We start from the raw sequence: 230,686 nt of genomic DNA, 5'->3' as shown, positions 1-230,686 counted from the left end.
ATCCAGATCGTTCGTAATCATATAGAAAATCTGCGGATCCATACATTCGAGCCGGGATATGTCTGCCTCCAGGCATTGAATGAGAACTTATTCGAGACCAAAAACATTCTAGATAATGCGAAATTCCGTTTCTATTCGGGAAGGAACCAGAGCAAAATAGAGATCACAAAAAAGGGAGATTTCCATAGAGAGGAAATTTTTTCAGCAATAGATCTATTTAAATATCTCAGACTTTCCAAACAAGAATCCGTCCAGAACCCGAAAGAATTACTGCTCCGACTTGGAATAGATGTATTCGATCCAATAGAAGCAAAGAAGAAGGGAGACTGGATGACATTCGAGGCCATCGCAGGTTACGAAGATGTCAAAAGGCAAATTTTAGAATCCATTATACTTCCTCTCAAATCTCCTGAAACCCTAGAGGAACTTTCCAAACTCACCCGTAAATTCCCCGGAAGGACAAAACCAAGGGCAATCCTTTTAGAAGGAGAACCAGGGGTAGGAAAAACCACCATGGCAAAGGTGATTTCCTGCATGACCGAGATCCCACTCATCTATGTGCCAGTGGAATCTATTTTAAGTAAATATTATGGGGAAAGCGCCCAGAACATGGCTTATGTCTTTGACGTGGCCTCCCTCTTCCCTTCTTGTCTTCTGTTTTTAGATGAGATCGATTCCTTGGCCGGGTCCAGGGATGACGGCTTATTTGAGGCGACCCGGAACATTCTATCCGTATTATTGCGAAAACTGGACGGCTTCGAAGGGGGGCAAAAATCAATCACCCTAGGCGCCACGAACAGAAAACAGGACCTGGACAAGGCCTTGGTTTCCAGATTTGACAGATCTGTATTCTTCCCGCTACCGAACGAAAAAGAAAGGGCTGCGATATTAGGAAATTATGCTAAACATTTACGGGATTCTGAGCGTTTAACAATTTCACAACGATTGGGATCGCATTCCGGCCGGGATTTAAGGGATTTCTGCGATTTTGTAGAAAGAAGATGGGCCGCCAATCTGATCGAAAAAGGATTGAAACCGACTCCTCCCCCCTATGAACTGTATCTGGAAACGAGTTCAAAATCTGGAAAATAAACGTTTTCCGTACGAAAATGTAAGCCTTCGATTTAATCGGGAGTCTATTTTACCGATACTAGAGACAGGGTATTCTCGACTTTCGGGAAATCCAAACGCAGAAGAGACCAAGGAAATAGGGTACAATGAAACGCAAAATCGCATTTTGCCTGGCAATTTTTTCAATCGCAGGCATACTCAACGCTCAAGACAACCAAGCCCAAAAGAAGGAAGATGCTCAAGTAGGCGCAGCTATCCTTGATACGGAAAAAGGTCTGGATCAGAGAGCATCTGCTCTCAACGAGAGACTAAAACGTCATACAGTACTCATGAAAATGAAAGTACGTATTCTTCCATTCAGAACTGTTCTTTTCAAAGGAAAAGCCAACAACGACGAATGTGTGCCTGCTAATAGCAACGCACAAGAAGATGCAGCAAACAACTGTATCCGTGTAGAAGTTTACGATTTCATTAAGGATGAGGAACGAGGCCAAGGTAAAATTGTTCAAGGTGGACTTTCCAAATATATGGAAATCTACTTCGAAGGACCGAACACCAACGATCCGGATCCGAGAATGGAACCTCCTCGCAAAATCAGCAAAATTATAAGCAAAGTTTATAAGAATAACTTCCTAATCGAAGATAAATCGGTTTCCGAGATCATCGACAGGGCTCCAAATGATCAACCAGGACATAACGACAAGATCGAACTATTCTATCAAAAGAACGGTTATCCTGAAGGTGGTCGTCCTGAAACTCCTAGTGAAAAAGGTGTTGGTAAATACGTTCTTGCTAACGTAGAAAACACCAAGACTCACCCTATTCGTAACTCTTTCAAAAAGACGTTCTACATTAAACATTTGGATTCATTCGACAGATTGTTTACCAAAATTTTCGATTACAACGACCAATTGGGTAATGAGAACTATAAAGAGAACGTAAACACGCTCAAGGAATCCCTGAAATACTAAGCTAAGTGCGGTATATTCTTCCTTGTTCTTCCTGCGGCACCGAACTCAGGATTCCCATGGATTTGGGAAAACTGACGGTTCGGTGTCCTAGATGTTATCATTCTTTCGTTTTTGATCCGGAAGACCCGGCCAGTTTTAGAGGCGGAAGATACGATCTCCCCGGAGGAGACTCCAGAGCGCAGAGTCCCCGTTCAGCACGGGGATTTTTTCGTTTCTTAGAAGATAAATTCGAATTCATTAAATCCAAATTCAGTAAGAACAGATCCCATGGTTGGCAAAACCCGGGAGAACGTCCCCAATCATTCGAAAATTATAATGATCCCCGCCGCACCGGGTTCGGTCCACTACTCGCAAAATATATTCTATTCATTCTGATCCTGATCGGGATCGCAAGAGCCTGTTTCTTTTCTTCCCAAAACTGGAATGATTCTGTTCCTAATTGGAATCCTTCGGAGACCCAGGAACCTTCTGTTCCTACTCCTCATGATGAGGAAGAAGACAAAGCTCCCCAAGTAGAAATTTAAACTTTTATGAATTATCTTCTACTGGATCCCTCTCAGGAAACAGATTCTGGGAAATTCAAGATCTTGAATAAGGATCGGATCACTCATATTCTAAAGGTTCTACAAAAGAAAGAAGGAGATAAGATCAAGGCTGGGCTCCTGGATACTAGTTTAGGGACCTTTAAAATTCTGAAAACTTCTACCGAAGAAATATTAGGATCTTATGCTCCCATCCTCCGACCTAAAAGGAGAAGTCCAGCTGTTCAACTAATCGTCTCGGTCCAAAGGCCTCCGACTGTGGAAAAGATCCTAGAACTTGCAGGTGTCTGGGGAGTTTCGAGTTTAGAATTTAGACTTGCAACTCTTTCGAGAACGGAATACCTCACCTCCCCTGTTTGGAAGGAAGAGAATAGTAAAGAAAAATTGATCTTAGGAATGGAACAAGGTGGGAATGTCTTTCTTCCCAAGTTAGAACTTGGATTTGTTCCTCCTGGTAAAAAGACTAGTTTTGAGAAGAAGGGATCCATTTCGGAGATAGTAGCTTCTAATTCGCGTAATTTTTTTTATTTGGATAAGAAAGGAAAATCAATCCAAGAGTTTAACCCCTTGCCGGAAAAAGAATATTCTATCTTGGTAGGACCGGAACCAGGTTGGACAAAAGCCGAACTGGAAATATTCAGAAAATCAAATATTCCTGGGGTAAGGCTTTCTTGTTCCGTTTTGAGATCGGAACAGGCAGTGTCCTTCTTTCTTTCTCAATGGGAAAACTCTGTCCCTCGATTAGATTAGAAGGACAAAGAGTTAGAGAATAGAACCTTTTGCTCGTCTTGGGCTAGGAAACTATTCGAAGTGCTATCGTACACCCATCTGCGGATATCTTGAACCCTAATTGCAATAAATCCTAGGTTCAGAGCGGCTTCTATCGCTCCGACAGAATTATCATCCACCTTGAAGGCGTCTTTATTCTGATCAAAGTTCTTACGTGTATAATATCCGGAGATCATAAAGAGGGAACCGATCGGGAAATACAGACCTACAAAGATCCTAGAGTTATTCGGTCCTGAATAATTCTCATAATTCGCTTCTAAGGAGACTCTGTAAAAATTAAATACTACGGAAGTAAAGTATCCTTTCAACCTTGCAGCATCCGGATCCATAAGTTTAGCAGCTTCCAGTTTGGTCATTGGAAGTTGGGAATTAATGTTCGATTGGTATCTTTCTATCTCGTAAAAGCTGTCGAAGTACATTGGAATATAATTCGCGTCCATATTCCTGTATTCAGGCTTGATCTTAGCGTAGATATCTTTTCCACCGAAACGGAACATCGCTCCTGTATGAGTTCCTTTAGAGTTTAAAAGTTTGATCGTGTTAACGTCGTAGTAAGGAGTGATCTCGATATACTTTGTGCTAATGAGTTTGTATTCTGCATCCATTCCTTGGATGACTAATTTTTCAGACTGCTCTACCAATGGATTATTATTGGAATCCAGACGCAAACGACCTGTTGTATCGAATGCAAGTTGGGTGGGAGCCTTTGTATCAAATGCGGTTGTATATCCGATAGAAAATCTATTTGCGAAATTGTCCTGATTGAAGAACTCTTTTAGTTTTTCCTTACGAGATTCAGGCTTTTTCTCGATAGGGATCATTTCCTCTCTCATCTGATGGGTCTTTTGGTCTTCCACTAAGGCCCTGTATTTCTCTCTGTCTTCCGGATCTACTCCAGCTTCTTCATAAACTTTTTTTCTACCGGCTTCGTCCGCTACGTTTCCTTGTCCAAGCTGCAACATTCCGAACAACTGGGATCTTCCGGTAAATAGATCAAATAATTTGAATGCAATTGCAAACGGACGAACGTATCCTCTGGCTGCACCTATCTCATGGGTGTAAACAGAGTTTGTAAATACCTGCACTCCCCCATAATCGTTATTAAAATCAGCCATCAAACCTACATTATAAATGTCGATCCTTTGGTTGTTCACATAACGGTTTACTATGGTTCCGTGTCCAATGTATCCATCGAAAAGTTTTCCTGCAAAAAAGGAGAAGGTTGTCTCTCCCGGTTTATAAAGTCCGTAAGTCCCATACCAGATATTATTGATGAGCCTAAGATAATCGCTTTTTTGGTCGTAGTCAATCTTACGGATACTTCCTACTTTTAAGGTAGGATCTTTCGGATCCTGGTCATATGCGAGAAAGTTCATTGGAGCAGTGAGAGATAGTCCGAATTCTCCCCCAAAATTCAAATTTAAGGTAGGAGCAAGATATAGATAATAATCGTTATTAAACTTGTTCACCCCTGCATCGAACGTGAACGGATCAGGAGGCTGCATGTATTGTCTGCCAGGAGGCATCCAGAGTTGCGCCTCAAGTTCTTCGCCCGGTACTAGATAAAGGGAGAGAAGTAGAATTCCCGGAAGTATGAGAGATTTTCTAAATAAATTCAAAAAGTTTAATTTCATATTTGAGCCGGAATTTCTCCGCGGACCGTATTTCAATTCATCCAAAAATAGTACCACTAGTATCGTATTAAATACATGGAATCTAAATGACTAACCGATTCTATCAGAACCTTCCGTTGAAAAACCAATAAAACAGGAACATTTCTCGTATTTTAGAAAATATTTTCCAAAATCCTCGAGATTTCATTTCTTAAGGGATGGATTTTGGAAATAAATTTAAATTCGGCCCAGATTTCAAAAATATCCGTTATAACGATTATTTTATCCTATTTATCAAATTTTAGATAGACATTGTAGAGTAAATTTCTACGATCAGTAAAAAGGAGTCTTTAGCGTGGCAAGAAACTATAAACCAGAAACAATTGTTCTTCATGGAGGACAAGCCCCGGATCCTACAACCACATCAAGGGCAGTCCCAATTTATCAAACTACGTCCTACGTTTTTAAGGACACTGACCATGCTGCGAGACTATTCGGTCTCCAGGAATTCGGTAATATTTATACCAGGATCGGTAACCCAACTACAGACGTTTTAGAACAAAGAGTTGCCGCATTGGAAGGAGGAGTTGCTGCTCTTGCTACCGCCTCCGGCCAATCTGCGGAAACATTAGCACTTTTGAATATAGTAGAAACTGGACAGGAGATTGTCGCATCTTCTTCCCTTTATGGAGGAACTTACAACCTTCTTCACTATACTTTTCCTAAACTTGGGATCAAAGTTCATTTTGTGGACCAGTCCAATCCGGAAAATTTCAAAAAAGCGATCAATGACAAGACTAGAGCGATCTTTGCAGAAACCTTAGGAAATCCTAAGTTGGATACTCTGGATATAGAAGCGGTTGCGAAAGTTGCTCACGATGCAGGGGTTCCACTGGTAATCGACAATACCCTACCTTCTCCTTATCTGGTTCGTCCTATCGATTTTGGTGCGGACGTGGTGGTCCACTCTTTAACCAAATTTTTGGGTGGTCACGGAACTTCCATAGGTGGGATCATCGTGGATTCAGGTAAATTCAACTGGGGGAACGGTAAGTTTAAGAACTTCACTGAGCCGGATCCAAGCTATCATGGCCTAAAATTCTGGGATGTTTTCGGTAAGTTCGAACCTTTTGGTGGAGTGAATATTGCATTCATCATCAAGGCTCGTGTCCAAGGTTTAAGAGATTTGGGACCTGCAATTTCTCCTTTCAATGCGTTCAATATCCTGCAAGGGATTGAAACTCTTCCTCTGAGGATCACTCAACATTCTCAGAACGCTCAAAAGGTGGCAGAGTATCTTTCTAAACATCCTAAGGTGACTTGGGTGAACTATCCTGGTCTTCCTACCGATAAAAACTATGCTCTGGCTAAAAAATACCATACCAGAGGATTGTTCGGAGCGATCATCGGATTTGGAGTGAAAGGCGGAATTCCGGAAGCGAAGAAGTTGATAGACGGCCTGGAATTATTCTCCTTGCTTGCAAACGTTGGAGATGCAAAATCACTTGCGATCCATCCGGCTTCTACTACTCACCAACAGTTGAGTCCGGAAGAACAATTGGCTGCGGGTGTGACTCCTGAGTTTATCAGACTCTCCGTAGGTCTGGAGCATATAGACGATATTATAACGGATCTGGATGAAGCACTGAAAAAGGTGTGACTTCCGACTCCGTCCAAAAAATCGTCTAAAAATCAGCCACTTTCTCTTTTTACTTTCCTAAACTTGTTTGGGATCGTCTGAAAAAGGAAAGTGGCTTAGTTATTTGGAACTTAAATCATGGGATCGAAACAATCCGTCGGCATAGTAGAACCAAAAACCGCAGTGCTGGGGGATCTACGCCTGGACAACGGCTCAGTTCTTTCCCCTACCGTAGTAGCCTATGAAACTTACGGAACACTTTCTCCCAATAAAGACAATGCAATCCTGATCTGCCATGCTCTTTCAGGCGACGCTCATGCGGCGGGTTTTCATTCTGATGGAGAAAAACGTCCGGGTTGGTGGGACGAGTATATCGGTCCAGGCAAAGCATTTGATACGAATCAATATTTTGTAATATCTTCTAATGTGATCGGCGGATGTAAGGGTTCTTCCGGACCTATGAGTATCAATCCGGTCAGCGGTAAACCTTATGGTTCCAGCTTTCCTTTCGTTTCCATTAAGGATATGGTGGCGGCTCAAAAACTTTTGGTAGAATCCTTCGGGATCCAAAGATTGCTCTGTGTGGCAGGCGGCTCCATGGGTGGAATGCAGGCTTTGCAATGGAGTATATCTTATCCGGATGCTTTAGAGAACTGTATTATTCTAGCTTCTTCTCCTGAACACTCCGCAATGCAGATCGCTTTTAACGAGGTAGGAAGACAGGCAATCCTTTCCGATCCGAATTGGAATAACGGATTGTACGAGGACAATGCTACTCCTAGAAAAGGTCTTGCTTTGGCAAGAATGATGGGTCATATCACTTATCTTTCCGACCATAAGATGAGAGAAAAATTCGGCAGGAACCCGCCTAGAGGAAACCTCTTAAACTCGGACTCAGACTTTGCAGTGGGTAGTTATTTAATCTATCAGGGAGAAAGTTTCGTAGATCGTTTTGACGCGAATTCGTATATCTATGTGACCAAGGCACTTGATCATTTTAGTTTGGGAAAAGGACAAGAACTTACTAAGGCGCTCAGTCCTGCTCAATGTAGATTTCTAGTAGTCTCTTATAGTTCGGATTGGCTCTACCCTCCTTCTCAATCGAGAGAGATTGTTAAAAGTTTAGAAGCTTCCGATAAGAGAGTTTTTTATGTGGAGCTTACTACGAACGAAGGTCATGATAGTTTTCTTCTTCCTAACCAAAGACAAGAGGATGTAATCCGAGGTTTTCTAAATATGCCGGTGAACGAATGATAGATTCTAAGATCTTAAGTAGCACTACTCTAAGAGAAAGACCGGACTTTGCTTATATCCTGGATGTGATCTCACCTGGTTCTAGAGTTTTGGACCTAGGTTGCGGTAATGGAGACCTTCTCTATCTTTTAAAACAAAAAGGGATCAGAGGACAAGGGATCGAAAAGGACGAAGACGCAATCGTAGAATGTATCCGCAAAGGTGTATATGTCCATCACGGAGATATAGACGAAGGCCTAAGTCATCATGAAGACAAACGTTTTGATTATGTGATCTTAAACCAGACCATCCAAGAGACTAGACATCCCGGTGATATTATCAAGGAATGTTTAAGGATCGGTAAACGTGTGATCATCGTTTTTCCGAATTTCGGGTATTGGGAAGTTCGTTTTCGTATCCTATTCCAAGGAAAAACCCCTGTGACGGACCTTCTTCCTTATCGTTGGTTCAATACCCCTAACTTACATTTTCTTTCCATTCTGGACTTTCAGGAGTTCTGCGATATTCGAGGTTTCACTGTGGAAGACAGAGCATTCTTCACCGATCTAAAACAGGTAAAATTCAGTCCGAACTTTTTTGCAAAGCTCGCGCTTTTTCAAATTCGATAAAATGTAGAAGTTCCTACAAACGGGACCTAAAACCAATTAACTTACTGGGATCTTCCCTGCTCTTTCCAATGCCTGATCGATCAAAGACTGGTACAATGTTTGGATAGGAATACCCGCAGCTTTTGCCTGTTGAGGAATTAGACTGGTCTCTGTCATTCCGGGTAACGTGTTTGTTTCCAAAACGAATGGAGTTTCTCCCACGATTATAAAATCCGTTCTAGAATAACCCTCACATCCGAGTGTTTTGTGAGCAAGGATGGATTGTTCCTGGATTTTTGAGATGATCTTTTCCGGCAAACGAGCTGGAGTAATCTCTTGGGAAAGTCCAGGTTTGTATTTGGATTCTACGTCGAAAAATTCTCCTCCCGGAATGATCTCTGTAGGAGGAAGCGCTTCTAAAATTCTTTTGGAACCTTCTTTCTTTTCCCAGACTCCGCAGGAAACTTCTGTACCTTTTAAGAATTTTTGTAAGATCGCATGATCTTCTGCATCGAAGAATTCAGGCAATCTTTTACGTAAATCTTCTGGTCCTTCTATCCTGAATGTATGAAAACTAGAGCCGCCTTCTACAGGCTTTAAAAAAAGTGGATATTCTAATCCAAAACTTTCGACCGAAGTCGGATTTTCAGAAAATTCTTTTTTTCTCAATTCCCAAAAGGGAGCGACTGACATTCCTGCGAGTTGGAACAATCGATTGGCTCTGACCTTGTCCATTGCCAATGCGGATGCTTTTACATCGGAACCTGTAAATGGAATTCCGAGTACTTTCAAGAATCCCTGGACAGAACCGTCTTCTCCGCTGGTTCCATGTAATCCTAAAAATACTACATCACAATCTAAAGAGGAGAATGCTCCGGCGTTCGTTGAATGAAGTTCTTCGAATTCTCTTAAATACTCTTCCGGATTTTTGGAATTTCCTTCCGGGAACTCTGGTCGATATTCTTTAGGGATCACCCATCTGCCGTCTCTGGAAATCAGAATGGGTTTGACCGAATGTCCCATGGCAGACAAAGTTTTACTTATGAAAGTGCCTGTGCGCAGGGAAATTTCGTGTTCTGTGGAAGTTCCGCCGAATAAGACTGCAATTTTCAATGATCTAATCCCCTGTTGCTTTTAGGATTTTCTGGGAAGAATGATAAATAAGAATCTAGTACTGATCCTTTTCTTCCTAGTTTGTACGGAAAGCCTATTTTCAGAATACCCTTTCAAACCGGTTTCTCCTTATCCTTCCGAATACAAACAATTTTGGTTCTTATACCAATCCGAAAAAAGATTGGGGGAAGAAGAACAGATCTTCAGACCCTTCTTCTCCACATATAAGGAAACCAAATCTAATTATAGATATGATACATTTTTATTCCCGATCTATTATTCCGAAAAGACGGATTATTGGCGGGTCTGGAGCTTTTTATTCTTCATTAGCGGAACAGAAACCTACCACGACGATCTAGGATGGGACGAGGACACTCTATCTCCTCTTCTGATTTGGGGAAAGGGAGAAACTGCACGAGAATCCTATTTCGGATTTTTTCCCCTATTCGGAAGACTCCGAGGTAAGGCCAGTTATTCGGAACTGAATTTTGCTCTCTTCCCTCTGTATTCCAATTGGAAATACAAGAACTATAATGCCCATGGGATACTATGGCCACTCGTCATGTGGGGAGGTTCGGAAGTCAGGAGTGACCTGAGGATCCTACCTTTTTATTCTCATAAGATCCATAAGGGAAAATACGAACGTTATTCTGTGCTTTGGCCATTTATCCAATGGGGAAGTATCAACGAAGATAAAAGAGAACCATTTACTTATAAAATGTTTTGGCCATTCTACCTTTCCAAAGATTCCGAATTCGGGAATATGAAAGCTAGAGCCTTTCTGTGGTTTCCTGTTTTAGGATCTTTGTTTTCTTACGGATACGATAAAAGGACGCATGAAAAAGATCTGAACGTTCTATTTTTTCTTTTTCAATACGGTCAGAACGACGACGAAGATTACAGAAAGTTAATTTTATTTCCTTTTTACGGTTATTATAGATTCGCATACAAGGAAACCAGATTTTTCACTCCATTCTATTTTCGCTTGAGTACTGATAGTCATCATCTCAAATCTTCCGAAACTTATTTTATCCCATTTTGGTGGAGAACCAATAGGACTTACGTTCAATGGGGAAGAGAAGACAATTATTATAAGCTCTGGCCATTCTTCCGTTGGCATGAAGACAGAGAAGGCAACCTGACTTGGAATTTCCTTTCTTTATTTCCGATAAAATCCGAACTTGTGGAAAGGATCTGGGACCCGGTCTGGTCCATTGTTGAGTATCAAAAATTGTCCAATGGAGAAAAAAGGCTCTCTTTTTTAATGAGACTTTATACCCAGAGATGGAACGAAGAAGAACTGCATATCCATATACCTTTACTTGTGGAATACAGCTCTACTCCGGAAAAAACTTCTTATCAATTTTTATACGGTCTATTCGGATTAGAAAGAAGTAAGGATAAGACCACAGTGCAGATTTTTTGGTGGATTAGGCTCTAATCGAAATGTTGGATTCCTTTAAAGAAAAAGCGAACGATACTCTTTACGCCGCAGGTTATACGATCGTTCTGATCGCGGAAACTTTTTTAAACCTAAGATTTACCGTCGAAAAGCGGAAAGAAATTTTAGACCAAATGTTCATCGCGGGAGTCGGAAGTTTATTCGTAGTTTCGGTGGTCGCAGTTTTTACTGGAATGCTTCTGACCTTGAACACCGGCTTGGGGTTGAAAGATTTCGGCGCAGAAGGACAGATCGGTCTTCTTCTTACGATCACTCTCACTCGTGAAATGTCCCCATTTATGACCGCACTCATCTTAGCCGCTTCCATCGGTTCTGCGATCGCCGCTGAGATCGGTACAATGAAAGTTTCGGAAGAGATCGACGCACTTGAAGTGATGTCCATAGATCCGGTACGATTTCTGGTCTTTCCAAGAGTATTAGGTTTTTCTTTAATGGTTCCCGTTCTCTGTGTGTATTCCAGTATATTGGGAATTTTGGGCGGAGCGTTAGTCGGACATTTTCAATTGGGGATAGAATATATCGTCTATTTCCAAGATGTGAACGAAAGGATTACTTCTATTCCCGGCCTTAAGGATCTGTATACCGGTTTATTCAAAGGTTATGTTTTTGGCCTGATCATCTCAGCAATTTCCTGCTCTCATGGTTTGAGAACTTACGGTGGTGCAATAGGTGTTGGTAGGGCAACGAGAGAATCCGTAGTAACTTCCTTTTTGATGGTTATCTTTTTCGGCTATGTGATCACGGCCCTCTTTTATAGGGAATAAGATGGAAGAATACGCTATAGAAATCATAAACCTACACAAGGCATTCGGTCAGAGAAAGATCCTAAAAGGAATGAATCTCCAAGTAAAAAAAGGAGAAACAATGGTGGTACTCGGACCTTCCGGAACTGGAAAGTCGGTCACCTTAAAACATATCACAGGTCTTTTGGAACCGGATGCGGGAGAATGTAGGATCTTCGGCGAAAATATTTCAGGTGCAACCATCCTTGAAAGGGAAAAGATCCGTTCCAAAATGGGAGTTCTATTCCAGTCCGGAGCCCTTATCAACTGGATGACTGTTTTCGATAACGTTGCCCTTCCCTTGCGAGAACATAAACTATATCCGGAAGAAGAAATCCAACGTATCGTCGCCGAAAAACTTAGACTAGTGGATATGACCGTTGCAAAGGACAATTATCCGAACGATATCTCCGGCGGTATGAAAAAAAGAGCAGGACTTGCTAGAGCCATCGCTTCTAATCCTCAGATTATTTTGTATGATGAGCCCACATCCGGTCTGGATCCTGTTATGTCGAACGTGATCAACGAGCTGATTATTCGTATCAAAAAGGAAACCGGTGCCGCCCAGGTAGTGGTCACCCATGATATGTCCAGCGCTTATATGATAGCCGACCGCATTTCATTTTTTTATGGTGGAGAGGTCCTGTTTACTGGAACTCCGGAAGAAGTGCAGAATTCTTCGAACGAATTCATCCGTCAGTTTATCAATGGACATACCAAAGGACCGATGATTCTGGAAACTAAGAATTGAAACCTGGGTCCTAAGAGAATATTCTGGATAAAAAGTCCGATATATATAGTAAGAATTTGGATCCTAAATGAAATCCTTTCGTTATCTTTTAGTAGGTGCTATCTTTTCCGTTGCCTTGGTCGTAGTCGGTTACTTTACCGTAATGACCGAAGGAGGACCTGTTCAAAAACGGGGTGAATTCCTAAAGATCAATTTCAAAAACTCGGAAGGAATCAAGGTGGGAAACAAGGTCACCGTGCAAGGTGTGCCATTCGGATATGTTTCTAGTATTCGACTCATCCAAATCGACGAGAATGGAGCTGTGCTGCCGGCAGGAGAAGTGGGAGTCGCTACAAGGGTAGAAGTCACCATTCTTCTAAAAGAACCAGTACGTCTTTACGAAAATTATGATATTGCAATACGTAACGAAAGTTTGCTTTCCGGCCGAGTCATCTCCATAGATCCGGGAACTTCCGAATCCACGGAAGAAGGGAAAGGTGCACCAAGGACCTTCCAAGTTGTTGATTACAAAACAGGTGCGACTTCCTTAAAAGGAAGAGTATTGCAGGATCCTCTCGTTTCTCTTTCCGAGCTAATCGCAGAAAACAGAGGAGATATCCGAAAAACTTTCTCTAACGTTGCAGATATCACTACTAAGATCAATAGCGGAGACGGAACCTTAGGTAGGCTCATTAATAGAGACGATCTTCATACGAATGTGAATACTGTTTTAACGGATGCGCAGATCGTCCTAAGAGAATTGAGAGAAGGCCTGGAAGATACCAGAGAGCAGGCTCCGGTCACAAGCTTTATCCGCGCGGCACTCAGCTCTTTCTAAAACCTTTTTCTTGCCAAATGCAGCTCTTTGCGGGAAACTTTCCGTATGTCTTCTCGTAAAATTGCAATCATAGGTACAGGAATTATGGGTAGAGGGATCGCAAATAATCTCTCTTCCAAAGGTCATTCTCTCCAATTATACGCCCGTAATCCAGAAAAGATCCAAGATCTGAAATCTGATAATACGTCCATCCATGGAAATATTAAAGAGGCAGTCAAAAATTCAGAAATTATAATACTCTGCCTCACAGAAGATCAGGTAGTAGAAGAGTCAGTATTCTCCTCCGGGTTTTTAGAAACGAATGCAAAATATGTGATAGATGTCGGGACCACCTCCCCTTCTCTTACACTTAAACTAAACGATACATTCAGAAAACAGAATATTCATTTCTTAGATGCTCCAATGACCGGTTCCAAAAACGCTGCGAGAGACGGTCAGATCCTATTTATGGTAGGAGCAAAATCCAAGGAAAGTATCCAAGAGATACATTTTATCTTTGAGATTTGCGGAAAAAACACTGTCTATTGCGGAGAGGTCGGAGATGGGCAGAAAGCGAAAATCGCATTGAATATGGTTCAAGCCGGGATCTTCCAAGTATATATGGAAGGTTTTTCTTTGGCAAAAGACCAAGGTATAGATCCTTCTATCCTTAAATCTATCTTAGAACAATCCGCTGCCAAGTCCGGAATTTCAGAATTCAAGTTTCCATTCGTATTCTCAGGAAATTATGAGACTCATTTCGCTCTCAAGAATATGTACAAGGATCTCAAACATGCACTCTCTTTAGGAAAAACATCCGGAACAAAATTGCCACTCTGTTCCGGACTAGATGAGATCTACCGCTCCGGGATGGAGGCGGGTCTGGGAGAAAAGGACTATTGCAGCCTAAACGATATTACTGCGAAGATACCTCCGGCCAAATAATCTTTTCGATGAGGCCATTTCCCTTTTCATCTATTCTCAATTGGATTTTGGCGCCAGGCTCTCGGAGTTTTTCCTCTAACTTTTGGGCGCCCTCTTCCGGGATATAGTATTTGCGGAAAGGATAATTAAAGTTTCCGTAATTACATTCCCCTTTGATATAATTCCAGCAGCTAGTATCGTTTTTAACCTCGTTACAATCCGAATAAAAACGTACATCATATTCAGAAGGTTCTCTGGAATCGAAACAAACGCAGGTTTCCTTTTTAGTTAACCTAGAACTTCCGTCTGTGCTTGCTGCCGCCGAGTCTACCGCAGAAGAAACGTAATCTCCTTTTTGACAAACATCGTCTGAATATTTTCGATCTATCTGGAACCTTAGGTAATGTCCTGAAAGCAAATCTCTAGGATCATATCCTGTAATCGGGAGGATCAAAACTTTCCCATTCCTAAGATCGAATTCTCTTTCTAAGGCAACCGAGGCTAAAACGAGAATTGGTAAGAATACTGCAACGACCGAAATGGTTAACTTTTTCATATTCCTAATTCCTCCGATTGAAAGAGTTGGTTCGCGGCATTTCTGATCTTTTCTCTCATCCTAAATACTAAGATACTGAAACCTAATATAAACACTCCGGAGATGATTAGCCCGATTCCAGTAGCGAGCAAACTTCCGAATACTTCCAGATAGATTGATACGAATCGAACACCTAAAATCAACAATGATAGATCGAACCACCTTCTGGATTCGAAAAATAAGAAAGTAAACGGTATCCAAGCCAAAAAGAAAAATATCATAGCTGGATATTTTCCATACGAATGGAATACCTGAGGATAATTCAGAAATCCCAAAAATATTCCGGCAATGGAAAATAAGATAACTTTTCTGCGAGAGAAACGCCTTCTGAAAATTTGGGAGACTGCGATCAACAGAACTGGAACAAGTAAAGGCCAATACCAAGAGAAAGGAAGATCGTACCTTCTGGAAAATTCAAGATCTTGGTCTAAATTCGGAATATCGCGGGTCTCAAAACTTCCCCAAATAGAAGAAGTGATAAAAAATCCGAAAGCCCAAAGTAAGAACGGATTCACTAGGATAGAAGTTTTACTCTCCTTAGTTTCCAACCTTCTCTCCGTAAAGATCGCAACCCCTGCAAAGACCCAGGAAGCCACAAAGAAGAAGAGAGAAAAATAATGACTTCTCTCCTTCCAATCGATATCCGGATGATTGTCTATCCAACTTAAAAAAGAAGAACTGAATACCGCGATCCATAGATGTTGTAGGACCCTACCCGGATACATGATCACTAGTAAGATCGTAATCCCGGACCAAAGTAAAAGTGCCTGGTATAATTTTCCTTGCGTATGATAGATCTGCGAAACTAAACCAATATTCGCAAAAAATAATGCACAAAGAAGTAAAACCAGAAGATATCGGATTGTATCATTCCAGATCTCATTTCTTTGAGAGTAAAGGATCGAGATCCCTATTCCGGAAAGTATCGTAAAACTGGTGAATAGTTTTACAGAATAATGAATCTTATCCCAGTTAGCAGCCACCATTGCGATGACTCCGAGTCCAATGACTACGATTCCTAAGGCTAAAAAGGAATAGAATACGTAAGGAATTTTTTTAGAATCTTCGAATTTGAGAATGGACTCTGCCTGAGCCTGGCTAATGAGTCCGGAATCCACCCAAGTTTTTAGTTTTTTCTTCCAATTCATGACGCAAAGGTTATCGGATTAGAAGAAAAATCAGTCAACCTTTCTTTCTATGCCGTTCAATAGATCGGCCGGCGCAGGCCGCTTCTGGCGAACTGGATTTAGTCTTCTTCTTTGGTTCCCAAAGACTTTTCTATATTATTGCGGTATCTTTCTTTAAAAAAAGACTTTTGATTCGGCGTCCCAATTCCCGCTTCTTTCAACCTTCTTTCGTTTGCTGAAATTCGATCCTCGTCTAAAGGGTGAGTGCTCAAATATTTTTCCAAAGGAATATCGGTCCCCTTTAACTCAGGATTTACCTTCTTCTCTTTTTGGATATCTTTGAAAAAATCCGCAATCGCTCCGGGATAATATGGAGTTGATCTCATATAGCCAAAACCGTATTCGTCCGCTTCTTCTTCCATAGAACGTGAATTTGCAAGACCCAATAGATTTGTAGAAAGTCCCGCGATATCCGCCGCGTGTGCGGCCAGGTCCGGACCAAGCACATAGGAGAGCACAAAATACAATCCAAAGTATAAAGTTAGATTCGTGGATAATTGTTTGGTAGAATGCCTTCTTTCGGCGTGAGCGATCTCATGAGAAAGTATGCCAGCTAAGGTTGCCTCATTCTTTACAAAATGAAGAAGTCCAGTATATACGAAAATGTATCCGCCGGGCGCACAGATCGCATTAATCACTTTATCGTCGTCTATTATGGTTACCTTATATTTGAATTCATCCTTGTATTGAATGGATTTTGATTTTAAGATGCGATCCACGATAGATTGTAGATATTTTTCCAAAGACTTATCTTTGTAAATTTTACCGTGCTCTTGGCCTGTTACTGCGGCCTTGTAAAATTGTTCTCCTAAAAAACGGTCCACATCCAGAGGAAAAACAAGGTCCACCATCCAGCCGCAGCCTTGGAGACTGAAAAGTAAAAATAGGACCAGAAAATATTTGCGAATAGAAGTTTTATTCATAGGACAACTCACTCCGAATACAAACGGATTTCGTAACCGCCATAGGCGCGGATATTGATAACTACATCCTCGAACAAAAGATATTGTCCTTTGATACCGAGTAATTTGGAATCGATTTCTTTCTCCTTATCTGGAGAAAACGATTTGGATTTTTTGGGATATTCTAAAATAGGATAACTTAATTTTGTAATATTCAGTTCTTCGGATTCCGTATAGGGAACTCCCAAATCCCAGGAATCCAATACTTCCAGGAGTTCCTTCTTTTTGGAAACTAGGTCGAAGGTCCCCGAATCCTCTGTTACCATCTTCTGCCATTTGGTTTTATCGTCTATGACAGTAGTAAATTGTCTTTCGATTAGCCCCGCATCCCTTCTGGAAGAAACTTCTAAAAGTGGGATCGCTTCTTGCGCGCCCTGATCCACCCAACGATTGGAGACCGGTTTTTCTCGGGTGATCCCCACTTTCAAACCGCTTGTGTTCGCAAGATATACAGTATGTTTCTGGAAGCAGTAACCTTCTCCCCATTCAGGTTCCCTACAAGTCCCCAAATGAAAATGACAGGTCTCAGGCCGAAGAATACATAGATCATTCTCCGCTAAAGTCTGGAAGCAGGAAAAACAACTTCCCTGGTTGAAACTTTTACTTGTGACCTTTCCGCAATTCACACAGCGGATCTTTCCGGTAAATTCCAGTTTTACTCTTTTACCTACAAGACTTCCGATCTTAAAATTTGCAGGAACAAGTTGAGCCTCTTGTTTTCCGGATTCGGAAGAAGGATAGGAAGCTACTACCCAGATATATTCAACCGGGTTGATACCTTCATGGTCCATCATTCGTAGGAAACCGGAAGAGAACTCTTTCATGGAAAAAAATATTCCTTACCGCCGAGTGGTCTTAATATATGATCCACTTTTACGGTTAGAATAGTGCTTAACTCCTGGCCTTTCCAGTCAAAAACCACTATTTTATCTTCGTAGTGATAATGACTTAGCTTTCCATCCGTATGATAGAATAATTTCAACTCACTCTGACCTTCTTTTCCTGGAAGAGAAAGTACACCTTTACCGGCGAGAGTTCTCCCCTCATACCATTTTGCTTTTATAGGAAGAGGAGGTATCGTTCTTGCCGGAGTCAAACCGTTCGTAGTAGAGGCAACGCTCGGAGTTGTAGGCTCCGAACTTTCTGCTAACTTATCCTCTAATGTAGAAACTTTGAGTAATGCGCATTGGAAATTTCCTTCTAATTTTGGAAAATCTTGCCCACAAGGAGTCTCTTTTACATACAATTCTTGGTCGAAAGAAGCTCCGGTGCGCACACTTTGGGCAATCTTAGCGAATGCATAAAATTTCAAACGGCCTAATACCTCTTTCAGGCCGTATTCTTTCCATTCTCCTCTTTCAGTTTCCGCCAAAAGAGAGAATGAAAAACAAAAGCAGAATATAACAGCGAATCCGGTTCTCATAATATCACTTTCGAAATCCTATTATAAAACATTAGTAGATCAGATATTTTTGGATCAATTTATTGGTAGAAGATTCAGATTCCGCATAAGAAGCCTTAAATTCTTCGTATGTTTTCCCCGCATCCACAAACTCTCTGAATTTTTCGGTTCCCCAAAGAAAATCTATATTATGGGATCCATCCGCATACTGTCTCCATTTGAAATCCTTATATTTCTTTTTCATAATGGAAGTCAGATTATACGCCATTCTGATAGGATCATACTTACGATTTACAACTGTTAAACGAAGGCCTCTGCAGATCTCTCCCTTAAAAGGACCGAAGGTAGGTTTGAAAAATACGCTTTGGTAATAATAATCCCCTTTACTGTCATCGTTCAGTTCTGAGATAATATCTTCCGGTTCGTTCATCCAAGGAGCGCCGAAATATATGAATGGAGCCTGAGTCCCTCTTCCTACGGAGACGTTCACTCCTTCTAATAATACTAACCCGAGATAATTTCTTGCGGAATCTAACATAGGTAGATTCGGAGAAGGTGTGGACCAAGGGATTCCTTCTCTATCCCAATCAAAGCCTCTTTTTAGATTTTCAGGCGAGATGATATCCAGTTTTACTTTTCCACCCAGATATTCTCCGTTATAGAAAGCAGCAGCTTCTCCAAGAGTCATACCTGTGAAAAACAGAGATGGAAATTCTCCTGCAAAGTTTAAAAACTTCTTCTGTATACCTTCTCCTCTTGCACCTAAATACAACGCGGGGTTTGGATGATCTAAAAGAATAAACTTAGTGTTTGGATCCGGCAAATTATCCATCAAACGTTTGAGAACGCTTACGTATGTATAACAACGCATTCCCATATCCACTACATCGAATACGACGGCGTCTGCACCTTTCAGTATTGCAGGGATCTCGGAGTTTTTTACCTTATAAATATGATAGATAGGAAGTTGAAAAGTCTCGTCCATCGTGACTGGAGACTTACTGAAGTCTTCTTCCAATCCTAAAAATCCGTGCTCGAGTCCGATCAGATGTTTGATCTTTACCTTTTTATCCTTAAACTCTTTCAGGATCTTTTCAGGATGTCTGCCGATACCGGATGGATTCGTAACGAGAACAACGGTTTTCCCGGAAAGACTAGGAAGCACTTGTTCGTAGAAGGAAACTTCGGCAGGGATAATTTTGGATTTTGAAATATGACTTCTGGATGACGCTTCTACGCAGGAGCCTGAGGAAATTGTCAGAAAAAAAATGAGTAAAGTTAGGATTTTTTTGTTTCTTTCTTTGAACCGCATGTAAGATACCTTATTTGTTCAGTAAATAGACAGAATTCAATACATCAAGGAGAAAAAGGAAGCGATATGGCAAAGCTGCCCATCCTGCGGATTACCGCTCTCACACTGATTTTAGGTTTCGCTTTTGCATGCGCTACGGGTGACGGATCCCGACGCAAGAAAAAAGAAGAATTCACTAGAGAAGGAAATACCATCACCGTGATCGGAGAGGCTCCGATCTATAACGGCGATATAGCAAACGCAAAACAAAGAGCGATCAAAGACGCAAAAGTTAATGCGGTACGTAAAGTAGTTGGTGAAGAAATTTCCAACAAAAGCCAAGCTTCCGACGGAGAAAGTTTAGGCTCTAGTCTACTTTCCAAAACGGATGCATTCGTAAAATCTTACGATATCGTTTCCGAAGACCAAGGTAAGATCGATACTCAACCAATTTTAAAACTTACAGTTCGTTGTACCATCGAAGAATCTAAACTTTCCACTGCTGTAGAAGGTTTACTTGCTGACGTAGGAAATCCAAGAATTGTAGTTTTAGTTCCTTCTAAAGTAGGAGGAGCAGCTGTTGCTCCTTTAAGCAATGGTAATATTGCAGAAGCTGAGATCATCAAAGGACTCAAAAAAGCAGGCAACAAGATCGTAGATCCAGGAACTGCTTCTAAAACTGTTAAACCTTCCGGCTTAAATGCGGATTCAGTAAACTCTTTGGATGCTGGAGCAGCAATTTTGATCCAAGCTCAGGCTTCGGGAGCAGAAGTTTTGGTAGTAGGTTCCGTAGAGACCGAAGACCAAGCACCTGTAACTGCAATCGGTGGAAAAACTTTGGATAGACCTTTATTCAATACTGCAGCCACCGGACCTTACAAAGTGATCCTACTTTGGGGAGACGGCAAAATCGTAGCATCCGGAAACGGAGACGCTCGTGGAGCAGATATCACTCAAAAAGTTTCCAGAGAAAAAGCACTTGCGGGTTGGGCAGAAGACGTAACCAAAAAGGTGAACAAACAACTTAAGGAAGAATGGTTCAATCTCACTGAGAATAATACAATCATCCTCAAGTTTACCGGATTGGATGCTGACGAATCCACTAAGTTCAAAGACGATCTGGCGGAATTGACTGCTGCAAAAGACATCAATGTCAGAGCAAGCAATGTAAGTGGTTCTGAGTGGGAAGTTACCTACCCTGGAAAAGACGCTCTGTTTATGGACGAATTAGTCTATAAAAAAGACAGAGGATTTACTTTCTTAGCTACTAAGAAAATGAATGTCAAGTCTGCTGCAAGAGGTGTTGTTACTTTAGAGTTCACTCCGAATAAATAATCGATTTCAGAATCGATCTAAAAGAAAAGCCGGCGAGATATTCGTCGGCTTTTTTATTTTAAGTCCTTATTTCTTGACGATAGTTTTTAGTTTTTCCTCATATGAAGTTTCATATTGCGCAAATGTCTGCCAGAACTTAGGGACTGATTCCTTATAAAGTTTAGAAACCAGAATATCCAAATGAGTATGCCAGCCGGAAGAGACCATGAGTTTACCATTCTCGTCTGTCAGTTTCCGATGTCTTAGAGTAAGGAGTACATCCTCTCCTCTTTCGACCAATTCGAAACTTACTTCAGAATCAGGATGCCAGGTGAAACTTAAAAGACGTGGAGCATCAATTGCAGTGACGGTTTCTACTCCGCTGATCCCATTTTCCATTGCCTTAAATCTATCAGGATAAGTTTTTTCGTCGGATAAAGAAGAATGCAAAAAGTTTAGTTCTACTTTTCCTCCTACCTTCAATTCCATATCCCCTTTCGCAAGCCAGGTTCCCCTCTTTTCAGAATCCGTCAGATATTCCCAAACAGTTTCTATCGGTCCCGGTAATAGTCTTTCGAAACGAACCTCTGTGTCCGAAGTGAAGGTCCCATACGTTTTATTTACAGATAGATCTTTCATCACTATCTTCTCCCCTTTCTCATTTTATTGGCTCTCAATTCTTTTTCCAGAAGATCCAGTCTTCCTTCCCAGAAAGATTTAGCTCTATCCAGCCAGTCTTGGATCTCTTTCCAACCTTTGTAATCCAACGAGTGGATCCTTCTCTGTCCATCCACTCTCACTTGGATCAGATTACATTCTCTCAAAACCTTAAGATGTTGGGAAATCGCTGCGGAACTTATATCAAAATGTCCCGCAATTTCTCCCGATCCTAATTCGCCTTCGAAAAGTAATTCCAAAATTTTGCGCCTGGTTGGGTCCGCAATCGCATCTAAAGCCTGCATAGCCATATATTTAAGTATAAACTTAATTAAGTCAATACTTAAATATAGTTTTCCCCGAAAAGTGGAGGTCCGAAAATCTAAGATAAGAGAGAAAAAACTGAGATTTTTTTTAGGAACGAAACGTTTAGAAAAAAAAGAAAAAGACGAATATAGAATTAAGCGACGGTTTCTCAGGAAATGAAGAATGAATATTATAAATTCCTGACAAACTCGCGAATTTAAGGGTTTAAAGTAAAAAAACCGCTGGAGGATTTTCCTTTTGGTGGTGCCTTTCCCGAAAACTACATTTGAAGAAGTCTGAAGACCGAATTCGGTTTAAGATTTGCTTGTACTAGCATCGCCATACCACTCTGCACGAGTATTGGCCAAATAATATTCTGAACCTTAGAGAATCTGTATTAATGCGGATCTCGAGGAGGTTTGACTTGACGAGGAGATCCAATCAAAATTCTATACTGACATAAACTCTCTTTTCCATCTGAAAGAGAAGAAACCGTTCGAATCTTTTACATGAGCCATACTAAATCTTTAAAGTATCGCCCGGATATAGACGGGCTTAGGGCACTTGCGGTACTTTCCGTGGTGATCTTCCACGCTTTTCCTGAATTTATGATCGGAGGCTTTATCGGGGTAGATATATTTTTCGTGATTTCAGGATACCTGATATCCACGATTTTATCCCGCTCTCTCGAATTAGGGAATTTTAGCTTTTTAGATTTTTATTCCCGAAGAATACGTAGAATTTTCCCCGCGCTATCTACAGTACTAATTGTCTGTCTAATATTCGGATATTTCTCTCTATTCTCGGAAGAATACAAGAACTTAGGAAAACAAACCGTAGCCGGAGTATTCTTTTATTCTAATTTTGATTTTTTACGTGATTTTACTGATTATTTTAATCCTTTATCCGAACAAAAACCGCTTTTACATCTATGGTCATTGGCAATCGAAGAGCAATTCTATATTTTATGGCCCCTACTCCTATTTTTGACTCATAAATTCAAACGAAATCTCATATTGGTCACCGTTATTCTCACTTTTATTTCTTTCGGTTTAAATATTTGGAATATATACTCTGATCCAGTCAGAACCTTTTATCTACCTAGCACTCGTGTTTGGGAGCTTCTATCTGGATCACTACTCGCTTGGTATCATCAATTTAAAAAGAAGGTCGCAGATCCGGATAAAAATCCAATCTTTCCGGAGCTTCAATCGGTATTAGGAATCTTATGTATCTTTTTAGGAATTTTTCTAATTAAAAAAGGATCCGCATTTCCCGGATTCCTGGCTTTAGTTCCTGTATTAGGAGCGGTATTACTTATCAATTCAGGAAATCGTTCTAGATTTAATCGTAAAGTTTTAGGAAACCCTATCTCTATATTTTTTGGCTTGATTAGTTTCCCCTTATATTTATGGCATTGGCCTCTACTATCCTTTGCAAATATTTTAGAAGGAGGAACTCCGATTTGGCAAATTCGAGTACTTGCAGTTTTCATATCTATTTTGTTCTCATATTTGACTTGGGCATTTTTGGAAAAGAAAATCCGTTTCAAAGAGAGCAGATACATTTCTATTATTCTCGTAATTTTACTCGTTTCTATAGGAATAGTAGGAAGATTTATCTACACGAATCAAGGATTGAAATTTAGGGGAAGAGAATTTGAAACCTCTGACTTAACGTTTCAGAAATGGAGTTTCACTCAAAAAGACTGCCGGGAAGAATTCAAGACTGCTTTAGGACAAGGCCTAACTTATTGTTCTTATACCGATTCGAACCAAAATCCCGAAATTGCTCTTATCGGAGATAGCCATTCCGAACATTTTTATTATGGACTATCCGAATATTACCGAATCAAGCAAAACAAAAATTTAATACTCTTGGGAATGAGTGCATGTCCGATCCTAGCAGGTGTTACAAAATATCGCAATTTCGAATGTTCTATCACACAAAGAATTCTGAAATACGTCTCAGATAGTGAGTCCATCAAAACGGTTATTTTAAGCGGAAGAGGCCCGACACATATGACTGGAAAAGGTTTTGGAGAAATCGAGAACCATATTGATGCCAGAATGGTAACAAGTCTAAATACGAGTCTAAAAGATTCGAAAGAAATTTATAAAATTTCATTGTTCGAGACCGTCCGCAAACTTCAGTCTTCCGGGAAAAAGGTAATTCTGATTTCGGATAATCCTGAATTAGGTTTCGATCCTAAGGCTTGCGGAAACCAAAGACCTTTTAGGCTTACATATTATGGAGTCAAAAATCCTTGCGCTGTCTCAAGGAGAGAATTCGACGAACGCAATCAAGATTATCATAAAATTTTAGATTATATATCTGATTCCTTTCCGATTAACGAAGTAAAAATCTGGGAACCTTGGAAACAACTTTGCGACCAATATTGGTGTTGGGCAATAAAAGATGGAAAGTTAATGTATAGAGACGGCAACCATCTCAACCCAGAAGGATCTAAATGGTTAGGGGAAAGATTCGCCCCAAAATAAAAAAACCACCGGAGGATTTCCCTTCCGGTGGTGCCTGTTCCCGAAAACTACATTTGGAGAAGTTTGAGGACCGAATTCGGTTTAAGATTTGCTTGCACTAACATCGCCGTACCACTCTGCACGAGTATTTGTTTTGTAGTTAGAGCAACCATCTCCTCCGCCATATCGGCGTCACGAATTCTGGACTCGGAGGCCTGCATATTTTCGTACGCTGCCATGAGACCTTTTGCGGAATGTTCCAGCCTATTAAAATAAGCTCCCATATCCGCCCTCTGCTTCATGATCTTTCCGAGCGCAGCATCGGCTAGGCCGATCACTTCGTTCGCTTCCCCAGGAGAAGAGACCGCTATCGGTCTACCGTCCGCCTTGGTAAGCTTTAAAGCTCGGGAAGTCATAGTTCCAATGAAGAACCTTTCCCTTTGGTTCTGGTTCGGTCCCATATGGAACCACATAGAAGCTCTTTTGGAACCTCTAGCGAAGTCTCCTTCGAACAATTTGAATCTATTGAACTCGGCTTGAGAAGCAATACGATCCACTTCGTCCACTAGGGCGGAAACTTCCACCTGAACCAATTGTCTGTCTTCGGGGCTGTAAATCCCATTCGAGGTTTGGATGGCCAAAACCCGGATCCTTTGGATGATATCCGAAGACTGTTGAAGGAATCCTTCTGCAGTCTGGATGAAACTCATCCCATCTTCCGTATTTCTCTCCGCTTGCCTCAGTCCGTTGATCTGCGTTCTGAGTTTTTCGGAGACAGCCAAACCCGAAGCGTCGTCGCCGGCAGAATTGATCCGCATGCCGGAAGACAAAGCTTTCATGGTTTTATCCACAGCTAGCTCGTTGAACTTCAGAGAGCGGTGAGAATTCACCGCACTCAGGTTGTGATTGATAATCATCCTACACTCCTTGTAGAGAGTTTCCGGAGGATCTCCCTATCCTCCGATCGGACATGACCTGTCCGGTGTTCCGGGATGGACCCGGTCGGACCACCCGACAGGTCATCTTCTCCCTCGAAGAGTTAGGATATTTTCAATCAACAGCAAGAGCGTAATCTTACGATCACGATCTTACAAAAGTACAATAAGCTTTAGGTTATTACTAACCCGGTTTTCGTTTCCTCGGAATCGTCCTCGGAAAAGGAACCGGAAAAAAATTGGGGATGAAGAATGTTAGAGACCCGACGTTTTTCCTGTACCTTTTCTTAGGTCTGTAGACAAGGATAGCCGCATAACGCGGCTTCGGAGTTCTACAGAAAAGTTCCCGGTGCGGGAGCATTACTGCTCCCGCTGCCGGAAAGTCCTAATTACCTAAGTAACTGGAGGACAGACTGAGGTCTTACGTTAGCTTGTGCTAACATTGCAGTTCCCGATTGAACCAAAATTTGGTTCTTGGTGAATGCAACAGTTTCCTCTGCCATATCCGCGTCCCTGATTCTCGACTCTGAAGCTTGGATGTTCTCGTAAGCTACCATCAGACCTTTAGAGGCATGCTCTAATCTGTTATAGTAAGCTCCAAGATTTGCTCTTTGTTTGTTGATTTTCATTAAAGCATCGTCAAGAAAGCCGATTGCTTCGTTAGAAAGTTCAGCAGTAGAAAGAGTCAAAAGTGTCCCGTCAGACTTGATCAAATTCAGAGCCTTAGCGGTCATAGTTGCGATATAGACACGTTCCCTCTGGTGCTGGTTCGGTCCGATGTGGAACCACATAGAAGCGGTTCTTGATCCACGAGCGAAATCGCCTTGGAGCAATGCCATCTTGTTAAACTCTGCTTGGGAGGAAATGCGATCAATTTCGTCTATAAGCTGAGAAACTTCTACTTGGATCATCTGACGGTCTTCTGCACCGTAGATTCCGTTGGAAGATTGGATAGCAAGTACACGGACCCTCTGGATGATATCATTAGTTTCCTGCAGATATCCTTCCGTAGTTTGGATCAGGGACATGCCGTCCTCAGTGTTTCTCTCCGCTTGGCGAAGTCCTTTCACCTGAGTTCTCATTTTCTCGGAAACGGCTAGACCGGATGCATCATCACCGGCGCGGTTAATACGCATACCGGAAGAAAGAGCCTCCATGTTTTTCGCCACTTCGTTGTTCTGGAACTTCAGAACGCGGTGGGAGTTAATCGCGGCTAAGTTATGGTTAATGATCATGAGTTTCCTCCTTGAAACTGATCATGAGCCCGGCATCCGTGCCGGGATCTTGTGCTGGTTTGGTTTTGGTCTTTTTTTCTATATATTTAATGAAGGCTGAAATCCGAGAAAAACCTCGAAATTCAGGGTTTCCTTCAGATATATCTTCGGTGAAGCACCTAGCCTAGATTAATTTTAACGAAAATGGAGTTTTTCGCTCATTTTAGCCGTTTTTTAACGATTTTAAGCGATTTATGAAGAAAGGAGGGAAACAGAATTGGAGAAATTTTAGAAAAAATTTTCCTTTTTTGGGCTCATCTAAAAGTTCGAACGAATCGGAAATTTCCATAAGCATTTTTTTGAAAAAAGCACTCCCCTTTCTTAAAGATGGGATTTTTCAAAAAATTTCTGAAATCAGTTTGCATATCCTAGTTCTAAGAAGATATTTTGCGATTGTTTTCGTATTTCCTAAAGTACTATGAGCCAACCAAAAACAAAAAAAGAAACCGAAGATCTATTAGAATTATACAGACAAATGCTTTTGATCCGTCGCTTCGAAGAAGCTTCCGCAAAAGCGTACAGCATGGGCAAAATCGGCGGCTTCTGCCATTTATACATCGGTCAAGAAGCTGTGGGAGTGGGAGCAATCTCCGCTTTAGAACAAAAAGATTATATAGTCTCCACCTATAGAGATCATGGCCACGCACTCGCCAGAGGATTAGAGCCAAAAGCTCTCATGGCTGAATTATTCGGCAAAAGAACTGGGATTGTATCCGGAAACGGAGGCTCCATGCACTTTTTCGATAAAAAGAAGAATTTCATGGGAGGGCATGGCATTGTAGGCGGGCATATCTCTCTTGCCGCAGGAATCGCCTACGCCTCCAAGTATCGCGAAGACGGTGCAGTTACATTATGTTTTTTTGGAGAAGGTGCAGCAAACATCGGATCCTTTCACGAAGGAATGAACTTAGCCGCTATCTGGAAACTTCCATTAGTCATGATCTGTGAGAACAATCACTACGCAATGGGAACTCCGGAATATAGAGCTCTCTCAGTCAAAGACGTTTCCGTAAGAGCTGCCGCTTATGATATTGCTAGAGATCATATAGAAGGTGACGAGGTCCGAAAAGTCAGAGAACACGTAAAGGTCGCAGTGGAAAGAGCAAGAAGAGGAGAAGGCCCTACTCTCATGGAAATTTCCACCTATAGATTCAGAGGTCACTCTATGTCGGACCCAGCAAAATACAGGACCAAAGAAGAATTAGAAAAATATAAACAAGGAGATCCTCTGATCAAAGCAGAAAAGGATCTACTCGCAGCGGGTTGGGCCCAAGAAGAATTGACCAAGATGGATGAGATCATTCTCAAAACCGTAGAGGAATCTGTAGACTTCGCAGAAAAAAGTGAAGAACCTCCTCTTGGTTGGTTGTACAAGCATGTTTATGCGGAGAACGTATAATGGCAGTACTCACTTACAGAGAAGCACTCAATCGCGCAATGACGGAAGAAATGGAGAAGGATCCGAATATCTTTCTCATGGGAGAAGAAGTAGGTCATTACGAAGGCGCCTACAAAGTTTCCCAAGGAATGCTCGCTAAGTTCGGAGAAAGAAGGATCATAGACACTCCAATTTCTGAGAACGGTTTTGCAGGAGTCGGAATAGGTGCGGCTATGGTAGGCCTTAGACCAATCATAGAATTTATGACCTGGAACTTCTCACTTGTGGCAATCGATCAGATCATCAACTCCGCGGCGAAAATGAATTATATGAGTGCGGGACAATTTCCGATCCCAATCGTTTTCAGGGGTGCAGGAGGCGCTGGAGGAAGACTCGCAGCCCAACACTCCCAATCCTTCGAGAGTTGGTATGCACATATACCCGGCTTAAAGGTGCTCGCCCCCTACACTCCATCAGATGCTTACGGACTTTTAAAAACTTCCATCCGAGATAATAACCCAACCATCTTCATAGAGAGCGAGGTATTGTACGGCTCTAAGGGAGAAGTTCCGGACGGAGAATTTTTGATCCCGATGGGTAAATCGGATATCAAAAGAGAAGGTACACAACTCACGATCATCAGTTGGTCTAGAGCCCTTATGTATGTCCTTCCCGCAGCGGAAAAACTGGCAAAAGAAGGAATTTCAGTCGAAGTTTTAGATCTAAGAAGTATAAGACCTTTAGACGAAGAAGGGATTTTGGCTTCTGTCAGGAAAACAAATAGAGCTCTCATAGTGGAAGAAGGTTGGAATGTGGCGGGATTCGGCGCACAAGTTGCCTATCTTATCCAAAAAGAAGCATTCGATTATCTGGATTCTCCGGTAGAAAGGATCACCCAGGAAGATGTGCCTATGCCCTATGCTGCCAATCTTGAAAAATCCTCCCTGCCAAGCGAAGATAAAATTATCAAAAAAGTCAGAGAAATGATTAAGTAATTCATAATATTCGAATATTATTATATTATAAACAGGAAAAATATATGGCAAAAATTTCCGAAATGACCCAACTTTCCCCGACAATGTCGGAAGGTGTTTTGGTAAAATGGCTGAAGAAGAAGGGTGACTCGGTCGCCATCGGGGAAATATTAGCCGAGGTCGAAACCGATAAAGCGGTCATGGAAATGGAGGCATTTGATTCCGGAGTACTTTTGGAAATCCTAGCCCAGGAAGGCGCCAAACTCCCCGTAGGAGCCCCGGTTGCAATTATAGGAAAAGCGGGAGAAGATATCACCTCCCTACTCTCGGAAGCCAAGTCCAGGTCATCTGCCTCGGCTACTTCTACCCCAGCACCTTCTCCGGCTGCCTCGCCTACCGCAAGCCCGGCGCCTAAAAAACAGGAAACTGTAGTATCTTCGACAGTTTCCGAGGAAGAAGAGGAAGAGGCCCCTGCACCCAAAGAAAGCCCCGTTTCCAGAGGACTTTCTCCTGGAGCACTTGAAGGAAGAGTAAAGGCTTCTCCTTTAGCAAAACGTTTGGCCCAGGAAACTGGCATTGATCTTTCCAAGATCAGAGGAAGCGGACCTGACGGTAGAATTATCAAACGAGATATTGAAAACGGGATCTCCTCATTTTCGGCGAGCGGAACTTCTCCATTTGCTGGAGGGCATATACAAGAAGAGAAACTTCCCATCTCTGGAATGAGAAAAACGATCGCTTCTCGTTTGGTTCATTCCAAAACCCACCAGCCTCATTTCTATTTGGATATGGAAATTGATGCAGATGCGCTCGTACATTTGAGGGAAAATTTTAACTCCGACCTAAAGGAATCCGGAGAAGAGATCAAACTCAGTATAAACGATTTTATTATCAGAGCTTCTGCACTTGCGCTTCTAAAAGTACCGGAAGTAAATTCTTCCTGGAGAGAAGATCATATCTTAAAACATGGAAGAGTAGATGTGGGTGTAGCAGTTTCTATCGAAGGAGGTCTAATTACTCCTTATGTAAGGAACGCAGACAAAAGGTCCGTTTTAGAAATAGGTAGGACGGTAAAAGAGCTTGCTTCCCGTGCAAGGGAACGAAAACTCAAACCGGAAGAGTTTTCAGACGGAACCTTCACTGTTTCCAATTTGGGAATGTTCGGAGTAAATCGTTTTGCAGCGGTAATCAACGAACCTGAGGCCGCAATCCTCGCAGTAGGAAACGTGGTATCCAAACCGGTACTCAAAAACGGAAGTATAGTCCCTGGAAAAACTCTTTCAGTCTGCCTTTCTTGTGATCATAGAGTGGTAGACGGTGCGGTAGGAGCCGGTTGGTTGGAAGTGTTTCGAAATTTTCTGGAACATCCTCTTCGGTTACTTGCCTGATTTCTTTGTGGGCGAAGAAGCAGTGGACCAAGATTCCAATCTTAAAACCAGAGACCAAAAAGTTAAAAAAGCAGCAATGCTACTGTTATCCTTAGACAAGGAAGCAGCTGCCAAGGCATTAGCCCAGCTGGATGAAAAGTTGATCGAAGAGATCGTCCAGGAAATGGCAAAGATCAAAACGATCAGCAAATCCGAAAAAGAGGAAGTTCTCTTAGATTTCCAAGGTTCCCTAAAAGACCTGGCCTCAGAATCCAGAGGCGGAATTGAAACCGCCAGAGAGTTACTTCAAAAGTCCCTGGGTAAAGAAAAATCCGAAAACATATTAGGAAAACTAGATAGAAAGGACACTGAAGAAGATTTTTCCTTCTTAAACGACGCGGAACCCCAAACACTCGCTCACCTTCTAGCACCGGAGCATACCCAAACGATCGCAGTCACACTTGCATTTTTACATCCTAAAAAAGCAGCGGAAACGCTTAAGTTCCTTCCAAAAGAACTACAAAGTAAGGTCGCGCTAAGACTGGCAAATACGACCAAAACCCATCCAGATGCGATCCGTCAGATCGCAAAAGTTCTTAAGAAAAAATATGAACAAAGGGACAAATCCGAATTCAGCGAAGCCGGAGGAGCCGAAGCTCTCGCAAATATTCTAAATCACATGGATAAATCTTTAGAAGAGACTATCCTAAAAGAACTAGAAGAACAATCTCCTGAACTTGCCTCTCAGGTTCGGGAAAAATTGTACACATTCGAAGATGTTCTTCTTCTCAATTCCAAAGAAATGAGGTTAATCATCAATCGAATAGGAGACGACGATCTGATCGCAATCGCTCTAAGAGGAGCTTCCGACCAGATCAAGGCTCATTTCTTCGAGGCAATGTCCAAAAACAGGGCCAATGATATTTTAGAAAGTATGGATATCCGAGGAAAAGTGACCCTGAAAGAGATCACAGACGCAAGAAACAGTATTCTGACCGCCTTACGTGATTTGGAAGAGATCGGAGAAATTATTATTAAGAAGGACTCGGAAGAGTTTATTTGACCCACCTTCGAGCCAAATCTTAGATTGTTTGGGAATTTCGGAGCTGACGGGACTCGAACCCGCGACATCCTGCGTGACAGGCAGGCACTCTAACCAGCTGAGCTACAGCTCCTTTTATGAAGAACATAATTTCTGAGCGAGCTCGGGGGTCAATTCGTTTATCTGAAAAAGGGATGAATTTTTAAGTCCCTTCCATAGCCTTTCCAATAGCGGAGTTTTTCCGACTACTGGCCTTCTTAAATGCTTCACGAAAAAAAACCAAAGGATCTACTCGAAGAGAGGGTGTTTACACTTTCTAATTTTTTATCCGTCTCTAGAGTTTTACTTCTTCCTTTTTTTATACATTTCACTCGCAAACATATCGAGTCTCCTCGTAGCAGCGAATATTTATTTTTAGCCATAGGTACCTGTATTCTCGCAGTGCTCACAGATTTTCTAGACGGGTTTCTAGCCCGCCTACTCTCCCAAGAATCCGTCTTGGGAAAATACCTGGATCCTATCTGCGATAAGTTCGTCACAATAGGTGGACTGTCAGTTATCGTTCATTATTATCAATTCCCTCTTTGGATCCTTCTTATCTATATCCTAAGAGAAACTTTAGGAGTCTGGTTGGGTGGATTCTTGTATTTAAAAAGAGGGATCCAAGGAAAACCGAATTGGTGGGGTAAGATCGGAGTTGGTCTTGTTGCAGCTGCGGTTTTGTGGTATATGACCTTGCCTCTGATCGGTCCTACTTTGCCTGAAAATCATTTCTTCCATCATCCGGAATATTCGGGTTATGTCTTGGTCTTGATCCTAAGTATTGGAGTGGTGGCTTATTCCAAAAGATATTGGAATATTGTATTTCATCCTGAAAGATTCATCTTGGATCCGGAAGATAAAAAGCAGAAGAAAAAGTACGAACTGGTCTGACTCTACCCTGGTTTGAATTTCCTTGACACTGGAGCCTACTCACCCATTCTGTCAATCGCGACCGCTCGGGTGGTGGAATTGGTAGACACGCAAGCTTGAGGTGCTTGTGCCGGTTCGGTGTAGGGGTTCGAGTCCCCTCTCGAGCAATTCGTCCTACCTGAAACCCCTTCCTCCATTTAGAAAAACGAACCCTCGGTAAAACTATGACATCGGGTGCTCTCTCCGTTAAAGATTTCTTAGACAAAGCCAAACTTGTATCTTACGGCTTTTTCGGATTATTGATCCTATTTTTGATCTTATTCTTCTCTGCTCCTTATCTTTTAGTCTCCAAAGCGGATCCCAAAAAATCGGACGCTATTGTATTGGAAGCTATCGAAACTGGTAAAAAAGATAAATTTAAACAAGCTGCCGCTTTATGGAAGAAAGGCCTGGCTCCAGTGATCGTTATTTTACATTCATCTCCCAACCAAGATTCCGATCTGGGGATCGTAGGAGATCCGAGCGTCTCTTTGCAAACCTATCTGGTTTCATTAGGAGTAGATGAGACCAAGGTCTTAGTTTATACGGTAGAAGCTGGTCCTCAGGAATTCCCGAAAACACTTTTAAAGATCGCATTGGATCGCCAGTGGAAAACTTTTCTTTTGATAGGAAAAGAATATGATTCTGCGACCTTGTTAAAATTATATAGGAACGTATTGGAACCTGCGGGAATTTATATCGCAGTCTCCAAAGTAAGCGAAGGGATCGGATCCTGGGATTGGTTCACAAAACCGAAAAGCCTGGAGTCCATCTTAGGAAGACTCTCGAAACATTTATATCTGATACTATTAGGAAATTAAGATGTCCCAAGACTTAAAAGAAACAAACGAACTTATCCAACAAAGAATCGAGAAGATCAAAAATCTAAAGGAGAAAGGTGTAGATCCCTACCCTATCCGATTCTTTCCTGATTCCGATTCGGCATCTTTGATCGAACTGTATTCTAAAGCTCCCACAGGCCAGGAGAAAAAATTTCTATTAGGCGGACGTTTGCATTCCAAACGTGTGATGGGAAAAGCAAGTTTTGCTCATTTAAAGGATAGGTCCGGAGTCATCCAACTTTATGCAACCAGAGACGATCTGGGTGAAGAGAACTACACTCTTTTCAAAAGTTTGGATTTAGGAGATCTGATCGGGATAGAAGGTTATCTTTTCCAAACCCAAAAGGGAGAGACCACACTTCATCTAACTTCTGTTACCTTACTTGCAAAATGTGTGCGCCCTCTGCCGGTCGTAAAAGAGAAAGATGGAGTGATTTACGACGCTTTCGCCGACGTCGAGCAAAGATACAGGATGCGTTATGTGGATTTGGTTGTAAACGATCATGTAAGAGATACTTTTATCACTCGCAGTAAGATCGTATCTGAGATCCGAAATTTCCTTACTTCCGAAGGATTTTTGGAAGTAGAAACCCCTATGATGCAACCGATCGCAGGAGGAGCTGCAGCTAGACCGTTCGTAACTCATCATAATACATTGGATATGCAGTTATTCTTAAGGATCGCTCCTGAATTATACCTGAAACGTCTTATCGTAGGTGGACTCGATAGAGTTTTCGAATTGAACCGTAATTTTAGGAACGAAGGTATTTCTACTAAACACAATCCTGAATTCACCATGCTGGAAGCGTACATGGCTTATGGTGATATGGGAAAAATGTTAGAGCTAACTGAAAAACTGATCACCACTGTTGCCCAAAAGATCTGCGGAACTCTCAAGATCAAATACGGAAACGACCTCGTGGATCTTAGCCCTCCTTGGAGAAGGGTGAAATATGTGGATATTATCAAAGAATATTCGGGGATCGATTTCTCTCAGGTAAAAACCCTAGAAGAAGCAAAAGAAAAAGCAAGCTCCGTAAAAGTGGATGCAAGCAAATGTACTTCTATCTGGAAAGTAGCGGACGAGGTATTCTCAGAAAAAGCGGAAGCAAATCTGATCCAGCCTGTGTTTGTAACTGATTATCCGAAGGAACTTTCTCCATTAGCAAAATCGAATCCTGAAAATCCGGGTTATGTGGAAAGATTCGAGCCTTATATAGTAGGCAGAGAGATCGGGAATGCATTCTCTGAGTTAAATGATCCATTCGATCAAAAAGAAAGATTCGAAGATCAAGTAAAACAAAGAGAAGCGGGAGACGATGAAGCATTCATGATGGACGAGGATTATATCCGAGCACTTGAATATGGAATGCCGCCTACGGGAGGTCTCGGGATCGGGATAGATCGTTTGGTGATGTTACTCACAAATTCTCATTCTATCCGAGATACTATCTTATTCCCTCTGATGAGACCAGAATAAGAGTATTTTGTCTACGAAGCCCGAGTCATTGGTTTGCTCGGGCGGATGAAAGTTGCCCGAGATACCTCGGGCAAAGATCTTAATGATTTGTAATTGTTAGTCTTGCTTGAGAATCCAATTTTTCTTTTAGATCCTTCAGTAGGGATTTCAAGCTATCCGTATTGGAAGAACTCAAAGTATATGTGCTCGTATTATCTCTGGAAGAAAAGCTGAATTGGATTTCTTTCGCCGAGAGTAATTTGTCAGCCACATCCACAGGAAGAATGGAAACCACGCGAACAGTATCTCCGTAATCCGTAGAAGTTTTTCTGAGGTTATGCCAGGTTTGGTCTAACTTCATAGAGATCCCGATCGGAAAACTTTCTTCAAAAGAGCTCATATAATATTCCAAGAAGATCGGCTTTTCCCCTGTTTTATTCACCAAGATCCCTTTAAAGTTCAGGGATCCAGGTTTTCCTAAGCTGCAGAAAATTGCTCCGGGGCAGATGGGACCGCTTCTGAAAAGTGTCTGTTCCACCACCGGTTCCGGAAGGACTTGGACCCGTGCCGAGCAAGAATTCAGAAAAACGGCAAAAAATACGGCCAAGAGTGAAACTTGTAAAAATGAAAAATTGGAACGGATCATTGAATAGCGGTCTCCGGATGATTTCCATTCCATTCTTCTCACGATCCCCTAAAGGTGAAGTAAAAAATCCGTTTTCAGAGAAGCCGAGGATACATTCCATGGCTATAGAACTATGATTTCCTACCCGAAAGAAAAGATAAACGTCCTCCTCTTAGAGAATGTACACCAAGACGCATTCCAACTCTTTCAAAAAGACGGTTTTAATGTCCGCCTTCTCCCCCAAGCCCTGGGCGAAGACGAACTTTCGAAAGAAATCGAGAACATTCATGTTCTGGGGATCCGAAGTAAAACGAATCTGACCGCACCCGTTTTAGCTAAGGCAAAACGCCTTATGACCGTGGGTTGTTTCTGTATCGGAACAAACCAAGTGGACCTGGCGGAAGCGGAGAAGAAAGGGATCCCGGTATTCAACGCTCCTTATTCTAATACTCGCTCCGTGGCCGAACTTGTAATTGCAGAAATCGTAATGTTAGCAAGAAGGGTTCCGGATCATATCCGAAATACTCACGCAGGGATCTGGAATAAAATCTCTAAGAACTGCTTTGAGGTCCGGGGAAAAACTCTGGGGATCGTAGGTTACGGTCACATCGGTAGCCAAGTCTCCGTCCTCGCAGAAGCAATGGGCCTAAAAGTGATCTATTATGATACACAAACAGTTCTTCCTTTAGGAAATGCGACTCCGATCAATTCTTACGAAGAACTACTCTCTGTTTCCGATTTTGTTACCTTTCATGTGCCTGAACTTCCTGAAACGACGAATTTATACAGTGCTAAGGAAATCAAAGCTACGAAAAAAGGAGCTTATATCATCAATCTTTCCAGAGGAAAGGTTGTGGATCTGGAAGCCCTGGCTGAGGCGATTAAGGCAGGACATATCGCAGGCGCTGGTGTGGATGTTTTTCCACAAGAGCCTGAATCAAACAGCGATCCATTCATAACTCCTTTGCAAAATCTGCAAAACGTAATATTGACCCCTCATATCGGTGGTTCTACGGAAGAAGCGCAGAAGAATATCGGAACGGAAGTTGCTTCTAAACTTTTGAAGTTTGTAAACAATGGCTCCACTACTTTTGCTGTAAACTTTCCTAATATAGAGCTGAATCCGATCCCTCAGGGAATGTACAGAATTCTGAATGTTCACAAAAACCAACCTGGATTCCTTAAGGATATCAACAGTATGGTTTCTGAGATCGGTGCAAATATCAGTTCCCAACATTTAGGAACCAGCGCAGAGATCGGATATCTCTCCATGGTAATCAATATGAGCGTGGGAGATGAACTGAAAGAAAGAATAGAAAGACATCCAGGTTCTATCAAGACCAGAATTCTTTACTGATTCTCTACTCAGACTAAAGATTTCAGTTTATATTCTCAAGGAGAAATGATTTCGATTTTCTGAAACTGTTTCAATTTCAGAAGGTCGGAATCTCCACTCAAGATCCAATCTGCCTTTGAAAATTCTGCAATATGAAGGATATTATCATCAGTCGGATCTGCGCAAACTTTCGGCGGAAGACCATTAAGCTGGTAAACTCTTGCTCCTGCCCTCAGATGTTCTAACACTTCGGAGATCTCTTTTTCTTTGATCTTAAATTTACGAGAACATACTTCTCTAAATTCTTTAAGAATCCATTCGGACAAAATAATCTCGTGATTCAACCAAATATGGTCGAACACCTCTGCCGTTATAACCTTGGAATAAATAACTAGAAAAGAAAAAAAGGGAACGGGGAAAAGTGATTCCGGAATGAAAAATTTCCAATTCGCTTAATAAATTAGCAGAACGGAGGAATATCCCGTTAGGCTTTAAGATCTGAAAATGTAGTAACTTCGACTAAATACCAAGATTCAAGGTAGATATCCTAAGAAGATCCAATCCCTTCTCCGCTAAACTTAGCCAAGTATTCGTTATAATGGAAAGCGACTTAATATTTTGGTGCATTGCACGATTTTCTTTCTGTCCGGGGCTGAATATATGATTACTGGTATAGAAATTGCTTTAAATAGGAGAATCGCTCTCGCTCAACCGATTTTTTCAAGATCGTAAAAGGATCTTAATCGGAACGTAAGCGATTGAATCTAAGCTCTTTCAGAAAACCGGGAGGAAAAACCGCCATGAGATACAATAGAATCCCCTCCACACTTAACGTAGGCTTTCAGGTGTTAGAAAGTTCTAAGCTGAGGATCGCAGAAAACGTGCTCGTTGGAATCGTGCATAGAACCGAAATTCCCTGGGAACCTGGAACCAACTTGGCTCTGCAAGTAGGAACGATCAGCGTTTCCGGTTCCATCGATATTCCAATGAAAGTGATCAAGTGCGACCGTGTTTCCGATGCGGAATACGATGTGTTCTTGAATTATACGGAAAAGGATTTCGACAAGATCAAAGAGATCGAAGAATTGATCCAGACCTTAGCGTAAGTTTTAGGACTGGCCGATAAACAAACACCGGGATTTCCCGGTGTCGTTTTGATCATATTGAAGGGATTCGTCGTTTTGCTTAGGCGACGAATAGATCCGCTTTTTGGATCATGGTAAGAGAAATTTTACTAGGGTTCGCTTTTTGTGGAAAATATACGATCTCTTCACCTACGAGTCTTCTGTTTTTATCTAATTCGATGATAGAACCGTCTTTTAAATGAAGAATGATGTCTATCCCTCGGTAGTTTACGTATCTTTCCATTTGTTCTTTAAATTTGCTGCTGACCATGTTCGCCCCTAACTACAAAACGTTGGAGGAAAACTATTCCGGTACTCTAAAAGTACAAGTTCTTTTTGAAAAATATTAGGAAATTTTTTTATGTCTCCGAATTTTCGTACTATACATACGTGAGTAAAAAATACGTTATCCGACATCGAATCGTACGAAAGGTCCGTTTACTTTAAATTTGTTACGTAAAACTCATCGAGTATAGTCTCAAGAAGTTCCGGACGATCGTGATGCATATTATGACCTGCATCTTCTATTTCAATATATTTCAAATTTCTAATATGAGAGAATACTTCCTTGCTATCGTCCAATGCTAAATGTGTTTTCTGTCCATAAACGACGAGAACATTACAGGAAATTGTCTCCCAAAGATGTCTGGTAAACTGAGGACTTAGAAAAACTGGAGGCCCGTTTTTGTAAGAAGGATCACTTTTCCACATATATCCTCCCTCTTCTGCTGGTCTTGTTAATGTTTCGGTAATTTTTAAAAGTCTTTCTTTAGGAAGTCTAGGGTAGATGGGTGCAAGCCTTGCAGCGGCATCTTCCACCGATCTGAAATTTTTTTGACGTTTTCTATCCTTTCCTGCGAGACTCAGTTCCCAATTTTCCAACCAACCAAGGAACCTTCTTCTTTCCTTTTCCGGATCCTGGAGAGAACTAAATCCTTCCAGACATATAAGGCTTTCAACTCTTTCCGGATACAATCCAGCAAGCCGCGATCCTAAGCCTCCTCCCATGGAATGTCCGAGTATATGGAATTTCTCAGGAAGAAATTTTTGGATGAATGTTTTTGTGTCCACTAAAGGAAGCATGAAGTGGTAGAAACCTTCTCTCAACCATTCTGAATCTCCATGCCCTCTATAATCGAAACGGTAAAGATCGAAATATTTGGATAAATATTCTTCCTGGAACAAAAAGGTTTGGGAAGAATCCATAAATCCGTGAAGCAAAAGTAATGCTCTTTTCTTTCCATTGTCCCGTTTTGTATAATGGAGCTTATAACCTCCGGATTCGAAAAATCCGCTTTCTTGGTTTTTGTTTTGAGGATCGGAAACTTCCATAGGGTCACGATGCTGGGAAAACAGAACTTGAAAACAATTCCTTTGCGTTTTCTTGCATTTCAGGTAGAGAAAGTTCCTTAATTCGTTCGAGGTCCCAACTTTCTTCGCTTTCAAATAAGCTCAAAAATTTTTCCAGGAAATAGATGATACCATCGGTTTGGTCTTTTCCGATTGGAGAAAGTTCTCCGGTTTCGAAAAGTTTTAAAAACTTTTCCTTGGACTTTTCCGCCTGCATTTTGGATCCGCGTATATTCGGTTTTACGAAAGCCTTATTCAAGGAAATAGCAAGTTGGATCCATCCATGTAATAGTAGCCTTCTTCCTCCAATTTCCTTCTTCCATTGGAATTCGAATACCTCGTGTAATTCGAAATATCTTCCTTTTAGGTAGAGTTTTCTTCCTTCTCCCCAGGCGTAGTCGAAACTGGAATCTGCGTCTCCTTGTTTCACTTTTTCTAATATGGAAAGTATTTCAGGATCGAATTCCATTTTCTCCCCATTCCGACCTTGGGATTTCCGGTAGTTGTTTTTTGAAGATGGGAAGAATATCCCTTACATACTTTCTTTTTCTCATTCCGAGCAGAACGGTTCCTTTTTCCAGAAGAGAAGCCAAATGGAATACCATGAGAGAGGATAAACTTTCCGGGGCGTCTCCGTTTGTATGATATTTGGAGACCAGGCGTTCGTATAGTCCGGATAGATTTTCAGACGAACGGATCTGTATTTGCTCTTCTAATAAAGGAAGTGCTGTGTTCAGAACTCTTAGGTATTCTTCTGCGGATTCTTTTCCTTTTTCAGAATATACTTCGTCAATTACTCCTCTCAAAGTAGGGATCCAGGATTTTTGTAGTAATGCTTGGAATTGTTCTTCGGAGCGGATCTTCTCCCCATAAATTTGCCAGAGTTTGGAAAGTGAATTCCGGTTCAGATTTGGAGAAAGTGGTTCCAAGAGAGAGGATTCGAGTTCTAGGATTTGTAGTAACTTCGACTGATCTGGGGCTTGGTTTTGGGGCGCGTAAGAAAGTCGGACCATTCCTTTTCCAGCCTGGAAGGAATTGAGTGGTCGGTTGATCAAGGGAAGAAGGTCGAAGTGACGACAGATTTCGAGAAGAGTCTGCCCCTCCGACCGATTCCGAAGGAATCCGTCCTCGTACCAATTCCCAGGGAACTGGACTACTGCAAATCCATTCTCTTTTCCTGCGATTTTCTCAGCGATTTGTAGGCACTTCGACAAAGAAGTATGAGTATACTCCTCTTCCGGCACAGGAAATGTATTACTGGAAATTCCATAAAACTGGATTTTTCCTTCTTTTCTAACCTTCTCTAAAAATTGAAACGCCTCTTTGATCCTACGATAGTATTCCGCTTGTGCTTCTTCTTTTGGAACTCCCTTCTTTTCGGAATGGCTCAGGAAATATTCAGGATTATGCAATAAGAACACATCGATGGTAGAAAGCCCCAGTCGTTTTCTGGACCTTTCCAATTGGTCCGCTAAAAATTCGGGGGAGATACAATGGTAACAGCCAGGTTGGTAATAAGTGATTTCCGGAAAAGGATCCTTGTCTTTTTCTTTGGACTCCACAAGCTTCATATTCCTTCCTTGGATATATCCCGCTTTGGTGACTAAAAATATTTCCTTTCGGTTCAGTTGCCTTTTTTTGAAATTTTCATCTAAGACCTTGCCTACTAAACTTTCGGCCTCTCCGTCTCCATAGTTGGCCGAAACGTCTATGACGTTCACTCCAGAATGTAGAGCAAGCTGAAGAGCTTCCTTATGTTCCGGATCTTCTAATCCTATTCGATATCCACCGAACGCGATTCGGGAAAGTTTAAGTCCTCGGAATAAAAAATAGCCTGGTCCTTCTCCTTTTTTTCCCGGGGAGAATTTTTCCTTTCTCCCCTCGTGAAGGGGCTCTCTGTACAAAGACTGAAATGGATCTTTTGAAATCATTTACGTTTTTTTGAATTTTCGCGTCGCACTAAATGAGACCAAGTCTAAATATTCCTCAGCCAATGTCCATTTTTTGTCTTTTAGTTTAAAAGTGCTTTTCGTCTGGACCTGTTTTTTTATCCTACTTTGTAGAGGGATTCTAACTGCGATCTTTCGCTTTTTCAATCCCTTCCTCAAACAAATCGATGACTTCTTCCCATGATCCTCACAGGAGATTTTGAATGGATTTTCAAGCTGGATATCTAAGGTCGTCCATCGGTAGAAAGACTATCGTTGCGATTACCGGAATCATTCTCTTCGGCTTTGTGTTTGTACACATGCTGGGGAACCTCCAGATCTTCCAAGAACCGGATAAGATTAACACTTACGCTGAGTTCCTACACAATTTAGGCGGACTACTATGGCTGGCCCGCGGAATTCTTTTGGCAGCATTCGTATTACACGTTTACTACGCCCTGAAATTGTCTCTTGAAAACAAGAAGGCAAGACCTGTAGGTTATGTAAAAGAAAGTACGATCCAAGCCACCTTGTCTTCCCGCTATATGGCTTTAACCGGTTCCGTATTATTAGCTTTCGTAATATACCATCTGCTTCATTTTACCATCGGTAAGATCCAGCCTGAGAACTTCGCGCTCCAAGAAACCATTGGTGACAAACAAAGGCACGATGTTTACTCAATGGTGATCTTAGGATTTAAGAACATTTACGTTTCTATTTCCTATATAGTAGCGATGACCTTGCTTGCATTCCATCTTCGTCACGGAGTAACGAGTGTTTTCCAAACTTTGGGTTTTAACACTCCTTTCTGGGCGCCGAAGACGAACGCATTTGCGATCCTCTACGCTTTAACCATCTTCATCGGCAATACTTCTATGCCGGTTGCTATTCTTCTCAACTTTGTGAAAGTTCCAGGAGCGCAATAATATGAGTTTAGATTCCAAAATCCCATCGGGTCCCTTGGAAAAGAAATGGGACGATTATAAATCCCATATCAAATTAGTTAACCCGGCTAATAAAAGAAAATACACTGTTATCGTGATCGGAACTGGACTCGCGGGAGGTTCCGCTTCTGCGACCTTGGCAGAGCTTGGATACAATGTTAAAACATTCTGCTTCCAAGACAGTCCACGTAGAGCTCACTCCATTGCGGCACAGGGTGGTATCAACGCAGCTAAGAACTACCAAAACGACGGTGACTCGGTTTATCGTTTATTCTACGATACAATCAAAGGTGGAGACTTCAGAGCAAGAGAAGCTAACGTATATCGTTTAGCTCAAGTTTCTACAAATATCATCGACCAATGTGTGGCTCAAGGTGTTCCATTCGCGAGAGAATACGGCGGACATTTGGATAATAGATCCTTTGGTGGTGCCCAAGTTTCCCGTACATTCTATGCGAAAGGGCAAACTGGACAACAGCTTCTATTAGGAGCATACTCCGCACTTTCCAGACAGATCGGTTTAGGAAACGTGAAAATGTATCCAAGGACCGAAATGTTGGATGTAGTCGTGGTTGACGGTCATGCAAAAGGTGTTGTGATCAGAGACCTAGTAACAGGCCAAGTAACTGTTCATTCCGCAGACGCAGTAGTGCTCGCTTCCGGTGGATATGGTAACGTATTCTACCTTTCTACAAACGCAAAAGGTTCTAACGTTACTGCGACGTTCCGTGCATACAAAAAGGGAGCCTTCTTCGCTAACCCTTGTTACACTCAGATCCACCCTACTTGTATCCCAGTTTCCGGAGACCATCAGTCCAAATTGACTTTGATGTCCGAGTCTCTAAGGAACGACGGACGCATCTGGGTTCCTAAAAAACAGGGAGATACTCGTAACCCTGCGGATATCCCTGAGAGCGAAAGAGATTATTACTTAGAAAGAAAATACCCAAGTTATGGAAACCTCTGTCCTCGAGACATCGCTTCCCGTTCTGCAAAAGAAGTTTGTGATGCAGGATTCGGTGTAGGACCGGGCGGCCAAGGTGTGTATCTGGACTTCTCCTCTGCGATCAATCGTTTGGGAGAACATACAATCGCGGAAAGATACGGTAACCTCTTCCAGATGTATGAACAGATCACTGGAGAAAATCCTTATAAAGTTCCAATGAGGATTTACCCTGCAGTTCACTATACAATGGGCGGACTCTGGGTGGATTATAACCTGATGAGTAATCTTCCAGGTTTATTCGTGATTGGTGAAGCAAACTTCTCAGATCACGGAGCGAACAGGCTTGGAGCTTCTGCTCTCATGCAAGGACTTGCAGACGGATATTTCGTTCTTCCTTACACGATAGGAAATTATCTGGCAGAGGTTGGATTCGGAAAAACTCCTTCTACAGATCATGCAGAATTCAAAAAAGCAGAGACAGACGCAAATTCTCAGATCAACAAACTTCTCTCCATTAAAGGTAAGAGAACTGTTGATTCTTTCCATAAAGAACTTGGAAAGATCATGTGGAATAATTGCGGAATGGCAAGGGACGATAAGAGCTTAAAAGAAGCCCTGGTAAAAATTCCTCAGATCAGAGAAGAATTCTGGAAAAATGTAAATGTTCCAGGCTCAGGCGCTGATCTGAACCAGTCCCTGGAAAAAGCGGGAAGAGTTGCCGACTTCTTGGAATTCGGAGAACTTCTTTGCTTAGACGCTCTTACAAGAGAAGAATCTTGTGGAGGACATTTCCGTACAGAACACCAGATGGACGATGGAGAGGCCAAACGGGATGACGAAAAATTCTGTCATGCCACCGCTTGGGAATGGAAAGGTGTGGGAGCAAAACCTACAGAGCACAGAGAAAAACTGGAATTCGAGAATATTAAACTCGCTACGAGGAGCTACAAATAATGGACCTCAAACTAAAAGTCTGGAGACAAAAAAACGCAAAAGAAAAAGGCAAGATCGTAAATTACGATGCAAAGGGAATCTCTCCCGATATGTCTTTTTTAGAAATGTTGGACGTAGTTAACGAGGACCTGATCGTAAAAGGAGATGATCCGATTGCGTTCGAGCACGATTGTAGAGAAGGTATTTGCGGTTCTTGTAATATTATGATCAACGGAGAGGCACACGGCCCTCTTCCTGGCGTTACCACCTGCCAACTTCATATGAGAACTTTCAAAGATGGAGACACGATCTTTCTCGAACCGTGGAGAGCAAAAGCTTTCCCGGTACTAAAAGATCTGGTCGTGGATCGTAGCGGTTTTGATAGGATCATCCAAGCTGGGGGATTCGTTAGTATCAATACCGGTGGAGCTCCTGATGCAAACGCTCTTCCTATTCCGAAAAAGGATGCAGACGTTGCAATGGATGCGGCAACCTGTATCGGTTGTGGTGCTTGTGTAGCTTCTTGTAAAAATGCTTCTGCTATGTTATTCGTTTCTGCGAAAGTTTCCCATCTTGCTCTACTTCCTCAAGGACAAGTGGAGAAGAAAGAACGCGTGAAAAACATGGTAAACGCTATGGACAAAGAAGGTTTCGGAAACTGTACGAACCAGTACGAGTGTGAAGCCGCTTGTCCTAAAGACATCAAACGGGATTTTATCCGAGTTCTGAACAAAGAATTTATTCTTTCTTAAGAATTTGGGACTTCCAGATGAGAAAAGGCCTTCGAAAGAAGGCCTTTTTTGTTTTGAAAACAAATGAAAGATCACCTAGTTTCCATCTCAAGTAGTAAATATTCAACAGCAGCCATCATTTTGTTCAAAAGGATCTCGGAATGATTTTTTCCTGTGGAAACGGATTTTGAAATATTCTCCGCTTTTAATAACATTTCTTTCGAATACGAGTTTAACGGTTGAAATGTGATAGGACTCAGATCAGCTCCGGGATTTAAAACATTTCCCTTTTTTCTCTTACGGATAGGAAATTTCCCATTCTCTGTTTCCGAAACCAGGATATCCGGTTTGATCCCACGCCCCTCAAGCGACTCTCCAGTCGGCAACGAGAACTGCCCAGCCCAAATTTTTAAAAAATATTTCTCATTCATCGTATTCGCTGGATGTATACTTAACTTATGGATTGCTGCGGATCCATAACTAGGTTCTCCGATTAGCACCGCTCGATAATTTGCGCGCAAAGCTCCCGCTACCAATTCCGCACCTACAGCTGTCCTAAAATTAATGAGTACAAATAAGGGAATATCGGTAATCTGATTTGGGCTGGCATAAACAGTGTCGGGGCTGCGGTTTTTTTCCTTTTTATCCGTTACTATCCCGGATTTCAAAAAAAGATCCGCGACCGAAATACATAAATTCAGAAGCCCACCCTGATTTTGTCGTAAATCAAGAACAATACCTTGGATTTTATTTCCCTTAACCTTGGATTCCTCTATTATCTTTTTGAATTCTTCTGTAACAAGTGCGTCCAATGATCTTTTATCTTCCGATACATTATTAAAAGATAAAATTCGTATATATGCAATTTGGGATTTTTTTCCGAATACCTTACTTTGTAAATTTTTCGAAAGAACAGGCTCTGGTTCCGTACTAACAGTAATTGTTTTTTCTGAATTCAACCCAGATCTTATAAAGCCGAGTTTTAATTTTGTTTTCTCTTTTCCTTCTAAAAGACCTTCAACAAATTCCGGGTTTTTACCAGTTACTCGGATCTCGTTTACGCTTAAAATTTGATCATCGATCGTTAATCCTACTTTTTCTCCAGGAGAATTTTCATCGATCTTTTCTATAAATATTCTTCCTAAGGAATCGGAACGTAATTTAACGCCAATACCAAAGTCTACCTGCTGTATCTGATCTGAAAAAATCTTTGAATCCGGATCGTAAGAAGCGAATAGACCATTGACTGCTAACAGAGTAACATTTCGATAATTCTCTGGCTTATTCTTTTCCAGCACCATCTTGAATATATTAGAAAAATCTTCCTTAGAAAAAGGGATATCTGCCCATTGAGTTCCGAAAGGTGTTTCATCCGGTTGATTCGATTTTATATAAGAACTAGGTATTGAATCTAAGATCTTGTAAGTTTGTTCTTCGGGCAGCAAAAACTTAGGCGGTTCCAAAGAAGCTAATATTTTTTGAGAGGCCTTGATATAACCCAATCTTTCGTCAAATTTTTTGGGATCAAAGCTCAATCGATTCACCTCCTTTAAAGAGACATCGATAAATTTTAATTCTTCCGCAAATTTGTCTTCCGTTAACGGATTAGAGAACAAACCGGAAGTTATAAAGTAGAAACAAAAGATCGATAGTGCAAAAAGTTTGTATTTCATAATCAAAGCAGTTTCAGGAAAATTAATAGAGTGAAAAATTTAATAAAGCCTTTTTTCGAACAAGTCTTAAAGCCAAAATAAAATATCAGAGAATAGGAACGTTTTAGATCCCCGTAAAAGATTGGAGAATCCCTCCTTGGTGTATGTACAGGATCTTTCCTTTCAAAATTTCTTTTTGGATCAATAGTTCCAAGATCCGGATAGACTTCGCAGAATATACAGGCTCAAAGTAAATTCCCGATCTTTTAAAATAGTTTTTACTTAATTCTTCCCAGAACCGGTCCATTTCTCCAAACTTATAGGAATTTTTCGGATCGATCTCCCTTGCATCGAAAATATTCTTCCAGGAAGGCTTAAGTGAAAAAGATAAGTTCTGGATCCTTTCTTCTAACCAGGATCTCAACTTCGGTAATTTTAAACCCAAACTTAATCCATATACGGGAGGTAAAATAGAATAATGTTTTAATGCGGATAACCAGGTAAGCCCAGTGCCTAAATCTAAAAAAATAGAATCAAATTCTGAATAAGTAGTTTCCTTCCAAAGCAAATCCAAGCCGGAAAAAGATTCAGAACAAAAAAGATATTCCGGAAGATAAAAAATTCCCTTCTCTTTAGTAGATTCAAATAAAACATAATCATCTAAGGAAATTTCAGGACTGCTTAGTAACATTACCGGTTTTAAATTCCCAGCAATACTTTCCCTTTTTTTAAGCCAATTTACTCTGGTTTCAAATATTTCAGATTCGGAGAATCGCCTAACCAAAATAGAAGCAGGGCTTTTTAGATTTATATCTCTAGAATATCCGAAAACTTTTGTAGGTATCTTAGCCCATTGAAAGAATAGGCAACCAGCTAGTACCGCGTTAGAATGCAAATTTCCTTGCAGAACGATCTTTCGGATATTTTCTGCTCCGACCTTCTCAACTAAACTATTATAAATTCCCCAGAGTTTTCGGATCTTTGTACCTTGTGAAAAGAAGATCCGATCTTCTCTTTTGATATAAAGATCAGAATTTCCCATCTTTCCGAAGTATTGGATGGGTGTTTGGAATGGGAGAATCCTAGGATCCTCCATAAAAATTAGTCCCCGGTTTTTAGGACCGCTAAGAAAGCTTCTTGAGGGATTTCCACATTTCCGATCTGCTTCATCCTCTTCTTTCCTTCTTTCTGCTTCTCTAAAAGTTTTTTCTTACGAGTAATATCCCCACCGTAACATTTAGCAGTTACGTTCTTTCTAAGAGCGGAGATACTTTCTCTGGCAAGAATTTTACCTCCGACAGCAGCTTGGATCGGGATCATAAACTGGTGTCTAGGGATGATTTCCTTCAGTTTTTCAATGATCTCTCTACCTCTGGCTTCGGCCTTGGAACTGTGAACTATCATGGAGAGTGCATCCACAAATTCTCCGTTCACTAGGATATCCATTTTTACCAGTTTAGAGGCCTTATAACCGCAAGGCTCATAATCCAAAGAAGCGTAACCTCTGGTCAAAGACTTTAGTTTATCATAAAATTCGAAAATTAGCTCTGCGAGAGGAATCTCGTAGGTCAACTGCACCTTATCCTGAGAAAGATACACTGTATCCAATTGAACCCCTCTTTTGTCGATCGCGAGGGTCATGATATTTCCCACATACTCGTTCGGAGTGATGATAGATGCCTTCACATAAGGTTCTTCCGTGGAATCTATAAAAACAGGGTCCGGGAATTTGGAAGGGTTATCTATATCGAAAACCTCTCCGTTCTTCATCTTAATTGTGTATTTTACGGAAGGAGCCGTGGTGATGAGGTCAAGATTGAATTCTCTTTCTAATCTTTCCTGAACGATCTCCATGTGGAGGAGTCCCAGGTATCCTACCCTGAATCCGAACCCTAATGCAGCAGAACTTTCTTTTTCATAGACAAGAGCCGCATCGTTCAGTTTCATCTTTTCGATCGCATCTACTAATTCTTCGAATTGTTCTCCTGCGATCGGAAAAAGTCCTGCAAACACCATAGGTTTTGCATCTTTATAACCTGGCACCGCTTCAGCACTTTGATTGGAGAATAAGGTAACTGTATCTCCTGTTCTTGCATCGGAAACTTTTTTGATACCTGCGATGATATATCCGACTTCTCCAGCTGTGAGAGAATCTGTAGGAGTCAAAGTAATTCCCTTGATACCGACTTCGTTGACTGTAAAATCCTTTTGGCTACTCATCAAAAGGATACGGTCCCCTTTCTTCACTGTTCCGTCGAATACTCGGATCTTGATCACAACTCCCATGTAGGGATCGAAGTATGAATCGTAGATAAGCGCTTTCAGCGGACCTTTTGGATCTCCTTTAGGAGGAGGAATTTGTTTTGTAATTGCTTCTAAGACTGCTTGGACGTTCAGTCCTGTTTTTGCGGAAATCGCCACAGCATTCTCCGCGTCCAAACCTAAACTGTCCTCGATCTGAAGTTTGGTCTTCTCTACATCTGCTGCGGGAAGATCCACCTTATTCATGACAGGTATAATAGCTAGGTCTTGTTCCATAGCAAGATATAGGTTTGCTAAAGTTTGGGCCTCTACTCCTTGGCTTGCATCTACTATGAGTAAAACTCCTTCGCATGCTTTTAAGGATCTGGAAACTTCGTAGGTAAAATCCACGTGGCCGGGAGTATCGATCAGGTTCATCGTATAAGTATTACCGTCGGCTGCGGTATAATTGAACGTGGCGTTGTTCGCCTTGATCGTGATCCCTCTTTCCCTTTCTATATCCATGGAGTCCAGGATCTGGTCTTTTTTTGTCCGATCATCAGTGATCCGGCCTATTTCCAAAAGTCTGTCCGCTAAAGTGGACTTACCATGGTCAATATGGGCTATAATTGAGAAATTGCGGATGAATTGTTGGCGATCGGACATTGCTAAAAACAAAGTCCAGCGGGACGGACCCCGTGAAAAGCCTTTTACTGAGGGAAATTTCTCCCCAGCTTCCGAGGAAGCCGAGGAGATGGTGAAAAGAAAGCTTAGTTTACATTTCCGTAGACATTATTGTCAGGCTGTAAATTCGAGCATTGCCCGAACAGAACCGCAATGGACGGTTGAAGCTTCAAGGCCCCGAACAATTTGATCTCGTCCACACAGGCATTCACATCTTCCTTAGCGTAATATTCGCCGGGTTTAATCCCTGCCAGAATTGGTGGAAGATATATATTATTCAAATATGTGGAGCCTGAAAAGTCCCCGGTCCCGATTGCATACAATTGAGCCGCGACAGTTGCCGCCTCTTCTATTTTATCCTTTGCCTCGCTTCCTTTATAACGATTCGTTAATCCAGTTGTGTTTAACGCTACGCAGTTTACGGCGATCACTAGGATAAATAAGAGCGGTAATATTCCGATCCGCATTGGAAACCTCTTTAAAAAAAATTTTGACCGTTTTGATTTTTTTAAAACGAAACCGTTTCTATTACAAGTAGTTTTAGGCCTTTGGAAATCATTTGCCTGAAATTAATTTCCGATCCGGATACCATATTTTTCCAATTCTTCGGGATCGCAAGAAAATTGGGCAATATCTATCTGTTTATGATGATCAAAAAGGAAGGTTGTCATCTTTCCGAAAAATTTTCCTTCATATTTTTCTTCCACGAAACGTAACCATGAAATGATATCTATCAATTCATGACAGATGAATTCGTAATTATAATCCGACCTTGGATCATTAAATTTGTCTCGAATATTATAAATTTTATCTTCATCCAAAAGTAATACGTTTTCCAAAGTGAAGGGATAATCTTTTAATCCGCCTGAAAGTCCGATCTGGTAAAAACTTTCCGCGTCCTTTTTGTTACGGAACGCAGTGGTTCTCGCGTCTCCAAAATAAGAAAAATTTTCGGGAGTAAGTTCAGTTACGATCCTGGACTTTCCGACCGTAGTTCCCGGATATTCCACTTGGTGGTCTATCACAATACCTTTCGAATCTGTCTCCGCCGGTTCTAAAACACAGTAACCCTTCTCCCAAACTAGAGCAAAAGGAGAAGATACAGTGATCTTTTTTCTTCTCTCTATTATTCTTAAATTCCCCTTAGAAGGATCTATATAGACCCGATCACAATAATCGAATGTGGGAAAACTAGATTCGCTCAATGTAAAATCGGCATACACTCCAAAGGCCAACATCCAGGCCAGAGGATGTTCGATAACCTTTACTTCTCCCAATTGTATATTATGATTTCCTTTAATACATTTTCGGCTGTCCAGATCATATCTAGTTCCGTTCCAGCTAAAGCCAGATCTTCTGTTCCGGACAGGACTTACTTTAACTATGGATTCTTTATTTTCGAAGGTAGCCTTACCCTCTACCTGAAATTCTTTTTGGATGGTATAAGAATAATCAGTATCCACTTCTGAGTTTTCGGAAAACTCAGGAGGAAGATGGACAATTTCCGGATTTCGATCCGAGACTAAGTCCTTTATTTCCGAAATTTGGGTTAGAACCTTCATTCTTCCTTAGACTTTCCAGACACCTTCTACAAATAAATAACTAAAGGAGAGAGCTCCCAAATAGACGAACATGGTTGGGATTGCCCAAAGTAATTTTGTCCTAAAAGGTTTATGTTCTGTATGAAAATATGCGAATGTAGCAAATATCCCCAAGACGAATTCAGGAAACAGAACATAGATTGCAGTATGTCCAACCAAAGAAACATTCTGTGCATACCATACCGGGATCAGTCTCATAAATTCTTCGGATAGGAAGAAGATAATTAATGCAGATCCACCGGCTAACAAGTATTTGCTTATTGGATTTGCTTCCGGATATCTTTTCTCAAATCGAGTGGAAACATACACAATGATAAAAAGCGGAATCGTCCAAAGTCCCGCCATGTATGCGGAAACTGTTCCTAACTTATAAAACCCGTCCGGAGGAAAGACCAAAACCCCAAGCACCTTGGATAAGAACCAATCCGGTATCACTTGCAGAATGCTTACAGGCAAAACAAATAGGAAAATATCCATCCAACGATCATGCTCCCAAACCTGAGCAACGATCGGTAGAGAGATATTATAGACTAAGACCAGAAAAAACATTCTCCAACCGCTAGTCGCTGGGATCGGAAGTAATAAAACTATGATACATAGTATGGCGAAGGAGATATGAAAGAATATAGAATGCTTTTCTGTTGTCTTCATCGACGGATTTCTATCTTTATAGCCGGTCCAGGCAATCTTTTTTCCTCCTTTTCCCGCTTGATTTATTTCCCCGGACCAAAAGGATTTCAGGAAAAATCTATAAGAGATAGGTATTATAAGGAAATCACATGTCCCAATCCTCCAAAATTTCGGCGATCCGCGCCCGCGAAATCATGGATTCCAGAGGAAATCCTACGGTAGAAGTAGATGTAAAACTGGAAGACGGCTCTTTCGGTAGAGCTGCAGTCCCCTCCGGAGCCTCCACAGGAGAATACGAAGCAGTAGAATTAAGAGACGGAGATAAGTCCCGCTATTTAGGCAAAGGTGTCCTGAAAGCGGTTGAGAACGTAAACGTTAAGATCAAAGACATTCTAATCGGTGAAGACGCTTTAGACCAAAACAGGATAGACTCCCTGATGTTGGATAAGGACGGAACCAAAAACAAATCTAAATTAGGTGCAAATGCGATCCTTGGAACTTCCCTGGCAGTAGCTAAGGCGGCAGCTTCCCATACTAGACTCCCCCTCTACAGATACATCGGCGGAAATTTTGCAAAAGAACTTCCTGTCCCGATGATGAATATCATCAACGGTGGAGCCCATGCTGACAATAACGTGGACTTCCAAGAATTTATGATCTTACCTGTGGGAGTAAATAGCTTCCGAGAAGCTTTAAGAGTTGGGGCAGAAGTTTTCCATAGCCTTAAGTCTGTTCTCAAATCCAAAAAGTTGAACACTGCAGTGGGAGATGAGGGAGGATTTGCGCCAGATCTCGCAAGCAACCTAGAAGGATTAGAAGTGATCCTCCAAGCCATCGAAAAAGCGGGTTATAAGCCCGAAAAAGACGTATTATTGGGTCTGGATGCGGCTTCCTCCGAGTTTTTCGACAAATCCAAGAAAAAATACGTTCTGGGTGGAGAAGGAAATAAAGAGTTCTCTAGCGCGGAATTAGTGGAATACTATTCAGATCTAGTCTCAAAGTATCCGATCATTACTATTGAAGACGGTCTGGATGAAAACGACTGGGAAGGTTGGAAACTTCTAAGCGAGAAATTGGGTAAGAAGATCCAACTCGTAGGAGACGACTTGTTCGTTACCAATATAGAAAAACTTTCTCAGGGAATTTCCCAAAAAGTGGGCAATTCCATCCTGATCAAAGTGAACCAAATCGGAAGTTTATCCGAAACATTGGCGTCCATCGATATGGCTAAAAAAGCCAAATATACGAATGTGATCAGCCATAGATCCGGAGAAACTGAGGACGTAACTATTTCGCATATCGCGGTAGGTACGAACGCGGGCCAGATCAAAACTGGTTCCCTTTCCAGGACCGATAGGATAGCTAAATATAACGAACTTTTGAGGATCGAAGAAGAATTAGGTTCTTCTGCGGTTTACAAAGGGAGAAATACATTCTATAATCTCTAAACTTATATGGGCATGAATTTGGCGAACAAACTGTTTTTACTTCTGCTCTTCCTTTCCGGGATGTTTTACTTCACGGTATTGGGAGAGTCCGGTTTAGTCGTACGTTCTACCCTAGAAACCAGTCTTTCCAGCCTTAGATTGGACGTGGAAAGACTGGAGTATGAGAATAGACAGTTAGAAGAAAGGCAAAAACTCCTAAGAGACGATAGGGTCGCCTTAGAGAAAGAAGCCAGAAAGTATTATCTTCTATCCGAAAACGCACAAATTATCAAATTTAGGGAGCCTGAACCAAAAGCGGAGAATCGTCCGGTCCTCGCCTCCCGTCTAATTGCTTTAAGAGCGGACCGTGATATGCCGGTCCCTCCAATCCAGTTGCTTCGCTTTTTTTACGTTTCCTTTGTAGCTTTCGTATTTATTGGAGTTTTCAGGAAATTACGGAGGAAGAAACTGGAAGAACGAACCGCTGCTTAAGGGAGCCATAATGTCCGAGACAGAAAAAATCACCGAAGTAATCGAAGAATTAGCCGGTAGCAAAATTTCCAAAAAGTTCATCGACCATAGAAAAATTTTCTTATGGGGTGCGGTTACCGATGAATCCGCAAAAGATATCGTAGGCAAACTACTCTATCTTGAAATGGCTGATCCCGGAAAAGAAATTACATTCTATATCAATAGCCCCGGAGGAGTTGTTACTTCCGGACTTACCATTTACGACACAATGAAGATGATCACTTCTCCTGTTCATACTGTTTGTATGGGACTGGCAGCTTCTATGGGATCCGTTCTTTTGGCGGCTGGTGTAAAAGGTAAAAGAACCATTTGGCCTAACGGTAAAGTGATGATTCACCAGCCTAGTATCGGAGGACAGATCGTAGCTCCCGCAACAGACCTGCAAATCCATGCAGAAGAAATCCTAAAAACAAGAGCAAGATTGAATCAAATTCTTGCAGAAGCTTGCGGACATCCTGTTGAAAAACTGGAAGAAGATACAGACAGAGATTATTATATGGATGCGGATGAAGCGATCAAATATGGTATCGTTGATTCACTCGCAACCACAATAGATTTCCCTAAACCTTCGAATTAAGGTCATTCGATTGTCGGGAGTTCCTTCCTTAGAAGACACCGTTCGCTCCTTTTTGGAAACCATTCCGGAAGGAGCTCCTTCTTCAGAAAAAGAAATGCCTTCTCTTCTTCTGGAATTCTCTCAATTATTATTCGAGGAGCCGGGAAATTCTTCAGAGAAATTGTTAATCTCCGACCTTAGCGCTTTCGAATTGGATGAATTCTTGAATTTTTATCTGGAAGATATGTTTCCAGACGATGCAAAGATCAGAGATAAAGGAAAAACCTTTCTCAAAAAATTCAGGAAATTCCTAGATAAAAGATCCCTTTTGAAAAGAGAACAAGAGGAAGAGTGGAAAGAGTTTTTTAAAGAAAACGAAATCCGTTGATCTATGGAAGCCTCTCATTTTCGACCTAAAAGATTCGTCTCGGGCAAACATGCTCAGACTATCTACAGCACACTTTTCCCTCCCGAAAATCCTCTTAGGACTTCGTATTACTGCGAAGACATTCTTCTCACTGTAAGCGGAGAATCGGGAGATAAACTCTGGTTAGAACATAATCCTCCTGTATCATCATATCGTAAGAGTTCCGTTCCTTCCAACGGGACTTATATACTTATGATCCATGGAATGGAAGGTGATTCAGAAAGTTCTTATCTAGTTTCTCTCGCAACTTCAGCTCTGGAAAGAGGTTACGGTGTCATCCGAATGAATTTGCGAAACTGTGGAAGAGGAAGAGGATTTTCCAGAAAATCGTATTATGCGGGTCAGTCGGAAGATGTGCAAGATGTTCTGGATTATATCCATGAGTATCTGAGTAAAAAGATATTCGTTTCCGGATTTTCTCTCTCTGCAAATCTGGTCTTGAAATTTTTCGGAGAATCCAGAAATCATAAGTCACTCGGATTCTCAGCTGTTTCCCCTCCTCTCGACCTTGCTAAAAATTGCGACTTCATAGATTCACTTTCCGGAAGATTTTATAGAAATCATTTTATCAGTAGTTTTAAGAAGAAGATCAAAGAAGGTATCTTGGATCTGACTCCCTTGCAGTTGGAAAATTCCAAGAAGATAAAAACATTTTTCGACTTCGACGATATGATCACCGCTCCCTCTTTCGGATATCCGAGTGCGATCGAATATTATAAAAAGAACTCCTGTATCGGCTATATCCAATCCATCACTCATCCTGGAATTCTCATCCATGCGGAAGATGATCCTGTAGTTCCACTATTCGAATGGAATTCGATCGATTGGAATAAACTTCCCAACTTAAAAACCATTCTTACCAAAAAAGGAGGCCATGTAGGATTTGTGACCGATTCCAATCCTGACCTTCCGGACGGTCGATGGCTTACTAAAATTCTGCTGGATTATTTCGATTCCAAATTATAATCTGCTGCCTGAAAGCCGCTTAAACAAGTGAATTCCAAACAAATATCTTCCAAATCCAAAAAACCGCTTCCGGCTTCCTTCTTTATAGTGGTTTCCTACGAAAATGAAGAGGCTTACTATCGTTTGAAAGAAAAAGCGGAAGATTCATTTTCACAAACCTTATACGAATCCAAACCTTTACCAAAATGGACCCACCAATTTGAGAATTTTTTGGATTCTCCTATTGGAAGATTCACTCGAATTCTTTCTTTAAAGCGTCGGATCTCCAGAGAAGAACTTCCTAGCTTACAAAAAGAATGTACTAAATTTCAGACCAATTTGCGCAAATCGGACGAGTCCATTCGAATATTGCCGGGTTATCTCACTCCATATAATTTAGTCTTAGCTTCTTTGGAAGAAGATCTACACAGGATCTATATGTTCCATGGAGTATTCGCCGAGATCATTTATACGTACCAGGGACAAAAATGGATCCCTCAAGCTCCAGCCTGGGAATTTTTTAAACATCCTGAAGTTCTATATTTTTTTACTAATTTACGAGAATCTTATGTTAGCTCTTTGGAAAAACGTTAAACTCACTTATTTATCCTTACTTATCTTTGCTGCCTGCGAACCTTCCGTTCTTTCTGTAAGCAATGTGGAACTCTGTGACTATTTCACTCGGGATGGAGTATGCAGGGAACCTTCTCCATTGAATAAAAAATATTCGGTGGATATCCCGAATGCAAAGAAGCCGAATACCTGGGAAGAATTAGGTAACTATCTTTATTTTCATGCTAGAGAGACTCCAGGATTTGTCCTCAGAATGAATCGTAGAATGAGTCCCGAAGAAAGAAAACAGATCCAAGAAACCTACTTTGCGATGTACGAATTCGCAGGTGTAAAAGGTAAGATGGAAGGTTTCGAGATTGGAGAAGATTGGATTGGTTCTTTCAATTATTTAGGTGCTATGGTGAAAGAAAAACAGAAAAAGGAAAATCGCCTGGGCCAATATCCTTACGAAACTTCCATTTTTCCTACGGACTTAGAGTTTACCTGGTCTGCAAAGGGGATCAAAGGTAGCGCTAAAACCAGGATCGATTTTGTGTATCATGTTCTTCCTGCGGAAAAAACTCCTTAGTCTATCCGCAAAAAGAAAATTCAGTTTTTCTAATACGCCTCGAAAATTTGCGCCGGGTTTAAGAAGATCTGCCCTACACTTAAATCCAAAGTAAAATAAGCGAATACTCCTAAGACCACTGCGGACACGACCGGGATCAAAAGATTATCGTCCACGATCCCATTCCAGTAGGTTCCGCTGTATAATTCAGTTACTGCAGCAGCGACCACTGCAGGCAAAACTAAAATTACATTTTGCCAAAATTCTCCGGAAGAAAATTGATAGATGCCAAATTCTCTGGAGCCTGACTGGATCACATAGATAAACCAAAGCCCGACGATTGTAGAAGATAAAATAAATGCAAGAATGCCTTCCTTGGATTTCCCGTTTGAAAATCTATTCTTTCCAAAATGTGTGCCTACCCAAGCAGCCATCGGATCTCCGATGACTAAGAACAATAAAGAAAGGATCGCAATATCAGGAGGAAAGAAAAAGACCACGAGAGTAATGGAAAGAAAATAAGGAAAGGTTCCGTTGATCCTGGACTTCTCCTCTTCTTTTAATAAAGGACCGGCTAACTTTACGAATACTGTCTGGACGACTGGGATGTGGAACCTTGCCCATTCGAGTAGTACCAAAAGCCCAAGGCATAGAACAAGTAAGATTGTAAGAATAGCCCGAGTAGCATATACTAAGGAAAATTGTCCGTGGAATACATCGAAATAATAGAAGGCAGGAATGATCAGTCCGAGTAAATGCCAAGCCTTTCTAAAATAATTAAAAGAAGAAGTTTTTTCAGATTTCATTTTTTATTTCCGAGATTTAAATCTTAGATCCGAGAACATCAACGTTTGGAAGCTATCTTCAAGGCCGCCTCTTCATCGTTTGCGATCAGGAAAAATCCACTTAGACCGGCCATTTTAAAAACATTGATCACTGCTTTGGAGATATTTACAAGAACGAGTTTGTTCTTACTGGAAAAACTGGATTGGCTCACTTCCTTTAGAGCCTGAACCCCGGTGGAGGAAACCAAATGTACGTCTTCCATATCCATGATGACCGGTCCCTGGCGAACCGCCAAGGAAAGCACATCCTTGAATTTTTTCTCCGTAAAGGAGTTGATAGAACCCTGCAATTTCAGAACTTGAACGCTGTCTATCTTTTCCGTTGAGATGATAATCTCGTTTAGGATCATAACGGTTTGATTCGTCAAGATACCGGAATTTCACAATAGATACAAATGGTTTTTCTATTCTTTACCTCTGCTTATCTGTTTTTCAAAACCTACGGATTTCCATTCTCCGGTTCCTTGGTGCTCTGTCTTACGATCGCATTTTCCCAGTTCCATTCTTCCAAAACCCTTAGACCCAATCTAAGTTTTTTACTTTTTCCTGCCTCCGTATGCGCACTTTCCTTTTGGGACGGCACATCCGCTGAATTCATTCTGGATCTGATCTCTTTAAGTCTTGCAGGTATAATCTCTTCCGGTGGATTTTCTTTTTTAGGAAGCCGTTCTCCTGCGTTTAGAGAAACTTTAGGAGTTCTAATATTGGCAGGTTCCTGTATTCTTTCCTTCTCTAGAAGGGAACTTTCTCCATTTTTGATCCCTGCACTTTCGTTATTTCTAATTTTATCCATTCCGAAACAAGTTCGTATTATTATTTTAGGACTTTGCGTTTTACTTTCAGGAGTTTGGATCTTATATGAGTCCCCCTACCCTGGCTTAGAACCATCCCTAGTCAAATCAGTACTGTTATTTATAGGAATACTCTGGGTCATCTGGAAAGGAACGAAGGATCATCTTAGCAGCCTCTTATTTTCCACCTTCTTCCTTCTTATATGCCTATCCAAACCGGGAGAAGAGTTGATGGTCCTCACCTTCGGACTCTTTTTTTCCTACTTGCAAGAAGCAGCCTGGGGCCTAGATTCAGGAACTGAAGTTTAAAGTTCCAGGTCTTACTCCATGAAAATTAAAGTGGCTCATCTTTTACGCAAAACGGAAGAAATAGATCGGGACCTGACCGAACTAGGCAAAATCAAGGAAAGAATTGCAGCAGATCGGGATTATTCCGAATCTTTAAAAGTATCTATAGGAGCGGAGATGGATAAGCTCTCCTCTCAAAAACAAGAGATGCTTTCTATGAAGACGAAGGAAACTCCTTCCGATTGGAATTCTTCCGGCAATCCTTCCGGCGCTAGGGCAGCCGAAGGACTTTACCAAGACAACGAAAAACGCCTAACTCGCGAAATATCCGTTGAAATCCAAGGTAAGAAGCAGCAACCTGCCCGAAAGACCATCCATAAATACTAGTCTTTTCGAGATCCGAAAAGAACAGGTTATATAAAACAACATGAACAAAAAAATAATCGTACTCTCGTTCCTGGCTGCATTACTCTTTCAGTGTAATTCGGACTCGGATGTATTAGCCTCTTTCAAAGGGGGCACAGTTACCAGAAAAGAACTCAGGAACTTCTACCAACTCAATACAGGCGGACGTAAGCCAGAGCCGAATCATCCTACCAAAGAAGAACAATCACAACTTCTGGAAACTTTAGGTCTTTTCAAATTGATCTCTTTGTACAATACAGAGAAAAAACTTGTAACAGAAGATGAATTAGCGGTTTTTCTAAAATACTCCAAACCTCAGATGGCTGCTTCCTTCCTGCAAAGGAATTTAGCGGAGAAGTTGGAGCAAGTCGGTAAATTAAAATTCGCTTTCGTACGAGTGATCGCGGTTTTCTCTTTCGATCCCAAAGACGAAGAGGTTACCAGACAGAGAGCCCAAAGTATTTTTGAAGGGATCCAAAAACTTTCCTCTAAAAAAGAAATCATTCAATACGTAGTAGATCATACTGACCAACCCGCTTACAAAGCAGTGGGCGGATTATTGGAACCGCAATGTTTGAATTGTGGAAACGATCCTAACCTCGCTTATTACAAAGAAGCGGCAGAGAACGAAGGAAAATGGATCTTAAAAGAGATCGATGACCAACTTCCTCCAGGGGCAGACCCGAAAGCTCCTAGAAAGAAAAAATTCCTGATCTTAAGAGTGGAAAGAGTAGAAACTATCTACGCTTCCAGAGTGGGAAAATTTTTCTCAAAAGAATTCGGCAAACTGAAAGTTCTCGCTAAAAAGTATAATGAGACACCAGGTATTTCAGAACAGATCAAAGCGGAAGTGAAACGTAATTATCTAGATCTGAAAGTGGACGATATCGCTCCTCGTTACGAAGACTTCATGAAAAAAAGATTCTTGTTTAGTGCAGTTAGCGAACAAGAAGAACAATTAGTGAAGAACGCAGGTTTCGAAAAAGCGACTATTACTCAGGATAATCTGAACAGCTTCAATCATGATTCCGTTCTATTGACCAATACGAAAACGGGCGAAACCGTTAAATTCAAAGATGTTTTGAACGAGTTGGAACAATTGGCAAAACAAAGCGGGCTGGATTCTTCTAAACTAGACGATAAGGCGAATGTGCTCCAATTTTTCAGACAACAGTACATTTGGTATAAAATAGCTGACCATTCTACCGAATTGAAGGAAGCTTTGGAATCAAAGGATTTCCAAGACATGTTCAATGTAATGAAACTATACATTGTGCAACCATTGGTATTCAAAAGAGAACTTCCTAGCGATGTAACCGTATCTGAAGCGGAGATGAGAGAGCAGTATGAGGCTGCCAAAATGTTCTCTTATGCTAAATCAAATCCGAACAATCCACAAGACAGGATCCCTATGCCTTACGGAGAAGTTAGAGAAAGAATCAAAGAAGATTTGATCAGAGCTAAAAAACAAAACTTCGTTAGAGAGCTTACCCAAAAGCTTAAAACGGATTACCAATTCATTCTGGACTCCAGCAGATTGAAAGAAGGCAAGATCTGATCGTATACTCAATAATTTTACGATAAGCTTAGATATCCCTTATATCAGTAGTCCGAAAAGGTTATAGGCCTTTATACTTCGGACTACTGACCATGTTCTACAATTCACTGTAAGTCTAACGGGCTTTTTTTATAGAATAAGATTTCAAATGCTTGATTCTTATTCTTATCTCTTTTAGTATTAGCCCACTTTGGAAAAAATTTCTATACTTAAGGCCTCTTTGGCCTAATGGAAATTTATTCTTGAGGCAAAGTAAGGTCGTTTTAAAACGGTTAAAAAGGGGAAAAGAATGAACAACCACATCTATATGCTCCGTAAAAAACGGGGAATCAAGCAATATGATATGGCAAGGGCTTTGGGTGTATCCCCTAGCTACCTTTCCAAAATTGAAACCGGAAGCCAAGCTCCTACTGAAAAATTCAGACAGGCTTGCGCTAAATATTTGAAAACGACATTAGATAAGCTGTTCAACGAAAGTCCGGTAGAAGAGGTTTATCCTGAATTCAGCCAAGGACTTACCAATAAACTCTGGGCAAAACGCAGAGAATTGGGAATCAAACAATATGATATGGCTAAAAAATTAAAGGTCTCAACTCCTTTCCTTTCCAAAGTGGAGTTAGGACTATTAGAGCCGCCTGAAGATTTCAAGAGCATGGCTTCTAAAGTTTTAAAAATGAAAAAAGAGGAATTATTTCTACATAAAGTAGAATTCTAAATCGAAGACGGGAGGTAACACTCCCGTAAAGCAATACTGCACATTCTTTTTCCCTTACTATGTGCTGTAATTAAAACCCCGGTTTTTTGAACCCGGGGTTTTTTATTTTCTCGGTTACTTTACTAACACAGAACCGCCGGAATAATCCAGGACGATGCTCTGCCCTTCCTTAAACTCACCTTTCAGAATAAAGCTACTGAGAGCGTTTCCTATCTCTCTTTGAACGAGTCTCTTCAAAGGTCTTGCTCCGTATTCAGGATCAAAACCTGCCTGCACGATATGTTTTTTCAATGCAGGAGTGAAGCTAACTTTTAGTCCATTCTCAGATGCCTTCTTAGCCATGATCTCTAATTGTAATTCTGCGATCTTTGCGATCATTGCCTCGTCCACAGACTTGAATAGGATCACTTCGTCCAAACGGTTTAAGAACTCAGGTTTGAAATGTTTTTTCAACCTTTGCTCCACCATTCTTTCTTTCTCTTCTTCCGAATACTCTGTAGAACCCAAAACGTCCGAGCCTAGGTTAGAAGTTAGAATGATGACAGTGTTCTTAAAGTCCACATTCCTTCCTTTGGAGTCGGTCAACCTACCCTCGTCCAAGATCTGTAAGAAGATATTGAATACTTCAGGATGAGCCTTTTCCACCTCGTCGAATAAGATCACTGAATAAGGTCTGCGTCTAACCGCTTCGGTCAATTGCCCGCCGTCGTCATGTCCAATATAACCTGGAGGAGCCCCGATCAATCTGGATACGGAATGAGCTTCCATATACTCGCTCATATCTATACGAAGCATCGCATTCACATCATCGAATAAGAATTCTGACAATGCCTTGGCGGTCTCAGTTTTACCCACGCCTGTAGGTCCTAAGAACAAGAATGTGCCGATCGGACGATTCGGGTCCGCAATTCCTGCACGGGATCTGCGGATCGCTTCGGATAATAATTCCAAAGCATGGTCCTGACCGATTACCTTGATCTTAAGAGTATCTTCCATTTTGAGCAGTTTTGCCTTCTCACCTTGGAGCATCTTAGACACAGGAATCCCAGTCCAACGAGAGACAATGTTTGCTATATCTTCCTCATCCACTTCTTCTTTTAGAAGTCTTCCCGAGCCTGAGATTTTTTTGAGTTCCGCGTTCGCCTTCTCCATTTCTTTGGAAAGCTCAATTAGTTTTCCATAACGTATTTCTGCTACTCTATTGATCTCACCCCTTCTTTCTGCCTCTGCTTCTAAAACCTTGTATTTGTCGGTTTCTTCCTTGATTTCCTTAATTTTGGCAATTTTGGATTTTTCCAGATCCCAACGAGCTTTTAGATTTCGAAAAAGTTCTTCCTGTTCGGAAAGTTCTTTAGCAATGTTCTCAACTCTTTGTTTGGAAGCAGTGTCTGTTTCTCTTTTTAAGGCTTCTTTTTCGATCTTCAAGGACTGGATCTTTTTACTCAGCTTGTCCAATTCTTCCGGCATAGAATCCATTTCTATCCTCATCTTAGAACTTGCTTCGTCGATCAAGTCTACAGCCTTGTCAGGTAGAAAACGATCCGCTATATAACGATTCGATAAACTAGCGGCCGCGACTATCGCAGAATCTAATATTTTAATTCCGTGATGCAGTTCGTATCTGTCTTTTAATCCTCTAAGAATGGTGACCGTTTCTTCTACACTTGGTTCTTTTACGTAAACTGGCTGGAACCTTCTTTCTAAGGCTGCGTCCTTTTCGATATACTTTTGGTATTCCTTCAGGGTCGTCGCACCTATACAACGAAGTTCCCCTCTGGCAAGCATAGGTTTAAGCATGTTAGAAGCATCCATTGCTCCTTCTTGCGCACCTGCTCCTACGAGTGTATGGATCTCATCAATGAATAAGATGATATTCCCATCGCTATGTTTTACTTCGTCAAGGGTTGCTTTGAGTCTTTCCTCAAATTCTCCTCGATACTTTGCACCCGCGATCATCGCACCTAGATCTAAGGCATAGATTGTTTTGGTCTTAATTCCTTCCGGAACTTCTCCTTGGATGATCTTACCTGCAAGTCCTTCTACAATTGCCGTCTTACCTACTCCCGGTTCTCCGATCAAAACCGGGTTGTTCTTGGTCCTGCGGGAAAGTACTTGGATGGTCCTTCTAATCTCCTCATCCCTTCCGATGACCGGGTCCAACTTGCCTAGTTTTGCCAGCTCATTTAGATTTTTTGCATATTTTTTTAAGGCGTCGGCCTTGTTTTCCGGAGTATCATCCATGATGGGTTGTCCTTTTCTGAGTTCTAATACTGCTTTTAACAATTTAGGATAATCGAGTCCTAAACGAATGAATTCTTGGCGAAGAGAAGAAGTCCCGTTCTTCAAAAATGCCAAGAGTACATGATCTGTGGAAAGATATTCGTCCTTCAATTCCACACGTATCTTGTCGGAAGATTGCAGAAGAGAGATAGAAGACCTGGAAAATCCCTTTTCGGAATGACCTTCTACTCTGGGAAGTCTTGTGATCGCTTCTTCCGTTTTACGTCGGAACTCGGACAGATTCAAACCCAGCTTGGAAAACAAAGGAGGAGCAAACCCATCTCCTTGTTCTAGGATCTGAGCGATGATATGTTCCTCTTGTATCTCAGGGTTCTTCTCGTAGGAGCTTTGCGCGCCCGTAAGAGCTTCATTCAATTTTAATGTGATCTTATCTAGTTTCATTTTTCTACCGGATCTATTATGGATTCGACTTATTTCTTAGACTGGGGCCAAAGCACTTTTTCTTTAATTTCTGCCAGAAAGTCAGAGACATTTCTCAATCGCTTATGTCTCTTTTTTTTCCGATTCTTAAACGGAATTCGTTTTGACAAGGGGATATGTTCTACTGGGATTATAGTCCATTCCCTTTTCGGACAGGTGATAAGTCCGAAATCCCTAAAAGCCGGAACAACCCTAGATGATTAAAGAACCGCCCAAGGAAAGTTGGAAGTCCCGTACTGGACTCATATTAACCGTTGCCTCAGGAGCGATCGGACTCGGAAATTTCCTTCGATTTCCGGGCCAGGCTGTGCAGAATGGAGGAGGAGCCTTCCTTCTCCCCTATATCATCAGTTTTATCCTGGTTGGAATTCCTGTCTGTATCACCGAATGGGTGATGGGAAGAATGGGTGGAGAACAAGGCCATAGCTTTCCCAATCTGTTCCGAGCCTATCTTTCCGGTGTTCCTCTTAGACTTCTCGGAGCGATAGGAGTTACCATTCCTTTACTCATTTATGTATATTATGTTTTTGTAGAAGCTTGGTGTCTTGCCTACGCTTTCGATTTTGTGACCGGAAGTATCAGTTTGAATTCAGGGAATGGGGATCTAAATTCTCTCATCCAAAATTCTTCCAATCATTTCCATACTTTAGTCGGAGCTAAAGAGAATGGGAGTGCTGTCCAAGGTAAAATTTTTTACGCTACACTCGCCTGCTTTCTTATGAACTTTATTTTAGTGTATAGAGGGATTGCAAAGGGCCTCGAAGTATTCGCAAAGATCGCAGTCCCTTCAATGCTGATCTGCTCCGTCATAGTTCTTGTACGAGTATTAACTTTAGATAATATTGATCTAGGACTTGCCCAGATGTGGAACCCAAACTGGTCCGCATTGGCAGAAGCCAAGGTTTGGATCTCCGCTGCAGGCCAAATATTTTTTACCTTATCTGCAGGATTTGGGATCGCTTTGGTATTTTCCAGTTATCTCAAAAAAGAGAATGATGTGATCTTATCTTCCGTTTCCGCAGCTTCCCTAAACGAATTCGTAGAAGTTGCATTCGGCGGAATGATCACTATTCCTGTGGCGTTTTTGTTCTTAGGAGTCTCGGCTACTTCTTTTGGAACGTTCGGGATGGGATTTATCGCTTTACCTTCTGTGTTTGCGTTAATGCCGGGCGGATCTTTTTTCGGAGCCATCTGGTATTTTGTATTATTCTTAGCTGCACTCACTTCGTCAGTAACAATGCTCCAACCGGTGATCGTATTTTTGGAAGAAGCTTTTCATCTCAGACGAAGGACTTCCAGTTTTATACTGTTCCTTTTCACATTCGGACTTTCTTTCCCGATCTTGTATTTTAACAAAAACTTCAACGCATTGGACCAAGCGGATTTCTGGGTCGGAACTGTTCTGATCTATATCTTAGCTACCTTACAGATCTTAATTTTCGGTTGGGTGATCGGAGCTAAAAAAGGTTTGGAAGAAGGCCATAAGGGCGCACACGCCCACCTACCTCGCTTTTTCTGGTGGGTTATCCAATACATCACGCCGGCGTTCTTGCTAATCGTATTCGGAATGTTCCTCTACCAAAATCTTGGATCTTATATCAATAAGATGGATGTGGATTGGATGATGGCAAATGCAGGCCCAGGGATCAGTCAGGAAGAAGCTAAGTTCCAAGCATTGATCTCCCGTTACGTATTTATAGCAATCATCGCAGTATTTGGGCTCGTGTACCTACTTGTGCATTTTAGCTTAAAAGGCAAAGAAGAATCTAAAAACAAATCCACGAACAAAGTGCTACCAATCTTTTTGGGAAGTTTTATACTGATCCTGGCATTCTTTATGAACTTTTTCCCTTACAAAGAGACAATAGCCATCAAAGCGGCATTCGGATCCGTTTCTCCCGAATTGACTATAGATGGAGCATTGATCATGTGGGTCTCTCTCGGTTTAGTGTCCCTTCTATCCTTATATTGTGTGATCAAACTTTTCCGTACCAGGGAAGCGTGAGTCACTTGAGCAGAGTAGAAGAACAATTCAAAAAACTTTCCAAACTTTGGCCTGATTTCGAATCGAGGTCAGGTCAGATCCAAATGGCAAACAGCGTTGAACAAGCCTTTGCCAGTTCGGAACATCTGATCGTAGAAGCGGGAACTGGTGTGGGAAAATCCCTTGCCTACTTAATTCCTGCAGCAATCAGCGCGTTGGAAGGAGAAGAGATAGTAGTCATCTCCACGGAAACAAAGGCACTCCAAGACCAGCTCATCCGAAAAGATATCCCTCTTGTTTCTCAAATTTTAGGGCAAGAAGTGAAAGCGGAGATCGCAATGGGAGCCTCCAATTACGTCTGCAAAAGAAAATTAGGAAATGTTCTGACTCAAGGAACCTTTGGTCCAGAGATGATGGACCACTTAAATTCTTTCAAAGACTGGGTAAACCAATCGGAATCGGGAAGAAGACAAGAATACGATGGATATGCTTCTCCAGATTTTTGGTCCAAGGTAACCAGAGAAGCGGATTCTTGTTTAGGAAGAAGTTGTCCAAATTTCTCTCATTCTTTTTATTTCTTAGAAAGAGCCAAATGGCAGAAGTCCAATCTTTTGATCGTAAATCATTCTCTGCTCGCGGCTCATATTGCTTCGGATTTTAATATTCTCCCAGACTTCAAAAAGATCGTGGTAGATGAGGCCCATAATTTTCCTGAAGTTTTAGGAAACGCATTCAGAATAGAATTATCTTCTTTAGAGATCCAGAAACTTTTGCAAGGAGTTTGGAATTCACAAAAAAAATCCGGATTAGGTGCAAGGATCAATTCTCCTAAGATCAACGATCTTGCTAATCTTGCTGGAGAAAAACTTTTTCTTTGTTTCAATAAGGTCGTGGGCGAACTTCCACTCAACTTCTACGGTTCCCAACGGATCCGTAGGCCGTTAAAAATGGACGGAGGAGAATTGGAAGCTGCCTTAGATTCTCTGCAAGAAGCTCTACTTATAGAATTAAAAAAATATTCTAAAGAAAGCGATGATATGGAAGAGAAAGAGATCGCAATGGAGATAGAAATGTCTTCCGGAAGGATCGGCCAGATCGCAGAAGGTTTACATCTTTTCCGAACCATGGACGAAGGAGAAAGAGTGTATTGGGCGGATCCTCCTAATACCAGAACAAAGGAGATGTTCCCTAAACTTCTGACCCAACCCTTAAAATCGGAAACGATATTGAGAGAAGTTTTAGAACCAAGAACGGAAAGTATGGTATTTACTTCCGCTACACTTTCTACCAATAAAGGCGACCTAAGTTATTTTGCGGATCGGATCGGAAAATTACCTTCTCGTTCCAAGTTAGTAGCTTCTCCTTTTCCATATGAGAAAAATGCATTACTCTTTTTACCTAAAGACATCAAGGATGCGACCGAATCGGCGGAAAGAAATGCTGCGGACCTTTCTCGTTATATTCTAAAATTGATCGAACTGACTAAAGGTGGAGCTTTCGTTTTATTTACTTCCAACAAGTCCTTAAATGAAATTATAGAAATGATCCGACCTCTTACCGATCTTCCTTTAATCTCCCAATTGGAATCGGGACCCGAGGCCGCTAAGAATCGGTTTTTAGCGGAAAAGGATGCAGTTCTTTTCGGAGTCTCTTCCTTCTGGCAGGGAGTGGATATCAGAGGTGATAAACTAAGATCTGTGATTCTGACCAAACTTCCGTTCCAACCTCCGAACGATCCAGTACTTGAAGCAAGAAGCGAGAAGTTAAAGGAGAAAGGTGGAAACCCTTTCAAAGATCTACAACTTCCTTACGCGACCACCGTTCTTAAGCAAGGTTTTGGAAGGCTTATCCGTTCCGAAAAAGATACAGGGATCGTAAGTTTATTGGATTCCAGGATCTGGACTAAGTCCTATGGGAAGGATCTGATAGATTCTCTTCCTCCTGCAAAACGTATTTCGGAATGGAATCAACTAAAATTAGAATATTCTAAACTTCCCAATTACTCTTCCGGAGAAGCGGTATGAAATATAAGGCGTCACTGATCTTCTTTTTGATCTCTTGTTTTTCTCTTTTTGCCTGGGAGTCCAAGGACAAAACGGAAACGGTAGTAAATTGGAAAATGGGAGAGATCAGTAAAACTGTAGAAGTAAAACTCCCTAAGATCTCGTTCCATCCGGACGATCCTGACTACAATAAGGTCGGAACTGCAAAAAATATCACAGAAGCAAGAAACATCGCCAAAGAGATCGCAAAAGAAGAAATTAAAAAATACTTATATAGAAGTATGGAAAATCTAAAGCTGGATTCCAATCTTCTGCTCAGAGAAAAAATAGCACAAGATGAATCCTTTCGGGAAATTTTCCAAGAGATCTACGAAAAGGAACCGATCGAGATCCACAATCAATTTAAAGGGAATCAGTTGATTGCAACCGGCGTTCTTTCGTTAAAAGGGAAAAAAGGAATTCTTTCCCATATCACTCTTCCTTATTCTTCCGAAAGTTTCCCGGAAGCTCATCCAATCCATACTCCAGCCGATTCCTATACCGGCCTGATAGTGGATGCGAGACATTTAGAAGTTGTGCCTGCTTTATTCTCCGAGATTAGGGATGAGGATGGGATCGGGATCTATTCTCCGTTATTCGTTAAAAAAAGTTCCGTCGTTAATTACGGTTACATACGTTATTTTTCAAAGGTGCAGGAAGCAATGAGGGAAGAAGTTGCAGGTTATAAACCGCTTCTGACTACTGCTTTAGGTGTTTCCGGAAAATTAGGAGCGGATCTTGTGATCTCCAACGAAGATGCGGAGAAGATCCTGGCCTCCCCTAAATCCAGGGAGGCTCTTTTGAAAGGAAAGGTTATCGTTATTCTTGGAAAACGAGAGAAGTAAATACCTCTTCAGCTTTTTTATAAGACTCGGAGAATAAATAAGCATATCCCAGATCCAAAAGTTCGGTCCTGGAAAGTTCTTTTTTTCTCGCCTCATATTTCGGGATACTTTTGATCCTATCGGAATACTCAGTTACCTTATCTTCGTAAGAAGGGATCTCGCCCGCGCCGGGAAGTTTTTCCAGGATATTACAAGCTTCTTCGAATTTTCCTATATGAACAAAACATAATCCTAAAGCTGCAAGAACGTCTCTGTCTTCTTTTAAACTTTCAGAATTTTCTTTAAATGTTTTGAGAGCTTCTTCGAATTTTCTCAAATGATATAAAGAGAAAAATTCCAGTTTAGCAAAATATCCATCGGACCAGAGGGCCTTGTATCTTTGAATGAGATCCGCACACGCTTTGTGGGCTCCCACTTCTTCGCATGCCTTGATCCCTGTGGTTAAGATAGAATAGGATACGGGACTGGAAGATGCTTTGAAGTATTCATGGAATAATACCGCGGCCTCTTTTGAATTACCCTTGGCTTTATGCAGATACGCGCCAAGCAAAGGGGTTAGGACCGTTTTTCCTTCTAAAGGAAAATTATTGGCAGTATTTGTTTCCGTTTCGAATTCGCAAACCGCTCTTAAATGATTTAAGAATACGTTTTTCGCATTCTTCTCCGCTAGTTTAGATACTTCCTCGTAAGCTCCCGTTTCAAAGAGTTCCCAAGCGGACTCTTCCAAAGAAAGCTGTGTGGAAAGGGCGGAACTTTTAGCCATACGATACCTCTATTTTTGGTATCGACCAATCGTGCTTTTTTCTGCGATTTTTTTTACCTAAGGATATAGTCTTTCCATCATGCGAGGGAAAGGGATACATTCCCTGACATGCTGGAGGCCGCATATCCAAGCGATCAATCTTTCCGTCCCAAGCCCGAAACCTGAATGAGGAACGGAGCCGTATTTTCGAAGCTCCAAGTACCATTCATAAGATTCCACAGGCAGTTTTTCTTCTTCTAGCCTTTTAGTGATAGTTTCGTAACTTTCTTCCCTTTCGGAGCCGCCTATGATCTCTCCCACCCCGTCCGGAGCGATCAGATCTGCGTTAAGCACCGTTCTTGGATCCTCTGGGTTAACCTTCATATAGAATGCTTTTGCTTCTCTAGGATATTTTTGAATGAAAACCGGTCCGCCGAATTTTTGGCAAAGCATCTGTTCTCTTTCCGAATTGATATCGTCTCCCCAGACTATATCTTCTCCCTTGGATTGAAGGTATTCCAAGGCTTCTTTATAATCTATCAATGCAAACGGTTTTGAAATATAATCCAATAAGGTAGAAGGATCTCTTTCCAGGACTTTTAGTTCTGGACCGCAGGCTGCCACAGTCTCTCGGATCACAGTCTTAACAAAGTTTTCCTGTAACATTAGATTTTCTGCATGTGTTAAGAAAGCGGTTTCCGCCTCGACCATCCAGAATTCAGTCAAATGTCTTCTGGTCTTACTCTTTTCCGCTCTGAATGTTGGGCCGTAACAATATACTTTGTTATGAGCGAATATCGCAGTTTCCAAATACAATTGTCCTGTTTGGGCAAGATAGGCATTACCAAGGTCGAAATATTCTGTAGAGAATAGTGTTCCTGCGGATTCTCCTATGGAACCAGTAAGGATCGGAGTATCTATCAAAGTGAATTGGTTAGTATGAAAATACTTTCGAATCTGGTAAGAAAGTTCACTTCTTACTTTTATGATAGCGAGCTGCTTACTGGAACGTAACCATAAATGTCTTTGGGAAAGTAAGAAGTCTATTCCGTGTTCTTTGGGGGTGATCGGGTAATTGTCCGATTCTCCTACCTTCTTATAAGAAGAAAGTACCAGTTCATATCCAATGGGAGACTTTTCATTCTCTACTAATTTGCCGATTACCTCGACCGAAGTTTCCTGTTTTAGGTGTTTGATCTCGGAAAATAGATCTTCTCCTAAAATTTCTTTTTCTGCGAGTACCTGGAGGATTTTTCCTGAATTTCTCAGACTTAAAAATTGTCTGGCGTTAGATCCTCTCAAACCGTGGACCCAACCTTGGATACGTACAGTCTGGTTTACATGTTCCGGCAAACGATTTAGATCAATAGTGGAAACTTCGGACATGATCCTATTTTACGCATTCTACCCGACTGAAAAGGATTATTTTCGGATGACATCGGGACCGGAAGCTAAATCCTGAACCCATGACCGCGATTTTACTGGATGGCAAAAAACTTTCCCAAAAAATAAAAGATTCTATCGCCGAAGAGATCAAGACCCTCACGGCTTCCGGGAAAAAGCCCCCGAAACTCGCAACGATCCTGGTGGGGAATGATCCAGCTTCTGCCACTTACGTAAATATGAAAGTTAAGTCCTGCCATGCGGTGGGAATGATCTCCGAAAAAATAGAACTTCCTGATACTACCACCACCGAAGAATTACTCACAGTGATCGATCGTCTGAACGCGGATCCGGACACTCATGGTATTCTTTTGCAACACCCTACTCCTCCCCAAATAGACGAAAGAGCTGCATTCGATCGGATCTCTTTGAATAAGGATGTGGACGGAGTTACTACATTATCATTCGGAAAATTGTCCATGGGGGTGGAAACCTATCTTCCGTGTACTCCGTATGGTATGGTCCTTCTTCTCAAAGAATACGGGATAGATCCTGCAGGAAAAAGAGCCGTGGTAGTAGGACGTTCTCCTATTTTGGGAAAACCGATGGCGATGCTTCTCACAGAAATGAATGCGACTGTTACTCTTTGTCATTCTAAGACCAAAAATCTAGAGGAAATCGTAGCCCAGGCGGATATCGTTGTGGGTGCTGTAGGAAAACCTGAGTTTATCAAAGCGGATTGGATCAAACCAGGTGCAGTATTACTGGATGCTGGTTATAACCCTGGGAATGTGGGAGATATCGAAATTTCTAAAGCCTGGGAAAAATCCTCCCATTATACTCCTGTTCCCGGTGGTGTAGGACCTATGACAATTTCAGTCCTTCTTCTACAGACATTGTATTCCGCAAAAGATCACTTTACACCCCCGTTGAAATGAAAACGATGTATCTCTGATGGCTATCAGTTTCGACGAGTGCTTCCAGACTTATCCTCCCTTCTCACCTCCCGCGGATTTGGACGATTTTTGGGCGGAGTCGATCCGAGAACTCAAAGGGTTTCCGGTTAAAAACCAAACCAAGGCCCTGCTCAAAGGGACCATTTTAAAAGAAACTATCTACGATATTTCTTTCCAATCTTATGGAAACGCAACGCTTACCGGTAGTTTGGTGATCCCCAGAAAAAGAGGGGATCTTCCGGTCCTTGTATATTTCCACGATTACGCAAAAGACAGACCCCAGGTCATCAAGGGACTGACAGAAGCAGGTGTCGCGCAGCTCATTCTGGATCTAAGAGGTCACGGCACTCAACTCATTCGTCCGGTTTTAAAAGAAGGAGAGATCCCAGATCCGGATTGGACTCCTGGGTATTATAGAAAAGGTTTGGAAGCGAAAGAATCCTTCTTCTTAAAAGCGAATTACTTAGATGTAATCCGAACCATCGAATTTTTAAGACTCACAGACGGTATCGACGGAGATAAGATCATCCTAGCAGGAAAAGGTATCGGAGCCTCTATGGCTCTTTTTGGAGCGGCCAATTCTCCCAGAGTTAAAGCGCTTATATTAGAAACTCCTAATTTTTGTCATGTGGACGACACCCAACTCAAATTAGGAACCAGCTGGTCCAAAGAAATTTCGGAACAGATCTCCAATTCTAAATCCAAGAAAACCCAGTTGAAAAAGAATCTTTCTTACTTTGATAGTTTGAATTTTTCCAAAAAGATAAAGATCCCTACCTTGGTATCCGTCGGAATGGAAGATAAGGTTTCTCATCCTAAATCAGTATTCGCATTATTCAATCATTTGGTCTGCGATAAAAGAATGCAGGTATATCCTACAGAAGGAAACGAAGCAGGAGTCGCAGGGGACAAACAGAATTTGGCCAATCTGGAATTCTCGAAAGAGATCCTATTCCCTGAATGAAAGAAATCCGTTTTCATAATTCTCTCAGCGGAAACAAAGAAGTATTCCGTCCGGAATTTCCAGACAGGGTGAGAGTTTATTCCTGCGGACCCACAGTTTATAATTTCGCCCATTTAGGGAATTTGCGCGCATTCTTATTCGTTGATCTTCTCAGAAGAGCCTTAGTCGCGTTCGGTTATAAGCCGGATATGACAATGAATATCACTGATATTGATGATAAGATCATTCGTGAATCCTTGGCCCAAGGCAAAGGGATCAGAGAATTTACCGAACCCTGGGTAAAAGCTTTCCAAGAAGATTTAGAATCTCTGAATATTCAAAAATTGGAACATTATCCTAGGGCAACAGATTCCATTCCTTCCATGGTGGAGATCATTAAACATCTGCAGAACCAAGGACTCGTCTATGAAAAAGACGGAAGTTTGTATTATTCCATTTCTAAATTCAAAAATTACGGAAAACTTTCCAAAATAGACGTAAGCGGAATGAAAACCGGAACCCGCTACGACACGGACGAATACGACAAAGACGATGTAAGAGACTTCGTTCTTTGGAAATTCCCGAAACAAGATGGAGAACCTTCTTGGGAAACTGAGATCGGTTCAGGAAGACCGGGATGGCATTTAGAATGTTCTGCAATGGTGCGTGATGTATACGGATCCGGGGTGGACATCCATACCGGAGGTGTGGATCTCACCTTCCCCCACCATGAAAATGAGATCGCTCAGAGTGAAGGAGCTTATCCGGAAGAATCCTTCGTAAAATATTGGCTTCATTCTGAACATCTACTCGTAAACGGCGAAAAGATGGCCAAGTCCAAGGGGAACTTCTTCACCCTTCGAGATTTGGTAAAAGAAGGCGCAGAACCTCGTAATATCCGTTTTCTTCTACTCTCCGCACATTATAGAAGTAAATTAAACTTTACGAAAGAAAGATTAGAAGAAGCGGCACAGTCCGTTTCTAAGATCCAAAACTGTATCAATCGATTATTAGAAGAATTATCCAAGTTAGGAAAAACATTCCAACCTAAACCAAACATGGAAATCGGGTCATGGGATGAATTTTTGGATAGCCTGGCAGATGACTTGAATATTTCTAAATTCCTTGCTTCCGTTTTCGAATTGGTAAAAGATTCGAACCAATACTTGGATCAAAATTCTCCTGAAGAAAATGAGATCATCAAAAGATTAAGATTATTTTATAAAATAGATTCTATCTTGGGCGTCTTAAGTTTCGAAAGAAAGGTAGAAGTTTTAGACTCAGAAATTGACGAGCTCGTCAGACAAAGGCAAGAAGCTCGCAAAAATAAAAACTTTGCGGAAGCCGACAGACTTAGAGATAAATTGAACGAGTTAGGAATCATACTCGAAGACACGAAACAAGGTCTTCGCTGGAAAAGAAGATGAGCCGCCAGGATTATATCTACGGAAGAAGAAATATCCGAGAAATTCTGGAACGACATCTTGAAAAAGGTTCCGAACTTTCCTTCCAGGAAATTTGGCTGACTTCCGGAGCCAAAAAAGAACTCCAAGAAATTCTTTCCGAATTCGAAGGCAAACTTCTCATCAAAGAGGCTTCTCCGAGTAAGTTAGACAAAATGGCTCCTGGTGTGAACCACCAAGGTGTACTTGCCCTTAGAATACAACTTCATTCAGGTGATAAGAAGTCATTCGATTCTCATTTAGAAAACTGTAAGGGTCCGATCCTTGTCTTGGATCGTATCCAAGATCCTGGTAACCTGGGAAATATTTTAAGAACGGCAGAATGTTTCGGAGTAGAAACTGTCCTAATCCCGGAAAGAGATTCCTCTGGTATCACTCCTACGGTAGAAAAAGTGGCATCAGGCGCACTTGCCTATTTAAATGTTTTTAAAGTTGGAAACCTAGCGCAAATATTAGAAAAATTGCAAAAACGAAATTTCTGGGTGGTTTCCACATCCGACAAAGGAATCGAAGATTGGTCCAAGATTCCCGCTTGGGAAGAATTAGTGATCCTAATGGGAAATGAAGGAGAAGGTCTAAAAAAAATCCTTATGGAAAAATCGGATTTTACTGTCCGCATCCCACTTCATGGTCATATCTCTTCTTTAAATGTGACAGTCGCCACTGGGATTGTGCTGGATCGTTTGAAAAACCGACCGAAGTAAATCTTACTCAAACATTTATTTCCTTCCTCTTACGATAGAAACCTGGAATTTAGATCGAATTCTAGCTTGCGGTTTTTCAGGACAAGTCCCAAACTTTCTAGAACATGTAGTGCAAACTGTTATTCAGTTGCGTTGTAGGAACTCCTACAAGAGCGCACATGTGATTTTAAATCGTATTGGGTCTTTGCATATGAAAAGATTTTTATCTTTCCGAACTTTGTTTTTATTTTTCACTCTTCTATCTTTCTGGAACTGCGATTACCTCCAAGACAGGATCACTCCTTCCGACAGCAAATCTTTGGGGGATCAAATCAAGGATTATATCATATCTGCTTATTTTGCGGAGCAGAACCATGCGTTGTATAGGTTTTCCACTGTGATCCCTAATCTCCAACCTCAGAATCTTTCTCCTTTATATTTCCAAGATCCTTATTTCCAGAGAGATAATTCCAAAGCAAAAATAGTATTCATCCACGGCTGGGATTTCGCGGAAAGACAAACTGATCCTCCGACTGATTTTAACAGAAAGGTCGCAAACCTACTCGGCACCTGGAACCAGGGACTCGCATTCACGACTGACAATGCCACTCCTCCCAGCAGTTACACAGGAAGTGTATATGATAATTTTGAAATATACGTTTTTACCTATAGAACTTCGGATTATATCGAAGTGAATGGGAGAAGGTTTATAGATTCCTTAAACGCTGCGTTCAATTCCTCGGATAAGGTAGTAGTGGTTGCTCACTCCATGGGGGGTCTTGTTTCCAGAGCAGCGATCCAACACGCAAACAATACTGAGAATGTAATAGATCATATCGTGAGTTTAGGAACTCCTTATTATGGATCTCCCTACTCTTCTCCGCAATACACCGGGGATCTGACCGCAATCGGGACAATTATCAAGTTTATGACAGATACTCCTGGTGGACAGGGACTTGCATATACAAACGGGATCAGTGCAGGTGTGGATCCTATTTCTCCTACAATCGTGGATGGGACCAACCAGGCTTTTAACTTCTTCTTAGAAACAATCATCGCAAATACTTCTAAGGACTCCATAACAACCGTGTATGCAGGAAACATGGGCGCCGGAAATTGTGGTGGAACTGACCATGCGGCCACCTACCAAGCCGCTTGTACTGTAATCACGAATGGAAACCCCGTATTTGCTAGTTCTGATGGGATTGTGCCTTTGGCTTCTGGTCTTTTAAATAGTAGAGCAGGTACAGAGCACACTGTTAGCGATATGGACCATTCCCAAATGTCTTTTAGGAATGAAGGTGGAACAGGCGGAGGACTCACTAAAGTGAAAACACATTTTGACAATGTGTTCAACGAAGTCTTCACGATTGTGAGCGGGTTATAGACGGAAGACAGTCTTCTGTTAGATAACTCAATTTTTCTTAGCCGGCGTGAAGCCGCTGAGAAATAAAGATTTTGTTTTGTAGATGTTGGAATTCCAACAAGTTGAACTGCCCCCGCCCGAATTTTGGGTGGCGGGGAGAGGCCCGTGGGAGATTTGCCTTCCAGCGCTATATCAGAAATTTTCTAAAGTAGCAAGTGCGATTTATGCACTCTAAGAGAGGAATGTAGATTCAGGATTCCGCATACTAGTTAGACTTAGAGCCTGACTTTAATTCCCATCTCTCTCATATTTTCCTTGGTCTCTTGGATGGTAAATTCTCCGAAGTGAAAAATGGACGCCGCGAGGACTGCGTCTGCCTTTCCTCTAAGTATTGCTTCTACCATATGTTCCGGATTTCCGGCACCACCGCTTGCAATAATAGGAATTTCTAAATTAGAAGAAAATAATTTTAGAAGTTGGATATCGAATCCTTTTTTGGTCCCGTCCCTGTCCATCGAAGTGAGTAGGATCTCTCCAGCGCCTCTTTGTTGGGCTTCTTGTCCCCAATCTAAGGCGTCTCTTCCCGTTTCAGTTCTTCCACCGTGTAAGAATACTTCGTATCTTTGTCTGTCCGGATGGAATTTCACATCCACTGCACATACAATACATTGGGAGCCGTAAATTTCTGCAGCAGCTCGAAGAAGGTCCGGATTTTGGAAAGCGGCTGTATTGATAGAAACCTTGTCCGCTCCCTTCTCCAAAACCGCTTTCACATCATCTAACGTGCGAATTCCTCCGCCCACCGTAAAAGGAATAAAGATCCTTTCTGCAACTGCTTCCACCAGATGGATTAGAATATCTCTTTTATCGCTGGAAGCTGTGATATCCAAAAAGCATAACTCGTCCGCGAGATTTTTTTCATAAACAACTGCGGACTCGACAGGATCTCCCGCATCCACAAGGTTTACGAAATTCACTCCTTTAACTACCCTACCGTCTTTGATATCCAGGCAGGGAATAATTCTCGCGGCAAGCTCACTCATTTGATAGTTTCGGGCAATTCTACCTTAGAAGCCCAGTCGGAGATCATTTTAGCAAAACCGAATATTTTATCTTCATGTAAGGCTGGAGCGGTGATCTGCAAACCGATCGGCAATCCGTTCGAATCTTTTCCGATCGGAACAGACATTGCAGGAACTCCAGCCAGGTTCACGGAAGTAGTAAGGATATCCGCCTTATACATCTGGATCGGATCGGAAGTTTTTTCTCCTACTTTGAACGCAGTTGTAGGAGATGTAGGCTGAAGGATCAGATCTACTTTGGAAAAATAACCTTCGTATTCTTTTTTAATCAGAATTCTGGCTTTCTGAGCTCTTCCATAATATGCGTCGTAGTAACCGGCAGACAAGGAGAATGTTCCAAGAAGTATCCTTCTCTGGACCTCTTTCCCGAAACCTTCACTTCTGCTTGTTACATACAGATCTTCCAGTTTTCCGCTTGGATCTTTTCTTTGTCCAAAACGGATCCCGTCAAATCTGGAAAGATTGGAAGAACATTCCGCAGTAGCGATGATATAATAGATCGGAATAGAATTAGAAAGAAGAGAAAAATCCAAGTCTACAAGTTGAGCTCCCTTCGACTCCAGCTCCGCCAAAAGAGACTCGTATGCTTTTGCAACATCCGGTTCTATCTCAGGAGTGATCTTCATCTTACCTATCTTCAAACCTTTCCAAGGAAGTTCTTTTACCTTAGAAGGATCGAATGCGGGAATATTTTTAGAAGTAGCATCTCTCTGATCTTTTCCGGAGATCACCGAATACACATCTATGATACCGTCAATATCCTTAGACAAAGGCCCGATCTGGTCTAAGCTAGAAGCATAAGCCACAAGCCCGTATCTGGAAACAGTTCCATAAGTTGGTTTTAAACCGTAGATCCCGCAAAGAGATGCAGGCTGCCTAACGGATCCGCCTGTATCTGAACCTAGCGCCACCGGGACAAAAGAAGCTGCAACTGCTGCTGCAGATCCGCCAGAAGATCCACCAGGGATCCTTGCTGTATCAAATGGATTTTTAGTGACCTGGTAAGCGGAGTTCTCAGTAGAAGAACCCATTGCAAACTCGTCCATATTCGCTCTTGGAATGAGAACAAAACCTTTTGCTAAAAGTTTTTCGATGGCAGTTGCATGAAAAGGAGAACGATAGTTTTCTAAAATTTTAGAAGCACAAGAAGTGATCGTATTCTCAATACAGATATTGTCCTTTACTCCGATCGGAATACCGTCGAATTCGGAAAGAGGTTTGCCTGATTTTCTTCTTTCCGTACTTTCTGCTGCGGCCTGGACGATGTTTTCTTTTTCCCAGGAAAGAAACGCCTTAATTTTGGAATCTTCAGCCTCAATACGAGCGATCAAAGATTGGATCAGATCCGTGGGAGTGAATTCCCCGGAATTTAAGCCTTTTTTAATATCAGAATATTTTAATTTCCAAAGTTCTTTCATGTTTCGATCACCTTTGGAACTACAAAGTATCCGTTTTGGAAACTAGGTGCGAAAGATTCTATCTGAGAACGACTCAAGCCCTCGTGTGCTTTGTCTACACGAAGTGAATTTCCTTCGTTAGGATATAAGTCCTCATCCGATACGGAACTTACGTTTAGCTCTGTGATCGTATCCACGTAATTCAGCACCTTATTAAAATCCGTAAGGAAGTTTTGGATATCCTTAGGATCTATTTTGAGCCTAGATAACTCTGCGATTTTTTGAAGGGATTCTTCGTTTAGGTTCACGGCCTTCGTTCTCCTTTTCCCTTAATATGCGTTCTTATCCATCACACCCTTTAAAGGTGTAAGAAGGATGATTTTAATATCCAACCAAAGAGACCAGTTTTCTATATAGAAGATATCCGCATCTATCCTTTCATCGATAGAAGTGTCTCCTCTCAGACCCTTGACTTGAGCAAGACCGGTAATCCCAGCCTTGACAGCATGCCTTCTCATATAATGTCTATGATCCGTTTTGAATTTTTCGACAAAATGAGGTCTCTCGGGTCTAGGACCCACCACGGACATATCTCCTAAAAGCACATTAAAAAACTGAGGTATTTCGTCAAGGGAGGTCTTACGCAAGATCTTACCAATCCCGGTTACCCTCGGATCGTTTTGGACCGTCCAAGTGGTCTCGGACTGGGACTTAGTTTGGACTACCATACTTCTGAACTTGATCATTTTGAAACTTTTATTGTCCAAGCCCACTCTTTCCTGGTAATAGAACACAGGTCCCCTGGAACTTAATTTGATCAGAAGTGCTATGATCAAAAATACGGGCGAAAAAAGAGTAATGAAGAAAAGGGAAAATAAAATATCAAAACTTCTTTTGATAACTCGATTATAACCAAGACGAACAGGAATATTTCGGATAGAAATAACGGGAAGACCGTCCATCTCATCCACCCTTCCTTTTGCTTTGATGAATTCTTGGAAGCCAGGGATCACTTTTAAGTCGATACCTTCCGTATCACATGCATCCAAAACAGCTTCCAGACAATCCCCTTCTGCGTTATTCAATGCGTAAACTACAAGGTCCGGTTTAACTTCAGCTAAAACCTTTTCGATCTTGTTAGTCTTTCCAACAAGTTGCATCTCTTTGCGAATCGCCTTACTGTTTCCAGAACTTACATAACCTACGATCTGGTATCCGTAAATCTGATGTCTCTGGACAGAATCCGCAAAACGAGCTGCTGTCTCTCTTGTACCGATCACAAGGACTCTGCGTAAATTATATCCTTTGCTTCTAAGATATCTTAAGAATTGGCGGGCAAGAAGATGAAGAAGCCCGATAGAAAAAATATTTGTCCCAGCAAAAACTAAAATGAAAGAACGAGAAAATCTTTCGCTTCCGAAATCACCTCTGAAGAAGAATAGCATAGACAATACGAAGAGTAAATTTAAGAACACCCCTCCGAAGATAGCAAGGAACTCGTCCAAAAAGGATAATCCTCTTCGAGGATGATATAGATCTATGAATAAGAAAACGATTACTTGAGAAACGGAAAGAACAGATCCTAATATAAAATAGCTCTCTAGATCAATATAAGATCGATCTACTCCAGTAGGATCTCCCACATAGAAACGAAGAAGAAACGCGAATACACAACTTCCTAAGGAAAAGATCAGATCCAGGAAGACGAATAATAATTTAAAAGTTTGGCTTCGTTCTTTCAGCATATTATTCCGATTCGACTCCTTCCGTATAACCTGCCCTAAGAGGACGTTTTCTAAATCTGAACAGACGGATCCTGGAAAGTTGGGAAGAATCTTCCTGACCTAGACTGAAATCCGTTAAAGATATGGAGAAGAATATAGACTGGTCGTAAAAAGTCACCTGACTTGCTCCAGTAGTTCCCCCCGGAACGGATCTAAGATCACTACTTAGACCCAATCTGAAATTCATAGTATGCAGATTATATTTTAAGACCGCCATTGCGCGGTTGACATTCATTGCTGTAGTCTGTCTTGCTTGAGTTCCGTTGATCCCGGAACCGTTGATAATATCCTGACCTATATTTGTATGGTTCATATTCATAGAAGTGAACGGAGAAGTAGGATCCGTATTCAGAATATATCTTTGATAATAATAATTGTCCGTTTGGTTGGTGTATCTCCAAGGTTCGGTCACCCTGGAATCAATCTCCGCCTCAAATCCGAATTCTCTCGTAATATCTATACTTGCCTTAGCATAGATCCTATAATTGTCCATCATAGAAGCGTAATAGATATGATACCAGGTACCGCCCACTTCCAACTCACGGATATATCTTAAGAAAGGAAGTCTAAATCCTCCCATTTTGTAAGAAAGAGTGAAGTTATTGGATAAAGGACGATGCAGAGGAGTATGATATACGAAATCGTTATTAAAGAACAGACCGGTATAAAAACTTCTTTTTCTTTCCAGAAGAGTTCTCTTTCTTTTGCTGAATCCATCCAAGAAATCAATATAACCCGCAAAGCGGAATACCGTATAATACCATCTTTCCTGGCTTGTAGGTTGAGGTTGGTATTCGTCCGAAAACGTTCGAAGGTCTCGAATGGTTTTAAGAGAAACCTCGAAATTTTCCAAAGCATAACTTTCCAAAGAAAGCTCCATCTCATGCTGGCGATTTTTCATGAGAATAGGATCTTGCAAGTCAGGCTTCTCCGCTTCTAACTTACGATAAGTGGCGTTAAAGAATAGGACAGGAGCACCAATCCGTAAGTTGGTATTCGTTCTAAAATATTGGTAACTTTCCCTGGCCAAATTTCTTTCTAAGGAAGTAAAGTTTGTGGAAACGGTATCCGTATTTCCCGCAGGCAATTGAGCGGATTGTTTTTTAGCACCGTAATAAACGCTAGGAGCCAAGGACACATAACTTCCAAAATTCATAGAAGTCCTAAATCCAGTCTCACCCTGTAAGAAGTTCTGAGTTCTTAGAAGGTTTTCCTTATAATCCCCGTTCGGATTATCGTAACTTCCATCGGAAGTAGGGATTTTCAATTTTTCTTGGGTAGGAACTCCGTAAAATCTCATCAATGTATTCGTTAAATACACATCCCAATACACCGGAGTTTCGAAATATGGAAGTCTAGTAATTTCCGAACTATTCTTGATCGTAACGGAAGGAAGAACATCCACCGTAGGAAAATAACCCGACTTGGTAAGAGGAGAAAGGTTATAGAAGAGCATATTTCTTTTCATGTTGATATTAACAGAAAGATCTCCCCTGTTCTCGGTATAATCCAATTTCCATTCTAAATTGTTTCGAACGTAACCGTAACGAACGTCTCTGAATGTGTATAAGGACTGTAAACTATTGCTTGGTTGGTATCTATTCCCGTATTCGTATTCGAACAGACGGTTTGTAAAATTCTCATATTGAACGGAAAGGTTTCGGGTAACGTCCTTCTCCGTGTTATTCATTTTAGAATTTAAGAATATTCTTCCCTTCCACCATGGGTCCCTATCTTCTCCGACGTTCGGGATATTTGTCCCCCAATAATTTCCTTTATCCACTTGGTTTGTGACTGCACTTGTTCCGAGACCGTAATTTGCAAATCTATCCTCAAAGCCGGAAGTGATCTGATAGGCCTTATGGTTCGCGTAACCTATATCTATCAAATAGTTTAGATTAGTGCTCTGCCTCCACATTTCCATTTGGAAGGCTTGCCCTGTTTTTTCATAGAAGTCCGCACGGAACTTATAACCCATCGGAGTCCAGGACCAGGTAGGGATCGTGGACCACTGTAACGAGTTTTGAACGAATAGACCTTGGGTATTATTTTTACCCGCTTGGGTAGTCCAACCGTTACCTAAATTATTATTATAGAAGAACGGAAGCCAGAAAACTGTTGTACCTCCTACTTGGAATCGAACGTTAGTTCCTACAACGGTTCTATCCTGATAGAGTACTACCTTATCCACTTTGAAGGAATAATGAGGCTTCTCTGCATTACATGAGGTGAAGTATCCCATCTCCAACATGTAACGTTTATCATCTAACTTTTTGACCTTCTCCCCAAAGAAGTAGGCAGGAGCAACTGTGCCTTTAGTATTATAGACCACACCCTTATCCAATCTATAGTCATAGATGAATTTATCTCCGGTGATCTTTGCCCTTCCGTCCTCGAATTTGATCCCACCTTCCGCATACACTTCTTGGCGATCAGAATCCACTGAAATTGTTTCCGCTTCCAGACTTCCGGATCTAAGTTTGATACGAACCCGACCTCTTAAAACCAATACCCCACCTTTGGTCTGGTCGACTCTCATGAGTTCACCTTCTGCGGCGTTCTCGATGACCATGGGAAGATCTTTCTTTGCAGTTCCGGCTAACGCGGCGAAGTCAGGTTTATTATCTTCCTTCTCCCCTAAAGCAGCTTTTAATCTTTTACGTCTGGTATAGATGGAACCTTCTCTGGAAAGACCCAGGTTTTCCAACTGCTCGTCCACTTCTCTTTCGCTTAGTACTTCGATGGACTTGTTTAAAAGGCGGTTTCTGGTCTTAACGACTGATCTTTGGGTATCGTCTTCCGAGTTCGCATCACCTGCGGAACCCCTAGGGCCTAGGTCGACCGGTTGCCCCCATAGTAGACTAGGCAAAAAAAGTAAAAATAGACAATTTCGGATCCAGGGGCGCATTCCGATCTAAGCCAGACTATCGTGTCGGGTCAGCCCTGCACCACTAATTTGTAAAAGGTAAGCACTGAGACCCCAAGAAGTATCCGATACCAACCGAAACCGGTAAAGGAATGGGTCTGTAAGTATTTTAGGAACCATTTGATCACGAAAAAACAAAGTAGGAAGGAAAGAACAAAGCCCAAACTTAAGATCGGCAGATTGTCCCAATTTAACACTGCTCTATGTTTGAATAATTTATAAGCTCCTGCTAAGAATAGGACCGGAACCGCAACGAAAAAGGAAAACTCAGCCGAACTTCTGGTATTCTTTCCCAAAAATCTCGCAGTTACGATTGTCGCCCCTGATCTGGAAACTCCGGGGATCAAAGCCAAACATTGAAAGATTCCGATCAAGATCGCATCTTTTGTTCCGACAGGCTCGCTAGTTTTGATCTTTTCTCTTCTTTGGAACCAGAACTCTGAGATTAAGATGAGGATCCCTCCAACTAGCCAAGCTCCACCTAAGATCGCCAAGATATCTTCTCTTGCCTTGATCTTATCCAAAAATCCTCTGAACAAAAATCCTGCAGCCATAATAGGCAAAAATCCGATCGTAACTCTGGTTAAGAAAAGGAACCCTTCTTTGTTTTCTTCTTTGCGGAGAAGGTAACGTACAGCCAATTCTCCCTGCTCTAAGAACTTCTTCCGATACAAGACCAGTACAGATAAGATCGCACCGCTTTGGATGAATATATCGAATAAGTCGTCGAAATCCGCTCCCTCCGAAAAAGGATAGAAGGAGGAGAATAAGAAAAGGTGTCCTGTGGAGGACACCGGTAAGAATTCCGTAATCGCTTCAATTACGCTACGGAAGATTGCGTTTAGATATGAATTCAAATCGTTGAAAAAAGTTCTTTTTTACTTAGTAGCTTCGGGCGCCGGTGTAGGAGTAGTAGCCTCCGGTGCTTTGGTCTCCTCGGCTTTAGGAGCCTCTTCCTTGCTCAATTCAGGGAAGCTGAATTCTTTATCTAGATATTTTTCAAGATCGAACTTATCGTTATGTTTGATCGCGACGGTTTCTTTAATTCTATCTAGAACAGATTTATAAACTTCTTCCGATTTTCTTCCCTTGATCTGAGCTCTTGCAGCATCATAACACTGCTCCAGAGTTAAGGACTCTGCTTGTTTGTATTTAGTGCGGAGTTCTTGGCAACCTTGGTTCAATTCCTGCTCAGTGATCTTAATTCTGGATTCGATCTGCTCAGCGATGTACATTCCGTAGATCAATTGCATCTCTTGGAACTTTAAGATTTCTTTAATATCGGATCTTTTGCTGAAACCACTTTTGTCAGCGGCAGCTTTCACAACCATCATCTCATGATAACGATCGAAAAATTTTCTTTTTCTGAACTCGTTTCTGAGTTGTAAGAAGCTTTGAGGAACTTTGCTTTCTTCTTCGGTTAAAAATTTGATAACGTTCTTTTTTTCGATGTTTTGAGTACGGCTTAGAGTATCTAGAGCGGTATCAAAAGCACTTTCAAAACCTGCAGTGGTGATCTTATTACCGTCGATGGACTCGATGACCGGAGTCCCGTCTCCGCAATATGCGAAGGAGAAAAAAGATAAGAGTAAAGTGAGGGAAAAATATAGCTTTTTCATCTGTGTTGGAATTCCTACGCAAAAAATAGGAGAACCGGGCCTGGCGTCCATTACTTTTTGTCGGGTAACATTTCCGTTAAGAAGTACACAAGTTTCACAAGTTTGTCCTTTTGGTTGGCTTTCCCGGGAGCATATAAAAGAACATTCGGTTCTCTAGGATTCATGGTAAGACCCATCCTAGCAGAGATCAAGTTTACGATTTTGTCATAACTGCCTAAGAAATGTGTTCCTAATTTCAGACGAATTTCCTCCCCCAATTCGGAGACGGATTCGAACCCCAAGACAGAAGCCAAGGTCCTGATTTTTTCCAACATTAAGAAAGTTTTTGCTTCTTCCGGAGGTTCACCAAAACGATCCGTCATTTCTTGAGTAACTTCTTCTATTTCGTCCAGATCTCTTGCGCCTTCGAATCGTTTATAAAATTCTATTTTCTGTCTTGTGTCAGGTATGTACGATTCAGGGATGAAGAAATTAGAATCCAAATTGATCGCTGTGCGCACTTCAATTTTAACTTCCTCTCCTTTGATCCTGGCGATCGCTTCTTCTAACATCTGCACGTACAGATCGAAGCCTACTTCCATGATATCTCCGGATTGTTCTTTCCCTAAAAGATTTCCAGCACCCCGGATCTCCAAGTCCCGCATTGCAACCTTGAATCCGGAACCAAGTTCTTGGTATTCGTAGATAGTATTCAGACGTTTTTCGGCATCCTCTGTCACCACCCTGTCTTTAGGAAGAAGAAGGTAGGCAAACGCTTTACGGTCACTTCTTCCTACCCTACCTCGGATCTGATAGAGCTGAGAAAGACCGAATAGATCCGCTCTTTTAACGATTAGAGTATTCACATTTGGGATATCAATTCCGGATTCTATGATGGTAGTAGTTACAAGAATATCGAATTTGCGCGCGTAAAAATCCACGAGGGTTTCTTCTATCTCGTCCTCGGTCATTTGCCCGTGAAGTACTCCAATGGAAGCCTCAGGAACGATCTCGTTTAATCTTTTAGTCTCTTGTTCAATAGATTCTACTCTATTATAAAGATAGAATACTTGTCCTTCTCTTGCAAGTTCCGTGCGGATGGCATCTCTTAGGACTTCTTCGTCCTCTTCGATCACATAGGTTTCCACACTTTGTCTGTTCTTAGGTGGAGTCGCGATGATTGAAAGTTCTCTGATCCCGGTCAATGCCATATGAAGTGTGCGCGGTATCGGAGTCGCAGTCAAAGTCAGAACATCCACAAGGTTTTTGATCTTCTTAATGGATTCCTTATGGTTCACTCCGAATCTTTGTTCTTCGTCTATGATGAGTAGTCCCAGATTTTTTGGTTGGACAGAATTTGCAAGAACCGCATGAGTCCCGATCAGCATATCCACTTTTCCGGCGGAAAAACGTTTCAGAACGTCCCGGGTTTCGGCAGCGGTCCGAAGACGAGAAACTAATTCCACAGTGATCGGATAGTTCTCGAATCTCTTCTTCATATTATTATAATGTTGTAAGGCAAGGATTGTGGTAGGCGCAAGCATCAGGATCTGTTTACCTGCCATCGCGACCTTGAATGCCGCTCTGATAGCGACTTCCGTTTTTCCGTAACCCACGTCTCCGCAGATAAGACGATCCATTGGTCTTGTGGACTCTAGATCTTTTTTAACAGCTTCTATCGCTTCTATCTGGTCCGGAGTTTCTTCGTATTCGAATTCGGCTTCGAATTCTTCTTGGTAGATCGTGTCCGGAGGAAAAGCATATCCTTGTAGTTTGATCCGGTTGGAATACATATGGACCAAATCTTCTGCAAGACCCTCGACTGCTTTTTGGACCCTGTCCTTTGTTTTTTTCCAGGTACTTTTTCCTAGACTATCTAATCTTGGTCTTTCCGTTCCACCTACGAATCTTTGGACAAGAGAGATCTGATCCAAAGGAACGAATAACGTGTCTCCGCCGTAATATTCCAGTTTTAGAAAATCCCTTTCTTTCCCGCCTGCATTAACTCTTTCTATTTTGAGGAATTTTCCGACTCCATGGTTTACATGGACCACGAAATCCCCTTCTTTCAGGTCTAGGAAACTTTGGATGGCCTTGCTGCTTTGTTTTTTGAACCTGGTCTTACGTTTGTATTCTCTTCCAAATACGTCGTTCTCGGATAAGAACAGAAGTTTTTCTTCTTCCCATAGGAAGCCGTTCCGTATTTCTGAAACGGCCAAATATACTTCTTCCTTGGATTTATTAGGAAGAAGTATCTGCTCCGGCTCGGAAGTTTCCGGATTTAATAAACGAATTCCTTCTGATCCAAATAATCCCAAAAGTCTTTGTGTCTGGGCCTCGAAAGAAGAAGTGAGAATGATCCTCCACCCTCCTTCCGATTTTAATTCCCCTATTTTTTCTCGGACCTCTCTGATCTTTCCCTTAAAAGAAGGAGCCTGATGTAAAGGACAAACCAGATCTTCAGGCTTACTAGGAGGAAGTTGTGTGAATTTGATACCGCTTACATTTTCTATAATTTCAGATTCTTCTTTGTCTCTCAAAAGGAAAGAAGGAGGAGCACATAAGATCTCTTTGTTTCTTTTCTCGTAAAGTGCCTCATACTCTCTCAAAAGATGGGAATACCTTTCTCTTGCGCCGTTCGGATCAGGGAACACAAGACCGGGCTTTGATTTAAAAAATGATAATATTCCTTTATTCTCCCGGACCATCGGGATCAGCTCTTCGAAATAAGTCCCGCCTGCATCGTCCGGGATCTCAGGCAAATGTAAAGATTTATCAGCGTTTAGGATCAGGTTCCGATATGCTTCTTTTTGAGGATCCGTTAGAATAAATTCATCTGCAGGAAGTAAAAATGCCTCTTCCAGATTTTCCAAAGATCTTTGGGTTTCCGGATCGAATGTTCGAATGGATTCCACCTCGTCCCCGAAAAAATCGATCCTGATAGGATCAGCGGAGAAGGAAGAAAATACATCCAGGATCCCTCCCTTCAAACTGAACTCACCGAATGCTTGGCACATATCCACTCTGTGATAGCCCAAGCGGATAAGTTCTCTCATTAATTTTTCAGGTTGGATCTCCTGTCCTAATTTTACGGACAAGGATCTTTCTTTCAGCGCGGAAGCTTCCGGAAGAGTTTTCAAAAATCCTGAAACGGAAGTGAATACTAAAACTTTTTCTCCGGATAAAATACGAGCTAGAGCCTGGATCCTTTCTCTTTTCATTTCCCCCGGGTAACGCATATACTCGTAAGGCAAAACTTCCTGCCCAGGAAGATAACAAACCTGATCCGGCTCTAAATAACTTAAGGATTCTCTATATAAAAATTCAGATTCCGTATTTGTAGGAGAGATTACAATTTTAGAATTTTTCTGAGCCTGAAAAAGAACGGAGGATAGAAGAGAATGAACGGAACCAGGAACGGAAGAAATTTTGGAATTTTCTTTTGCAGAAGAAAAAAGATCTTCTAAAGATTTTTTCCAATCGCTCGGAGCGGAAGCGGGTTTAGCCATACTAAATTAAGATACCTTAACGGTTAGATTATCGATCAGTCTTACTTGCCCCAAAAAGGCAGCGACAGCAAGTAGCACTTCCCCTTTCAAAATATGAAGTTCTTCTAATGTGTTTGCGTCCAAAATTTCCAGATAATCCGTTTGAATTTTGGAAGAAGAATCCAGAACATCCCTCATTACCGTCAAAACTTCCGTAGGATCTTTTTCTCCTTGTCGGATCAAACTCTCCCCCAGGCGTAATGCCCGAATGAGTAGCAGTGCTTCTTCTTTTTCCGGACCTATTAAACGAGCATTTCTAGAACTTAATGCAAGACCATCCGCAGAGCGAACAGTATCTACCCCGATGATCTCCATTGGAAACCCAAGAGCTCTCACGAAATCTTTTACGATCAGATATTGTTGGTAATCCTTCTTACCGAAATAAGAACGGTCGGCAGGAATTGTATGGAACAAACGAGAAAGAACCAGAAGTACACCTTCAAAATGGCCAGGCCGAGTTGTAGCATCCAGATTTTTCATTAAATGAGGAATACGTAATTCTACCTGAGGAATTCCACCGGGATACATAGTATCTTTCTCCGGCAAATAGACCAGATCCACCTTGGATGATTTACAAATTTCTAAATCACCTTCCGTATTTACCGGATACTTTGCATAATCTTCCGGGTCGTTGAACTGTGCTGGATTTACAAAGATAGAAACTACAGTTTTGGAATTTTCGCCGGAGGACCGAACGAATAAATTTGCATGTCCTTCATGCAGAAAACCCATAGTGGGAGCGTAACCCACAGAAAGTTTTTCGGACTTCCAGGAGAGTATTTGGTTTCTGACCTCGTTTGGATCCTTCGATACGATCATGGTTTGCCGTTTTGAGAAAGTCTTACTTTCACTGAATTGCCATGTTCTTCATCCAAACCTTCGAATTCAGAGAGAACTTTTACATACGGATATAATTTTTCTAAAGAGTCCCTGGTTACTTCCTGGTAGGTTACTCTTTTTAAGAACGTAAGAACCCCTAAGGAGGAAAAGATCCTACTTCCCCCAGCTGTTGGAAGAATATGATTTGTACCACTGATATAATCTCCCATAGCCACAGGAGAATAAGGTCCCAAAAACACGGAACCTGCATGTCGGATCTTTTCGAATAATTCCTTATAATTTCGAGTTTGGATCTCCAAATGTTCAGGAGCATATTGATTGGAGAAGTTTACACATTCTTCTAAATTAGGAAAAACTAATATCCAACTTTCATTCTCTATCGAGGCTCTTTTGATGGATTCCCTTTTAGGTCTTTCTTTTAATGCCTTGTCTATTTCTTCCGAAACTTTTTTGGCAAATTCCAAAGAATCGGTGCAAAGTATCGCCGCGGAATCTTCTCCATGTTCCGCTTGGGAAAGAAGATCAGCCGCCACCCAGTTTGGATTTGCAGAATCATCTGCGATCACAAGAACTTCGCTTGGACCTGCAGGGCTATCTATTCCGATAACACCTTGTCCGCTTAATAAAACTTTTGCAGCTGTTACGAATTTATTACCCGGCCCGATCACAAATTCAGAACGTGAAATAGTCTCGGTTCCGTAAGAAGCTGCCGCAATCCCTTGGGCACCACCTACTGTTACGATCGCATCTGCGCCTGCAATTTTAGCGGCGGCATACAATCCGTCAGGAATACCTTCTTTTTGGGGAGGGGTAACGATCTGAATATGTTTAACTCCCGCTATCTTTGCCGGGATTACGCCCATCAAAATGGTAGAAGGATATAATGCCTTTCCACCCGGGGCATATACAGTCACAGATTCAATCGGAGTATAACGAATTCCTAATGTATTTCCGGAGACATTCACATCTAGATTGGAAGGAATTTGGGCCTTATGGAATGTTTCAATATTCTCCTTAGCCTTTTCCAATGCGGAAACTAGTTCTGGGTCCGCTTTTCCCTTCCATTCTGAGACAGGGAAAACCAATTTTTCAGGTTTTATTCGATCGAATTTCTGGGTGAGCTCATAAACTGCCTTGTCCCCGCCTTCTCTCACCTGCTCCAAAATGGGACGTACCAGGGCCAAAGTGTCATTTAAGTCCTGCTTTGCTCTCTGGAGAATGGGTTCAAAGGAAAAATCCAACCCTACTTCCCTGATACGAATGCTCATACGGACATTTTTTTTCTTTGCCCGGACTTAGCATCCCGAAAATCCTGGGAACTCTTCTAAGCCTATGAAAGTTTTCTGTCTGAACTGCAATGGAATCCGATCCGCTTGGGGCAAGGGCCTGGGCGATATCATCTCTTCCGAAAAACCCGATTTTGTTTGTTTCCAAGAAACCAAAGCGCAACCGGACCAACTCAGTCCGGAAATTTGGGACAAACTGGGATACAAAGCCTTCTTCCATTCTGCAGAAAAAAAAGGTTACTCTGGAGTTTCACTTTGGACCAAACAGGAACCTAAAAAAGTAACGTATGGACTGGGTTTGGATGAATTCGATAAAGAAGGAAGAAGTGTCCTGGCAGAATTCGATTCTTATGCCATCTGGACCGTTTATTTTCCTTCCGGGACCACAGGTGACGTGAGACAAGCAGCCAAGATGAGATTCTTGGAAGAATTTCTAAAAATTTCCGCGAAGCTGAAAAAGAAACATTCTAACCTTATACTCTGCGGAGATGTGAATATTGCCCATACTGAAATGGACATACACGATCCAAAAGGAAACGCAAAGAATAGCGGTTTCCTACCGGAAGAAAGAGCCTGGGTGACCAAATTTCTTTCCACTGGTTGGGTGGATAGTTTTAGGGAATTATATCCAAACAAGCAGGAATATACTTGGTGGACTTTCAGAGCGGGAGCAAGAGGGAATAATAAAGGCTGGAGGATCGATTACTTTTTCGTGACCCCGGAACTTAAATCTAAACTCAAAAAACTCACAGTCAAAAAAGATCCCATCCTTTCCGATCATGCAGCAATGATCTTAGAAGTGGATCTTCCTAAAAAATAAGGATTACTTTTTTTTAGGAAGTGTTAGATCTATCTTCGGAAGATTCTTTTTTAGAAATTCTGAAAGTTCCGATTCAAATACCAAAACAGTGTCAGTGATCCTTTCAGAAGATTTGGATTTCACCACTTTCTTATCTAAAAGTTTTCCTGAAAATAATAAGGGTTCCTTCCAAAAAGGAACGCGGATCTCTATTACAGCATTGCTGCCTTCCGGATCGGGATGAAAACGATCCAGGGTAAAGCTAAGTGCCGTACCCTCGATGCCCTCCCAAGTTGCTTGGAAATCCCCGGAAGAGGAATGCACCTGCACTGGAACCTTTACGGTCTCAAAAAACCTGTTTTTGAATTCCTGTACTATTTTATCTAATATAGCCATTTCTATCTCTATGTATCGTTTATTAAGTTATAAGACTTAGTGCGATGCAAACAAATTTCCAATTTTAGGAAAAAAATGAAGGGGATTCATTACAATAAGGGGAAAAAAGACGAAATAAGACCGTGGTCAGCCTAAATCTAAGGGTTTATTCTTTATAGAGAGAACTTCTATTTCTTCCTTCTTCTTTGGATCTATAGAGAGCCTTGTCGGCTTCTTCCAAAAACTTTTTGGTATCTTTATCTTTTCCGGACATTCGAGTGCTGATCCCAATACTTACAGAAACAAACTCCGAAGTTTGAGAACCTTCATGTGGGATCTTTAGTTCATGCACGCGATTCCTGATATTCTCAGCAACCAACAGAGCCTTGTCCGAATCGGTTTCGGGTAAGATCACTGCAAACTCTTCTCCGCCGTAACGAGCAGGAAAGTCCCCCGCTCTTCTTGCAGTATTCTTTAGAACTCCCGCAACCTGACGGATACATTCGTCTCCGGCCTGGTGTCCGTAAGTGTCGTTAAATTTTTTAAAATAATCTATATCCAATAAAAGTAATGAGATCGGTTTTTCGGAACGGCAGGCCCTCTTCCATTCTACTTCTAAGATCTCATCAAAAAATCTTCTGTTCCAAATTCCGGAAAGACCATCCGTTCTGGAAACTCTGAGTAAGGTTTGGTAAGCTTCCGAAAGTTTATCAGTGATCTCTTCGAGGTCTCTTTCTCTTTGTTTTCTTTGGAGCATCTCATGACGAAGCCTCAAAGTAGAACGGACCCTTGCTCTAAGCTCATGAGCGTCGAAAGGTTTAGTAACGTAATCGATTGCACCCAATTCGAATGCGGACTCCAAGGTTTGGGTATCGTGGATCGCGGTGATAATGATAACAGGCAGGTCGGAAAATTCTTCCTTAGAACTTAAGGTGCGTAGAATATCCAGTCCGTTCATTCCTCCAGGAAGAAGAATGTCCAAAAGTAAAAGTGAAATCTCTTTTTTGTTTTCAGGGTTTCCTTGGAGGCCTAACCATTCTAAGGCGGTCTCAGGAGATTGGGTGGAAATTACATCCCCGTATCCTGCTTTTTTAAGGATCCTTTCTACCAGCAGGCAGTTTTCAGGAGCATCGTCCAGAATAAGAATTTTGTCCGATTCGCCAATCGTCGCGGATGACTCGCTTTTTTCTCTTGTGGGTCCGAACATTTTATCTGTAGTAATTCATCCGACGAGTCTTTTCAATTAGAGCTACTTTAGCGGGAAGAATTTTCCAAACCTATTCTAAAAGTTCCGAAAAGAAAGCGGTTTTTTTTAAGGTTTTCAACCTATTTTAGGCGACGAAATGCGGATTCTTGGATAATTTAGAGCACCGAGGGAGGTTCCTTTGGAACAGAAAATATCTAGAAAACAAATCCTAGGCCTAGGTGCTACGACCATGGCTTTACTCGCAAGTTCCTCCGTTTTAGGACATGATCACGGAGATAAAAAAGCTCCTAAAAAGAAGAAGGCCGAAAAAATTTCCGTACCAGGCTCCGCGTTAGAAGCATCATCAGCTTGTATTTTAAAAGGCAGAATCTGCATCAATATGTGTGTGGATATGTTGGCAGAAGGTCATAAGGAAATGGTGGATTGCCTCAGATCAGTCGAAGAGACTGTGGCCCTATGCGATGCATTCGTTGTATTGTCTTCCTTGGGTTCAGCTTCTACTAAAAAATTAGCCTCTATCTGCTTGGAGTCTTGCGAAAGATGCGCCGCTCAGTGTGATAAACACGCGGATCACCACGAGGAATGTAAGTCATGTGGCGAAGCTTGCAAAGCTTGTATCTCTGAATTTAAAAAATTACTGGCTGCTTAATACTCAAACTCTATCTGGAATCGGGTTCCGGGGGCCGAGGTGTTGATGTCCAATTTTGCCTTTAACTGTTTGGATAAGATCCGGATCAGTTGTAAACCTAAGGTTTCTTTGGCTTCTATCTGAGGATAATCCGGGATCCCTTTTCCGTCGTCTCCCACTTCCAAATAGAATATCCCATTTCCGGATTTTGCTCTTATATAAAACTGTCCCTTTTTCTTTTCCGAATACGCATACTTGATAGAATTTGTAGCGATCTCGTTGATCATCATTCCGATGGGAAGAGCCTTCTCAACTGCCAAACTTAAATTCCCTACGTCGATCACTCTTCCGATCTCTGGACCTATTCCATATACATTCCAAAGGTTATCCAATAATTTATCCACATAAGAATTCAGAGCAATCTCTGCCAAGTTTTTGGAATTATAAAGTTCATTATGAACCAAAGACATTGAGTAGATCCTACTCTCAGTATCTCTAAGTTCTCGAGTTACTTCCTTATTCTTTGCATAATTTGCCTGCAAGTTCAGAAGACTGGCCATGATCTGCAGATTATTTTTGACCCTATGATGTATCTCCTGCAGAAGAGCTTCCTTATCTCTCAAAGATTGTATGAGGGTATCTTCGGATTGTTTCCATTTGGTCATGTCCACTAAGATCGCAAGGACCACTTCTTTTCCTTCCAGTTGGAATTTATAAGAAGTAATCTCCATTAGAAGAGGAGTTCCTTCCTTGGATCTATGCACATGCGTTTCCGGAATATTTTTACCGTTATGCAAGGCAAGATACTGTCTACGCTCTCCTGAAAAAGCTCCTATAAACAGATCTGAAAATTTCATATGAAGAAGTTCTTCTCTATCGAAACCGTAAATTCTTTCCGTTTCCTGATTCAGATCAAGGATCCCTTCACAATCATAATTATATAAAACGATCGGATGAGGATTGTGTTCGAAGATGAGTCTGTATTTTTTTTCGTTCTCTTTAATAAGAAATGCCTGCTCTTCCAACTTGGACAACATGTCCTGTCTTTCGATCGCATATAAGATGGATCTAAGAAGAAGATGAGAATCGAATTTTCCTTTGATGAGATAATCCTGACCTCCTGATTGTAAAGCCTCCATCGCAATAGATTCATCCTGGGTCCCTGAACAGATCACTATAGGAATTTTAGGAAATGCCTTCTTGATCATCTCGAAACCGTCCAATCCGAAACTATCTGGTAGGGTCAAGTCCAGAAGGATACAATCTATCTCATCTCCTTGGTCTTTTAGTATTTCCAGAGCATCCGCCACAGTAGGAGAATGTTTCAAACGTATTCCAGAAGGATCCGCTTCCTTCAAAAATATTTCGAATAAACGAGAATCGTCCTCGTTATCTTCCACTACTAAAATCTGTTTAACCCGGACGGATATTACTCTTGCATTCATCTTGGAGGTAACCTCGAAGTTTTGAACCAATAGATACGTAATGAATCCATCGCTTCCAAAAAATTGTCGTATTCCACCGGTTTCTGTATATATGAGTTCGCGTGTAAATTGAAAGTGGCGATAATATCCCTTTCCGATCCGGATGTAGTCAAAACCACAACTGGGATCCTTTTGTATACTGGGTCTGATTTTAGCTCTTCCAAAACTTCAAAGCCGTTCTTTTTAGGAAGATTCAGATCTAGTAGGATCAGATCGGGGCGTCTTGCTCCTACGAATTCCCCTTCTCCTTTTACAAAGTCGATCGCTTCCTCTCCGTCTTTTGCGACGAATAATCTTTTTTCAGATTTAAGATCGTTCAATGCTTCAATAGTGAGCCGGACATCCGCAGGATTGTCCTCTACTAAAAGAATATCAAAATATTGTTTGGAAGAAGTATTCATAATTAAACCTCAGGCAGGGAGAAAAAGAACTCGGATCCCTTTCCTATAGAAGACTGGACCCAAATTCTTCCCCCATGATTTTCCACGATCTTTTTGCAGATGGATAGACCTATCCCTGTTCCAGGATATTCTGACCTAGTATGCAATTTTTGGAATATGATAAAAATACGATCAAAGTATTTAGGATCCATTCCTATTCCATTGTCTGAGACTGAAAACACATTTGCACCGGGAATATGTTTCACCTTGATACGGATCTCCGGGCTCCTGCTTGAAGAACGGAATTTGATCCCATTAGAGATCAGATTACTGAATAAACGTCTGATCTGGTCCTGGTCCGCATACACTTCCGGAAAAGGACCTTCTAAAACTAAATTTGTTTTGGTTTCTTGTATGACTGACGAAAGATCTTTTCTGACCTCGTCCAGGATCAGATTTGGATCCCCTTTGGATTTTTTCACAGAATCCGAACCCACTCTAGAATAGCTCAAAAGACTTTCGATCAGTCCCTGTTGTCTTTTTGCAGCTTCCACAGATACTTGGATGAATTCTCTCATCTCCGGTTTAATCTCATCGGAGAATTTTCTTTCTAATAATTGCAGATAACTTGCAATCGTCCTAAGAGGTTCTTGGAGATCATGAGATGCAATATAGGCAAATTGTTCCAGTTCCTTATTCGTTTTTGCCAAACCAAGAAGTGCTTCTTCCAAAGATTTTCTGGATTCTATTTTTTCGGAAATGTCCCGATTGACCATGATAAGACCCGGGACCAGATAACCTTCTGCATTAATTTTTTTGAAATTACTCTCGATCGTGATCTTTCTACCGGATCTTAATGTATGGATCAGTTCTCTTTTGGAAGCTCCTAAATCTTTCCAATCCTCCATTGCTTCTTTATAATTTTCCTCGGAGATCCAATCCTCTTTAAAAAGAGAAGTATAATGTTTTCCTAAACATTCACCTTCTTCCACCTCGTACATTTTGGAAGCGGATGCATTATAGTAGGTGATGTTCATATCTCCGTCCAACGCAATGATCGCATCGTTGACCTGGGAAATGACTTCCATATTGAAACGATTTTCTCTAGTGATCCGAACCCGCTCCGAAACGTCCGTTCCTGAAACAAGTACAGCATCCGTATTTTGAAATTTGATAGGAGAAGAAACTATATCCAAATACATAATATTCCCATCTTTTTTTAAATGTCTCATTTCAGGGAATGAATTAGGACCTTCTTTTAAATTCCGGATGGCTTGATATAAATATGCCTGGTCTTCTTCCGGTCTAAGTTCACTAACTAATTTTCCGATAAATTCATCTTCCGAATATCCATAGGCAAGCAATGCAGTTTGGTTAACCGCCAAAATCTTAAGTGAAGTCCTATCGAAAACAAACATGATCTGGGGATTATTTTGGAATAAGCTCCTGTATTTTTCTTCATTCTGTTTGATCTTACTTTCATATTCTTTGCGATCGGAAATATCATAAACAATTCCTAATATTTCTTGGATACGGCCGTTTTTTCCAGGCCTTGGATACATTCTTGTTTCCAACAAAAGATCATTTTGGTTGGTATGATAGATACTCTCTTCTCCTTGAAGAGCTTTAGAGAATGCTTCCATAACTTCCGGCCGATTGCCTGCTCTTTCAAAAATGGTTTTTCCTACAATTTCCTTAGGATTGATTTTTAATCTTTCCAATCCTTTTCCGTCGGCGAGTATGATCCTTCCCTCCGGAGAAATGGAAAAAACGATCACGGGTAACGCGCCTATCAAAGTGTGAAAATCAACAGTACGTTTTTCTAATATATCTTCCGCGATCTTACGATCCGTTATATCTAAGGAAACTCCTACGAGTCCTCTTACTTTGCCGTCTTCTCCAATTGCGGGAGAGATCCTTACAGCAAAATACCTTCCTAAAAAGACCGCCTCAGCGCTGATCTCTTTTCCGGAAAGTACAAGCCTTAAAGCTTCCGTTTGTTCCAAACTACGTACAGAGCCGTCTTCTTCCCTAAACTCTGCGTTCCATTCGTGTTGTACAAAGTTGGTTCCGATGAATGCACTGGAATCAAGACCAAGCATGTCTAACGCTTTACCCGAGGCAAAGTTCATTAATCCCGTCTCGTCTGCGGAAAATAGTACGATGGGAGAATTGGAGAGGATATAGTCTAGTAAGGGTTTTGGATTTTCCTGACTGGAATCTGAAAAAGTAGGAGAGCGAGAACCCATAAATAGATCCGCCCGGAATAGAAATTCCGGGCAGGGGTCTCTAATTATGGCGAAATATGGATATTTTCAAGCATATTTCGAATTTTTGTGAAGTTTGTGGAATGTTTATCCCACAAGGGGTACGTTAGATGATCTCTATCGTCTCAATTACCACTGGCTGAAGAGGACGATCCCCAGGAGCGGTAGGAGTTTCTGAGATACTTTGGACTATATCTTCTCCCTCGCTTACATGGCCAAAAACCGCATGGCGATTGTCTAGATAGAGATTGTCTCTCACGTTGATGAAAAACTGAGAACCACCGGTATTCGGTCCAGCATTCGCCATGGAGATAGTAAATTTCTTATTTTTAAGTTCCGGATGAAACTCATCCTGGATTTTATACCCTGGTCCACCAGTTCCAGTTCCTTGCGGGCAACCGCCTTGGATCATAAAATTTGCAATAATTCTGTGAAAGATCAGACCATTATAAAAGCCTTTTTGAGCCAATTGGATGAAATTCCCAGCAGTGATTGGAGCCTTCTCATCTTCCAATAAAACGGAGAAGGTCCCTCGGTTGGTGGTAAACTTAGCAGTTGCCATAAATATCCTCAAAATCCAGATTCTAACCGGTGTCTGTGTAATCAACTAAATAGGTATCCTTAATGGGAGAGAACTCATTCTACTTGTTTTCAATATAGAATGCTGTTGTTCCGATAATTTAACGGAGGATATCTGGAATATACTTTCCGCTAGACGGATCGATTTTTTAGCTTTCTAAAAGAGAATTTTTTATTCCGGAACTTCCTTAGGAACAAAATGCCATCATCTACAAAATATATTCCCTTCGGACCAAACGGTGCAGTCGCGTTCTGGGCCAGAGCAAAGGATAAGATCCAAAACCAGGATGAATTAAGAGCCTGGGCAGATCTAGGGATCAAAACTGTAGTCTGTGTATTCTCTGAAAAAGGTTCTTCTTTAGTAACCGACTTAGAAGAAGTTCTGCATGCAGGAGAATGGAAACTATTCGCATTAGAAATTCCTCCTGGACCGGAAACAAACGAGTCTGTATTCTTCTCCGCCTGGAAATTAATTTCAGCAGCGGCCAAATCCAATATCTTATTTTTGATCCCGGAAGAATTGGAAGAAAGATGGGAAGTGATACTTTCCAAAATGGTAATATCTTCCTATCCACATATCGCCTCAGGTGAATTAGGCGCTTGGTTCCCTAGCTTACAAGGACAAGCAGAGACTGAATTCTTAGGAGAATTCAAAACCTATGCCTCCCGCAAAAAAGCTCCTAAGGAAATCCCGGACTCCACAAGAGGAGAATTTTCTATTTATCTAAAGGAACTTCCTTTGGCTGTTTCCGGGATAGAGTTAGGAGTTTTTAAGAACGGTCATAAAGACTCCAACGGAAAGAAGAAGGTCCCGAAATTCCAAGAGGCAGAGAGTTTCCGCACCTTGGAAAGTAAGCCGGTGATCTCCTTTGATACCGTATTCTCCGGAGAAAAACAAGGATCCGAGACCTCTGAACCTGGGGCTGTAGAGCCTAAAGCTCCAGTAGTATCAGAAAAGAAGAATATTCCAAAAAGAGAAACTACCTTTACTCCTCCAACGGATACAGGAGATTTTGCGACCAGCGCGAAATTCCCTCTTCAATTAAAACTCATGGCAGTGATCTCACTTTTACTCACTGTTACGGTTTCCACAGTCATTTTATATGCGTCTAGTGAGTTCAAAAAGAACTACGAAGTTAGAGTATTAGAGACTAATTTCTCTTTGGTGAATATTTTAGGGATCAAGGTAAAATCGGATCTAAAAGATATTCGTGATAAAGGTAAAACTCTTACCGAAAAACTTTTGGACCCGAAAGGTCCAGGTGCTTATGCGGATTTATTCTTTAGGAACGAACCCGATTTTCTTTTAGCGGGAATTTATTCCCCGGAAGGAGATAAACTAAAAAAAAGAACCGTATTATACAACGATTCTTACTTGGAGGGAATCTCTTCTAATCGAGAAGAATTGGATGCTGCAGTTTCTCAAAAAGAATCTTATTTTTTAAAGACGATCCAATCCGGCGGAAGGATAGATAATCTTACTCCGAATTTTAAAGAACCTACTTTTTCCATTTCAGTCTACGATTCTCAGAGTAAGTCCATTCTACTTTATATTATCCGAGCAGAAAGACTTCTGACCGTATTCCAAAAACAAGATATTAACGTTCCGTTCTTAATCAATGGAGATGGGGATCTGATCGCACATCATGATCTACAACTTCTTGCATCCCAAACAAATTGGGCTGATCTTCCTATTTTTGAAACGATGCTTTCTTCCGTAAGAGAAGATAGTCAACAAACCAGATATGAGGATTCCACTAAGACAAGGTATTACGGCTCTTACCAAAAATTAGGTTTCGGCGGAGCCGGAGTGATTGTCTCCGTTCCGGAAGAAAAAGTATTTGAGATGGTTTATAGGATCCAGACTAAAAACCTTCTCATCATGGCGATCGCACTTTGTATCGCACTCATCATCGTATTCTTCTTAGCGAGAACCATTACCATTCCGGTATTAAAACTTCTGACAGCAACAGTAGAGATCGCAAAAGGAAATTTCAGAATTGGGATCAAGTCCACTACAAAGGACGAGATCGGCGTTTTGACCGATTATTTCGTAAGTATGGGAAAAGGTCTGGAAGAAAGAGAGAAGGTAAAAGACGCACTCGGTCGTTTCGTAAACAAAGAGATCGCCGAAATGGTATTGAACAAGGAACTTACCTTGGGTGGAGAAAGAAAGATGTGCGCCATCTTCTTCTCCGATATTCGATCCTTCACATCTATATCAGAAAAACTGCAACCGGAAGAAGTGGTTGAATTCCTAAACGAGTACATGACCGAGATGGTACGTTGCGTGAACGATACCCATGGTATCGTGGATAAGTTTATCGGGGACGCGATCATGGCAACTTGGGGAGCTGTCCGTACTTCCGACCAAGACGCAGAGAATGCAGTAAATGGCGCGCTCTTAATGAGAGCGGCTCTACTTAAGTTCAATGAAGGAAGAGGCGGAGATAAAAGACCGATCATTCGGATCGGTTGTGGTATTAACTTTGGGCCTGTGATCGCGGGACAGATCGGTTCCGAAGAAAGATTGGAATATACCGTAATCGGGGACGCGGTGAACCTTGCATCTCGTGTGGAGGCGTTGAATAAACCTTTCGGCACAGATATTTTGATCACCCAAGATCTACTCGATCATGTAAAAGAAATTTTTGCGGTCGAAAAAATGCAATCTATCAAGGTAAAGGGAAAAGAAGAACCCCAAACCATTTACGCGGTCCTTGGAAGAAAAGACGATCCGGATCGACCTAGGGACCTGAACGATCTGAGAAGAAAACTCGGAATAGAATACGAATCCAAGAAAAAAACCAAAACAGGAGATGAGGAAGAGGAATTAAAGTATGAAATACTTGAATGACGGCCGGATCGTCGTCACTGCTTTAGTTCTACTTTTGCTTTTTTTTTCAGGGCTATTATATCTGTACGCCAACGCAGGTCCTAAGACTGGGACCAACAAAGTTGTAGGGCAACTCAAGACAAAACAACTCAAAATATTAAGAAAACTTGATTCTGAAGTCATCTGGGAGGAGTTGGGTGAGTCCGACCCCATCCGATACAGAGACACAATACGCACGGAAGAAGGTTCCGAAGCAGTATTACTTTTTACTGATGGAGAAAATTCCGCAGAGATCAGAATGGACGAAAGAAGTATGATCCTTGTGGAAGATACCGACAAGATCAGCTTCGTATCGGGTTCACTTTCCGCGACCGGCGGAGGATCGGGCAATTTACAGATAAGCTCGGGAGATACAAAGATCTCGCTTGGAAATTCGGATCTAAAAATTTCCAAAGACGAGAGCAAAGCCCTAAACCTAGAAGTAAAACAAGGAGAAGCCAAGGTAGTCTCCTCTTCCGGAGAGAATACGGTAGGTAAAAATCAGTCTGCAGAACTGAAAGACGGTAAAGTTGAAGTTCATTCTTTAAACCTAGAAACGGTTTCTCCTCCGGACAAAACGTATTTTCCTTTGGCAGGTGAAACACTTCCTGTCAAATTCGAATGGAAAAATTCTCCAAGTATCAAAACTTTCAGATTGGAAGTTGCCAGAGATTCAGGATTCAGAACAGGTTTAAAAAAATTGAATGCAGGTGGAACGAACGCCTCCATCTCACTTCCTAACGGTTCTTATTATTGGAGACTTGCAGGAAAAAATCCTCAGTCCGGAAAAGACGAATTTAGTTCTTCTAAAAACTTTAAATTGATCTCTTGGAATAAACCAAGACTTGTCTCCCCTACTAATAAAGAAGTATTCTCTTATACTGAAACTGCACCTCCAGTCCGATTCCAATGGAGTACATTCGATTCCCAGACAAAATATAAGCTGGAAGTTTCTTCCGATGCGAACTTTAAACAAATCGTATATACTGGGGACTCTTCTGCGGGATTCTTAAAATGGGAACCTAAGTTGGAAGGACAATTTTTTGCTCGGGTCAAAATGAGTTCCGATAAACAGGGGTTTGCCGAATTGAGTTCGGATGCGATTTCTTTCGTTTTACGCAAATCGGAACAGGCAGAACCTCCTAAACTTCTAAAACCTTTACAGGGCGAAGAGATTGGCATCCGTATCTTTAAGGCAGGCTCCTTCTTTAGTTGGAGTTCCAACAAGGAATTCAAATCTTATTCCCTGGATATTGCCGTTGATTCCGATTTCAAAAATATAATTTTCTCCAAATCGACTAACTCCAATTTTATAAAGCCGGATCTGGATTGGAAAGAAGGTACATACTTCTGGAGAATTAAAGCAAGTTCTAATTCTGAAGGAGAGATCTCTTCTTCCATTGGTAAGTTCACCTTAAAACCTCTGGGCTTCATAAGACTCTCCTTTCCGAAGGACGGATCCGAGTTAGGTCATCCAGTGGACGGTAAATTACAATTCAGATGGGACAGACCGGATCCTAGCGGAACTTATAAATTAGAAGTTTCTAAAGATCCTAACTTTGCTTCGAAAGTATTCGAAACCTCCGTGCGTTCCGGACAAAATTCAGTCCCACTTCCAGGACCTGGGGACTATTATTGGAAAGTTACTCTTCTTTCTCCGGAGGGGGAAGTGCTGACCTCCAGTCCTTCTTCCGGATTTAAGACCTCGGACTCCGCTCCATTTGTCTCTCCTGTATATCCAAGGGATAGAGATAAGATAGACCTGGATGAGAAAGCGAGTTTGTCATTTTATTGGGAAATTGAAGGCAAATCCGAGGCGTACATTTTGGAACTTTTAGAGGCAGACCAAAAAACACTAAAAACGGTCTTCAAAAAGGAAATTAAGGGAGAATCCTACGACTATCGAGAGTTGTATAGGTTAAGAGAAGGAAAATACCAGTGGAGACTGAGCGCAAAATACAGGGACAGCTCCGGACAAGTCCGCACCACCCTTCCTTTGACCAGGGATTTCGAAGTAATCATGTCCGCTACTTTCAAGGCGCCGGAGATCTTGACTCCTAAGGAATTTTATGTTGAGTAAAAGATTCCAAAAATCTAATACGATTACCGCTCTTTTAGTCGGATTCCTTATATTCTCTCTTCCACTTTTTGCTAAGGAAGAAGGAGTAAAACTGGAATGGAGACCTATTCCAGATGCTGGCGGCTACCAAGTAGAGATCAAAGATTCTCGCGGAAAGATCACCAGAGAGAAAACAAACGGAAGCCAGATCCAGATCGAATTACCTCCCGGAGCTTACGAGCACAGAATAGGTGTATTGAATAAATACGGAAGAGTTTCCGTATTCTCAGCTTGGATCCCATTTGAGGTTATTCTTTCCCAGAAACCCGAAGTGATTGCTACAGATAAAAATAAGTTCTTAAGTAAGGACATGCCTGAAAGTTTCGAGATCAAGGGAAAACATTTCACAGAAGCAACAAAAGTTATATTAAAAGATTCTAAAGGAAACGAGATCCCTATCAAGTCGATAGATCTCAAAAATTCGGAAACTATGGTAGTCACCATAGATAAGAAAAAATCTCCAGAAGGTGCAGTTTCCTTACGTTTGGAAAATCCACGTAATAAATCCACAGAGAAGGAAAATTATTTCTTAGTAGCGGAAACAGAAGATGAGTTAGCAGCCTTGGAATCCAAGTCCTCTAATTCAGGATCCTCTGGGCCTTCTATCTTTGATCTTGGGGCAGCAGCAAGATCAGCAGTTCTTCCAGGATGGGGACAATATTACCAGAAGAAGTCCACATTCAGAACGGCAATTTTCCCTAGTTTGATTTTTGTCGCGGGTGGTTATGCAGCAGCAAGAGGAAGTTCTTATCTGAGTGCTACTCACGAATTGGATGCAGCAAGACAAAGTAATATTTTATACAACTCTGCGTTCTTACAATCAGGAGACCCTGCATTATTTAATCTGGCATTGTATAATTATACTCAGATCTCCCCCAAGTATTCACATGCAGTAGGTGAATACAACCAACTAGGAGTGGCCTTGGGAGTATTAGGATTCTTTTATCTGATCAATGTGATCGACGCTGGATTTTTCCCCGGCCCTAAACAAGTAAAGATAGAAGGGACCGATACTCCTGTAACTGTCTCTCCGATTCTCAGAAACGCAAGAGAATCCGACAGAGCAGCTACTTATGCTTCCGGAAATTCATATCTTTTACAACAGAGAATGGAACTAGGAGTGGAATTCGCATGGTAGCTCGCAAGAATTTTGTCCCTAAATTATATTCATTTTTCCTGATCCTGTTCACATTAGGAACAATGGGTTGTTATAGCCGTCCTAAAAAATCCGCAATTTTAGATTTTATGAATATATCTAATTTTGTGTCCTATTTGACCGGGACTGCCTTCCCTCTAAATGTACAAGTAAACGGTCTTACAAACTCGGGCACTCTTGTAGTCGAATTGGCAAGTACTGCGGAGCAACTCACCTTTACTGCCGCAGGAACAGATTCATTTACCGGATATTACGATCCGAATATTGTTTATACTTTAAATATTATAACTCAGCCCGCAACACTTCCCACCCAAACCTGTGTCATCAGTAACCCGAACCTTACGCTTACTTTTGCAAGCACCACATTCGTGATAAACTGCGCTGAGAACTGGTACAAGGCCAACGTAACTGTTACCGGGATAGACAGCGCGAATACTACGAGTTTACAAATATATAATAATGGCACGGACCTGAAAACTAGGACCTCCAACGGAACAGTTAGTTTTGATGTAGGGGACGGGTTAGCATACGATATTACAATAGGTACGGTTCCGACAGTACCTTCTACCCATACCTGCCAGGTGGTAACAACTCCTGCGAATGGAACGATCAGCGGTGCAGATGTAAATCTGCAGATCAGTTGTTTAAGTTTGATGAAAACAAGTGTTGCTGCCCCGGGTGCTTTTATGCCAGCTACCAAGCCGATGATTTTTACATTCTCCGGCCCGGTTACCGGCTGCGCGTTAGATTCGACTGGAGGAGGCCCTCCTTATTCAGCAGGAACTGCAAGCGGAAGTCCCGGAGTTACGTATGTCGGGAACACTGCAAGAATAGCTCCCACTTCTTTACCTTGGTCTTTCGGAGCACTAACCTTCCCTCTTGATGTTGTATTCATACTTACCGGATGTACGGATGCAGTGGCTCTTGCAAATAATGGAGCAACCATATCCATAAATGTTAGAATGATGGAAGGTGATGTTTACTTCGTAAGTAATACTTCCGGTAATGATAGCAATAGTTGCGCGGACCCTAGCGATTCTTGTAAGACAATTCAGACTGGCGTAAATCAATGCTCCTCTTCCAGCATTTGTACAGTATTTGTAGAAGGAGGAGACTATATCATTATAAGTACAGTTTCTCCGATCACTCTGAATTCTTCAGGTGGAATACGACTTCTTGGAAGTTTTGATTCTGCATTTACTACCCAGGATTTGGATGCGACTCCTAGTAGGATCTTCGATAGCCGAAATATTGTACAATGTCCTGGAACCACCTTGGGAACAAATGAATGTGCTCCGATCACAATTACTCCGAGCGGAATGGCTGGGGATAGTACGAAAGCTCATGTGGTCCAAGGATTCAGTATTTTTGCTGATGAAACGAAACAAAATTCTTTCGGTATTCGGATCCTGAATGGAGATACGAATAGTTTTGTATATATCTATGCAAATTATATTTCCGGCGGTCAGGGAGGATTGGGAGTCGAAAATTCCGCTGGAACAAGGGGTGGAATCTACCTTCGTTCATCTCCATCGAATAACCAAATTGATACGAACGTGATCAAGGGTGGTTTCGGTGCGTTAAATTCGACTGCAGTTTACAGCAATGATTCTAATGTCTACTTAATTCGAAATAGGATCAGCGGAGATAAAGCTGTAAACGATTCCCATTCAGTGTTACTTGTAAATTTTGTAGATAGATTAGTAGCTATCATAAACAATACGATGAATTTCCGCCAATATACGGATGCTTCCGTAACTTCTCAGGCTACGTATGGCATCCGTAATCAGGAGAGTGCAGCCCTAATTAAACACTATATAGCAGGGAACACGATCTATTCTGGAGGAGCCACTGCGGGTTCGAATTACGGAATATTTATATTCGGTGGAGTTGCAACGAACGCTCAGATTACGAATAATCTCATCCAGGCTCCAGGTAGTAATGGAGTATGTGCCAGCTTTGATACTACTCCTAGCGGAAGTGCAATATTTAGAGGTAACGACTTAGCTTGTAGTGCAGGTAAATATGTTACTGCAGGTGCTACGAACTTTTCAACTTTTTGTAGTGGGAATGGAACTTTTAATGTTACCGGCCTCTGCTTAGTTGCAAACGCTTTTATGAACGATGTCCTAACTGCGACCAGGTCTAATCAGAACTTTATTACAACACCTTCCTTTAACGGTTATCCAGCCCTTCAACCTTGGCTGTCATTGAGTACCGCAACCGGTGGCCCATGTGCAGTTGCGTTTGGCGGTGTGGAAACCTCTTCTTATCTGAATAGTTTTGATCCGATTTATAAGTTAGATGCTGTTATCGGAGCACCTGTAACTAGAACAACGTCCTCAGGTGGATCTACACCGTCTGGTTCCGACGGATATTCCATCGGGGCATTCGAATTAGACGATCCAGGCTGCTTCTAAAAAACCTGCGAAATAAAAGTTTAAGAATTTAATATTTTATTAATATTCGACAACGCAAACTACGGTCGTTTGGCCAGTGGTAACGGGTTGCCATGCTCTAAATACATTGGTAGCTTCATAAAGCGGGGTAATCCCTAAAGTTTCTACAGTCCCGTTAATAACGGTGCTGGACCAAGCAGTCTGAGAAGCCCCTAAAGAATTATTTGCAGTTCCGAAAGCTCCAAGCACATAGGGAGAACTTGCGCTTCGAAGGGAATGTAATTGAATTGCGTCAGGTAAAATCCAATTGGAATAACCAGCAAATGTCAGATTGGAACAAACTGTCGAGGCGTCCGACTGGTCGTAAGAAGCCTCACTTCCATCTCCGTTGAATGCTTCGCAATTTGAAGAAATGAAATCATGTGGGGAATTAGTATTTCCATCCATTACACAAAGTGTCCAGATAAACTTATTTGCAGAATCCGTAACCGTTCCATTATTATTATCAGTAAGATTAGGAGCGCTGCAATTATCGCCGCCGAGAGCGGCAAGTACGTTAGACTCAGACACATAATTTCCATTCGAGACAGCGAATGAAACGGAGACAGGATTCGCAACAGTCTGACCACAATGGAAAGAATTTGGTCCTCCACCTCCGGCCAATAACAGTAGTAAGCCGCTCAAATCATCCTGTTTTGGACCGGCACAGTTTAAGATGGATATGATAGAAAATATAAGTATTGCAGATAGATGTTTCATAGGATGGAAGATGTTTCTGTTCGTTTTTTAGTCAAGCATCGAGCGACATTAAGGAACAAAAATCATAGGATTAGGAATATTAGACTAATCACTTTGGATTAGTTCGTTTAACACTGTTTAATACGAACATAAGATTTACATTATAGCTACATTGGGACTTCTCTTCAAAAATTAGAGCAAATTCTATTCTTTAGAAGCAAGCTCTTCCCATTCTGTGACCTTGTTCTGTAATTCATCCTGGAGTTGGGTTAAACGTTCTCCAGATTTTCTGGCAAGTTCAGGATCGGACGATTGTAGGTTATGAACGAGTTCCTTCTCCTCTGTTTCCAAAGAAAGGATCTCCTTTTCCAAGATCTCCAGCTTTCTTTTGTCTTGGTAGCTTAAGCCTTTCTTCTTATTCTCCACCTGTTTTTCAGTAGGTTTAGGTGCACTAGTCTTAGTTTCCTTCTCCTCGTATTCTCTATACTCCAGATATTCTGAATAGTTCCCAGGGAACCTATCTATCTTTCCATCTCCTTTAAACACGAAGAGGTAATCGGTGACCCTGTCCATGAAATAACGATCGTGAGAAACTACGAGCACCACTCCAGGAAAATCATCCAAAAATTCCTCGAGCACGGAAAGTGTAGGAATGTCTAGATCGTTTGTAGGCTCATCCAAAACTAAAAAGTTTGGATTTTTCATGAGAAGTAGAATGAGATAAAGTCTTTTCTTTTCGCCGCCGGATAGTCTTTCGATCTTGGTTTGCTGCAATTGAGGAGGAAATAAAAATCTCTCCAAAAACTGAGAAGCGGTCCAAGAAGTTCCGTCGTTCATCTTGATCGTTGGAGCGATCTCTTCTTTTACATATTCCAATACTTTTTTAGGACCGGGGAGTTCTTTTCCAAGCTGATCGAAATATCCGAAACTTGTATTTAGACCAGTGGCTACATCTCCAGAGTCGGTCTTCTCTCTTCCTGTGATCAAATTCAGAAGAGTGGTCTTTCCTGCACCATTAGGACCTACGATCCCTATCCTTTCCCTACTTTTGAATACATAAGAAAATCCGGAGATCAATTCCATATTAGTGTAAGATTTTTTAATATTCTTTAATTCTAATATTTTTCCGCCTAACCTTCTGCCGGAGACGGAAATATCTAAGACGATATCCTTGCCTGCTTTTTTTCTTTCCAGGACTTCCACAACACGATCCGTTCTGGCTTTTTGTTTGGTGCCTCTAGCTTTGGGCTGTCGTTTGAGCCATTCAAGCTCTGTTCTAAGAAAGGATTTTCGTTTTGCTTCTTCCTTTTCTTCGATTACCTGCATCTCTACTTTTTTTTCCAGATAAAGATCATAATTTCCGGGATATACCCTGAAATTCCCTCTATCTATTTCTAAAATACGATTAGCGATCTCTTCTAAAAAATATCTATCGTGGGTTACGAGTAGAACTGCTTTGTCGGTGCTCGTTAGGAATTCTTGGAGCCAAAGAATAGCATCGATATCCAGGTGGTTGGTAGGCTCGTCCAATACCAAAAAATTGGATTCGTCCGTTAAGGCCTGTGCGAGAGACACCTTTTTAGCCATTCCTCCGGAGAGTTCTCCCATTTTTCGGGAAAGATCAGGTATATTCAGTTCTCTTAATATATTTTTAAGCTTGGATTCCAGTTCCCAGGCCTGTTTGGAATCCATTTCTTCCATAGCGAGATGATATTCTTTTTCGGCTTCTTCTCCGCCTTTTTCCAATTCGATACATGCTTTTTCGTATCTTCTAACGGTATCTAAAAGTATTCCAGATCCAGAGAGTATATGTTCTAATACGGTTTTGTCGGGATCGAACTCCGGGAATTGTGATAAGAATGAAATTTTAAGTTCTCTGTTACGGACGACCTTACCTGTGTCCGGCTCTTCCATTCCGAGTAAGATCCTAAGTAAGGTGGATTTACCGGACCCGTTGATCCCGAGTAGCCCTGTTTTTTCTCCCTCGTCTATCCCAAAGCTTAGGTTTTGAAAGAGTTGTTTTTCACCGATGGATTTGCCGACCTTATCTATGGAGATTAGATTCATCGCTTCCAGCCTTTTTGAAACCGGATGAGAAGCAATTCTTTTAAGAGCCTATTTAGGGATAGGAAGTTCTATTTTGTATCTAGTGCCTATATCTACTTTCTCGAGTCCCCATTTTGCTTTAAGTTTATCCAATAACATTCCTACCAACTGTAATCCGAGTCCTTCCGAATTTCTGACATCCACTGTTTTAGGAAGGCCTACTCCATTGTCTCCTATGGAAATGGAAAGTCCGTCTTCCTTTTTTACGATCGACACAAATATATTCCCTTTTTTGTCTCCGGGGAAAGCATACTTTAAGGAATTTGAAACCAGTTCGTTGAACACTAACGCAAGTGGAATAGCAAAATCCAAATTCAAACGAACGTCTTCGGATTCTATAGAATAGCCTACCCTTTTATTTGCTCCGAAAGACTGCACGAGAGCCACAAGCAGATTGTTTAAATATTCTGTGAAGTCCGCATCCGCAATCGTATCGTTTTGGTAAAGTTCCTTGTGAACCAGGGCCATGGATTGGATCCTTCTTTCGCATTCTTTCAGAATGGAAACTAGTTTCGGATCGTCTGTAAAATCAGTCTGCAAACTCAATAGACTGGAAACCACTTGCAGATTATTTTTAACCCTATGATGGATTTCCTTCAACATAACTTCTTTTTCGTCCAAGGATTTCCTTAAGGTTTCTTCGTATTGGTATCTGTCAGTAACATCTCTGATGATCTGAGTTGCACCTATCATATTATGACTTTCGTCCCGGATAGAACTGTAATTGATCTCAAGCACTAAAGAGTCTTTGACGAGTCCTGAAATTTTTCTCTCCGTCTTAAAAACCTCCCCGGTTAATGCGCGGCTCCAATTTCGGATAATCCTTTCTTTTTCTTCCGGATTGTCTATGGCGATGTCCCAGATCCTTTGGCCAACTGTGACCCTTTTTCCATACAATTTCCAGACCATAAGTTCAAATGCTGTGTTGCAAGAGATCACTCTTAGATCCATATCGACCGCACAAATCGAGTCTTTTACGCCTTCTATGATCGCCTGGAGTCTATCATTCGTTTGTAATATCTTTTTCCTGAGTTCGCTTAACTCGTGTTCAGCTTTTTTTCTTTCGGTGATGTCTCTGACGATCACCTGCATTAATTTTTGGCCTCTTTGTTCGAATGCCACACCTGAAACTTCTACAGAGATCTCTGTTCCGTCCTTTCGGATGAATTTCTCCTCTATCGGTTCCAATGGTTCAGATTTGAGCATCGCCTTTAGGACTCTTTCTCCCACGATTTGTCTGGAATCCGGATGTATGAATTCTACGATAGCTCTTCCTTCCACTTCTTCCATTGTTTCGTAACCAAGCATCTTAAGTCCTGTTTGGTTAATATAAATTACTTTTCCGTCGGCGTGAAGGCCTATCGCATCCGGAGAAACTTCTACCAATTTTCTGTATTTTTCCTCGCTAGCGAGTAAAGCCGTTTCCCATACCGTTCTGAGAGTCACATCTTTTACGAATATTACGACTTCTTTAATTGCCCCTTCTTTGGACAAAGGGGCGAAGGAAACTTCTAATTCCGAATTAGGTTGCACAGGGAATAATTTGGAAAAATGCCATTTAACCTTGGCTCCGGAAAACGCCTTATTCAGTTGTGCCTGGAAAATTTCTCGGTGTGTTTCGGAGATCAAGGAAAGAAGTTTAGAATCTTGTGCCAATTCTATTCCGAATTGTCTTCTCACCTCAGATCTTCCGGAAGAATTCACATATTGTATCTTCCCCGCTTGGTTCACCCGGATTACCCATTCTTCTGTGCTATCCAAAAGAATACCGATATAAGAAAGTTGGTCCTGTAGAACTATTTCACTTTTTCTTAATGGAGTCTGGTCTTGGATAGAACCGTAGATCTGAGTGACTCTTTTTTCGATCGGATCCCAGATAGGATGAGCATGGTCTCTCAACCAACGGATCTGTCCGTCAGGGCCATATACTCTATACTCGTCCGTTCGAGAGGCTCCTGATAATAGGGCTCTTACTCTTTGTCTGATCAGATCCAGATCGTCCGGATGAAAGTATTTAGGATCTGCGGCAGCCCAAGGACTATTTAGGTCATCTATACTTATCCCGCAGAATTTCAAAAATCCTTCGTTTGCCCAGCTTAATATTAGATTTCCGTTATCTAATACTTCTACTCGATAAAGATAATCGTTAAATACCTCAGGCGCGAGGGCGCGGATCTCTTTTTCTATTTTTTTTCGGAGATTCCGATTTTGAAACCATTTTAGAAGTTTGGCAAAAGCCATCGCTACTCCGAAAAACTCCTAAGAAAAACGAGGTTTTTCGGAGTTTACTTCACTAAAAATTCTTTGTAGGTATTCGCTACTTCTTCGGGTCTTTCCAACATCGGAACATGTCCCATATCTTTCAAGATCACCTTTTTAGATCCTGCAATCCCCTTTTCTAACACTTGAGCTCCGGAAACGCTCAATACTCTGTCTGTATCACCCCATAGGATTAAGGTCTTTGCCTGGATCTTGTTCATATTTTCCTGCAATGGAAAACCTGTAGATCGGATCTGTTTGAATATATATTTGTTAAATTCCGAATTTTTGACCGCTCTTTCCGCAAAATAGGAAGCTAGGAAAGATGGAATCGGAGGAGGTATTACAAAAATGAATTTCATCAATTCTTGAAATTCTTCTGCGTTAGTCGCAACTAAGTTGTTCTTTCCCTTTTCTAGGTTTTTGGAAAGTTCGCTTTTTTCAGGACTATTCACTCCGGAAGGTGCAAATAATCCGAGAGACAATATCTTTTGCGGATATGTCGCAGCATATACTCCTGATATTGCTCCACCCATGGAGTTTCCAACTATATGAAACTTTTCCCAGCCCAGTTTAACAATGAACTCATCCAGTCGTTTTACTTGTTGGGCAATATTATAATCCTGATCGGCAATTCGTTCATTCTCCCCAAAACCAGGAAGATCCACTGCTACTACAGTGTATGCAGGCGTGAGCCATTTGGAGAATCTAGTCCAATTGTCCTTGTCTCCGCCGAATCCATGTACCATCAGGATTTTTTCGCTACCTTCTCCACCTTCTAGATAAACCCAGTTCCAAGGCTCTATCTTGGTTTGTTTTTTTTCTAGGCCTGATTTCCACCTTTCATACCCGATGCCTGTTTTGACGAGGGTCTCGGAGCAATAGGTCAGCCCGAAAAAAATAAGAAAAATGTAGATTGGGAAAAATTTCCGATTCATAGTTTTAATTAAGAATAACGTTTCTTCAATTCTCTGGCGTAAGCCAAATCATGAGTAAGAAGTCTCATTCTTTTCACCAGATAATTGGTGATCCCTTTATAAAATTTCAGAGCAAGTTCTTTATCAGAATCCAGGATATGTTGCAGATGGTCGAAAGGAATTTCCAAAAGTTCGCAACGTTCCATTGCTTCTACTGTTCCGGCCCTTTTTCCCTGATCTAGAAAAGGGAATTCTCCGAAATGGTCTCCGGTAGCGATCGTAGTCACGCTCACATCGTCCCCTTTTTCGGTTGAGGTCAGAATTTTCAGGGTTCCGTACATTACCACATAGAACGCTTTTGCCTCGTTCCCTTCTTGGTAGACCGCCTCTCCTTGTTCAAGTACCTTGTATTTGGTCTTCTCAGCTATTTTAGCCAATTCATCCATAGAGAAGCTAGAAAATAAATAGATCTGGTGTAGGATTTCTTCTGTAGTGTGTTGCATGTGTTCCTTACCAAAGACCGAGTATTGAGCCTAGAAAAAAACCATCAAGCTACTTTCCTGGATTTCGGTCCGGAATTCTAAGACGAAAAACAACTCCATTTTCCGAAGTAAATTCCGAGTTTGCCTTGAGCTGCCTAGACAAGATCTCTATGAGCTGAATACCTATGGTCCCGGAGCCTACATGATTTTCTTTTCTAAATCCGACCCCATCATCTGAGTATGAGAAGACGATATTAGGTTCTTCTTTAAAGATCCGGATCTGTATTTTTCCGGAACGATCTTCCGGAAAGGCGTATTTTAAGGAGTTGGTAAGAAGTTCGTTTAAGATCAACCCGAGAGGGATTGCTCTTTCTATACTGACTTCCAGGGAACTCAGGTCCAATTGGAGTTTGATACGAGGAAGTCCTCCATAAGCCCGTATCAGGTTGGAAGAAACCGTGGTGAAATAATTTTCCAAATCCACTGCCGCAAAATTTTCGGACCTATACAATTCTGCGTGAACGAATCCCATGGATTTAACCCGGTTCTCACATTCTTTCAAAATACGTTTTAGGTTTGGATCCTCGGTATTCTCATATTGTAAGCCAAGAAGACTCGAGATTACCTGCAGATTATTTTTCACTCTATGATGGATCTCTTGGAGCATAGATTCTTTTTCTTTTAAAGATTTCTCCAGGGTCCGGGTCATACAGTTCCTTTCGGTCACATCTCTGACTATCCCCATATAACGGAACTCATCGATCCGAGCAGCATTCACTTCGGCTTCTATAATTTTGCCGGATTTACTTTTGAATTTTCTGTTTAAGATTACTGGTTTACCGAACTCTAATGCGGGAATTCTAAGCAAAGAATCTGCAAAACTTTCCTCGTCCAGAATATCCTTTAAAGTGAATGTTTGGAGTTCTTCTTTGCTATACTCCAAAAGTTCGGCCATTCTTCTGTTCACTTCGAAAATTTTAGTTTCAAAATTCGTAATGATGATTGAATCGGATGCGCTCTCCACTAAGGAACGATACTTTCTTTCACTTTCTTCTAATAAAGAAATCGCCTTCACTCTTTCTGTGACATCGTATAGAATGGAGAATAAAACCCTTTTTCCTCCGAACTGCAAAGGCCCGCTGTATACTTCCATGTCGCGGACTTCTCCGTTTTTCAATCTATGCTTAAACCGAAAATATTGTCTGGCCTCGAATGCTGCCAATTTCATCTCTTCAAAAATTTGCTCTTTCGAGAGAGTATTGATATCAGTGACCTTCATCCGAAGAAGTTCTTCTTGGCTGTATCCGTAAAATTGGCTAGCAGCCTGATTCGCGTATAGAATATCTCCAGAGTCTGGATCTAAGATCCATTTGATTGCTTGGTTCGTCTCAAAAATTTGTCGGAATGGTCTGTCGCTGGATAGGAACTCCTTCCAAAAGAAATTTTCGATGAGAGAAGCTGAATCTTCTTCCATCGGTTCCATCTTGATCCAAAACATCCCATGAGTGAGAGACCAACTTGCGAGTAATCCTATGTTCGCGGGAAAAGACAGGGGACTTTTTCCTGGCTGCCATGAAAGTACAGCGCTTCCCTTCTCACCTTGGATCTTCTCCGTTCCGTTCAAAAAATAGGAGAGAAGATTTTGTCTCCAGGAATCCAAAGGAAGATTGGTCTCGATGATCAATCCGGAAGGATCCATTAGAATACACCAATATGGAAAGAATGAGGACTTCATATTTCAAAAACTTGGGAGAACCATTTCCGAGTCTTATTCGACTCTGAAAAATCTTTTTTCAAAACCCTGGACCAAGATCCCAAAAAGTTTGGAAAAATAACTTGCAGTGCATTGGGTCGAAAAGGACTTTGCAATAGAACCGAATAGTATAGCGCACGCTACAGGAATTGAAAATATGGATTTATCCTTCTTTAGTCAAAACAAAGAATTGATTGGGATCATAATGATGCCCTTTACCTACGGATTCGTGGGTTGGTTCACCAACGTGGTAGCCTTAAAAATGACATTCTATCCGCTGGAATTTGTAGGAATTCCGCCTTATTTAGGATGGCAAGGGATTGTTCCGAAGAAGGCTCAGAAATTGGCCCTGAAATCGGTGAATATTATGACCGAGAGGCTGATCAAGGTAGAGGACTTTTTCTCCAAGGTAGATCCGGACCAATTGGAGACCGAATTCCAACCTATTCTAAATGATCTAATCCCTTCTGCAACTCATGAGATCGTTCATCATATCAACCCGATATTAAGAAAACATTTAGAGAACGGCCACGGAGAAGAGATCGTAAGAGCGGTCCAAGAAAAATGTGCTCATACAGTGAAAAATATCATGGTCCAGGTAAAGGAGAATGTTTCCTCCGTTTTCAATTTCAGATCTTTGGTGCTTAGAAAACTCACAGGACCGAATGTAGAAAGGATCGTAAACATCTTCGAAGAAGTAGGTTCTAAAGAATTTAAATTTATAGAACATTGCGGCTGGGCACTCGGAGGAGCACTCGGGATCGCACAGGCTGTTCTTTGGAATTATCTGCCTATTTGGTGGACCCTCCCTATCCAAGGTGTGATCGTTGGATATATTACTAACTGGGTGGCGCTTACTATGATCTTTCGCCCACTTTACGAAAAAAGAGTGGGACCGATCAAATACAGAGGATTATTCATCGCAAGGCAGGAAGAAGTTTCTAAAAAATATTCAAACGTATTCGCAACTCAGGTTCTCACAGCAAGAAACGTACTAGAAGAGATCTTATACAAAAGAGCCGCAAGAACTCTGGTAGAAACTATCCAAGCGGAAACAGAATCAGCTGCGACTAGGCTGAACTTAGCCGGACAACTAGACGCTGAGAATAACGGAGAAGATTCTGATTTCGAGAATACCAAAAAAGAAGTAATCCGAAAAGTAAGCGATTCCTTAGCAGGAAGTTCTACTAAACTCGAAACTTATATGGGAAGAGCGATGAGCATAGAAAATAATATGTTCAAACGTATGAAGGATCTCCCACCGGAAGAATTCGAACCTATCTTAAGATCCGCTTTCCAAGAAGATGAATATGTTCTCATACTGATCGGTTCCGTCCTTGGAGCAATCGTAGGTCTTGTACAAGGGATCTACATGATCGCGGTGTAATATGGATCTGATCAAGGTAGAAGGATCCGATCCTGAATCTTTCCTTAGAAAATTAACCAAAGCGATCTCCGGAGGACATTTGGGTGCGATCACTAAATTCGATCTGAAAGAAGATGATTTTTGTATTCGATTTTCAGGACTAGGAGAATCCAAGATCTGGTTCAAACTCAAGAGAGAAGGAGAAGGATTCTCCGCAGTCAAAAAAAGGGAAAAGATTGCTTTACTTCATATAGCATTAAGATCAGAAATGGAAAAAAATTTGGAGAATATTCTGATCCGATTAGGAGCAGAAGTTTCCTAAATATTACAGAATGTTACAATTCGGTTCGGATTCCAAAATAGCAACTCTACCTTCCGGAATCCGAATCGCCTATCGGATCTTTCCAGGCAAATCAAAAGTCCCGCTTTTTTGTGTTCACGGTCTGACTGGAAATCTAAAAAACTTCGAACCGATCGCACAAGGACTCTCTAAAAAAGGGATCACTGTAATCGTTTACGATCTACGCGGAAGAGGAAACTCGGACAAACCCAAAGAAGAATATTCCGCAAGAATACATGCCCAAGATCTAAAAGACCTCGCAACTATATTAGGATATTCTAAAATTTCTATACTTTCCCATTCCTTAGGTGCCTGGATCACTCTAAGATTTGCTGAGAAGTTTTCCAGTTTCCTAGAAAAAGCCGTATTAATAGACGGAGGCGGAGAACTTTCCATCAAACGTAAAATTTCCAATTTACTTATGATCCAAGGTTCCTTGGCACGTTTGGGAAGAAGGATCCCAAGCAAGGAAATATATCTGCAAGAAGCGAAAAAGTCTCCTTTACTTTCTGCCTGGAATACGAATATTCAAAATTTCTTATTATATGAACTGGAGCCCGTCGGCACACTTTCTAATTCTTTAATGCCGGGAAATAATTTTTACGGACCGGTGATTTGTTCCATTCCCCCATTCGTGATCGATTCCGAACTGAAAAACATGGGGGGAGCAATGAAGCCAACGGGTATCCTAGCAAGACTTTTTAAAGATCCTACAGAATTTTTCAAAACCCTAAAAGAAAACAAGGTAATGCCCTATTCTGCATTACGTTGCCCTGTGCTTGTGATCCGGGCTTTAAAACCGAATTTCAAACCTGGAGACGAACTTTTACCTTCTTCCGCGATTGATAAGATGAAAGAAAAGATCCAAAACCTGAAAGTTTACGAACTAACAGATAAAAACCATTACGAATCCGTGTTATTGGAAGACAAAAAAAGAGACCAGGAAATATTCAATTTTCTGAGAGCTTAAAGAGAATCGTCCCTATCTTCTTCTATAAAAGTATCTCTTTTAAAAAATAGATAAAGTAAAACTAAGATCCCAACCAATACTGCCGCTGCCAACCTAAGATCATATTCGGATCTTTTGAATATTTTGCCTTCTCCCGCTTCTGGGATCTTTTTAGGCTGGATGGTAAATCCGTTTTGGGTCGCAAGTTCATCCACTCGAACCAAATGGATCACTGGAATTCCTGCATTCGCAAAACGCCTCATCACTGAATCTCTTCCGTCTCGAATCATCGGATGTTTTAAATTCAGCCCGGCTGAAAATTCTCCTGCACTCTTCTTAGTTCCTATGGAAACAGTTCCCCCGCCCACATTGATATAAGCCTTATATCCTAAAAGAGGGGTCACAGAAGAATATAGATTCATCCTTTCTTCCAGGCTCTCTGAGTAATTCTTGGAATGGAGCATTGGAAGCGCATTTTTGGAGGCAGAATTTTGTAGTATCTTCGACCCTTCTTTAGGAATTCCGAATGCCTGGTCCTCGATCCCTCCCCAACTATAGGCCAAGGATTTGTAAGGAAAAATTCCGTGAGAGTATAGTTCCTTCTCCATATCCGGCCATAAAAAATCGGGATCATTAGCTCCCCATTGGGAAGAAGTCAAACTGGAGATAACGACCAATTTCACTTCCAGAACTTTAGCTGCAGAATATACTGAAATATTTAAAGCGGGAAACGATCCGGAAAGTGAAACAGCTACAATATCCCCTTTTTGCACTCCGGCTTGGACTAAATACTCCAGGACCAAGGCTGCAAAGTTCGGATTAAGAGAAGTTTGTTTTGCTCTTAGAGAACCTAAATTGCTTGTAACAGGTGTAAAAAATTCACCGATTAGTCCGGACAAAGAAGGATCTGAATCTGGATCGATCTTTTTGTTTTTGGATTCTTTATAAGAACGGATCTTTTCGAACGCTTTTACGCTTAGTTTTACAGCCTCGATTTTTTCAGAATAATTCGGTTGCAGTTTATCGGAACGAAAATGTTCCACTAAATACATTCCAAAAATGGAACATACTGCTAAAACCAAATAATACAGAACGGACTTGTCGGAAGATTTCCAATACATTCCCTTCAAGGTAATAACTCCTTTCCAAGAAATAGGATCAATATCAACCTAACGATCACAGAAGCTGTAAGTAAGGAAGCCAAAGTTTCCAACCAACCTTGGCGATCCATCCAAACTGCGATCAGGCCAGGAATGATATGACCTACCGCTTTTACTTCCGTCTCCAAGTGGATCATTTCTGTAAAGATGCTGGGAAATATCCATTCGTTACCGACCGCATCCAATACGAATCCAAGTAAGAGTAAAATTGCAGTCCTTCTTTTTCCGTATAATATTACAAATTTTGAAATGAGTTTTCCTAAACCGAAAACCCCTAGGCTAACGGATAATGTTAGAAGAATATTAACAGGATTCTGGAGCTGTAACGCAAAGTAGCCAGGGACAACGAGTCCTCCCGCTATTCCGAAAAATTCGGAAAAGAATAAACTGACCCCAAGCCCGAGTCCTATGGAAATACTTAATAAGTCCATATCAACCTTTCAGAATTTCCTTTTGTTTTAGAAGTTCCAAGAGTTCCAACCCTAATCCACTTATATTTCCAAGTCCGACCACCATTGCCTTATCAGGTAAAGACATTTTGAAAAACTCCAAGATCTCTTTTGCATCCGGATATTTTAGATTTTCTATTTTAGAAATTCCTAAACCAAGTTTCAAACAGGTCTTTTTGAATACTTCAGTTTCTTCTCCCGCGATCAAAATTAGATCCGGAGAATTATTCTTCCAGGAAAGAATTTCTTTTGCCATCTGTTCCGATCTTTCCGGTCTGTCTTTTCTGCAATTCACAAGAGCGACTTTATATGGATACTTAGGGAACTGTAGACTTGCATTTTTCCAAATACTTGCTGCAGACTTCGGATCATTAGCTGCAAAACCGTTTGCAAACGCGATCTTCTTCTCTCCTAGGTCGTATTCAGCAAAGAATGTAGCTCCCAAATCCGGACGATGAGACCACATTCCTTGTATTGCAATCTCAGGTTTTACTCCCAAAGACTCGCATACTTCTAAGGCTAATACTACATTTTCAGGATGTTCATAATATACAAAGCCTTGCATATAGTTGAGGTAAGAATATTTTTCAGGACGAGCGGAAACGATCTCAGTATTCTTACTTATACATACTTCTTGAAATAATGGAAAAAAATCTTTTTCGGAAGTGAACAATACTTTGGACTTTGGAATAGAACCGCTTAAAGCCAAAGCCACATCCTTCTTTTCCGGTCCCATAATTTCCAAATGATCTTCCCTTACATTTGTAATGACTGAATGAGTGGCTCGGATCAATTTTTCTTCCGAAACTTTTTGATTAAAGGGCACAAGTGCCATACATTCCAAAACGATGATATCCGCGCCTTGTTTAACTGCTTCTTGGATTGCAAACTTCTGCTCTAAAATATTCGGAGCACCATATCTGAGGATATTTAGTTCGGAACCGTCTGGCAGAATGAGTCTAGGAACAGTTCCCGTGGTTTTAGCAAGGACCTTAAATCCACCCTCTCTCAAACCGGATGAGATCAGTCTTGTAACAGAACTTTTTCCACGAGTTCCATTTACGTGAATGCGAACTGGGATCTTGTTTATTTTGGAGATATGAAGAATATATTCTGCAAATCCGAATCCTAATAAAACCAAAAGTAATGGGAATAGTATGAGAAATTCGGACACGTAAAGAATGTCCTTCTAAATAAGTTTCTAGGTCAACTGAGATTAGGTCAGATTCAGAGAAATCAGAGTGATATCGTCTTGGGGCTCTTTTTCTCCGAGATGGGCTTTCATTTCATTTATGATAAGAGAATGTAGTTCCAATCCGCTCAAACCGGATTCTTTATAAATTTTTTCAATCCGTTCTTCTCCGAACGGATGTTGTTCCGAATCGAACTCTTCAAAGATCCCATCGGTTAACATCAGTATGGAGTCCCCTCCGGAGTATTCGAATTCTTCCTCCAAATATTCCATCTTTGCATTCAAACCTAAAAGAGATCCCGTTCTTTCCAAAGGTTTTATCCCAGATTTGGATTTCCATAAAAGTGCGGGATGGCCACCGGATGCAAATCGGATCTTTCTTTCTATTGTATCCACATCCAGAATAAAGCAGGAAAAATACATCTGAAGGTTTTTAAAATTTCTGCAATAATCAGTATTGATCCCTTTGATCAACTCTACGGGAGAATCCGCCATATATTTCAAAGGTTCATAAACTCCTTTGATGGTCATAGTTACAAGTGCCGCCTGAACCCCATGACCCGTGGCGTCCGCCAAGATCACTCTAAGAACTCCTGGACGAAATTCAAATATATCGAACCAGTCCCCGCCTACTTCCATTACCGGAACGTAATTTACAAAAGTGTGAACTCCTGGAATGGAATAATCGATCGGTGGAAGTAAGCTATTCTGAACTCTTTTGGCAAGATTCAATTCTTCCTTCATCAAACGATAGAATCTGGAAAGCTCTTTAGAGCGGGATTCTACTTCCGCTTCCAGATTTTGTAGGAGGTCCAACCTCTCTCTGTCCACTGTCTTGAGTTCTTCTACAGTTCCTCTTAATTTCTTTTGGATAGAAATTCTGTCAGTGATATCTCTGAGTATCAGAGTATATCCTTTTCCCGAAGAAGTATTTACCTTGGAAACGGAAGCTTCTAAAAGAGGTTCGGTCCCATTCTTACGTCTAGCTCTAAACGGACCAAAGATCCCACGATCAGGACTTTCTCCTATCTGATGCAATACTTTAGGAAAATGTTTATTACGCCTTTTAGGAAGTAGAAAATCCAAGGACTTTCCTTTCACTTCCCAAGAAGAATATCCGAACAACTTCTCTGCTGCCGGATTCATCATTATGATTTCCATGGATTCGTTCACGGAGAGAATAGAATCTAAGGAAGTTCTCACAAGTTCTGAAAGTCTTTCTTCCGACTCTTTGAGTTTCACTTCTCCTTCTTTTCTAGAAGTTACATCTCGCAAATAAACCGCGATATCTTCGACAGAAGGAAAGATGCGAACCTCATACCAAATATTCTCTTTCGGATCCAAGATCTCCAGATCTTTTGGAAGTCCTGAATGCATGGACTCTATCATCGCAGGGAATAAAGAAGTATAATTGAATTGGGGAAGTACCTCGGGCAATCTTTTACCCACTAAATTCTCCCGGATAATATCCAGAAGTTTTTCGGCTTCGAAGTTGGCGTATAGGATCTTGAGTTCTCTGTCCAGGGACAAGAATGCGTCCGTAATTCTTTCTAAGATCCGAATTACATCTTTTCTAGAAGCGGATTGGAATGGAGCGCGGGTCCCGGAAGTTTTTTCCTCTGCTTCTGACATGGGAGATCAAAAGTATCCCCTCGCCTAAAGCAAGGTCAAGAAATCTTTTCCGAAGCTGGGATCATGATATGAAATGTAGCGTATTCCTCTTCGGAGCTTTCTACCTCTATCTCTCCGCCCATTTCCCGAACGATCTCATAGCTTACGGAAAGACCGAGCCCTGTTCCGACCGTAGTTGGTTTTGTGGTGAAGAATGGATCAAAAATCCGACTCAAATTCTCGTCGCCGATTCCCATTCCCCAATCTGTGACTGTAATTTTAACAAAACGAGTATCTCCTCTCTGGACTATGGATTGAGAGACCTTGATCTTCTTTTGATCCGTCTCGAAAGGATACTTTTCGTTCAATGAATCCCTCGCGTTTGTGATCAAGTTTAAGAAGACCTGTTTTAATTTTTGGGGCTCGCCGACTACAAGAGGAATTTCGGAGTCAGGATCCACTAAACGATCCATTCCATCTATTCTGATCCCGTCTCGCACCAGAAACGGCAACAGGAGCTGGAAGGAAGAATACAGGATTTCTCCCGTGGAAACATAGGCCTTGATGCCTTCTTCTTTATGAGCAAAACCTAATAGACTTCTTACTATGCCTGAAATTCTTTCACTTTCCCGGATAATCACTTCCATATTTTTAGAGAGGGATTCATTCTCTTCCACCTGAGTACGAACAAGCTCGGCGTAATTTAAGATACCTGTGAGAGGATTATTGATCTCGTGAGCCACACCCGCAGCTAAAGTCCCAAGAGCTTCCAATTTTTGTCTATGTCGTTGAGATTCCATTCTTCTCAAACGATCCGAATCTGATTCTTTTTGTTGGGTAGTGTCCGAGATAGCAAGTAGGATCGCGCTGATCTCTCCTTGTTTTGTGACAGGAGAGATCCTGATATAATAATGATTTCTTTTGCCTGTGAAGCTACTCCATTCTTCAAATGCTTCGGCCTTTCCTGTTTTCAATACTCTTGCGATAACTGCCTGCAATTTTAATGCATCGGTAGTTTTTAATACTTCGAAAAAGTTTTTACCTTGGATTTCTTCAGCAGGAACGCCTGTGAATGTTTTATTGATGAATAATACATTCCCGTTCAGGTCCATAATGACCACGAAGTCCATTCCTTCCATTAAGAAAGAACGCCAGCGATAGTCGGAATCTTCCAAGGAATAGTCTTTTAGCAGGCCTTCTTCATCCAACTCTTGCAACTGTATAAGCACTCTATTTTCTTCTGTTGGGATACGGTTTGCTCTTACATATACCTTTTTGTAACCGCTTGCGGAAAGAAGTCTAGTCCTTGCAGAAAACACTTTTGGGATTTCATGTTTAGATTTGTCCAGGAAAGCGTCCATTAGACTTTCTGTATCATCCGGATGCGCGAACTGGGACCATTTCATTCTTCCCTCTATCTCCGATTTTTTCCTTCCGGAGATATCTTCGAACTTCTGGTTTACTAAAGTAATTGTCCCATCCGCTTCTACCAAAAAAGCAGCTAAAGGTTGGTGTTCGAATAAGGTACGATATTGGGAAGAAGCTACAGTAGTTAATAAGTTATTTTCTTTATTCAAAACCTTCTTCCTCCCCTTTTTCTTTATATTAAATGGGAAGAGCAGGCTTGTTCAAATATTACAAATTTGGAAAAAAAAGAAGAAGAGGGATAAGTCCGGATGCAGGTTTGTCGTGAATTGCAGTGAAATCGTGATATTTTCCTACTGTTGCTTCTGATCCATTAGAATAGAAGCAACAGAATTAACACAGAAATGTCAGTAGACTTTCAGTAATTCTACTTCGAAAATCAGGGTAGAATTCGGAGGAATTGTTCCCGCTCCGGAACTTCCATAGCCTAATTCAGGAGGGATGGTCAATTTACGGATCCCACCTTCTTTCATACCTTGGACCCCTTTGTCCCAACCGCGGATCACTTGTCCAGCGCCCAGATCGAAACGGAACGGGGTTCCTCTGTCTTTGGAGCTATCGAATTTTTTTCCGTTGGTAAGCCAGCCGGTATAATGAACGGTTACGTTAGACCCATTGAAGGCCTCTTTCCCAGTTCCCTTTTTGATGTCTTTAATCACCAGACCATTTTGGCCTTGAGCAAATACACTTAGGCTCAAAACGAATGCCGAGATTAAAATTGCGGATAATATATAGATTCTTTTTAGATTCATTTTCCTCTACCTCCAGTACGTCTGACGGAACTTCCAAAACCCCCCGTGGTCTGGCTACCCTGCACTTTAGTGTGACCGGGTCCGCCTTTTACGGATTGTTTTTTATCGAATTCTTTTTTCCATTCTTCGGCGTCTACCACCGTCAAAACCTTACCGGAAACCTCGAACTTGTTTAAAGCTTCCAGGGCCTTTTTTGCCGCTTCATCTTCCAGTTCTAAAGAACCATAACCCAGAGAACGTCCTGTGAGTTTGTCCTTTTTGATGGAAATATGTTCAGCCTTTCCGTATTTGGAGAATAATTTTTCCAAATCTTCTTCCTTCCATTCTTGAGGAAGATTGCCCACTGAAATCTTCATACCGCCTCCTTTTTTATTTCGCGACGATCGATACCGGTCTCCTGCTTTCTAAGAAAACCGGTTAGATCACCCATTCTTTCAGGTCGGGGGGAAATCGAAAGCGCATTTCATAATCAGCATTTTGAAAAAGAAACCGACGGAAATTTGGGTTGAGGCTCCCACTTTGCCTTAAATACTACCCAAAAGGCCCGGTTCGGGCGTTCTTCCTTCAAAATTTCCAGGATAGGATACATGGATATCTTCTTAATCATAGTAGGAGTCATGGCTGTACTCGGGGTAATGGACTTACTCGTCGGAGTTTCCAATGACGCAGTGAACTTTACGAATTCAGCAGTCGGTTCTAGAGCGGCTTCCAGAAAAATCATCCTGATCGTTTCTGCATTAGGTATCTTACTTGGGGCGCTCAGTTCCAGCGGAATGATGGAGGTCGCAAGAAAAGGGATCTTTCATCCGGAATTCTTCAGCTTAGCAGAGTTGATGTTCTTATTTCTAGCAGTGATGGTCTCCGATATCATCCTTCTGGATTTATACAATACCCTAGGACTTCCTACCTCAACAACCGTCTCTTTGGTTTTTGAATTATTAGGCGCCTCTCTTGTCCTGGCACTTCTCAAAACAGACACCTTAAACGACGCATTTAAGATCATAAACTCAGAGTCCGCTTTAAAGATCATCTTCGGGATCGCATTGTCTGTGATACTCGCTTTCTTTGCGGGATTGATCCTGATGTTCTTCTTCCGATTGATCTTCAGTTTCCGCTTAGAAAAGACTATGAGATGGTTCGGAGGGCTCTTTTCCGGACTTGCAGTCACGGTCGTGATCTTCTTCATCCTTCTTACCGCGATGAAAGGATCCACTTTCTTAAGTAAGGAAGTTTTGGCTTGGATCCAAGACAATTTCAAAACGATTCTGGCCTTAAGTTTTATAGGATTTTCTATTCTATTCCAGATCCTGATCTTCTCTAAAGTAAACGTTTTAAAGATCGTGGTTTTATTCGGGACCGCAGCACTTGCAATGGCATTTGCAAGTAACGACTTAGTGAACTTCATAGGAGTTCCGATCGCAAGCTTACAAACACATGAACTGATCAAAGCCGCTAATTGGGATGCAAACACTATGGCAAGCGGCTTAGGAAAAGAAGTCTTAACCGACAATAGACTTCTGATCGGCGCTGCATTGATCATGATCTTCGCGCTATTCAAATCCAAGAAGGCGGAAACAGTAACTAGAACTGAAGTAAGCTTGGGCTCCCAGGGAGAAACGGTAGAAGCCTACCAATCCAGTTTGGTCGCGAGAGTATTTGTTCAAATCGCAGTCGGGATCTATTATCCTATAAAAAGATTTTTACCTTCTATCATCCGAAATTGGATCTCTTCCAGATTCAAACAAAGCGGGACATTGGAGTTGGTTCGTTTACACGAAAGTGACGCGTTCGATCTATTAAGAGCCTCCGTTAATATCCTGATCGCATCGGCGCTTATTCTTGTAGGAACCATCGAAAAACTCCCTCTTTCTACCACATTCGTTACCTTCATGGTGGCAATGGGAACCTCACTAGCAGACGGTGCCTGGCAAAAAGAAAATGCGGTCAATCGAGTGAGCGGAGTTTTAACCGTTGTAGGCGGATGGTTTATGACTGCAGTATTCGCTTCTTTCACGGGCGGATTTATCGCGGCATTATTCTATTACTTCGGCTTTGCGGCGGTAGTAGTAGTTTTAATATTCACATTCTTCTTGGTGATCGCTTTCAATCGTATCCACAAAAAAAGAAAGGCGGAATACGATGAGAACCTGGAAAAACTTCTACTATTAACCAAACATCCCGAAAAGGCGCTTTCTAAATCGCTCTCTTCTTTATTAGGAAATTTGTTATTAGCGAAGAAGGCGATGAATACTCTTTCTTCCGGCTATATTGGAGGAAAGAAGAAGGACTTCAAACAGGCTTCTAAAATATTAAAGAACCTGAAAAAGAATTACGAGTCTTCTATCTCCGGTTTTTTAAGTCTGGTTGATAGACATTTTGACGAGTCGGATTTTCAATCCATCCATCCTTTCACAAATGCACTTGGTTATATTGATCGTATCGCAGAGAATCTGACAAATATACACAGAAATACTTCTGAAAAAATAGATCGTTTCCAAACGGGTCTCACTAAAGACGAAAGAGAAGATCTAAAAGAATTGCGCAAACTCGCAGAAGATCTTTTCGAACTTCTGGCTCAGTCTGACAAGGTTCCTGGTTTAGTGGACAAGGCAAGATCAGGCAAAAAAGTAAAAGAACTTTCCGATATCAAAGTCCGTATTTACAAAAACCAGATGAAACGTATCCGCAAAGGAGACAGCAAACTAAAATCCAGTGTCGCTTATTTTCTGGTAATAGAAGAGCTCGTGGATATTAACGAAAACTTGTTTGCTCTGGCAGAGGAATTGGTTTGGGTTCTACCATGGATTGAAGCTAAGAAGAAACAATTTGCAAAAGGAAACTTCGGTCCTTCTCTGGAATTCCCTACGACTAAGACCAAAACCAAAGATAAGAAGAAAAAGAAGAAGTAAACACCTTAGTCCCCAGAACTATCCGATGTAGGAGCTCCTACATCGGATATCTAAATAACTCAAGCGGCTTCGCGTCTCACCTTGAGACTCCCCCTCTGAGTCTTTTTTAAACTCTGTTGGTCTTACCCTGAGTATTTAGAATACAGGATCGGCCCGAAAGCGGTCACAAGCAAGGTCAGGGTCAGAACGATAATCGGAATGACGATATGTTCATGTCTTTTGAAGAAACCTTTTCCTTCTAAGCCCTTATCCTCTACCAACTGCTCCCTCACTACGTGTTTAGTCAACAAGTGGTTGAGTGCAACCGGTGGGGTCAAATAACCCAACTCGAAGGAAACAAGCGCAGTCATCCAGAAATTCAAAGGATGGATCCCGTTTGCCTTAGCGATCGGATACAAGGTAACTGAAACTAAGATCACAGCTCCGTAAGGATCCATTAACATTCCAATGATCACAAGAGCGAATGTAAGAATAAGCATCGCGGACAATGGAGAACCAAGATGAGTCGGGAACAGATTGATCACTTCCGATCTTTCGAAAACCCCACCCATAGATGCAGACATACCCATCAAAAGAAGAAGAGCTCCTAAGTGAGAACCAGCGTCGTACGAAGTTCTAGCAAGTTCCACTTCCTCTGTATGAACTTCTCCCTTCTCCAATTTTTCCTTTTTGGAGATACGATAGTCGATGAACAATAAGGCAAGCATCGCAATCGGAAGAATATAAGGAGCAGTTCTCTCGTCGAAATGAGTTCCGAGTGCAAGAACAATCGACAGAACGATCGCAACTGAAATCACCAAATAGATCGAAAACGATTTTAGAGCTTTTAAAGATTTACCCAAAGCATCTTGCTCCGGACGGATCTTCCAGGATTCTGTTCTGCTAAACCAGCTTACGATCAAGAAGAAGGTAGTCGATAAAGCAAACACTCTCCAACCCCAATAGAACAATTCATCCGTAGTAACTTCTAAATTTAAAGAAGCGACGATTACCACAAGTAGACAAGGAGGCAAAACCACTCCCAAACTTCCTGACATTGCAGTAGCGGCGAGAGCTCTTTCTTGGCTTGCACCTGCCCTTCTCAATTCCTTGAAGATGGTTGCTCCTAATGCAAGAACCACGATCCCGGAGGCTCCACTATATGCAGTAGGAAGAGCTGCGACCACAACTACGATCACTGCCATAAGCTCCGAAGGAAATTTCCAAGGGTTTAGAAGATCGAAAAATCTTCTGCCTAAGGAAGTATCTCTAAGAAGAATACCTGTCCATACATACAAACCGATCTGAATATACAAGGAAGCATGTGCAGTCAATTTCTGGAGATAGATCGCAAGTCCTGCAGGATGATGCTCCAATAAGAAAAAGTATAATCCGCAGACGATCGCCATCCACGCATATAGAGGAACACATAAAAGCGCGTTAGAAAGTTTAGTATTTTGTTTACCTTCTCCGCTCTTAAATACAGGATTTTTTATATTATAAAAGTTTAATCCGGCTAAAAGAAGAAGTCCTGCAACCCATAACACTTGGATCTGAGCCTCCACACCTTTTTGGAGAGGATACATGAACGCAGCAGATACCATAATGATGGTATTCGCAATGATCTGACTCCATTCTGTAATCTTCTCTTCTTTGGAGTTTTCAGGATTGCGAAGAGCGATATGATATCTTCTGGTAGTGGAGACAGTCCCCGCTACGATAAGTAGGAATACCATCGTCATAGGAATATAATCGATCGCAGAGATAGTAAGCCAAGAAAGCCTACGCTCAAATCCACAATATATTTTCTGTCCCGTAGTAAGAGAGCCTGCAAGCTTCTCCAACTCCAATTGAGTTGCGGTAGGTCCTGTAGGAGCTTCTAAATTCTTCCCACCGGAAGTATCTCCCAGACCGATGTCATCCAAAGCGTCCATATCCGCTTGGCTGACTTCCGCTCTTGTATCGGCAGCCGCATTCGGATCGACGACACAAACATTTCGGATCATTGCATAGTTCGGCCAAATACTGCCGCCTAAGCCGAGCAGCCTAGCTTGAACGAGCTGGCCTCCACTTTGAACAAGGGGTACAAATAAAAAGAATAATACCGCCCAGGAAACGATTTTTCTCCACATAGAATATCCTCTGGAATCTGCGATTGATTGATATAAGATAAGCGGGAAAGAATTTTCCCGCCTTTTTTATGTTAGTTTTGGAAATTATTCCAGGTTATCGGCGCACTCTGCGGCTTCTTTATCCGCGCTGCAACGAACCCTTTTCATTAGTTTCAGAATGGTAGGATGATATACTTTTTTGTCTCTCAACCTGATCCTGACTTCTCTGAATTTTTCAAAATAGTTCTTTTGAAGATCCTTCGGAACTTCTATCCAAAATTTTGCAGGGATTTCCTGCTCTGCCTTTTTGGTCAAAGAAAGCATAGAATCGAACTGAGTAGCAGCCCAAGCTCTGGAAGTATTTCCAAAACCTTCTGAAAAATCCTTATGACGGGCCACGATCTGGAAAGTCAATTGTCCAATCGGAAAACGAACGATACCGCCGTTCGGAGAAATTCCTTTCATGAGTTCCAAAGGTTTGATCCCGATCGCAGGAGAATAACATGCGTCCGCTCTTCCGTTATTAAAAATACCTGCAAAAGTAGCGATCTCAGCAGGAACCATAGAAGCTCCTACGATATCCACCATAGTAGTGGCAGCTTGGTCATAAGTTAAAGTGGCGATCTTCTTACCTGCCAGATCCTTGATATCTTTCAGGTTTTTGTCTCTTAGCAAAAGATAAACTGCGCCGCCTGGGAACATAGCCATGGTCTCATAGTCGCCGTCAGTGTTCAGTTCTCTTACTTTAGGATTTGATAATGCTTCGATCGTTTTGCGGAGAAGTTCATAACTTGGTAATGCACCGATCGCTTCGATGGATCCTGATTCATGCACATAACCTCTCACTCTAAGAGAAGTTAAGAATGCCATATTACATTTTCCGGCTTTGAAGTCGGAATTCGCGACCACTTCGTCCGTATAAGCTTTTAGATCCAGACGAATTCCCCATGTTAAAGCTTGCGCTTGGTATCTTTGCGCCGCTTTGAACACGTCTCCGTGCGCTCCGGAAGGATCGAATACACACATTGATCGATCCACCGTCTCCGCTGCTCCCACACCTACGGACATCCAAGTCCCAAGAATGATTACCGATAGAATGAGAAACTTCTTCATATAGTTTTTTCTCCTTAAGGTCCCTTTTTTTTCGTTTTCCACCCAAGAACCCGCTCAAAGATCTTTTAACAGATCGTCTTCTTCTTTATTGTTTTTCTTTTTTCCCGGGAAAGAGGAGAAGTTAATCGGTCCTCTATGTCCAGTTTCTTTCATCCAAATCTTATCAGATTCATGACGAGATAAATTCTCCGCAAACGCTTCTAAGAAAAGATATTCCTTCTTAGCAGGTATTTGGCTTAGAACTTTAGAATGTTCTAATATAAGTTTCTTGATCTTTTCCACGTCGCCTTTTCCGGCAGCTGCTTGGATCTGGAAGGCTCTAGACATACGAACTCCCGCTTGGTCGCCTAACTTTACAGCTTCTTCCATTTGTTTGGAAGCATCCTTTCCGTCTGGAGTAGCACCCGGAACGGAAAGCCATACAACAGCTTCCAATGCTAAAGGGGTTCCCCACCATTTTTTAGCATCTAGACATTTGGATCCTCCAGCAACTACGCTAGGCACTTCGCGAGTGATCCCCGCGTATCCTTGAGATGCAAAATCGTGAAGAATTGCTAATAATCCGGAAGAAAGTCCCACTAAATAATATAACTCTTCGTGTTCGCTGATAGAAGGACATTTTCCATTCCATTCTCCGAAGTATTGAATGAATCTATTGTGCGCGTCTCCATATCTTTTGGCAGCAATCCCATGATAACGGATCTGTCTTGCCTGGTTGTCCAGAGCTTCGTCTCCTTTACCCTTGCGGACTGCAGCTATATAAAGAAGTTCCGCTTCTTGTGCTTGCTTTTCAGCACACATTCCTGCTCCCATCTGAGCCACCATAGTAGCCAACTCTACAGAAGCTCCGGTTCTTTCGAAAGAAGCTACTAAAGGTCCGAGTGCAGTTCCTCCATTACAAATCGCGTCCAAATCATCTGAAGCAAGATAATGAGGGACCAAATGGTCTTGGGCATACGAGTTTAAAGTCTTACCAGTAACTCTATATACGATGGAACAGTTTGCCAGGGTAATTGTAACAATCGTTACAAAAAAAAGGATTCTTTTATTCATTTTATTTCGGGGGTTATTTTTACTTAGAAATATGGGGGATTCTGGAAGAACGTACAGAAGGGATTTACTTCGTCCAATATTTTTTTTCTAATGAGCGTTTTATTTTATGGTGCAGTGTTTCCTAAAAACAATCAGCTCACAGGAGAAGTGACCCGGATCTTTTCAATGAGAGATACGGTTTCTTGGTCAGGCTCCACACCTAATTCTTTTTTTAGGATCTTCTTCATGTCTTCGAATTTGCGAAGCGCCTCATTCTTACGATCCAATGATTGTAAAGACTCGAAATGAAATCTCCAAGCTCTTTCATCTAGATCGTCCAAACGGATCCAACTTTCAGAATCGGAAAGTAGAGAATTTGCATCCCCTGCTTTTTGAGAATATTCACATAAGATCCTATATATTTCGATCAGGTTCTTGCGCAAATACTCACGTTTTAATTCCGATTCAGGGAAATACAGATCGAATTCAAAGAAGTCTCCCGTATACAATTCTTGGGCTTCCCTATAAGACTGCACTGCTTCTTCTTCTTTTTTATTTCGAAGTAATTTTCCGGCAGCTTCGAACTTTCTCTCAAATTCCACGAAGTCCGCTTCTACCAGATCAGGATGGAAGAATAGCCTATCCTCTGCGAATACAACTGATTCCGGATTTCCTAAAATTTTGCGAAGACGGAAAAGTAGAGCATGCAAACTGTTAAGAGCATTTTTCTCCGACATCCCGGGCCAGAGATTCTCTAAAAGTTCCTCTTTATGAACACCTTTACCGAAACGAACTAACAGAAGTTTGATGAGTTTGAGTAATTTTTTCTTACTGGAATATTCTCCTGCAGGGATCTTCTTCCCGTCTAGATCCAATTCCAATGGGCCTAGGGCTCTCACGCTCAACTTTTTAGGATTGCGGCTTTTCTCTTTCAGAGATTTGGATTCGGAACCTTCTACACTTACACTCTTGGCTTGCGCTACGAAAGAAGAAGCTTCCGGTTTGGACAACCATCTGGAAACGGATTCCTTGAATTCCATCCTGACTTCCCTTTCTGACTTATTCACTGTGAGGAAACTATCCACGCAGAACATAAGGATCAAAAAGCTAAAATGAGAAGTATAAGGAATTCCAAGCAAATCGCTCGCGACCAGAATATCAGCGATCAAACTCGCAAAGAATAATACCAATCCGTAAAATAGGAAATGGTTCCGAAATCTGTTCTTACGGAACTGATTCATTACCTTAATCACGGTCCATACGATCATCAGTATCCCTGACAGGAATATAAACTGCATGATGGTAGGTTGATCCGTTTCGTAGATGACTATTCCTAAAGAAGGAAAATGTTTCGGGTGAGCAACGCTCATTGTATAAGCGTTCGGATCTTGCAAAAGTATCCCTGCAAGGATCAGGTTCATAAACACGTAGAGTAGAACGAAATCCCTACTAAACAGTTTTTTATAACTATTCACGAATAATGCGATAAACGTTGCGAATATTGCCGCAGTCGCATTCTCCATTCTTTCCCAAATCAAAGCTTTTTCAGGATTTTCTACGTTAATGGTTTGGATAAAACAGAATAGATAACCACCGTACGCAACTTGTAGTAAGGCGAAGTAAAGAAGGTATGCTTGTTTCCGATTTCTAAAATATAAAACTAAATTATGAATCGTACGGTAGACTAGTACAGTCACCACCAAGTAACATGAAAGCTGGTAATACGTCATATCCACTTTTCGTTTCCTATCTTATACCGATTCCTGCAACCCATTTATGAAAACAGGACAAAAATTGTGACTAAATGCTCACTATTTTTAAATGCAAGTATTTGAATCAGTTTCCTTCTCTTTTTTAAAAGATTATATAGCACGTTCTAACGATCGTTATGAAATAATGAATACTGTTCGACTGGAATCGAACGAAAACTTTTGCGAAACTGTAGCAAAAGAAAATCAAAACTGCATAATACCAATTGAGTGAAGACTCACTCATAAGTTTTTTCTAATTTAGTTATCCAAGAAGCTCTTTCAAAAAAAAACCGAAAGGGTTTTTTCCCTTTCGGTCATTTCGATATCTAGTTTTTCGAAATAGCTAGGAGCGTTTTAAGGGCAGACAATCAGAGATGCAGGGTCTGTTACAGCTTGTCCTACAAATCTCATTCCTCCTAACAGATACGGATCCGCAACTTGAGGACTATCCAAGGTGAAGAATTGTACCTTATCACTCTTCGCACTAATCGCACAAGATTGAGTTCCTGCTGGATTAAGCAATTTAGGGAAAGTGATGTCCGGAGGCATTGGGATCTCTTTCATAATACTGTTCACCATTGGGATCACGAGAGTGGTGACTAATGGAGAGATTACCGATTTGATTCCGTCAGGATCCAATCCGAATGGATTATAAGTTTGTCCTTCTAAAACTTCGACAGAATAATCCAAGTTATTCACAGGATCCAAGATCACTTGCAGAGCATTCAAGTTTGCAAGTGCCGGGTTATTCGTAGGGTTAGAGAACATTTTGAAGCGGAAGTCTGCATCCGCAGCAAAACTTATCCTAACCGTTCCAAGAGTTTGTTGGTAACCGTTCGCTCTTGTATCCGCCTGACAATCTGTTAGTTCATCGTCCACTAGCCCTGTGCAAGAAGTTGGCTTCTTAGCGATGATCTGCAATTGCATTTCAGTAAAATACAATCTCATCTTAGGCACACCTGCAGAAGTCATAGGCTTAAACTTCACGTTAGGCGCATGGATCGGAGACATCACCATATCGATATCATCATAAGATTTTACTGGAGGTGCGATCGCATTCGAACCGTTCAGACCTTGTAGTTTGTTTCTTCCTGGAACAAGGATTGTAACCAAAGGAGAAGCCTTTAAGAAAGAAGTGGTCAATGCAAACAGAGGATCCGCTCCTGCAAAAGCGTTCATTCCATCGATAAACGCCTTGTTCAGCACGATATCCAATCCCCTTCTCTGCCATAAATGGAATGCAGCCTGAGAGATTGTATCCGTATGCATAGAGATCAAGAACCCAGGGTTCGCAGCGGATTGGCTGAATTGATAAGTAGAAGGAGGTGGATTTGCCGCAGTCCAAGTTCTGGTTGTAACCATTCCAGATTTTCCAGATTGGGTTCTGAGTCCACCTGCAGGGTTATAACCACTCGTGAACGCAAAGTCCAGAGAAGTTACAAGTCCTTTGTTGGTTCCATCATGTTTGATGGTAGCATCCGTATTCAGTTTGAACTTCACCGTTAACGGGAAGTTTCCTAGAGGAGCAGGAAGATAACTTGGTAAAGTGATCGTAACTCCAGTATCTCTCAAGTCAGCGATGACAGAGTTTAGAACGTTAGGAGCAATCCTTTGCACGATATCTCTGAGCATGTATTGGGTGATGATTTGTTTCACCTGGTCCACGGTCAGGTTCGCCATATTACTCAACTCCGCTCTACCTACAAGAGCCTCGATGATGGTGTTGAAACCTTCACTTCCGTGAATATAGGTCATCGGTTCCGTATACATAAAGTCAGAAGTATCTTCTCCAGGATATAAACCCGCTAAAGACATATGTAAAGGGTTTGCCCATGGGCGAATGAAGAAGTTATTCGAATTCGATACTATCTGTGAGATGCTAGGATTATCAGGGAAGTAATCGTCATTCACAGTGAAAGGAGTCTTAACAGTCATATTGATCAAACCGTCAGACGTCACAGTCATATTATTACGAGTACGAGCTAAAGCCAGACGAGGTTTGGATAGTTTTACGTCGTTCCAATCGTAACCTGCAGGATTTAAAGTGCCCTCGACTGCCGGATCCCAGTTCAACTTTGCAGTCGTTCTGAATACGAGCATTGCTCCTGGTCCGTTAAACGCTCCATACCAGTCTTCGAAACGAGAGACAACCAAAAGATCCACTTCCGTGTATCTGGATTTTAGATCCAAACCTAACCCAGGGGCCACAGCTCCGGATCCAGGATTTACTTTCAAATCTGCTACAACGTTCCCTAATTGGGTTCCGGTTCCAGCGGCACAACCGTGAGTTGCGTTATTTGATCCGCAACGAACGAACTTAGGAAGTCTCATGTCCGTTACATATACATCCAAAGTGATCGCGGCACTTCCGTCTGCAATTCCACCTGAAGCAACGTTTAAGATCGCGCTGTATTTAGAGAATGGTCCCGGAGCTATTTTTTCGATATGGTAAGAATCGAAGAAACATGCAGGGAACGCGCAGTCGAGTAAGTCTTCTCCAGCAGATCCGATATCTCCTTCCGGTCTTCCAAATGCAGAGAATACTGTGGAAGTATATCCACCGTTTTTATAAGATTTCACGTCGGTAGGATAATGACAAAGACTCCAAGCAGCCTCACCCCAATGGAATAAATTCTTACAAGCCTGAGGGTAATTCGCGTTATTCTGGTTTTGCCCACAGTTGTTATTATTGTAGGTATTCCACCAAGTATCTCTATCGATCCCATTCCTTTTTTTAGGATGATAAGGAGGTCCGTTATCCGTAACACAGTCTGGGTGCCTTACCCAACAATATCCTCTACCCGCGCCTCCTGACTTAGCCCCGAACACAGGAATATATTCGAAATCCTTAAATGCTGCTTCGTTGGCGTTACCGGACATCTTACCGTCCTGTCTCATACAGGCTTCGCCGATGGTCCAAGCTCCGTTCTCGTAGAATTTTTTCTTAGGAAAATCAGGCATTCCCACTAAGAATTCTTGGAAAGTACGAGGAGTCCCGGTTGAATCCTTCACTTTGAAAGCGCCGGTAGTATATTTCTGGATGGCTTTTCCTAAGAATGGAAGCATTTGCGCTTCGTCCATTACACCGTTAGCTACGTAAGGAAGAACATTATTCGCATTCTCCAATCTTCCATAGTTAAAGCTGAAATACTTACGGAAAGTTTTTCCGTTCGTAGTAGCGATCTCATAATAATAGGTATTCCCACCTACAGTAGGAGGAACTTGAGAAGTGCTCAGGTTTAAGGAAATCGTACCGCTCATTGAACAAGGAGGAGTGGTACAAATATCTTGAGAATTACTCGAACCGATCTTTTTCAAAAGAACCGATTGGATATAATTTTCTCCCACAACTGGACTCGCATACGTAGAAGCTAGCGTAAGAGCCGCGGACTGATCGAATGTCATATCATTCGTGCCGTTTAGAGTGTACTGGCTTCCTTGAGTGATCTTATTTGTAAGGCTATAATCCAAGCCGGTCCTGAAAGTGATCGTATAATTTTCAAGAGCCACTCCACCAATGGTCGCAGCATCCGGAGTAATTGTAATCGTATAAGACTCAGCAGGTTTTAATTCTCTATAAGGATTGAAACGGAGTTTCTGACCACTCATCCAGTAGAATTCTCCGCCAGGAGTAGGCCCCGAAAGATTTCCGGTAGTTCCTGTGATGGTAAAGTTTGCCTCTACAGTTGTCTTATTCATCGGATGGGAAAAACGAATTTCCAACTCTTTGTATCTGTCCACGTTCTCAGTGGAGTTGATGAATAAGGTTGCCTGCGGATTGGTAGAGCCGAAATCTACAGGTAGAACAGCTGTATCGTTGTCCACGCTGTTATACGGAGGCTGAAGATTTGGATTCGCGCCGAATATTCTTCCTCCTGAAAAGAATCCTAGGTCGAAGATATCCGACATTGCAAATCCCTTCATTTTTTCAGGGCTACATCCTAAGACTACCGCCCACAAAATAGAAAGGATCGCGAGTTTGATTCCTTTTTCGACATTAGAAACTTTTATATTTTTCAGATTCATTTCCAGCCCTCGACTTATTTTTCCCAAAAAAATTCTCTTCATTATTCTCACCGGGTGAACACCGTGACGAACCTATCCCAATAGGTGTCCGAGTTTTCATCTTCGTTAAATCTGTCATAGAACACGAATCCATCCGGGAATTGTTTTTTACCCGTAGAAGCAAGATCCGCAAAAATATCCATCAACACACCCGCAGTATAGATCAGCGAGCTTTCGTCTTCTCTTTGTGTTTGAATCATATCCGACACCAAAAGTTTTTTAGCGTCTTTGAATATAGATTTAAGTGAATAAGGACTTCTCATGTCCGCTTCCAAGTAAGAGTAGAATTCACCGGTCTTTACAATTCCCATCAACACTCCTACGGTGCTTCTCCCGTAAGGAGCGGAGACTTGTGCAAGATCCGCAGTATCTACGCTTAATAAATTCGTAATTAAGTAATCCTGGGTATTGGACTGGTCACGAGTAAGTCCTCCCAAAAGATCTACGATCCCAGTCAACTGAGCGTTCGTAGGAATATTATCTATGATCATGTCCATGGAGAAATCCAAGGTAGGGATCAGACTATAAACCGAATCCGGATCGAAATAATCCCTTAGACGAACAGCCCAATTCCCTAATCTATCCCATTCTGGATCATAAATATTCGCAACCCGAGAGTCAGGGAATGCTGCCAGCATATCTCTAACTTCTCCTAAGTATGCTTCTAAGTTAAATTGAACTGCAGTGGGAGTTTCATTTGCAAGTTTCACTTCTCCGATCAGATCCGCAATAGATTGGAAGGTAAGAAGTGCACCACTTGCTCTTTCCGGTTTTCCCATCTCAGCAAGCATCTGAACGAATGTGGATAGAAGGTCCGTTCTGGACATTAGATTCAATAGTCCGTCTTGGTATCTTCTTTCATTCTCCGCTAAGATAGAAAGTGGAGAACGTACTGGTTTACTGGAAACCGGATCCAAATATCTAAAGAAGTATTCCGATTCAGTTGCAGAGTTACTTCTCACACTGGAGTCGGAGTTCACAATCTTTACGACATCGATCGTTCTTCCGCCGCTATTAGGTTCAGGATCTGTAATTCTTGCCAAAAGCGGCCTAGTCAAAGCGGCACTAAGTCCAGTCAATATCTGAAATGGATTTTTGTTCAAGCTTGGACTTGCTTGGTCATCCAATGTCCATGCGAGAGAAAGTATTAAAGGAAGAAGCCTGTTTCTCTGTCCCCAAGCATCTTCTACTGATTTTCCGTAAGCCACATTCGGGCCAGAAGGAAGAACCTTTTCCGGAGTTAAGAAAGAAAGTCTTTCCATCACAGCAAAGTTAGCCGCAATCACCTGAGGAATTACTCCATAAGAATCTTCCGGATTCGGATAGAAAATACTATAAACGGAAGCATCTCCCAAACTATTGAAGGTCAAAGAACTGGAACCGCTTGTTCCATAGTCCCATGCTTCCAGATAGAACATACTATCGCCTGGAATATCAGAATAGTTCTCTTGGAGGATCGGAACCCCAGGTTGCCTGAAGTTTGGCTGAGTTGAACTTGCGCAACCCGGTTTAATAAAAGTATTTTTGATCTTCCAAATCGCATTGATACGATCCGCACAAGCTGTTCCATCTTGCAGAACAGGTCTTGCATTCATAAGTCCGGTCATACCGTTTGCAATCAGGGTCACGAATGCTGCCATCTTATATGGAACACCGCTACCTAAAGAAGCGCGTAAAGGGATAACTGCCACCATACGCTTTTCATGAAGAAGCCATTGAAAATTCTTATAGATCGCTTCTTCGTCCGTATTCACCGCTCTTTCGGTTGCATTGTCTTTTGGAATTTCCCAAACAGGGATACTCCAACCTTTTTCACCGGAAGCGTTCACCCCGGCAGCAACCGGAGTGAAAGAATTATTAGCGACCACTGCATTTGTTTCACGTCCGCCTGGGCCTACCCATTTACAGATCGTTCCACCGGTACAAGAACCGCTGGCAGTATTCGAAACTTTAATTCTATATTCGGAAGTATTCCAGGATTCTTTGTAGATTAGGTCTACTCCGTTGGAATCTCTATATAATTTCCCATCGATAGTGAGAACATTCCCACCTGAATCCACACGATTTTTATTGTAGTAAGGTCCGCCTCCGGAGATTAGAACGGTGCGAATCAATTTCATGATAAAAGGAATCGTTTTAGTATAAACCGGATCATTAGCAGCGGGTATGATCGCAGGATCTGGAGCTTCCAATAAGGTCAAAGTCGGAGTATTGATCCCGATCGAAAGAGCAGTAGGAGTAGAAGCATCCGCATTCTTAAAAACCGCACCGTCAACGGAGCTCTGGTTCATAAATGATTTGATCCCGATGCTTCCAGTCATTGCGGATCTCATAGAATAGATACTGTCCCCCACAGTGAGAACTCCGCCAGTCATAGGACCGCCGTTACCGGAACCGTTAGGCTCCAATCTCATAATGGATGTATCTGCAGGATTTTCCCAACGGAACCCGAATGTATCGGATAGCGTAAGAATGAACATCAAGGATTCTAATGCAGTAATTGGACTACTGGTAATATTTGCAGGATCAGCTCTGTCTAAACCCGAGGCATCCATTCGGATTAACTCTCTAAGAGAATTGTCTACACCTGTTACACCGGAGGAGAAGTCGAACTTAGCAAAATTTTTAGCCATTTCTAAGGAAAGAATAACGTTCGGATCTGCAGTGTAATTCCCTCCTCTTCCAAGCATTGGTCTCAAATAACGGAAGGATTCTGAGAGGACGCTTGCGAATTCAGTAGGATAAGTAGAGTCTCTATAATCCGCAAAAGCAGGATCAGAATAAACGGAGCCACCTACAGTATAAAATTTTTCTAAATTAACTACCAAGTTTTTCAGGACTGTCTCGGATGACTTTGCGTCGCTGAACCCTGCTCTTTGGCGGAATGATTTTCCAAGAGCGGAGATAATCTGGATCATTTTCTCTTTCATCACTCTGTCGGAAATGAGAGAAGGATCCACCATTCCTTGTAAAAGTCCGATGATCGCTTGTTTTGCATTCGCGTTTCGGTTGATCGCTTTGTCTAAGACGTCTTCCAATTCCACAAAAAGGATACGAATTTCAGGATCTTTTAATACTGCGGAAACCTCTTTGAACTTGGTTTCCATAGTTCCTTTGGAATAGTTCGTATACATGTATTTTAAAGCTGTCTGGCTTAAAGGAGCCATGTTACGAAGCACAGGCCTGCGATAAGTGCGTAAAGATTCCAGCCAAGGCTGAAGAACATCGAACGCGTTATTCGGTGCCTTCTCTATACGATCTAAAAGAGAATGAACTCTGAGAAGAGACTGACGCACATGAGCTTCCGGCTTAAGAAGAAGATCTCCGGAAACTCTTAAGAATCCAACGATGTCCTCTCTATAAGGAATGGTCATGGAGGACTCTAGTTTAAGATTAAAATTAACAGGTTCTAAACTTTGGAAACCTGATTTGATGGAAGGATAATCATCGAACAGATTAAAAAGGCGAATTCCTTTATAATCGATATTATCGTAAAAAGTATCCGCGCTTGATTTCTCACCGCCTGCCTGACAGCCCATCCCCAGAGCCAAACACAGCGAGAAAAGAATGTGTGCTTTCTTTATATTCATATCTATTAGCTTATCCTAACAGTTTCTTTCCAAGTGTGGACAGCATAGCGATCGCTACATAAAGTAGGCTTATATCAGGCTTATATTTCCGATGCATTTGAAAAAAAATAAGCGAGACTATATAAAAAGTTTCCGGGTGATTTTGGGCTCTTTTTAAAATAACGATTGTTATTTAATATAGTACATTTCAATTGGGAGTCTCAATCTATCTTTTGAGACTTCGATTTTGTCCATTCGAATTGAAACTATATTACAAAAAATGAAACTACTCCCCTATCCCTTGGGAGATAGACTATAAATAACGACTGTTTTATATAATTTATTCTAGATTTCGTTCTAACTCGTCGAAGTGCCTACAAAATCCGACTCACTCTGAGCGACCCCAAATCACAAAGGGAATCCTTGACAACTTACTCCGAGTTTTGGATTCTCCCAGCCATGCCTCCGGAAGCAATAGGAAGTCATAGTTACTACAATCCAGGAATTTGGTTCCAAATCCTATGGGCAATCACCCAATTCGGGACCGCACTTGGAATTCTAATGTTTCTTGGGCAGCTGGTTTTGGAGAAAAAAACAGCTCTAAACAGGCTTTTGGCCCTGATCTTTTTGATTCTGGGCCTAATACAGGGCAGCTTCCTACTCTTAGTTTCCGGTTACTATGTAGAATTTCCCAGACTCTCTCTTATCCAATTTCCACTCATTGCCTCAGTCGGGCCTATCCTATTCGGGATCCACAGCGTAAGCCAGGACAGAGACTCGGAAGAAATCTCTTATTTGGGCCTGGAGAAAAAGCATCTGTTCTTACCTGCCCTTGTCTGGATCGTATATTTTTTAGCAGCTCTAGTTCTCCCCAAAGAATGGATCTTGGAAAAGATCTCGATCTTCTTAAGAGAAACCGGATGGAATGAAGGGGAGATCCTACTCTCTTCCCCCATCCTAATCCTCATCTTTTACATTGGCCTCATCTTAAAGGGAAGTTCCGACCTTCTTCGTTGGGAGATACTACGAGAAGAATGGACCGCAAGGATCCTGGCATTCATGGTAGTTTCTACGTTCGTGAATCTTGGGTTCGGTGCGGTTTACTTGTCCAGTAAGTCGCCTATCTTCCTTCTCGCATGCTCAGCGATGATGGGTATAAGTCTTTGTCTTGCTTATTTGATCGGGCATAAACGGCCAGAATTCTTCCAAGTGCTCCAAGAAGTAAGCCAGGCCGCCAGGCAAAAATATGCGCGCTCCCTACTCTCGGGAGTGAACAGACATGCGCTTAGAGAAAGCCTAACACAGCTCATGGAAAAGGAGAAATTATACAGGGACGAAAAGTTGGGACTTGCGGATCTCGCAGACGAACTTGCACTTTCCACACACCAGATCTCGGAATTGATCAATCAGGAGATGGGAAAAAATTTCTCCGCATTCGTAAATGATTACAGGATCAAAGAGGCATGTGAACTTCTCCAAAAAGAACCTGACAGATCCATCTTAGACATAGCATTCGAAGTGGGATTTGCCACCAAGTCCTCATTTCATAGAGCATTCCAAAAACATACAGGCAAAACTCCTTCCGAATTTAGAGGGAGCTAATCCGTTTGATGCCAAATCAATCAATATCTGTCGATGTGGAATGGTAAAAATTTATAGATTAGGACCGAATCCGCAGTTGCATTCGATCAATTCGGACGACTCTTTCCGGAAATTTCCGTAAGATATGGACAACCGAAAACAAAAACGGAGGAAACCGATGATCGCCATTGCAGAAAGACAGATGATTCAGGTTCCAACCAAACTTTACGAGAGATTGTCCCAAAAGGAAAAGAGTAAGAAGATCATGAAATGGATCCGATTCCGGGACAAAAAGTTGCGCAGTAAATTCGAATTCTTAAAACACCAAGACGAATTAGGTCTTGCGATCACCTTGGGTTCCGCTGCTGGAATGATCCTATTTGCAGGACTTTATATCGCTGGGATCATTCCTGCTTGGACATGTATTATAGCCAACGGAGTTCTTGCCTCCATTCTTCACGAAGTCGAACACGACTTAATTCATAATTTATATTATAAGGATAATCTAAAGATCCAAAACTTCATGTTCTGGATGGTTTGGATCTTTAGAGGAAATACCGTCAGTCCTTGGTACAGAAGAATGATCCATACCCTTCACCATAAGGTATCCGGTCATAAAGAAGATATAGAAGAACGTCTGATCGGGAACGGAATGAAGTTCGGATTAAAACGTTTTATCACTATGATGGACGGAAATATGTCCTTCTTATTCCAATCGCATATCTTGCGTAGAGAGGCTCCTAAATTTAAAAGAAGTGAGATCACTCGCTCTAGTTGGCCTTACCTTGTGGTCTATTTTCATCTCTGGTATAATTTCCTATTCATCAATCTTTTCTATATTGGAAATGAACTGTTAGGAAAACCTATAGAAATTCCTGCTTGGTTGGATACTGTTCGCCACTTTTTGAACATTTCAGCTGTGGTTTATACGATCCCGAATTGGATCAGACAAACAAGTATCCAGATCGTTTCTTCTAATATGCATTATTACGGAGATGTAAAAGGACTTCATGACCAAACTCAGGTCTTAAATAGTTGGTTCTTATTTCCTCTTCATCTATTCTGTTTTAATTTTGGAAGCACACATGGGATCCATCATTTCGTAGTAAACCAGCCTTTTTATCTCAGACAAGCTGTGGCTCCCTTCGTTCATCCTGCGATGAAACGTTACGGAATCAGATTTAATGATTTTGGAAGCATTTTCAGGGCGAATCGTCTTGGAAAAGAACAAGCCTTAGCTGCTTAAGACTATACACTTTCTTCTTTGGTATGAGGATCCGGGTGAAAGTCCGGATCCTTCTTCTTTTCTAGTTTATTACAAATCATCGAAATCATTTATAACGCAAAAGTAATTCCTTTCCGTCTGTAATAGGCATCACAAATTAGTCCTGCCAGATGCAGGAAACTAGACTTAGAACCTATCTTGAATTCCAAGTTTCCCAAATTTTAATCAGTGGAAATGTGCTGTTTGCCCAGGTTCTTTCGCATTCCCCTTCTCTGATCACCTGGGGAAGAACATTATTCGCAGCAAGTCTACTTGGTTTCGTTCTTTGGTTCAGAAAGAGGCCATTCTTCTTTCCTAGTAAAAAAGAAAATTGGATCTCCTTCTCTTTAGGAGTTCTCCTCGCATTTCATTGGGTCACTTTTTTTGCCTCCGCTCAAGAAGCGACTATCGCCGTGGCGGTACTTACACTTTTCACTCATCCAGTCTGGACCGTTTTATTAGAACCTTTATTTTTCCCTTCTAAGATCAGAAGTTTGGATCTGGCACTCGCGGTCCTCGTTCTATTTGGAATGTGGATCTTAGTCCCAAATTTTGATCTGGAAAATAAATATCTTTTAGGCGTAGGACTTGGACTCTCCTCTTCCTGGGCAATGGCATTTCGGAATATTCTTACTAAAAAATATCTGTCGGGACATGGATCCACACAGGTGATTTTCCACCAAACAGCCGTTACATGTTTTATTTTAAGTCCTATCTTATTCTTCGAGAACTTATTCTCAGATCCCAAGGATTGGGGATTGATCGTTCTTTTAGGTGTATTCTTCACAGCAGTGGGACATACATTCTATATCAAGTCTGTGTTCAAGATGAAGGTTAAAACTGCTGGTTTATTGTCTACAGTACAGCCTGTATATTCTGCCATACTTGCTTGGGCAATCTTACATGAGGTTCCGCGAAAGGAAGAATTCATAGGTGGAGCTCTGATCTTATTTGCTGCTGCTCTCGAATCGTTTAGATACAGAAAGAAAACGGAATAAAAGAATGCTCTCTCTTGTAGACGGATCTGCTCCTTTCTTTCTGGAATCCAAAGAAAAACATCAGAATTGGTCCAAGGCACCTCTCGCACATCTGGAAAAATCTTCCCTTCCATCAAAGAAAAAACATAAAAGAGTCAGAGAATCTTTTTCCAGATATACGAAAAGAATTTCTAAATTGGGATTTAATGCGGTCAGTCTGGACGAACTTTGTTATCTTTCCGAAAGGGATTTTTATCCAGAAGATCTAAAACGTAAGATCACATCTTACCGCAAGAAGTATAAAAAACTTTTTAAGATCGCTTCTTCCCAAGATCTGCAAGTATTTATCACAAGCGATTTTTTCTCTGTCAATGATCCGATTTTAGAACACACCGGCGGAAATTTAGACAAGATTATCCGACTTTTCAAAGAATCTTTAGAAGATCTATTTTCTAGTTTCACAGAAATTTCAGGGATCATACTTCGTATCGGAGAATCCGACGGAGTGGATGTTACCGGGGATTTTAGAAGTAAACTTTTCCTAAAAAATCCTAAAGCGGCAAACTCATTCTTGAAAGAAATCCTACCGGTTTTCGAAAAACATAATAAAACATTAATATTTCGCACCTGGACTTTAGGAGCCTACGAAATAGGAGATCTTATCTGGAATCCGAAAACATATCATAAAGTCTTCCAAGACATACAAAGCAAATCTCTTATCATTTCTTTAAAATACGGAGAAGGTGATTTCTTTAGATATCTTCCGATCAATCCGTTATTCTTCGAAGACGATAAACCTAAACTTTTGGAATTGCAAGCCAGAAGAGAATATGAAGGTTTTGGGGAATATCCTAGCTTCGTAGGATGGATGTACGAAAAATACAGATCCGAACTTTTAGGGAAAGCAAATATAGCGGGAATCAGCGTTTGGACCCAAACTGGCGGCTGGTCATCATTCAGGAATATCACATTTTTAAAACGTTCTTCTTATTGGAATGAATTGAATACGTTTGTTTCAGTTCAATTATTCACAAGACCGGAAAGAAGTTTAGAGGACATTCTTCTTAAATTTTACGGTAAAAAGAATGCGGACCAATTTTTGGAATTTTTAAGATTAAGTGAAGAATTGATCCTAAACCTTTTGTATGATCCCGGATTTGCAGAACAAAGTTTTTATTTGCATCGCGTTCGGATCCCGCCCATTCTTCATATCACCTGGGATAAGATCACTGTTTCCGATCCTTTCCGGTTCTTATATTCCATTTTAAATCCGAACCCAAAGGAGTCCTTACGATTGGGAGAAGAAACATTTGCCCATCTCTCTCGCATGAAAAAAATTTCCGAAAAATTGGATCTGCCTTACGACTCTCAATTTCAGAAAAAGACATTTCGGCTCATTCTAAACGCAAGAAAACTACTGTATTCCGAAAACCCTTCTTTATTAGCCGGATCCAAAAGGCTCGCAAAAGAATATCATAAGAAATATCCTAAAACTTTCCGCTTCCAGTTCCTAGCATCTAAGTCCAAACCTTCTTGGTTTTTAAGATTTATCCTGAAATTGTTTTTAAGGAACAGAAGCAGGTATCGGATCCTGGACAAAATCTTATTTCATCCTGCTTTGCGGAAAGTCTACTATTTGGTATTTTTAGGGATCAAAAACAAACTTCCTGACTTTATCAACCGCCAAGGAATGCCTGTCCGAGAATTATTACAATGAAATCGGATTGACGAATCTAAGTTTAGGGTCAAAAATTTTACTATGGCTCGAATTTTAACAGGTTTCTTCATTTCCATTTTCGCATTTTTTATAATATTCAACTGTTCTTCCGCGGAAACCAAGGATTCTTCCGAATCTTCCAATAATGCAAGCGCGTCCAGATCCGAAAGTGCAAACTCCGCTTCCACCAGATCCTTTAGCCCGGACCAAGATACGGAAGATGGCCGTTGCGAATCCGGCAACTGTGAAAACGGCACTGGCACCTACGTATATTCTACAGGAGATATATACACAGGTGGATTCAGTAGTGGGCATAGAGAAGGTAAAGGTAAGTTCGTATACAAGAACGGCGACAAATTCGAAGGAATTTACGTCAATGATCTGAAAGAAGGAGATGGAATGTATTTCTACTCCAACGGAACGGTAATCCGAGGAAACTTTGCAAAAGGTATCATTAAAGGATCCGGAAAAGTAACGTTTACCGACGGAAGCGTTTTAGTAACAGAGTTTACGGATTCAAGCAATTCCAATCCTGGACCTTACAGAAAAAAGGACGGAACGGAAACAGAATGTTATCTTCAAAATAAGGTTCTGGTATGTGTAAAACCGGATCCAGGCGCAGAGCCTAAAACGGAACAATAACACCCGAACCTCGCCTGAAGTATTTTAGAATACCCTAATATTATTTTTTTTCTTAGAACATTCTCATTCATCTGAATGGGAATGTGTTCCTGTGTTACTCCATTCTTTCGCCTGAGATGGATCTACTCTCACTAAAGTATGGGTGATCTGGAATGGATCACTCGCCCAGTTTGGCATAGTGCGTATTTCAACGATCCTATACCAAACAGAACCTGGTTCCACTTGGAATAGATGGTTTACACAAAGGCATTTGAATTTAAAACCAAAACCGAATTCAGGCGGGTTCACTGAATGAGGAGCAGCAAAAAAGTATAACTTCTCCTTTGTTTCATTCTTATATACTAAGGCAAACTTGCGGGTTTCTCCCGGACCCAAAACCAATCTTGAATCTTCTATCAAACTCGAAATAGGAGCCTTACTCAGATCCGAAACGGTGTTTGTATCCCAGAGCTGAACCGGTCTCTGAGAAGCCAGTTCATAAATTTTCATCTCTCCCGGGAAACCTTTATAGATCCAATCGATACGAACAGGAACTCCCCCCTTTTTCCCGGACAGATTCAGGGAAAAGGAAGGATCGGAACTTTTTTCCTTTTCGCAATCGCTTAAGCTCAAAACGAAAAGAAGAAGGATAACTTTCCTAAACAAAATTTATTCCTGGACCAATTCCAATGTAGAGAATTGGAAAACTTTTCCTGGATTTTCATTCTTTATGAAAAGTTTATTTCCAGATTTGCGTAGAAGGATCTGTTCTTGGAAAATTTTCTCTCCATTCTCCGAATCCTGACTATTATTACAGTCTCTTCCGCAGCCATTGCAGTCCCCGCCGTAATAATCTTCGTTATACTCTTTTTGGGTCATTTTTCGAACAAGACCGAATATACGAAGTTTCAAACCGTCGGGCTTGGCTTCTTTTACTTCATAATTTCCTAATGCAAAGAAACTTTTATTAATTTGTCCATCTCCATCGGCCTCGGTCGTATTTCCCTCAAAGAAAAGACTTCCGTCGGATCTCAATCTTAAAGTCCAGTTGGAAGAAATCAGACTGGTTTCAGGCGTCTGGCCTTCTTCTCCGGTTGTTTCCGCTGGAGAACCTTCAGTGGTTTGAGCCTGTTGTTGTTCTACACTCGCATTTGCAGCAGGAATAGCTCCGGTATATTCTCCTCCTACATAACTCCAGTTCAGTACATTATCTATATTAGCCGCTGTGAATTGGAAAAAATTGTTTTTTGCGATCTTCTTAACTTGCTCCATTGGATTCGGTAAGATCCAGTCGTCTCCGTCTGAAAAACGGATCTCGCTGATAACAAGTCCTTTATAATCTTTTCCTGTATAAATAGAATCTACTTTAAGTTTTAATTTTTTACCTTCGAACGTTTTGGAGAATTGGATGGTTTGTGGTCCCATGATATCTCCTACTTCGATCTTTTCTTCGAATCCGTTATCACCTGTGATAATTGCGGTTTTTAATCTCCCATTTGTCTGGCAATGTCTGTCGGATCTTTGGTAACCGTTCCAGATCTTGATGGATTTTATCTTTTGAGTTTCCTTAAAATCGAAATCCAAAGTTACCCCTGGACCCTTTTTGTCGGAGGCCCAAGCATATTCGTATCTAGAGTCGAATAAGTTCATCACGTCGTAAGAAAGATTCGGCTTAGCGGTTTCGGATGCGGTCACAGACGCTTCTACAACTTTCGGCCCCTTCCATTTCATCTTGGAACCCTTGTCGTCGTAAAAATTTACCTTCTGCACGCATAGGTTTGCATTTTTATGAAAGTTAAAAGTAACTGATCGAGTGCTCTTAGGTGCATCGAAGGAAACCGCGGCAGTGGATCCTGTGGACAGTTCCTGGCTATATTCATCAAAGTTAATATAGGCGGTGATCGGATCGGAGAAGTCCCCATTACAGGATTCTACTTCTATCTTGGATAATAAGAAGGTTTCATCCGGATAAAAATGAAGTTTAACGAATTTGGCGCCTTCTTCCGGTCTCCATTTTTTTCCGTCCAGGATCTCGAACGGGAGCCCGCTATCCATGGAAGTGGCTGTGATCATGGAAACTGGCAATTTTTTACCGCAGTGAAAAAAGAACAATGCCCCTAGTAATAGAGTCGAATACTTAGCGAACATAGGATGCCTCCGAGAAATTGCAGAAATCAGAAATATATTTCTTAAACCAGGGGAAAACGAAAAAATAGGCTCCAAATCGTTTTTTATTCCCTAACAGGAGAGTTCCTAGATATTTCGGTCGTCAGAAAATATGATTGGCGAATTCGAAAGATCGCCCAGCATCAACTACAGGGGGAAAGATGTCGATTCCGAGCAGGTATTCCATAGCCATTCATATTCTTTCCTTGGTCGACCGGGATGGAGAAGAAGCCAGTTCCTCTCAAATTATGGCAGATAGTATCGGGACCAATCCTGTTGTAGTCCGGAACATCCTGGGAAAATTAAAAAAAGCAGGACTCGTGGTTTCCAAACAAGGAGTTGCAGGTGCAAAACTCGCCAAATCTCCCGAGGAGATCCAACTTTTACAGATCTACAAGGCTGTGGAAACGGAGGCTCCTCTATTCTCGATCCATGACAAGCCGAACCCGAAATGCCCTGTGGGTAAAAAGATACAAACTACTTTGACCGGAATTTTCCAAGAGGCTCAGTCCGCACTCGAAGCAAAACTAGGCGAATTCCATCTTTCGGACGTGCTATTCCAATTGGATTCCGAAAAGAAAAAAAGAGCTTAAAAGACCTGGCACTTTCAAGAACCCGGTCTAGATTCCGTTCATTTCTTCCAACAAAAGTCCTTGCCTCAAAATAAAGGGTTCCTAATATCCTTTTCGTCGCGCATATGAATCCGAAAAACACGGAGAGAAGGATGAAAAAAATATTCAAACGGGTTTCGATCGGCCTGGGTGCTGTGCTTATCGCCTATTTGGGGATCTATTACGCTACATTCCCCAAATACGAATTCCATCCAAAAGCGGACCTAACGCAAAGTTTCGATTCGTTTTATAAAACCAAATTAGAAGAGACCAAATCACTTCACGGAAGACCAGGATCCGAAGAAAAATTGATCCGTTATTCTCCAGGAAAAACGGAATTCGCAATTCTTTATATACACGGTTTTGGCGCGTCCCGCGCAGAAGGAGAAGAGACTGTAGACAAGATCTCCGCCTCTCTCAAGGCAAATACTTACTACTTAAGACTCCCGGGTCACGGAACCAATAATGAGGATCATAGAGACACTCCTTTTACGGAATATATCCGCGTAGCGGAAGAAAGTCTATTAATGATGGATAAATTAGGAAATCAAACTATACTCATGGGAACCAGTATGGGCGGCTTGATCTCTGTTTATCTTGCGGGAAAATATCCGGACAAGATCAAGGATCTGGTATTATTCTCCCCGTTTTTCGATTTTGCGGTCCCTTTGGCTAAATTATTCTTTTATCCGGGAGGAATGACCTTTGGAGAAACGGTCCAAGGAAAGATCAGAAAATCCCCTCCTAAACAGCCGGACGACGGAGTGGGAGAACATTATTACGAATATTGGTATAAGGATCAGTATTTATCCGCGATCCAACACGTAAGCAATGCGACCAAATTCGTATTCAGCCAAAACAGCCTGGAGAAGATCAAGGTCCCTACTCTATTAGTATATTATTATAAAGACAAGGATCATCAGGATAAAACTGCAAGTGTGGACGCGATGCTGAAAGGTTTCGATAAGATCGGAGGAGATACTCCAAATCCTCTCAACACTAAGGTCCAAATAGAAGTAGGTAGCCATGTTTTGACTTCTAAACATGTATTCTCAGATAAAGAGAAGGTCCAAAAAGAAGTTTTGGAATTCTTACATAAAACCGGAGTAAAATAAAATTTAAGACCTTCTTCCTCTTAATGGGAAGAAGGTCTCTGCGATCCCCATTCTTTAGTCGATCTTAATATTTCCTCAGCAAGTAAAGCAAGTCCTGGTCCGGATTTTCTACGATAACAAAGATAAAATTTCCTTTCCGTATTCCATTCTTCGAATTTGATTTTTTTAAGCTTAGGGCTAATGGAATATTCCGACAAAAATCCGATCCCGAGTCCTGCTTCCAATGATTTGATTACAGACTCCACACTCCTAAGTTCCATTGCGATCTTAGGACTGAATTCTTTAGTGAAAGATTTAATCTTTTTCTCCACTGCCTTCCTAAGTGCGGAACCTGGATGGAATAATACAAAGGATTGTTTTTTCAGATCTTCTATTCTAATTTTATTTTTTAGGAAAATGGGGTGGTCTTTCGCAGCCACTGGGAAGATACGATCGGATAAAAATTCCAAAACATTCAGACTAGGTTCTGAGATCGGTCCTGTCAAGATCCCAAGATCCACTTCTCCCTTTAAAACTGCGTCCTTGGTTTCCCCGGCATCTCCCTCTCTTACGGAAAGAGAAAGCCCCGTTCTTTTTTTCAGGATCTCTTTTAAGATCTGAGGCAATATCCAAGCTGAAACTGTCCCACCTGCGGAGATGGAATAATTTCCTTTTAGTTCATTCTCCTTGGAAAAACCATTTTGGATCTCTTCCCATAATTCTTTCATCCGGATAGAATACTGGTAAAACCTTTCTCCTTCGTGGGTGAGCCTGACTGCCCTTCCCCCTCTTTCCAAAACGATAACTCCCAATTCTTTTTCCAAAAGATAGATCTGTTTGGAAAGCGCAGGCTGTGTTAATCCCAAACGAGAAGCAGCCTTTAGGAATGTGCCTGATTCCGAAATTTCCAGAAAATAAACAATCTGTCTGAATTCCATAACTACATATAACTTTTAGTTATATATTTTATAAAACCAATTTATTTGCATTATATCAGTAAATTTGATACCTTCTTTCACAAGAGGGAAATATGGGACAAACTCTATACGACAAAATTTGGGAATATCATAAGATCTCCGAAAATTCGGATTCTGAATCCATTTTATATGTGGACCGTCATATTCTTCATGAAGTGACTTCCGCTCAGGCATTCGAAGGTTTAAGGAATAAGAATAGAAACGTAAGAAGGACCGATCTTACCTTCGGAGTGGTGGATCATAATGTTTCCACAAGAGATCGCAAGAACAGAGATGCTGCAGGGCCTGTCTCCAGATTGCAGATAGATACCATGGAAAAAAATTGCAAAGACTACGGGATACGTTTATTCGGACCCGAAGACCCTGACCAAGGGATCGTGCATGTTTTGGGACCTGAATTAGGATTTACGATCCCAGGTTCAATCATTGTGTGTGGAGATTCTCATACAGCAACTCATGGGGCATTCGGCGCTTTAGCGTTCGGGATCGGAACAAGCGAAGTGGAACACGTGCTTGCTACCCAAACATTAAAACAGGCTAAAACTAAATCCATGTTGGTGCGTTTTATAGGTAAACCAGGCTTCGGGATCACAGCCAAAGACATAGTCTTGGAACTGATCTCTAAAATAGGAACCTCAGGAGGAAGAGGTTTCACCATGGAATACAAGGGTGAATGGATCGAATCACTTTCTATGGAAGGGAGAATGACTCTATGTAATATGAGTATCGAAGCGGGAGCAAGAGCGAGCCTGATCGCACCCGACCAAATCACATTCGATTATTTGAAAGATAGAAAGCTTGTCCCCAAAGGCAAAAGTTTTGACCAAGCCGTAGAATTTTGGAGAACATTTTTCACTGATAAAGACGCAGTATACGATGAGACTATTGAATTAGATATTTCTAAAATAGATCCTCAGGTTACCTGGGGAACCAATCCTTCTCAGTCTCTATCGATTGGAGGTGTCGTTCCGAATCCGGAAGACTTCCAAGATACCCGAGCCAAGGAAACCGCTAAGAACGCATTGGAGTATATGGGTTTAAAACCGGGAACTCCTATCTCTGAGATCAAAATTGACAAGGTATTCATTGGTTCCTGTACAAATTCCAGGATAGAAGACTTAAGATCTGCAGCAGAAGTAGCAAGAGGTAAAAAAGTACATCCAGGGGTGCAAGCATTGGTGGTTCCAGGCTCTGGATCGGTAAAACGTCAGGCGGAATCCGAAGGTCTGGATATAATTTTTAAAGAAGCAGGATTTGAATGGAGAGAACCCGGTTGTTCCCTATGTCTCGCGATGAACGACGACGTATTAAAACCGGGAGAAAGATGTGCTTCTACTTCTAACCGAAACTTTGAAGGAAGGCAAGGTCGAGGCGGAAGAACACATTTAGTCAGTCCTTCTATGGCAGCCGCTGCGGCAGTGACAGGAAAATTTTCAGATGTGAGGAAATTGGCATGAACCCAAAAATTTGGACGATACATAATGGAGTTGCGATCTCTATCCCAAGAGAGGATATCGATACGGACCAAATACTTCCTAAACAGTTTATGAAACTTATAGATAAGAACGGTTTTGGAAAACATCTATTCCATGACTGGAGATATTCGGACTTAGAAGGAAATATTCCAAATCCTGAATTCATTTTGAACCAGGAAAAATTTAAGAATGCAAGTGTGCTTATAGCAGGAAAAAATTTCGGCTGCGGCTCCAGTAGAGAACATGCTCCTTGGGCACTTTCGGATTTTGGGTTCAGAGCGATTTTGGCTCCTTCTTTTGCCGATATATTCTCTATTAATTCTGCAAAGAATGGGATCGCACTAGTTCGTTTGAAAGAAGAAGAGATCTCCTACCTAAACGAATGGGTTTCAAAAAATCCAGGTTCTTCGATTCGGGTCGATCTCGAAAATTTCGAAGTGCAAGCGGGAGACAGAACATTCAACTTCCATTTGGATACAGCTTCTGTAAATCGGATCCGAAACGGCTGGGATGATATTGATATCACTTTGAAAAATGCAAAAGAGATCCTGGATTTCGAACAAAAATGCAAAGCAGAAAAACCGTTTTTGGAAGTACATTGGTGATCTTCTCCCAAGCATTTTAGTTCCGGTGCTCCGCACAATAGATCTTAAAAAACCTTTTATTAGCTGGAAAAGAATTCGGGGAAAATTAATATGTTCGTCATTCTTTACGCTTCTAAAAGGAACCTAGAGTGAGTTTAATAGAATCCATTTATGATAAGATCACAACGCCTATAGTTAAAATCCCGGATTCAGCGCTGATCACAGGGATTTACGACTTAACCAAGGAAGAATTGGGACGCAGGATCGAACTGAGAGAAGGAGTGAGCTTGAGATACATCACTCCTCCCGATCGAAAAAGATGGCTCTTAGATCGATTCTTATTCCGTTCCGATCTTACTTTTTTGTATGGATACTTCCGTCAGATCTTCATCGCAAGAAAGGACGCCTTGAAAGGAAAGTTTTTCGATCCTCGTTGGATAGAATTATCGGGTGGGATATTAGACTTGATCGAAGGCTGCGAGGGCAAATTCCAAATAGATAACCTAGAAAACGTTATTTCTCCCAAGGGACCTGTGGTTTTTGCGGGAAACCATATGAGCGTTTTAGAAACTTTCGTCTTTTCATATTTTTTGGTGCCTCACAGAAGGCTTACCTATGTAGTTAAAGAAAGTTTAATAAAAGGTTATTTCGGTCCTATCATGAGAAGTAGAGACCCGATCGCAGTTGGACGCGACAATCCAAGAGAAGATCTAGTAAAAGTATTGGAAGAAGGAGTCAATCTTCTGAAAAAAGGAGTCTCTATTGTAGTTTTTCCTCAAAGTACAAGGACCCGAACTTTTAATCCGGCAGAATTTAATTCTATCGCGGTTAAACTTGCAGCGAGAGCGGGAGTTCCGGTAGTTCCATTTGCGATCAAAACGGATTTTTGGCAAAATGGTAAAATCTGGAAAGATCTAGGCAGCCTTTATAGGGACCGAAAGATCCATATGAAGTTCGGTCCCCAGATAGATACTAAGGATTCCAGGAAGGCTCAGGAAACACTTTTGAATTATGTATTAACTAATTTAAAAGAATGGGATGTAGAAATCCTTTCGGAACAAAAATAAACGAAAAGGCGGATCTAACAAAAGCAGATCCGCTATTGTTCGTCGGGGAAAAGTTTTAATAACCTCCCCCGCCTCCTCCTCCACTTCCCCCACCGTAACCGCAAGCAGCAGCGGCCAATAGATATTGGGAAGAGCATGCAGTATTTGCATAACCAGGGTTTTCGTTCGAACAACTTAAATACAATGCGGCGGCCGCGCTGCAGGTCTTCTTGTCATTCTTATCATCTCCTCCGGTTCCGTATAAATCGTTATAAGCATCACAATTTACGAAACCAATCGAAGATAGAAACAAAAGTAAGATCAAAATCCTATTTTTAGTTCGCATAAACATTCTCCATATTATGGCAGATAATTTTTCCTAACAATATCCGATTGATACGTATCCGCAATGGTTTTAGGATTAGATCACTATTGTTCGGAACCAACAATACAATTTTGGAAATAGAGAATGTCCTATACTTGTTTTATTTCATCTAAACCAAAAACGGTCCCCATCCAAGAAACGTTTTACACCTTCTTTGGTACTTTTGCTTTCCATTACAGGAAAAGTATTTCTGGCTTCTACACTCAGCGCTTCTTGTAAAGGTAGATTCCAACCTTCTAAAGCCGAATTCAGGTCCGCGAACATTGCATCTCTAGGTTGTCTGCAAAGTTGGGTTGCATAAGAAAATGCTCTTTCTAAACCCTTTCCTTTTTTCGCAAGTTCCCAAACTAAACCCAGTTGGTAGGCTCTCTCCGCCCGTATCCTTTGTCCTGTGAGAATCATCGGTAACGCAGATCCCCAACCAAGCAACCTAGGAAGATACACTGTTCCACCATCTACAAGAGGAACTCCCCATCTTCTACAAGCTACGGAGAATATTGCCTGAGGCTCCGCGATACGAATATGACCGTGACAAAATAATTCCAAACCACCTGCGTAAGTATAGCCGTGGGATATAGTGATCACAGGTTTTTTCTGGACGATCCTCGAACCACCTAAAGGGCCTCGATCATTCTTAGCATATTCTTCTCTTTCTTCTTTGTTTAGATACAGATTTGCCATTTTATCTAAACCGGAAAGGTCTGCTCCGGAACAAAAGGCCTTATCTCCTGCTCCATGCAAAACAGCTACGGTAAGTTCCGGATCTTTTTGGAAAGTTTTCCATGCTTCCACAAATAGATCCGCCATCTCTTTATTCACTGCGTTATGAACGTCCGGACGATTCATCGTGATCTGGAAAATTTTACCGCCTGTTACTTCGTGAACTTTTGTAATCAATGGAAGATCGGACATACCTAAATAAGAGACTAGATCCAGAATACAGAAAGAACTTTTTTGTTTGGTGTTGACATCCTAAATCATACGTCTAAAATTCCATCGACCCCGAGTTGAACCCGGTATGTCTCAGAAAGAAGAACTCGGAAAAAACCAAACTGCTCAAACCCTGGATTTCCTAACCGAACTTCTAGACACGTATGTCTGGGAAACGGAAGATATAAGTCTCTGCAAGATCCCTCCCCAACTCTCTAAACGTTTAGGTTTAAACGAATCCGAAATTTCTCTCTCATTCCTCCTAACAAAGATCCATCCTGCTGACAGGACAAAATTTGAATTAGAAATTGAATCAGCAAAAAACGGCAAAAATCCTTCTGCATTCGAATTGAAGATCGCCGGCTCTGATGGGGACTTTTTATACTTTAAAGTGGGGATCCGCTATATAAAAACTTCCGAACAAGCATCTTACAAATTTGTATTCTTATTCCAAGAGATCACCAAACCCAAGGCGGATCGTGAATCTCTTCGACAAAGCAACAGAAGATTAAAACTCGCCACAAAAGCGGCTAACGTAGGAATCTGGGACTTAGACCTGATCAAAAATGTCTTAGTCTGGGACGAAGGAATGTACAATCTATACGGTGTTCCAAAGACGGAATTTTCAGGTGCATATGAGGCCTGGGAGAAATCGCTTCACCCTGAGGATAAAACCAGAGCAATAGAAGACTTTTATAATGCAGTTGCAGGAAGAAAGGAATTCGATACCGAATTTCGGATCCTCTGGCCTGATAGATCAGTACACTATATTAAGGCGATTGCCGCAGTGTTCCGGGATTCTGAAGGAAATCCGATCCAGATGATCGGAACAAATTGGGATATTACTCGAATCAAACAGGCTGACCAAGAATCCAGAAAGAACCAGGAAAATCTGGCAAGAGTAAATGAGATCGCAAAGATCGGGACCTGGGAAATAGATTTTATATCGAACAATACTTATTGGAGCAAAAAGACCAAAGAGATATTCGAGGTCCCAGATGACCACTCTCCTAAACTAGATGACTTTATTCGATTTGCCCGAGTAGGAGAAGATAAAGCAAGAATGATACTTGCCATCGAAAGTGCATTACATTCCGGAACAGATTATGATATGGATCTTCAGATCCAAACGGAAACGGGAAAAACCAAACGGGTCCGAACGATTGGGCATGCGGAATTCTCCGAAGGAAAATGTACACGTTTATTCGGTATCTTCCAAGACATAGAAGAAAGAAGAAGGATAGAAGATAACCTAGTATTAAGCGAACTCATGTTCAGAGGGGCTTTTGAAAGTAACGGGATCGGAATGGCCCTCGTTTCTTCAGAAGGAAAATGGTTAAAGGTAAACAAAAAACTTTGTGATATGCTTGGATATGCAGAGACCGAATTCTATTCCCTAACCTTCCAAGACATCACTCATCCAGAAGATCTGGAAAAAGACTTAAGTTATGTAAAACAGATCCTAGATAAAGAGATCGAATCATATAAAATGGAAAAACGATACTTCAAAAAAGACGGTTCCATTATCTGGATCAATTTGAGCGTATCTTCCGTCAGAGACAAGCTTGGGAACTTTCTATATTTCGTTTCTCAGATAGAAGATATCACCGAAAAGAAATTCGCAGAACAATCTTTGATCACGATCAACTACGAGATGAAACAGATCTTGGATTCAGCCACCCAAGTCGCTATTATCAAAACGGATCTGCAGGGAGTAATAACGGTTTTCAGTAAAGGAGCAGAGAACCTATTCGGATATTCCGAAGAGGAACTGATCGGAAAATATACCCCTGAAATACTCCACGATAAGGAAGACACAAATAAGAGAAGTAAGGAACTGAGCGAACTTTACAAAAAAGAAATCAAAGGATTTGATATATTCAGCGAGGTCGCCAAAAGAGAATCCTACGATTCCAGGATCTGGAAATACAAAAGAAAGGACGGAACTGTCTTCCCTGCGCAAATGATCATCACTCCGGTAAAGGGTTTTGACTCCAAACTTTCCGGATTTTTAGGAATAGGCACTGACGTATCGGGCGCCCAGGAATATTTAGAAAGATTAGAAGATACAAAACTACAATTGGAAATTTTAGCGGACCAATTGGGAAGAAAGAACGCCCAACTTCTAAACTACGCACATATCACTTCTCATAATCTTCGGGCCCCTACCAGCAATTTGATCTCCCTAGTGGAATTGGTGGAAGAAGCAAAATCCGAAGAAGAGGTCCATTCCTTAGTCGGAAAATTCAAGATCTCTGTCGACTATCTGCAAGAGACATTAGATAGCCTGGTAGAAGTATTAAAAATACAAGAAGGAACCAAACGAAAGATTGAAACTGTAAGATTCGATTCCATTCTAAAAAAGATCCTGAGAATTTTAGAAGGTCAGATCTTGGAAACGTCCGCAGAGATCCGCTCCGACTTCTCCGAGTTGGAAGAATTCGAATACGATAAGACTTATTTGGAAAGTATCCTTCTGAACCTAATTTCCAATTCTATTAAGTATAGGTCTTCTCACAGAATTCCCAAAATAGAGATCCGAACGGAAATTTCGGAAGAAAAATATTTACTGATCGTAGAAGACAACGGATTAGGGATAGATCTGAAAAAATACCAAAACAAACTATTCGGTTTACATAAAACATTCCATAGACATCCGGATGCAAGAGGAGTAGGACTCTTTCTCACTAAGTCCCAAGTAGAAGCTCTAAATGGCAGGATTTATGCGGAAAGTGAACTGGATCAAGGCACTAAAATGATCATTGAATTACGGTCATCCTCCCCTTTAAATTGATAAAACACGAAAATTCACGTTTTCGCAGGAATTCCCACCTTATAGAAGGTTATGGAACCTATTTACCGCCTAACTAATCATTTACGTCCGATTTCATCCGATTCGATCCAATTTCAATTTTTGGAATATTCGATTTATTTTAAAAATAAACCGAATCAGATTGCTCTTCCTTCAAAAAGATCTACACTTAAGGAATGGATAATAGAAGCCAGAAGTCGGATCAAAAATACCGAATGAAAACCCAACCGGCAGGCGTCGTGATTCATTCACGTGCCCAGCCTCAAAAACCGATCAAGTACAGAACAGGAAAACCGGAAGAGGAAGAAATCGCCTCCTTTTGGGTGTTTTATCTATTCCTATTTATAGGATCGTTAATACCAATCGTAGGAGTATTCCCTGCGTTTATACTGTTCTCGTTTGCTAAAAATAAGTTTTTTAAATTTCTACCACTTGTTTTGAGTATATTAACCAGCAGTTATGCCCTTTATATAAGAGCGCACTCCGGTTCCGTATTCCAACAGTTGAGAAATTTCGTTAACTAAGCCTAGAAAACACACGAGGACTTAAATTCTTCTTTAGAAAGAATAAATAAGTCCCGAGCAAGCTTTACCTTTCTTTTAAAAGCCGGCGAAACCGGCTCTATTGTCTTATAATATCAATCAAAAGATTTTACCGCGCCGATACTGAAGGATGGAATTCCTGCCCTCGCATTATAAGAATAACCGGTTAGATTCGCGTTACCCACGTTTCCAACAGCATGTGACAGATCCCAATCCGTTCCTTTTCCGCCTTCTATCGTTTTCCTAGGAATATTATAACTGACCGCTAGATCCAAACTCCAACTGTCGAATAAATAACTGAAACCTGCGGAAACAATATCCGTAAGAGAGAAAAATCCACCAGTAGTCCCACCCAATGCATTACTTTTTACTAATGGAGAATTATAAGAATATCCTCCTCTTAGTATCCAGGAAGAAGAAGCCTTATACTCTACTCCCAAAATGACCGCCCATTGGTCCCTGAAATTCAAATGTGCATCCGCAGATCCTGTTTTTCCGATTGGAGTAGGAAGCCATGGATCTTCCAAGGTTTGGTTTGCCTTTCTCAAATAAGAACCGTAGTTGGTATACACGAAATCCAATGCGAATTTTAGATTCTCCGGACCGAAAGCAAGACCTAAAACATGTTTTTCAGGAAGATCGAAAGTATAAGAAACACCTGTCTTACGATAATAATTCGGATCGTTTGTTCCGATCGAGTATCCACCGTTTAGAGGAATTCCTACATGAGATTGGTACGCATAGGCGATACGGAAAGAATCCGAAAAAGAATAATTGGCTCCTAAAATGCCACCCAAGGCGAAAGCATTCTTGGAACTTTCATAATAATATCCTTGGCCGGGGATCTCTATATTCCCTGTGATATCATAGTATTTTTGATTTAATTTTTGAGTCCCGTAAGCGAGTTCCACACTTCCACCCAAAGATAAATTTCCAAACTTAACAGAGAGTCCGTTTACCAATTTAAAAACTGCAAACGTATTCGAATTGGATTCTTTGATCTGTTTTGAATTTCCTAGTGGCCCGGGCAAATTTACATCCGCCCATTGGTTTACCGATTCTCCGGTAGGAGTATTTCTTGTGATCTTGTCCACTCCTCCGGAAGCTCCTCCCGGAACATAGAATGTGACACCGTAATTGATATTTTCTGTAACGGGAAGTTTAAAAGCAACGTAAGGACCAGGGCCCACAACGTTAGACGTTTTATCGTTCTCGTAGACCAGTTCCGGATTCGGATCTTGGAAGCGGTCCCTGTATCTGTTCTGAATAAGAGAAGCCCCCAAACCGAATTCTAATTTTTTACCTTTTACCAATGACAAGTTCGCAGGGTTCAAAGCAACATCGACAGGAGAACCACCGAGTGCGTAACCCGCTCCAGCAAGTCCTAAGTATCTGGAATTGATCGCGTTAAAGTATAAGCCATCGATCGCCAAAACTTCTCCGCTCCCCAAAACGAATAACAAGAATATTATAAAAACCGAATATCTGCTTCGAGCAAAGCCTTTCTTCATTTCTGTTCCTCCCCAGAACCCTGAATGACCAAAGCCTCCCAGAAAATTCCATCATAGCACTTAATAAATCCAATAAGGTGAATTCTAATCCCCAAAAGAGCTAAATATATTATACTGATACCCAGATATATTAAACGAGAGGTCGGCAATTATACAATTAAAGCAGAATAAAATTTAATATATTAAAATAATTTATGATTTCACAGAAATCTATTCAAAAGATATCTATTATAACGGATTTTACTACATATAGATCTGTCGGGAGAAAGCACCATGGGAATCCAAGAAACAAACGGGACACCTCAAATCGATCCAACCTCGGAAGACAATTACCGTAATTTTCTAGATTCTATATTCGAAAAACAGAATGAAGATCCTCATCGTTACGGTGGAAGACAGGTCGCTGGACAATTTGTCCAAGAACTATTCGATATTCTTTTTGCAGGGTTTTTCTCCGATCTAAACTTTAGGGACCGAACTCAGGTAGAAGATAGTATCTCCCGTTTTCTTTTGGATGCTAAGAAGAAATTACAGCCTTACTTGGTCGGATCCAACGGCCCTGAGATCAATTGGGTGCTTTCCGAATTCAAAAAAGAATTACCTATTCTTTACGATCTGATCTGGAGAGATGCGATTGCGGCTTATAAAGGAGATCCCGCCGCGGAAAGTGTTAAAGAGGTTATACTTGCCTACTCCGGTTTTTATGCGATTGCAGTGCATAGGGTCGCTCATGTTTTACATCGCTTAAGAATTCCGATCTTTCCAAGGATGCTCAGCGAATACGCTCACGAAAAAACAGGAATAGATATACATCCCGGAGCAAAGATAGGAAAATCATTCTTTATGGATCATGGGACCGGGATCGTGATCGGGGGAACGTCTGAAATAGCGGATAACGTTAAAATTTACCAAGGTGTTACTTTAGGAGCACTCTCAGTGAGTAAGGATCTAGCCAGTATTAAAAGACATCCAACGATTGAAGAAAATACGATTATCTATGCAGGAGCTACCATACTAGGCGGGGATACTGTCATTGGAAGGAATAGCATTATCGGAGGGAACACCTGGGTCACTCAGAGTGTTCCTCCTTATTCAGTGGTGTATCAGAAAAATGAGATTCGGGTCAGAAATTCCAAAGAACTAGACAATGTGATCGATTTTTCTATCTGAAGAATATTGACTGGAACTTACTTCAGGACCCGACCCTCATAGAGGGCCGGAAGTCCTTCCGCCTATTAGGTCATATAAAGCTCGGATAAGGGCGTCTATATCCTCGCAAGTATTATAAAACGCTAAGGAAGGTCTGACGGTACTTTCTAATCCGAATCTTCTTAGGATAGGCTGCGCACAATGATGTCCTGATCTGACTGCGATTCCTTCTTGTGCTAAATATCTTCCGACATCTTCTGTTTTAAAACCTTCTAATACAAAAGATAATACTCCGGCCTTATCAGGTGCAGTTCCGATCATTTTTAGACCGGGAATTTTTTTCAATTCCTTGGTCCCATATTCCAAAAGAGAATGTTCATATTCTGCAATACGGACCATTCCGAATTTGTTTAAATAATCGATGGCTGCACCTAAACCGACTGCATCTGCGATATTTCCCGTTCCTGCTTCGAAACGGAAAGGAGCAGGTTGATAAACAGTCCTTTCGAAAGTAACATCTTGGATCATATTCCCTCCGCCTTGCCAGGGAGTCATTTGGTCCAAAATTCCCTTTTTACCGAATAGGACCCCGATTCCAGTGGGGGCAAATACCTTATGACCGGAGAATACATAGAAATCACAATCCAATGCTTGGACATCCACTGGCATATGAGAAACTGCTTGGGCTCCATCCAATAGTACAGTAGCTCCTTGTTTATGAGCCAGTTCTATCATTGTTTGGGCAGGAGTAACAGTTCCCAATGCATTAGAGACCTGAGTGAATGCCACCAAACGAGTCTTAGGTGTGAGTAATCTTTGATACTCGCTTAAGATGATCTGTCCTGTTTCGTCTACAGGAATTACTTTTAATTTGGCTCCCTTCTCGGAACATAACATCTGCCAAGGAACGATATTGGCATGATGTTCCAACCAAGAGATAAGTATCTCATCGTCTTTTCCTATATTCTGTCTTCCCCAGGTTTGGGCGACAAGATTGATCGCTTCGGTAGCTCCTCTAACAAATACGATCTCTTCGGTAGAAGAAGAATTTAAGAAATTCTTTACCTTCTCCCTTGCAGCCTCGTACGCATCGGTAGCTCTTGCAGCAAGAGTATGTGCTCCCCTATGAATATTGGAATTTTCATGTTTGTAAAAGTAGGAAAGCCTATCAATTACTGCCTGAGGTTTATGAGTGGTTGCGGCGTTGTCCAACCAAACCAAATTCCTACCGTTTACTTTCTCTTCTAAGATCGGAAAATCTTTCCTGGCATAACTTAGATCAAAATTCCCGGAAGAAATATCTATGGAAGGGACCAAACTAGGACTAAAACTGAATGGGTCGGAAACTTGCAGATTCTGGGCCTTCGAATCGAAAGATCTAAACTCATCTAAAAAAGAAAATGAGGAATTCTGGCCAGGCAATCCCTGTCCAGCACCCGGGATATTCAAACCTCCCGGAAATGCAGGAACTCCAACACCAGATAATCCCAGATCCGGAACCCTAGTGTATCCAGATCCGGAAGTAGAAGTCCAAGAATTTCCTCCCGAAGCAGATTCTGCCTGAGAGATAATATTTTGACTAGATACAGGTATCTCAGTCGGTATCTTGGAAGAAGAAAGCACTAATTCGTCCACGTTAGATCCGCTTGAAAGCGGTCCGAAAAATTTCTTGGACCATTCCGCAATCAAGTTGGGATCTACTGGAGGAGAATCCTTCCAATTCGAAAATTCTCCGGGAAGCTCCGGAGAAAAATCACTTGTACTCATAATAATTGCCTACATCCACATTTTCTAAAACGCCGATTGCATCGTCGGTCAGAACAGCGGCAGAGCAATATAGAGAAATCAAATAAGAACCGATTGCGGAACGATTGATCCCCATAAAACGAACGGAAAGTCCAGGAGTTTGTTCTCCAGGTAGACCAGGTTGGTATAATCCAATCACACCTTGTTTCTTTTCTCCTACTCTTAAAAGAAGAATGTTGGTTGTCCCACCAGGAGCCTTAGGAGCGGTTTCTCCACCTACTAAAAGTTTATCCGTAGGAATGATAGGAAGCCCTCTCCAAGTTAGGAACTGTGCTCCGAAAAGAGATACAGTAGCTGGTGGAACTCCTCTGCGAGTACATTCTCTGCCGAACGCGGCTACTGCTAAAGGATGAGCCAAGAAGAAAGAAGGCTCTTTCCAAACTTTGGAAATGAGTTCGTCCAGATCATCAGGTGTAGGAGCTCCTTTTCTAGTTTGGATCCTTTGTTTTTTAGGAACATTCTTCAGTAGGCCGTAATCTTCGTTGTTGATTAGCTCGTTCTCTTGGCGTTCTTTTACGCTCTCGATAGTGAGCCTAAGTTGTTCTTGGATCTGATCGTAAGGATTGCTGAATAGATCGGAAACTCTAGTATGAACATCCAGCACAGTAGATATTGCACTTAATGTATATTCTCTAGGTTTTTCTTCGTAGTCTACGAAAGTTTCAGGGAGTGGCTGCTCATCCTTCTGCCCGCAAACAACCTCTACCGAGGTATTGTCTTTGACTCGGTTCACTCTTAAGGTCCCTGACTCTAAAGGTTTCCAATCCAATAAACGAACTAGCCAACGGGGAGTGATTAAACCATATTGTGCCTGTGTTTTCGTTGTATTTGCAAGTTTGCGGGCTGCATTATCTCCCAAAGAATGTTGCAGAATGCCGTTTTCAGCCATATAAAAAACTCCTGATTAGCTGAATATTTCGATCCCTATGTTTATTTATCGTTTAGAAACGAATAAAAGGATTTAGATGTCGAATATGCCCCGTTTAATATACCTATAACTAATTAAAGTATATTAAACAAATCAAATGTACTAAGATAGATCGAAACATTCGTTCCTGTTGGTATTCGATAAGTAACAAAATTGGGAAATACTTTTTTATTCTTTTAGGAAATGATGAAAGAAATTATTTAAAATTATGATCTTTCGATTTAGTATTCTCTTAAAGTACAAGAAAGTGAAAAGTAAAATTCGCTTAGAGCTGGCCAGTTCATCTAAGCAGAAATTTCGTACGGTTTATTGACCTAAAACCTCTTTATTATCCTACTAAAAACGTATAAAACAAAAAACCTCTCTCCATTTTAGAAGAGACAAGTCTGAGTCCAGATCAGAAAACTATATCATGAAACGTTCCATTATATCCAAAGAAGGGGTCGGACTCTCTGCCACAGTGATACAAAAAAGAGAATTATATCTTTCTAGAGTGGTCACCGAACTACCAACATTGGTATTCGTCAAAAAAGGGATCAAAAGCCTGAAGCAGAATGATCTGGAATTGGATATCAAAGCAGGAGAAGCGGTTGCAATCGCAGGAGGCCAGGCATTCGATGTGATCAATCGGCCGGATGCCGACGAATTCGAAGCTGCTTGGATCGCATTCCATCCAAATGTGATCCGAAATTATAAACCGGATCTTCAGGGCCTAAAAGATATAGAACCCGCATTCATTTTTTCTAATATAACCTCCGGATTTTCGGATGCATTCAAACTTGCAACAGAATCTATCACCACGGACAAATTGATCTCCGACCAGGTTGCCATTCATAGGGCGACTGAGATATTGATCTGGTTAGGAGAGTATGGAAGAAAGTTCAAGGTACCTTCTCCTGAAAATATCTCCCAAAAAGTTCGGTCTTTTCTGAGTGCAAATCCCGCTAAAGATTGGTCGGCGGTGGAAATCGCGGATCGTCTGGATATGAGCGAAGCCACTTTGAGAAGAAGACTTTCCTCCGAACTTTCTTCTTTTTCAGAGATACTGATTGATGTCAGAATGTCATTTGCACTTTCCCTATTGCAAGCGACGGATCGAACGATTGGAGAGATCGCAAGAGAAGCAGGATACGATTCCGCTTCCAGATTCGCGGTACGATTCAGGGACAGATTCGGATATTCTCCCACAATGTTGAGAAGAGAAGCAGGTCGTGATCGGAACGGCACAATCCTTGATCGGGTCCGGACATAAGACCGATTTTTTCTTAAATTTTGAATGAAGAGCAAGACTTCCGGTGTTATTCTGCAACGATAAGAACTCGGAGGTTTTATGAAGAGATTCCAATCGTTTCAGAACGGTATTTTACTTTGTGTTTTATTCTTTGCTGGATCGGCGTTTGCCGTGGACCTAAAGGTCACTAGCTCCGCCCTCAAAGAAGGAGGAACAATCGCCAACGCTCACGTTTTTTCTGGATTCGGATGTTCCGGAGAGAATAACTCTCCCGACTTACAATGGTCAGGCGCTCCTAAAGAAACCAAATTTTTCGCAGTGACTGCGTACGATCCGGATGCTCCTACCGGAAGTGGATGGTGGCATTGGACTGTGATCAATATTCCAGCAACTGTCACAAGCCTTCCAGCAAAAGCAGGAAATGATAAAGGACCGCTGCCTGCAGGTGCAGTCCAAGGTAGAACTGATTTCGGTAAACCTGGATATGGTGGACCTTGCCCGCCTAAAGGAGACAAACCTCACCGTTATATCTTTAAGGTATTTGCTCTAAAGGATAAGATAGACTTGGATGGAGAAGCTTCAGGTGCGTTAGTCGGGTTTTATATCAATTCCCTAAAACTTGCAGAAGGAAAATTGACCGCAAAATACGGAAGATAATTTTCTTCTCCGAAGTCGGGTGAACCCGGCTTCGGATTTTTACGCTATTCGCTATTATTAGAAAAGCAAGAATGGATCGAAAAACTATTCCGCATTCAATAAAGTAAGCGCGATCTCTTTAGAACAATCGTATGCTTCTATATCTAACACAAAGTCGTCTCCGGAAGTAATATTGGTAAGGATCTCAGTCCCACTACTTCTCAGCTCGCCAGTGATTACATGATCCAATTGCATGTATTCTACATTGCCGCTCCCAAAAGTGTAACCGTGCTCGGTAAGTATAATCATTTTATTCGACTTCTCATTGATGCCGGCAATCCTTCCTTTCATTATTCCTCCCTAATGAAAACTAGATAAGAGTGATTACTAATGTAGACGGATCTTATAAATAATCCCTACACTATGTCTTACGATTTCAAAAAAATTCGCAAAAAAAGTTAAGATAACTGTTAAGTCCCCGACCTAAGACCATGAGTCTCTTAAGTAATAGGTCCGTTTTTTATCCCAAGATAGAATATCAGAAAGTATCTCAAAGCCAGAACGTTATGCATGCTTAATGAAGATGCACTCAGTCTGACTCCTCTATAGTAGATTCACTTCCTTTCCTCCTTCTTCTTTATTCGTTTATGAAAGGAAAAATAGTTTGACTCGTGCCTCTTTACAATCTCATTCTGCTATGCTATGATATAATTCAATATGTTGGATACGTGATACGGCGGAAAGCGACCAAGGAAAATAATTTATGACAACTGCTTCTTTAAAACAAAGAACCTGGCCTTCTTCCGACGTGGTTTCCGACCTGGCAGAAGTCCGCAAACACGCGCCTCTTACACATGTGCTCACAAATATCGTGGTCACGAACTGGACCGCGAATGTTCTTTTGGCAGCTGGAGCTTCTCCCGCAATGGTCATCGCAGAAGAAGAAGTTTCCGATTTCGCGGCAATCGCAGGTGGAGTGCTGATCAACATAGGGACAATAAATAATTTCGATGCTAAGGCGATTAAAGCTGCTGCGATCTCTGCCCAAAAAGCTGGAACTCCATGGGTTTTAGATCCGGTCGCAGTAGGCGCTCTTAGATATAGAACTGAAATTGCGAAAGATCTTTTACAACATAAACCGACTGTAATCCGAGGAAACGCTTCCGAGATCCTGGCTCTTACTGGCACTGTAGGCGGAGGAAAGGGTGTGGATTCTACGGCTGCTTCTTCAGATGCACTTCCTCTTGCTAAAGAATTGGCGATCAATTCTGGAGCTATAATTGCAATCAGCGGAGAAGTAGATTATATCACCGATGGAAAAGAGACCTTTGCGGTCCCTGGGGGGCATATTCTGATGACTAAGGTTACCGGAGTGGGATGTTCTTTAGGAGCATTGATCGCCTCTTTCTTAGCCGTTCAAAAAGACGCATTACGTGCAGCAGTTTCCGCATCCGCTGTTTTTGCAATTGCGGGTTCCAGAGCGGCAGAAAGATCTTCCGGCACCGGAAGTTTCGCGGTGGCTTTCTTGGATGAGCTGAGCACGATTTCCCAATGATTACTAGTTTGCGGCTCCTACTGGAAACATTGATAAATATTCCCGGCTCGTAAAAACATTTAAGGCAATAAGCCTATATCACTCGCCTTTCTCACCAATTCGGCTCTGTTGTGTACATTCAGTTTTTTGTATATATTCTTCACATGGTGTTGGACAGTGTATTTGCTGACTTTTAGGAATTCCGCCACTCTTCCGATCGTCTTTCCTTTTACCATCTCGTCCAAGATCTGTTTTTCTTTCGGGGTCAGTTTAAATTCTCCCGAATAATCCTTTTGTTTAAAACTATTCAGTACTCGAAACGCAATGGTAGGAGTGATGATCGCTCCTCCTTTTAAAACGGTATCCACCACATCCGCGATATCCTTTAATTCTGATTTTAGGATATAACCGATGGCACCGTTCTTTAGGGATTCATAAATTAGTTCGTCCGAATTCATATTGGAGAGCATAATTTTGGAGATTTCTGGATCCCTAGCGGAAATTTTTCCGGCAAGTTCCACTCCATTCATTTCGGATAACATAATATCCAGAAAAATTATATCTAATGCCCTTCCCTTTTCATCTTCCCAAAAGGATTCTGCGGATTCCCAATGGAACACACCACCTATCTCAGGAATGGATTCCAGCGTCTTTAGGATCTGATTCTTAAAACTTTCGTCGTTTTCTACGATTCCTACTTTGATTTCCGAACTTTTCATGACAGTATTCACACCTTATTTATTTTACGGAAAAATTTCCGATCGGGATATTTATTTTTATCTTATATATGTTTTCAACTAAGGACATTTCCACTTTTCCACCAAGCCCAGAGATCCTATAGATCAGATTCTCGGTACCTCTTCCGGTTTTATGTTTTCTGAGATGGTAGGAAGATTCCGCATTCATTTCGGTAATCAGATCTCCATTTTCTAAATAGAAATTCCATTTAGAAACACTCTGCCCGTATTTTAGATCGTTATTCGTGATCTCATTTACAATACTATACAGTTCTATTACAGAAGTTTCATTCTTTTCTTCTTCAAAAAATTTAAGTAGTTCGTCTTGGCATTCGAATTCCAAGTCTCTTTCCACATCCGAATATCTTCTGAGTAAAACTAAGTTGATACCTGTGATAAAATTTTCGGACAATAATCCAAGGTCCTCTATCTTCAACATCTGTTCTCTCAGGATATGGATGGACTGATTCACCGCTTCGTTGATCTTTTTGAAGATAGGCTTATTTTCTTGGTTTTGGGCCAATAATTCTTCCGACAAAAACTTTAGATCGGTAAGTTTTCCGCCTAAATGATCGTGTAAGTCGATATTAATCCTCTGCCTTACGTTATTTACAGCTTCTCTCTTTTCATTCTCCTGATTTAAGCGGCTCTTGTGACCGTCCGCCAAAGCGAGTAAATTATTGATCCTTAAGATCAATTCTTCAAAATCGAAAGGTTTGAGTAGATAATCATTTGCACCATTATTCAGCGCGGCCATTAGATCCTTGTCCTGGTTTTTTGCGGTCAACATCAATATGGGAAGTTCCAATGTGCTAAGTGTTTTACGGATCTCTCTGGCTGTGTCTAAGCCGGACATCTTAGGCATCATCACATCTAAAATAACAACATCAAACTCCTTGTCTTTTTGTAATATTTCTAAGGCTTCCATTCCACTTTTTGCTGTGACTGAGGAAATATTTCTTAAAGAAAGATAGTTTTGTATTACTTGCAAGTTTACAGGTTCGTCGTCTACGACCAAGATCCTCGCATTTTTTTCAGAATCGGAAGACTCATTTTGAAGAGCCACCGTTGAACCAAGATGATTTCCTTCTTTATAATTTTTTAATTCTTTTCCATCCGATCTTGGGATTTTACCTGATACTAGTGGAATCGTAAAATAAAAACGAGACCCAGAACCAGAGCTGGACTCTACTCCGATCTCTCCTCCATGTAATACAACTAATGCCCTGCTGATAGCAAGTCCAAGACCTGCGCCTGAACTATTTTTGGAATCCCCTCTTTCTACTTGTTCGAAAAATTCGAATACTTTTTGGTGTTCTACAGGATCGATCCCTATTCCTGTATCTTTTACGCTAACCTCTGCAATCCCAAGGGCTTTGATCCGAGCACTGACTACGATCTCTCCCTTCTCCGTAAATTTTATCGCGTTACTCACTAGGTTTTGCAGGATCTGCTGTAGTCTATTTTCGTCTGCGAGTAAATCCGGAAACTCAGGTAAGATAGCGTTCACTAATTTTATCTTAGTCTCGTCAGCTGAGATCCGGTTCAACTCTAGAGTAAAATTCACAGCTTGGTATAAGTCTACGGATCTTAGATTTAAGTTTAAATCTTTATGTTTTAATTTAGAAAAATCTATAATATCGTTTACTAAACTAGAAAGTCTTTGTCCGCTAGTGACGATCATTCCCAATTGTCTTGTAATTGATTCAGATAATGGACCACCCACTCCTCTTTTTAAGGAGTCAGCAATTCCAATAATCCCTTGCAATGGCGTTCTCAATTCATGAGAAGTATTTGCTAAGAATTCGTCCTTCAATTTGTCCAAGGAGATCAATCGTTGGTTGGATTCTTGTAGATCGTGAGCCAATTTTTCGGAAAGTTTATAGGCGCTAGTAAATCTCTGAGAGACCATAAACGCTTGGGCCACAAAAAAAGAAGCTACTCCATAAGAGGAGAAGTATGCAGTATTTATGATCATATTCGCATACAATATATCATTGGTCACTACTGCAAAAAAGAGAAGAAAGAAGAATAAGCCTACATCTGCCCCCAGCTTCTTATTCTGCATCGCTTTCCAAAAAACGTATACTAGATAAAAGCAAGCTATAGTAACTAAAATCCCAAAAATAGAGATGGTCCTGGAATAGATGACCAAAGGAGTGAATAATACGATTACAGAAAGCCCTATAACGATACTAATTAAAAACCGAATAACTTTTTTGTTTATCTCATCCGGATATAAGGTTCGGATAAATAATGGAAAGAATATTGCGATCAAAAAGCTGGATATTAATTCCAACCTATATCCCCATTCGAAATCAAAATTAGGAAAAATAGAATATAATATCCTTTCTCCTGTTATCAAAATACGGATAGTGGAACAGATTGTTAGAATTCCATAATATAATGTAGAGGTTTCTCTTCTTAAGAATGCGAATAAGCTAAGGTGATATAGACCTAAAACAAAAAGTCCTCCACCTACGAACAAATCTAATCTGACATTACTCTGGCGTACGGTAACCAGATCCTTTCTTTTTCCTATATAGATCTTTGCCCAAGGGCCTCCTTTAAAATGGGAAAAATTGGAGATCTCTATCGCAATTTCATTTTCCTTACCAAGATCGAATAATTCGCTCACTCCAGGTCTGTACAAAGGCTCGCTTGTCTCAGGAGTTTTTCCGACCACTCCGCTCGAGATCACCTTTTTTCCATTTACGTAAAGATTATAAGATGTGGAAGCTTCCAGCATCTTAATTGCCATATCAGTTTCAGGTTTGTCTAAACGAAGGAGTATCTTGTAGGTGGCATATCCGAAGCCGGGATAGTTTTGGTTTAGATCTTTGTATTCGTTCCAAACATTTGGAACATCTCCGAATTTGATTTGCTCTTTGGATTTTTGAGAAGGATCCAGATCGGACTTTAAATTATTTTTGATCTCCGAAAATAATTGAGACCAATAAAATACCCAGTCCCCTTCTATACTCAGAGGTTCTTCTTTTCCGAAGTCCCAACGATTGCTTAGGTCCAATATTCCGTTTTCTACTTTCGGTTTTATCTTTGAAAAAGATCCCGACTCGCATCCCAAACCAAACAACAAGATTGAGATCAGTAAAACTCCCGGGAATTTTTGAGAGAAAACGGAATACATCTACACTGATTCTTCAGACCATTCCGGAATTATAAACCTTTTTAATGTTCCAGAATAAGGTTCAGGAAAGAAATAGAAGAAGTAAAATTCTCCCTTATTCTAGGGATCTTTTCGATCCAGCGGACCTTCTTCACATATTCGTTCAAAATACAAAAGATAAGAAATATCAATACATTCTCCGGAATTTTGTCCCTTGACTTCTAGTCGGTAAAAATCGGAAAATAATTCCGATATGGACTTACATTATGTTTCCCCGAATGAAGCGGTTGCAGAGATCAAAAACGACCAAAGAGTTTTCATCCACAGCGTATTCGCCGCTCCTAAACTTCTAGTCGAAGCATTAAGTTCCAGAGCTTCAGAGCTACAAAATGTTGAGATGGTTCATATCCATACGGAAGGAGAAGTTCCCTACGCCCAAAATGGGATGGAGTCTTCTTTTCATACAAACGCTCTATTCGTAGGAGCGAATATGAGAGAGGCGGTAAAGGAAGGAAGAGCTGATTATCTTCCCATCTTCTTAAGTGAATGCCCTTCTCTATTTAGAAAAAAGATCCTGCCTTTGGATGTGGCTCTTATCACAGTTTCTCCTCCTGACAAACATGGTTTTTGCTCCTTAGGAGTTTCCGTCGATATAAGCAAGGCCGCGGTTGATTCTGCCAATCTGGTAATCGCTCAGGTGAACAGTTTTATGCCCAGAACACATGGAGACGGGATCGTTCATATAAACAAAATCCATAAATTAGTAGAAGGTAATATTCCACTATTAGAAGCAAAATATACGAAACCCGACCAAATAGAATCAAAGATCGGTGAGTATATAGCAGGTCTTGTAGAAGACGGAGCCACTTTACAAATGGGAATAGGAGCTATTCCGGATGCAGTCCTCTCTTGTTTACAAAATCATAAAGATCTAGGAATTCATACGGAAATGTTTTCAGACGGTGTCATTCCTTTGGTGGAAAAAGGGATCATCACAGGTAAACATAAAAAGATCCATCCTGGAAAAATAGTTACAGGATTCGTGATGGGAACCAGAAAACTTTACGATTTTGTGGATGATAATCCGGAAGTTGTATTTTTAGATATCGGCTATATCAACGATACTGCGAATATTCGCAAAAATCCAAAAGTAACCGCGATCAATTCTGCGATCGAAGTGGATCTTACCGGTCAGGTATGTGCGGATTCTATCGGGACCAGACAGTATTCCGGAGTGGGAGGACAGATGGATTTTATCCGAGGAGCTTCCCTTTCTGAGGGTGGAAAACCGATCATTGCACTTCCTTCCGTAACTTCTCACGGAAAATCCAGGATCGTTCCAATTCTACAACCTGGTGCAAGTGTAACCACTACCAGAGCAAATGTTCATTATATAATCACAGAATACGGGATCGCGGATCTTTACGGCAAAAATCTAAAACAAAGAGCAAAACTTCTTACGCAAATTGCTCATCCGAATCATAGAGAATCCCTGGAAAGAGAGGCTTTCGAAAGATTCAAAGGATTTTAATTCTCAAAATCGAAAACCCCTGCACATTCTAAAGTATATTATAATTTAATTAAATAGTAATTTATTGACAAACAAGTTCAACTCCTCACTCTCCAGTTGACAATTATCAAGACCGTTTTGAAGGAAGAAGAAGTCGGAATCCTTGCGTTTCGACATTCCAATCTAAATGTGGAATTATCCTTCACGGAAAAACCGGAGAGATCAAGAATGAGTTCTTCAGAACAAAAATATAACGATACGATCGTCAAAGGATTTTTGATATCGGGATTGGTTTGGGGCGTGGCTTCCATGCTTGTGGGAGTATGGATCGCCTTCCAAATGGTATATCCTGAATTGAATTTCGGACCCTACTTCACTTTCGGCAGGTTGAGACCCTTACATACGAATGCGGCGATTTTCGGGTTCGCATTGAGTATTATATTCGCAACGGCTTATCACACTGTACAAAGACTTTGTAGAGTAAGAATTTGGAGCAATAAGCTAGCAAACTTACACTTAGTCCTTTACAACCTTACGATAATTGCGGCAGCGATCACCCTGCCTTTAGGCTTAAACCAATCCAAGGAATATGCCGAATTGGAATGGCCTTTGGACCTTATGATCGTGATCTGGTTCGTAATCTTCCTGATCAACTACTTCGCTACAATCTTTACTCGCGAAGAAAAGCAACTATATGCAGCGATCTGGTTCTATATCGCTTCCTGGGTTACGATCCCGATCCTATTCATCGTAAATAACCTTTCTATTCCGGTAAGTTGGATCAAATCCTATTCTATATACTCCGGAGTGTATGACGCAAACATCCAATGGTGGTATGGACATAACGCGGTGGCATTCGTTCTCACCACTCCATTTCTGGGATTGATGTATTACTATCTTCCCAAACATATCAAACAACCCATTTATAGTCATAGACTCTCCATCATTCACTTCTGGAGTTTGATCTTCCTTTATATTTGGGCGGGTCCTCACCATCTACTTTATTCTCCACTTCCAGATTGGTTACAAACTACAGGGATGGTATTTAGTATTATGTTATGGATGCCTTCTTGGGGAGGTATGTTAAACGGATTTTTAACACTTACTCAAGCCAAGGAAAAAATCAAAACGGATGCTACTTTAAAGATGCTCTTAGTAGGACTCACATTTTACGGTATGTCCACTTTCGAAGGACCTCTTCTTTCCATCCGAGCAGTAAGCGGTTTAGGTCATAATACCGACTGGATCATCGGACACGTTCACGGAGGAACATTAGGCTGGGTAGGTATGATGTCTTTCGCAGTCATCTATTATTTGGTGCCTAGGTTATGGAATACTAACTTATTCTCTGAAAGACTGGCTAACGTTCACTTCTGGATCGCGACCCTTGGGATCTTATTGTATATCGTTTCAATGTGGGTATCCGGAATCAGCGAAGGATCCATGTGGAGAGCAATAGACGAAACAGGAGCTTTAAAGTTCCCGAACTGGGTACAGATCACAGAAACTTTAAAACCATATAGGTTGTTCCGTGGTATCGGAGGAGGACTCTACTTTACCGGGTTAATCATCATGATCTATAATGTAGTCCGTACTATCATGAACTCCGGCTCCGGATTCAAGGAAGTCGATCTAAGGATCGGATCAAAAGAGGAGAAAGTTGTATGAATTGGTTCGACAAATTATTGGATTGGTTCTCCGGTTTTACAGATCAGTGGGAAAAACACGGAGTTAAATTCACATTATATACTACGATAGCTATCTTGATCGGAGGATTATTCGAGTTAGTTCCTCCCTTCTTCCTCACAAAAACGGCAGAGCCTATTCAGAACGTAAAGCCGTATAACGCATTGGAATTGGCAGGAAGGGATGTTTATCAGAAGGAAGGATGTAATAACTGTCACACTCAGATGATACGTCCTTTTAAATGGGAAGTGGATCGTTTCGACCCTCAGCATTCCTATGGAAAAGACGGTTACTCCAAAGCGGGAGAGTATGTTTACGATCACCCTTTCCTATGGGGATCCAAAAGAACAGGACCGGATCTGGCTCATGAATCTCAGATACAACCCTCTGCGGAATGGCATAAGACACATTTGATTAATCCTAGAGATACAGCAAAAGGTTCCATAATGCCTGCATATCCTTGGTTATTCGAAGAGTCTTCCACCGTCGATGCTTCTAAGATCGCGGACCATATGAGAGGACTCCAAAAGGTAGGAGTTCCATATACGGAAGAAGATATCTCCTCCGCTCCTAATTTATTAGCCGGAAAAACTGCAGGAGACGCTTTAATCGCATACCTGCTGAAATTGGGAAGAGATACCGCCGAATTGTCCAAAAGTTTACAGTGAGATACGATATGGATTTAGATACATTACAAATTTATAAATCGTTAAGACTTCCGATCCTGGTACTATCCATATTTACGATTATCTTATACGTATATAGAAGTTCCAGAAAGGAAAGAATGGAAAAACCTAAATTCCGAATGCTGGAGGAGGATTAATATGAGTGATCCAAACAAGGAATTCGACGGGATCAGACAGGCAGACAATCCCCTTCCAGAATGGTGGAAATGGGTTTTCTTAGGATGTATTATTTTCGCTGGGGTTTACGCCGTATACTTCCACGGATTTTCGGACTGGGGAACAAGCGAGTATTATGCGGCCCAGATCCAAGAATACGAGAAAGAATTTCCGAATCGTAACGTTGCAGTTGAGTCTACAGACGGATCAAATCCGTTCAGAGGGAACCAAGAAGCGATCAATGCGGGACAAAAAACGTTCCAAACCTATTGTGTCGCTTGCCATGGACCGACAGGAGAAGGTTTAGTAGGCCCTAACCTAATGGATAAGGAATGGCTGCACGGAAATACGGATCTAGAACTTTATGCAACCGTAATGAAGGGAATTTCCGTTGAAAGAGCGAAATTAGGCAGAGGACCGATGCCGGCTCATGAGAACTCATTAGGTTCCGAAAAAGTTTACCAAGTACTTGCTTGGTTGGCTTCCCGGAATCCGGAGCTAAAATCTTCCAAATAAGTTCAACCGTCTCAGTGGATCATAAGGGGGAGCAATGATCATTTCAAGACCAATGCAGGGAAAGATAAGGACTGCAAGAAATTACGTCCAGGTTTTCTTGGTCCTTCTCTTTTTTATAACTCCTTGGATTCGCTGGGATGGATTTCAAGCTATCCGATTGGATATACCGGATAGAAAGTTCTTTCTATTCGGTAATATTTTTATCCCTCAGGAAGGATATTTTCTTCATTTATTCCTGATTGCTGCCGGACTCTCCCTTTTCTTCTTTACTACTCTGATTGGTAGAGTTTGGTGCGGATGGGCTTGTCCACAAACCATCTATTCTGATATTTTCGATTGGATCGGAAGGAAGATACAAGATTCAAAATACGGAAAACAAGATGCAAACCGTGCCTTAGTAGCTCTAACTCACGTAGCATGGATTTTAGTTAGCTTTGCCGCGTCTTTTGCTTGGATCTCCTATTTTTCAGATCCATACCAGATGATCTCTTATTTCAAAAATCCTAATGTAAATTTCCCTACTTGGTCTTTATTTCTGGGATTTTTTACGTTCGCAATGTATGCCGATATTGCTTTTATACGGGAGCAATTCTGTAAATATGGTTGTCCTTATGCACGCTTCCAAACAGTGATGATGGACAATCATTCAGTCAATATTACTTACGATTACTCAAGGGGAGAACCCAGAAGACAGGGAAAAACAAAGATCGGCGATTGCACGGCCTGTAATATGTGCCTGGTCGTATGTCCTACAGGAATAGATATCAGAGAAGGAGCCAATCCTTGGTGTATCGCATGCGGAAAATGTTCGGACGCATGCACAAAACAAATGGATAAGGAAAATAAGAAAACCTTGATAGGCTACTGGTCTGAAAACCAGATCTCCCAAAAAGGCTCTCCTATCCGTTGGATCCGGCCGAGAACCGTCATCTACGCTCTCTTTCTTACGCTCACAATCTCGGCAATCGGGATCTTATTATCGAGCAGAGTCCCACTTTATCTATCCGTTCTTCCAGATAGAAATATACAACCGATGTTAATCCAAGAAGGGATTGTTCGTAACTTTTACGAAGTACAAATGCAGAACCTGACTCCCAAAGACAGAACCTTAAAATTCGAAATAGAGACCTCCGACTTGCAGGGAGAAAGAAAAATACTCGTTGGCGGAACGGAAGAAGCTACCGTACAATTAAAAGGAAACTCCGAGGAAAGATACAGACTCTTTATAGAACTTAAGATAGCAGAGCAAGACTCTAAAAAAAGAAGTCATGATATTAAGCTAAAAGTGATAGATATTCAAGATTCTGAATATTCAAAATCGGAGACAGTCCCATTCCTGCTTCCGGTATCTATTTCCGGATGGAAAATACAAAATGATGAGAGGATAGTCCATGGACGTTAGTTTAAAAAGAGCCTTTTGGGTGATAAAGATCGCATTTCTCGCATTGTTTGTTGCTACTTTCTATACCGTAAAACTAGCTTTAGCAGGGCATACTCCGACTATCGATTCCAATTATTACGAAAAAGGACTCAAATACGAACAGTCCATTCTATCTCAAAGAAAAATGGTAGAGGCAGGCTATGGATTCCAAGCGGATTGGCTCCAAAATCCGAATATAATTCAATCTGGAAAACAAGAGCTACAGTTGGAATTCAAACATAACGGACAAAAGATCCAAGGTGCTCATATCCAAGTCCAATTGGATAAAACAGCGACTGAAAAATTCAATGAGACAATCACCTTAAAAGAAGCTACCCCTGGAAAATACCAAGGAACACTCTCTATTCCTTTCCCAGGAGAGTGGAGAATTTCAATCTCCGCTAAAATCCCGGAAGGAACTCTGGAAAAAACCGTATCACTTAAGGTAAAACATTGAAAGTATTAGAAAACAAAACATTATGTTTTCATTGTAATACAGAGATCGATGGAGTATCTATACGCAGAACGGAACAAGGAGTAGAAAGGGAATATTGTTGTAATGGATGTGCTGAAATCTCTCATTTATTACTCGAAAACGGATTGGATCAATTCTATCAGATTAGAGGAACCCAATCTTTAGAACCAATCGATACGTACGCTCCAAAATTTTCTCCGGAAGAATTGGATAACGAATCCGTATATTCGGAATATTTAGAAAAGAAGACCGGTTCGGATTCAAACATATACATCACAGTCACTAACCTACATTGTTCTGCTTGCGTTTGGTTGATAGAAACTGTTCTCACAAAAACAGAAGGGATCCAAGAAGCGAGGATCAATTTCGGGACAGGAAGACTCAAAGTAGGATTTGATCTTTCTAAGATCACACTTGGAAAAATCATCAAAACGATCGAAAGTTTAGGATACAAGGCCAAACTATATTCTCCCCTAAAGGCAGAATCCAAGGTAGAAAAACCATTCCAAGAGCTTAGCATCCGAATGATAGTCGCGGGCTTCTGCTGGGGAAATATCATGCTGTTCTCCGCAAGTCTTTATGCGGGCTATTTCGAAGGAATGGAATTCAATATTAAAAATTTATTCCATTATATTTCCTGGATATTTGCTACCCCGGTTTATTTTTATTCAGGATATCCGTTCTGGAAGGGTGCTTACGAATCCTGGAAAAGAAAACTTCTCGGAATGGATACATTATTATTCGCAGGAGTAAGTCTTGCTTACTTCTATAGTATTTATGTAACAATTTCCGGGAAGGGAGAAGTCTATTTCGACTCTGTTTGCACCATCTACTTCTTCATTTTACTCGGAAAATATTTCGAAGCAATGATCCGTTACAAGGCAGGGGCAAAAATAGGAGAATTACTCTCCCTCCTTCCGGAAGAATACGAAGTCTCTAAAAAAGGGATCTGGTCCAAACATTCCGCAGCTTCCATTGAAAAAGGAGACTTAGTTCGACTATCATTAGGAAGTAAGGCTCCGGTAGACGGGATCTTAGATTCCGAGACCGCATTCTTCGATGAATCCGTTTTGACCGGAGAAAGTAAACCGATCCGAAAATCGAAAGGGGCAGAGATCAAGGCAGGTTCCGTTTCACTTTCTACCGACGTAAAATTCCAGGCAAAAGGAAGCGCTAACGAAAGCTCGCTCGCACAGATCGGAAGAATATTAGAAGATTCTTTATTAACAAAGCCGAAAATCCAAAGAAGTACCGACAAACTGGCCGCTGTTTTCATTAAAGTTGTACTATTCGTTGCGATAGGAACATTTATCTACTGGTTTAATTTTCATTCAATGGAAGATGCGATCTTAAATACGATCAGCGTTTTAATTGTCGCCTGCCCTTGCGCGCTAGGCTTAAGTGTTCCGGCTGCACTCGTGATCAGTCACTTACTCCAATCTAGGGAAGGTGTACTCGTCAAAAATCCGGAGTCAGTGGAAATTTTAGCAAAAGCAAATCGGATTTTCTTCGACAAAACTGGAACGCTGACCACAGGCAAATTAGAATTAAACGCAGAAAAATATTTCACAATAGAGGAAAATTCTTCCAAGTACAGAGAGATCGCGATCCGATTAGAATCCCATTCTTCTCACCCAATCGCAAAATCGATTATAGAGACATTTGCAACGGATGCCCCTGAGTTTTTAGAGAATATTAGCTCTAACAATTCCGAATCAGGCTCGGCGAGTACGTCCTCTGGTTGGAACTCCTACAAAGAAATTCCAGGAGAAGGAATGGAAGCCGTATTCCAAGGCAAGACTTACCGAATCGGGAAAAAGAACTTCGCCTGGGAAAATAATCCGGAAAACGACGGATGGATCCATCTTTCAGAGAATGGGATCCCCTTGGTTGCTTGGGAATTCAGAGATAAAGCCAGAGCGGAAGCGAAAGGATCTATTCAAGAGCTAAAATCATTCTTTTCTAATATGGAAATATTGTCCGGAGATATTCCATCCAAGGTGGAAACCCTTTCCAGAGAATTGGGGATACAAAGTTATAAAGCAAATTTAACTCCTCTACAAAAGAAAGAAAGGATCTTAGAAGCCCAATCTTCAGGGGAAGTGGTCCTTATGGTTGGAGATGGGATCAACGATTCAGCCTGTATCGCTCAGGCAGATTTAGGTATTTCTATGGGAATGGGTTCCGATCTTTCCTTGGATAAATCGGATATCATACTCGTAAAAGACAAACTGGATTCACTTCCTAAATCAGTTTTGATCGCAAGAAAAACAAGAAGGGTAATTCTGCAAAACATCTGCCTTTCTTTAGTTTATAATTCCATAATGATCCCGTTAGCAGCAGGAGGATTGATGCTTCCTGTGATCTGTGCGGGCTTTATGACATTGAGTTCCTTGACCGTAGTCCTAAATTCACTTTCTTTAAAGCATAGGGTATTTACATGAACGCTTTGTATCTGACAATTCCGATCGCACTCGTGATCTCCTTCGGAGCATTTTACGTATTCTTGCTCAATTTTAAGTCGGGCCAATACGAGGATATCGAAGGTCCTAAATACAGAATGTTATTTGAAGAAGACAAACAGGAAAAATCGAATTAGGAGTTTATTATGGAACTGACTTCCGCAATCTTATTCGGATCATTTTTAAATGGCCTAACAGGTTCTTTTCACTGTTTGGGAATGTGCGGACCATTGGCAGGAAGCCTGAATCTCACATTATCTCCGACTGATAAAAAGACAAGTCCTGTTCTATTACAAATTTTGTATAATCTAGGCAGATTAGTTTCTTACTCTTCCATCGGATTAGGATTCGGATTCTTAGGAAAGGTCACAAACCAAAGTCTTTCTTTACTACTTCCCGCTCAGGAATTCGCAGCCTGGTTCGGTGCTGGTTTTATCCTACTCTTTGGGATTTCCATTCTATTCCAGAAAGATTGGACCCAGAATCGATTTTTCTCGAAAATATTTTCTAAAGTAGGATCCAGACTTTTAAAAATAAGGGAGAACAAGAGTCCAAGCTCCAAATTAGCAATCGGATTTATGTTCGGGATGTTGACCGGTTTTTTACCATGCGGGATCTTATATCCTGCGTTCGTCATGGCATTTGCAACTGGCTCACCTGCATTCGGTGCACTCAGTATGTTCTTTTTCTTTTTAGGGACCTTCCCTCTACTTTTCGGATTCGGTTTAGGATTTAAAATGATTCTGGCAAAATTCGGAAAAGATAAACTAAAACTCGCGGGCTTTGCGATCATTCTTCTTTCTATCTCCCTGATATTATTCAGAATGAACCACACTCATCATCATTCAGAGCAGGGAGAAAAAATGGAAGAAGGTAGCCACCTTCACCACCATCATTAAATCTTAAAATTCGGAGAATTCCGTGGCTCTTTTTTCAGGAAAGCGGTACCATCTTCGTATGGCTTCAGAAACCATAATCCATTTAGTCTTGTCTTCAAAATGACTGGGAGAGCCTGGCACAAAATACACTCTCTTGATAGAAGATTCAATCTTAGAAAGAACGGAACGATTTACTATTCTACCGGTAAAATCGAGCTCACCTAAAATATTCAATATGGAAGCGTTTAATAATTTACCATCATATTCTTGAAGGCCATTTCCTATCAGTATCAGGCTTTCTACAGGAGAATCCAAACTTCCTGCTGCACGGAACATTCTACCTGCAATGGAAGAAGAACCTATATAAGAAACTTTTAAAGAATCTGTGCCTTCTATATTTTTGATCTGTTTTGTGATCTCGGAAAGACGATCCGACAAAAGGTCGGTATCGGAACGATTGGCGTGTACTTCTCTTTCCTCTTGTGTCAATAAGCCTTTTATAAAGAGAGTGGCAACTCCACTTTCATTCAGAAAATTTCTCATCTCATAAAATCGGTCAGCAAATTTGTCTTCCTTCTCATCCAAAATCAGAACCGCCAAAAAGATAGCCTTACTCGGGATAAAAAGGTCCGCTTTTAGACGGACCCGATTTACTTGAAAGTCGAGAGTGTTTTTAAAATCATACCGGACCATTTTATAAAACTTTAATATTCTATTTAGAAAATGATCGAATGTTTAATCCAATAAGCGAAGAAGCGCCTCTTCATTCTTGATTACTATTTTTCTCTTATCGATTTCTACCCAGCCTCTGCTCTTAAAATCGGCCAAGGCACGGACCAAAGTCTCAGTAGTCACGCCGATCATAGACGCCATGATCTCACGCGTGAAAGGAAGATCTTCTTCCGAGTCTTGGGATTCGGATAATTGTAATAGGAATTCTGAAAGTTTTGCGTGAACCTGACGAGTTCCCAAAGAGTAGATCTTATTTTCCGATTCCACCGCTTCGATCGTCACATATCTGAATACTGAATTTTGGAATTCTGAATCGGAGTTTAAAAGCCTGCGCAGCTCTTCTTCTTCCACAAATAAAACTGTGGATTCTACAAGTGCAACCGCATGATGTAAGTAATTTCCGCCGATGGCAGCGTCTCTAATCCCGACCCAGTTGCCTGGATGATAAATTCTGAATGTATGCTGTTTTTCTCCGGACCCGGAAGTTCTATAAGATCGGATCGAACCGGTCTCTACTATATAAAATCCGTTGGCCTGATCTCCCTGGGAGAATAAGATCTCGTTTTTGGAAATCTTTCTACGAGTGAAATTAAGTTCATGGTGATGGAGAAGATTTTCTTTCGGAAAAATTTCTCTTGGTAAAACTCGGGTTGTTTCGGTTGCGATTTTTACTGCGCTGGTCATGCTTTAAATCCCTTTTGTATCTCGATGTTTTTACAATACGTGAGAAAAAAAGAAAGGTCAAGGGCCGGAGGGACATCCTACCGATTGGGACGGTTTCCCGCGGATTTCCAGGGTGAAACTTTCAGGCCCCCAACCTCTTCATTACACTTCGAATTCGAAAACTTCTCCCCTTTCAGGGATCCTTGTTTCCCAGCCATATACTTTGCGGATCTGATTTCCCAAGATCCTACTGGCATCCTCTTCTCCGTGTACGATAAAGACCTCTTTAGGCGAGGTTTTGATCTTGGATAACCAAGAGATAAGTTCTGTTTGGTCCGCATGAGCGGATAATCCGTCTATATTCTGAACATCGCATCTGACCTCGTAATATTTACCTCTGATCTTGATCTCGGTATCTCCTCTCAGTAACTTATTACCTCTAGTCTCTTTTGCTTGATAACCTACGAATAATACTAAAGAGTTAGGGTCCCGTAAGGAATGTTGCAAGTAGGAGAGAACCCTGCCCCCAGTGGCCATCCCACTTCCTGCAATCACAATTTTAGGACCTCTTTTGTTGGCTATTTTTTTGGTCTCGGAAGATTCGGTGATGCATAATATATCATCTTTCAATCCTGCTAATTCATCTTCCTTCAGTTTATGCCACTCACTTCCGTAAGTATTAAATAAATCTAAAACTTTGGATCCCATGGGAGAATCCATATAGACAGGGATATTAGGGATCTCTCCCTCTTTCATCAATTTCCAGATCAAATACATGACTGCTTGAATTCTCTCTACTGCAAAACAAGGAATGATAATTGTTCCTTTGGAAGTGGAGAATTCTTGGATCAACTGAGCCAAACGTTTGATCGGATTTCCTCTATGGATACGATTTCCGTAAGTGGATTCTATTAGGATAATATCACCTTCGTCGGGCTTTTCCGGAGGATATAAAAGAGGATCTTCTTCTCTTCCTATATCTCCTGAAAAAATAAGGGTCTTATTTCCGATCTTTAATTCAATAAAGCTCGCTCCTAAAATATGGCCGTTGTATCTGAAACGAAATCGTATATTAGGCTCTAAATCGAACCATTCTCCGATCTCTACAGCATAGAATAGTTTGATCGTTTTTTCGGCATCGTCGCTATCGTATAATGGAAAGGCGGGCTTATGTTTGGAATATCCCCCTGAATTTGCAAGTTCAGCATCCTCTTCCTGCAATTTTGCGCTGTCTTTCAGAACTACATTAGATACATCTAATGTAGGTTTGGTGCCGAAAATCTTACCTCTAAATCCTTTTTTGACCGCTCTAGGCAAATATCCGCAATGGTCCAAATGTCCATGGGTAAGAAGAATATGATCTATTTCCGTCGGAAAAAATTGGTCCGAGTCCCAGTTTAGGAGTCTTAACTTTTTCTCCCCTTGGAAAAGTCCACAGTCCACCAGGATTGTTTTACCGAAGGCTTTAATAAGGTATTTAGAACCAGTAACAGTTCCCACTCCCCCTAAAAATTGTAAACTAGCGAGACGTTCGTTCTGGTTCTCCACTATCCCTTCTCCTTTTTACGTAATTCTTCCTGATAAGCCGGAAAGAAGAAATAATAGGCAAATTTCTTTCTTAAGTCAATAGCCGAGATGGGATATGGGTAAATCCGTTCTTAAACGGTAAAATCACAGGGAGAAATTAGAGAAGTTCTTTGATCTTAGAGATATATTTTCTTCCTACAGGAAGTTGTGTTTCGTCCTCATCTTTTAAGTGAACGGAATAATTTCCCATATTATCACTTTGCAGATGAGATAACTTTTCCAGATTGATTATGTATTGTTTATAAATTCTCATGAATTTACCTGGCGGAAGTTTTTGCTCCAGGCTTTTTAGGGACTTGTAAGTTACATATTGCCTTTTTTCAGTATGGACCACGCTGAAATTATCTCTAGAAGAAATATAAATGATCTCTCCGTAAGGGATGAGAAAATGATTTTCCTTTTCTAAAATAAAAAGTCCATGTTCGTTAAAAACATTCTTGGAAGGTTTATCTGCCTCATTCCCCAAAATTTCCAAAGCACGATCCACTGCCTTAAAAAATCTTTCTTTAGAAAAAGGTTTTAGAAGATAATCGATGACACCAAATTCGAATGCCTCGATGGCCTTGTCTCTTAACGCGGTGATAAAAATGATATAAGGAGGGTTTTCCAATTTTTCCAAAATATCCAAACCGGAAAGGATGGGGAGATTAATGTCCAAAAACGCAAGATGGAATTCTTCGTTCTGGAGATATTCAAGTGCCTCTTCGCCGTCTTTGGCCACTTTTACTAATTTCAATTCAGGACGGGCTAAACAATAATTTACGAGTAATTCCCGAGTTGGCGCCTCGTCCTCAACGATAAGTGTTCTCCATTCTGCCATCGTTTTAATTCTTCGCGGATTTAAAGCCGATCGTGACGACGGCTCCACCCTCTGGATGATTTTCGATTTTTACTTCCGAATCGTAAAGATAAAATTTCAAACGTTCAGAGATGTTTGCGATACTTCTGGAATGAATATTTGCATCGCTCAATCCTTTTCCGTTATCTCGGATGGTTACCATCGCTTTTCCGTCTTCTATAGAAGCTTTGACGCTGATCTTTCCTTTTCCTTTTCTATCTCTCAAACCGTGTATATACGAATTTTCCACAAGAGGCTGCAAGGTCAAAGGTGGGATCTGACACTGCTTAAAATTCCCTGATTTTTCGGATTCCACCTCTAAGAAGTCGGAAAACCTAAGTTTCAGAAGTTGGAGATAATTTTCCATAAATTCCCATTCTATATCGAAAGGGACGAGTTGCTGATTCGCCTGGTCCATTAAAAATCTATAATTATCTGCAAGCATTAAAATGGCTGAATCCGCAAGCCCAGGATTTGTCTGCAAATAAGAATGGATAATGCTCAAAGTATTAAAAAGAAAATGAGGACTCATCCTATCTTGTAGGATTTTCAGATTATTCTCCGCGTGTCTCGCCTTCTCCTCCGTTTCTTTTCTTTCAGTGATATCGTTACGGATGGCCAGATATTGATATGGTTTTCCGTTACCGTCCAAGATGGGAGAAATAGTGGTATCCACCCAATAATATCTTCCGTCTTTAGCCTTGTTCTTAATTTCACCCTGCCAAATTTTTCCTTTGGCAATTGTCTTCCAAAGATCTACAAAAAATTCCTTAGGATGGTATCCTGAGTTGATGATACGATGATTATGACCTAAAAGTTCGTCCCTTGAATAACCGCTGATATCGCAGAAGTTCTGGTTCACATAAATGATTGTCCCGGCCCTATCTGTGATTGCCACGATAGAAACCGCGTTAAGTGCAGTTTGAAAGTCAGAAAGCTCTTTTAAGGAACTTTTTAATTCCCTTTCAATTTCTTTGGTCCTCGTGATATCCACTCCCACGAACCATTTCGTGGAACCAAAGAGGGGAAATTCTGAGGAAATATTAGAAAGAGAGACTAACTTGGCTTTTCCTTCCTTAGAAATTAGATCTAATTCCCAATTTTTAAAATCCGAGTTCAGAAGTTCAGGATTGAATTCGGAAGATTCCCCTTCTTCCTTTACCTGGATCAGATTTTTAAAGGAGAAGTTTTGATCATTCAAAATTTCCTGGGAAGAAAACCCTAAAACTCTTTGGCATTCATGGTTCCAAGATACAGGCCTAAGGTTTTCATCCAAGGAAAAGAAAAGGATAGGCATATTATCCAAAACCTTTTTCAGCCTTCTTTCGTTATCCATAAATCCCTGAACCTACGAGTCTATTTGAGTAAGTCTTCGTTAGATTAAAAAGTCCCGATTCTTACTCAATCAAAATTATGCGGAAAATCCTGTATGTTTGCTTTTTACTTTTAGATCGTGCCGTTTTCCCCTTCGGCCGTTGACTGATCGAGAAAATTGGTCTAAAACGTTTTCAGGAGTATTCGCGATGAATAGTATAACCAAACCCACAGATCATTTTCTGAACCTTTCCAATTTGGACCATTTCTTCCAGTCCTGGAACGAGCTATTGAACAAAACTACCCTCCAGCATATTCCAGCGGTTAACGTAGTAAAAACTAAGGACGGATATGAAATGGATTTCGCAGCTCCAGGATTGGAAAAAGGGGATTTTAAGATCGATTTAGAGGGTGATCAGCTGACCGTAAGCGCCGAGAAAAAATCTGAATCCAAGCAAGAGGATAAGTCCTATAGCAAAAGAGAATACAATTATTCTTCTTTTAGCAGGACATTCACGCTTCCGGATAACGCGATCAAGGATCAAATCAGCGCTAAATACGATAATGGCGTGTTAAAACTCACAATTCCCAAGAAGGAATTAGAAGCTCCGAAAAAACCCGTAAAAATCGGAGTAAATTAAAAAGCGACTAACAAGAGCTGAATACTCGGCGAGTTAGTTCCGATTCGCCGATTTTTTTCAATCTGTATAATCGATTAACACATCATGACAAACATAACAATACAAGAATCTAAACATTGGTGGCTTCAAATACTAGTCGGCATCCTATGGATCACAACGGGAATTTTGACAATCCTATTTCCTGGACAAAGCTTTTTAGTATTGGCCCTCGCATTTTCGGTCATCTTGGCCGCGACCGGAGTAAGCCATATCATATTTTCATTATATAACAGGAAATATGCGGAAATATTCATCTGGAATTTAGTAGTTGGAATCTTAGACGTTCTGATCGGTTCTCTATTATTCATTCACCCAGAGATAACTGCAGTCACACTACCTTTTATATTTGGATTCTTACTTATCTTTCGATCAATTTCCCTTATATCCTTTTCGATAGAGATACGAAGACTTAGGAATTCTCACTGGGGCTATGTTCTTGTCTTAGGAATTTCCACCCTACTTTTCGCGATATTTGTATTATTCTATCCTTTGATCGGAATATTTACGATCATCTTCTGGACAGGCGTAGGCTTTTTTGTATCCGGTTTAGGAAATTTATATTTAGGCTGGAAAGAATTCAAGATAGAAAGATCTAAATATTAATTCTTTAACATTAACACGGTTCCCTAAAATAGCTATGGGGAACCGGTCCATTTTTCTTTATGACTAACTCGAAAGAAGTGTCGTATTCATAAAAACCAAATCTAAATTTTGGAATCGGCTAATATCAAAATATCCTCCACTTCTACAGTGTTCTTACTATAACCCTCAGCGCTCGCGCGGATCATTGCAAGCGCAAGTTGTTTCAAAGTAGAAACACGTTTAGGAAAAATCGTTCTTAAAACGGGAAAAGCCCAACCAATATACTTATAAGCGGATAAAGTATTTTTTGCTCCCGGGGTTGGATGCATATAACCTGGACGAAAATTATATACTTTTGCAAAAGGAAGTTTTAATAGATCATTCTCAGTTTTGCCTTTTACTCTCGCCCACATAGTTTTTCCTTTTTCAGTGCTATCCGTTCCCGCTCCCGAAATATAAGAAAAGCTCATATTAGGATTTAGAGAAGCCAAGGTACTTGCCACATTCAATGTCAATGTATGAGTGAGTTTAAAAAATTCGTCTTCCTTTAAGCCTATGGAAGAAACTCCAGAACAGAAAAAACAGGCATTATAACCTTTCAATTTGTCTTTGATCGAAGAAATATCCGAAAAATCAGAATGTAGGACTTCCACCACCTTTGGATGATTGATGCCATACGGTTTTCTATTCAATAAAAGTATCTGTTCCACATTCGGATCTTCCAAACATTCGAGTAGAACGCCTTCTCCCACCATTCCTGTGGAACCTGTAATAATTACTCTTAATTTCATTTGATTACCTCGCACTCGCAGTGATCTCTTCCAGTTGGCTGGATAAGATAGGATCTTCCTTGCCGGACTTAAAAGGAAGTTTAGGCCACCAAGCTATATAATCCTTTTGTAAATCAGGTTCCGCACTTTCTCCAGGTTTTGGAGTGATAACGGTAACCCCGAGTTCTTTAGATTTTTCTAAAACTCTTTCCACAGGTTCCGTCCAGCCGTGAGAAGCAAGAGCGAATAGTCCCCAATGGATCGGAAGTAGAACCTTTCCTTTAAGTTGAGTATGAGCGATCACCGCTTGCTCAGGTCCAATATGCCAATCTGGCCAGGCTTGGTTATATTGACCTGTCTCTATCATAGTTAGATCGAAAGGTCCGTATTTCTCTCCGATCTCTTTCATCTTAGGGAATAAACCTGTATCTCCCGAAAAATACACCCTATGTTTTGGTCCTATTAACGCATAACTGGACCAAAGTTTTTCATCATTGTCTAAAAGATATCTGCCGGAAGCATGTCTTGCAGGTGTACTTACTATCTCTAGATCTTTGATCTTCTTCGTTTCCCACCAATCCAATTCTATAATTTTCGCATCAGGAACTCCCCAATAAGAAAGATTCGCTCCTAAACCGAGAGGAACCACAAACAAAATGTTCCTGTCTTTCAATTTAGAGATTGTCCCAAAATCCATATGATCATAATGGTCATGAGAAATTAATACCAAATCTATTTCAGGAAGATCTTCCAAAGAGATCAAAGGAGGATACCATCTTTTAGGACCGATCCAAGAAGAAGGAGAAGTTCTTTCCGACCAAACGGGATCGGTTAAGATCCGAACTCCATCCAATTCTATCAACGAAGAGGAATGTCCAAACCATGTAACCCTTAAACCCGACTCAGGTAGTTTAGAAAATCTTGATTTTTCAATATAAACAACCGGCACAGGGCCCTTAGGGTCTACCTCAGGACTCGGACGGAACATACTGCCAAGAGCCGCCCAGAAATCGTTAATCAGAGGTTGTGGATTCACAAATTGCCCTTCTTTCCATTGGGGGGAACTCTGCATTCTGATCAGTCTTTCTCCTTCTGCTCTTTTTCCCATTGCCTGGCAGGTATAAAAAAAGGATCCCGCCAAAAAGAAGATCAGTATCGGGAAAAACCATTTTCGAGAATTATGCGCATTCTTCATTTTATATCATTTCCTATTTCAGAACAGATCTCCGGGATCTCCGGGATCTCCGGCAGATATAATTCTTACATTTTGACAATTTAAATCAAAGTTGTCAACATTTCAGACCTGGGAAGTTTTATAAAGTTGACATTTTTTTATAAATTTGTCAAATAATCTTATGACTCGGAAGACAGTCCTTGTAGACAAAGAAAGGAAAAAGGAAATTTTAGACGCAGCCTTAGATTGTTTTCTCCAATTCGGATATTCCAAAACCTCTATGGATGATGTCGCCAAACAGGCGAATTTGTCCCGTCCTCTTCTCTATCTAAAATTCAAGAACAAAGAAGATCTTTTCCAAGGGATTTTCGATTATACCTTGGCAGGAAGTTACGAAGAAGCTGAGAAAGTTCTGTATCAAAATATTTCTCCGCAACAAAAACTTCTACGCGTCTGCGAACTGATATTGATCGAGCCCTGGTCTAAAATAGAAGGAAGGCCCAAAACTGCGGAATTTTATGAAACCTGTTCTAAATTATCTCCTAAGAGTACCCAAAAATACGAAAGACAGATCATTAAATTTGCAGAACGTATATTAGGAGACAAAGAAAGCGCAAAAGTGTTTTTCCTCGCCTTAGAAGGACTAACGGCAGACCTTCCAAAAACGAAAGTATTGCACAAAAGAGTCGAATTGCTCACCGAAAGATTTACACGTTAAGATATTTTTGGTTTTCAATAATTTTCCGACCTTTCCGGGTCGAAAATTACAATCATGCTACGTCTTAGGATTTAGCTCTTGCCAATAAATTGGGGTATTATACCCTGCAGCTGACTTTTTATCAGAATACGTAATGACCATACTGAAATTTATCATTCCATCTAATTTACACAGATTTGTCGCACAAAAACTTCTTATATTCTGCCTAGTTTTTTCCTTTGGCAATTGTGAGAGAGCCTCCTGGATCGCTGAAGATTCTATTCTTTCCCTGAACGGAGAATGGGAATTTATCTCCGACAATAATACAAATCCTGATTTCAAAAAAGGAACTAAGATCACCGTTCCGTTTGATTTTAGTTCGGACGATGTTTACCAAAAATTTGACGGATGTATTTCTATACGTCATGCGCTACCGGAGAAGGTCCGCGCTTTGATGAACCAGCAGACCTCGGTTGCAATCGACTCCGGTCACAGTTCGGATTTCGCAGAATTTTATCTAAACGAAACTTCTAAATTAGGTCTGATAGGAAAAACAGGAAGAAGAGATCCATATCTCTCAGGACAAGACGGCCGAGTTATATCTGTACTTCCTGCAGGAGCATTTCGTCCAGGCGGTGAAAATTTTATCTACGCAAAGATCTGTACAATTCCGGGAAAACCTTTCCATTGGAGTGGACCAGAAATTTCTTTAGGTCTTTCAGAATCCATTTTTAAAAAATTCGGATTAGAGTTGAGTGTCGCATTTTTATTAGCAGCGGTTTACATTAGCGTTGGACTCTATCATCTTCTTTTAGCGGTAAGAAGACCAAGCGATATATTCAATTTGTATTTTGGATTGTTTGCGATATTCTTCTCCATATTCCATCTTACCAATAATTCCACTGCAGAAATACTTTTCGGTTCTCATAGACAATTGCAGTCCAAGGTGGACCAATTTTCCCTGATGATGTTCATCGGAAGCCTTCTTTTATTTATTACAAGGTTCTTCCAGGGAAAACATCCAAAATTCGCAATCTATTCGGCTGCCCTCTACGGATCCGTAGCTTTTTTAGATATATTCGTAAATCAGTATATTCGGGATTTATTACTTACAGTAGCCGCCGGACTCACGGTAGTTTTTGTCCTTCCTTATATTTCATTTATTACGGGAAGGTCCGCCTGGAAAGGGAACTCAGACGCAAGGTTACTCTTGGGAGGCGTTGCATTGATCGCTCTCGGTGGTGTGCACGACTATGCGGTAACAAACAGACTCATCAATTCCGCATTGATCATGCCTTTTACCTTCCTGGCGTTCATCTTAGGGATTGCATTCATATTGGCCAACCGTTTCGTTCGAGTTCACAACGAAGTGGAAGAGTTGAATGCGAGTCTTGAGGAGAAGGTCCGTCAAAGAACGAACGACCTTCAAAAAAGCCTAACAGAGATCAAAGAACTCAAACACCAACAAGACGGTGATTATTTCTTAACTTCTCAGTTAATGCAACCATTAGCAGGAAATTATGGACATAGCGATATAGTAAGAGCTGAAATACTTTGCCGTCAAAAGAAACGATTCCAGTTCAGGAATTGGCAAGGAGAACTAGGCGGGGACTTATGCGCAGTATATTCCCTGAAATTAAAAGGGAGACCTGTATTAGTTTTCTTCAATGGAGATGCGATGGGCAAATCCATGCAGGGAGCCGGTGGAGCCCTCATCATGGGGACCATTTTTAAGACTATTGTCACAAGAACTCAAAACACCGCAGAGATGCAGGAACTCTTCCCGGAACATTGGTTAAAAAGATGTTATCATGAACTGAAGAGTGTATTCGTTTCCTTTGATGGAAGAATGTTGATCTCCATGGTAGTAGGTATCGTGGATGAGGAATCAGGCCTCATGTATTTCATAAATGCGGAACATCCTCAAGTTGTGATGTACAGGGATGGAAGAGCGGATTTCCTATCTGAAAACGGAATGTTGAGAAAAGTAGGAGTGGAAGATCCGGACGAAGTATTCGTAGTCCAAACACTCCAACTCAAACCGAATGATGTCATCCTGATCGGCTCCGACGGAAGAGATGACGTGCAACTTGGGATTAATGAAGACGGGAATCAGATCATCAACGAAGACGAAAGAGCATTTATAAAAGATGTAGAAGAAGCGAAAGCCGAACTACTCCAAATAGAAGCGCTTATCCGCTCCAGAGGAGATATCATTGACGACTTAAGCCTTGTAAGGATTTCTTATAAGGAAGAAATGACTTCAGTCGCAGATATCCTAGACGATCCTTTCCAAAACCAACCAGTTCCGGATGCGATTTCCGAGAAATCAAATCGCAGAAAAGCTCTCAGAAATGCGATAGAAGAAAAGGATTATATCTACGTTGGATCGGAAGGGCAAAAGTATTTGGAAAAATATCCGGACGATAGCTCGGTCTACCTTTGGGTTTCCTATGCACTTGCAAGACTTGGAAATTACGAGAAGGCGATCGATTTCGGAGAAGTTCTTCTTATGAGAGATCCGAATCATTCCAAAAATTTGGAACATTTAAGCAAACTACATTATAAAAATGGAAACAAACTGAGAGCAGAAGCTTTGTTGGCGGCATCCAAGTTCAAACTGGATTGAGATCTTTTAGGCTTCCTTTAGCATACTCTTGAGGATCGTACTTACTTCCAAACGGCAGCTTCCGCATCCAGTTCCGGCACCTGTTCTCCGGCCGATTGACTCCAGGGTTTTTTCTCCATCCCGGATGGCCTCTTTGATATTCCCCTCACCCACTCCATTGCAAGAACAAACCACTCTTCCTTGGAGAGGTTTCATCATCTCTCCGTCGTTCAGAAGATGTTTCCTGCGATCTCCCAATTCTATCCCCGAAGAAACCCAGTCTTTCATTCTACTAAAAGAAGATTTGTCTCCGATCAAAATGGCGGCTACCAATCTGTCGTTTCGGATAATACATTTTTTATAAAAACGTTTTTTACGATCTAAGAATATAATCTCCTCGAACTCTCCCCTTTTTTCTTTAGGGATTTCCATAGGAATATCCGGGAGCCGGATGCTAGCCAATTCCAATCCGGGGATTTTCAAGATATGAGCATGTAAGGAACCTGTGTATTCGTTAAACGCATAACCGAATAAATGTTGAGCCGCAACCTTCGCCTGATCATCCACGGCGGAAATATTTCCGTAAGTTCCGGTTTTGTGTTCCGCAATTTCTCCTATACAGTAAACATCAGGATCGCTTGATCTTAAAAAGGAATCCACCACAACTCCGCTATTACAATCCAATCCGCCTTTCACTGCGATCTCAAAATTCGGCTTGGTCCCGATTGCGAAGATGATCCCATCCGGTTCTATAAAATTCCCGTTTGTGAGCTGGACTCTGGAAACTCTTTCCGTTCCTTCTATCTTAGAAATTTCACATTCAAATATTAATTCTATTCCTCTAGATAAAATCTCTTCCTTTAATATTTCCGCTCCAATCTTATCTAACTTTTGGGACATCAAACGATCGGATCTGACAAGAACAGTCACCTGCACGCCCACACCTTTTAAAGCGGCCGCAAGTTCCAATCCTAAAAGTCCTCCACCCACGATCAATGCATGGGATTTTGGGACAAAAAACCCCTTAATACGATCCGCATCCGATTTACTTCTTAAACTGAATACTCCCTGCATTTCAGGAGGGACCTTTGCAGGCCAGACAGGAGAGCTCCCCATGGCGAGCACTAGTTTATTATAAGAATATAATGTTCCTTCCGTATCGCGGACCTTCTTCCCTTCCGTATAGATCATTTGAATGGATTTATTTGGAAATAGATCCAGATTCCAGGATTTAACTTCTTCCGGATCGAGAGGCATTAGATCGTCGAATTCCTTCTCCCCTCCGATATAATCAGGAAGAAGCACCCGATTATAAAACGGGTTTTCTTCTCTGCACATTACAGTAATATCATCACCTGGAGCAAGATCCCTATATTGCTTTAAGAATGCGTAAGCAGCGGTTCCGCCACCTACGATTAGTATTTTCTCCTTAGGTTTTTTATAAGGAGTAATACGGACCGCAGAAATTTTAAAACCAGGTTGTTTGGAAAGCGGATCTGAAGCGGAGCTTGTGAGATTATTGGATCTGAATATATCGGTTCCATTCTTTCTTCCCCAATGCATCGGCAAAAAGACAACACCTCGTTTGATAGATTCGGTCAGAAGTGCTTTTGCTCGAACAGTTCCTCTCTTGCTCGAAATGGTCACTACCATTCCATCTTTGATATCGTATTTGTAAGCGTCGTCCGGATGGATCTCTAAAAATGGTTCGGGTCTATGTTCTCTTAATTTTTTGACCTTACCTGTCCGAGTCATCGTATGCCATTGGTCCCTGATTCTGCCCGTAGTAAGCACCAAAGGAAAATCCTCATCTGGCTTTTCGGAATCGTCTTCGGATCTTACTGAGTGGATCCGTGCCTTTTCACTCTTTCTATAAAATTTTCCATCTCCGAATAATCGTATACTATCAGGATGCCCCTTATGAGGATAAGGCCATCTTACAGTTCTATATTTACGAATTTCTTCATAATCTAAACCTAATATATCTATCTTGGTCCCTTCTGTTAATCTGCAATGTTCCAGAAAAATTTCTTCTTCGTCCGAATAATTGAAAGAAGAACCAAATCCCATTCGTTTCGCAAAATCTTGTATGATCCAAGAATCCGCTTTTGCCTCTCCTGGAGGTTCCAAAATTTTGGGAAGAAGGGAAATACTCCTATCGGAGCTTGTCATTGTCCCTTTCTTCTCTGCCCAACCGGCAGCAGGCAAAACAAGATCCGCAAAAGGGATCACACTCGAGTCGGCAGAAATATCCTGAACCACCACAAACTCGGCCAAGCGAAGTCCCGACTCTGCCGCCCTCACATCGGGAAGACTGACTGCTGGATTTGTACAGATGATCCAAATAGCCTTCATTTTTCCGGAGGCAAGCTTCTCAAAAATTTCAGTCGCACTATAACCTGGAGTCTCGGAAATAGAATCCACTCCCCAAAATTTTGCGACTTCCTTTCGATGTGCCGGATTTTCCAGATCTCTATGAGCAGGAAGAAGATTACAAAGTCCGCCGACTTCTCTTCCGCCCATAGCGTTGGACTGACCCGTTAAGGAGAATGGCCCGGCCCCAGGTTTTCCGATCTGCCCAGTAAGAAGAGAAAGATTGATCAAAGCTAAATTTTTATTTACACCAATCACACTTTGGTTTAAACCCATTGCCCAAAGGCTGATAAAACCTTTTGATTTTGAGATGTACTCGGCAGTTTGATAAATTAATTCAGGAGAGATCCCGCAGATCTCCGCCGCCTTCGGAACTGAAATCTCGAAAGTCTTCGTTCTTAATTCTTCAAAACCTTCCGTGTGATCCTGGATGAACTTAGGATCTATCCAATCCTTCTCTATTAGAATTCTTGCAATTGCATGAAATAGATATATATCCGTTCCGGGATGGATCTGTAGATGAATGTCCGCGTGTTCGCAGGATTCTGTCCTGCGAGGATCCACAACTATCAATTTAATATTCGGATTTTCCCTTTTTCTCGCCTCAATCCTTCTGAATACGATCGGATGGCACCAGGCTGGATTTGCACCTGCCACCAAAAAACAATCCGCAAGATCCAGATCCTCATAACCAACAGGAACGGCATCTTCTCCGAATGCCATCTTATACCCTGTGACTGCAGAACTCATACAAAGTCTGGAGTTTGTATCTATATTATTTGTTCCTAAAAAGCCCTTAGTTAACTTATTTATAATATAGTATTCTTCAGTTAGAAGTTGCCCCGAAACATAAAAACCCACGGAATCAGGTCCGAATTCTCGGATAAAACTTTTAAATTTTTCCGCTGCCAGGTCGAGAGCCTTTTCCCAACTGGTTCTTTTTAAGGGAGAAAAACGATCTTCCCTCATCATAGGAAATAAAAGTCTATCCGTCCTATCCATGGTGGAATAATGCAAATTCATCCCCTTAGAACAAAGGATCCCTCTGTTTGTAGGATGATCCGGATCCCCGCTCACTGAAATATCCAGGGGTCCGGACTTTTCTACTTTCAGGCCACAGCCCACCCCGCAATACGGGCAGGTTGTCTGAAAGGTTTCCGAGTTTTGCATATCGATATTCATGCAATTATCACGCCAGATCCTGGATTATTTGAAAAACAGGCCAAATACGGGCGTCCTGGATCTGTTTTCCAGGGGAAGGAACTCCTTCATCCTTAGATCCAAGGCAGTTTGTATAGAATTTCTGCAATGTAGTATCTTCGACAAACTCATATTGTAAAGGTCAACCCGGCTCCATCCAACCAAGAAATGAAGAATACACACTGGAATTAGGATTCAGAGTGATCAGAAACGAATTGTCTTTCTTTTTTAGATCTGGCATTTATCCTGCATATAAAGAAAAAGTATTCCTTGGATACGAACGGTCCCCCAGGCTCATACCCAAAAAATGAAAGAGAAGAACGAGCATGAAATTTTGTTTTTTTTCTATTCCCAAGCGGATTTTTTAGAGGAAGTCTGGGCGGAATACAAAAGATCTCCTGCAAAACTTTCCTGCTTAAATCTTGTGAATTGGATCTTTGCCGCATTTCCAATCTATGAAGACATTTCTAAACTTCTCCCTTCAGTGATCTCAAAAACAAAACTAGCCTCCGAAAACGGAAATGATCCCGACTTTTCTTACGAATTAAAAAAAGTAGATATAAATATAAAAACTCCGAGCGAATTAATTTCGATCTACAAAAGAGTTTTCGAAAGTAAACAAGCGGATAAGAAGAAGGCTCTCCAATATAGCAAATACTTCTGGAATCTACAAAAAGAGATCCAGGAAGGAAGAAAAGGTCCATTGCTAGTTTCACTCGAAGAAACCGCCAAGAGTATTATTCGCTTCAATAACGAACTCGAATTGGAATTGATAGAGCATTACGGATTCAATTTCCGTAAAAAACTGAATATAGACATCATTTCTCAATAAGCAAATTTTATGCCAATGTATTATTATTTCTATAAATAGTGCAAACAAGCATGTATTTATTCTTATTCGGAGCCGTCGAAGATACTACAGAAATAATTTTCCTAGAAAACGTACTCATATTCTACAGTACGCTCATATTTGAATCGTATTAAAAAGAGAGCACTCGATCCAAATTTCAGCAGATCGATCCTATCCGCCATTTTATTCAACATTCATATATTTTTCCCATATTGGCACACTAATTGCTATAAGGTTTGGAAAGATACTTTTACTGTGGGCTGCTCTTGAATGTATACGTTCCCGAAACTAAAGCTTAATTTCCTATTTCTCTTAATAACTATCGTTATTGGTATTCCCGTGTATTCGGAAGAAGACCCGAATAAAAATGCGAAGGAAACAAATCAGAACCCTCTCCCTTCTTCTTCGGATACGAACAAGACGGAAAGTCCTGACCCTAAAACTAAGAAGCAAGAACCTAAATACAACTCTCCCTGGAAAGGAAATATTCCTGTAGATCATCTTAGAACTCTTCTGGTCACTCCTGAACAGATGAAAGATACTCAAAAATCGGATCTGTTTTGGTTGGATAATCTAAAACTAGGAGTTTCTGTGCGTCCTAGATTCGAATCCAGAGAGAATCCTGACTTCAACAAAAAGACGGATGACTATAGTTCTTTTGTAGGACAGAACACTCAGCTTTGGTTCTTATTCGATCCTTCTCCCTATTATGCGATCAAAGTTACATTCCAGGATAGCAGACTTTGGGGCGGAAGCCAGACCCCTCAGAATGCCGGCAACTGGACTTACGGACTCAGTACTGGCGCCGGAACCACTTTGACTCCAACTACATCTAATAATACGAACATCAGGAATAATACTGATATTAGAGAAGCTTATATAGTATTCAAAAAAACTGATAAACTTCCTGTTTCCGTTTTAGTAGGTAGACAGGTATTTGCATTTGGGGATCTGAAAATTGTCGGTCCGTTAAATTGGCTTCATACCGGCTTTGCATTCGATGGGGTCAGATTTGTGCACGATTCTCAATGGTTTAGATCACATGTATTTGGGACAATCTTATCCAATCAATACGATGCTCCTTACGGTTTGACCACAAGTAATGGAAGATCCAAAGGCTCAATAGATCAGGCATACTTTTTCGGTGCTTATAATACGATCAAGTTTGGAGAGGAAGCTCATCTGGATCTATATGCGTTCGGAGTTTCTAAAAAATGGATCCCAAATCCGAATCCTACCGACTTTGATGATCGTTTGAAACAAAGAGACGATCTATTGACTACAGGTTTTAGATTCACCAATAGAACGAATAATAACCTTTTACCCGCCGGAAAGATTTGGGACTGGACCATAGAATCTGCATGGCAATCGGGAATGACCGGGGACAGAGTAAAAGCGGATTGGGACATCTTAGATCAAAAGGCCGCTAACGGTAAGAATATTTATACGGAGAAGGTGCAGTATGACACAAGATTTCTCTCTTTGGACACCGGGATCAAGGTCAATGATTGGATCCGTCTAGGCTTAGGATACACTTATGCATCGGGAGATCCGAATAGATCCGATTCAAAGGTCGGCACTTGGCAGAGTTTATTCCCTCAGATCGCAGGTTCTTTTCCGAACTGGAATACTATGAATGGGCAATCCTTAATAGCTGGCTTCGAGAATATAAAATCCTATTCGATCAGAGCGAATCTCAAAACGGAATACGGAATGTTCGTGTTTGCAATCTACGATACCCAAAAGGCAAATCTGCAAGATGCTTGGTATAAAGTTTCGGGAGTTCCGAATACAGGAGCAAGCACAGAAAACTATTCCAACGATAAGTTCTCTTATGAGAATTCCAGATTAGGAAGAAGGTTATTCTATCAATACGATTTCACTTGGATCTATAATTACACTGATTCCGTTTCTATCTGGATGGGGCTTTCCCTCGTGAAGGCGAAAGAAGCGATTGGAAACGAAAGGACGAATCCTTTTGCTTCCGATCCAGACAAAAGATACACATTCGACGACACTTCTAAATTCTTTTATCTCATGGTCTCCGCCTCCCTATAAGGCAATCCTTTCCTTAGGAGGGGTCGAATTTTCGACCTCTCCTTTCTTTTTTCAAAGAAGTGTGAGATCTACTTATTCTCTAGATTAAGTTAGACTATGATTTATCCATTTACGGACTTTAAAACGGATACATAATTTATTAACAATAGTTAAGACGAAAACCTTCTCATTCTCTGTCAGAAAGATTATGGAAGAGAAGGTTATGCAAAACTGCGATGAAATTCCTCCAAAAATAAACCAGCCCTCCGGTTTTTTGGAGAAGGATTTTTTACCTAAGGAGATGGGATGGGATGAATGGTTCTGCCAAGCGGCCCAGTTCAAGAACATACTTTACCATTCTCCAAACGGATTTGCGATCGTATCTTTGGAAGGAAGATTTATAAGTTCAAATCCAGCGCTTTCTCAAATTTTAGGTTATTCTGAAAACGAATTGGTCGGAATGAGTTTCGAATCTATTACTTATTCGGACGATCTAGAAGAAGATATTCGATCCAGAGACCAATTTTTAAAAGGTCCGGCTTCTACTTTTAAAAGGAAAAAAAGATACATCCATAAGGACGGACATCATCTTTGGGTCCAGATCGATGTGACTTTGATACGTAACAAAATAGGAAATCCGAATTATTTTGCGATCCAGTTCCAAGATATTACCAAACACCATGAATTAGAAAAACAACTCATACATTCCCAAAGAATGGAATCGATCGGTTCCCTTGCCGGAGGAGTGGCCCACGATTTTAATAATATTCTAACAGTCGTTTTAGGCTACACTACTCTCTTACAAAAGAATGCAGAACACCCTGAAAAGATCTTACAATATTCTGAAATAATAAAAAAAACTGCGGAAAGGGGTTCTTCATTAATAAAACAACTTTTAACCCTGGCAAGAAAGGTAGAATCGGATCTTAAACCTTCTATCGTAAATGATCTACTCTCAGAGGCGGTCCATATAGCTGCTTCTACCTTTCCTAAATCAATTCGAGTTATTTCCGATCTTCCACAAGATCCGATCCTGGTCCAAGCGGATCATAATCAGATCCATCAGGTTTTTCTGAATTTATTCTTAAATGCGAAAGACGCCATGCCAAGCGGCGGATTACTTTCCATAAGATTAAGAATGGAAGAAGGAGATTTTATTTCTCCGGAGCAATCCCAAAAGACTGCGGTGATTGAAATTTTGGATAGCGGAACCGGGATAGATAGAAAAACCATCCGTAAAATATTTGATCCGTTTTTCACTACGAAAGAACCCGGAAAAGGAACAGGATTAGGCCTTTCTATCGTTTATGGTATTTTAGAAAATCATAAAGGAAAGATCAAGGTAGAAAGTGAGCTTGGGTCCGGTACGAAATTTTCAGTTTACCTCCCAGTTTTGGATTAGAATAAATCCGGAACATTCTTCCGTTTATAAGATTTTGTAAAAAATCTATTTTTGTTCCTTCCAGATCCTATTTCTGATCCTACTTAAGGACACAGGGGTGATCCCTAAAAAAGAAGCGATATAATGCTGAGGAATACGATTCGCGATGTCTTGTTGTTCTTTGATCAAATTTAAATACCTTTGCTCCGGACTGTCCCTGATCCTGGACAAAAACAAATTCATATACGTATCAAACCTTTCAGCAACATACTCCAATAAAAAACCCCGAACTTCTTCATTCTCCTTATATATGATCTCTGCATCTTCTCCGCTCAGGATCAATAATTCTGTCGGTTCTATACTCTCCACACTCAATTGACTGTCTTTGTAAGTTCCTCTATAACTATGAATAGAAGTGATTGCTCGGTTCTCTGGAAAAAATGCGATCGTGATATCCCTGCCCTTATCTTCGAATTTTAACCGTAAGCATCCCTTTTTAACGATGAAAATGTTTTTGGTATAAACCCCTCTTTTGATGAGCACGGTTTTTGCCGGGACTTTCCTTTCTTTTAACATGGAAGTATAACGATCCCAATTCTTTTCTAAACTTGGGATCTTCTTCCTTAGATTTTCCAGAAAAGGTATGTCCTGCATTGTTGGAGCCTTGAATTCTCCCGTATTCAGTATCACGGGAATGAAAAGGCAAGATTTGTTTTAGGACCAAAACCTGGAATTTAAGATTTTGGAACAAGTTCTCGAATTCTTTGCGTAAAAAGTTTCGAATTAGATTGAATAGTTTTCTAAAAAGGGAAATCTTGCCCGCATCGAAGAGAATTTTTCAACATGTCATTCAGCAGATACAAAGGTAAAAAAGCATTTATAACAGGTGGTTCCGCAGGCATAGGCAAAGGAATTGCAATCGAATTAGCGAAGGCAGGAGCAAGTGTAATCGTTTCTGCCAGAGGAAAATCTAACTTAGAAAAAACAGTCCAAGAATTGAAGGCTGTTGGAGCTCCAACAGCAGTCTTTGGATACGCAGTTTTGGATGTGTCAGATAAGAAAGCTTTAGAAAAAGAAGCCAAAAAGGCAATCCAAACCTTAGGAGGATTAGACCTTTTGATCTGCAGCAGCGGTTTTGCAAAAGCAGGAGAAGCTTCCGACCTAGATGACGAAGTTTACAGAAACCTAATGGATGTGAATTATTTTGGACATGTGAACAGCGCACTTGCATTTAGCGACCATTTTGCCAAACAAAAAAGCGGAGAGATCGTATTCTTAGCCTCTACCTTGGCATTCTTTTCCATCTATGGTTACGGAGCTTATTCAGCGAGTAAGTTTGCGATCGTAGGTTTTGCACAAGGTTTCCGCCAAGAGATGATGCTTCATGGAGTGAAGGTAAAATTATTTCTTCCACCTACTACAGACACTCCAGGTTTGGAAAAGGAGAATACCGACAAACCTGAATTGAGTAAGGAAATAGAAATGGGTTCCGCATTAAATAGAGTGCATTCGATCATTTCTGTCGCAAAGGCAATTCTGAAATGGATCCCGAATTCAAAATTTATCGGATACACAGGCTGGGATTCTTGGCTCCAATATTTTCTATTCAGGCATTTTCCAGAATTCAGTATTAAACTTACGGATTCGGAATTAAAAGCGGCTCAGTCCAGACTGGACAAGAAAAAACAGAAAGTATAAGCGTTGTGCATATATTTTTATTCGATCGCGAAATAAAAGGCTATACAAAATTACTCAACTAAATAGATCCTAAAATTTCAGACAATTTTTGTAGGAACATAGATGGTCTCATCTATGGGAAGACGGTGCAATTCCGTCACGGTACCCGCCGCTGTAAGAGGGACAAAAGGCACAAGATGTCACTGGGTGTAAAACCTGGGAAGACGTGCTGAGTAGGACGATCTCGAGTCAGAAAACGACCTTACAAAAATCCTGAAGCTACGTGATCCAGTCTCGGATGTAAGACGGGCCGTAACTAAACTCAAATTAATTTTGTTCGTACGATGCTTAGGCGCAATCTTTTGTACCTAGATATCGTTTATATCTTGTTAGGTGAAGATCTCTTAGGAGGGATTTTTATGCGCTCGATCTCCGTTTCGAAGGATATTTCGAGAGCCAGATTATGGCTTCGAGGTTCTATTCTGGTTCTATCCGTATTCCTTGCCTTTTCTATGATCTATGTAGTAGGCCTGGAACCCATGGTGTATTTGCACGATACTTTCCATGATATCAGACATTCCACGGGATTTCCATGCCATTAAGATCAGGATTTTCTGATCTTTTAAAGACCGGATTATTAGTCGGCCTAGTATCCGGTTTCGTTTTGGGGATATTGGTTTGTGTATGGAATCTTCCGCTGATCTTAGAAGCAGAGAAGTTTGAATCCAAATCCAAATCCAAATCCATATCCATATCTGAAAATTCAAATACTGGCAAAACGCATATCCACTCTAATGGGCATGGAGAAACTCATTCCCATGCGAAAGCACAGACTAACACTTCCGATGAAATTGTGAGCGGAGGTCTTTTTCAAAAGAGAAATTTGGGAACTATCGTCGGCTCTACTCTATTAGGGATTTCTTTTGGAGTTTTGCTCTCGATCTGGATTGCCTTCTTTCCTCTAAACGGATTCTTTGAAAGTCTATCCTTATCCAAGGCAATCATCCTAAGTATTCTATTTACTATCGGAGGATTTTTAATCTTCTTCGGGATCCCATTTTTAGGACTTCCTCCCGAATTGCCAGGTAGAGCCTCGGGTGCTTACGACTATCCGGAAAGACAGGCCTGGTGGTATCTTTGTGTCGGTTCTAGTTTAGCAGGCGCATTGGGGTCTCAGACCATTCTATCTTATTTAAAAATTCGTAATCTATTAAAATGGACCTTAGCAATAGTAACGGCCCTATTTTTTGTAGGTTTTCCCTTTTACCTTGGAGTTCCTAAAATTTCCGAGGACTTTGCCGCGCCGAAAGAATTAAGAATTCAATTCGAATATACAACCCTTCTCACAAATCTGATCTTCTGGTTCTTATTATCGTCTTTATTTTTTCTACTCTGGAAACCTAAACAGGTATTGGGATTCAAATGAAACCTAAACTCGCGGTATTGGTGTTGGGTCATGGAAGCAGGGAAGAAAATTCCAATTTGGAATTTGTTTCCTTGGTTGAGGCCTATTCGCTTACCCGCCCAGATCTAAAAATTTCCCACGCTTATGTGGAATTAGCGAAACCGGATCTTGAAACTGCGCTGAGAGAACTTAGCGAAGAATATTCTAATATTATTATATTTCCTCTTTTTTTATATACTTCCGGTCATATAAAAAATGATATTCCAATCGTTCTGGATAGGATCAAGTCGGAGTTTCCTAACCATTCTTTCAAAATAACAAATAGTTTAGGCATCCATTCTAAGATGGTATCCTTACTCAGAAAACGTGCAGAAGAATTTTTACCTCCGAATAAAGAACAATCTTCTAAAACTGGAGTGATCATTGTAAACAGAGGATCTTCTGATCCGGATGCAAACGGCGATTTTTATAAAACGGTTCGATTATTCCAAGAAGGGAATCATTTCTCCTTTGTTCTTCCCTCCTTCATAGGGATCACCAGCCCTCTTCTTCAAGATACTTTGGAGATGGCTTCCAAGTTGAGACCGGAAAAACTTCTGGTGGTCCCCTACTTTTTGTTCGGTGGTAAGTTGATCCAAAAGATCTCCTCCTTAGTACAAAACTTCTCCGAAAAATTCCCTTGGATCAAAACTGAGCTATCTTCCTACCTTGGCCCGGATCCGGAACTATTCTCCGTTATGGATGAAAGGATCCAAGATTGTATTTCCGGGAAATTCTCTCTTCCTTGTGATACCTGCGAATACAGGGCACAACTTCCAGGTCTTTCTAAAAAGGTTGGAGGTTTGAAGGCTCTTCTTTGGAGTATCCGTCATTTGGAAACTCATAACCAAGCAGCTCCACATATATTCCCTCATCGTAATTTACAAAAACATATATTTGTTTGCGAGAATATAGACTGCGCAAGCAAAGGAAGTTCTGCCCTAGTGTCTCGGATAAGATCCATTTTGAAAGTACAGGGAAAACATTTGGATTTTAAAATTTCCCGTTCTTCTTGTATGGGAAGATGCGGAGAAGGTCCCGTAGTAGTAGTCTATCCGGACGGAGTTTGGTACCAAAAAGTAAGCGTCGACGATGCAGAGGATCTGGTTTCCGAGCATCTTTTACAGGATAGATTGGTTTCCCGTTTAGTTGATAATATTATGCAATAGGAATATAGTATGGCATGTCATGAAATTGCGGCTTTAAGATTAGGAATGATGAATGTTCTTGGCATCAAGGATGAATCGGTGATCCAACATGAAAAAAATGAAATAGGAACGGAAGCACTTTCTTACCCCGGACCGATCCAATCATTGACGAATGCGAATAATTTTGAGGACCTGATCCGATTTTTCGAAGCAAGCTTGGTCGAGTTAGAACAAAAAATTTCAGGGCTTACACCAAAAGATCCTAAATCGGGATATTATACTTCTCTTCTCATCCTTACAAAAAAAGTGGAACTCGATCTGAAAAATTCCGCCAAAGCATTCCAAACCTTATATCTGGATTTAGAAGAAATGCACGACTTTGTGCATGAGATCTACCCGTCTTAGGAGGAACATTGAACCAAAAACTTCTCAAATTAGTCCATAAGGAAAATGTAAGTCCTTCGTCTGATATTTACTGTTTTGAAAGATCGGATGGATCTCCTTTTGAGTTTGTAGGAGGACAATACGTTATTCTAAATACTGGGAACGATAGCGAAGGAAAACCGATCAAGAGGGCCTATTCTATTCTGTCTTCCGATTCCAAAACGGATTCTTTTCAGATCTGCGTTAAACGTTTAGGTACCGGAAAAGCATCTAGCATCCTTCCTGAATTGAAATTAGGAAACGAATTAGAATATTCAGGGCCTTGGGGAAAATTTGTAGGAGATCCAACATGGCCTTCTCCCGGTTTTTCTCTTATTCTGGCGACGGATACTGGGATCACTTCTCTTGCGGGACTTCTTCTTTCCCAAAAATTTTCAGGCCGTTTAGATAGCACAACAGCTGTTTGGTTCAAAACAAAAGAGGATGATTTTCTTTCTGAAAAAGAATTAAAAAATCTTTTCAAAGGGACTTCAAATTTTCCGAACATATTCCAGATCCCTTCCGTTTCCGATCCAAATAGGATCTCAACTGTATTAGAAATTTTGAAATCGATTTTGGGAGACTGCACCGTTCCGGAGAATGCATTTTTAAGCGGGGATGGAAATATTATTAGAGAAGTAAGATCCGAACTGGTCCGTTTGGGAACATTAGAATCCAGGATAGGAATGGAAGCATTCTTTAATACTCAGAGAAATCCTGCTCCTAACTTAAGCCTCGGAGTATAAATGGCAACCAAAGAGCTAAGAGAAGGTTTTACTACGGGCGCTTGCTCAGCCGCAGCGGCAAAAGCAGCCACCCGAGTTCTGATCTTAGGCCAAACTATTAAGGAAATCGAAACTACTCTTCCAAATAAAAGAAAAGTCATTTTCGAACTAAAACGTTGTGAGATATCCGAGGATAGCGCTGTTTGTAGTATCATCAAAGACGCAGGAGACGATCCGGATTGTACTCATGGAGCGGAGTTAACTGCAGAAGTAAAACTTAACCAAGAAAACAAAATCGTATTAAAAGGTGGAGAAGGAGTAGCAGTAGTTACCAAAGCGGGACTCGGTTTAGAAATAGGAGAGCCTGCAATCAATCCGGTGCCTAGAAAGAATATTACGGAAATGATCTTAGAAGAATTGATAGGCTCCACATTTTCAGGCGCAGAAGTAACCATCAGCGTTCCAGGCGGCCAAGAGATGGCCAAAAAAACAATGAATGAACGTCTGGGATTGATCGGGGGAATTTCCATACTAGGCACCACTGGGATCGTAAAACCGTATTCCACTGCGGCATATAAGGCAAGTGTAATACAGGCGATACAAGTCGCAAGAGAATACGGAGAACAAACTATCACCTTAACTACGGGAGGAAAGTCCGAAAAGTTCGCAATGGACCTTCTTCCTAATATGAATGAAATCGCATTTATACAAGTCGGCGACTTTATTGGAACAGGGATCAAAACTGCAATCAAAGAAGATATCCACCATGTGGTCATAGTGGGAATGATCGGAAAACTCTCAAAGATGGCTGATGGCGTAATGATGACCCATAGAGGAGGATCTTCTGTAAATACTAAGATGCTTGCAAATATCGCAAGAACTTTAGAAATCCCTGAAACGGTTTGTTCCAGTATAGAAGCGGCGAATACAGCAAGACATGTATTAGATATTTGTAAAGAATCCGGGCATTTTCATATCACTACCAGGATCTGCGAGATCGTTTCCCAAAATTGTTCTAAACACGGATTAGGTTTAAGAGTTTCCACTTATATGGTGGATTTTGACGGAACACTTTTAGGAAAGTTCGAGGCTCCGGAAGGCTGGGGAATCAAAGGAGAAGCGGAATAAATGAACGATATGCGACAAATGACTTCTTTAGGAAGGGAAATCGAAAATAATTCCTTTGCCATCATAGATGAAGAAGCGGGACATCATCCTCATCCTCCGGGTGACTGGGAAGTTGTTAGAAGGATCATACATGCTACTGCGGATTTTGAATATAGGGATCTAACAAAGATCCAAGAAAATGCGATTAGAGACGGCATCCAAGCTTTGAAAAATGGATGCCCGATCATTTGTGATGTTCAGATGATCATCGCAGGTTTAAACAAAGAACGTTTGGACGCTTATGGTTGTAGAACTTATAGTTTCATCAGTGATCCGGAAGTGATCCATAGAGCGAAGGAAAATAACTCAACAAGAGCAATAGAGTCCATGCGCAAGGCCGCTAATTTAGGACTTTTGAATGGAAGTGTGATCGCGATTGGAAATGCACCTACTGCTCTTTTAGAGACCGTAAGACTCGTGCAAGAAGAAGGTGCACGACCTTCTCTCGTGATTGGAGTTCCCGTAGGATTTGTATCCGCCGCGGAATCAAAAGAAGCATTATTAGATATTAAATTCCAATCCGAATTTTCCATTCCTTACATACTTACTAGAGGAAGGAAGGGAGGGAGCACCATCGCAGTTTCCATCATACATGCACTCTTACTTCTTTCTACGGAGAAGAAATTTTGAAAGCTGTTACCGTTATAGGGATTGGGGACGACGGCTGCGTCGGACTTTCCAGTAAGGCGATGGGTGCTGTCGCAAGAGCAAGAGTTCTTGCGGGCGGAGAAAGGCATCTGGACTTTTTCCCACAGTTCGATGGGGAAAGGATCATTATCAAAAATGATGTGGTTCGAACTGCGGAGAAGATTGCAGAACTTTCTGCGGAGCATACGATATGCGTCCTTGCTTCGGGGGATCCTCTTTTTTTTGGAATCGGAAATCTGATCTTAAAAAAAGTAGGAAAGGATCATGTAGAATTCATTCCGGCTCCGAGTTCTATCCAAAACGCTTTTTCTAAAATTGCTGTCAAATGGGACGATGCCTCATTTATTTCCCTACATGGCAGACCAATCGAGGGATTCATTACAAAATTACATTGTATATCCAAGGTCGCTTGTCTCACAGACGAGTCAAACTCCCCCTCTAAGATCGCAAAATATCTATTACATTATTCTGAAACAGAATGGAAAGCATTCGTATGTGAAAATTTGGGAGGAAAAGAGGAGAAGGTCCGTGAATTCGAATTGGAAACCTTGGCGGAGACCCAAAATATTTCCGACTTAAATGTATTAATTCTTCTAAGAAAAGATCCGAATTGGAAACCTTCTCCACTTCTTCCTTTTTTAGGAGAAGAAGAATATGCCAAACGTCTTCCTAAGAAAGGACTGATCACGAAAAAAGAAGTCAGAATACTTTCTCTTTCTGCTTTGGAAATCCGAGCAGATTCGGTGGTTTGGGATATTGGAGCAGGCTCAGGAGCAGTTTCGATTGAAGCGGCAAGGATCGCCAGAGAAGGAAGAGTATATGCGATTGAAGTGGATCCGGAAGGAATCGAGATCTGCGAACAAAATATTCTCAGCCATAAAACGGATAATGTTTTTTTAATACATGGAAAAGCTCCTCAAGCGTTGATCGACCTCCCCTCTCCAGACTGTGTTTTCATAGGGGGCTCCAAGGGAAACATGAAAGAGATCATAGAACTCTCTTGGGAAAGATTAGGCTCAGGCGGATGTTTGGTAGCAAACGCGATTACCTTAGATAATGTTTCCGAAGCTTATAAGACATTCAGGGACATGGACCTAATCCCAGAAGTGAGCCTCATCAATATCTCCAGAGGACAAAAACTCGCCGATTATCTCAGATATGAGGCATTAAATCCGATCCATATCTTTAAAATTAGGAAATCGTAATACATTTTATGAATGTAAAAACAAAATACGGAAAACTATACGGGGTCGGTGTGGGTCCTGGCGCAACCGATCTAATCACCCTCAGAGCTGTCCACGTTCTGAACTCTGTTCCTGTTCTCGCCATTCCCAAAAGTAGTGAATCGCTTCCTTCTTTTTCTTGGAGAGTATGCTCTCCTGTTGTTCAAGAAAATGAAACACAAGAGAAATTATTCTTACATTTCCCTATGACCAAAGATCCGAATATCTTAGTCCCAGCTTGGGATAAGGCATTCAAAGAAATAGGCCTAAGATTGGAAAAAGGTTTGGATGTTGCTTTCATCACACAAGGAGATCCTTCTGTGTACAGCTCCTGGAGTTATTTATTGGAAGAAGCTCCCGAAAGATGGCCAGGCATCGAAATTGAAATTGTTCCGGCAGTGTCTTCCATTACCGCAATACCTGCAAGTCTACTCACTCCTCTCGCAGACGGTAGAGAAAGATTTTGTGTCCTTCCTGCAACCTACGGGTTGGAAGATCTAGAAAAGCTCATCCAAGATTTTGATACGATCGTTCTGACCAAGGTAGGACAGGTAGTTCCTGAATTGATAAGAATATTAAAAGAGCAGAATATGTTAGAAAATGCAACTTACGTTTCTTATGGAACCACAGACCGTCAGAGGATCGTAAAAAATATAGAGTCCATCAAGAACGAAACCTGCGATTACTTTTCCATGGTTGTCATTTCTATCCGTAGACGAAAAGGCGTACTAAGAGGTATTTCTGATGATTCAGAGTAGAAAACCTTACGCAATTTATGTAATCACCAAGCATGGTTTAAAGACAGGGAAAGAATTATTTCATTCCTTAAAAGAAGCGGATCTATTTGTTTCTCCTAAATTCATTTCGGAAGCTCCGAAAGACTCTAAACTTTTAACTCTTCCAATGGAACCAACATTGAGAGAAACTTTTATGGAGTACGATTGCCATATTTTTGTGATCAGCGTAGGCGCTGTTGTCCGAATGATCTCCTCTCTTTTGGTCAGTAAAAAAACGGACCCCGCAGTTCTTTGTATAGATGACCAAGCAAAGTTCACTATCTGCGTTTTATCAGGTCATGTTGGAAGAGGGAACTTTTTTACTCAGAAAATTTCTGATCTCTTAGAAAACATTCCGGTGATCACGACCGCTTCCGATGTTTCAGGAACTTTGACCGTGGATATTTTAGGAAGAGAACTGGGTTGGACACTTGAGGATCAGGACAGGAATGTAACCCGGGCCTGCGCTGCAGTAGTAAATGAAACTAAGGTTTTATTCGTACAAGAGACGGGTGAACCAAATTTTTGGCCCTTGGAAAAAGATCTCCCCAAGGGTGTAGAATACTCTATTAGTTTAGAGAATACGAATCCCAAAGATTATGAAATTCTATTAATTGTAAGCGATCGAACAGATATCAAAGCAGAAACTCCGGAAATATATTCAAATTCAGTGATATACAGACCCAAATCCTTGGTATTAGGCTTAGGATGCGATAAGGGAATTCCCACAGAAGTGGTTGAGAACGGGATTACAAAGGTATTAAAAGAATATAATCTATCTTTTGAAAGTATAAAGGCAATTGCAAGTGTCGATGCAAAGAAGGAAGAACCTGCATTTTTAGAAATTTCCGAGAAATATGGCTGGGAATTTATAACCTTCCCCGCTGAAAAACTGGACCAAGTGGAGGGAATTTCAGAAATTTCTAAAGCGGCTTCCGAATATGTGGGAACTCGTTCCGTAAGCGAAGCTGCGTCCCTTCTTCTTTCCGGTTCAGAAAAATTACTCGTAACAAAACAGAAATACAAAGAAACGGATGTCGGAAAAAATCTAACCGTCGCTATCTCAAGGATCAAATTTGCGAGCAGGTCAGAAAGCCCCATAGAACGTTTGGAGACAGTATGAACGAAACTCCAAAAGGGAAATTGAATATTGTAGGGATAGGACCGGGAAATGATTCTCATATCACCCCTGCCGCGTTATCTGCCATCAAAGAAGCAGATTCTATAATAGGATACACTACCTATATCAATTTAGTAAAACATCATCTAAATGGAAAACAAGTAACCCGCACAGGAATGACAGAAGAGATCACTCGTGCCCAAACTGCAGTCGAGTCTGCGAAGTCAGGACAGACAGTGACATTGATCTCCTCGGGAGACGCAGGCGTTTATGGAATGGCAGGTCTCGTTTTTGAAGTTTTAAGAAATACAGGTTGGAAAAAGGGAGATTCTCCTGAGATAAAAATGATCCCAGGAATTAGCGCAGACAGCTCATGCGGTTCTCTTGTAGGAGCTCCCATGGTTCACGATTCCGCCAGGATCTCCCTCTCCGACCTTTTGACTCCTTGGACTGTTATCGAAAATCGGATCGAGTCCGCAGCCAAAGGAGACTTTGTGATCAATCTCTACAATCCTGCCTCTGGTAGACGACAAAGACAAATTGTAGAAGCTGCTCGTATCATAAAAAAATACAGACCTGGAACAACCCCGGTCGCACTCGTAAAGAGCGCATATCGCAGACAAGAGAATATTCAATTTTCCGATCTAGATCATTTTTTGGAATTCGAGATCGGAATGAATACAACAGTTATCATCGGATCTTCGCAGTCCTTTGTCTATGAAGGTTTCTTTGTGACTCCCAGAGGCTACGGAAACAAATATTCTTTAGAAGACGGATCATTAAAACCCGGACAAAATAGAGCAGTTTCCTTAAGAACGGAAAACGATTTGGCAAGCAGGATCGAAAAAGGATCCGCTTCTCCAAATCTAAATATCACTAAAATACAAGGTGCATTCGTAAAAACTAGCACCACCATTTTCGAACGAGAAAAAGAAGAAGTAATCGAACCCCAAGATTCTTCCGTATCCACCGCATTAAAGGCATTACAATTTTTAGAAGTTTCTCCTAAGAAAAAGGAATCACAGATCTTAGAATTAAGATCCGAAGAGAAAATCCAGTATTTAGGACGTTTAGGCGGAGCGATTCTTTATAAAAATGATGAGAATTACTATTTAATCGGAAAATTAAAACGACCTACCGAGCTTGAAACATTCGGATTTTCTAATTCGATCGAGCAAGACCGAAAATGGATAGAACTGAAAATTAGAGACCAGGAAATCGTTTCCCAAATCCATTTCGACGTTTTGATCTCTTTTCCTTCGGAAACTTCGCCTGAAGAAGTTTACGAGCTATTCTCCATCTATAGAAATTCATCCGTCAGCGAAAGACTTTGGAACTACGTTTTAGATAATAGCAAAAAAATTCTCTGGGAAAATAGGAAATATACGGATGCAAGATGGTTGGGACATTCTCCCAAACAAGTTTGGTCCACCTTCAGGGATAATATTTTAAAATGCGATTGAGAGTATTATTATGAAAGTTTATATCATTGGCGCAGGACCAGGAGATCCGGATCTGATCACAATCAAAGGTGCAAGACTCGTGGAAACCTGCCCTATTGTTCTTTATACAGGGTCCCTTGTTCCACAAAGAGTAATAGAGAGGGCAAATCCGGCTGCAACAGTATTAGATTCTTCTAAAATGACTTTAGAAGATATAATTTCCATCTTAGAAGATGCCAAGAAGAAGGACCTGGATGTTGCAAGAGTCCATACGGGAGATCCATCCATATTCGGCTCCACAGCAGAGCAGATGAGAAAAATGGATGAGCTGAGAATCCCATATGAGATCGTTCCGGGAGTTTCTTCTTTTACCGCTGCGGCTGCAATGTTAGGAAAGGAACTCACTCTCCCGGAAGTGTCTCAATCCGTGGTCATTACTCGCGCAGAAGGAAGAACTCCTATGCCGGAAAAAGAAAAGCTGGAAACATTTGCATCGACTGGAGCAACTTTAGTATTCTTTTTAAGTGTTTTACATATTCGTAAAATTACAGAAGAACTGATCCCTCACTATGGTAAGGACTGTCCTGTCTCGGTCGTTCAAAAGGCCACTTGGCCGGAACAAAAGATAGTTACTGGGACCTTAGAAAACATAGTATCTAAGGTAAAAGAAGAAAAGATCACAGCCACAGCGATCATCTTCGTGGGTAAAGTATTGGACTGCCATGATTTTGCTGACTCCAGACTCTATGCTTCCGACTTCTCCCATAAATTCAGAAAAGCCAACAAGAAGCAGATCGTTTCGGAAACCACATGAATTCTTCCACTGATAAAAAAGGACTGATTTTAGTATTTACTGGTCCTGGAAAAGGGAAAACCACTGCTGCGCTCGGAATTCTATTCAGAGCATTAGGAAGAGGAATGAAATGTGGTGTTGTTCAATTTTTAAAGGGAAAATGGGAAACAGGCGAAAGAAAATTTGCAAAAACTATTGCCGATCTGGACTTCCACGTAATGGGACTCGGCTTCACCTGGGAAAGCGATGACCTAGATCGCGACAAAAAGGCCGCCAGATCTGCGTGGGAAAAATCTTGCGATATGATATTTTCAGAAAATTATAAAATACTTATATTTGATGAGATAACATACGCTTTTCATTATGGATGGCTTACTCCTGAAGAAGTCTTTGAGGTTCTATCCAAAAAACCAAACGATCTGCATATCATACTTACGGGTAGAAATTGTCCGAGTCTTTTAACCGATATGGCGGACCTAGTTAGCCAAATCGAATCTCCCAAACATCCTTATAAAAACGGGATCCCAGCACAGATTGGGATAGACTATTAAAAAATTATGATACAAGAGATCAAAATACCAAGAATACTTATTTCCGGAACAGGAAGTGGAACCGGAAAGACCACATTTACAATAGCGCTGACCAAGGCACTACAATCCAGAGGTCTAAAAGTTTCTGTATTCAAATGTGGACCTGATTATTTGGATCCAGGTTATCATTCATTCGTTACCGGAAAAACATGCCAAAATCTGGACGGCTGGTTAATGGGAAAAGATTCCGTAATTTCCAGTTTTGTAGGAGCGAGCCAAGGATCAGACATTTCCATCATAGAAGGAGTGATGGGATTATTCGATGGCCATTCTCCTAATTCGGAAGCAGGCTCCACTGCAGAAATTGCAAAATGGCTACAAGTCCCTACCGTTGTATTGATCGATGCGTCAGGAATGGCTGGGACTTTTTCTGCGATTGCGTCAGGTATCAAAAATCATGATTCTGAAGTTCCTATCCAAGGTTTTATCGCTAATTTTTTAGGAAGTAAGAGTCATCTTTCCATTATAGAAACTGCAAGTATTCCGTTGCCAATTTTAGGAGGATTTCCTAAGTCTTATGAGCATTCCTTCCCGGAAAGACATTTAGGACTTCATTCAGCCGGCCCTGATATCTTAACGGAAGAAAAACTTTCTTTCTGGAAAGATCTAGCTAAAGAATGGCTGGATATAGAAAAAATCCTGGAGATCTCTAACTCCGCAGCTCCGATCTTCTCGGAAGGACTAACTGAAATCCAAACTAAAACCGCTGATTGCAAAATTGGAATAGCATTCGATGAAGCATTTCATTTCTATTATGAAGATAATTTCAAAAAATTACGGGAGAATGGAGCAGAACTGATTTTCTTCTCCCCCCTAAGAGATACCAAACTTCCGGAAGTAGATGGATTATACTTTGGGGGAGGATATCCGGAGTTATTCGCAGATAGTTTAGCAAAAAATAAAATTCTTATAGAAGATATCAAAAATTTTGCAAATTCAGAAAAGCCAATATATGCGGAATGCGGAGGATTGATGTATCTTTCTTCCGAGATCCAAAACATAGAAGGCCAAAGTTTTCCTATGGTAGGTCTGATCCCAGGCAAGGCGATCATGGGCCCTAAGCTCAAAAGTTTAGGGTATGTAGAAGCCTATACGGAAAAAAGGACCATCTTGGGAGAGGCTGGGATTCGTTTCAGAGGGCACCAATTCAGATACTCCGATCTCATCTTAGAAAATGATGATGAGTCGATATTCTCCTATCATATCAGAAAACGTAAGTCAGATCAAACTACTAGAGAAGGTTATACTGTCTCTAATGTTTTGGCGAGTTATGTACATGCGCACTGGGCTTCCAATCCTGAAATTCCAAAAAACTTTCTAGCCTCTTGCAGGAGATTTAAAGTTTGAGCTTCTTTACGACAGATCAAATCGGAGTTTCCGAAACTTGGTTGGAACTCCAACTTTCGAGACCCCACTCTTCCTTAAGCTGGGCAGTAGTGGGAGGAGGATACTTAACCACAAATAAAGTATATTGGTTAAAAGTTTCGAATACAGATCTAAGTCCCGAAATTATTCCGGAAGAATATTATAGAAATCGATTGGTAGATAAAGGAGAAAAAGAAGAAGTTTTGGGCTTTATGACAAGTGCTTCTCTCTTGGATCATTCCGTAGTAGAAAAAAGTTTGAATGGTTTACATGTTAGGTCCATTGCAACAGTAGGTTTAGGAAATGCTGTTAGAGTCGGAGATACACCCAAACTAAATAAAAAAATAGGGACAATCAACTTACTCGTCCAAACTTCAGAAGCACTTACCTTCTCCGCAAGTATAGAAGCGATCTCCATAGCGTCCGAGGCAAGGACCCTAGCAGTTTTAGAATCCGAGATCCATATACAAAACAAAAACAATTTAGCGACCGGTACTGGAACAGATTGTATCGGCGTCATCTCTCCTACTGGACCCAATGGGATAGATTACGCAGGGAAACATACGATCTTCGGTCATCTAATTGGAGCAACCTCTTACAAAGCCGTCGCTCAAGGTATCCTCAAATGGAAAAGAGCAAGAAATCTCTTGTTTCCGGAATATTCAAGGTCTGTTCATATATGAAAAAATCTTTATGTTTATTCAGACACCCAAGTATTCCTTCGGAATATGGAGGTAGATATTTGGGGCGAAAAGAAGTTTCTCTTTCAAAGGAAGGGATCAAAGAAATACAAATAATTGAAGGAAAAATCCGAGAGAAATTTCTAAAAGGAAAAGTATATATAAGTCCTTCAAAACAATGTAGAGAAACCTTCGACGCATTAAGATTTCCTAAAGAAATACAACCGGAATTCAGAGAAGAACTACAGGAACTAGATTTCGGAGAATGGGAAGGCAGATCCTTCTCGGAACTTGCGGAAGCAAATTTAGAAAGTTTAAAAAAATTCGCGGACTTCTCCCCTTCTTTCCAACTTCCGAAAGGAGAAAGTTTAAATGACTTCCAAACAAGAGCCGAAGTATTCAAAGATCATATTCTATCAACTTCAGATCATTCCGTCTTCATTCTAAGCCATGGAGGAATTCTATCCCTTCTACTTTGTTCTTTTTTAAGTCTTCCATATTCATTTTATACAAAATTCAAAATAGCTCCTTCTACTCTTATTTACTTAGATATATTCAAAAATGGGCAAGCAGTTCTAACTGACATGATCAGGACATCTTCTTTAAGGAGATCAGAATGGCCGGGATAGTTTTGATCACTGGCGGATGTAGAAGCGGAAAAAGTAGATTTGCATTAGAAAAAGCAAATTCTATAGAAGGAAAAAAATTCTTTCTTGCCACCTGTCCCCGTGTAGACTCAGAAATGGAAGAAAGGATACAAAGGCACCAACGAGAAAGAATCAACTGGGATACAATCGAAGAAGAAACGGAACTTTCTTCCGTATTCGATAGTATTCCTTCAGACTCTGTGGTTCTATTAGATTGCCTAAGCCTTTGGATCAATAATTTGATGTACCATGCAAACGGAAAAAACCTTTATTTGACCGAAGAGCAGATCAAAGACACTTGCACCAAACTTGGACAGCATATCTTGGATTCACAAACGAAGAGTGTATTTATAGTCACAAACGAAGTCGGGATGGGCCTTGTCCCGGAAACCAAGGAAGGTCGACAATACCGAGATCTATTAGGAATTTGTAATCAAACCTTTTCCTCTTTAGCAAATGAAGTGTATTTTTTAGTTAGCGGGATCCCTATCCGGATCAAACCTTCTTTGGATATTAGTTTATGAAATCGGAGAATATAATATCACACGGAGGAAATCTACTCAAGATGGCAACTATTGCCGGAGTAAATCCTTCTGGAATTTTGGATTTTTCTTCCAACCTAAATCCTTTAGGTTTCCCAGACTGGGTCCGTCCATTGATCAATTCAAGGATCAGTGATCTAATACATTATCCAGATCCGAACTACACAGGGGCCAGAATCTCTTTAGAAAAATATTGGAATATTCCAAAGGATGAAATTGTTTTTGGGAATGGCGCCTCCGAACTCATTCATATTCTTCCGAAGATCAAAAAATTCGATCTGGCAGTAATAGCCCAACCTTCTTATATAGATTATCAAAAAAGTATCGAATTAACCGGACTACAAATCCAGGAAATCCACCTTCAAAAAGAATCGAATTTTGAATTGAACTACGAGGAACTGGCAGAGATTCTCAAAAAGAATCTTGGAAAACAAATCTTAGTTCTATTAGGACATCCAAATAATCCCACTGGAAAACTATTAGATAGAAAAAAGATACTAAATATTTCTTCAGAATATAAAAATTCGTTTTTCGTAATAGATGAATCTTTTATAGACTTTTGCCCAGGCGACTTTTCATTTCGAAATTATAGATCAGAAAACCTGTCAGTTCTCTGGTCCTTGACAAAAATTTTAGCTCTTCCAGGACTTAGAATAGGACTTTTATTAGCGGATCCCAAGATCGCGTCCAAAGTTTCGGAAATTCTTCCCACCTGGTCCCTAAATAGTTTAAGTGCGGCGATTATAGAAAAATTCGGAGAAGACCAGGGGTTTTTATTTAAGACCAAAGAAAAAATTACAGAATGGAAAAATGGTTTTAAGAAAGAATTAGAAGATCTGGGAGTTTTTCAGATTTATAATACGAATGCGAATTTCATACTACTCGAATTTTTAGATCAAAAGTATAACAGTTCGGAATTCGAGTATCTTCTTCTTAAGGACTTTAAAATCGGGATTCGAAACTGCAAAAATTTTAAAGGATTAGAAAATAATTATATAAGAATTGCTGTTAAAACTCCGGAAGAAAACGAAAAACTCATACAATCCTTTCATTCCGTATTTAAAAAAGATCCAAAACCTTCTAAGATAAAACGAGCAAAGCCCGCGTTGATGCTCCAAGGCACTGCGTCCAATGTTGGAAAGAGTATATTAACCACTGCGTTCTGCCGAATCTTTACCCAAGACGGCTTCAAGGTAGCTCCGTTTAAATCCCAAAACATGGCATTGAACTCTTTCGTGACCTACGAAGGTGCGGAAATAGGAAGGGCACAAGCGCTGCAAGCACAGGCTTGCAAGATCAGAGCAGACTATAGAATGAACCCTATTCTTCTCAAACCTTCTAGCGAAAAAGATTCCCAAGTCATCTTAAATGGAAAGCCGGTAGAAGCGATGGATTTCCGGGACTATATGAAATTCAAATTGAGCGCTTTCGACGAGGTCAAAAAATCATACGACTCACTTTCGGAAGAATTCGATATGGTTATTTTAGAAGGAGCAGGTGGAGTTTCCGAAGTCAACTTAAAAGACAGAGATATAGTAAATATGAGAATGGCAGAATATGCCAAGTCAAAAGTATTACTAGTCGGCAATATAGATCACGGAGGAGTATTCGGATCTTTTGTTGGAGCCATGGAAACCATGTCGGAATGGGAAAGAAGACTAGTTTCCGGTTTTCTAATTAACCGTTTCAGAGGAATAAAGAGCCTACTTGATCCCGGGATCAGATATTTAGAAGAAACCACTCGCAAAAGTGTATTCGGTATTGTTCCCTTTCTCAACGACCTAAGGCTTCCTGAAGAAGATTCTTTGGAATTCAAATCAGGAAGTTTGAGCGATACTTCCCCCTTGGGAGACAGGATAGATATTGTTCTAATAGATACACCTAGGATTTCCAACCATACGGATCTGGATTCTCTTAGAATAGAACCGGATGTAAGAGTAAGGATCGCTCATAGAAAGGAAGAAATTGGAAATCCGGATGTTTTAATCTTACCCGGAAGCAAAAATGTGATCACGGACCTGAATTATCTGAAAGAATCAGGGATCTCGGAAACTATTTTAAATTTTCATAAAGAAGGAAAAACGGAAATTATAGGAATCTGCGGAGGTTACCAAATGTTGGGAGAATCCGTTCATGATCCTTTTCAGATAGAAAGTAATTTAGGTTCTGCGGAAGGCTTAAGTCTGATCGGTGTAAAAACAGTATTAGAAAAAGAGAAATTGCTAAAACAAACGGAAGGCACCCATCTACTATCCGGAAAAAAAGTATCCGGCTATGAAATACATCACGGAAATACTAAAGAGAGTCATGCAAAATCCGTATTCCAAAATATTTCCGGCGAAAGTTTAGGCCACCAAGGGATCTCGGATAGAGTTTGGGGAACCTATTTACACGGAGTATTCGACGAAGACGAGTTCAGGAGATGGTTCTTAGATAAGATCAGGCTCAAAAAAGGAATGAGACCCTTGGGTAAAATACAGGCTAAATACGAATTGGAAACCAATTTAGATCGTTTAGCGGATGAGGTCAGAAACTCGGTGAATATGTCAGAAATTTATAGGATCTTAGGATTGAAATGAACTCAATCTGGATCCTTCCCGCTTCTTTACTGCTTGATCTGGGCTTTGGAGATCCGCAAGGTTTTCCGCATCCGGTTAGATTGATCGGAAAACTTGCAAGATATATGGAGAAGTCCACAAGGAAACACTTCTCTTCCGAAAGATTTGCAGGCATTATCACTGCATTTTCCATATATTCTATTTCCTTTATATTCCCTTGGATGATCATAAAATTGTCACAGCACCTTCATCCATTTTTGGGAGAATTAGCATCCACATTTTTCATTTACACAAGTATCGCGTTAAAAGATCTATTAGATCATAGTAAGGATGTGTATTCTGCACTTCACGAAAATGATCTGGAAAAAGCCAGAATCATGGTGGGAAAGATCGTAGGTAGAGATACTGCGAATTTAGGAGAGCCTGAGATAGTCAGAGCCGGTCTGGAAAGTGTGGGAGAAAGTTTAGTGGATGGGGTCACTGCCCCGCTCTTTTTTGCAGCCCTGGGAGGGCCAACACTTGCGATGCTCTATCGTTCTATTAATACTTTGGATTCACTCTTTGGTTATAAAAACAGCACCTATCTGAAATTCGGTTGGGCTTCCGCCAGAATGGATGATCTGGCAAATTATATTCCGGCGAGATTGACTGCTCCTTTACTTTGTGTTTCTTCCGCTATTTTAGGTTTCTATCCCATAAGATCTTTTAAAATAATGATCCGAGACGGCAGAAAGCATCCAAGTCCCAATTCAGGACTTTGTGAATCGGCTTTAGCAGGTGCCTTAAAAATCCAATTAGGGGGACGGAATTATTACTCGGGAATTCCAAGCGAGAAACCAAAATTAGGCGATCCAGATCGAAAATTGGCCCCAAATCTGATCTTAGATGCGAATAAAATTATATTCTTAACCTCCATTCTTTCCTCCGTTCTATTTTTAGGCCTGGGACAGGTCGTCCATTTGATGTTTGGGACCTTCTTCTAATCTCATATTTATTCTATGAAAAAAGAAGAATATCAACTTTTTCTAATTCGACATGGTGAGACAGAATGGAACAGAGAGAGAAGATTACAAGGACAGACAGACACTTCCCTTTCCGAATATGGGAAAGAACAGGCTTCCAAGTTGGCAATTAAACTGAAGGATACTGGAATAGAACTTATCTTAAGTAGCGACTTAAAAAGAGCAAAAGAAACGTCGGAGCAGATCTCTCACAAGTTAGGAACAGAGATTATTTATCATCCAGGATTAAGGGAAATCCAATTAGGAGAAGCACAGGGAATCTTAGAATCAGAGTTGTCTAACACATTCGGAGAAGAATCCTATTTCGCTTGGAAAAGCCCGGAACGGATCCACGATCAATTTCGATTTCCAGGAGGAGAAAGTAAATCAGAAGCGGAGTCAAGGATCATCGAGACTATATTATATTTATTGAAAATGTATGGCAAAAAAAATATTGCTGTTTGCAGCCACGGATTTGTTCTTTCTAGATTTTATGAGCGCTTTTCTTTGAAAGAATTTCCTCATTCTAAACTCAAAAACTGCGAGGTATTGGAATTATTTCTTTCGTTGTAGATTCGGAAAAAAATTTATACGAGTGTAAGAATAATTAGAACGACCTTTTTTAAAACTGATAAAACTTTTTTCATTGAACAAATCATATCGATTCAAAAGATCGTCTTAACTTTCAGGATGAAGTTGGGTGTAATTCCCACGCTGACCCGCAACTGTGATCGGAAGTTTGATCAGAAAGATATTATCTTTCTGCTTTTATTCCGCAAGCCAGATCTCCCTGCAGACTATAACCTCGAGGTTAGGTAGGTTTGCATTCTCGCCAAGCACGTCCGTGCATCGCGAAGGGCCCCGGAAGTTACAAATCGGGGCTCCGGGACCAGGATAAATCCTTAATTTTGTACATTAAAGAATTCATATATTCTTATTTTTACTTAAATTAAACTAACACATATTAGTTTATCCCTGTTTCGGAAGTTTTCCAAAGAAAACGGACGAAAACATGAAGCAAAACATTCTTTGGATTGCCGCTCTAGGCATATCCTTATCGTACTTTGTTTGTGCGACCTTCTTTCCTATATATTCCCAAGATCAGGAAGCAAAACCGACTAACGGAAACGGAAGGACGGAAGCGGAAAAATTGGAGCTCAGAAAAAAGATCTCCGAATACAAACCGGATGCGATCGTGATCAGAGACAGAAGATCCAACTTGATAGGCATAGCTTCTTCCGCAAGTGAAGGTGTAGTGGGTTCCGATCAGATCAAAACAAGACCTATCATGAGGCAGGGGGAAGTTGCAGAGTTGATCCCAGGTGTGATCGTAACCCAACATAGCGGTGGAGGAAAAGCTAACCAATTCTTTCTAAGAGGTTTTAACTTGGATCACGGAACGGATCTCGCTTCCAATGTGGAGGGAATGCCTGTTAATAACGTTAGTCACGCTCATGGGCAAGGTTATACAGATCTAAACTTCCTTATCCCGGAACTTGTGGAACAAATGCAATACAAGAAGGGTGTCTACTACGCCGACCAAGGGGATTTTGCTTCCGCAGGCGCATTCAATATTTCTTATTTTAAAAGTCTGGCAAAAGGAATTGCTAATGTAGAAGGCGGGACATTGGGTTATGCACGAGCTCTGATCGCGAAATCCCATAAACTAGGCCCAGGAGATCTTTTATATGCATTCGAGGTATCTCATAACGACGGTCCTTGGGTGATTTCGGATAACTTTCGAAGAGTGAATGGGGTTACAAGTTATTCCGTAGGAGATAAACAGAAAGGGTTCAGTATCAGTCTTATGGGTTACAGAGGAAGTTGGCATTCAACAGGACAGGCACCTAAGAGAGCCCTTAGGATGGGTGATTCCTGGTTGGATCCCGATTCAGGTTTAAGTAGATTCGAAAGTGTGGATCATAACGATGGTGGATGGTCCAATAGGGCCAGTATTAATTTAGAAGCTCATCGTTTAGAAAAGGGATACGAGGCAAAAACACAATTTTACGGAATATATTACGATTTACGATTATTCGCCAACTTCACTTATTATTTGGACGATCACGAAAGAGGAGACCAACATGAACAAGCAGATCGTAGAACGATCGCAGGCAGTAAATCCAGTTATAAGGATATCAGCGAATTTTTGGGGATCCGTATGGAGAACACGATCGGACTTCAGATCAGAAGGGATTATATCCAGAATGGTCTTTTTCATACTGAGAAAAGGGCCAGATTGGAAACTCTAAGAGAAGATGGGATCATACAGCTCAGTTCCGGGATATATTATGAAAACAAGATACAATGGTCTAAAAAATTCAGGACGGTGCTTGGACTGAGAGGAGATTATTATAAATTCAACGTAGACGATTGGGGCACTAAGGAAAGAGCGGAAAGAAACACAAGCATCTACAGTCCCAAAGGAAGCATCATCATAGGACCTTGGTTTAAGACGGAATTTTATATAAGCGGTGGATACGGATTCCACAGCAACGATGCAAGAGGAGTGGTCCAAAAAACGGACCCTGCTGATCCATTAGTCCAAACAAGAGGTGGAGAAGTTGGACTCAGAACCGAACCAATCCACGGTTGGCAATCGACATTCTCCGTTTGGCAACTGGATATGAATTCCGAACTCTTGTTTACGGGAGACAACGGAACTACCGAAGCGAGTAGACCCAGCACTCGCAAAGGATTCGAATGGGCCAATTATTATTCTTATAATTCTTGGCTCATGATAGACGCGGACTTCGCCACTTCCAGATCCAGGTTCAGGGATGAGGATCCTTCCGGGAATTATATCCCTGGATCCATCCGTCATACATTAGCATCGGGGATTACTTTAAAAAATCCTGATGGCTTTTTCGGGACTCTTAGGGTGAGATATTTCGGAAATCGTTCTTTGATCGAAGACAATACAGTCCGCTCCCCTGCAACCACTACTGTGAATTTTCAGTTCGGAAGAAACTTCGGAGAAGATCTAAGTATCGTTTTCGAAGTATTCAATTTACTGAATGCTCATGTAAGTGATATAGATTATTATTATGCTTCCAGATTAAAGAATGAACCGGTCGGCCCGAATGATGGAGGATACAATGACATACATACCCATCCCGCTCAACCTAGATCGATACGATTTTCAATGAGAACTTCTTTTTAAGGATCTATTTTTTTACGTAATCTCTTATTACCAAAATACGATCTACATCGACTTCCTTACTTTTAGGAACGGACTTAGTAAATGTAAACACCTCTGTGCTCAGTCCGTTCTTAGAAAGTAAGAGTCCGTGAGAGGGAACCGACTCGAGAGGGATTTTTTCCGCAAAATGATTCTCCAACTCGAAGTTTTCCATATCCGGAAGATTTTTCATACTCAGCACGTCACCGAGAGGTTTTCCGATAGCGTCCGACTCCAACCAACCAGTCAGCTTCTCCGCGGATAAATTCATAAAGGAGATCTGTCCCTTCGAATCGAAAGCGATCACCCCTTCCTGCATACTTCGAAGCTCGGCGGAAACCAGTCTCGCCTTTTCCATCAATTCCTTTTCTACCTGGTGTTTGTAAAGGATGAGTTCGATCACTATCTGCAATTCTCTGGTTTGAAAAGGTTTCAGAATATACGCATTAGGTTCGGTCAATTTCGCTCTAGTTAATGTCTGGGAGTCGGAAGAGGCAGTAATATAAACAATAGGAACGTCCAAAAACTTTCTGATCCTTTTGGCAGCATCTATTCCATCCAAATATCCATTTGCCAGAACTATATCGATCAGTATCAGATCAGGCTGGAGTGCTATTGCCTGTTTTACAGCAGTCTCACCTGTGCTAGCAATGCTAGGTTCCGGATACCCCATCCTTACTAGTCGATGTCGGATATCCTGGGCAACAAGTCCCTCGTCCTCTACAATCAAAATCCTAGTATCCTTCATTTCATCTCCGAAAATATTTCAACTTTATAAAATTCAAATATCATTGTATCTCAAATTAGATCAAACGCCCGCTTCTTCCGAAGAATTTTTGATAAGATCCTTCACGCCATGCAAGATTGCAGACATATTCCTTCTTTCTCTTTTTCTTTTTTTATCCAGTCCATGTTTGTTCAAAGCGATCTCTATCGCTATCTGCAATTCCTTGGTCTGAAAAGGTTTTAATAGATATCCATACGGCCTTGTGGGCTTACTACGAAGAAGAGTAGACTCGTCCGCGTAAGCGGTTAGATAGATCACTGGCAGATCCATCTTATCCAAAATTTCCTGGACTGTCTCTATCCCGTCGTAATTTCCTCTGGATAACATTATATCCATGAGTAGAAGGTCCGGTTTATCTAAATAAACTTTTTTTAACGCTTCATTCCCTGTAGAAGCGATAGTTACGAAATCATAACCTAGATCAGACAATTTGCTAAGTATATCCTTGGCTACGATACTCTCGTCTTCTACGATCAGTATTTTTGCTTCGCTGGAGATCATTTTCGGACTCGGCTCCTTTCTCGAAAGACTAAGGTGAACTTAGTCCCCTTGCTCCGATCCAAGATCAAACTTCCGTCTATTTGATGGGTCAAAGTATTGACTAATTGTAAACCCAAAGAATCCGTTTGTCGATAGTCAATTTCTTCCGGAAAACCTACCCCATCATCTTCTACGGTCAAAGAATACTCATCATATTTAGATATAATAGAGATTTGGATCGTCCCCTCATCTCGATCTTTAAATCCGTATTTCAGCGAATTGGTGACTAACTCCGTTACTATCAATCCACAATGGATCGCTGTATCCAACGTTAGATGAACCGATTCTGCATGTATTTCGAATCGTATCCTGGAATTTACCCTATAGGTCCTCAGAAGATTGGTCACCAAACTGTTCAGATATTCCTGGAAGTCGGTATGTGCCAGATCCTCATTTTGATATAACAGCTCATGGATCAGAGCTATGGATTTGATCCTGGATTGGCAGTCTTGGAACATTTCCAGAGACTTACGATCCGTTATATAGTTTCCTTGTAAACTTAGGATACTGGAAACAATCTGAAGATTGTTCTTAACTCTATGATGGATCTCTCTGAGTAGAACTTCCTTTTCCTTTAAGGAAGCGGTCAATGCTTCTTCCGCTCTTTTTCGTTCCGCTATCTCAGTCAGCAACTCGTTGTTTACTCTATGCAGCTCGAAAGTCCTTTCTTCTACACGGACCTCCAGCTCGTCATGACTTTGCCTTAAAAGTTCTTCTTGGATCCTTAATATTTTGTTTTTCTTATGTAGATCTACGAATACGGCAGCCTTGGATCTCAATATTTCTGGCGCAGTAGGTTTTACTAAGAAGTCCACTGCCCCTAAAGAATATCCTTTGAACATTCCAGTTTCGTTATTTGCATAAGCGGTGAGAAAGATGATCGGGATCTTAGCACATTTTTCTCTCTGTCGGATCAATGCCGCAGCTTCGAAGCCGTCCATTCCTGGCATTCTCACGTCCATGAAGATCAATGCGACTTCTTCCGGTTCGTCCAAAAGCGCTTTCAATGCAGCTTCTCCAGAGCTCGCCTTGATCAAATTCATTTCAGGGCTCTTAAGAATATGCTCCATTACCTGTAGATTATCCGCATGGTCATCTACGAGTAAGATACTTACTTTCATTGGCTGTTCCATATCTACCTGCATAATAATACCCGAAGCAGAGAAAGCAAATGGTCCACACTTACCGGTTTAGTAATATATTCGGTCGCACCGGCTTCTATACATTTTTCTCGATCTCCTTTCATCGCTTTTGCTGTAAGCGCTAAAATAGGGAGATTTACAAATTCAGCTTTGGATCGGATCACTTTCATTGCCTCGTATCCGTCCATATCCGGCATCATCACGTCCATAAGAACGATTTCTATGTCCGGATTTTTCTCTAAAATTTGAATTCCATCTAATGCATTCTCCGCATAATGTATTTGCATCTTATGTAATTCTAACATACTCGTTAACGCGAATATGTTCCGAACATCGTCATCTACGATCAAAACCTTATGCCCTTCGAGAGAATATGTGTCTCCCGATTTGGAAATAGATTCAGGTTCATGCAGATGGATCTTGATCTCTTCTAATGACGTTCCGTAAGAATTTACGAATTTCAGAATATTCGAACCGTTAAAGGATTGAAGCTTTTGAAAACTTTCCGAGCCATTCTTTTCGTCTGAATAGTATAGTATTAACGTTCTTTCCGGATCCAATAGACTAATTTTGGAAATCAGATCCGAAACGGACATATCCTTAAGTTCGTTCCCAATCAGGATACAATCCGGGATCTCTTTTTGCAGAATGTCCAGAAGTTCCTGACCGGACTCAATACTCTTCAGAACAAGATCCTTACTAGTAAGTTTCTCCTTTAGAAATTCGGAATATTCTTTCTCTATTCCACAAACATAAATCGTTTTGTCAGTTTTATGCAAATAGGTTTTGATCTTCTCGAATGCCTCGTTCAAGGATTCTATTCCTACAGGCTTTCTTAAATGAGAAATTGCTCCGATCTCTAAACTTCTTCTCCAATCGTTTTCTCCGGAAAGGACATGGACCGGAATTTGTCTCAATTTTGGATTTCGTTTCAACCAATTCAGGATTAAACTTCCATCCATATCCGAGAGTTGGACGTCCAACAAGACAGCATTAAAAGAAGATTCTTGTAATACTGAAATTCCGCTTTTTCCGTCTAAGGCAACCGTTCCCTTGAACCCATTACTTTTTGCGATCTCTAATAGGGATTTCGCGAATGTTTCATCTTCTTCTATGATCAAAACCTTCTCTTTAGATTCGTTTTGGGTTTCATCCTCTAAAACTCTTCTAGTGGCCTTGATCTTACTTCTTACGTAGGAATCGCTGGAACCCGAAGAATCATTGTCCGAATTCTCAGACCATTTGATCGAATCCGGCTCGATAGGATTTTCCTCCACTTGGATATAGTCCATTGGAAGGTATAAGGTGAACTTACTTCCTACTTCCGGCTCACTTTCCAGTTTTAATTCTCCGCCTAAAATACGAGTGATCTCTTTGCTGATGGACAGTCCTAGTCCTGTCCCTCCATACTTCCGACTAGTACTACCGTCTGCTTGTCGGAATGCTTCAAAGATCAGGCCCTGCTTTTCAAGAGAGATACCGATACCAGTGTCTATCACAGAAAACGCGATCACTCCGCCAGCTTGGTTCAGGATCCTATGATCCTTACTCCAGCCTGAAGGAGAAGATTCTATTCTCAGTTTTACCCCACCTTTATGAGTAAATTTGAATGCGTTGGAGAGAAGGTTTTGGAGGATCTGTTGTAACCTCTGCAAATCTGTGGTGATCCTGGAAGGAAGTTCAGGATCTATTTCCACTTGGAATTTTAGATCCTTATTCCTTGCAGTTTCCCTAAAGGAACGATCCAAATAGCCCCCTAATTCCTCGATAGAAACCGAATCCAGATCCACACTCATCTTACCGGATTCAATTTTAGAAAGATCTAATATATCATTGATCAACTGCAATAGATCGTTTCCGGAACTATGGATCGTTTTAGCGTATTCCGTCTGTTTTTCAGACAGGTTCTTACTCTCGTTATCATACAATAACCTGGAGAGGATCAGCATATTGTTCAAAGGAGTCCTTAACTCATGAGACATGTTCGCTAAGAACTCGGATTTGTATCTGGAGGTAAGTGCAAGCTGTCTTGCCTTTTCTTCCAAGGAATGTCTGGCTTGTTCAACTTCCCTGTTTTTTCTTTCTACCTCGCTGTTCTTTTTGGCGAGTAGTCTTGCTTTTTCTTCTAATTCTTCGTTCTTTTCCTGCAACTCCTCCCTTTGGTCCTTGAGCATATCCTCGGAAGCCTTCAGCGATTTGGCCTGTTCTTCCAAACGTTGGTTGGTGCTGGTCAATTCTTCTTGGCGTCCTTGCAACTCTTCCGTCAGAGTTTGAGATTGGATCAGAAGTTCTTCCGTTCTCATACCTGCTGCGATCGTGTTCAATACGATCCCGATACTTTCCGTCAACTGATCCAAGAAGTTCAAATGGATAGGAGTGAAGTTGGAGAAGGACGCAAGCTCTATCACAGCTTTCACTTCTCCTTCGAATAACACCGGTAAGACGACTATATTGATAGGAGGAGCTTCTCCTAAAGCCGAATTGATCATGATATAGCTGGAAGGTACCTGAGTAACGAGTATCCTTTCTTTTTCTAGGAAACATTGGCCGATCAGGCCTTCTCCTGGATAAAAACGATTCGATACATTCTTCCTTTCTTGGTAGGCATAACTTACGAGCAGTTTGAGCACCGGACCTTCTTCCACGTTTTCGGTAATGAAAAATGCTCCATGTTGTGCGGAAACAAGCGGCGCAAGCTCGGAAAGGATCAGTTTACTTACGTTGACTAAATTCCTTTGTCCTTGTAATAATCTTGTGAATTTAGCAAGGTTTGTTTTTAACCAGTCTTGCTCCGTATTGATCCGAGTGGTTTCCCTCAAGTTTCGGATCATTTCGTTGATGTTATCGGATAATGCTGCCACCTCTCCTGCCGCCTGGATAGTTACAGTTCGAGAGAGATCACCCTTGGTCACACCAGTTGCCACTTCCGCGATCGCTCTTACCTGAGTGGTAAGGTTAGAAGCAAGCTGGTTTACGTTATCCGTAAGGTTTCTCCAAAGACCTGCGGCTCCAGGAACACTTGCCTGTCCTCCTAATCTTCCTTCGATACCCACTTCTTTTGCAACCGTGGTTACCTGGTCTCCGAATAATCCCAAGGTATCGATCATGTCGTTTATCGTATCCGAGAGTTCTGCAATCTCTCCCTTTGCTTCCAAATATAACTTTTTCTTTAAGTCCCCGTTTGCTACTGAGGTCACCACTTTTGCAATGCCCCTTACCTGAGTGGTAAGGTTATTCGCCATGAAGTTCACACTATCTGTAAGATCTTTCCAGATACCTGCAACCCCTTGCACATTTGCCTGTCCGCCCAGTTTCCCTTCTGTACCTACCTCTCTTGCTACCCGGGTTACCTCGGAAGCAAATGAGTTCAACTGGTCCACCATCGTGTTGATAGTGTCTTTCAGCTCGAGGATCTCTCCCTTA

198 protein-coding genes, 2 tRNA genes and 1 riboswitch (1 of these 201 cut by a window edge) are annotated in these 230,686 nt (G+C 41.2%); of the genes, 111 read left to right on the top strand and 89 right to left on the bottom strand.

Annotated elements, in window-relative coordinates; translation table 11 throughout:
* The 4 genes from LPTSP_RS02285 to LPTSP_RS02270 all read left to right on the top strand — a co-directional run.
* Positions 1–1,092: the 3' portion of an AAA family ATPase gene (locus tag LPTSP_RS02285; protein WP_174704414.1), read on the top strand. The gene continues 204 nt to the left of window position 1, outside the view; only the last 1,092 of its 1,296 coding nucleotides appear in the window; its start codon lies beyond the left edge, outside the window; the stop codon is at positions 1,090–1,092.
* Positions 1,093–1,217: 125 nt separating this feature from the next.
* The gene (gene fcpB, locus LPTSP_RS02280) at positions 1,218–2,042 is read left to right on the top strand and encodes a flagellar-coiling protein FcpB (RefSeq protein ID WP_108927226.1); all 825 of its coding nucleotides are present in this window, start codon (positions 1,218–1,220) and stop codon (positions 2,040–2,042) included.
* A 5-nt stretch (positions 2,043–2,047) separates the two neighbouring features.
* Positions 2,048–2,566 (top strand): zinc ribbon domain-containing protein, encoded by a 519-nt coding sequence (locus tag LPTSP_RS02275; RefSeq protein ID WP_439956976.1) that lies wholly within the window; start codon positions 2,048–2,050, stop codon positions 2,564–2,566.
* A 6-nt stretch (positions 2,567–2,572) separates the two neighbouring features.
* Positions 2,573–3,334 carry an RsmE family RNA methyltransferase gene (locus LPTSP_RS02270; protein ID WP_108927225.1) on the top strand — a complete coding sequence of 254 codons (762 nt, stop codon included), beginning with the start codon at positions 2,573–2,575 and terminating at the stop codon, positions 3,332–3,334.
* On the opposite strand, the gene impL63 is transcribed toward LPTSP_RS02270, so the two are convergent.
* Positions 3,331–5,007 (bottom strand): cytoplasmic membrane protein ImpL63, encoded by a 1,677-nt coding sequence (gene impL63, locus LPTSP_RS02265; protein WP_108927224.1) that lies wholly within the window; start codon positions 5,005–5,007, stop codon positions 3,331–3,333. The two genes, LPTSP_RS02270 and impL63, sit on opposite strands and share 4 nt — an antisense overlap.
* Before the next feature lie 334 nt (positions 5,008–5,341).
* Here impL63 and LPTSP_RS02260 point away from each other — a divergent pair, with 334 nt between their 5' ends.
* The 3 genes from LPTSP_RS02260 to metW all read left to right on the top strand — a co-directional run bounded on the left by LPTSP_RS02260 (position 5,342) and on the right by metW (position 8,487).
* Positions 5,342–6,646 (top strand): O-acetylhomoserine aminocarboxypropyltransferase/cysteine synthase family protein, encoded by a 1,305-nt coding sequence (locus LPTSP_RS02260; RefSeq protein WP_108927223.1) that lies wholly within the window; start codon positions 5,342–5,344, stop codon positions 6,644–6,646.
* 117 nt (positions 6,647–6,763) lie between these two features.
* Positions 6,764–7,879, top strand: a complete 1,116-nt coding sequence (gene metX / locus LPTSP_RS02255) for a homoserine O-acetyltransferase MetX (RefSeq protein ID WP_108927222.1) — start codon at positions 6,764–6,766, stop codon at positions 7,877–7,879.
* Positions 7,876–8,487, top strand: a complete 612-nt coding sequence (metW, locus tag LPTSP_RS02250) for a methionine biosynthesis protein MetW (RefSeq protein ID WP_108927221.1) — start codon at positions 7,876–7,878, stop codon at positions 8,485–8,487. The genes metX and metW overlap by 4 nt, the downstream gene beginning before the upstream one ends.
* A gap of 36 nt (positions 8,488–8,523) precedes the next feature.
* Here metW and LPTSP_RS02245 read toward each other — a convergent pair whose 3' ends face one another.
* Positions 8,524–9,579 carry a D-alanine--D-alanine ligase gene (locus tag LPTSP_RS02245; protein WP_108927220.1) on the bottom strand — a complete coding sequence of 352 codons (1,056 nt, stop codon included), beginning with the start codon at positions 9,577–9,579 and terminating at the stop codon, positions 8,524–8,526.
* A 40-nt stretch (positions 9,580–9,619) separates the two neighbouring features.
* Here LPTSP_RS02245 and LPTSP_RS02240 point away from each other — a divergent pair, with 40 nt between their 5' ends.
* The 5 genes from LPTSP_RS02240 to LPTSP_RS02220 all read left to right on the top strand — a co-directional run bounded on the left by LPTSP_RS02240 (position 9,620) and on the right by LPTSP_RS02220 (position 14,315).
* Positions 9,620–11,020 carry a hypothetical protein gene (locus LPTSP_RS02240; protein ID WP_108927219.1) on the top strand — a complete coding sequence of 467 codons (1,401 nt, stop codon included), beginning with the start codon at positions 9,620–9,622 and terminating at the stop codon, positions 11,018–11,020.
* A gap of 5 nt (positions 11,021–11,025) precedes the next feature.
* Positions 11,026–11,805 carry an MlaE family ABC transporter permease gene (locus tag LPTSP_RS02235; RefSeq protein ID WP_108927218.1) on the top strand — a complete coding sequence of 260 codons (780 nt, stop codon included), beginning with the start codon at positions 11,026–11,028 and terminating at the stop codon, positions 11,803–11,805.
* Position 11,806: 1 nt separating this feature from the next.
* Complete coding sequence (locus LPTSP_RS02230; RefSeq protein WP_108927217.1) at positions 11,807–12,574, top strand: ABC transporter ATP-binding protein; 768 nt, start codon at positions 11,807–11,809, stop codon at positions 12,572–12,574.
* Between the two features lie 67 nt (positions 12,575–12,641).
* Positions 12,642–13,391, top strand: coding sequence for a mammalian cell entry protein Mce (mce, locus tag LPTSP_RS02225; protein ID WP_108927216.1), 750 nt, complete (start codon positions 12,642–12,644; stop codon positions 13,389–13,391).
* A gap of 45 nt (positions 13,392–13,436) precedes the next feature.
* Entirely contained in the window at positions 13,437–14,315 is an 879-nt protein-coding gene (locus LPTSP_RS02220; protein ID WP_108927215.1) for an NAD(P)-dependent oxidoreductase, read from the top strand.
* On the opposite strand, the gene LPTSP_RS02215 is transcribed toward LPTSP_RS02220, so the two are convergent.
* The 6 genes from LPTSP_RS02215 to LPTSP_RS02190 all read right to left on the bottom strand — a co-directional run bounded on the left by LPTSP_RS02215 (position 14,287) and on the right by LPTSP_RS02190 (position 19,752).
* The gene (locus LPTSP_RS02215; RefSeq protein WP_108927214.1) at positions 14,287–14,850 is read right to left on the bottom strand and encodes a GDYXXLXY domain-containing protein; all 564 of its coding nucleotides are present in this window, start codon (positions 14,848–14,850) and stop codon (positions 14,287–14,289) included. The two genes, LPTSP_RS02220 and LPTSP_RS02215, sit on opposite strands and share 29 nt — an antisense overlap.
* Positions 14,847–16,037 carry a DUF2157 domain-containing protein gene (locus LPTSP_RS02210; protein ID WP_108927213.1) on the bottom strand — a complete coding sequence of 397 codons (1,191 nt, stop codon included), beginning with the start codon at positions 16,035–16,037 and terminating at the stop codon, positions 14,847–14,849. The genes LPTSP_RS02215 and LPTSP_RS02210 overlap by 4 nt, the downstream gene beginning before the upstream one ends.
* Positions 16,038–16,135: 98 nt before the next feature.
* Positions 16,136–16,999 (bottom strand): M48 family metalloprotease, encoded by an 864-nt coding sequence (locus LPTSP_RS02205; RefSeq protein WP_108927212.1) that lies wholly within the window; start codon positions 16,997–16,999, stop codon positions 16,136–16,138.
* An 8-nt stretch (positions 17,000–17,007) separates the two neighbouring features.
* Complete coding sequence (locus LPTSP_RS02200; RefSeq protein ID WP_108927211.1) at positions 17,008–17,862, bottom strand: DUF2797 domain-containing protein; 855 nt, start codon at positions 17,860–17,862, stop codon at positions 17,008–17,010.
* The gene (locus LPTSP_RS02195) at positions 17,859–18,461 is read right to left on the bottom strand and encodes an LIC_11883 family protein (protein WP_108927210.1); all 603 of its coding nucleotides are present in this window, start codon (positions 18,459–18,461) and stop codon (positions 17,859–17,861) included. Before LPTSP_RS02195 ends, LPTSP_RS02200 begins: the two co-directional genes overlap by 4 nt.
* A gap of 31 nt (positions 18,462–18,492) precedes the next feature.
* Positions 18,493–19,752, bottom strand: coding sequence for an exo-beta-N-acetylmuramidase NamZ family protein (locus LPTSP_RS02190; protein ID WP_108927209.1), 1,260 nt, complete (start codon positions 19,750–19,752; stop codon positions 18,493–18,495).
* A 66-nt stretch (positions 19,753–19,818) separates the two neighbouring features.
* Between LPTSP_RS02190 and LPTSP_RS02185 the strand changes: the two genes are divergently transcribed.
* Complete coding sequence (locus LPTSP_RS02185; protein WP_108927208.1) at positions 19,819–21,066, top strand: lipoprotein LipL46; 1,248 nt, start codon at positions 19,819–19,821, stop codon at positions 21,064–21,066.
* A 66-nt stretch (positions 21,067–21,132) separates the two neighbouring features.
* Here the strand turns inward: LPTSP_RS02185 and LPTSP_RS02180 are convergent, their stop codons facing one another.
* On the bottom strand, positions 21,133–21,684 hold the full coding sequence (locus tag LPTSP_RS02180) for an SRPBCC family protein (protein ID WP_108927207.1): 552 nt from the start codon (positions 21,682–21,684) through the stop codon (positions 21,133–21,135).
* A 2-nt stretch (positions 21,685–21,686) separates the two neighbouring features.
* Positions 21,687–22,007: an ArsR/SmtB family transcription factor gene (locus LPTSP_RS02175; protein WP_108927206.1), complete on the bottom strand. Its 321-nt coding sequence runs from the start codon at positions 22,005–22,007 to the stop codon at positions 21,687–21,689.
* Positions 22,008–22,517: 510 nt separating this feature from the next.
* Here LPTSP_RS02175 and LPTSP_RS02170 point away from each other — a divergent pair.
* A complete protein-coding gene (locus tag LPTSP_RS02170; RefSeq protein WP_108927205.1) occupies positions 22,518–24,509 on the top strand; it encodes an acyltransferase family protein in 1,992 nt (663 codons plus the stop codon).
* Positions 24,510–24,556: 47 nt separating this feature from the next.
* On the opposite strand, the gene LPTSP_RS02165 is transcribed toward LPTSP_RS02170, so the two are convergent.
* Entirely contained in the window at positions 24,557–25,405 is an 849-nt protein-coding gene (locus LPTSP_RS02165) for a flagellin N-terminal helical domain-containing protein (RefSeq protein ID WP_008590488.1), read from the bottom strand.
* Positions 25,406–25,812: 407 nt separating this feature from the next.
* Positions 25,813–26,658: a flagellin N-terminal helical domain-containing protein gene (locus tag LPTSP_RS02160; protein ID WP_008591598.1), complete on the bottom strand. Its 846-nt coding sequence runs from the start codon at positions 26,656–26,658 to the stop codon at positions 25,813–25,815.
* 457 nt (positions 26,659–27,115) lie between these two features.
* Here LPTSP_RS02160 and pdhA point away from each other — a divergent pair, with 457 nt between their 5' ends.
* From pdhA to fliG, 4 genes are read left to right on the top strand one after another with little or no spacing between them, the layout of a single operon-like run.
* Positions 27,116–28,096, top strand: coding sequence for a pyruvate dehydrogenase (acetyl-transferring) E1 component subunit alpha (gene pdhA, locus LPTSP_RS02150; RefSeq protein WP_108927204.1), 981 nt, complete (start codon positions 27,116–27,118; stop codon positions 28,094–28,096).
* Entirely contained in the window at positions 28,096–29,070 is a 975-nt protein-coding gene (locus LPTSP_RS02145; protein WP_108927203.1) for a pyruvate dehydrogenase complex E1 component subunit beta, read from the top strand. Before pdhA ends, LPTSP_RS02145 begins: the two co-directional genes overlap by 1 nt.
* 44 nt (positions 29,071–29,114) lie before the next feature.
* Positions 29,115–30,437: a pyruvate dehydrogenase complex dihydrolipoamide acetyltransferase gene (locus LPTSP_RS02140; RefSeq protein ID WP_108927202.1), complete on the top strand. Its 1,323-nt coding sequence runs from the start codon at positions 29,115–29,117 to the stop codon at positions 30,435–30,437.
* 22 nt (positions 30,438–30,459) lie between these two features.
* Positions 30,460–31,479 carry a flagellar motor switch protein FliG gene (gene fliG / locus LPTSP_RS02135; protein ID WP_167396400.1) on the top strand — a complete coding sequence of 340 codons (1,020 nt, stop codon included), beginning with the start codon at positions 30,460–30,462 and terminating at the stop codon, positions 31,477–31,479.
* A gap of 38 nt (positions 31,480–31,517) precedes the next feature.
* On the opposite strand, the gene LPTSP_RS02130 is transcribed toward fliG, so the two are convergent.
* A tRNA-Asp gene (locus LPTSP_RS02130) sits at positions 31,518–31,591 on the bottom strand.
* 128 nt (positions 31,592–31,719) lie between these two features.
* Between LPTSP_RS02130 and LPTSP_RS02125 the strand changes: the two genes are divergently transcribed.
* The 4 genes from LPTSP_RS02125 (at position 31,720) to lysS (ending at position 34,731) form a co-directional block, all read left to right on the top strand.
* Entirely contained in the window at positions 31,720–32,391 is a 672-nt protein-coding gene (locus LPTSP_RS02125; RefSeq protein ID WP_108927200.1) for a CDP-alcohol phosphatidyltransferase family protein, read from the top strand.
* Positions 32,392–32,454: 63 nt separating this feature from the next.
* A tRNA-Leu gene (locus tag LPTSP_RS02120) sits at positions 32,455–32,537 on the top strand.
* Positions 32,538–32,594: 57 nt separating this feature from the next.
* Positions 32,595–33,230: a hypothetical protein gene (locus tag LPTSP_RS02115; protein ID WP_108927199.1), complete on the top strand. Its 636-nt coding sequence runs from the start codon at positions 32,595–32,597 to the stop codon at positions 33,228–33,230.
* Position 33,231: 1 nt separating this feature from the next.
* Positions 33,232–34,731, top strand: a complete 1,500-nt coding sequence (lysS, locus tag LPTSP_RS02110; protein ID WP_108927198.1) for a lysine--tRNA ligase — start codon at positions 33,232–33,234, stop codon at positions 34,729–34,731.
* 79 nt (positions 34,732–34,810) lie between these two features.
* Here the strand turns inward: lysS and LPTSP_RS02105 are convergent, their stop codons facing one another.
* Complete coding sequence (locus tag LPTSP_RS02105) at positions 34,811–35,356, bottom strand: hypothetical protein (RefSeq protein ID WP_108927197.1); 546 nt, start codon at positions 35,354–35,356, stop codon at positions 34,811–34,813.
* Between the two features lie 112 nt (positions 35,357–35,468).
* On the opposite strand from LPTSP_RS02105, the gene serA reads away from it, so the two are divergent.
* Positions 35,469–36,692, top strand: a complete 1,224-nt coding sequence (serA, locus tag LPTSP_RS02100) for a phosphoglycerate dehydrogenase (RefSeq protein WP_108927196.1) — start codon at positions 35,469–35,471, stop codon at positions 36,690–36,692.
* 35 nt (positions 36,693–36,727) lie between these two features.
* On the opposite strand, the gene LPTSP_RS02095 is transcribed toward serA, so the two are convergent.
* Positions 36,728–36,997 (bottom strand): putative toxin-antitoxin system toxin component, PIN family, encoded by a 270-nt coding sequence (locus LPTSP_RS02095; protein ID WP_245915447.1) that lies wholly within the window; start codon positions 36,995–36,997, stop codon positions 36,728–36,730.
* A gap of 474 nt (positions 36,998–37,471) precedes the next feature.
* Here LPTSP_RS02095 and LPTSP_RS02090 point away from each other — a divergent pair, with 474 nt between their 5' ends.
* Positions 37,472–37,777, top strand: coding sequence for a PilZ domain-containing protein (locus LPTSP_RS02090; RefSeq protein WP_167396397.1), 306 nt, complete (start codon positions 37,472–37,474; stop codon positions 37,775–37,777).
* Positions 37,778–37,856: 79 nt separating this feature from the next.
* Here LPTSP_RS02090 and LPTSP_RS02085 read toward each other — a convergent pair whose 3' ends face one another.
* The 4 genes from LPTSP_RS02085 to LPTSP_RS02070 all read right to left on the bottom strand — a co-directional run bounded on the left by LPTSP_RS02085 (position 37,857) and on the right by LPTSP_RS02070 (position 41,076).
* On the bottom strand, positions 37,857–38,066 hold the full coding sequence (locus tag LPTSP_RS02085) for a hypothetical protein (RefSeq protein WP_008590531.1): 210 nt from the start codon (positions 38,064–38,066) through the stop codon (positions 37,857–37,859).
* Between the two features lie 167 nt (positions 38,067–38,233).
* Positions 38,234–39,127 carry an alpha/beta fold hydrolase gene (locus tag LPTSP_RS02080; RefSeq protein WP_108927195.1) on the bottom strand — a complete coding sequence of 298 codons (894 nt, stop codon included), beginning with the start codon at positions 39,125–39,127 and terminating at the stop codon, positions 38,234–38,236.
* Positions 39,128–39,131: 4 nt separating this feature from the next.
* Positions 39,132–39,614 carry a DUF309 domain-containing protein gene (locus LPTSP_RS02075; RefSeq protein ID WP_108927194.1) on the bottom strand — a complete coding sequence of 161 codons (483 nt, stop codon included), beginning with the start codon at positions 39,612–39,614 and terminating at the stop codon, positions 39,132–39,134.
* Positions 39,598–41,076, bottom strand: coding sequence for an aldo/keto reductase (locus LPTSP_RS02070; protein WP_108927193.1), 1,479 nt, complete (start codon positions 41,074–41,076; stop codon positions 39,598–39,600). Before LPTSP_RS02070 ends, LPTSP_RS02075 begins: the two co-directional genes overlap by 17 nt.
* Positions 41,077–41,297: 221 nt before the next feature.
* Between LPTSP_RS02070 and LPTSP_RS02065 the strand changes: the two genes are divergently transcribed.
* Genes LPTSP_RS02065 through LPTSP_RS02055 form a run of 3 tightly spaced genes read left to right on the top strand, consistent with a single transcriptional unit; the run spans position 41,298 to position 44,648 of the window.
* A complete protein-coding gene (locus LPTSP_RS02065) occupies positions 41,298–41,999 on the top strand; it encodes a succinate dehydrogenase cytochrome b subunit (RefSeq protein WP_108927192.1) in 702 nt (233 codons plus the stop codon).
* A 1-nt stretch (position 42,000) separates the two neighbouring features.
* Positions 42,001–43,917: a fumarate reductase/succinate dehydrogenase flavoprotein subunit gene (locus LPTSP_RS02060; protein WP_108927191.1), complete on the top strand. Its 1,917-nt coding sequence runs from the start codon at positions 42,001–42,003 to the stop codon at positions 43,915–43,917.
* Complete coding sequence (locus LPTSP_RS02055; RefSeq protein WP_100766858.1) at positions 43,917–44,648, top strand: succinate dehydrogenase/fumarate reductase iron-sulfur subunit; 732 nt, start codon at positions 43,917–43,919, stop codon at positions 44,646–44,648. The genes LPTSP_RS02060 and LPTSP_RS02055 overlap by 1 nt, the downstream gene beginning before the upstream one ends.
* Before the next feature lie 71 nt (positions 44,649–44,719).
* Here LPTSP_RS02055 and LPTSP_RS02050 read toward each other — a convergent pair whose 3' ends face one another.
* The 6 genes from LPTSP_RS02050 to LPTSP_RS02025 form a co-directional block, all read right to left on the bottom strand.
* Positions 44,720–46,300, bottom strand: coding sequence for a S41 family peptidase (locus LPTSP_RS02050; protein WP_108927190.1), 1,581 nt, complete (start codon positions 46,298–46,300; stop codon positions 44,720–44,722).
* Between the two features lie 103 nt (positions 46,301–46,403).
* Positions 46,404–47,375: a PALP domain-containing protein gene (locus LPTSP_RS02045; RefSeq protein ID WP_108927189.1), complete on the bottom strand. Its 972-nt coding sequence runs from the start codon at positions 47,373–47,375 to the stop codon at positions 46,404–46,406.
* A 5-nt stretch (positions 47,376–47,380) separates the two neighbouring features.
* Positions 47,381–49,186, bottom strand: coding sequence for a translation elongation factor 4 (gene lepA / locus LPTSP_RS02040; RefSeq protein ID WP_108927188.1), 1,806 nt, complete (start codon positions 49,184–49,186; stop codon positions 47,381–47,383).
* Between the two features lie 104 nt (positions 49,187–49,290).
* Positions 49,291–49,671 (bottom strand): TIGR04452 family lipoprotein, encoded by a 381-nt coding sequence (locus LPTSP_RS02035; protein ID WP_108927187.1) that lies wholly within the window; start codon positions 49,669–49,671, stop codon positions 49,291–49,293.
* 102 nt (positions 49,672–49,773) lie between these two features.
* Positions 49,774–50,766: a UDP-3-O-acyl-N-acetylglucosamine deacetylase gene (locus LPTSP_RS02030; protein WP_108927186.1), complete on the bottom strand. Its 993-nt coding sequence runs from the start codon at positions 50,764–50,766 to the stop codon at positions 49,774–49,776.
* Between the two features lie 6 nt (positions 50,767–50,772).
* Complete coding sequence (locus LPTSP_RS02025) at positions 50,773–51,456, bottom strand: DUF6989 domain-containing protein (protein ID WP_108927185.1); 684 nt, start codon at positions 51,454–51,456, stop codon at positions 50,773–50,775.
* Between the two features lie 128 nt (positions 51,457–51,584).
* Between LPTSP_RS02025 and eno the strand changes: the two genes are divergently transcribed.
* Genes eno through lcpA form a run of 7 tightly spaced genes read left to right on the top strand, consistent with a single transcriptional unit; the run spans position 51,585 to position 56,462 of the window.
* Positions 51,585–52,883: a phosphopyruvate hydratase gene (eno, locus tag LPTSP_RS02020; RefSeq protein WP_108927184.1), complete on the top strand. Its 1,299-nt coding sequence runs from the start codon at positions 51,585–51,587 to the stop codon at positions 52,881–52,883.
* A gap of 6 nt (positions 52,884–52,889) precedes the next feature.
* The gene (locus tag LPTSP_RS02015; RefSeq protein WP_174704413.1) at positions 52,890–53,354 is read left to right on the top strand and encodes a septum formation initiator family protein; all 465 of its coding nucleotides are present in this window, start codon (positions 52,890–52,892) and stop codon (positions 53,352–53,354) included.
* A 10-nt stretch (positions 53,355–53,364) separates the two neighbouring features.
* Positions 53,365–53,970 (top strand): ClpP family protease, encoded by a 606-nt coding sequence (locus LPTSP_RS02010; protein ID WP_108927183.1) that lies wholly within the window; start codon positions 53,365–53,367, stop codon positions 53,968–53,970.
* A 10-nt stretch (positions 53,971–53,980) separates the two neighbouring features.
* Entirely contained in the window at positions 53,981–54,337 is a 357-nt protein-coding gene (locus LPTSP_RS02005) for a hypothetical protein (protein WP_108927182.1), read from the top strand.
* 3 nt (positions 54,338–54,340) lie between these two features.
* A complete protein-coding gene (locus tag LPTSP_RS02000) occupies positions 54,341–55,342 on the top strand; it encodes a YheT family hydrolase (RefSeq protein WP_108927181.1) in 1,002 nt (333 codons plus the stop codon).
* Between the two features lie 27 nt (positions 55,343–55,369).
* Complete coding sequence (locus LPTSP_RS01995) at positions 55,370–55,915, top strand: DUF4416 family protein (protein WP_108927180.1); 546 nt, start codon at positions 55,370–55,372, stop codon at positions 55,913–55,915.
* Positions 55,890–56,462: a complement regulator-acquiring protein LcpA gene (lcpA, locus tag LPTSP_RS01990; protein WP_108927179.1), complete on the top strand. Its 573-nt coding sequence runs from the start codon at positions 55,890–55,892 to the stop codon at positions 56,460–56,462. The genes LPTSP_RS01995 and lcpA overlap by 26 nt, the downstream gene beginning before the upstream one ends.
* 29 nt (positions 56,463–56,491) lie before the next feature.
* Here the strand turns inward: lcpA and LPTSP_RS01985 are convergent, their stop codons facing one another.
* Positions 56,492–57,247, bottom strand: coding sequence for a diacylglycerol/polyprenol kinase family protein (locus LPTSP_RS01985; protein ID WP_108927178.1), 756 nt, complete (start codon positions 57,245–57,247; stop codon positions 56,492–56,494).
* A 38-nt stretch (positions 57,248–57,285) separates the two neighbouring features.
* Positions 57,286–57,636 (bottom strand): STAS domain-containing protein, encoded by a 351-nt coding sequence (locus tag LPTSP_RS01980; protein ID WP_108927177.1) that lies wholly within the window; start codon positions 57,634–57,636, stop codon positions 57,286–57,288.
* Positions 57,637–57,681: 45 nt separating this feature from the next.
* Between LPTSP_RS01980 and LPTSP_RS01975 the strand changes: the two genes are divergently transcribed.
* From LPTSP_RS01975 to LPTSP_RS01960, 4 genes are all read left to right on the top strand, one after another.
* On the top strand, positions 57,682–58,386 hold the full coding sequence (locus LPTSP_RS01975; protein ID WP_108927176.1) for a hypothetical protein: 705 nt from the start codon (positions 57,682–57,684) through the stop codon (positions 58,384–58,386).
* Between the two features lie 18 nt (positions 58,387–58,404).
* A complete protein-coding gene (locus LPTSP_RS01970; protein ID WP_108927175.1) occupies positions 58,405–58,752 on the top strand; it encodes a hypothetical protein in 348 nt (115 codons plus the stop codon).
* 40 nt (positions 58,753–58,792) lie between these two features.
* Positions 58,793–60,328: an LIC12015 family putative lipoprotein gene (locus LPTSP_RS01965; protein WP_108927174.1), complete on the top strand. Its 1,536-nt coding sequence runs from the start codon at positions 58,793–58,795 to the stop codon at positions 60,326–60,328.
* A gap of 307 nt (positions 60,329–60,635) precedes the next feature.
* Positions 60,636–61,043: a helix-turn-helix domain-containing protein gene (locus LPTSP_RS01960; RefSeq protein WP_010515694.1), complete on the top strand. Its 408-nt coding sequence runs from the start codon at positions 60,636–60,638 to the stop codon at positions 61,041–61,043.
* Positions 61,044–61,157: 114 nt separating this feature from the next.
* On the opposite strand, the gene clpB is transcribed toward LPTSP_RS01960, so the two are convergent.
* The gene (gene clpB / locus LPTSP_RS01955) at positions 61,158–63,725 is read right to left on the bottom strand and encodes an ATP-dependent chaperone ClpB (protein WP_108927173.1); all 2,568 of its coding nucleotides are present in this window, start codon (positions 63,723–63,725) and stop codon (positions 61,158–61,160) included.
* Between the two features lie 235 nt (positions 63,726–63,960).
* Here clpB and LPTSP_RS01945 point away from each other — a divergent pair, with 235 nt between their 5' ends.
* Genes LPTSP_RS01945 through LPTSP_RS01935 form a run of 3 tightly spaced genes read left to right on the top strand, consistent with a single transcriptional unit; the run spans position 63,961 to position 68,635 of the window.
* Positions 63,961–65,769: a sodium-dependent transporter gene (locus tag LPTSP_RS01945; protein WP_108927171.1), complete on the top strand. Its 1,809-nt coding sequence runs from the start codon at positions 63,961–63,963 to the stop codon at positions 65,767–65,769.
* Positions 65,770–65,774: 5 nt separating this feature from the next.
* Positions 65,775–67,772, top strand: coding sequence for an ATP-dependent DNA helicase (locus LPTSP_RS01940; protein WP_108927170.1), 1,998 nt, complete (start codon positions 65,775–65,777; stop codon positions 67,770–67,772).
* Entirely contained in the window at positions 67,769–68,635 is an 867-nt protein-coding gene (locus LPTSP_RS01935) for a hypothetical protein (protein ID WP_108927169.1), read from the top strand. The genes LPTSP_RS01940 and LPTSP_RS01935 overlap by 4 nt, the downstream gene beginning before the upstream one ends.
* On the opposite strand, the gene LPTSP_RS01930 is transcribed toward LPTSP_RS01935, so the two are convergent.
* On the bottom strand, positions 68,610–69,398 hold the full coding sequence (locus LPTSP_RS01930; RefSeq protein WP_108927168.1) for a hypothetical protein: 789 nt from the start codon (positions 69,396–69,398) through the stop codon (positions 68,610–68,612). The two genes, LPTSP_RS01935 and LPTSP_RS01930, sit on opposite strands and share 26 nt — an antisense overlap.
* A gap of 57 nt (positions 69,399–69,455) precedes the next feature.
* On the bottom strand, positions 69,456–70,763 hold the full coding sequence (asnS, locus tag LPTSP_RS01925) for an asparagine--tRNA ligase (protein ID WP_108927167.1): 1,308 nt from the start codon (positions 70,761–70,763) through the stop codon (positions 69,456–69,458).
* Between the two features lie 80 nt (positions 70,764–70,843).
* On the opposite strand from asnS, the gene folD reads away from it, so the two are divergent.
* From folD to LPTSP_RS01900, 5 genes are all read left to right on the top strand, one after another.
* On the top strand, positions 70,844–71,698 hold the full coding sequence (folD, locus tag LPTSP_RS01920) for a bifunctional methylenetetrahydrofolate dehydrogenase/methenyltetrahydrofolate cyclohydrolase FolD (protein ID WP_108927166.1): 855 nt from the start codon (positions 70,844–70,846) through the stop codon (positions 71,696–71,698).
* A 16-nt stretch (positions 71,699–71,714) separates the two neighbouring features.
* Complete coding sequence (locus tag LPTSP_RS01915; RefSeq protein WP_108927165.1) at positions 71,715–72,680, top strand: acetylxylan esterase; 966 nt, start codon at positions 71,715–71,717, stop codon at positions 72,678–72,680.
* The gene (gene cysS / locus LPTSP_RS01910; RefSeq protein WP_108927164.1) at positions 72,677–74,086 is read left to right on the top strand and encodes a cysteine--tRNA ligase; all 1,410 of its coding nucleotides are present in this window, start codon (positions 72,677–72,679) and stop codon (positions 74,084–74,086) included. Before LPTSP_RS01915 ends, cysS begins: the two co-directional genes overlap by 4 nt.
* Positions 74,083–74,826: a 23S rRNA (guanosine(2251)-2'-O)-methyltransferase RlmB gene (gene rlmB / locus LPTSP_RS01905; protein WP_108927163.1), complete on the top strand. Its 744-nt coding sequence runs from the start codon at positions 74,083–74,085 to the stop codon at positions 74,824–74,826. The genes cysS and rlmB overlap by 4 nt, the downstream gene beginning before the upstream one ends.
* A 190-nt stretch (positions 74,827–75,016) precedes the next feature.
* Positions 75,017–76,192 carry an esterase/lipase family protein gene (locus tag LPTSP_RS01900; RefSeq protein WP_108927162.1) on the top strand — a complete coding sequence of 392 codons (1,176 nt, stop codon included), beginning with the start codon at positions 75,017–75,019 and terminating at the stop codon, positions 76,190–76,192.
* A gap of 254 nt (positions 76,193–76,446) precedes the next feature.
* On the opposite strand, the gene hisF is transcribed toward LPTSP_RS01900, so the two are convergent.
* Genes hisF through hisD form a run of 10 tightly spaced genes read right to left on the bottom strand, consistent with a single transcriptional unit; the run spans position 76,447 to position 90,614 of the window.
* Positions 76,447–77,214: an imidazole glycerol phosphate synthase subunit HisF gene (hisF, locus tag LPTSP_RS01895; protein ID WP_108927161.1), complete on the bottom strand. Its 768-nt coding sequence runs from the start codon at positions 77,212–77,214 to the stop codon at positions 76,447–76,449.
* Complete coding sequence (gene gatA / locus LPTSP_RS01890) at positions 77,211–78,671, bottom strand: Asp-tRNA(Asn)/Glu-tRNA(Gln) amidotransferase subunit GatA (RefSeq protein WP_108927160.1); 1,461 nt, start codon at positions 78,669–78,671, stop codon at positions 77,211–77,213. Before gatA ends, hisF begins: the two co-directional genes overlap by 4 nt.
* Entirely contained in the window at positions 78,668–78,958 is a 291-nt protein-coding gene (gatC, locus tag LPTSP_RS01885) for an Asp-tRNA(Asn)/Glu-tRNA(Gln) amidotransferase subunit GatC (protein ID WP_108927159.1), read from the bottom strand. Before gatC ends, gatA begins: the two co-directional genes overlap by 4 nt.
* Before the next feature lie 21 nt (positions 78,959–78,979).
* Positions 78,980–80,395: an undecaprenyl-phosphate glucose phosphotransferase gene (locus LPTSP_RS01880; RefSeq protein ID WP_108927158.1), complete on the bottom strand. Its 1,416-nt coding sequence runs from the start codon at positions 80,393–80,395 to the stop codon at positions 78,980–78,982.
* Position 80,396: 1 nt separating this feature from the next.
* Positions 80,397–83,342, bottom strand: coding sequence for an LPS-assembly protein LptD (locus LPTSP_RS01875; protein WP_108927157.1), 2,946 nt, complete (start codon positions 83,340–83,342; stop codon positions 80,397–80,399).
* Positions 83,343–83,371: 29 nt separating this feature from the next.
* A complete protein-coding gene (locus tag LPTSP_RS01870; RefSeq protein ID WP_108927156.1) occupies positions 83,372–84,217 on the bottom strand; it encodes an undecaprenyl-diphosphate phosphatase in 846 nt (281 codons plus the stop codon).
* A gap of 21 nt (positions 84,218–84,238) precedes the next feature.
* Positions 84,239–84,979, bottom strand: coding sequence for a lipoprotein LipL31 (locus LPTSP_RS01865; RefSeq protein WP_108927464.1), 741 nt, complete (start codon positions 84,977–84,979; stop codon positions 84,239–84,241).
* Between the two features lie 50 nt (positions 84,980–85,029).
* On the bottom strand, positions 85,030–88,467 hold the full coding sequence (gene mfd / locus LPTSP_RS01860) for a transcription-repair coupling factor (protein ID WP_108927155.1): 3,438 nt from the start codon (positions 88,465–88,467) through the stop codon (positions 85,030–85,032).
* Between the two features lie 6 nt (positions 88,468–88,473).
* On the bottom strand, positions 88,474–89,325 hold the full coding sequence (panC, locus tag LPTSP_RS01855) for a pantoate--beta-alanine ligase (protein WP_108927154.1): 852 nt from the start codon (positions 89,323–89,325) through the stop codon (positions 88,474–88,476).
* Positions 89,322–90,614 (bottom strand): histidinol dehydrogenase, encoded by a 1,293-nt coding sequence (gene hisD / locus LPTSP_RS01850; protein ID WP_108927153.1) that lies wholly within the window; start codon positions 90,612–90,614, stop codon positions 89,322–89,324. The genes panC and hisD overlap by 4 nt, the downstream gene beginning before the upstream one ends.
* A 64-nt stretch (positions 90,615–90,678) precedes the next feature.
* Here hisD and LPTSP_RS01845 point away from each other — a divergent pair, with 64 nt between their 5' ends.
* The gene (locus tag LPTSP_RS01845; RefSeq protein ID WP_108927152.1) at positions 90,679–91,452 is read left to right on the top strand and encodes an exodeoxyribonuclease III; all 774 of its coding nucleotides are present in this window, start codon (positions 90,679–90,681) and stop codon (positions 91,450–91,452) included.
* A 3-nt stretch (positions 91,453–91,455) separates the two neighbouring features.
* Here the strand turns inward: LPTSP_RS01845 and LPTSP_RS01840 are convergent, their stop codons facing one another.
* Entirely contained in the window at positions 91,456–91,827 is a 372-nt protein-coding gene (locus tag LPTSP_RS01840; RefSeq protein WP_174704412.1) for a hypothetical protein, read from the bottom strand.
* 145 nt (positions 91,828–91,972) lie between these two features.
* Positions 91,973–93,013 (bottom strand): GGDEF domain-containing response regulator, encoded by a 1,041-nt coding sequence (locus LPTSP_RS01835; RefSeq protein WP_108927150.1) that lies wholly within the window; start codon positions 93,011–93,013, stop codon positions 91,973–91,975.
* A 178-nt stretch (positions 93,014–93,191) separates the two neighbouring features.
* On the opposite strand from LPTSP_RS01835, the gene LPTSP_RS01830 reads away from it, so the two are divergent.
* A complete protein-coding gene (locus tag LPTSP_RS01830; protein ID WP_108927149.1) occupies positions 93,192–93,662 on the top strand; it encodes a four-helix bundle copper-binding protein in 471 nt (156 codons plus the stop codon).
* On the opposite strand, the gene LPTSP_RS01825 is transcribed toward LPTSP_RS01830, so the two are convergent.
* The 4 genes from LPTSP_RS01825 to LPTSP_RS01810 all read right to left on the bottom strand — a co-directional run bounded on the left by LPTSP_RS01825 (position 93,659) and on the right by LPTSP_RS01810 (position 98,334).
* Complete coding sequence (locus LPTSP_RS01825) at positions 93,659–95,086, bottom strand: histidine kinase dimerization/phosphoacceptor domain -containing protein (protein WP_108927148.1); 1,428 nt, start codon at positions 95,084–95,086, stop codon at positions 93,659–93,661. The two genes, LPTSP_RS01830 and LPTSP_RS01825, sit on opposite strands and share 4 nt — an antisense overlap.
* The gene (locus LPTSP_RS01820) at positions 95,083–95,526 is read right to left on the bottom strand and encodes a response regulator (protein WP_108927147.1); all 444 of its coding nucleotides are present in this window, start codon (positions 95,524–95,526) and stop codon (positions 95,083–95,085) included. The genes LPTSP_RS01825 and LPTSP_RS01820 overlap by 4 nt, the downstream gene beginning before the upstream one ends.
* A gap of 2 nt (positions 95,527–95,528) precedes the next feature.
* Positions 95,529–97,754, bottom strand: a complete 2,226-nt coding sequence (locus tag LPTSP_RS01815) for a PAS domain-containing protein (RefSeq protein WP_108927146.1) — start codon at positions 97,752–97,754, stop codon at positions 95,529–95,531.
* Between the two features lie 124 nt (positions 97,755–97,878).
* On the bottom strand, positions 97,879–98,334 hold the full coding sequence (locus LPTSP_RS01810; protein WP_108927145.1) for a peptidylprolyl isomerase: 456 nt from the start codon (positions 98,332–98,334) through the stop codon (positions 97,879–97,881).
* Between the two features lie 216 nt (positions 98,335–98,550).
* Between LPTSP_RS01810 and LPTSP_RS01805 the strand changes: the two genes are divergently transcribed.
* Genes LPTSP_RS01805 through LPTSP_RS01790 form a run of 4 tightly spaced genes read left to right on the top strand, consistent with a single transcriptional unit; the run spans position 98,551 to position 106,921 of the window.
* The gene (locus tag LPTSP_RS01805; RefSeq protein ID WP_108927144.1) at positions 98,551–101,208 is read left to right on the top strand and encodes an adenylate/guanylate cyclase domain-containing protein; all 2,658 of its coding nucleotides are present in this window, start codon (positions 98,551–98,553) and stop codon (positions 101,206–101,208) included.
* Positions 101,192–103,306: a FecR domain-containing protein gene (locus tag LPTSP_RS01800; protein ID WP_108927143.1), complete on the top strand. Its 2,115-nt coding sequence runs from the start codon at positions 101,192–101,194 to the stop codon at positions 103,304–103,306. The genes LPTSP_RS01805 and LPTSP_RS01800 overlap by 17 nt, the downstream gene beginning before the upstream one ends.
* Positions 103,296–104,483, top strand: coding sequence for an LIC11435 family protein (locus LPTSP_RS01795; RefSeq protein WP_108927142.1), 1,188 nt, complete (start codon positions 103,296–103,298; stop codon positions 104,481–104,483). The genes LPTSP_RS01800 and LPTSP_RS01795 overlap by 11 nt, the downstream gene beginning before the upstream one ends.
* On the top strand, positions 104,477–106,921 hold the full coding sequence (locus tag LPTSP_RS01790) for a right-handed parallel beta-helix repeat-containing protein (protein ID WP_108927141.1): 2,445 nt from the start codon (positions 104,477–104,479) through the stop codon (positions 106,919–106,921). The genes LPTSP_RS01795 and LPTSP_RS01790 overlap by 7 nt, the downstream gene beginning before the upstream one ends.
* A gap of 39 nt (positions 106,922–106,960) precedes the next feature.
* Here LPTSP_RS01790 and LPTSP_RS01785 read toward each other — a convergent pair whose 3' ends face one another.
* The 6 genes from LPTSP_RS01785 to LPTSP_RS01760 all read right to left on the bottom strand — a co-directional run bounded on the left by LPTSP_RS01785 (position 106,961) and on the right by LPTSP_RS01760 (position 115,137).
* The gene (locus LPTSP_RS01785) at positions 106,961–107,659 is read right to left on the bottom strand and encodes an Lcl C-terminal domain-containing protein (RefSeq protein WP_108927140.1); all 699 of its coding nucleotides are present in this window, start codon (positions 107,657–107,659) and stop codon (positions 106,961–106,963) included.
* A 183-nt stretch (positions 107,660–107,842) separates the two neighbouring features.
* Positions 107,843–109,705, bottom strand: a complete 1,863-nt coding sequence (locus LPTSP_RS01780) for an ABC-F family ATP-binding cassette domain-containing protein (protein WP_108927139.1) — start codon at positions 109,703–109,705, stop codon at positions 107,843–107,845.
* 48 nt (positions 109,706–109,753) lie between these two features.
* A complete protein-coding gene (locus LPTSP_RS01775) occupies positions 109,754–111,985 on the bottom strand; it encodes a PAS domain S-box protein (protein WP_108927138.1) in 2,232 nt (743 codons plus the stop codon).
* Between the two features lie 44 nt (positions 111,986–112,029).
* On the bottom strand, positions 112,030–112,941 hold the full coding sequence (locus tag LPTSP_RS01770) for an alpha/beta fold hydrolase (RefSeq protein ID WP_108927137.1): 912 nt from the start codon (positions 112,939–112,941) through the stop codon (positions 112,030–112,032).
* Between the two features lie 8 nt (positions 112,942–112,949).
* Positions 112,950–113,423: a cyclic nucleotide-binding domain-containing protein gene (locus LPTSP_RS01765; protein ID WP_108927136.1), complete on the bottom strand. Its 474-nt coding sequence runs from the start codon at positions 113,421–113,423 to the stop codon at positions 112,950–112,952.
* A gap of 49 nt (positions 113,424–113,472) precedes the next feature.
* Positions 113,473–115,137 carry a PAS domain S-box protein gene (locus LPTSP_RS01760; RefSeq protein ID WP_108927135.1) on the bottom strand — a complete coding sequence of 555 codons (1,665 nt, stop codon included), beginning with the start codon at positions 115,135–115,137 and terminating at the stop codon, positions 113,473–113,475.
* A gap of 175 nt (positions 115,138–115,312) precedes the next feature.
* Here LPTSP_RS01760 and LPTSP_RS01755 point away from each other — a divergent pair, with 175 nt between their 5' ends.
* The 3 genes from LPTSP_RS01755 to LPTSP_RS01745 are packed head-to-tail and all read left to right on the top strand — an operon-like array spanning position 115,313 to position 117,831.
* Entirely contained in the window at positions 115,313–116,542 is a 1,230-nt protein-coding gene (locus LPTSP_RS01755; protein WP_108927134.1) for a DUF445 domain-containing protein, read from the top strand.
* Position 116,543: 1 nt separating this feature from the next.
* A complete protein-coding gene (locus LPTSP_RS01750) occupies positions 116,544–116,843 on the top strand; it encodes a hypothetical protein (RefSeq protein WP_108927133.1) in 300 nt (99 codons plus the stop codon).
* A 10-nt stretch (positions 116,844–116,853) separates the two neighbouring features.
* A complete protein-coding gene (locus tag LPTSP_RS01745) occupies positions 116,854–117,831 on the top strand; it encodes an alpha/beta hydrolase (RefSeq protein ID WP_108927132.1) in 978 nt (325 codons plus the stop codon).
* Here LPTSP_RS01745 and pgsW read toward each other — a convergent pair.
* The 7 genes from pgsW to LPTSP_RS01710 all read right to left on the bottom strand — a co-directional run bounded on the left by pgsW (position 117,828) and on the right by LPTSP_RS01710 (position 124,755).
* Positions 117,828–118,931, bottom strand: a complete 1,104-nt coding sequence (gene pgsW, locus LPTSP_RS01740; protein ID WP_245915445.1) for a poly-gamma-glutamate system protein — start codon at positions 118,929–118,931, stop codon at positions 117,828–117,830. The genes LPTSP_RS01745 and pgsW overlap by 4 nt on opposite strands.
* Before the next feature lie 5 nt (positions 118,932–118,936).
* Positions 118,937–119,401, bottom strand: coding sequence for a poly-gamma-glutamate biosynthesis protein PgsC (pgsC, locus tag LPTSP_RS01735; RefSeq protein WP_108927130.1), 465 nt, complete (start codon positions 119,399–119,401; stop codon positions 118,937–118,939).
* A gap of 1 nt (position 119,402) precedes the next feature.
* Positions 119,403–120,593 (bottom strand): poly-gamma-glutamate synthase PgsB, encoded by a 1,191-nt coding sequence (pgsB, locus tag LPTSP_RS01730; RefSeq protein WP_108927129.1) that lies wholly within the window; start codon positions 120,591–120,593, stop codon positions 119,403–119,405.
* A 42-nt stretch (positions 120,594–120,635) separates the two neighbouring features.
* The gene (locus tag LPTSP_RS01725; RefSeq protein WP_108927128.1) at positions 120,636–122,243 is read right to left on the bottom strand and encodes a SpoIIE family protein phosphatase; all 1,608 of its coding nucleotides are present in this window, start codon (positions 122,241–122,243) and stop codon (positions 120,636–120,638) included.
* 35 nt (positions 122,244–122,278) lie between these two features.
* The gene (locus tag LPTSP_RS01720) at positions 122,279–123,799 is read right to left on the bottom strand and encodes a PAS domain-containing sensor histidine kinase (protein WP_108927127.1); all 1,521 of its coding nucleotides are present in this window, start codon (positions 123,797–123,799) and stop codon (positions 122,279–122,281) included.
* Between the two features lie 195 nt (positions 123,800–123,994).
* Positions 123,995–124,399: an FKBP-type peptidyl-prolyl cis-trans isomerase gene (locus LPTSP_RS01715; RefSeq protein ID WP_108927126.1), complete on the bottom strand. Its 405-nt coding sequence runs from the start codon at positions 124,397–124,399 to the stop codon at positions 123,995–123,997.
* Entirely contained in the window at positions 124,396–124,755 is a 360-nt protein-coding gene (locus tag LPTSP_RS01710) for an RNA recognition motif domain-containing protein (protein WP_108927125.1), read from the bottom strand. Before LPTSP_RS01710 ends, LPTSP_RS01715 begins: the two co-directional genes overlap by 4 nt.
* A 231-nt stretch (positions 124,756–124,986) precedes the next feature.
* Between LPTSP_RS01710 and LPTSP_RS01705 the strand changes: the two genes are divergently transcribed.
* Positions 124,987–127,308 (top strand): inorganic phosphate transporter, encoded by a 2,322-nt coding sequence (locus LPTSP_RS01705; RefSeq protein ID WP_108927124.1) that lies wholly within the window; start codon positions 124,987–124,989, stop codon positions 127,306–127,308.
* Positions 127,309–127,430: 122 nt separating this feature from the next.
* Here LPTSP_RS01705 and LPTSP_RS01700 read toward each other — a convergent pair whose 3' ends face one another.
* The 6 genes from LPTSP_RS01700 to LPTSP_RS01675 form a co-directional block, all read right to left on the bottom strand.
* The gene (locus LPTSP_RS01700) at positions 127,431–129,419 is read right to left on the bottom strand and encodes a TRAP transporter large permease subunit (protein ID WP_108927123.1); all 1,989 of its coding nucleotides are present in this window, start codon (positions 129,417–129,419) and stop codon (positions 127,431–127,433) included.
* Between the two features lie 84 nt (positions 129,420–129,503).
* Positions 129,504–130,511, bottom strand: a complete 1,008-nt coding sequence (locus LPTSP_RS01695; RefSeq protein ID WP_108927463.1) for a putative solute-binding protein — start codon at positions 130,509–130,511, stop codon at positions 129,504–129,506.
* Between the two features lie 54 nt (positions 130,512–130,565).
* Positions 130,566–131,564, bottom strand: coding sequence for a hypothetical protein (locus tag LPTSP_RS01690; RefSeq protein ID WP_108927122.1), 999 nt, complete (start codon positions 131,562–131,564; stop codon positions 130,566–130,568).
* A gap of 131 nt (positions 131,565–131,695) precedes the next feature.
* Positions 131,696–133,273, bottom strand: coding sequence for a BTAD domain-containing putative transcriptional regulator (locus tag LPTSP_RS01685; protein WP_108927121.1), 1,578 nt, complete (start codon positions 133,271–133,273; stop codon positions 131,696–131,698).
* A gap of 375 nt (positions 133,274–133,648) precedes the next feature.
* A complete protein-coding gene (locus tag LPTSP_RS01680; protein WP_108927120.1) occupies positions 133,649–137,362 on the bottom strand; it encodes an Ig-like domain-containing domain in 3,714 nt (1,237 codons plus the stop codon).
* 5 nt (positions 137,363–137,367) lie between these two features.
* A complete protein-coding gene (locus tag LPTSP_RS01675) occupies positions 137,368–140,949 on the bottom strand; it encodes a tryptophan 2,3-dioxygenase (RefSeq protein ID WP_108927119.1) in 3,582 nt (1,193 codons plus the stop codon).
* 438 nt (positions 140,950–141,387) lie between these two features.
* Between LPTSP_RS01675 and LPTSP_RS01670 the strand changes: the two genes are divergently transcribed.
* The 5 genes from LPTSP_RS01670 (at position 141,388) to LPTSP_RS01650 (ending at position 147,109) form a co-directional block, all read left to right on the top strand.
* Complete coding sequence (locus LPTSP_RS01670) at positions 141,388–142,530, top strand: helix-turn-helix domain-containing protein (protein WP_108927118.1); 1,143 nt, start codon at positions 141,388–141,390, stop codon at positions 142,528–142,530.
* A 157-nt stretch (positions 142,531–142,687) separates the two neighbouring features.
* Positions 142,688–143,755 (top strand): fatty acid desaturase, encoded by a 1,068-nt coding sequence (locus LPTSP_RS01665; RefSeq protein ID WP_108927462.1) that lies wholly within the window; start codon positions 142,688–142,690, stop codon positions 143,753–143,755.
* Between the two features lie 149 nt (positions 143,756–143,904).
* Complete coding sequence (locus tag LPTSP_RS01660) at positions 143,905–144,771, top strand: DMT family transporter (RefSeq protein ID WP_108927117.1); 867 nt, start codon at positions 143,905–143,907, stop codon at positions 144,769–144,771.
* Positions 144,772–144,775: 4 nt separating this feature from the next.
* Complete coding sequence (locus LPTSP_RS01655; protein WP_108927116.1) at positions 144,776–146,467, top strand: glycosyl hydrolase family 67; 1,692 nt, start codon at positions 144,776–144,778, stop codon at positions 146,465–146,467.
* A 42-nt stretch (positions 146,468–146,509) separates the two neighbouring features.
* Positions 146,510–147,109 carry an MORN repeat-containing protein gene (locus LPTSP_RS01650; protein ID WP_108927115.1) on the top strand — a complete coding sequence of 200 codons (600 nt, stop codon included), beginning with the start codon at positions 146,510–146,512 and terminating at the stop codon, positions 147,107–147,109.
* Positions 147,110–147,172: 63 nt separating this feature from the next.
* Here the strand turns inward: LPTSP_RS01650 and lsa20 are convergent, their stop codons facing one another.
* Entirely contained in the window at positions 147,173–147,754 is a 582-nt protein-coding gene (gene lsa20, locus LPTSP_RS01645; RefSeq protein ID WP_108927114.1) for an LIC11469 family lipoprotein adhesin Lsa20, read from the bottom strand.
* Between the two features lie 3 nt (positions 147,755–147,757).
* Positions 147,758–149,236: a discoidin domain-containing protein gene (locus LPTSP_RS01640; RefSeq protein WP_108927113.1), complete on the bottom strand. Its 1,479-nt coding sequence runs from the start codon at positions 149,234–149,236 to the stop codon at positions 147,758–147,760.
* A 179-nt stretch (positions 149,237–149,415) separates the two neighbouring features.
* Between LPTSP_RS01640 and LPTSP_RS01635 the strand changes: the two genes are divergently transcribed.
* Complete coding sequence (locus tag LPTSP_RS01635) at positions 149,416–149,847, top strand: Rrf2 family transcriptional regulator (RefSeq protein WP_108927112.1); 432 nt, start codon at positions 149,416–149,418, stop codon at positions 149,845–149,847.
* Between the two features lie 131 nt (positions 149,848–149,978).
* Entirely contained in the window at positions 149,979–150,980 is a 1,002-nt protein-coding gene (locus LPTSP_RS01630; protein WP_108927111.1) for an alpha/beta hydrolase, read from the top strand.
* Between the two features lie 20 nt (positions 150,981–151,000).
* Here the strand turns inward: LPTSP_RS01630 and LPTSP_RS01625 are convergent, their stop codons facing one another.
* Positions 151,001–151,897, bottom strand: a complete 897-nt coding sequence (locus tag LPTSP_RS01625) for a LysR family transcriptional regulator (protein ID WP_108927110.1) — start codon at positions 151,895–151,897, stop codon at positions 151,001–151,003.
* A gap of 92 nt (positions 151,898–151,989) precedes the next feature.
* Here LPTSP_RS01625 and leuC point away from each other — a divergent pair, with 92 nt between their 5' ends.
* The 3 genes from leuC to LPTSP_RS01610 all read left to right on the top strand — a co-directional run bounded on the left by leuC (position 151,990) and on the right by LPTSP_RS01610 (position 155,062).
* Positions 151,990–153,393 carry a 3-isopropylmalate dehydratase large subunit gene (leuC, locus tag LPTSP_RS01620; RefSeq protein WP_108927109.1) on the top strand — a complete coding sequence of 468 codons (1,404 nt, stop codon included), beginning with the start codon at positions 151,990–151,992 and terminating at the stop codon, positions 153,391–153,393.
* Positions 153,390–154,016 carry a 3-isopropylmalate dehydratase small subunit gene (leuD, locus tag LPTSP_RS01615; RefSeq protein ID WP_108927108.1) on the top strand — a complete coding sequence of 209 codons (627 nt, stop codon included), beginning with the start codon at positions 153,390–153,392 and terminating at the stop codon, positions 154,014–154,016. The genes leuC and leuD overlap by 4 nt, the downstream gene beginning before the upstream one ends.
* Positions 154,017–154,144: 128 nt before the next feature.
* Positions 154,145–155,062, top strand: coding sequence for a lysophospholipid acyltransferase family protein (locus tag LPTSP_RS01610; RefSeq protein WP_108927107.1), 918 nt, complete (start codon positions 154,145–154,147; stop codon positions 155,060–155,062).
* Between the two features lie 55 nt (positions 155,063–155,117).
* On the opposite strand, the gene LPTSP_RS01605 is transcribed toward LPTSP_RS01610, so the two are convergent.
* Positions 155,118–155,387 carry a hypothetical protein gene (locus LPTSP_RS01605; RefSeq protein WP_108927106.1) on the bottom strand — a complete coding sequence of 90 codons (270 nt, stop codon included), beginning with the start codon at positions 155,385–155,387 and terminating at the stop codon, positions 155,118–155,120.
* A 144-nt stretch (positions 155,388–155,531) separates the two neighbouring features.
* Positions 155,532–156,323: an enoyl-CoA hydratase-related protein gene (locus LPTSP_RS01600; RefSeq protein ID WP_245915443.1), complete on the bottom strand. Its 792-nt coding sequence runs from the start codon at positions 156,321–156,323 to the stop codon at positions 155,532–155,534.
* 121 nt (positions 156,324–156,444) lie between these two features.
* Between LPTSP_RS01600 and LPTSP_RS01595 the strand changes: the two genes are divergently transcribed.
* Together LPTSP_RS01595 and LPTSP_RS01585 are read left to right on the top strand one after the other, a co-directional pair.
* The gene (locus tag LPTSP_RS01595) at positions 156,445–159,150 is read left to right on the top strand and encodes a PAS domain-containing sensor histidine kinase (protein WP_108927104.1); all 2,706 of its coding nucleotides are present in this window, start codon (positions 156,445–156,447) and stop codon (positions 159,148–159,150) included.
* A 233-nt stretch (positions 159,151–159,383) separates the two neighbouring features.
* Complete coding sequence (locus LPTSP_RS01585; RefSeq protein WP_108927102.1) at positions 159,384–159,692, top strand: hypothetical protein; 309 nt, start codon at positions 159,384–159,386, stop codon at positions 159,690–159,692.
* 113 nt (positions 159,693–159,805) lie between these two features.
* On the opposite strand, the gene LPTSP_RS01580 is transcribed toward LPTSP_RS01585, so the two are convergent.
* The gene (locus tag LPTSP_RS01580; protein ID WP_108927101.1) at positions 159,806–161,221 is read right to left on the bottom strand and encodes an OmpP1/FadL family transporter; all 1,416 of its coding nucleotides are present in this window, start codon (positions 161,219–161,221) and stop codon (positions 159,806–159,808) included.
* Between the two features lie 273 nt (positions 161,222–161,494).
* Between LPTSP_RS01580 and epsC the strand changes: the two genes are divergently transcribed.
* Positions 161,495–162,391: a serine O-acetyltransferase EpsC gene (gene epsC, locus LPTSP_RS01575; RefSeq protein ID WP_108927100.1), complete on the top strand. Its 897-nt coding sequence runs from the start codon at positions 161,495–161,497 to the stop codon at positions 162,389–162,391.
* Between the two features lie 36 nt (positions 162,392–162,427).
* On the opposite strand, the gene LPTSP_RS01570 is transcribed toward epsC, so the two are convergent.
* Positions 162,428–164,137, bottom strand: coding sequence for a family 2A encapsulin nanocompartment cargo protein cysteine desulfurase (locus tag LPTSP_RS01570; protein WP_108927099.1), 1,710 nt, complete (start codon positions 164,135–164,137; stop codon positions 162,428–162,430).
* A complete protein-coding gene (locus LPTSP_RS01565) occupies positions 164,124–165,065 on the bottom strand; it encodes a family 2A encapsulin nanocompartment shell protein (protein ID WP_108927098.1) in 942 nt (313 codons plus the stop codon). Before LPTSP_RS01565 ends, LPTSP_RS01570 begins: the two co-directional genes overlap by 14 nt.
* Positions 165,066–165,516: 451 nt before the next feature.
* Here LPTSP_RS01565 and LPTSP_RS01560 point away from each other — a divergent pair, with 451 nt between their 5' ends.
* Positions 165,517–166,356, top strand: coding sequence for an AraC family transcriptional regulator (locus LPTSP_RS01560; RefSeq protein WP_108927097.1), 840 nt, complete (start codon positions 165,517–165,519; stop codon positions 166,354–166,356).
* Between the two features lie 78 nt (positions 166,357–166,434).
* Complete coding sequence (locus LPTSP_RS01555) at positions 166,435–166,992, top strand: YbhB/YbcL family Raf kinase inhibitor-like protein (protein WP_108927096.1); 558 nt, start codon at positions 166,435–166,437, stop codon at positions 166,990–166,992.
* Between the two features lie 84 nt (positions 166,993–167,076).
* Here LPTSP_RS01555 and LPTSP_RS01550 read toward each other — a convergent pair whose 3' ends face one another.
* Positions 167,077–167,322: a hypothetical protein gene (locus tag LPTSP_RS01550; RefSeq protein WP_108927095.1), complete on the bottom strand. Its 246-nt coding sequence runs from the start codon at positions 167,320–167,322 to the stop codon at positions 167,077–167,079.
* Positions 167,323–167,734: 412 nt separating this feature from the next.
* Between LPTSP_RS01550 and thiM the strand changes: the two genes are divergently transcribed.
* Positions 167,735–168,526, top strand: a complete 792-nt coding sequence (thiM, locus tag LPTSP_RS01545; RefSeq protein ID WP_108927094.1) for a hydroxyethylthiazole kinase — start codon at positions 167,735–167,737, stop codon at positions 168,524–168,526.
* A gap of 59 nt (positions 168,527–168,585) precedes the next feature.
* On the opposite strand, the gene LPTSP_RS01540 is transcribed toward thiM, so the two are convergent.
* Complete coding sequence (locus tag LPTSP_RS01540; protein WP_108927461.1) at positions 168,586–169,224, bottom strand: LuxR C-terminal-related transcriptional regulator; 639 nt, start codon at positions 169,222–169,224, stop codon at positions 168,586–168,588.
* A gap of 19 nt (positions 169,225–169,243) precedes the next feature.
* Positions 169,244–172,390: a response regulator gene (locus LPTSP_RS01535; RefSeq protein WP_108927093.1), complete on the bottom strand. Its 3,147-nt coding sequence runs from the start codon at positions 172,388–172,390 to the stop codon at positions 169,244–169,246.
* Positions 172,391–172,622: 232 nt separating this feature from the next.
* On the opposite strand from LPTSP_RS01535, the gene LPTSP_RS01530 reads away from it, so the two are divergent.
* The 10 genes from LPTSP_RS01530 (at position 172,623) to LPTSP_RS01485 (ending at position 182,179) form a co-directional block, all read left to right on the top strand.
* Entirely contained in the window at positions 172,623–173,900 is a 1,278-nt protein-coding gene (locus tag LPTSP_RS01530) for an acetyl-CoA hydrolase/transferase family protein (RefSeq protein ID WP_108927092.1), read from the top strand.
* A 207-nt stretch (positions 173,901–174,107) separates the two neighbouring features.
* Positions 174,108–175,547, top strand: coding sequence for a cytochrome-c oxidase, cbb3-type subunit I (ccoN, locus tag LPTSP_RS01525; RefSeq protein ID WP_108927460.1), 1,440 nt, complete (start codon positions 174,108–174,110; stop codon positions 175,545–175,547).
* Positions 175,544–176,233, top strand: a complete 690-nt coding sequence (gene ccoO, locus LPTSP_RS01520) for a cytochrome-c oxidase, cbb3-type subunit II (RefSeq protein ID WP_108927091.1) — start codon at positions 175,544–175,546, stop codon at positions 176,231–176,233. Before ccoN ends, ccoO begins: the two co-directional genes overlap by 4 nt.
* A gap of 8 nt (positions 176,234–176,241) precedes the next feature.
* Positions 176,242–176,388, top strand: coding sequence for a cbb3-type cytochrome c oxidase subunit 3 (locus LPTSP_RS01515; RefSeq protein WP_020768294.1), 147 nt, complete (start codon positions 176,242–176,244; stop codon positions 176,386–176,388).
* Position 176,389: 1 nt separating this feature from the next.
* Positions 176,390–176,923, top strand: coding sequence for a cbb3-type cytochrome c oxidase N-terminal domain-containing protein (locus LPTSP_RS01510; protein ID WP_108927090.1), 534 nt, complete (start codon positions 176,390–176,392; stop codon positions 176,921–176,923).
* A 34-nt stretch (positions 176,924–176,957) separates the two neighbouring features.
* Positions 176,958–178,325, top strand: coding sequence for a cytochrome c oxidase accessory protein CcoG (gene ccoG / locus LPTSP_RS01505; protein ID WP_108927089.1), 1,368 nt, complete (start codon positions 176,958–176,960; stop codon positions 178,323–178,325).
* Positions 178,315–178,800 carry a FixH family protein gene (locus LPTSP_RS01500; protein WP_108927088.1) on the top strand — a complete coding sequence of 162 codons (486 nt, stop codon included), beginning with the start codon at positions 178,315–178,317 and terminating at the stop codon, positions 178,798–178,800. The genes ccoG and LPTSP_RS01500 overlap by 11 nt, the downstream gene beginning before the upstream one ends.
* The gene (locus tag LPTSP_RS01495) at positions 178,797–181,262 is read left to right on the top strand and encodes a heavy metal translocating P-type ATPase (protein ID WP_108927087.1); all 2,466 of its coding nucleotides are present in this window, start codon (positions 178,797–178,799) and stop codon (positions 181,260–181,262) included. The genes LPTSP_RS01500 and LPTSP_RS01495 overlap by 4 nt, the downstream gene beginning before the upstream one ends.
* Complete coding sequence (gene ccoS, locus LPTSP_RS01490; RefSeq protein ID WP_008591697.1) at positions 181,259–181,417, top strand: cbb3-type cytochrome oxidase assembly protein CcoS; 159 nt, start codon at positions 181,259–181,261, stop codon at positions 181,415–181,417. Before LPTSP_RS01495 ends, ccoS begins: the two co-directional genes overlap by 4 nt.
* A gap of 9 nt (positions 181,418–181,426) precedes the next feature.
* A complete protein-coding gene (locus LPTSP_RS01485) occupies positions 181,427–182,179 on the top strand; it encodes a sulfite exporter TauE/SafE family protein (RefSeq protein WP_108927086.1) in 753 nt (250 codons plus the stop codon).
* A 3-nt stretch (positions 182,180–182,182) separates the two neighbouring features.
* On the opposite strand, the gene LPTSP_RS01480 is transcribed toward LPTSP_RS01485, so the two are convergent.
* From LPTSP_RS01480 to LPTSP_RS01460, 5 genes are all read right to left on the bottom strand, one after another.
* A complete protein-coding gene (locus tag LPTSP_RS01480; RefSeq protein WP_245915442.1) occupies positions 182,183–182,758 on the bottom strand; it encodes a dienelactone hydrolase in 576 nt (191 codons plus the stop codon).
* 135 nt (positions 182,759–182,893) lie between these two features.
* Positions 182,894–183,574 carry a Crp/Fnr family transcriptional regulator gene (locus LPTSP_RS01475; RefSeq protein ID WP_108927084.1) on the bottom strand — a complete coding sequence of 227 codons (681 nt, stop codon included), beginning with the start codon at positions 183,572–183,574 and terminating at the stop codon, positions 182,894–182,896.
* 141 nt (positions 183,575–183,715) lie between these two features.
* A complete protein-coding gene (locus LPTSP_RS01470) occupies positions 183,716–185,101 on the bottom strand; it encodes an MBL fold metallo-hydrolase RNA specificity domain-containing protein (protein ID WP_108927083.1) in 1,386 nt (461 codons plus the stop codon).
* Positions 185,102–185,237: 136 nt separating this feature from the next.
* The gene (locus LPTSP_RS01465) at positions 185,238–185,960 is read right to left on the bottom strand and encodes a LytR/AlgR family response regulator transcription factor (protein ID WP_108927082.1); all 723 of its coding nucleotides are present in this window, start codon (positions 185,958–185,960) and stop codon (positions 185,238–185,240) included.
* A gap of 4 nt (positions 185,961–185,964) precedes the next feature.
* Positions 185,965–187,314: a PAS domain S-box protein gene (locus LPTSP_RS01460; RefSeq protein ID WP_108927081.1), complete on the bottom strand. Its 1,350-nt coding sequence runs from the start codon at positions 187,312–187,314 to the stop codon at positions 185,965–185,967.
* 187 nt (positions 187,315–187,501) lie between these two features.
* Between LPTSP_RS01460 and LPTSP_RS01455 the strand changes: the two genes are divergently transcribed.
* Together LPTSP_RS01455 and LPTSP_RS01450 are read left to right on the top strand one after the other, a co-directional pair.
* Complete coding sequence (locus LPTSP_RS01455; protein WP_108927080.1) at positions 187,502–187,933, top strand: Hsp20/alpha crystallin family protein; 432 nt, start codon at positions 187,502–187,504, stop codon at positions 187,931–187,933.
* An 84-nt stretch (positions 187,934–188,017) separates the two neighbouring features.
* Positions 188,018–188,575 (top strand): HdeD family acid-resistance protein, encoded by a 558-nt coding sequence (locus tag LPTSP_RS01450; protein WP_108927079.1) that lies wholly within the window; start codon positions 188,018–188,020, stop codon positions 188,573–188,575.
* Between the two features lie 101 nt (positions 188,576–188,676).
* On the opposite strand, the gene LPTSP_RS01445 is transcribed toward LPTSP_RS01450, so the two are convergent.
* A complete protein-coding gene (locus tag LPTSP_RS01445; protein ID WP_108927078.1) occupies positions 188,677–189,345 on the bottom strand; it encodes an NAD-dependent epimerase/dehydratase family protein in 669 nt (222 codons plus the stop codon).
* A 4-nt stretch (positions 189,346–189,349) separates the two neighbouring features.
* Positions 189,350–190,519: an MBL fold metallo-hydrolase gene (locus LPTSP_RS01440; RefSeq protein ID WP_108927077.1), complete on the bottom strand. Its 1,170-nt coding sequence runs from the start codon at positions 190,517–190,519 to the stop codon at positions 189,350–189,352.
* Positions 190,520–190,679: 160 nt separating this feature from the next.
* Between LPTSP_RS01440 and LPTSP_RS01435 the strand changes: the two genes are divergently transcribed.
* Both LPTSP_RS01435 and LPTSP_RS01430 read left to right on the top strand, forming a co-directional pair.
* A complete protein-coding gene (locus LPTSP_RS01435) occupies positions 190,680–191,216 on the top strand; it encodes a TetR/AcrR family transcriptional regulator (protein ID WP_108927076.1) in 537 nt (178 codons plus the stop codon).
* A gap of 133 nt (positions 191,217–191,349) precedes the next feature.
* Entirely contained in the window at positions 191,350–193,824 is a 2,475-nt protein-coding gene (locus LPTSP_RS01430; protein ID WP_108927075.1) for a SpoIIE family protein phosphatase, read from the top strand.
* Between the two features lie 6 nt (positions 193,825–193,830).
* Here LPTSP_RS01430 and LPTSP_RS01425 read toward each other — a convergent pair whose 3' ends face one another.
* Positions 193,831–197,346 carry a nitrate reductase gene (locus LPTSP_RS01425; RefSeq protein ID WP_174704419.1) on the bottom strand — a complete coding sequence of 1,172 codons (3,516 nt, stop codon included), beginning with the start codon at positions 197,344–197,346 and terminating at the stop codon, positions 193,831–193,833.
* A 337-nt stretch (positions 197,347–197,683) separates the two neighbouring features.
* Between LPTSP_RS01425 and LPTSP_RS01420 the strand changes: the two genes are divergently transcribed.
* From LPTSP_RS01420 to LPTSP_RS01410, 3 genes are all read left to right on the top strand, one after another.
* Entirely contained in the window at positions 197,684–198,208 is a 525-nt protein-coding gene (locus LPTSP_RS01420; RefSeq protein WP_108927073.1) for a hypothetical protein, read from the top strand.
* Between the two features lie 288 nt (positions 198,209–198,496).
* Positions 198,497–200,284, top strand: a complete 1,788-nt coding sequence (locus tag LPTSP_RS01415) for an alginate export family protein (RefSeq protein WP_108927072.1) — start codon at positions 198,497–198,499, stop codon at positions 200,282–200,284.
* Positions 200,285–200,486: 202 nt separating this feature from the next.
* Positions 200,487–201,665, top strand: a complete 1,179-nt coding sequence (locus tag LPTSP_RS01410) for a two-component system sensor histidine kinase NtrB (protein WP_245915440.1) — start codon at positions 200,487–200,489, stop codon at positions 201,663–201,665.
* A 45-nt stretch (positions 201,666–201,710) separates the two neighbouring features.
* Here the strand turns inward: LPTSP_RS01410 and LPTSP_RS01405 are convergent, their stop codons facing one another.
* Complete coding sequence (locus LPTSP_RS01405) at positions 201,711–202,298, bottom strand: Crp/Fnr family transcriptional regulator (RefSeq protein ID WP_108927071.1); 588 nt, start codon at positions 202,296–202,298, stop codon at positions 201,711–201,713.
* A 189-nt stretch (positions 202,299–202,487) separates the two neighbouring features.
* On the opposite strand from LPTSP_RS01405, the gene LPTSP_RS01400 reads away from it, so the two are divergent.
* The 22 genes from LPTSP_RS01400 to LPTSP_RS01295 all read left to right on the top strand — a co-directional run bounded on the left by LPTSP_RS01400 (position 202,488) and on the right by LPTSP_RS01295 (position 224,776).
* Positions 202,488–203,342: an SDR family NAD(P)-dependent oxidoreductase gene (locus tag LPTSP_RS01400; protein ID WP_108927070.1), complete on the top strand. Its 855-nt coding sequence runs from the start codon at positions 202,488–202,490 to the stop codon at positions 203,340–203,342.
* Positions 203,343–203,417: 75 nt separating this feature from the next.
* A riboswitch (cobalamin riboswitch) is annotated at positions 203,418–203,601 on the top strand.
* A gap of 139 nt (positions 203,602–203,740) precedes the next feature.
* Complete coding sequence (locus LPTSP_RS01395) at positions 203,741–203,923, top strand: CbtB domain-containing protein (protein WP_108927069.1); 183 nt, start codon at positions 203,741–203,743, stop codon at positions 203,921–203,923.
* Positions 203,914–204,747 (top strand): CbtA family protein, encoded by an 834-nt coding sequence (locus LPTSP_RS01390; protein ID WP_108927068.1) that lies wholly within the window; start codon positions 203,914–203,916, stop codon positions 204,745–204,747. Before LPTSP_RS01395 ends, LPTSP_RS01390 begins: the two co-directional genes overlap by 10 nt.
* Entirely contained in the window at positions 204,744–205,934 is a 1,191-nt protein-coding gene (locus LPTSP_RS01385; RefSeq protein ID WP_108927067.1) for a CbiX/SirB N-terminal domain-containing protein, read from the top strand. The genes LPTSP_RS01390 and LPTSP_RS01385 overlap by 4 nt, the downstream gene beginning before the upstream one ends.
* A gap of 9 nt (positions 205,935–205,943) precedes the next feature.
* Entirely contained in the window at positions 205,944–206,318 is a 375-nt protein-coding gene (locus tag LPTSP_RS01380; RefSeq protein WP_108927066.1) for a DUF3209 family protein, read from the top strand.
* A gap of 8 nt (positions 206,319–206,326) precedes the next feature.
* On the top strand, positions 206,327–207,082 hold the full coding sequence (locus LPTSP_RS01375) for an FAD-dependent oxidoreductase (RefSeq protein WP_108927065.1): 756 nt from the start codon (positions 206,327–206,329) through the stop codon (positions 207,080–207,082).
* Entirely contained in the window at positions 207,083–208,189 is a 1,107-nt protein-coding gene (locus LPTSP_RS01370) for a cobalt-precorrin-5B (C(1))-methyltransferase (protein WP_108927064.1), read from the top strand. It begins immediately after the preceding gene.
* Positions 208,190–208,858, top strand: coding sequence for a precorrin-8X methylmutase (locus LPTSP_RS01365; protein WP_108927063.1), 669 nt, complete (start codon positions 208,190–208,192; stop codon positions 208,856–208,858).
* Positions 208,855–210,081, top strand: a complete 1,227-nt coding sequence (gene cbiE / locus LPTSP_RS01360; RefSeq protein WP_108927062.1) for a precorrin-6y C5,15-methyltransferase (decarboxylating) subunit CbiE — start codon at positions 208,855–208,857, stop codon at positions 210,079–210,081. The genes LPTSP_RS01365 and cbiE overlap by 4 nt, the downstream gene beginning before the upstream one ends.
* A gap of 8 nt (positions 210,082–210,089) precedes the next feature.
* The gene (gene cobI, locus LPTSP_RS01355; RefSeq protein ID WP_108927061.1) at positions 210,090–210,857 is read left to right on the top strand and encodes a precorrin-2 C(20)-methyltransferase; all 768 of its coding nucleotides are present in this window, start codon (positions 210,090–210,092) and stop codon (positions 210,855–210,857) included.
* Complete coding sequence (locus tag LPTSP_RS01350; RefSeq protein WP_108927060.1) at positions 210,844–211,998, top strand: cobalt-precorrin 5A hydrolase; 1,155 nt, start codon at positions 210,844–210,846, stop codon at positions 211,996–211,998. The genes cobI and LPTSP_RS01350 overlap by 14 nt, the downstream gene beginning before the upstream one ends.
* Complete coding sequence (cobJ, locus tag LPTSP_RS01345; protein ID WP_108927059.1) at positions 211,995–213,458, top strand: precorrin-3B C(17)-methyltransferase; 1,464 nt, start codon at positions 211,995–211,997, stop codon at positions 213,456–213,458. Before LPTSP_RS01350 ends, cobJ begins: the two co-directional genes overlap by 4 nt.
* A gap of 10 nt (positions 213,459–213,468) precedes the next feature.
* Positions 213,469–214,251, top strand: a complete 783-nt coding sequence (gene cobM / locus LPTSP_RS01340; RefSeq protein WP_108927058.1) for a precorrin-4 C(11)-methyltransferase — start codon at positions 213,469–213,471, stop codon at positions 214,249–214,251.
* Positions 214,248–214,781 (top strand): cob(I)yrinic acid a,c-diamide adenosyltransferase, encoded by a 534-nt coding sequence (gene cobO, locus LPTSP_RS01335; protein WP_108927057.1) that lies wholly within the window; start codon positions 214,248–214,250, stop codon positions 214,779–214,781. Before cobM ends, cobO begins: the two co-directional genes overlap by 4 nt.
* A 6-nt stretch (positions 214,782–214,787) precedes the next feature.
* Positions 214,788–216,167 (top strand): cobyrinic acid a,c-diamide synthase CobB, encoded by a 1,380-nt coding sequence (locus tag LPTSP_RS01330; RefSeq protein WP_108927056.1) that lies wholly within the window; start codon positions 214,788–214,790, stop codon positions 216,165–216,167.
* The gene (locus LPTSP_RS01325) at positions 216,164–216,868 is read left to right on the top strand and encodes an adenosylcobinamide amidohydrolase (RefSeq protein ID WP_108927055.1); all 705 of its coding nucleotides are present in this window, start codon (positions 216,164–216,166) and stop codon (positions 216,866–216,868) included. Before LPTSP_RS01330 ends, LPTSP_RS01325 begins: the two co-directional genes overlap by 4 nt.
* The gene (locus LPTSP_RS01320) at positions 216,865–217,494 is read left to right on the top strand and encodes a histidine phosphatase family protein (RefSeq protein ID WP_245915439.1); all 630 of its coding nucleotides are present in this window, start codon (positions 216,865–216,867) and stop codon (positions 217,492–217,494) included. The genes LPTSP_RS01325 and LPTSP_RS01320 overlap by 4 nt, the downstream gene beginning before the upstream one ends.
* A complete protein-coding gene (gene cobU / locus LPTSP_RS01315; protein WP_108927053.1) occupies positions 217,482–218,036 on the top strand; it encodes a bifunctional adenosylcobinamide kinase/adenosylcobinamide-phosphate guanylyltransferase in 555 nt (184 codons plus the stop codon). Before LPTSP_RS01320 ends, cobU begins: the two co-directional genes overlap by 13 nt.
* A complete protein-coding gene (locus LPTSP_RS01310) occupies positions 218,033–220,633 on the top strand; it encodes a cobyric acid synthase (protein WP_108927052.1) in 2,601 nt (866 codons plus the stop codon). Before cobU ends, LPTSP_RS01310 begins: the two co-directional genes overlap by 4 nt.
* Positions 220,630–221,595, top strand: coding sequence for an adenosylcobinamide-phosphate synthase CbiB (gene cbiB, locus LPTSP_RS01305; RefSeq protein WP_108927051.1), 966 nt, complete (start codon positions 220,630–220,632; stop codon positions 221,593–221,595). Before LPTSP_RS01310 ends, cbiB begins: the two co-directional genes overlap by 4 nt.
* Positions 221,596–221,610: 15 nt before the next feature.
* On the top strand, positions 221,611–222,186 hold the full coding sequence (locus tag LPTSP_RS01300) for a histidine phosphatase family protein (RefSeq protein ID WP_108927050.1): 576 nt from the start codon (positions 221,611–221,613) through the stop codon (positions 222,184–222,186).
* A gap of 439 nt (positions 222,187–222,625) precedes the next feature.
* Positions 222,626–224,776, top strand: coding sequence for a TonB-dependent receptor (locus tag LPTSP_RS01295; RefSeq protein WP_108927049.1), 2,151 nt, complete (start codon positions 222,626–222,628; stop codon positions 224,774–224,776).
* Positions 224,777–224,780: 4 nt separating this feature from the next.
* On the opposite strand, the gene LPTSP_RS01290 is transcribed toward LPTSP_RS01295, so the two are convergent.
* The 4 genes from LPTSP_RS01290 to LPTSP_RS01275 all read right to left on the bottom strand — a co-directional run.
* Positions 224,781–225,542, bottom strand: a complete 762-nt coding sequence (locus tag LPTSP_RS01290) for a response regulator (RefSeq protein ID WP_108927048.1) — start codon at positions 225,540–225,542, stop codon at positions 224,781–224,783.
* A 60-nt stretch (positions 225,543–225,602) separates the two neighbouring features.
* The gene (locus tag LPTSP_RS01285; protein WP_108927047.1) at positions 225,603–226,082 is read right to left on the bottom strand and encodes a response regulator; all 480 of its coding nucleotides are present in this window, start codon (positions 226,080–226,082) and stop codon (positions 225,603–225,605) included.
* Positions 226,079–227,242 (bottom strand): sensor histidine kinase, encoded by a 1,164-nt coding sequence (locus LPTSP_RS01280; RefSeq protein ID WP_108927458.1) that lies wholly within the window; start codon positions 227,240–227,242, stop codon positions 226,079–226,081. The genes LPTSP_RS01285 and LPTSP_RS01280 overlap by 4 nt, the downstream gene beginning before the upstream one ends.
* A 14-nt stretch (positions 227,243–227,256) precedes the next feature.
* On the bottom strand, positions 227,257–230,686 hold a 3,430-nt coding region (locus tag LPTSP_RS01275; RefSeq protein ID WP_108927046.1), incomplete at its 5' end, for a response regulator.

The organism is Leptospira johnsonii, from assembly GCF_003112675.1.
GTDB lineage: Bacteria > Spirochaetota > Leptospiria > Leptospirales > Leptospiraceae > Leptospira_B > Leptospira_B johnsonii.
The sequence above is the reverse complement of the archived record's forward strand: the minus strand, read 5'-3'. Positions and strand labels throughout refer to the sequence as shown.

Bases quoted from the DNA above. Each gene is read 5' to 3' on its own strand.
- LPTSP_RS01675 (WP_108927119.1), bottom strand. From the start codon at position 140,949: ATGAATATAAAGAAAGCACACATTCTTTTCTCGCTGTGTTTGGCTCTG.
- LPTSP_RS01670 (WP_108927118.1), top strand. From the start codon at position 141,388: ATGCCTCCGGAAGCAATAGGAAGTCATAGTTACTACAATCCAGGAATT.
- LPTSP_RS02165 (WP_008590488.1), bottom strand. From the start codon at position 25,405: ATGATTATCAATCACAACCTGAGTGCGGTGAATTCTCACCGCTCTCTG.
- LPTSP_RS01565 (WP_108927098.1), bottom strand. From the start codon at position 165,065: ATGGCTGAAAACGGCATTCTGCAACATTCTTTGGGAGATAATGCAGCC.
- LPTSP_RS01460 (WP_108927081.1), bottom strand. From the start codon at position 187,314: ATGGATAACGAAAGAAGGCTGAAAAAGGTTTTGGATAATATGCCTATC.
- LPTSP_RS01295 (WP_108927049.1), top strand. From the start codon at position 222,626: ATGAAGCAAAACATTCTTTGGATTGCCGCTCTAGGCATATCCTTATCG.
- cbiB (WP_108927051.1), top strand. From the start codon at position 220,630: ATGAACTCAATCTGGATCCTTCCCGCTTCTTTACTGCTTGATCTGGGC.
- panC (WP_108927154.1), bottom strand. From the start codon at position 89,325: ATGATCGTATCGAAGGATCCAAACGAGGTCAGAAACCAAATACTCTCC.
- LPTSP_RS02170 (WP_108927205.1), top strand. From the start codon at position 22,518: ATGAGCCATACTAAATCTTTAAAGTATCGCCCGGATATAGACGGGCTT.
- LPTSP_RS01935 (WP_108927169.1), top strand. From the start codon at position 67,769: ATGAAATATAAGGCGTCACTGATCTTCTTTTTGATCTCTTGTTTTTCT.
- LPTSP_RS01685 (WP_108927121.1), bottom strand. From the start codon at position 133,273: ATGACGTATTACCAGCTTTCATGTTACTTGGTGGTGACTGTACTAGTC.
- LPTSP_RS01445 (WP_108927078.1), bottom strand. From the start codon at position 189,345: ATGAAATTAAGAGTAATTATTACAGGTTCCACAGGAATGGTGGGAGAA.
- fcpB (WP_108927226.1), top strand. From the start codon at position 1,218: ATGAAACGCAAAATCGCATTTTGCCTGGCAATTTTTTCAATCGCAGGC.
- LPTSP_RS01665 (WP_108927462.1), top strand. From the start codon at position 142,688: ATGATCGCCATTGCAGAAAGACAGATGATTCAGGTTCCAACCAAACTT.
- LPTSP_RS01515 (WP_020768294.1), top strand. From the start codon at position 176,242: ATGGATTTAGATACATTACAAATTTATAAATCGTTAAGACTTCCGATC.
- LPTSP_RS02200 (WP_108927211.1), bottom strand. From the start codon at position 17,862: ATGAAAGAGTTCTCTTCCGGTTTCCTACGAATGATGGACCATGAAGGT.
- LPTSP_RS01690 (WP_108927122.1), bottom strand. From the start codon at position 131,564: ATGAATAAAAGAATCCTTTTTTTTGTAACGATTGTTACAATTACCCTG.
- LPTSP_RS01760 (WP_108927135.1), bottom strand. From the start codon at position 115,137: ATGAAGTCCTCATTCTTTCCATATTGGTGTATTCTAATGGATCCTTCC.
- LPTSP_RS01655 (WP_108927116.1), top strand. From the start codon at position 144,776: ATGCTCTCTCTTGTAGACGGATCTGCTCCTTTCTTTCTGGAATCCAAA.
- LPTSP_RS01765 (WP_108927136.1), bottom strand. From the start codon at position 113,423: ATGCAACACACTACAGAAGAAATCCTACACCAGATCTATTTATTTTCT.
- LPTSP_RS01415 (WP_108927072.1), top strand. From the start codon at position 198,497: ATGTATACGTTCCCGAAACTAAAGCTTAATTTCCTATTTCTCTTAATA.
- LPTSP_RS01900 (WP_108927162.1), top strand. From the start codon at position 75,017: ATGAAAAGATTTTTATCTTTCCGAACTTTGTTTTTATTTTTCACTCTT.
- LPTSP_RS01450 (WP_108927079.1), top strand. From the start codon at position 188,018: ATGACAAACATAACAATACAAGAATCTAAACATTGGTGGCTTCAAATA.
- LPTSP_RS01755 (WP_108927134.1), top strand. From the start codon at position 115,313: ATGGATTTATCCTTCTTTAGTCAAAACAAAGAATTGATTGGGATCATA.
- LPTSP_RS01705 (WP_108927124.1), top strand. From the start codon at position 124,987: ATGGATATCTTCTTAATCATAGTAGGAGTCATGGCTGTACTCGGGGTA.
- LPTSP_RS01510 (WP_108927090.1), top strand. From the start codon at position 176,390: ATGAGTGATCCAAACAAGGAATTCGACGGGATCAGACAGGCAGACAAT.
- LPTSP_RS02055 (WP_100766858.1), top strand. From the start codon at position 43,917: ATGGACCTCAAACTAAAAGTCTGGAGACAAAAAAACGCAAAAGAAAAA.
- lcpA (WP_108927179.1), top strand. From the start codon at position 55,890: ATGTTAGCTCTTTGGAAAAACGTTAAACTCACTTATTTATCCTTACTT.
- impL63 (WP_108927224.1), bottom strand. From the start codon at position 5,007: ATGAAATTAAACTTTTTGAATTTATTTAGAAAATCTCTCATACTTCCG.
- LPTSP_RS01640 (WP_108927113.1), bottom strand. From the start codon at position 149,236: ATGTTCGCTAAGTATTCGACTCTATTACTAGGGGCATTGTTCTTTTTT.
- LPTSP_RS02085 (WP_008590531.1), bottom strand. From the start codon at position 38,066: ATGGTCAGCAGCAAATTTAAAGAACAAATGGAAAGATACGTAAACTAC.
- LPTSP_RS02080 (WP_108927195.1), bottom strand. From the start codon at position 39,127: ATGGAAGTTTCCGATCCTCAAAACAAAAACCAAGAAAGCGGATTTTTC.
- LPTSP_RS01875 (WP_108927157.1), bottom strand. From the start codon at position 83,342: ATGCGCCCCTGGATCCGAAATTGTCTATTTTTACTTTTTTTGCCTAGT.
- LPTSP_RS01365 (WP_108927063.1), top strand. From the start codon at position 208,190: ATGAACGATATGCGACAAATGACTTCTTTAGGAAGGGAAATCGAAAAT.
- LPTSP_RS02060 (WP_108927191.1), top strand. From the start codon at position 42,001: ATGAGTTTAGATTCCAAAATCCCATCGGGTCCCTTGGAAAAGAAATGG.
- LPTSP_RS01635 (WP_108927112.1), top strand. From the start codon at position 149,416: ATGTCGATTCCGAGCAGGTATTCCATAGCCATTCATATTCTTTCCTTG.
- LPTSP_RS02050 (WP_108927190.1), bottom strand. From the start codon at position 46,300: ATGAAATACAAACTTTTTGCACTATCGATCTTTTGTTTCTACTTTATA.
- LPTSP_RS01630 (WP_108927111.1), top strand. From the start codon at position 149,979: ATGAAAAAAATATTCAAACGGGTTTCGATCGGCCTGGGTGCTGTGCTT.
- pgsW (WP_245915445.1), bottom strand. From the start codon at position 118,931: ATGTATTGGAAATCTTCCGACAAGTCCGTTCTGTATTATTTGGTTTTA.
- mfd (WP_108927155.1), bottom strand. From the start codon at position 88,467: ATGGCTAAACCCGCTTCCGCTCCGAGCGATTGGAAAAAATCTTTAGAA.
- cobI (WP_108927061.1), top strand. From the start codon at position 210,090: ATGAATGTAAAAACAAAATACGGAAAACTATACGGGGTCGGTGTGGGT.
- LPTSP_RS01780 (WP_108927139.1), bottom strand. From the start codon at position 109,705: ATGAATCTAATCTCCATAGATAAGGTCGGCAAATCCATCGGTGAAAAA.
- LPTSP_RS02010 (WP_108927183.1), top strand. From the start codon at position 53,365: ATGTCCGAGACAGAAAAAATCACCGAAGTAATCGAAGAATTAGCCGGT.
- LPTSP_RS01435 (WP_108927076.1), top strand. From the start codon at position 190,680: ATGACTCGGAAGACAGTCCTTGTAGACAAAGAAAGGAAAAAGGAAATT.
- LPTSP_RS02235 (WP_108927218.1), top strand. From the start codon at position 11,026: ATGTTGGATTCCTTTAAAGAAAAAGCGAACGATACTCTTTACGCCGCA.
- LPTSP_RS01820 (WP_108927147.1), bottom strand. From the start codon at position 95,526: ATGAATACTTCTTCCAAACAATATTTTGATATTCTTTTAGTAGAGGAC.
- LPTSP_RS01330 (WP_108927056.1), top strand. From the start codon at position 214,788: ATGATACAAGAGATCAAAATACCAAGAATACTTATTTCCGGAACAGGA.
- LPTSP_RS01660 (WP_108927117.1), top strand. From the start codon at position 143,905: ATGCAGGAAACTAGACTTAGAACCTATCTTGAATTCCAAGTTTCCCAA.
- LPTSP_RS01715 (WP_108927126.1), bottom strand. From the start codon at position 124,399: ATGAATCTAAAAAGAATCTATATATTATCCGCAATTTTAATCTCGGCA.
- LPTSP_RS01770 (WP_108927137.1), bottom strand. From the start codon at position 112,941: ATGAATCGGAAATTTTTCCCAATCTACATTTTTCTTATTTTTTTCGGG.
- LPTSP_RS02025 (WP_108927185.1), bottom strand. From the start codon at position 51,456: ATGAAGACAACAGAAAAGCATTCTATATTCTTTCATATCTCCTTCGCC.
- LPTSP_RS01605 (WP_108927106.1), bottom strand. From the start codon at position 155,387: ATGCGAACTAAAAATAGGATTTTGATCTTACTTTTGTTTCTATCTTCG.
- LPTSP_RS01825 (WP_108927148.1), bottom strand. From the start codon at position 95,086: ATGAATGCAAGAGTAATATCCGTCCGGGTTAAACAGATTTTAGTAGTG.
- LPTSP_RS01290 (WP_108927048.1), bottom strand. From the start codon at position 225,542: ATGAAGGATACTAGGATTTTGATTGTAGAGGACGAGGGACTTGTTGCC.
- hisD (WP_108927153.1), bottom strand. From the start codon at position 90,614: ATGAGCATTCGTATCAGGGAAGTAGGGTTGGATTTTTCCTTTGAACCC.
- LPTSP_RS01800 (WP_108927143.1), top strand. From the start codon at position 101,192: ATGAAATACTTGAATGACGGCCGGATCGTCGTCACTGCTTTAGTTCTA.
- LPTSP_RS01975 (WP_108927176.1), top strand. From the start codon at position 57,682: ATGGTTTTTCTATTCTTTACCTCTGCTTATCTGTTTTTCAAAACCTAC.
- leuD (WP_108927108.1), top strand. From the start codon at position 153,390: ATGAACCCAAAAATTTGGACGATACATAATGGAGTTGCGATCTCTATC.
- LPTSP_RS01795 (WP_108927142.1), top strand. From the start codon at position 103,296: ATGTTGAGTAAAAGATTCCAAAAATCTAATACGATTACCGCTCTTTTA.
- LPTSP_RS01370 (WP_108927064.1), top strand. From the start codon at position 207,083: ATGGCAACCAAAGAGCTAAGAGAAGGTTTTACTACGGGCGCTTGCTCA.
- LPTSP_RS02195 (WP_108927210.1), bottom strand. From the start codon at position 18,461: ATGAGAACCGGATTCGCTGTTATATTCTGCTTTTGTTTTTCATTCTCT.
- LPTSP_RS01570 (WP_108927099.1), bottom strand. From the start codon at position 164,137: ATGAGTACAAGTGATTTTTCTCCGGAGCTTCCCGGAGAATTTTCGAAT.
- LPTSP_RS02240 (WP_108927219.1), top strand. From the start codon at position 9,620: ATGATAAATAAGAATCTAGTACTGATCCTTTTCTTCCTAGTTTGTACG.
- LPTSP_RS01420 (WP_108927073.1), top strand. From the start codon at position 197,684: ATGAAAGAGAAGAACGAGCATGAAATTTTGTTTTTTTTCTATTCCCAA.
- LPTSP_RS01385 (WP_108927067.1), top strand. From the start codon at position 204,744: ATGAAACCTAAACTCGCGGTATTGGTGTTGGGTCATGGAAGCAGGGAA.
- LPTSP_RS01840 (WP_174704412.1), bottom strand. From the start codon at position 91,827: ATGGCTATATTAGATAAAATAGTACAGGAATTCAAAAACAGGTTTTTT.
- ccoG (WP_108927089.1), top strand. From the start codon at position 176,958: ATGATCATTTCAAGACCAATGCAGGGAAAGATAAGGACTGCAAGAAAT.
- LPTSP_RS01650 (WP_108927115.1), top strand. From the start codon at position 146,510: ATGGCTCGAATTTTAACAGGTTTCTTCATTTCCATTTTCGCATTTTTT.
- LPTSP_RS02115 (WP_108927199.1), top strand. From the start codon at position 32,595: ATGACATCGGGTGCTCTCTCCGTTAAAGATTTCTTAGACAAAGCCAAA.
- LPTSP_RS01405 (WP_108927071.1), bottom strand. From the start codon at position 202,298: ATGCAGGACATACCTTTTCTGGAAAATCTAAGGAAGAAGATCCCAAGT.
- LPTSP_RS01725 (WP_108927128.1), bottom strand. From the start codon at position 122,243: ATGTCAGAAGCAGAGGAAAAAACTTCCGGGACCCGCGCTCCATTCCAA.
- LPTSP_RS01535 (WP_108927093.1), bottom strand. From the start codon at position 172,390: ATGTATTCCGTTTTCTCTCAAAAATTCCCGGGAGTTTTACTGATCTCA.
- epsC (WP_108927100.1), top strand. From the start codon at position 161,495: ATGGGAATCCAAGAAACAAACGGGACACCTCAAATCGATCCAACCTCG.
- LPTSP_RS01815 (WP_108927146.1), bottom strand. From the start codon at position 97,754: ATGGGTTCTCGCTCTCCTACTTTTTCAGATTCCAGTCAGGAAAATCCA.
- LPTSP_RS01915 (WP_108927165.1), top strand. From the start codon at position 71,715: ATGGCTATCAGTTTCGACGAGTGCTTCCAGACTTATCCTCCCTTCTCA.
- asnS (WP_108927167.1), bottom strand. From the start codon at position 70,763: ATGTCCGAAGTTTCCACTATTGATCTAAATCGTTTGCCGGAACATGTA.
- cobO (WP_108927057.1), top strand. From the start codon at position 214,248: ATGAATTCTTCCACTGATAAAAAAGGACTGATTTTAGTATTTACTGGT.
- metW (WP_108927221.1), top strand. From the start codon at position 7,876: ATGATAGATTCTAAGATCTTAAGTAGCACTACTCTAAGAGAAAGACCG.
- LPTSP_RS02175 (WP_108927206.1), bottom strand. From the start codon at position 22,007: ATGCAGGCTTTAGATGCGATTGCGGACCCAACCAGGCGCAAAATTTTG.
- LPTSP_RS01785 (WP_108927140.1), bottom strand. From the start codon at position 107,659: ATGAAACATCTATCTGCAATACTTATATTTTCTATCATATCCATCTTA.
- lysS (WP_108927198.1), top strand. From the start codon at position 33,232: ATGTCCCAAGACTTAAAAGAAACAAACGAACTTATCCAACAAAGAATC.
- LPTSP_RS02185 (WP_108927208.1), top strand. From the start codon at position 19,819: ATGGCAAAGCTGCCCATCCTGCGGATTACCGCTCTCACACTGATTTTA.
- LPTSP_RS02160 (WP_008591598.1), bottom strand. From the start codon at position 26,658: ATGATCATTAACCATAACTTAGCCGCGATTAACTCCCACCGCGTTCTG.
- folD (WP_108927166.1), top strand. From the start codon at position 70,844: ATGACCGCGATTTTACTGGATGGCAAAAAACTTTCCCAAAAAATAAAA.
- LPTSP_RS01970 (WP_108927175.1), top strand. From the start codon at position 58,405: ATGAAAATTAAAGTGGCTCATCTTTTACGCAAAACGGAAGAAATAGAT.
- LPTSP_RS01310 (WP_108927052.1), top strand. From the start codon at position 218,033: ATGAAATCGGAGAATATAATATCACACGGAGGAAATCTACTCAAGATG.
- LPTSP_RS01400 (WP_108927070.1), top strand. From the start codon at position 202,488: ATGTCATTCAGCAGATACAAAGGTAAAAAAGCATTTATAACAGGTGGT.
- LPTSP_RS01750 (WP_108927133.1), top strand. From the start codon at position 116,544: ATGGATCTGATCAAGGTAGAAGGATCCGATCCTGAATCTTTCCTTAGA.
- rlmB (WP_108927163.1), top strand. From the start codon at position 74,083: ATGAGCCGCCAGGATTATATCTACGGAAGAAGAAATATCCGAGAAATT.
- LPTSP_RS02205 (WP_108927212.1), bottom strand. From the start codon at position 16,999: ATGAATAAAACTTCTATTCGCAAATATTTTCTGGTCCTATTTTTACTT.
- LPTSP_RS02215 (WP_108927214.1), bottom strand. From the start codon at position 14,850: ATGAAAAAGTTAACCATTTCGGTCGTTGCAGTATTCTTACCAATTCTC.
- eno (WP_108927184.1), top strand. From the start codon at position 51,585: ATGTCCCAATCCTCCAAAATTTCGGCGATCCGCGCCCGCGAAATCATG.
- LPTSP_RS02140 (WP_108927202.1), top strand. From the start codon at position 29,115: ATGGCAAAAATTTCCGAAATGACCCAACTTTCCCCGACAATGTCGGAA.
- LPTSP_RS02145 (WP_108927203.1), top strand. From the start codon at position 28,096: ATGGCAGTACTCACTTACAGAGAAGCACTCAATCGCGCAATGACGGAA.
- LPTSP_RS01835 (WP_108927150.1), bottom strand. From the start codon at position 93,013: ATGTTCGGACCCACAAGAGAAAAAAGCGAGTCATCCGCGACGATTGGC.
- LPTSP_RS02030 (WP_108927186.1), bottom strand. From the start codon at position 50,766: ATGAAGGTTCTAACCCAAATTTCGGAAATAAAGGACTTAGTCTCGGAT.
- LPTSP_RS02065 (WP_108927192.1), top strand. From the start codon at position 41,298: ATGGATTTTCAAGCTGGATATCTAAGGTCGTCCATCGGTAGAAAGACT.
- LPTSP_RS01595 (WP_108927104.1), top strand. From the start codon at position 156,445: ATGTCTCAGAAAGAAGAACTCGGAAAAAACCAAACTGCTCAAACCCTG.
- LPTSP_RS01865 (WP_108927464.1), bottom strand. From the start codon at position 84,979: ATGAAAAAGCTATATTTTTCCCTCACTTTACTCTTATCTTTTTTCTCC.
- LPTSP_RS02075 (WP_108927194.1), bottom strand. From the start codon at position 39,614: ATGGAATTCGATCCTGAAATACTTTCCATATTAGAAAAAGTGAAACAA.
- LPTSP_RS01320 (WP_245915439.1), top strand. From the start codon at position 216,865: ATGAAAAAATCTTTATGTTTATTCAGACACCCAAGTATTCCTTCGGAA.
- LPTSP_RS01500 (WP_108927088.1), top strand. From the start codon at position 178,315: ATGGACGTTAGTTTAAAAAGAGCCTTTTGGGTGATAAAGATCGCATTT.
- LPTSP_RS01280 (WP_108927458.1), bottom strand. From the start codon at position 227,242: ATGAAAGTAAGTATCTTACTCGTAGATGACCATGCGGATAATCTACAG.
- LPTSP_RS02035 (WP_108927187.1), bottom strand. From the start codon at position 49,671: ATGCGGATCGGAATATTACCGCTCTTATTTATCCTAGTGATCGCCGTA.
- LPTSP_RS01465 (WP_108927082.1), bottom strand. From the start codon at position 185,960: ATGGCAGAATGGAGAACACTTATCGTTGAGGACGAGGCGCCAACTCGG.
- LPTSP_RS01485 (WP_108927086.1), top strand. From the start codon at position 181,427: ATGGAACTGACTTCCGCAATCTTATTCGGATCATTTTTAAATGGCCTA.
- LPTSP_RS01930 (WP_108927168.1), bottom strand. From the start codon at position 69,398: ATGGCTAAAAGTTCCGCCCTTTCCACACAGCTTTCTTTGGAAGAGTCC.
- LPTSP_RS01395 (WP_108927069.1), top strand. From the start codon at position 203,741: ATGCGCTCGATCTCCGTTTCGAAGGATATTTCGAGAGCCAGATTATGG.
- LPTSP_RS01550 (WP_108927095.1), bottom strand. From the start codon at position 167,322: ATGAAAGGAAGGATTGCCGGCATCAATGAGAAGTCGAATAAAATGATT.
- LPTSP_RS01430 (WP_108927075.1), top strand. From the start codon at position 191,350: ATGACCATACTGAAATTTATCATTCCATCTAATTTACACAGATTTGTC.
- LPTSP_RS01560 (WP_108927097.1), top strand. From the start codon at position 165,517: ATGAAACGTTCCATTATATCCAAAGAAGGGGTCGGACTCTCTGCCACA.
- LPTSP_RS01580 (WP_108927101.1), bottom strand. From the start codon at position 161,221: ATGAAGAAAGGCTTTGCTCGAAGCAGATATTCGGTTTTTATAATATTC.
- LPTSP_RS01530 (WP_108927092.1), top strand. From the start codon at position 172,623: ATGGACTTACATTATGTTTCCCCGAATGAAGCGGTTGCAGAGATCAAA.
- LPTSP_RS01380 (WP_108927066.1), top strand. From the start codon at position 205,944: ATGGCATGTCATGAAATTGCGGCTTTAAGATTAGGAATGATGAATGTT.
- gatA (WP_108927160.1), bottom strand. From the start codon at position 78,671: ATGAAAGAACTTTGGAAATTAAAATATTCTGATATTAAAAAAGGCTTA.
- ccoN (WP_108927460.1), top strand. From the start codon at position 174,108: ATGAGTTCTTCAGAACAAAAATATAACGATACGATCGTCAAAGGATTT.
- LPTSP_RS02230 (WP_108927217.1), top strand. From the start codon at position 11,807: ATGGAAGAATACGCTATAGAAATCATAAACCTACACAAGGCATTCGGT.
- LPTSP_RS01985 (WP_108927178.1), bottom strand. From the start codon at position 57,247: ATGAAATCTGAAAAAACTTCTTCTTTTAATTATTTTAGAAAGGCTTGG.
- LPTSP_RS01475 (WP_108927084.1), bottom strand. From the start codon at position 183,574: ATGACCAGCGCAGTAAAAATCGCAACCGAAACAACCCGAGTTTTACCA.
- LPTSP_RS01980 (WP_108927177.1), bottom strand. From the start codon at position 57,636: ATGATCCTAAACGAGATTATCATCTCAACGGAAAAGATAGACAGCGTT.
- LPTSP_RS02210 (WP_108927213.1), bottom strand. From the start codon at position 16,037: ATGAATTGGAAGAAAAAACTAAAAACTTGGGTGGATTCCGGACTCATT.
- LPTSP_RS02090 (WP_167396397.1), top strand. From the start codon at position 37,472: ATGAGATACAATAGAATCCCCTCCACACTTAACGTAGGCTTTCAGGTG.
- LPTSP_RS02270 (WP_108927225.1), top strand. From the start codon at position 2,573: ATGAATTATCTTCTACTGGATCCCTCTCAGGAAACAGATTCTGGGAAA.
- LPTSP_RS01555 (WP_108927096.1), top strand. From the start codon at position 166,435: ATGAAGAGATTCCAATCGTTTCAGAACGGTATTTTACTTTGTGTTTTA.
- LPTSP_RS01960 (WP_010515694.1), top strand. From the start codon at position 60,636: ATGCTCCGTAAAAAACGGGGAATCAAGCAATATGATATGGCAAGGGCT.
- lepA (WP_108927188.1), bottom strand. From the start codon at position 49,186: ATGTCCGATCGCCAACAATTCATCCGCAATTTCTCAATTATAGCCCAT.
- LPTSP_RS01440 (WP_108927077.1), bottom strand. From the start codon at position 190,519: ATGAAGAATGCGCATAATTCTCGAAAATGGTTTTTCCCGATACTGATC.
- leuC (WP_108927109.1), top strand. From the start codon at position 151,990: ATGGGACAAACTCTATACGACAAAATTTGGGAATATCATAAGATCTCC.
- LPTSP_RS01695 (WP_108927463.1), bottom strand. From the start codon at position 130,511: ATGAAGAAGTTTCTCATTCTATCGGTAATCATTCTTGGGACTTGGATG.
- LPTSP_RS02105 (WP_108927197.1), bottom strand. From the start codon at position 35,356: ATGATCCGTTCCAATTTTTCATTTTTACAAGTTTCACTCTTGGCCGTA.
- LPTSP_RS01790 (WP_108927141.1), top strand. From the start codon at position 104,477: ATGGTAGCTCGCAAGAATTTTGTCCCTAAATTATATTCATTTTTCCTG.
- metX (WP_108927222.1), top strand. From the start codon at position 6,764: ATGGGATCGAAACAATCCGTCGGCATAGTAGAACCAAAAACCGCAGTG.
- LPTSP_RS02070 (WP_108927193.1), bottom strand. From the start codon at position 41,076: ATGATTTCAAAAGATCCATTTCAGTCTTTGTACAGAGAGCCCCTTCAC.
- LPTSP_RS02180 (WP_108927207.1), bottom strand. From the start codon at position 21,684: ATGAAAGATCTATCTGTAAATAAAACGTATGGGACCTTCACTTCGGAC.
- LPTSP_RS02125 (WP_108927200.1), top strand. From the start codon at position 31,720: ATGCTTCACGAAAAAAAACCAAAGGATCTACTCGAAGAGAGGGTGTTT.
- cysS (WP_108927164.1), top strand. From the start codon at position 72,677: ATGAAAGAAATCCGTTTTCATAATTCTCTCAGCGGAAACAAAGAAGTA.
- thiM (WP_108927094.1), top strand. From the start codon at position 167,735: ATGACAACTGCTTCTTTAAAACAAAGAACCTGGCCTTCTTCCGACGTG.
- LPTSP_RS02015 (WP_174704413.1), top strand. From the start codon at position 52,890: ATGGGCATGAATTTGGCGAACAAACTGTTTTTACTTCTGCTCTTCCTT.
- pdhA (WP_108927204.1), top strand. From the start codon at position 27,116: ATGAGCCAACCAAAAACAAAAAAAGAAACCGAAGATCTATTAGAATTA.
- LPTSP_RS01775 (WP_108927138.1), bottom strand. From the start codon at position 111,985: ATGGCTTTTGCCAAACTTCTAAAATGGTTTCAAAATCGGAATCTCCGA.
- LPTSP_RS02000 (WP_108927181.1), top strand. From the start codon at position 54,341: ATGGAAGCCTCTCATTTTCGACCTAAAAGATTCGTCTCGGGCAAACAT.
- cobU (WP_108927053.1), top strand. From the start codon at position 217,482: ATGGCCGGGATAGTTTTGATCACTGGCGGATGTAGAAGCGGAAAAAGT.
- LPTSP_RS01880 (WP_108927158.1), bottom strand. From the start codon at position 80,395: ATGCTGAAAGAACGAAGCCAAACTTTTAAATTATTATTCGTCTTCCTG.
- cobJ (WP_108927059.1), top strand. From the start codon at position 211,995: ATGAACGAAACTCCAAAAGGGAAATTGAATATTGTAGGGATAGGACCG.
- LPTSP_RS01810 (WP_108927145.1), bottom strand. From the start codon at position 98,334: ATGGCAACTGCTAAGTTTACCACCAACCGAGGGACCTTCTCCGTTTTA.
- LPTSP_RS01845 (WP_108927152.1), top strand. From the start codon at position 90,679: ATGAAAGTTTTCTGTCTGAACTGCAATGGAATCCGATCCGCTTGGGGC.
- serA (WP_108927196.1), top strand. From the start codon at position 35,469: ATGATTTCCTACCCGAAAGAAAAGATAAACGTCCTCCTCTTAGAGAAT.
- LPTSP_RS01805 (WP_108927144.1), top strand. From the start codon at position 98,551: ATGCCATCATCTACAAAATATATTCCCTTCGGACCAAACGGTGCAGTC.
- LPTSP_RS01425 (WP_174704419.1), bottom strand. From the start codon at position 197,346: ATGCAAAACTCGGAAACCTTTCAGACAACCTGCCCGTATTGCGGGGTG.
- hisF (WP_108927161.1), bottom strand. From the start codon at position 77,214: ATGAGTGAGCTTGCCGCGAGAATTATTCCCTGCCTGGATATCAAAGAC.
- LPTSP_RS01745 (WP_108927132.1), top strand. From the start codon at position 116,854: ATGTTACAATTCGGTTCGGATTCCAAAATAGCAACTCTACCTTCCGGA.
- LPTSP_RS01300 (WP_108927050.1), top strand. From the start codon at position 221,611: ATGAAAAAAGAAGAATATCAACTTTTTCTAATTCGACATGGTGAGACA.
- LPTSP_RS01540 (WP_108927461.1), bottom strand. From the start codon at position 169,224: ATGAAAAGTTCGGAAATCAAAGTAGGAATCGTAGAAAACGACGAAAGT.
- ccoO (WP_108927091.1), top strand. From the start codon at position 175,544: ATGAATTGGTTCGACAAATTATTGGATTGGTTCTCCGGTTTTACAGAT.
- LPTSP_RS02190 (WP_108927209.1), bottom strand. From the start codon at position 19,752: ATGCGGTTCAAAGAAAGAAACAAAAAAATCCTAACTTTACTCATTTTT.
- cobM (WP_108927058.1), top strand. From the start codon at position 213,469: ATGAAAGTTTATATCATTGGCGCAGGACCAGGAGATCCGGATCTGATC.
- LPTSP_RS01390 (WP_108927068.1), top strand. From the start codon at position 203,914: ATGCCATTAAGATCAGGATTTTCTGATCTTTTAAAGACCGGATTATTA.
- LPTSP_RS01680 (WP_108927120.1), bottom strand. From the start codon at position 137,362: ATGAAGAGAATTTTTTTGGGAAAAATAAGTCGAGGGCTGGAAATGAAT.
- LPTSP_RS02045 (WP_108927189.1), bottom strand. From the start codon at position 47,375: ATGGAGGATCCTAGGATTCTCCCATTCCAAACACCCATCCAATACTTC.
- LPTSP_RS01285 (WP_108927047.1), bottom strand. From the start codon at position 226,082: ATGATCTCCAGCGAAGCAAAAATACTGATCGTAGAAGACGAGAGTATC.
- LPTSP_RS01710 (WP_108927125.1), bottom strand. From the start codon at position 124,755: ATGAAGATTTCAGTGGGCAATCTTCCTCAAGAATGGAAGGAAGAAGAT.
- ccoS (WP_008591697.1), top strand. From the start codon at position 181,259: ATGAACGCTTTGTATCTGACAATTCCGATCGCACTCGTGATCTCCTTC.
- pgsC (WP_108927130.1), bottom strand. From the start codon at position 119,401: ATGGACTTATTAAGTATTTCCATAGGACTCGGGCTTGGGGTCAGTTTA.
- LPTSP_RS01700 (WP_108927123.1), bottom strand. From the start codon at position 129,419: ATGTGGAGAAAAATCGTTTCCTGGGCGGTATTATTCTTTTTATTTGTA.
- LPTSP_RS01945 (WP_108927171.1), top strand. From the start codon at position 63,961: ATGATTAAAGAACCGCCCAAGGAAAGTTGGAAGTCCCGTACTGGACTC.
- LPTSP_RS01455 (WP_108927080.1), top strand. From the start codon at position 187,502: ATGAATAGTATAACCAAACCCACAGATCATTTTCTGAACCTTTCCAAT.
- LPTSP_RS01410 (WP_245915440.1), top strand. From the start codon at position 200,487: ATGCAAAACTGCGATGAAATTCCTCCAAAAATAAACCAGCCCTCCGGT.
- mce (WP_108927216.1), top strand. From the start codon at position 12,642: ATGAAATCCTTTCGTTATCTTTTAGTAGGTGCTATCTTTTCCGTTGCC.
- LPTSP_RS01585 (WP_108927102.1), top strand. From the start codon at position 159,384: ATGAAAACCCAACCGGCAGGCGTCGTGATTCATTCACGTGCCCAGCCT.
- LPTSP_RS01965 (WP_108927174.1), top strand. From the start codon at position 58,793: ATGAACAAAAAAATAATCGTACTCTCGTTCCTGGCTGCATTACTCTTT.
- LPTSP_RS01350 (WP_108927060.1), top strand. From the start codon at position 210,844: ATGATTCAGAGTAGAAAACCTTACGCAATTTATGTAATCACCAAGCAT.
- LPTSP_RS01625 (WP_108927110.1), bottom strand. From the start codon at position 151,897: ATGGAATTCAGACAGATTGTTTATTTTCTGGAAATTTCGGAATCAGGC.
- LPTSP_RS02220 (WP_108927215.1), top strand. From the start codon at position 13,437: ATGTCTTCTCGTAAAATTGCAATCATAGGTACAGGAATTATGGGTAGA.
- clpB (WP_108927173.1), bottom strand. From the start codon at position 63,725: ATGAAACTAGATAAGATCACATTAAAATTGAATGAAGCTCTTACGGGC.